The sequence below is a fragment of the Streptomyces sp. NPDC008001 genome (genome assembly GCF_042958085.1).
In the GTDB taxonomy this organism is placed as follows: domain Bacteria; phylum Actinomycetota; class Actinomycetes; order Streptomycetales; family Streptomycetaceae; genus Streptomyces.
Window position 1 is genome coordinate 222,013 of the sequence record NZ_JBIBIZ010000006.1, and the last position, 226,465, is coordinate 448,477.

At 73.0% G+C, this 226,465-nt stretch carries 199 protein-coding genes, 2 tRNA genes, 1 pseudogene and 1 riboswitch (1 of these 203 cut by a window edge); of the genes and pseudogenes, 81 read left to right on the forward strand and 121 right to left on the reverse strand.

All coding sequences use genetic code 11. The features are described 5' to 3' along the window. On the reverse strand, positions 1-1,303 hold the 5' portion of the coding sequence (locus ACFZCD_RS17645; protein WP_391831705.1) for a PLP-dependent aminotransferase family protein. 164 nt of this gene lie to the left of the window's left edge; 1,303 of the gene's 1,467 nt are visible here — the first part of the coding sequence; its start codon is at positions 1,301-1,303; its stop codon lies beyond the left edge, outside the window. Positions 1,304-1,350: 47 nt separating this feature from the next. On the opposite strand from ACFZCD_RS17645, the gene ACFZCD_RS17650 reads away from it, so the two are divergent. Beyond that, on the forward strand, positions 1,351-1,836 hold the full coding sequence (locus ACFZCD_RS17650) for a carboxymuconolactone decarboxylase family protein (protein WP_391831707.1): 486 nt from the start codon (positions 1,351-1,353) through the stop codon (positions 1,834-1,836). Between the two features lie 87 nt (positions 1,837-1,923). Here ACFZCD_RS17650 and ACFZCD_RS17655 read toward each other — a convergent pair whose 3' ends face one another. The 13 genes from ACFZCD_RS17655 to ACFZCD_RS17715 form a co-directional block, all read right to left on the reverse strand. After that, positions 1,924-2,901: an ABC transporter substrate-binding protein gene (locus tag ACFZCD_RS17655; RefSeq protein WP_391831709.1), complete on the reverse strand. Its 978-nt coding sequence runs from the start codon at positions 2,899-2,901 to the stop codon at positions 1,924-1,926. Next, positions 2,891-4,888, reverse strand: coding sequence for an ABC transporter permease (locus ACFZCD_RS17660; RefSeq protein WP_391831711.1), 1,998 nt, complete (start codon positions 4,886-4,888; stop codon positions 2,891-2,893). The genes ACFZCD_RS17655 and ACFZCD_RS17660 overlap by 11 nt, the downstream gene beginning before the upstream one ends. After that, complete coding sequence (locus ACFZCD_RS17665) at positions 4,885-6,009, reverse strand: glycine betaine/L-proline ABC transporter ATP-binding protein (RefSeq protein ID WP_391831713.1); 1,125 nt, start codon at positions 6,007-6,009, stop codon at positions 4,885-4,887. The genes ACFZCD_RS17660 and ACFZCD_RS17665 overlap by 4 nt, the downstream gene beginning before the upstream one ends. Next, entirely contained in the window at positions 6,006-7,568 is a 1,563-nt protein-coding gene (locus ACFZCD_RS17670; RefSeq protein ID WP_391831715.1) for a GMC family oxidoreductase, read from the reverse strand. Before ACFZCD_RS17670 ends, ACFZCD_RS17665 begins: the two co-directional genes overlap by 4 nt. Positions 7,569-7,678: 110 nt before the next feature. Then, positions 7,679-9,187, reverse strand: coding sequence for an aldehyde dehydrogenase family protein (locus tag ACFZCD_RS17675; protein WP_391831717.1), 1,509 nt, complete (start codon positions 9,185-9,187; stop codon positions 7,679-7,681). Between the two features lie 125 nt (positions 9,188-9,312). Continuing rightward, positions 9,313-10,296 (reverse strand): hypothetical protein, encoded by a 984-nt coding sequence (locus ACFZCD_RS17680; protein WP_391831719.1) that lies wholly within the window; start codon positions 10,294-10,296, stop codon positions 9,313-9,315. A 139-nt stretch (positions 10,297-10,435) separates the two neighbouring features. Further along, the gene (locus ACFZCD_RS17685) at positions 10,436-11,014 is read right to left on the reverse strand and encodes a hypothetical protein (protein ID WP_391831721.1); all 579 of its coding nucleotides are present in this window, start codon (positions 11,012-11,014) and stop codon (positions 10,436-10,438) included. Then, positions 11,011-12,555 carry a hypothetical protein gene (locus tag ACFZCD_RS17690; protein WP_391831723.1) on the reverse strand — a complete coding sequence of 515 codons (1,545 nt, stop codon included), beginning with the start codon at positions 12,553-12,555 and terminating at the stop codon, positions 11,011-11,013. The genes ACFZCD_RS17685 and ACFZCD_RS17690 overlap by 4 nt, the downstream gene beginning before the upstream one ends. A 380-nt stretch (positions 12,556-12,935) precedes the next feature. Next, entirely contained in the window at positions 12,936-13,925 is a 990-nt protein-coding gene (locus ACFZCD_RS17695; protein ID WP_391831725.1) for a malate dehydrogenase, read from the reverse strand. Between the two features lie 182 nt (positions 13,926-14,107). Then, positions 14,108-15,268, reverse strand: a complete 1,161-nt coding sequence (locus tag ACFZCD_RS17700; protein WP_391831727.1) for a DUF2690 domain-containing protein — start codon at positions 15,266-15,268, stop codon at positions 14,108-14,110. 363 nt (positions 15,269-15,631) lie between these two features. After that, complete coding sequence (locus ACFZCD_RS17705) at positions 15,632-16,891, reverse strand: NADP-dependent isocitrate dehydrogenase (protein WP_391831728.1); 1,260 nt, start codon at positions 16,889-16,891, stop codon at positions 15,632-15,634. Positions 16,892-17,062: 171 nt separating this feature from the next. Continuing rightward, positions 17,063-17,560 carry a DUF3017 domain-containing protein gene (locus ACFZCD_RS17710; protein WP_391831729.1) on the reverse strand — a complete coding sequence of 166 codons (498 nt, stop codon included), beginning with the start codon at positions 17,558-17,560 and terminating at the stop codon, positions 17,063-17,065. Then, positions 17,550-18,419, reverse strand: coding sequence for a bifunctional methylenetetrahydrofolate dehydrogenase/methenyltetrahydrofolate cyclohydrolase (locus ACFZCD_RS17715; RefSeq protein WP_391831731.1), 870 nt, complete (start codon positions 18,417-18,419; stop codon positions 17,550-17,552). The genes ACFZCD_RS17710 and ACFZCD_RS17715 overlap by 11 nt, the downstream gene beginning before the upstream one ends. A gap of 250 nt (positions 18,420-18,669) precedes the next feature. Between ACFZCD_RS17715 and ACFZCD_RS17720 the strand changes: the two genes are divergently transcribed. After that, on the forward strand, positions 18,670-19,272 hold the full coding sequence (locus tag ACFZCD_RS17720; protein WP_391831733.1) for a hypothetical protein: 603 nt from the start codon (positions 18,670-18,672) through the stop codon (positions 19,270-19,272). A 65-nt stretch (positions 19,273-19,337) separates the two neighbouring features. Here ACFZCD_RS17720 and purH read toward each other — a convergent pair whose 3' ends face one another. Together purH and purN are read right to left on the reverse strand one after the other, a co-directional pair. Next, complete coding sequence (gene purH / locus ACFZCD_RS17725; protein ID WP_391832250.1) at positions 19,338-20,888, reverse strand: bifunctional phosphoribosylaminoimidazolecarboxamide formyltransferase/IMP cyclohydrolase; 1,551 nt, start codon at positions 20,886-20,888, stop codon at positions 19,338-19,340. Positions 20,889-20,899: 11 nt separating this feature from the next. Then, positions 20,900-21,532, reverse strand: a complete 633-nt coding sequence (purN, locus tag ACFZCD_RS17730; protein ID WP_391831735.1) for a phosphoribosylglycinamide formyltransferase — start codon at positions 21,530-21,532, stop codon at positions 20,900-20,902. 445 nt (positions 21,533-21,977) lie between these two features. Here purN and ACFZCD_RS17735 point away from each other — a divergent pair, with 445 nt between their 5' ends. Next, the gene (locus tag ACFZCD_RS17735) at positions 21,978-22,802 is read left to right on the forward strand and encodes a hypothetical protein (protein WP_391831737.1); all 825 of its coding nucleotides are present in this window, start codon (positions 21,978-21,980) and stop codon (positions 22,800-22,802) included. Positions 22,803-22,898: 96 nt separating this feature from the next. Here ACFZCD_RS17735 and ACFZCD_RS17740 read toward each other — a convergent pair whose 3' ends face one another. The 6 genes from ACFZCD_RS17740 to ACFZCD_RS17765 form a co-directional block, all read right to left on the reverse strand. Continuing rightward, positions 22,899-24,962, reverse strand: a complete 2,064-nt coding sequence (locus ACFZCD_RS17740) for a DUF6350 family protein (RefSeq protein WP_391831739.1) — start codon at positions 24,960-24,962, stop codon at positions 22,899-22,901. 198 nt (positions 24,963-25,160) lie between these two features. Continuing rightward, complete coding sequence (sucD, locus tag ACFZCD_RS17745) at positions 25,161-26,045, reverse strand: succinate--CoA ligase subunit alpha (protein WP_359103733.1); 885 nt, start codon at positions 26,043-26,045, stop codon at positions 25,161-25,163. 20 nt (positions 26,046-26,065) lie between these two features. Continuing rightward, positions 26,066-27,244: an ADP-forming succinate--CoA ligase subunit beta gene (sucC, locus tag ACFZCD_RS17750; protein WP_391831741.1), complete on the reverse strand. Its 1,179-nt coding sequence runs from the start codon at positions 27,242-27,244 to the stop codon at positions 26,066-26,068. 282 nt (positions 27,245-27,526) lie between these two features. Further along, entirely contained in the window at positions 27,527-28,819 is a 1,293-nt protein-coding gene (locus ACFZCD_RS17755) for a VWA domain-containing protein (RefSeq protein ID WP_391831743.1), read from the reverse strand. Further along, a complete protein-coding gene (locus tag ACFZCD_RS17760) occupies positions 28,816-31,302 on the reverse strand; it encodes a DUF5682 family protein (RefSeq protein ID WP_391831745.1) in 2,487 nt (828 codons plus the stop codon). The genes ACFZCD_RS17755 and ACFZCD_RS17760 overlap by 4 nt, the downstream gene beginning before the upstream one ends. Then, on the reverse strand, positions 31,299-32,399 hold the full coding sequence (locus ACFZCD_RS17765) for an AAA family ATPase (RefSeq protein ID WP_391831747.1): 1,101 nt from the start codon (positions 32,397-32,399) through the stop codon (positions 31,299-31,301). The genes ACFZCD_RS17760 and ACFZCD_RS17765 overlap by 4 nt, the downstream gene beginning before the upstream one ends. A 127-nt stretch (positions 32,400-32,526) precedes the next feature. Here ACFZCD_RS17765 and ACFZCD_RS17770 point away from each other — a divergent pair, with 127 nt between their 5' ends. Together ACFZCD_RS17770 and ACFZCD_RS17775 are read left to right on the forward strand one after the other, a co-directional pair. Continuing rightward, positions 32,527-33,945 (forward strand): SWIM zinc finger family protein, encoded by a 1,419-nt coding sequence (locus ACFZCD_RS17770; protein ID WP_391831749.1) that lies wholly within the window; start codon positions 32,527-32,529, stop codon positions 33,943-33,945. A gap of 220 nt (positions 33,946-34,165) precedes the next feature. Next, positions 34,166-35,794, forward strand: coding sequence for a DUF5691 domain-containing protein (locus ACFZCD_RS17775; RefSeq protein ID WP_391831751.1), 1,629 nt, complete (start codon positions 34,166-34,168; stop codon positions 35,792-35,794). A 28-nt stretch (positions 35,795-35,822) separates the two neighbouring features. Here ACFZCD_RS17775 and ACFZCD_RS17780 read toward each other — a convergent pair whose 3' ends face one another. After that, complete coding sequence (locus ACFZCD_RS17780; protein WP_391831753.1) at positions 35,823-36,236, reverse strand: cobalamin B12-binding domain-containing protein; 414 nt, start codon at positions 36,234-36,236, stop codon at positions 35,823-35,825. A gap of 353 nt (positions 36,237-36,589) precedes the next feature. Here ACFZCD_RS17780 and ACFZCD_RS17785 point away from each other — a divergent pair, with 353 nt between their 5' ends. Both ACFZCD_RS17785 and ACFZCD_RS17790 read left to right on the forward strand, forming a co-directional pair. After that, on the forward strand, positions 36,590-37,462 hold the full coding sequence (locus ACFZCD_RS17785; protein ID WP_391831755.1) for an esterase/lipase family protein: 873 nt from the start codon (positions 36,590-36,592) through the stop codon (positions 37,460-37,462). A 166-nt stretch (positions 37,463-37,628) separates the two neighbouring features. Continuing rightward, positions 37,629-39,407 (forward strand): peptidoglycan DD-metalloendopeptidase family protein, encoded by a 1,779-nt coding sequence (locus ACFZCD_RS17790; RefSeq protein WP_391831757.1) that lies wholly within the window; start codon positions 37,629-37,631, stop codon positions 39,405-39,407. Positions 39,408-39,486: 79 nt separating this feature from the next. On the opposite strand, the gene pcrA is transcribed toward ACFZCD_RS17790, so the two are convergent. Both pcrA and ACFZCD_RS17800 read right to left on the reverse strand, forming a co-directional pair. Next, entirely contained in the window at positions 39,487-41,964 is a 2,478-nt protein-coding gene (gene pcrA / locus ACFZCD_RS17795; RefSeq protein ID WP_391831759.1) for a DNA helicase PcrA, read from the reverse strand. A 128-nt stretch (positions 41,965-42,092) separates the two neighbouring features. Then, a complete protein-coding gene (locus ACFZCD_RS17800; RefSeq protein ID WP_391831761.1) occupies positions 42,093-42,446 on the reverse strand; it encodes a hypothetical protein in 354 nt (117 codons plus the stop codon). Between the two features lie 310 nt (positions 42,447-42,756). Here ACFZCD_RS17800 and ACFZCD_RS17805 point away from each other — a divergent pair, with 310 nt between their 5' ends. Beyond that, complete coding sequence (locus ACFZCD_RS17805) at positions 42,757-43,869, forward strand: NlpC/P60 family protein (RefSeq protein ID WP_391831763.1); 1,113 nt, start codon at positions 42,757-42,759, stop codon at positions 43,867-43,869. Positions 43,870-43,929: 60 nt separating this feature from the next. On the opposite strand, the gene ACFZCD_RS17810 is transcribed toward ACFZCD_RS17805, so the two are convergent. The 4 genes from ACFZCD_RS17810 to ACFZCD_RS17825 all read right to left on the reverse strand — a co-directional run bounded on the left by ACFZCD_RS17810 (position 43,930) and on the right by ACFZCD_RS17825 (position 48,994). Then, positions 43,930-45,045, reverse strand: a complete 1,116-nt coding sequence (locus ACFZCD_RS17810; RefSeq protein ID WP_391831765.1) for an alpha/beta hydrolase — start codon at positions 45,043-45,045, stop codon at positions 43,930-43,932. Between the two features lie 188 nt (positions 45,046-45,233). Further along, on the reverse strand, positions 45,234-45,917 hold the full coding sequence (locus tag ACFZCD_RS17815; RefSeq protein ID WP_391831767.1) for a LuxR C-terminal-related transcriptional regulator: 684 nt from the start codon (positions 45,915-45,917) through the stop codon (positions 45,234-45,236). Next, a complete protein-coding gene (locus ACFZCD_RS17820) occupies positions 45,914-47,194 on the reverse strand; it encodes a PspC domain-containing protein (protein ID WP_391831769.1) in 1,281 nt (426 codons plus the stop codon). The genes ACFZCD_RS17815 and ACFZCD_RS17820 overlap by 4 nt, the downstream gene beginning before the upstream one ends. 60 nt (positions 47,195-47,254) lie before the next feature. Then, positions 47,255-48,994 carry a serine/threonine-protein kinase gene (locus ACFZCD_RS17825; RefSeq protein ID WP_391831771.1) on the reverse strand — a complete coding sequence of 580 codons (1,740 nt, stop codon included), beginning with the start codon at positions 48,992-48,994 and terminating at the stop codon, positions 47,255-47,257. A gap of 145 nt (positions 48,995-49,139) precedes the next feature. Here ACFZCD_RS17825 and ACFZCD_RS17830 point away from each other — a divergent pair, with 145 nt between their 5' ends. Together ACFZCD_RS17830 and ACFZCD_RS17835 are read left to right on the forward strand one after the other, a co-directional pair. After that, positions 49,140-50,447: a PspC domain-containing protein gene (locus tag ACFZCD_RS17830; RefSeq protein ID WP_391831773.1), complete on the forward strand. Its 1,308-nt coding sequence runs from the start codon at positions 49,140-49,142 to the stop codon at positions 50,445-50,447. Then, positions 50,434-50,628, forward strand: coding sequence for a hypothetical protein (locus ACFZCD_RS17835; RefSeq protein ID WP_391831775.1), 195 nt, complete (start codon positions 50,434-50,436; stop codon positions 50,626-50,628). Before ACFZCD_RS17830 ends, ACFZCD_RS17835 begins: the two co-directional genes overlap by 14 nt. Positions 50,629-50,931: 303 nt before the next feature. On the opposite strand, the pseudogene ACFZCD_RS17840 reads toward ACFZCD_RS17835, so the two are convergent. The 5 genes and pseudogenes from ACFZCD_RS17840 to guaA all read right to left on the reverse strand — a co-directional run. Next, positions 50,932-51,408 (reverse strand): annotated as a pseudogene (locus ACFZCD_RS17840) (DoxX family protein); the annotation flags it as partial. A gap of 172 nt (positions 51,409-51,580) precedes the next feature. After that, positions 51,581-52,618, reverse strand: coding sequence for an Ig-like domain-containing protein (locus tag ACFZCD_RS17845; protein ID WP_391831777.1), 1,038 nt, complete (start codon positions 52,616-52,618; stop codon positions 51,581-51,583). A 240-nt stretch (positions 52,619-52,858) separates the two neighbouring features. Continuing rightward, positions 52,859-53,668: a class II aldolase/adducin family protein gene (locus ACFZCD_RS17850; protein WP_391832252.1), complete on the reverse strand. Its 810-nt coding sequence runs from the start codon at positions 53,666-53,668 to the stop codon at positions 52,859-52,861. A gap of 114 nt (positions 53,669-53,782) precedes the next feature. Next, positions 53,783-54,682, reverse strand: a complete 900-nt coding sequence (locus tag ACFZCD_RS17855; RefSeq protein ID WP_391831779.1) for an alpha/beta fold hydrolase — start codon at positions 54,680-54,682, stop codon at positions 53,783-53,785. Between the two features lie 211 nt (positions 54,683-54,893). Continuing rightward, positions 54,894-56,495: a glutamine-hydrolyzing GMP synthase gene (gene guaA / locus ACFZCD_RS17860; protein WP_391831781.1), complete on the reverse strand. Its 1,602-nt coding sequence runs from the start codon at positions 56,493-56,495 to the stop codon at positions 54,894-54,896. Positions 56,496-56,824: 329 nt separating this feature from the next. On the opposite strand from guaA, the gene ACFZCD_RS17865 reads away from it, so the two are divergent. Next, positions 56,825-57,115 (forward strand): chorismate mutase, encoded by a 291-nt coding sequence (locus tag ACFZCD_RS17865; protein ID WP_391831783.1) that lies wholly within the window; start codon positions 56,825-56,827, stop codon positions 57,113-57,115. A 1,274-nt stretch (positions 57,116-58,389) separates the two neighbouring features. Then, a complete protein-coding gene (locus ACFZCD_RS17870; RefSeq protein WP_391831785.1) occupies positions 58,390-59,052 on the forward strand; it encodes a hypothetical protein in 663 nt (220 codons plus the stop codon). A gap of 59 nt (positions 59,053-59,111) precedes the next feature. On the opposite strand, the gene ACFZCD_RS17875 is transcribed toward ACFZCD_RS17870, so the two are convergent. The 7 genes from ACFZCD_RS17875 to ACFZCD_RS17905 form a co-directional block, all read right to left on the reverse strand. Then, positions 59,112-60,953 (reverse strand): GMC oxidoreductase, encoded by a 1,842-nt coding sequence (locus ACFZCD_RS17875; protein WP_391831787.1) that lies wholly within the window; start codon positions 60,951-60,953, stop codon positions 59,112-59,114. A 15-nt stretch (positions 60,954-60,968) separates the two neighbouring features. Beyond that, positions 60,969-62,627: a succinic semialdehyde dehydrogenase gene (locus tag ACFZCD_RS17880; RefSeq protein WP_391831789.1), complete on the reverse strand. Its 1,659-nt coding sequence runs from the start codon at positions 62,625-62,627 to the stop codon at positions 60,969-60,971. 117 nt (positions 62,628-62,744) lie between these two features. Beyond that, positions 62,745-64,547 (reverse strand): serine/threonine-protein kinase, encoded by a 1,803-nt coding sequence (locus ACFZCD_RS17885; protein WP_391831791.1) that lies wholly within the window; start codon positions 64,545-64,547, stop codon positions 62,745-62,747. An 83-nt stretch (positions 64,548-64,630) separates the two neighbouring features. Further along, positions 64,631-66,436 (reverse strand): serine/threonine-protein kinase, encoded by a 1,806-nt coding sequence (locus ACFZCD_RS17890; RefSeq protein WP_391831793.1) that lies wholly within the window; start codon positions 66,434-66,436, stop codon positions 64,631-64,633. Positions 66,437-66,534: 98 nt separating this feature from the next. Continuing rightward, positions 66,535-68,193: a multicopper oxidase family protein gene (locus ACFZCD_RS17895; RefSeq protein ID WP_391831795.1), complete on the reverse strand. Its 1,659-nt coding sequence runs from the start codon at positions 68,191-68,193 to the stop codon at positions 66,535-66,537. After that, complete coding sequence (locus ACFZCD_RS17900; RefSeq protein ID WP_391831797.1) at positions 68,190-68,585, reverse strand: hypothetical protein; 396 nt, start codon at positions 68,583-68,585, stop codon at positions 68,190-68,192. Before ACFZCD_RS17900 ends, ACFZCD_RS17895 begins: the two co-directional genes overlap by 4 nt. A gap of 53 nt (positions 68,586-68,638) precedes the next feature. Next, complete coding sequence (locus ACFZCD_RS17905) at positions 68,639-68,986, reverse strand: darcynin family protein (RefSeq protein ID WP_391831799.1); 348 nt, start codon at positions 68,984-68,986, stop codon at positions 68,639-68,641. A 125-nt stretch (positions 68,987-69,111) separates the two neighbouring features. Here ACFZCD_RS17905 and ACFZCD_RS17910 point away from each other — a divergent pair, with 125 nt between their 5' ends. Beyond that, on the forward strand, positions 69,112-69,831 hold the full coding sequence (locus ACFZCD_RS17910; RefSeq protein WP_391831801.1) for a TetR/AcrR family transcriptional regulator: 720 nt from the start codon (positions 69,112-69,114) through the stop codon (positions 69,829-69,831). Positions 69,832-69,875: 44 nt separating this feature from the next. On the opposite strand, the gene ACFZCD_RS17915 is transcribed toward ACFZCD_RS17910, so the two are convergent. Beyond that, positions 69,876-70,118: a DUF6255 family natural product biosynthesis protein gene (locus tag ACFZCD_RS17915; protein WP_391831803.1), complete on the reverse strand. Its 243-nt coding sequence runs from the start codon at positions 70,116-70,118 to the stop codon at positions 69,876-69,878. Next, positions 70,115-70,450, reverse strand: a complete 336-nt coding sequence (locus ACFZCD_RS17920; protein ID WP_391831805.1) for a hypothetical protein — start codon at positions 70,448-70,450, stop codon at positions 70,115-70,117. The genes ACFZCD_RS17915 and ACFZCD_RS17920 overlap by 4 nt, the downstream gene beginning before the upstream one ends. Positions 70,451-70,610: 160 nt before the next feature. Between ACFZCD_RS17920 and ACFZCD_RS17925 the strand changes: the two genes are divergently transcribed. From ACFZCD_RS17925 to ACFZCD_RS17950, 6 genes are all read left to right on the forward strand, one after another. Continuing rightward, a complete protein-coding gene (locus tag ACFZCD_RS17925; RefSeq protein ID WP_391831807.1) occupies positions 70,611-71,459 on the forward strand; it encodes a helix-turn-helix domain-containing protein in 849 nt (282 codons plus the stop codon). Continuing rightward, positions 71,456-71,653, forward strand: a complete 198-nt coding sequence (locus ACFZCD_RS17930; RefSeq protein WP_391831809.1) for a DUF397 domain-containing protein — start codon at positions 71,456-71,458, stop codon at positions 71,651-71,653. The genes ACFZCD_RS17925 and ACFZCD_RS17930 overlap by 4 nt, the downstream gene beginning before the upstream one ends. 226 nt (positions 71,654-71,879) lie before the next feature. Then, positions 71,880-72,023 carry a DUF397 domain-containing protein gene (locus ACFZCD_RS17935; protein ID WP_391832254.1) on the forward strand — a complete coding sequence of 48 codons (144 nt, stop codon included), beginning with the start codon at positions 71,880-71,882 and terminating at the stop codon, positions 72,021-72,023. Positions 72,024-72,075: 52 nt separating this feature from the next. After that, on the forward strand, positions 72,076-72,618 hold the full coding sequence (locus ACFZCD_RS17940; protein ID WP_391832256.1) for a GntR family transcriptional regulator: 543 nt from the start codon (positions 72,076-72,078) through the stop codon (positions 72,616-72,618). A gap of 160 nt (positions 72,619-72,778) precedes the next feature. Then, positions 72,779-72,851 (forward strand) — tRNA-Arg (locus ACFZCD_RS17945). A gap of 135 nt (positions 72,852-72,986) precedes the next feature. Then, a complete protein-coding gene (locus tag ACFZCD_RS17950; RefSeq protein WP_391831811.1) occupies positions 72,987-74,228 on the forward strand; it encodes a winged helix DNA-binding domain-containing protein in 1,242 nt (413 codons plus the stop codon). A gap of 1,219 nt (positions 74,229-75,447) precedes the next feature. On the opposite strand, the gene ACFZCD_RS17955 is transcribed toward ACFZCD_RS17950, so the two are convergent. Together ACFZCD_RS17955 and ACFZCD_RS17960 are read right to left on the reverse strand one after the other, a co-directional pair. Next, the gene (locus tag ACFZCD_RS17955; protein WP_391831813.1) at positions 75,448-76,173 is read right to left on the reverse strand and encodes a rhomboid family intramembrane serine protease; all 726 of its coding nucleotides are present in this window, start codon (positions 76,171-76,173) and stop codon (positions 75,448-75,450) included. Positions 76,174-76,278: 105 nt separating this feature from the next. Further along, positions 76,279-77,793 carry an MFS transporter gene (locus tag ACFZCD_RS17960; protein WP_391831815.1) on the reverse strand — a complete coding sequence of 505 codons (1,515 nt, stop codon included), beginning with the start codon at positions 77,791-77,793 and terminating at the stop codon, positions 76,279-76,281. Positions 77,794-77,876: 83 nt separating this feature from the next. On the opposite strand from ACFZCD_RS17960, the gene ACFZCD_RS17965 reads away from it, so the two are divergent. Then, entirely contained in the window at positions 77,877-78,572 is a 696-nt protein-coding gene (locus tag ACFZCD_RS17965; protein WP_391831817.1) for a TetR/AcrR family transcriptional regulator, read from the forward strand. A 44-nt stretch (positions 78,573-78,616) separates the two neighbouring features. On the opposite strand, the gene ACFZCD_RS17970 is transcribed toward ACFZCD_RS17965, so the two are convergent. After that, positions 78,617-79,927 carry a M64 family metallopeptidase gene (locus ACFZCD_RS17970; protein ID WP_391831819.1) on the reverse strand — a complete coding sequence of 437 codons (1,311 nt, stop codon included), beginning with the start codon at positions 79,925-79,927 and terminating at the stop codon, positions 78,617-78,619. 164 nt (positions 79,928-80,091) lie between these two features. After that, on the reverse strand, positions 80,092-81,474 hold the full coding sequence (locus ACFZCD_RS17975; RefSeq protein WP_391831821.1) for an alpha/beta fold hydrolase: 1,383 nt from the start codon (positions 81,472-81,474) through the stop codon (positions 80,092-80,094). 34 nt (positions 81,475-81,508) lie between these two features. Between ACFZCD_RS17975 and ACFZCD_RS17980 the strand changes: the two genes are divergently transcribed. Further along, a complete protein-coding gene (locus tag ACFZCD_RS17980; RefSeq protein ID WP_391831823.1) occupies positions 81,509-82,909 on the forward strand; it encodes a helix-turn-helix domain-containing protein in 1,401 nt (466 codons plus the stop codon). Between the two features lie 539 nt (positions 82,910-83,448). Here ACFZCD_RS17980 and ACFZCD_RS17985 read toward each other — a convergent pair. Next, entirely contained in the window at positions 83,449-83,640 is a 192-nt protein-coding gene (locus tag ACFZCD_RS17985; RefSeq protein WP_391831824.1) for a hypothetical protein, read from the reverse strand. A 1,000-nt stretch (positions 83,641-84,640) separates the two neighbouring features. Here ACFZCD_RS17985 and ACFZCD_RS17990 point away from each other — a divergent pair. Together ACFZCD_RS17990 and ACFZCD_RS17995 are read left to right on the forward strand one after the other, a co-directional pair. Further along, positions 84,641-85,339, forward strand: a complete 699-nt coding sequence (locus tag ACFZCD_RS17990) for a response regulator (RefSeq protein WP_391831826.1) — start codon at positions 84,641-84,643, stop codon at positions 85,337-85,339. An 80-nt stretch (positions 85,340-85,419) separates the two neighbouring features. Then, entirely contained in the window at positions 85,420-86,475 is a 1,056-nt protein-coding gene (locus ACFZCD_RS17995; protein ID WP_391832258.1) for a sensor histidine kinase, read from the forward strand. 77 nt (positions 86,476-86,552) lie between these two features. Here the strand turns inward: ACFZCD_RS17995 and ACFZCD_RS18000 are convergent, their stop codons facing one another. Continuing rightward, on the reverse strand, positions 86,553-86,999 hold the full coding sequence (locus ACFZCD_RS18000) for an STAS domain-containing protein (protein WP_391831828.1): 447 nt from the start codon (positions 86,997-86,999) through the stop codon (positions 86,553-86,555). A 454-nt stretch (positions 87,000-87,453) separates the two neighbouring features. Between ACFZCD_RS18000 and ACFZCD_RS18005 the strand changes: the two genes are divergently transcribed. Together ACFZCD_RS18005 and ACFZCD_RS18010 are read left to right on the forward strand one after the other, a co-directional pair. Then, positions 87,454-88,020 carry a sigma-70 family RNA polymerase sigma factor gene (locus ACFZCD_RS18005; protein ID WP_391831830.1) on the forward strand — a complete coding sequence of 189 codons (567 nt, stop codon included), beginning with the start codon at positions 87,454-87,456 and terminating at the stop codon, positions 88,018-88,020. Next, on the forward strand, positions 88,017-89,342 hold the full coding sequence (locus ACFZCD_RS18010; RefSeq protein ID WP_391831832.1) for a maleylpyruvate isomerase family mycothiol-dependent enzyme: 1,326 nt from the start codon (positions 88,017-88,019) through the stop codon (positions 89,340-89,342). Before ACFZCD_RS18005 ends, ACFZCD_RS18010 begins: the two co-directional genes overlap by 4 nt. A gap of 311 nt (positions 89,343-89,653) precedes the next feature. On the opposite strand, the gene purU is transcribed toward ACFZCD_RS18010, so the two are convergent. The 4 genes from purU to ACFZCD_RS18030 all read right to left on the reverse strand — a co-directional run bounded on the left by purU (position 89,654) and on the right by ACFZCD_RS18030 (position 94,279). Beyond that, the gene (purU, locus tag ACFZCD_RS18015; protein ID WP_391831834.1) at positions 89,654-90,547 is read right to left on the reverse strand and encodes a formyltetrahydrofolate deformylase; all 894 of its coding nucleotides are present in this window, start codon (positions 90,545-90,547) and stop codon (positions 89,654-89,656) included. Positions 90,548-90,629: 82 nt separating this feature from the next. Beyond that, complete coding sequence (locus ACFZCD_RS18020) at positions 90,630-91,124, reverse strand: hypothetical protein (protein WP_391831836.1); 495 nt, start codon at positions 91,122-91,124, stop codon at positions 90,630-90,632. 91 nt (positions 91,125-91,215) lie between these two features. Beyond that, positions 91,216-92,775 carry a hypothetical protein gene (locus ACFZCD_RS18025; RefSeq protein WP_391831838.1) on the reverse strand — a complete coding sequence of 520 codons (1,560 nt, stop codon included), beginning with the start codon at positions 92,773-92,775 and terminating at the stop codon, positions 91,216-91,218. A gap of 115 nt (positions 92,776-92,890) precedes the next feature. Further along, positions 92,891-94,279, reverse strand: a complete 1,389-nt coding sequence (locus ACFZCD_RS18030; protein WP_391831840.1) for a transcriptional regulator — start codon at positions 94,277-94,279, stop codon at positions 92,891-92,893. 335 nt (positions 94,280-94,614) lie between these two features. On the opposite strand from ACFZCD_RS18030, the gene ACFZCD_RS18035 reads away from it, so the two are divergent. Next, positions 94,615-95,289 carry a bifunctional DNA primase/polymerase gene (locus tag ACFZCD_RS18035; protein ID WP_391831842.1) on the forward strand — a complete coding sequence of 225 codons (675 nt, stop codon included), beginning with the start codon at positions 94,615-94,617 and terminating at the stop codon, positions 95,287-95,289. A gap of 27 nt (positions 95,290-95,316) precedes the next feature. Here ACFZCD_RS18035 and ACFZCD_RS18040 read toward each other — a convergent pair whose 3' ends face one another. The 3 genes from ACFZCD_RS18040 to ACFZCD_RS18050 all read right to left on the reverse strand — a co-directional run bounded on the left by ACFZCD_RS18040 (position 95,317) and on the right by ACFZCD_RS18050 (position 98,992). Then, on the reverse strand, positions 95,317-96,756 hold the full coding sequence (locus ACFZCD_RS18040; RefSeq protein ID WP_391831844.1) for an FAD-dependent monooxygenase: 1,440 nt from the start codon (positions 96,754-96,756) through the stop codon (positions 95,317-95,319). A gap of 105 nt (positions 96,757-96,861) precedes the next feature. Continuing rightward, on the reverse strand, positions 96,862-97,764 hold the full coding sequence (locus tag ACFZCD_RS18045; RefSeq protein WP_391831846.1) for an alpha/beta fold hydrolase: 903 nt from the start codon (positions 97,762-97,764) through the stop codon (positions 96,862-96,864). Between the two features lie 535 nt (positions 97,765-98,299). Further along, positions 98,300-98,992 (reverse strand): iron dependent repressor, metal binding and dimerization domain protein, encoded by a 693-nt coding sequence (locus tag ACFZCD_RS18050; RefSeq protein ID WP_391831848.1) that lies wholly within the window; start codon positions 98,990-98,992, stop codon positions 98,300-98,302. Positions 98,993-99,188: 196 nt separating this feature from the next. On the opposite strand from ACFZCD_RS18050, the gene ACFZCD_RS18055 reads away from it, so the two are divergent. Further along, positions 99,189-99,947, forward strand: coding sequence for an SIS domain-containing protein (locus tag ACFZCD_RS18055; protein ID WP_391831850.1), 759 nt, complete (start codon positions 99,189-99,191; stop codon positions 99,945-99,947). Between the two features lie 3 nt (positions 99,948-99,950). Here ACFZCD_RS18055 and ACFZCD_RS18060 read toward each other — a convergent pair whose 3' ends face one another. Beyond that, on the reverse strand, positions 99,951-101,336 hold the full coding sequence (locus ACFZCD_RS18060; RefSeq protein WP_391831852.1) for a PAS domain-containing protein: 1,386 nt from the start codon (positions 101,334-101,336) through the stop codon (positions 99,951-99,953). A gap of 401 nt (positions 101,337-101,737) precedes the next feature. Further along, entirely contained in the window at positions 101,738-102,433 is a 696-nt protein-coding gene (pdxH, locus tag ACFZCD_RS18065) for a pyridoxamine 5'-phosphate oxidase (protein ID WP_391831854.1), read from the reverse strand. Positions 102,434-102,805: 372 nt separating this feature from the next. Between pdxH and ACFZCD_RS18070 the strand changes: the two genes are divergently transcribed. Further along, positions 102,806-103,924: a citrate synthase 2 gene (locus ACFZCD_RS18070; RefSeq protein WP_391831856.1), complete on the forward strand. Its 1,119-nt coding sequence runs from the start codon at positions 102,806-102,808 to the stop codon at positions 103,922-103,924. Between the two features lie 46 nt (positions 103,925-103,970). On the opposite strand, the gene ACFZCD_RS18075 is transcribed toward ACFZCD_RS18070, so the two are convergent. From ACFZCD_RS18075 to ACFZCD_RS18105, 7 genes are all read right to left on the reverse strand, one after another. Beyond that, a complete protein-coding gene (locus tag ACFZCD_RS18075; protein ID WP_391831858.1) occupies positions 103,971-104,570 on the reverse strand; it encodes a TetR/AcrR family transcriptional regulator in 600 nt (199 codons plus the stop codon). Next, positions 104,558-105,286, reverse strand: a complete 729-nt coding sequence (locus tag ACFZCD_RS18080) for an enoyl-CoA hydratase family protein (RefSeq protein ID WP_391831860.1) — start codon at positions 105,284-105,286, stop codon at positions 104,558-104,560. Before ACFZCD_RS18080 ends, ACFZCD_RS18075 begins: the two co-directional genes overlap by 13 nt. A 15-nt stretch (positions 105,287-105,301) precedes the next feature. Continuing rightward, the gene (locus tag ACFZCD_RS18085) at positions 105,302-106,459 is read right to left on the reverse strand and encodes an acyl-CoA dehydrogenase family protein (protein ID WP_391831862.1); all 1,158 of its coding nucleotides are present in this window, start codon (positions 106,457-106,459) and stop codon (positions 105,302-105,304) included. Further along, positions 106,456-108,516: a biotin carboxylase N-terminal domain-containing protein gene (locus tag ACFZCD_RS18090; RefSeq protein ID WP_391832260.1), complete on the reverse strand. Its 2,061-nt coding sequence runs from the start codon at positions 108,514-108,516 to the stop codon at positions 106,456-106,458. The genes ACFZCD_RS18085 and ACFZCD_RS18090 overlap by 4 nt, the downstream gene beginning before the upstream one ends. A gap of 61 nt (positions 108,517-108,577) precedes the next feature. Next, positions 108,578-110,179: an acyl-CoA carboxylase subunit beta gene (locus tag ACFZCD_RS18095; protein WP_391831864.1), complete on the reverse strand. Its 1,602-nt coding sequence runs from the start codon at positions 110,177-110,179 to the stop codon at positions 108,578-108,580. Next, positions 110,176-111,909, reverse strand: coding sequence for an acyclic terpene utilization AtuA family protein (locus ACFZCD_RS18100; RefSeq protein ID WP_391832262.1), 1,734 nt, complete (start codon positions 111,907-111,909; stop codon positions 110,176-110,178). Before ACFZCD_RS18100 ends, ACFZCD_RS18095 begins: the two co-directional genes overlap by 4 nt. Positions 111,910-112,025: 116 nt before the next feature. Next, positions 112,026-115,328 carry an FAD-binding and (Fe-S)-binding domain-containing protein gene (locus ACFZCD_RS18105; RefSeq protein WP_391831866.1) on the reverse strand — a complete coding sequence of 1,101 codons (3,303 nt, stop codon included), beginning with the start codon at positions 115,326-115,328 and terminating at the stop codon, positions 112,026-112,028. A 102-nt stretch (positions 115,329-115,430) separates the two neighbouring features. On the opposite strand from ACFZCD_RS18105, the gene serC reads away from it, so the two are divergent. Beyond that, positions 115,431-116,549 (forward strand): phosphoserine transaminase, encoded by a 1,119-nt coding sequence (gene serC / locus ACFZCD_RS18110; RefSeq protein WP_391831868.1) that lies wholly within the window; start codon positions 115,431-115,433, stop codon positions 116,547-116,549. Positions 116,550-116,621: 72 nt separating this feature from the next. On the opposite strand, the gene ACFZCD_RS18115 is transcribed toward serC, so the two are convergent. The 3 genes from ACFZCD_RS18115 to ACFZCD_RS18125 all read right to left on the reverse strand — a co-directional run bounded on the left by ACFZCD_RS18115 (position 116,622) and on the right by ACFZCD_RS18125 (position 119,076). Continuing rightward, positions 116,622-117,008 carry a peptidoglycan-binding protein gene (locus ACFZCD_RS18115; protein WP_391831870.1) on the reverse strand — a complete coding sequence of 129 codons (387 nt, stop codon included), beginning with the start codon at positions 117,006-117,008 and terminating at the stop codon, positions 116,622-116,624. Between the two features lie 107 nt (positions 117,009-117,115). After that, positions 117,116-117,781 carry a response regulator gene (locus tag ACFZCD_RS18120; RefSeq protein ID WP_391831872.1) on the reverse strand — a complete coding sequence of 222 codons (666 nt, stop codon included), beginning with the start codon at positions 117,779-117,781 and terminating at the stop codon, positions 117,116-117,118. Continuing rightward, positions 117,778-119,076 (reverse strand): sensor histidine kinase, encoded by a 1,299-nt coding sequence (locus ACFZCD_RS18125; RefSeq protein WP_391831874.1) that lies wholly within the window; start codon positions 119,074-119,076, stop codon positions 117,778-117,780. The genes ACFZCD_RS18120 and ACFZCD_RS18125 overlap by 4 nt, the downstream gene beginning before the upstream one ends. 131 nt (positions 119,077-119,207) lie before the next feature. Between ACFZCD_RS18125 and ACFZCD_RS18130 the strand changes: the two genes are divergently transcribed. Both ACFZCD_RS18130 and ACFZCD_RS18135 read left to right on the forward strand, forming a co-directional pair. After that, positions 119,208-120,158, forward strand: a complete 951-nt coding sequence (locus ACFZCD_RS18130; RefSeq protein WP_391831876.1) for an ABC transporter ATP-binding protein — start codon at positions 119,208-119,210, stop codon at positions 120,156-120,158. Then, positions 120,155-120,982, forward strand: coding sequence for an ABC transporter permease (locus ACFZCD_RS18135; RefSeq protein WP_391831878.1), 828 nt, complete (start codon positions 120,155-120,157; stop codon positions 120,980-120,982). Before ACFZCD_RS18130 ends, ACFZCD_RS18135 begins: the two co-directional genes overlap by 4 nt. 63 nt (positions 120,983-121,045) lie before the next feature. Here the strand turns inward: ACFZCD_RS18135 and ACFZCD_RS18140 are convergent, their stop codons facing one another. Beyond that, positions 121,046-122,134: a hypothetical protein gene (locus tag ACFZCD_RS18140; RefSeq protein WP_391831880.1), complete on the reverse strand. Its 1,089-nt coding sequence runs from the start codon at positions 122,132-122,134 to the stop codon at positions 121,046-121,048. A 349-nt stretch (positions 122,135-122,483) separates the two neighbouring features. On the opposite strand from ACFZCD_RS18140, the gene ACFZCD_RS18145 reads away from it, so the two are divergent. After that, positions 122,484-122,795 carry a hypothetical protein gene (locus ACFZCD_RS18145; RefSeq protein ID WP_391831881.1) on the forward strand — a complete coding sequence of 104 codons (312 nt, stop codon included), beginning with the start codon at positions 122,484-122,486 and terminating at the stop codon, positions 122,793-122,795. Between the two features lie 249 nt (positions 122,796-123,044). Continuing rightward, entirely contained in the window at positions 123,045-123,737 is a 693-nt protein-coding gene (locus ACFZCD_RS18150; protein ID WP_391831883.1) for a GDSL-type esterase/lipase family protein, read from the forward strand. 96 nt (positions 123,738-123,833) lie between these two features. Here the strand turns inward: ACFZCD_RS18150 and ACFZCD_RS18155 are convergent, their stop codons facing one another. From ACFZCD_RS18155 to ACFZCD_RS18170, 4 genes are all read right to left on the reverse strand, one after another. Next, entirely contained in the window at positions 123,834-124,829 is a 996-nt protein-coding gene (locus ACFZCD_RS18155) for an aldo/keto reductase (RefSeq protein ID WP_391831885.1), read from the reverse strand. A gap of 324 nt (positions 124,830-125,153) precedes the next feature. Then, positions 125,154-125,717 carry an RNA 2',3'-cyclic phosphodiesterase gene (gene thpR, locus ACFZCD_RS18160; protein ID WP_391831887.1) on the reverse strand — a complete coding sequence of 188 codons (564 nt, stop codon included), beginning with the start codon at positions 125,715-125,717 and terminating at the stop codon, positions 125,154-125,156. A 28-nt stretch (positions 125,718-125,745) separates the two neighbouring features. Next, on the reverse strand, positions 125,746-127,155 hold the full coding sequence (locus ACFZCD_RS18165) for an MFS transporter (protein ID WP_391831889.1): 1,410 nt from the start codon (positions 127,153-127,155) through the stop codon (positions 125,746-125,748). 27 nt (positions 127,156-127,182) lie between these two features. After that, complete coding sequence (locus tag ACFZCD_RS18170) at positions 127,183-127,620, reverse strand: MarR family winged helix-turn-helix transcriptional regulator (protein WP_030369066.1); 438 nt, start codon at positions 127,618-127,620, stop codon at positions 127,183-127,185. Between the two features lie 195 nt (positions 127,621-127,815). Between ACFZCD_RS18170 and ACFZCD_RS18175 the strand changes: the two genes are divergently transcribed. Further along, on the forward strand, positions 127,816-128,007 hold the full coding sequence (locus ACFZCD_RS18175; protein WP_391831891.1) for a DUF1059 domain-containing protein: 192 nt from the start codon (positions 127,816-127,818) through the stop codon (positions 128,005-128,007). Between the two features lie 15 nt (positions 128,008-128,022). Here the strand turns inward: ACFZCD_RS18175 and ACFZCD_RS18180 are convergent, their stop codons facing one another. The 4 genes from ACFZCD_RS18180 to ACFZCD_RS18195 all read right to left on the reverse strand — a co-directional run bounded on the left by ACFZCD_RS18180 (position 128,023) and on the right by ACFZCD_RS18195 (position 132,357). Further along, positions 128,023-130,494, reverse strand: coding sequence for an HAD-IC family P-type ATPase (locus ACFZCD_RS18180; protein ID WP_391831893.1), 2,472 nt, complete (start codon positions 130,492-130,494; stop codon positions 128,023-128,025). A gap of 295 nt (positions 130,495-130,789) precedes the next feature. Continuing rightward, on the reverse strand, positions 130,790-131,014 hold the full coding sequence (gene infA / locus ACFZCD_RS18185) for a translation initiation factor IF-1 (RefSeq protein WP_391831895.1): 225 nt from the start codon (positions 131,012-131,014) through the stop codon (positions 130,790-130,792). Between the two features lie 5 nt (positions 131,015-131,019). Then, on the reverse strand, positions 131,020-131,856 hold the full coding sequence (locus tag ACFZCD_RS18190) for a GNAT family N-acetyltransferase (protein WP_391831897.1): 837 nt from the start codon (positions 131,854-131,856) through the stop codon (positions 131,020-131,022). Between the two features lie 231 nt (positions 131,857-132,087). Continuing rightward, entirely contained in the window at positions 132,088-132,357 is a 270-nt protein-coding gene (locus ACFZCD_RS18195) for a DUF2530 domain-containing protein (RefSeq protein WP_391831899.1), read from the reverse strand. Between the two features lie 239 nt (positions 132,358-132,596). On the opposite strand from ACFZCD_RS18195, the gene ACFZCD_RS18200 reads away from it, so the two are divergent. Further along, complete coding sequence (locus ACFZCD_RS18200) at positions 132,597-134,072, forward strand: NCS2 family permease (RefSeq protein WP_391831901.1); 1,476 nt, start codon at positions 132,597-132,599, stop codon at positions 134,070-134,072. 119 nt (positions 134,073-134,191) lie between these two features. Here the strand turns inward: ACFZCD_RS18200 and ACFZCD_RS18205 are convergent, their stop codons facing one another. After that, complete coding sequence (locus ACFZCD_RS18205) at positions 134,192-134,509, reverse strand: hypothetical protein (RefSeq protein ID WP_391831903.1); 318 nt, start codon at positions 134,507-134,509, stop codon at positions 134,192-134,194. Between the two features lie 1,137 nt (positions 134,510-135,646). Between ACFZCD_RS18205 and ACFZCD_RS18210 the strand changes: the two genes are divergently transcribed. The 3 genes from ACFZCD_RS18210 to ACFZCD_RS18220 all read left to right on the forward strand — a co-directional run bounded on the left by ACFZCD_RS18210 (position 135,647) and on the right by ACFZCD_RS18220 (position 138,230). Further along, positions 135,647-136,171 (forward strand): YceI family protein, encoded by a 525-nt coding sequence (locus ACFZCD_RS18210; protein WP_391831905.1) that lies wholly within the window; start codon positions 135,647-135,649, stop codon positions 136,169-136,171. A 130-nt stretch (positions 136,172-136,301) separates the two neighbouring features. Then, positions 136,302-137,450, forward strand: coding sequence for a hypothetical protein (locus ACFZCD_RS18215; protein WP_391831906.1), 1,149 nt, complete (start codon positions 136,302-136,304; stop codon positions 137,448-137,450). A 114-nt stretch (positions 137,451-137,564) separates the two neighbouring features. Next, entirely contained in the window at positions 137,565-138,230 is a 666-nt protein-coding gene (locus tag ACFZCD_RS18220) for an HAD family hydrolase (protein WP_391831908.1), read from the forward strand. Here the strand turns inward: ACFZCD_RS18220 and ACFZCD_RS18225 are convergent. Continuing rightward, positions 138,188-138,445, reverse strand: a complete 258-nt coding sequence (locus ACFZCD_RS18225) for a hypothetical protein (RefSeq protein ID WP_391831910.1) — start codon at positions 138,443-138,445, stop codon at positions 138,188-138,190. The two genes, ACFZCD_RS18220 and ACFZCD_RS18225, sit on opposite strands and share 43 nt — an antisense overlap. A gap of 238 nt (positions 138,446-138,683) precedes the next feature. Here ACFZCD_RS18225 and ACFZCD_RS18230 point away from each other — a divergent pair, with 238 nt between their 5' ends. Further along, positions 138,684-139,067, forward strand: coding sequence for a cold-shock protein (locus ACFZCD_RS18230; protein ID WP_106681548.1), 384 nt, complete (start codon positions 138,684-138,686; stop codon positions 139,065-139,067). A gap of 85 nt (positions 139,068-139,152) precedes the next feature. Here ACFZCD_RS18230 and ACFZCD_RS18235 read toward each other — a convergent pair whose 3' ends face one another. From ACFZCD_RS18235 to ACFZCD_RS18250, 4 genes are all read right to left on the reverse strand, one after another. Continuing rightward, the gene (locus ACFZCD_RS18235; protein WP_391831912.1) at positions 139,153-140,043 is read right to left on the reverse strand and encodes a 1,4-dihydroxy-6-naphthoate synthase; all 891 of its coding nucleotides are present in this window, start codon (positions 140,041-140,043) and stop codon (positions 139,153-139,155) included. After that, positions 140,043-140,876, reverse strand: coding sequence for a futalosine hydrolase (locus ACFZCD_RS18240; protein WP_391832264.1), 834 nt, complete (start codon positions 140,874-140,876; stop codon positions 140,043-140,045). The genes ACFZCD_RS18235 and ACFZCD_RS18240 overlap by 1 nt, the downstream gene beginning before the upstream one ends. A gap of 103 nt (positions 140,877-140,979) precedes the next feature. Then, on the reverse strand, positions 140,980-141,447 hold the full coding sequence (locus tag ACFZCD_RS18245; RefSeq protein ID WP_391831914.1) for a DUF2771 domain-containing protein: 468 nt from the start codon (positions 141,445-141,447) through the stop codon (positions 140,980-140,982). A 26-nt stretch (positions 141,448-141,473) separates the two neighbouring features. Then, positions 141,474-143,003 (reverse strand): MFS transporter, encoded by a 1,530-nt coding sequence (locus tag ACFZCD_RS18250; RefSeq protein WP_391831916.1) that lies wholly within the window; start codon positions 143,001-143,003, stop codon positions 141,474-141,476. Positions 143,004-143,343: 340 nt separating this feature from the next. Here ACFZCD_RS18250 and ACFZCD_RS18255 point away from each other — a divergent pair, with 340 nt between their 5' ends. Together ACFZCD_RS18255 and ACFZCD_RS18260 are read left to right on the forward strand one after the other, a co-directional pair. After that, positions 143,344-144,249, forward strand: coding sequence for a DUF3027 domain-containing protein (locus ACFZCD_RS18255; protein ID WP_391831918.1), 906 nt, complete (start codon positions 143,344-143,346; stop codon positions 144,247-144,249). Positions 144,250-144,447: 198 nt separating this feature from the next. Next, positions 144,448-147,732, forward strand: a complete 3,285-nt coding sequence (locus ACFZCD_RS18260) for a sacsin N-terminal ATP-binding-like domain-containing protein (RefSeq protein ID WP_391832266.1) — start codon at positions 144,448-144,450, stop codon at positions 147,730-147,732. Positions 147,733-147,805: 73 nt separating this feature from the next. Here the strand turns inward: ACFZCD_RS18260 and ACFZCD_RS18265 are convergent, their stop codons facing one another. Next, complete coding sequence (locus ACFZCD_RS18265; protein WP_391831920.1) at positions 147,806-148,075, reverse strand: hypothetical protein; 270 nt, start codon at positions 148,073-148,075, stop codon at positions 147,806-147,808. Between the two features lie 154 nt (positions 148,076-148,229). Here ACFZCD_RS18265 and ACFZCD_RS18270 point away from each other — a divergent pair, with 154 nt between their 5' ends. Together ACFZCD_RS18270 and ACFZCD_RS18275 are read left to right on the forward strand one after the other, a co-directional pair. Beyond that, complete coding sequence (locus tag ACFZCD_RS18270) at positions 148,230-148,844, forward strand: hypothetical protein (protein ID WP_391831922.1); 615 nt, start codon at positions 148,230-148,232, stop codon at positions 148,842-148,844. Between the two features lie 131 nt (positions 148,845-148,975). Continuing rightward, the gene (locus ACFZCD_RS18275) at positions 148,976-149,485 is read left to right on the forward strand and encodes a DUF6624 domain-containing protein (protein ID WP_391831924.1); all 510 of its coding nucleotides are present in this window, start codon (positions 148,976-148,978) and stop codon (positions 149,483-149,485) included. A 290-nt stretch (positions 149,486-149,775) separates the two neighbouring features. On the opposite strand, the gene ACFZCD_RS18280 is transcribed toward ACFZCD_RS18275, so the two are convergent. Beyond that, positions 149,776-150,393 (reverse strand): TetR/AcrR family transcriptional regulator, encoded by a 618-nt coding sequence (locus tag ACFZCD_RS18280; protein WP_391831926.1) that lies wholly within the window; start codon positions 150,391-150,393, stop codon positions 149,776-149,778. Between the two features lie 58 nt (positions 150,394-150,451). Here ACFZCD_RS18280 and ACFZCD_RS18285 point away from each other — a divergent pair, with 58 nt between their 5' ends. After that, positions 150,452-150,943: a DUF1453 domain-containing protein gene (locus ACFZCD_RS18285; protein ID WP_391831928.1), complete on the forward strand. Its 492-nt coding sequence runs from the start codon at positions 150,452-150,454 to the stop codon at positions 150,941-150,943. A gap of 36 nt (positions 150,944-150,979) precedes the next feature. Here the strand turns inward: ACFZCD_RS18285 and ACFZCD_RS18290 are convergent, their stop codons facing one another. Next, positions 150,980-151,552 (reverse strand): TetR/AcrR family transcriptional regulator, encoded by a 573-nt coding sequence (locus ACFZCD_RS18290; RefSeq protein ID WP_391832268.1) that lies wholly within the window; start codon positions 151,550-151,552, stop codon positions 150,980-150,982. Between ACFZCD_RS18290 and ACFZCD_RS18295 the strand changes: the two genes are divergently transcribed. Beyond that, positions 151,502-152,422: an alcohol dehydrogenase catalytic domain-containing protein gene (locus ACFZCD_RS18295; RefSeq protein WP_391831930.1), complete on the forward strand. Its 921-nt coding sequence runs from the start codon at positions 151,502-151,504 to the stop codon at positions 152,420-152,422. The two genes, ACFZCD_RS18290 and ACFZCD_RS18295, sit on opposite strands and share 51 nt — an antisense overlap. Here ACFZCD_RS18295 and ACFZCD_RS18300 read toward each other — a convergent pair. Then, positions 152,337-152,627, reverse strand: coding sequence for a DUF6415 family natural product biosynthesis protein (locus ACFZCD_RS18300; RefSeq protein WP_391832270.1), 291 nt, complete (start codon positions 152,625-152,627; stop codon positions 152,337-152,339). The two genes, ACFZCD_RS18295 and ACFZCD_RS18300, sit on opposite strands and share 86 nt — an antisense overlap. A 321-nt stretch (positions 152,628-152,948) precedes the next feature. Here ACFZCD_RS18300 and ACFZCD_RS18305 point away from each other — a divergent pair, with 321 nt between their 5' ends. The 6 genes from ACFZCD_RS18305 to ACFZCD_RS18330 all read left to right on the forward strand — a co-directional run bounded on the left by ACFZCD_RS18305 (position 152,949) and on the right by ACFZCD_RS18330 (position 162,303). Beyond that, on the forward strand, positions 152,949-153,887 hold the full coding sequence (locus ACFZCD_RS18305) for a helix-turn-helix domain-containing protein (RefSeq protein ID WP_391831932.1): 939 nt from the start codon (positions 152,949-152,951) through the stop codon (positions 153,885-153,887). Continuing rightward, the gene (locus ACFZCD_RS18310; RefSeq protein ID WP_391831934.1) at positions 153,880-154,086 is read left to right on the forward strand and encodes a DUF397 domain-containing protein; all 207 of its coding nucleotides are present in this window, start codon (positions 153,880-153,882) and stop codon (positions 154,084-154,086) included. The genes ACFZCD_RS18305 and ACFZCD_RS18310 overlap by 8 nt, the downstream gene beginning before the upstream one ends. 186 nt (positions 154,087-154,272) lie before the next feature. Continuing rightward, positions 154,273-155,544, forward strand: a complete 1,272-nt coding sequence (locus ACFZCD_RS18315; protein ID WP_391831936.1) for a glycosyltransferase — start codon at positions 154,273-154,275, stop codon at positions 155,542-155,544. Positions 155,545-155,701: 157 nt separating this feature from the next. Then, positions 155,702-157,996, forward strand: coding sequence for an RNA polymerase recycling motor ATPase HelR (gene helR / locus ACFZCD_RS18320; protein ID WP_391832272.1), 2,295 nt, complete (start codon positions 155,702-155,704; stop codon positions 157,994-157,996). Between the two features lie 5 nt (positions 157,997-158,001). After that, positions 158,002-160,509 (forward strand): helicase C-terminal domain-containing protein, encoded by a 2,508-nt coding sequence (locus tag ACFZCD_RS18325; protein ID WP_391831938.1) that lies wholly within the window; start codon positions 158,002-158,004, stop codon positions 160,507-160,509. A gap of 147 nt (positions 160,510-160,656) precedes the next feature. Then, positions 160,657-162,303: a DNA repair helicase XPB gene (locus tag ACFZCD_RS18330; protein WP_391831940.1), complete on the forward strand. Its 1,647-nt coding sequence runs from the start codon at positions 160,657-160,659 to the stop codon at positions 162,301-162,303. A gap of 53 nt (positions 162,304-162,356) precedes the next feature. On the opposite strand, the gene ACFZCD_RS18335 is transcribed toward ACFZCD_RS18330, so the two are convergent. Both ACFZCD_RS18335 and ACFZCD_RS18340 read right to left on the reverse strand, forming a co-directional pair. After that, complete coding sequence (locus ACFZCD_RS18335; RefSeq protein ID WP_391831942.1) at positions 162,357-162,737, reverse strand: hypothetical protein; 381 nt, start codon at positions 162,735-162,737, stop codon at positions 162,357-162,359. Between the two features lie 93 nt (positions 162,738-162,830). Then, complete coding sequence (locus ACFZCD_RS18340; RefSeq protein WP_391831944.1) at positions 162,831-162,971, reverse strand: hypothetical protein; 141 nt, start codon at positions 162,969-162,971, stop codon at positions 162,831-162,833. A gap of 309 nt (positions 162,972-163,280) precedes the next feature. Here ACFZCD_RS18340 and ACFZCD_RS18345 point away from each other — a divergent pair, with 309 nt between their 5' ends. Then, positions 163,281-165,329 carry a HelD family protein gene (locus tag ACFZCD_RS18345; RefSeq protein ID WP_391831946.1) on the forward strand — a complete coding sequence of 683 codons (2,049 nt, stop codon included), beginning with the start codon at positions 163,281-163,283 and terminating at the stop codon, positions 165,327-165,329. A 41-nt stretch (positions 165,330-165,370) separates the two neighbouring features. On the opposite strand, the gene ACFZCD_RS18350 is transcribed toward ACFZCD_RS18345, so the two are convergent. Continuing rightward, positions 165,371-165,691, reverse strand: coding sequence for an ArsR/SmtB family transcription factor (locus tag ACFZCD_RS18350; protein WP_391831948.1), 321 nt, complete (start codon positions 165,689-165,691; stop codon positions 165,371-165,373). A gap of 108 nt (positions 165,692-165,799) precedes the next feature. On the opposite strand from ACFZCD_RS18350, the gene ACFZCD_RS18355 reads away from it, so the two are divergent. Further along, a complete protein-coding gene (locus ACFZCD_RS18355; protein ID WP_391831949.1) occupies positions 165,800-167,002 on the forward strand; it encodes an MFS transporter in 1,203 nt (400 codons plus the stop codon). Positions 167,003-167,087: 85 nt separating this feature from the next. Here ACFZCD_RS18355 and ACFZCD_RS18360 read toward each other — a convergent pair whose 3' ends face one another. Further along, a complete protein-coding gene (locus ACFZCD_RS18360; protein WP_391831950.1) occupies positions 167,088-167,786 on the reverse strand; it encodes a copper homeostasis protein CutC in 699 nt (232 codons plus the stop codon). A gap of 58 nt (positions 167,787-167,844) precedes the next feature. On the opposite strand from ACFZCD_RS18360, the gene ACFZCD_RS18365 reads away from it, so the two are divergent. After that, positions 167,845-168,519 (forward strand): hypothetical protein, encoded by a 675-nt coding sequence (locus ACFZCD_RS18365; protein WP_391831951.1) that lies wholly within the window; start codon positions 167,845-167,847, stop codon positions 168,517-168,519. A gap of 36 nt (positions 168,520-168,555) precedes the next feature. Here ACFZCD_RS18365 and ACFZCD_RS18370 read toward each other — a convergent pair whose 3' ends face one another. After that, the gene (locus tag ACFZCD_RS18370) at positions 168,556-168,828 is read right to left on the reverse strand and encodes a DUF4031 domain-containing protein (RefSeq protein ID WP_391831953.1); all 273 of its coding nucleotides are present in this window, start codon (positions 168,826-168,828) and stop codon (positions 168,556-168,558) included. Between the two features lie 7 nt (positions 168,829-168,835). Beyond that, entirely contained in the window at positions 168,836-169,204 is a 369-nt protein-coding gene (locus tag ACFZCD_RS18375; protein WP_391831955.1) for a hypothetical protein, read from the reverse strand. Positions 169,205-169,258: 54 nt separating this feature from the next. Here ACFZCD_RS18375 and ACFZCD_RS18380 point away from each other — a divergent pair, with 54 nt between their 5' ends. The 3 genes from ACFZCD_RS18380 (at position 169,259) to ACFZCD_RS18390 (ending at position 172,825) form a co-directional block, all read left to right on the forward strand. Continuing rightward, entirely contained in the window at positions 169,259-170,215 is a 957-nt protein-coding gene (locus ACFZCD_RS18380; RefSeq protein WP_391831957.1) for a MurR/RpiR family transcriptional regulator, read from the forward strand. Positions 170,216-170,259: 44 nt separating this feature from the next. Beyond that, positions 170,260-171,282, forward strand: coding sequence for an N-acetylmuramic acid 6-phosphate etherase (murQ, locus tag ACFZCD_RS18385; protein WP_391831959.1), 1,023 nt, complete (start codon positions 170,260-170,262; stop codon positions 171,280-171,282). Between the two features lie 106 nt (positions 171,283-171,388). After that, positions 171,389-172,825, forward strand: coding sequence for a PTS transporter subunit EIIC (locus ACFZCD_RS18390; protein ID WP_391831961.1), 1,437 nt, complete (start codon positions 171,389-171,391; stop codon positions 172,823-172,825). Positions 172,826-172,898: 73 nt separating this feature from the next. On the opposite strand, the gene groL is transcribed toward ACFZCD_RS18390, so the two are convergent. From groL to thrC, 4 genes are all read right to left on the reverse strand, one after another. Further along, the gene (gene groL / locus ACFZCD_RS18395) at positions 172,899-174,521 is read right to left on the reverse strand and encodes a chaperonin GroEL (protein ID WP_391831963.1); all 1,623 of its coding nucleotides are present in this window, start codon (positions 174,519-174,521) and stop codon (positions 172,899-172,901) included. A gap of 348 nt (positions 174,522-174,869) precedes the next feature. Next, complete coding sequence (locus ACFZCD_RS18400; RefSeq protein WP_030367227.1) at positions 174,870-175,076, reverse strand: cold-shock protein; 207 nt, start codon at positions 175,074-175,076, stop codon at positions 174,870-174,872. A gap of 423 nt (positions 175,077-175,499) precedes the next feature. Beyond that, complete coding sequence (locus ACFZCD_RS18405) at positions 175,500-175,775, reverse strand: MoaD/ThiS family protein (protein ID WP_391831965.1); 276 nt, start codon at positions 175,773-175,775, stop codon at positions 175,500-175,502. Positions 175,776-175,827: 52 nt separating this feature from the next. Beyond that, positions 175,828-177,111 (reverse strand): threonine synthase, encoded by a 1,284-nt coding sequence (gene thrC, locus ACFZCD_RS18410; RefSeq protein WP_391831967.1) that lies wholly within the window; start codon positions 177,109-177,111, stop codon positions 175,828-175,830. A 17-nt stretch (positions 177,112-177,128) separates the two neighbouring features. Then, a riboswitch (SAM riboswitch) is annotated at positions 177,129-177,274 on the reverse strand. Between the two features lie 161 nt (positions 177,275-177,435). Between thrC and ACFZCD_RS18415 the strand changes: the two genes are divergently transcribed. The 3 genes from ACFZCD_RS18415 to ACFZCD_RS18425 all read left to right on the forward strand — a co-directional run bounded on the left by ACFZCD_RS18415 (position 177,436) and on the right by ACFZCD_RS18425 (position 180,842). Further along, on the forward strand, positions 177,436-178,410 hold the full coding sequence (locus ACFZCD_RS18415) for a glucosyl-3-phosphoglycerate synthase (RefSeq protein ID WP_391831969.1): 975 nt from the start codon (positions 177,436-177,438) through the stop codon (positions 178,408-178,410). A gap of 41 nt (positions 178,411-178,451) precedes the next feature. Next, positions 178,452-179,927, forward strand: a complete 1,476-nt coding sequence (locus ACFZCD_RS18420; RefSeq protein ID WP_391831970.1) for a trehalose-6-phosphate synthase — start codon at positions 178,452-178,454, stop codon at positions 179,925-179,927. Between the two features lie 120 nt (positions 179,928-180,047). Continuing rightward, positions 180,048-180,842, forward strand: coding sequence for a hypothetical protein (locus ACFZCD_RS18425; RefSeq protein WP_391831972.1), 795 nt, complete (start codon positions 180,048-180,050; stop codon positions 180,840-180,842). A 39-nt stretch (positions 180,843-180,881) separates the two neighbouring features. Here the strand turns inward: ACFZCD_RS18425 and otsB are convergent, their stop codons facing one another. The 3 genes from otsB to ACFZCD_RS18440 all read right to left on the reverse strand — a co-directional run bounded on the left by otsB (position 180,882) and on the right by ACFZCD_RS18440 (position 183,397). After that, the gene (otsB, locus tag ACFZCD_RS18430) at positions 180,882-181,727 is read right to left on the reverse strand and encodes a trehalose-phosphatase (RefSeq protein WP_391831973.1); all 846 of its coding nucleotides are present in this window, start codon (positions 181,725-181,727) and stop codon (positions 180,882-180,884) included. A gap of 31 nt (positions 181,728-181,758) precedes the next feature. After that, the gene (locus ACFZCD_RS18435; protein WP_391832274.1) at positions 181,759-181,956 is read right to left on the reverse strand and encodes a DUF3263 domain-containing protein; all 198 of its coding nucleotides are present in this window, start codon (positions 181,954-181,956) and stop codon (positions 181,759-181,761) included. A gap of 157 nt (positions 181,957-182,113) precedes the next feature. Then, a complete protein-coding gene (locus ACFZCD_RS18440; RefSeq protein ID WP_391831975.1) occupies positions 182,114-183,397 on the reverse strand; it encodes an extracellular solute-binding protein in 1,284 nt (427 codons plus the stop codon). Between the two features lie 182 nt (positions 183,398-183,579). Between ACFZCD_RS18440 and ACFZCD_RS18445 the strand changes: the two genes are divergently transcribed. The 5 genes from ACFZCD_RS18445 (at position 183,580) to ACFZCD_RS18465 (ending at position 188,705) form a co-directional block, all read left to right on the forward strand. Continuing rightward, positions 183,580-184,536 (forward strand): SIS domain-containing protein, encoded by a 957-nt coding sequence (locus tag ACFZCD_RS18445; RefSeq protein WP_391831977.1) that lies wholly within the window; start codon positions 183,580-183,582, stop codon positions 184,534-184,536. 113 nt (positions 184,537-184,649) lie between these two features. Further along, entirely contained in the window at positions 184,650-185,597 is a 948-nt protein-coding gene (locus ACFZCD_RS18450) for an ROK family protein (RefSeq protein WP_391831979.1), read from the forward strand. Next, positions 185,597-186,757, forward strand: coding sequence for an N-acetylglucosamine-6-phosphate deacetylase (gene nagA, locus ACFZCD_RS18455; protein WP_391831981.1), 1,161 nt, complete (start codon positions 185,597-185,599; stop codon positions 186,755-186,757). Before ACFZCD_RS18450 ends, nagA begins: the two co-directional genes overlap by 1 nt. A 139-nt stretch (positions 186,758-186,896) precedes the next feature. After that, entirely contained in the window at positions 186,897-187,829 is a 933-nt protein-coding gene (locus ACFZCD_RS18460) for a 1-phosphofructokinase family hexose kinase (RefSeq protein ID WP_391831983.1), read from the forward strand. 30 nt (positions 187,830-187,859) lie between these two features. Next, a complete protein-coding gene (locus ACFZCD_RS18465) occupies positions 187,860-188,705 on the forward strand; it encodes a ketose-bisphosphate aldolase (protein WP_391831985.1) in 846 nt (281 codons plus the stop codon). On the opposite strand, the gene ACFZCD_RS18470 is transcribed toward ACFZCD_RS18465, so the two are convergent. Then, positions 188,689-189,627, reverse strand: coding sequence for a carbohydrate-binding protein (locus ACFZCD_RS18470; RefSeq protein WP_391831987.1), 939 nt, complete (start codon positions 189,625-189,627; stop codon positions 188,689-188,691). The two genes, ACFZCD_RS18465 and ACFZCD_RS18470, sit on opposite strands and share 17 nt — an antisense overlap. Positions 189,628-189,757: 130 nt before the next feature. After that, positions 189,758-191,542: a diguanylate cyclase CdgB gene (gene cdgB, locus ACFZCD_RS18475; protein WP_391831989.1), complete on the reverse strand. Its 1,785-nt coding sequence runs from the start codon at positions 191,540-191,542 to the stop codon at positions 189,758-189,760. Positions 191,543-191,846: 304 nt separating this feature from the next. On the opposite strand from cdgB, the gene ACFZCD_RS18480 reads away from it, so the two are divergent. After that, positions 191,847-192,434 carry a flavin reductase family protein gene (locus ACFZCD_RS18480; protein ID WP_391831991.1) on the forward strand — a complete coding sequence of 196 codons (588 nt, stop codon included), beginning with the start codon at positions 191,847-191,849 and terminating at the stop codon, positions 192,432-192,434. A 36-nt stretch (positions 192,435-192,470) separates the two neighbouring features. Here the strand turns inward: ACFZCD_RS18480 and arfB are convergent, their stop codons facing one another. Beyond that, positions 192,471-192,908 carry an alternative ribosome rescue aminoacyl-tRNA hydrolase ArfB gene (gene arfB, locus ACFZCD_RS18485; RefSeq protein WP_391832276.1) on the reverse strand — a complete coding sequence of 146 codons (438 nt, stop codon included), beginning with the start codon at positions 192,906-192,908 and terminating at the stop codon, positions 192,471-192,473. A 190-nt stretch (positions 192,909-193,098) separates the two neighbouring features. Between arfB and ACFZCD_RS18490 the strand changes: the two genes are divergently transcribed. Further along, positions 193,099-193,674 (forward strand): TerD family protein, encoded by a 576-nt coding sequence (locus ACFZCD_RS18490; RefSeq protein ID WP_391831993.1) that lies wholly within the window; start codon positions 193,099-193,101, stop codon positions 193,672-193,674. A gap of 95 nt (positions 193,675-193,769) precedes the next feature. Here the strand turns inward: ACFZCD_RS18490 and ACFZCD_RS18495 are convergent, their stop codons facing one another. The 3 genes from ACFZCD_RS18495 to ACFZCD_RS18505 all read right to left on the reverse strand — a co-directional run bounded on the left by ACFZCD_RS18495 (position 193,770) and on the right by ACFZCD_RS18505 (position 196,097). After that, on the reverse strand, positions 193,770-194,105 hold the full coding sequence (locus tag ACFZCD_RS18495) for a hypothetical protein (protein WP_391831995.1): 336 nt from the start codon (positions 194,103-194,105) through the stop codon (positions 193,770-193,772). 941 nt (positions 194,106-195,046) lie between these two features. Further along, on the reverse strand, positions 195,047-195,262 hold the full coding sequence (locus ACFZCD_RS18500) for a DUF397 domain-containing protein (protein WP_391831997.1): 216 nt from the start codon (positions 195,260-195,262) through the stop codon (positions 195,047-195,049). After that, positions 195,252-196,097 (reverse strand): helix-turn-helix transcriptional regulator, encoded by an 846-nt coding sequence (locus ACFZCD_RS18505; protein ID WP_391831999.1) that lies wholly within the window; start codon positions 196,095-196,097, stop codon positions 195,252-195,254. Before ACFZCD_RS18505 ends, ACFZCD_RS18500 begins: the two co-directional genes overlap by 11 nt. Before the next feature lie 116 nt (positions 196,098-196,213). Here ACFZCD_RS18505 and ACFZCD_RS18510 point away from each other — a divergent pair, with 116 nt between their 5' ends. Together ACFZCD_RS18510 and ACFZCD_RS18515 are read left to right on the forward strand one after the other, a co-directional pair. After that, the gene (locus tag ACFZCD_RS18510) at positions 196,214-196,417 is read left to right on the forward strand and encodes a hypothetical protein (RefSeq protein ID WP_391832001.1); all 204 of its coding nucleotides are present in this window, start codon (positions 196,214-196,216) and stop codon (positions 196,415-196,417) included. Positions 196,418-196,955: 538 nt separating this feature from the next. Beyond that, positions 196,956-197,150 (forward strand): antitoxin, encoded by a 195-nt coding sequence (locus tag ACFZCD_RS18515; protein ID WP_391832003.1) that lies wholly within the window; start codon positions 196,956-196,958, stop codon positions 197,148-197,150. A gap of 50 nt (positions 197,151-197,200) precedes the next feature. Here the strand turns inward: ACFZCD_RS18515 and ACFZCD_RS18520 are convergent, their stop codons facing one another. Then, on the reverse strand, positions 197,201-197,758 hold the full coding sequence (locus ACFZCD_RS18520; RefSeq protein WP_391832005.1) for a GNAT family N-acetyltransferase: 558 nt from the start codon (positions 197,756-197,758) through the stop codon (positions 197,201-197,203). A 49-nt stretch (positions 197,759-197,807) separates the two neighbouring features. Continuing rightward, positions 197,808-198,380: a heme-binding protein gene (locus ACFZCD_RS18525; RefSeq protein ID WP_391832007.1), complete on the reverse strand. Its 573-nt coding sequence runs from the start codon at positions 198,378-198,380 to the stop codon at positions 197,808-197,810. Between the two features lie 194 nt (positions 198,381-198,574). On the opposite strand from ACFZCD_RS18525, the gene ACFZCD_RS18530 reads away from it, so the two are divergent. From ACFZCD_RS18530 to ACFZCD_RS18555, 6 genes are all read left to right on the forward strand, one after another. Further along, positions 198,575-199,720 (forward strand): sensor histidine kinase, encoded by a 1,146-nt coding sequence (locus tag ACFZCD_RS18530; protein WP_391832278.1) that lies wholly within the window; start codon positions 198,575-198,577, stop codon positions 199,718-199,720. Then, on the forward strand, positions 199,690-200,487 hold the full coding sequence (locus ACFZCD_RS18535) for a response regulator (RefSeq protein ID WP_391832009.1): 798 nt from the start codon (positions 199,690-199,692) through the stop codon (positions 200,485-200,487). The genes ACFZCD_RS18530 and ACFZCD_RS18535 overlap by 31 nt, the downstream gene beginning before the upstream one ends. Positions 200,488-200,870: 383 nt before the next feature. Next, complete coding sequence (locus ACFZCD_RS18540) at positions 200,871-202,490, forward strand: M4 family metallopeptidase (RefSeq protein ID WP_391832011.1); 1,620 nt, start codon at positions 200,871-200,873, stop codon at positions 202,488-202,490. Between the two features lie 139 nt (positions 202,491-202,629). Further along, entirely contained in the window at positions 202,630-203,127 is a 498-nt protein-coding gene (locus tag ACFZCD_RS18545; protein ID WP_391832013.1) for a hypothetical protein, read from the forward strand. A 166-nt stretch (positions 203,128-203,293) separates the two neighbouring features. Further along, positions 203,294-204,079, forward strand: a complete 786-nt coding sequence (locus tag ACFZCD_RS18550) for an ABC transporter ATP-binding protein (RefSeq protein WP_391832280.1) — start codon at positions 203,294-203,296, stop codon at positions 204,077-204,079. Positions 204,080-204,110: 31 nt separating this feature from the next. After that, positions 204,111-204,926, forward strand: coding sequence for an ABC transporter ATP-binding protein (locus ACFZCD_RS18555; protein WP_391832015.1), 816 nt, complete (start codon positions 204,111-204,113; stop codon positions 204,924-204,926). Between the two features lie 46 nt (positions 204,927-204,972). Here ACFZCD_RS18555 and ACFZCD_RS18560 read toward each other — a convergent pair whose 3' ends face one another. The 7 genes from ACFZCD_RS18560 to ACFZCD_RS18590 form a co-directional block, all read right to left on the reverse strand. Beyond that, positions 204,973-206,196 carry an MFS transporter gene (locus tag ACFZCD_RS18560; protein ID WP_391832017.1) on the reverse strand — a complete coding sequence of 408 codons (1,224 nt, stop codon included), beginning with the start codon at positions 206,194-206,196 and terminating at the stop codon, positions 204,973-204,975. A 64-nt stretch (positions 206,197-206,260) separates the two neighbouring features. Next, a complete protein-coding gene (locus ACFZCD_RS18565; RefSeq protein ID WP_391832019.1) occupies positions 206,261-206,536 on the reverse strand; it encodes an acyl carrier protein in 276 nt (91 codons plus the stop codon). Positions 206,537-206,586: 50 nt separating this feature from the next. Then, on the reverse strand, positions 206,587-207,618 hold the full coding sequence (locus ACFZCD_RS18570; protein ID WP_391832021.1) for a methyltransferase: 1,032 nt from the start codon (positions 207,616-207,618) through the stop codon (positions 206,587-206,589). A 30-nt stretch (positions 207,619-207,648) separates the two neighbouring features. Then, on the reverse strand, positions 207,649-208,656 hold the full coding sequence (locus tag ACFZCD_RS18575; RefSeq protein ID WP_391832023.1) for an NAD(P)H-dependent flavin oxidoreductase: 1,008 nt from the start codon (positions 208,654-208,656) through the stop codon (positions 207,649-207,651). Then, a complete protein-coding gene (locus tag ACFZCD_RS18580) occupies positions 208,653-209,552 on the reverse strand; it encodes a hypothetical protein (protein WP_391832025.1) in 900 nt (299 codons plus the stop codon). Before ACFZCD_RS18580 ends, ACFZCD_RS18575 begins: the two co-directional genes overlap by 4 nt. Before the next feature lie 57 nt (positions 209,553-209,609). Further along, positions 209,610-210,503 carry a diiron oxygenase gene (locus ACFZCD_RS18585; protein WP_391832027.1) on the reverse strand — a complete coding sequence of 298 codons (894 nt, stop codon included), beginning with the start codon at positions 210,501-210,503 and terminating at the stop codon, positions 209,610-209,612. Between the two features lie 266 nt (positions 210,504-210,769). Further along, on the reverse strand, positions 210,770-211,489 hold the full coding sequence (locus ACFZCD_RS18590; protein WP_391832029.1) for a pentapeptide repeat-containing protein: 720 nt from the start codon (positions 211,487-211,489) through the stop codon (positions 210,770-210,772). 194 nt (positions 211,490-211,683) lie between these two features. On the opposite strand from ACFZCD_RS18590, the gene ACFZCD_RS18595 reads away from it, so the two are divergent. Continuing rightward, positions 211,684-213,351, forward strand: coding sequence for a DHA2 family efflux MFS transporter permease subunit (locus ACFZCD_RS18595; protein ID WP_391832031.1), 1,668 nt, complete (start codon positions 211,684-211,686; stop codon positions 213,349-213,351). A gap of 49 nt (positions 213,352-213,400) precedes the next feature. On the opposite strand, the gene ACFZCD_RS18600 is transcribed toward ACFZCD_RS18595, so the two are convergent. Both ACFZCD_RS18600 and ACFZCD_RS18605 read right to left on the reverse strand, forming a co-directional pair. Next, positions 213,401-213,889, reverse strand: a complete 489-nt coding sequence (locus ACFZCD_RS18600; RefSeq protein ID WP_391832282.1) for a GNAT family N-acetyltransferase — start codon at positions 213,887-213,889, stop codon at positions 213,401-213,403. Between the two features lie 69 nt (positions 213,890-213,958). Next, positions 213,959-215,104 (reverse strand): aminopeptidase P family protein, encoded by a 1,146-nt coding sequence (locus tag ACFZCD_RS18605; RefSeq protein ID WP_391832033.1) that lies wholly within the window; start codon positions 215,102-215,104, stop codon positions 213,959-213,961. Between the two features lie 214 nt (positions 215,105-215,318). Between ACFZCD_RS18605 and ACFZCD_RS18610 the strand changes: the two genes are divergently transcribed. Then, a complete protein-coding gene (locus ACFZCD_RS18610) occupies positions 215,319-217,493 on the forward strand; it encodes an MMPL family transporter (RefSeq protein ID WP_391832035.1) in 2,175 nt (724 codons plus the stop codon). A gap of 83 nt (positions 217,494-217,576) precedes the next feature. Here the strand turns inward: ACFZCD_RS18610 and ACFZCD_RS18615 are convergent. Then, positions 217,577-217,649: transfer RNA gene (locus ACFZCD_RS18615), tRNA-Thr, on the reverse strand. Between the two features lie 184 nt (positions 217,650-217,833). Here ACFZCD_RS18615 and ACFZCD_RS18620 point away from each other — a divergent pair. From ACFZCD_RS18620 to ACFZCD_RS18630, 3 genes are all read left to right on the forward strand, one after another. Continuing rightward, the gene (locus tag ACFZCD_RS18620) at positions 217,834-218,967 is read left to right on the forward strand and encodes an ABC transporter ATP-binding protein (protein ID WP_391832037.1); all 1,134 of its coding nucleotides are present in this window, start codon (positions 217,834-217,836) and stop codon (positions 218,965-218,967) included. Positions 218,968-219,194: 227 nt separating this feature from the next. Next, positions 219,195-219,602, forward strand: a complete 408-nt coding sequence (locus ACFZCD_RS18625) for a hypothetical protein (RefSeq protein ID WP_391832039.1) — start codon at positions 219,195-219,197, stop codon at positions 219,600-219,602. Between the two features lie 90 nt (positions 219,603-219,692). Next, positions 219,693-220,418: an NDP-sugar synthase gene (locus ACFZCD_RS18630; RefSeq protein ID WP_391832041.1), complete on the forward strand. Its 726-nt coding sequence runs from the start codon at positions 219,693-219,695 to the stop codon at positions 220,416-220,418. 83 nt (positions 220,419-220,501) lie between these two features. Here the strand turns inward: ACFZCD_RS18630 and ACFZCD_RS18635 are convergent, their stop codons facing one another. The 3 genes from ACFZCD_RS18635 to cysS form a co-directional block, all read right to left on the reverse strand. Beyond that, complete coding sequence (locus ACFZCD_RS18635; protein ID WP_391832043.1) at positions 220,502-222,142, reverse strand: DoxX family membrane protein; 1,641 nt, start codon at positions 222,140-222,142, stop codon at positions 220,502-220,504. 141 nt (positions 222,143-222,283) lie between these two features. Beyond that, positions 222,284-223,234, reverse strand: coding sequence for a 23S rRNA (guanosine(2251)-2'-O)-methyltransferase RlmB (rlmB, locus tag ACFZCD_RS18640; RefSeq protein WP_391832045.1), 951 nt, complete (start codon positions 223,232-223,234; stop codon positions 222,284-222,286). Positions 223,235-223,363: 129 nt separating this feature from the next. Further along, positions 223,364-224,761, reverse strand: a complete 1,398-nt coding sequence (cysS, locus tag ACFZCD_RS18645; protein ID WP_391832047.1) for a cysteine--tRNA ligase — start codon at positions 224,759-224,761, stop codon at positions 223,364-223,366. A gap of 369 nt (positions 224,762-225,130) precedes the next feature. Here cysS and ACFZCD_RS18650 point away from each other — a divergent pair, with 369 nt between their 5' ends. After that, positions 225,131-226,462: an acyltransferase family protein gene (locus tag ACFZCD_RS18650; RefSeq protein ID WP_391832049.1), complete on the forward strand. Its 1,332-nt coding sequence runs from the start codon at positions 225,131-225,133 to the stop codon at positions 226,460-226,462. The last annotated feature ends 3 nt before the right edge of the window (positions 226,463-226,465 follow it).

Here is a 226,465-nt window from a genome sequence, read left to right on the forward strand (position 1 = left end):
AGGCCGCGGCCTGCAGCGTCGGGTGTTCCGTGCCCGGCGGGAGTTCGAGGACGGCGTGGAGGCCGGCCGCGATGCCGGTGACCTTGATGTGCGGGGCGCGTTCGGCGAGGACCTCCACGAGCCGGTCGCGCCGCCGCCGGTACCGCAGCCGCATCGCGCGGACGTGCCGGTCGTACGCCCCGGACGTGAGGAACTCCGCGAGCGTCAGCTGCTCCAGGACGCCCGAGCTCCACTCCCCCGCCCGCTTGTGGGCGAGCACTTCACCGGCCAGGTGCTCCGGCAGCACCATCCACGCGAGCCGCAGCCCCGGCGCGAGGGCCTTGCTCGCGGTGCCGAAGTAGACGATGCGCTCCGGGGCGAGGCCCTGCAGACAGCCCACCGGCTGCCGGTCGTAACGGAATTCGCCGTCGTAGTCGTCCTCGAGGACCGTCCCGCCGGTGCGGGCCGCCCAGTCGACCACCGCGGCCCGCCGGTCGGGGTGCAGGGGCACGCCGGTGGGGAACTGGTGCGCCGGGGTGACGAGCACCGAGCGGGCGGCCGCCTTGCCGCCCTCCAGCACGCCCACGTCGGCGCCCCGGTGGTCCAGCGGCATCGGCAGACACCTCAGGCCCGCCCGCTCCAGGGCCTCCCGGTGGAACCACAGCCCGTACTCCTCCACCCCCATCTCCCGCGTCCCGCGCTCCCGCAGCACCCGGCTCACCAGCCCCAGCCCCTGGGTGAACCCCGAGCACACCACGATCCGCTCCGGGTCCGCGTGGACGCCCCGGGCGCGCGCCAGGTAGCCCGCGAGGGCGGTCCGCAGCTCGGGACGGCCCCGCTCGTCGACATGCCCGAGGGCCTCGTGCGGGGCGGCCGCCATCGCCCGGCGGGCCGCGGCGAGCCACGCGGCGCGCGGGAAGGCGGAGACGTCGGCGGTCCCGGGGCGCAGGTCGTAGGCGGCGCGCCGTGGCGTCCCCACGGGCGGCGTCCGGCGCTCGGGCGCCCGCGCCGCCGCCCGCCGGGCCACCCGGGTGCCCGAGCCCTGGCGCGCGGTGAGCCAGCCCTCGGCGACGAGCTCGCCGTACGCGTCGGCGACGGTGTTCCGGGCCAGGCCGAGGTCGGCCGCGAGCGTGCGGGAGGAGGGCAGCCGGCTGCCGGGCGCGAGCCGTCCACTGCGCACGGCCTCGCGCAGGGCCCGGATGAGGGAGGCGCGCACGCCGCCCGGCCCGCTCAGGTCCAGGTGGAAGTCAGCGCCCGCACCGGCCGCGCCCACGGCGTCGGCGCCGCCCGGCTCGGCCCCCGGAGTGGCCCACGATTTCTCCATGGAAATGGACCATACCCGTGGGCTGCCCCCGCCCTACTGTCGTTCGTATGACGAACACGACCGCACAGACCACCGCCACCCACCACCACGGCCCCCGCATGCTGCTCCACGAGCACGCCCCCGAGGTCCAGAAGGCGATGCTGGGCCTGGAGCGGGCGGCTCGGAAGGGGCTGGAGACCTCCCTCATCGAGCTGGTGAAGATCCGCGCCTCGCAGCTCAACCGCTGCGCCTTCTGCCTCGACATGCACACCAAGGACGCCCGCAAGCTCGGCGAGTCCGAGGAGCGCATCTACCTCCTCAACGCCTGGCACGAGGCCCCCGGCCTCTACACCGGGAAGGAGCAGGCGGCGCTCGCCCTGACCGAGGCGGTCACCCTGCTGCCCGGCGGCGTGTCCGACGAGGTGTACGAGCGGGCCGCGAAGCACTTCCCGCAGCAGGAGCTCGCCCAGCTCATCGCCATGATCGCCACCATCAACGCGTGGAACCGGATCGGCGTGACGACGGGTCTGGGCCCGGGCGCGTACGCGGTCTGAGCCGGAACGCGCGAGCGGCACCGGTAGCGGGGGCTACCGGTGCCGCCCGGCCACTGCTCAGAACAGCAACTGCTCAGTGGCCGGTTCTCACTGCAGCCACTTCTTCCAGACGTCCGGGTGCTTGTCCACCCACCGCTCGGCCGCCTCGTCCGCGCTCAGCTTGTCCTCGGCGATCATCTGCGCGACCTCGTTCTGGTCGGCCTTCGACCACTGGAAGCCCTTGAGGAACCGGGCCGCCTTGCCGCCCTTCCGCGTGAAGTCCGCGTTGAGGTACTTCTGCAGCTTCGTCGTGGGGTAGGCGCAGTTCACCGTCGACGGGTCGGCCGCGCCCTTGTCCGCGCACTCCTGCGTGTACGCGGGCAGCTTCACCTCCACCATCGGCACCTCGTTGAAGAGCCACTGCGGCTCGTACCAGTAGGTGAGGAACGGCTTCTTCTCCTTGGCGGACTGCTGGATCTGGGTGATCTGCGCCGCCTCGGAGCCCGCGAAGACGACCTTGTAGTCCAGGCCGAGGTTCTTCACGAGCGCCTTGTCGTTCGTGACGTACGACGGCGAGCCGTCCAGGAGCTGGCCCTTGCCGCCGCTCTCCGGGCCGCGCAGCTGCGACGCGTACTTGTTGAGGTTCTTCCAGTCGAGGACGTCGGGGTGGGCGTCCGCGAAGTACTTGGGCACCCACCAGCCGATGTGGCCGGTGACGCCGAGGTCGCCGCCGGGGGCGATGGTCTTCTTGTCCTCGACGTACCGCTTCTCCTGCTCGGGGTGGCCCCAGTCCTCCATGATCGCGTCGACGCGGCCCTGGCTGAGCGCGTCCCACGCGGGCACCTCGTCCACCTGCACGGTGTCGACGCGGTAGCCCAGCTCGTGCTCCAGCAGGTACTTGGCGACGGCCGTGTTGGCCCGCGCGCCCACCCAGGACTGGACGGACAGGGTGACGGTCTTCGTGCCCGCCGCGTCGGCGTACGGGGACGCCTGCTTGGTCATGTCGGCCGCGCCGCAACCGGTGGCGGCGACGGCGGCCAGGGCGCACAGCGCGGAGGCCGCCGCCATCGTCGTCCTACGCGCCATCACGCGCTCCCTTCGTCGGCTGGGTGACCCGGTCGAGCATCAGCCCCAGGCAGGCGATGGCCACGCCCGCGGTGAGACCGGTCGCCAGGTCGCCCTGGGCGAGGCCGAACACGACCTCGTAGCCGAGCGCGCCGCCGCCCACGAGGCCGCCGATGATGACGACGGACAGCACGAGCACCACGGCCTGGTTGACCGCGAGCAGCAGCTGCGGGCGCGCCAGCGGGAACTGCACCTGGCGCAGCTGCTGGCCGCCGGTCGCGCCCAGCGAGCGGGCCGACTCCATGGCGCCGGGGTTCACCTGCCGCAGGCCCTCGCTCGCGATGCGGACGACGGCGGGCAGCGCGTACACGACGGCGGCCGCGGCGGCCGGGGCCCGGCCGATGCCGAACAGGGCCACGACGGGGATCAGGTACACGAACTGCGGCATGGTCTGGAAGACGTCCAGGACCGGGCGCAGCAGGCGTGCCACGCGCGGGCTGCGCGCGGCGGGCACAGCGATGGCGAAGCCGAGGACGAGGGTGACGGCCACGGCGGCCAGCACCTGCGAGAGCGTGTCCATGGACAGCTCCCAGCGGCCCAGCACGCCGATCGCGGCGAGCGACAGGACGGCCGTCAGCGCGGTGCGCCACGTGCCGATGAGCCAGGCGAGGGCCGCGACGAGCAGGAGGGCGCCCCACCAGGGGAGGGCCTGGAGGCCGTCGCGCAGGGGGTCGAGGACCCAGGCGGTGTAGTGGGCGGCCCAGTCGGCGGTGCCGCCGATGCCGGGGACGCCGTTGTAGAGGTGCCGGACCATCCAGTCCTTGGCGTCGTTCACCGGGCCGGCGATGGCGACGGTCCAGCCGTCGGGCCACATGCGCGAGCCCAGCACCCGCCCGCCGAGGGCGACGGCCGCGGTGACCACGGCCGCCAGCACCCAGCCCAGCCAGGCGCTGCCCGGGCGGGTGCCGGCGCCCGCGGGGGCGGCCGCGGCCGCCGTGGTGCGGTCCAGGACGATCGCGAGCAGCACGATCGGGATGCCCGCGGCCAGGGCGCTGCCGACGTCGACCGTGGAGAGGGCCTGGTAGACGCGGTCTCCCAGGCCGTCCGCGCCGATGACGGACGCGATGACGGCCATGGACAGGGCCATCATGATGGTCTGGTTGACGCCCAGGAGCAGTTCGCGGCGGGCGAGCGGCAGCCTGGCCGTCAGCAGCCGCTGGCGGCCGGTGGCGCCGAGGGACTCCACGGCCTCCAGGACGCCCCCGTCGGTGGAGCGCAGGCCGAGCGCGGTGAGCCGGGCCATGGGCGGGGCCGCGTAGACGACGGTCGCAAGGACGGCCGGTGCCACGCCGATGCCGAAGACGAGGACGACGGGCAGCAGGTACGCGAAGGCGGGCAGCGCCTGCATGGTGTCCAGGACGGGCCGCAGGGCGCGGAACGTGCGGTCCGACAGGCCCGCGGCGAGGCCGAGGAGCGCGCCGACGGCGACGGACACCGCCACGGCGACGATCATCAGCGCGAGCGTGCGCATCGTGGGCACCCACATGCCCAGGAGGCCGCAGGCGGCGAACGAGGCGAGGGCGGTGACGGCGACCCGTACGCCCGCGACCCGCCAGGCGAGCAGCGCCGCGGCCGCCGTCACGCCGGCCCAGCCGAGGGCCAGGAGGACGGTGTAGACGGCGTGCACGGCGCCGATGATCGCGCCGCTGATGTGGCCGAAGAAGTAGAGGAAGGCCCAGTGGCTGTCGCGGTTGTCGATGATCCAGTCGCTGGCGCCGGTGAGGGGCTTCGTCAGGTCGACGGTGAGCGCGGCGGGCCAGCTGCCGCTGCCGTGCGCGACGGCGGCCAGGGGGGCCAGGACGGCCGCGATCACGGCCAGGACGGCGAGCTTGCGGGCGGCGGGGCGGGCCCGCAGGGCCCGGAGGCCGAGCGTCACCGGGCTCGGTGCCGTGTCGTCGCGGCCGGGCGGTGCCGTCTTCATGCGCGGCGGGGCGGTGTGAACGGTCATGCCGCCTTCCTTTCGCCGGCGTCCAGGCCCGCCACGATGCCGAGCAGGCTCCGGTGGTCGACGACGCCGACGCAGCGGCCGCCCTCGACGACGCGGGCCGGCGTGCCCGTACGGGCCACGGTCTCGATCGCTTCGGCGACGGTCGTCGTCGGGGCGAGGGACTCGCCGGTCTCCGTCTCGCCGTCCGCCGCGGGCCGCATCGCGCGACGCACGGTCAGGACCTGCTCGCGCGGGACGTCGCGGACGAAGTCGCGGACGTAGTCGTCGGCCGGGGAGCCGACGATCTCCTCGGGGGTGCCGCACTGCACGACGCGGCCGCCGCGCATGAGCGCGATCCGGTCGCCGAGGCGCAGGGCCTCGGACAGGTCGTGGGTGATGAAGACCATGGTGCGGCCCTCGTCGCGGTGCAGGCGGACGACCTCCTCCTGCATGTCGCGGCGGATGAGCGGGTCGAGGGCACTGAACGGCTCGTCGAAGAGGAGCACTTCGGGGTCGGCGGCGAGGGCGCGGGCGAGGCCCACGCGCTGCTGCTGGCCGCCGGAGAGCTGGCCGGGGCGGCGGTCCTCCAGGCCGTCGAGGCCGACCTTCGCCACCATCTCGGCGGCCTTGGCGCGGCGTTCGGCCTTGCCGACGCCCTGGATCTCCAGGCCGTAGGCGACGTTGTCGAGGACGGAGCGGTGCGGGAGCAGCCCGAAGTGCTGGAAGACCATGGCGGCGCGGTGGCGGCGCAGGTCACGCAGGGCGCCCTTGTCCATGCCGCACACGTCCTCGCCGTCGATGGCGATCGTGCCGGAGGTCGGCTCGATGAGCCGGGTCAGGCAGCGGACGAGCGTGGACTTGCCGGAGCCGGAGAGGCCCATGACGACGAAGACCTCGCCCTGGCGGACGTCGAAGGAGACGTCGCGGACGGCGACGGTGCAGCCGGCCTGCTCGCGCAGTTCCTCGGCGGACAGCGCGGCGAGTTCGCCGCCGGGGACGCGGTCGGCCTTCGGCCCGAAGACCTTCCACAGGTTGCGGACGGAGAAGACGGGTGCGGCGGCCGTGTCCGGCGCATCGGCAGCGACGGCTGCCGTACCGGGCGTGGCCGTGGTCGCCGTACTGGCGGCGTCGGTGCCGGTCATTTGACGTCACCGCCCTTGGCCGGGGCCTCCACAAGCAATTCCGCGCACTTCTCCCCCACCATGAGGACTCCGATCATCGGGTTGACGGCGGGCATCGTCGGGAACACGGAGGCGTCCGCGATGCGTATGCCGTCGAGGCCGCGGACGCGCAGCTGCGGGTCGACGACGGCGAGGGCGTCGTCGGCGGCGCCCATCCGGCAGGTGCCGGCGGGGTGGTAGACGGTGTGCGCGGCCTTGCGGACGAGCTCGCTGATCTCCGCGTCGTCGGTGACGCCGGGGCCGGGGAAGACCTCGCGCTTGAGCCACTTCTTGAACGGCTCGGCCTCGGCGACCTTGCGGGCGAGCTTGATGCCGTCGACGAGGGTCCGGCCGTCGTAGTCGTCCTCGTCCTCGAAGTAGCGGAAGTCGAGGGCGGGCTTGACGGCGGGGTCGGCGGAGGTGAGGTAGAGGCGGCCGCGCGCGCGGGACTTGGGGATGTTGGGGGTCATCGACACGCCGTGCTCGGGGCGCTCGTAGCCCAGCCGCTCGGGGTTGTCGGTGAAGGGGATCTGGTAGAAGTGGAACATCAGGTCGGGGCCCTTGTGCTCCGGGTCCCGCTTGACGAACAGGCCCGCGTCGGAGTCCATCGCGGAGTTGCCGGGGATGGGCCCGTCGGTCTCCCAGACGATGACCGACTCGGGGTGGTCGAGGAGGTTCTCGCCGACGCCCGGCAGGTCGAGCACGCAGGGGATGCCCAGCGCTTCGAGGTCCTTCTTCGGGCCGATGCCGGAGTGCAGCAGCAGCCGGGGCGTGTCGACGGCGCCGGCGCACACCAGCACCTCGCGGCCGGCCTCGACGTACACCTCCTCGCCGTCCTTCGTGCGGACGTGGACGCCCTTGGCGCGGGTCCCCTCCAGCTCCAGCTTGTACGCCCAGGTCTCCAGCATCAGCCGGAGGTTGGGGCGGTCACCGGCCTCCATGTGGGGGTGGAGGTAGGCGACGGAGGCGGAGGAGCGCTTGTTGTTCTCGGGGTGGTAGGAGAGGTCGAAGAAGCCGACGCCCTCGTCGAAGGGCTTGTCGTTGAAGCCGACGACCTCGGGGACGCCGAGGGCCTTCTGGGCGGCCTCGATCCAGTCCGAGGCGATGGCGTTCTGGTCCTTCTTCGCCACGCGCACGATGTTGTTGCGCAGCTTGCCGAAGAAGCGGTCCATGTCCTTCGCGCCCCAGCCCGCGGCGCCGGCGTCCTCCCACTCGTCCCAGTCGGAGGGGAGCGGCTTGAAGGAGATCAGCGTGTTGTGGGAGGAGCAGCCGCCCAGCACCTTGGCGCGGCTGTGCAGGATGTGCGAGTTTCCGCGGGGCTGTTCGGTGGTCGTGTACTCGTAGTCCAGCTCGCCGCCGAGGAGGCCGAGCCAGCGGCGGAGGGTGAGGACGTCGTCGCGGTCGATGTCGGAGGGGCCGCCCTCGATGACGACGACGGAGACGTCGGGGTCCTCCACGAGACGGGAGGCGATCACCGATCCGGCGGTGCCGCCGCCGACGACGACGTAGTCGGCGGTGATCTTCTGGGCTGCGGGGGGCATGGGGGTACTCCTCGGGGCAGGAAGGTTCTTCGCGTACGGGAAGCGGTCCGTGGACGGGGCCCGGAGCGGGTCCGGGCGGGTCCGTGGGCGGGATCCGGGGCCGGGCGGGCTCAGCCCGCGAACCAGCGCACCGGCTCCGGCGCGAGGTTCTGGTAGACGTGCTTGGCCTCGCGGTATTCGGCCAGGCCCGTGGGACCGAGCTCGCGGCCGGTGCCGGACTTGCCGAAGCCGCCCCACTCCGCCTGCGGCAGGTACGGGTGGAAGTCGTTGATCCACACGGTGCCGTGGCGCAGCCGCCCGGCGACCCTGCGGGCGCGGCCGGCGTCCTTCGTCCACACGGCACCTGCGAGACCGTACTCGGTGTCGTTGGCAAGGGCCACGGCTTCGTCCTCGGTACGGAAGACCTCGACGGTGAGGAGGGGCCCGAAGGTCTCCTCCCGGACGACCTTCATGGCGCGGTGGCAGCGGTCGAGGACGGTCGGCGCGTAGAAGTAACCGCCCGCCGGGCGCACCTCGTTCGGCTCCGGCCGGATGCCGCCGCAGCGCAGCTGGGCGCCTTCGGCGAGGGCGGAGGCGACGTACGCCTCGGTCTTGTCGAGCTGCTGCTGGGAGACGAGCGGGCCGCACTCGACGCCGTCCTCGGTGCCCCGGCCGAGGCGGATCCGCTCGGCGCGGCGGGCGAGTTCGGCGACGAAGCGGTCGCGGACGGACTCCTCGATGATGAGGCGGGAGCCGGCCGAGCAGACCTGGCCGCTGTGGATGAAGGCGGCGTTGAGGGCCTGGTCGACGGCGGTGTCGAAGTCCTCGTCGGTCGCGCAGGCGTCGGCGAAGACCACGTTGGGGTTCTTGCCGCCGAGTTCGAGGGCGACCTTCTTCACGGTGGGCGCGGCGGCCTGCGCCACCTTGACGCCCGAGGTGAGGCCGCCGGTGAAGGACACCAGGGCGACGTCGGGGTGCTCGGACAGGCGGGCGCCCACGGGGTCGCCCGCGCCGGTGACGAGGTTGGCGACACCGTCCGGAAGTCCCGCCTCCGCGAGCAGCTTCACCAGCAGCACGGTGGAGAGCGGGGTGACCTCGCTGGGCTTGATGACGAAGGTGTTGCCCGCCGCCAGCGCCGGGGCGATCTTCCAGCTGGCCTGCAGCAGCGGGTAGTTCCAGGGCGTGATCAGCGCGCAGACGCCGACCGGCTCGTGGACGACGACGCTGTGCACGGTGTCCGAGCCGGCGTCCACGACGCGGCCCGCACCCTCGCTGACGACGAGGTCGGCGTAGTAACGGAAGGCGTCGGTGACGCAGTCGACGTCGGTGCGGCCCTCTTCGAGGGTCTTGCCGGTGTCGCGGCTCTCGGTGAGGGCGATCTCCTCGCGGTCGCGCTGCAGGAGTTCGGCGACGCGGCGCAGCAGTGCCGCCCGCTCGGCCACGGGCGTCCGCGGCCAGGCGCCCTCGCCGCCGTCGAAGGCGCGGCGGGCCGCGGCGACGGCCGCGTCCGTGTCGTCGGCGCCGCCCTCGGAGACCACGGCCAGGGTCGTGGCGTCCGCGGGGTCGAGCACCTCCCGCTGGGCGCCGGACGCGGCTGCACGCCACACCCCGTCGATGTGGATGGTCTCGGCTGACGACATGTCTTCTCTGCCTTCCGGTTCCTGGTCGGTCCCGCTGCCGCCGGCAGGACGCACGGGCGGCAACGGGACGCGCCTAACCAAAAGGCGAAAAGCTATGCCTCATTTTTCACAAAGAGTGACACGGGTCACTGAGCGTCGCTGCTCGCGCAGTAGCCGGAAGGGCAGAACGAGCCCAGCAGCACACGGAAAATCTTCTCGTGCGCAGGCCATTCGTCCTCCGGGCCGGCCACCAGCAGGGCGTACTGCCGGTGGTCCGGGCCGGTGAAGGCACGGTCGACAACGCGCCGCACCGTCCCGTCGGGCCGGACGTAGCTGTACGCCAGCTCGGCGGCGCCGGGCGTGGGGCCGGTCTCCTGCGTCAGCCACAGCTTGCGGTAGCCGTTGTTGTGGGACACCCCCCGCTCGGCCTCCTCCAGCGCCGCGTACGGCGTCGGCTCCGGGCCGCTCATGGTGAACACCTGGACCAGACTGTTGCCGTCCGACCTCCGGAAGAAGACGCTGGCGCCTTCCGTGCTGCGCTCCCAGCCGGACGGCACGTCGGCGCGGAAGCCGGCCGGGTCCTCCGTGCGCTCGTAGCCGGCCGGAGGGGCGGCGGCCGACTGCCACCCCGGGAAGGGGGCGGGGCTCGCACCGGAGTCGCTGCTGCCGGGGCCGGTGAGGCCCGAGCTGGAGCCGGTGCCGGTGCTGCCGGTGCCGCCGGCCGTGAAGCCGCCGCCGAAACCGCCGGTGGTGCTGGTGGTTCCTGTGGGGCCGGTAGGGCCTGTGAGGCCCGACGTGGTGCCCGAGGTCATGCCCGAGCTCAGACCCGATGACGTACCGGATGACGTGCCCGCTGACGTGCCCGAGGTGAAGCCGTCCGACGGGCCCGGCGTCGGCAGGCCGCTCGCGCTGGGGCCCGGTGACGCGCCCCCGTGCCCGCTCGCGTCCGCGCCGTCGTCCCGCAGCAGCGACCAGACGCCCATGCCCAGGCCGCCCGCGAGGACCACCCCGGCCAGCGCACCGGCCAGGATCGCCGCGTGCGAGGGCCCTTCGGGCAGGCCGTCCGGCGGGCCGGGGAGCAGGTGGATTTCGGGCTCCTCCGGGTCACCGTGGTCTCTGTAGTCCCCCAAGTCACTCACGTCACCCGCGTCACCGGAGTGTGCACGGGATCCGTAGGCGCCGCGTCCGCGCCGGCCTCCGCGCCCCGGCGGGTCGTCCTCCACCCACTGCTGGAGATCCGCGTCCCAGCGGCTCATGTGCCCCGCCCCCTCACGTCAGCAGCCGGCCGGCCGCCTCGGCGACCGTGGCCGCCGAGGCCAGACCGCCGGCGGCCGTGGCTCCACTGCTCAACAGGGCCCGCAGCCGCACCAGACGTCCGCGCTGCGCCCGGCCCGTACGGCGCGCCTCGGCCTCCAGGCCCTCCAGTTCGCCGTCGACCGCGTCGACGCCGTCGCCCTCCGTCCGTACGAGCCGCGCCAGTTGGCCGCGCAGCTTCGTGACGGCCTCCAGCAGCTCGGGTGTTACGGCCGGCTGGTCGCGGGAGGCGTCGAGGGCCCGGGCTTCGCGGCCCGCGGCGACCGCGCCGCCGGAGAGCTCGCCGACGGCGATGCCGCCGTTGCCGGGAACGTCCGGCGGCACGCTCGTTAAGGGGGCGGTCGCGGGACCGCCCCGGCCGGTGCCGTGCCGCTCCGAACTGCGGTTCTCGGCCTGCGCCCGCTCCCCGGCGGCGACTGCGCCGCCGGTCATCCGCCCGATGGCGATCCCGCCGCCGGTGCCGTTCCCGTCGTCCTTGCGGTGGTCCGCCGTGTGAGGGTCCGCCGCGCGATGGTCCGTCGTGTGATCCGTCATGATCCCCCGTCCTTCGTGGTGTTCCTGGCCTGGGCACCGCTGCCCGCGGCCACGGCGCCGCCGCTCATCGCTCCGATGAACACGCCGCCCTCGCTGACCTGCACGATCTGCTGCTCGAACTGGTCGGTCTCGTAGCCCTGGGAGCGCAGTGCGTCCCGGACGCCGCTCGCGATGCGGTCCTGGACCGTCTTCACGTAGCGGCTGATGTCCATCTCCTGGAACAGCGAGACGGAGTGCACCCCGGCGATCTCCCGCACCGAGCCCGCCGGGCCGTCCGGGACGGCCCGGCGCGGGTCGGCCAGCCACGTGCGGAAACCGGCGACGGCCGTGCGGACCGCCGAAACGGCGGACGCGAAGCCGGCGGCGGGCGCGGACAGCAGGGCGCGGGCGCCGTCGCGCAGGACGTCGTCCTCGCCGCGGGCCGCGATCACGTCGACCGCGCGGAACTCCGGCTTGACCGGCAGGAGGACGTGCGGCACGACCTCCAGCACCAGCATGCCGCCCTGGGTGTGCACCCTGACCAGCACGGAGACGACGACCTGCTCGTCCCAGGCGCCGACGCGGACCCGCAGGAAGTAGCGGCGCGCCTCGCCGCCCTCGTCCACGGCGTCCTGCAGGTGCTGCCGGACGACGGGCTCGTCGTAGCGGACCTCGGGCCGGTGCGGGCCCACGGGCAGGTAGACGAACTCCTCGATCTCCAGGTCCTTGAGCCGGTCGCGGCTGGTCGCGGCGGCGGAGTCGCGCAGCGCCTCCAGGCGGGGCCGGATCAGGTCCACGACGGCGCGTGCGGTGAACGGGGGCCGCGCGCCGTCCTTGTCCCCCTCGCGGGGCTTGAGCTCCAGGACGAACGACCACGGCTCGTGCGGGCGGCCCATGCCGATGAACGGGCGGGAGGGGTCGTAGATGGTCAGGCCCGCGTACTGCTCGCGGTCGATCGTCGCCGCGATGCGGCGGTGGTGGCGCGAGCGCGGCACCGCGCGGGGCTGGTGCGCGAAGGCCTCCCGGCCGAGCTCCAGCCGCATGACCCCGGCGACGCGCGACCGGTGCATCCACACGGGCAGGACGAGGAGCAGCGGGAAGAGCACGGCCAGCCAGCTGCCCATGCCCTCCAGGAAGGCGACCAGGGTCACCACCCAGTAGGCGAGCTGCAGCACCGGCGGGCCCACCGCCCGCAGGGCCCGCAGCGAGGCCCGTCCCTTGACGGCCTCGCGCAGGGTGGCCTTGTCGACCGCGTAGACGGCACTCCCGTGCCCCGCGGCCGCCTGCCCCATCCAGTGCGCCACGCACACCACGGCGTACAGCACGGCCCAGGGCAGCTCCGTCACCGGGTCGCCCCCCGCGTCCGTCGCGAACCCCGCGACGAAGAAGGCCACCCACAGCCCGGCCAGCAGCACGGCCGTGAGCACGTCCTGCGAACGCGCCCGCAGCGCGTGCGTGAGCACCGGCACGACATCAATACCGAGCGACGGCGCCACGGGCCGCTCCTCGTGCTCCACCAGCTCCTCGATGACGCGCCGGCGGAAGTCGAGGTCGAGATACACCCCCGCGCACAACAGCCGAGTGGCTTCACTGCACGAGTCGGGCCGTGGAGTGGACCTGTCGGTACCGGCCGTCTTCCCGGGCCCGGACGACTTGGCTAGATCGGATCTTGCGGATCCGGCGGATAAGGTCAACTGATCCCCCGATCGTCGAACTCACCTGCGAATATGCAGGAGTTGACGGATTTTCGGAGAACTCACAATAGGCCAATCCGCTTCCCGCCGACCCCCTCTTGCACCTGGATAACGGGCCGGAAACCGACCCCGTACAGGCGCATCACTGCACACGCGTACGAAAAGACGGGAGTGCCCCGGCAGCCGAAGCCGCCGGGGCACTCCCGTCGGAAGATCCGTAAACCAGTCCTGGAGATCAGGTCCCGGGATCAGAGGAGACCGAGGGCGCGGACCGCGTCGCGCTCCTCCGTGAGCTCCTTGACCGAGGCGTCGATGCGGGAGCGGGAGAAGTCGTTGATCTCCAGGCCCTGGACGATCTCGTACTTGCCGTCCTTGCAGGTGACGGGGAAGGAGGAGATCAGGCCCTCCGGGACGCCGTAGGAGCCGTCCGACGGGATGCCCATGGAGGTCCAGTCGCCCTCGGCGGTGCCGTTGACCCAGGTGTGGACGTGGTCGATCGCGGCGTTGGCGGCGGAGGCGGCCGAGGAGGCGCCGCGGGCCTCGATGATGGCCGCGCCGCGCTTGGCGACGGTCGGGATGAAGGTGTCGGCGAGCCAGGCCTCGTCGTTCACGAGCTCGGCGGCGTTCTTGCCGGCGACCTCGGCGTGGAAGACGTCCGGGTACTGGGTGGCCGAGTGGTTGCCCCAGATCGTCAGGCGCTTGATGTCGGCGACGGAGACGCCGGTCTTCTGCGCCAGCTGCGAGATCGCGCGGTTGTGGTCCAGGCGGGTCATCGCGGTGAAGCGCTCGGCCGGGACGTCCGGCGCGGCGGCCTGGGCGATGAGGGCGTTGGTGTTGGCCGGGTTGCCGACGACCAGGACGCGGATGTCGTCCGCGGCGTGGTCGTTGATGGCCTTGCCCTGCGGCTTGAAGATGCCGCCGTTGGCCTCCAGCAGGTCACCGCGCTCCATGCCCTTGGTGCGCGGGCGGGCGCCGACCAGCAGCGCGACGTTCGCACCCGCGAAGGCGACGTTCGGGTCGTCGGTGATGTCGATGCCGCGCAGCAGCGGGAAGGCGCAGTCGTCGAGCTCCATGGCGGTGCCCTCGGCGGCCTTCAGGCCCTGCGGGATCTCCAGCAGGCGCAGCTTGACCGGCACGTCCGCGCCGAGCAGCTGACCGGAGGCGATGCGGAAGAGCAGCGCGTAGCCGATCTGACCGGCCGCGCCGGTGACGGTGACATTGACGGGAGTGCGGGTCATGGCGATCTCCTGCTGCGAACTGGGGTGGGTGTCCCTGCCCATGATGTTCGGATCTCTCTCGGTATCAAGAGATCCGGCGTCAGGCTATCCGACCCGGCACGTTCCCAACCGCCGCCCCCGTGTGGGACGCCTCACCGTGGCGCGTACGGGGCCCGTCCGGCGGACCCCGCCCCGCACGACCGCTAGCCCGCCGCGGGCGTCCCGCGCGGCGTCGTGCAGCCCTTCGCGCCCGACGTCAGCGTCGCGCAGGCCTTCGCTTTGCCCGGCTCCGACACCGCCACCATCGGCGTGTAACCGTCGGCGTCGCGCACGACCTTGCCGGACTCCGTACGGGCGGGCGCGCCGCCGTCCGCGGCCGCGTCTATCCGGACGGCGTCGCCCGGGACGGCCTGCGTTATGCGCGCCCAGGCCGCGCCGCACACCTGGCTGTAGCGGACCTCGACGTACGAGGTGCCGACGGTCGCGGAGCCGGCCGTGGCCGCCCTGCCGCCGCCGCACCCCATGGCCTCCGGGTCCTTGCCGCTGCACTCCGCGCCCGTGCACTTCACCCCGGCGGGCAGGGCGGCGGAGGGCGAGGCCGGCGGCCGCGCGGTGTCCCGGCCGGTGTCCGGGCCGCTGCCCACGCCCAGCAGGAGGACGGCCGCCGCGACGACGAGCAGGGCGCCGACGACGCCCGTGACGAAGAGGGCGGCGCGGCGGCGCGCTGCGGGGCCGCCGGCCGGGATGGCGTTCGCGCGGTAGTCGGGCGGCTGCGTGGATCGCGGGACGGACTGCGGCTGGGGAGCCGGGCCGGAGGGGCCCGCAGGGGCCGCGGAACCCGCGGTGCCCGGGGAGCCCGTAGCGCCCGCGGAGCCCGTAGCGCCCGCAAAGCCGGAGTGGCCGCCGGGGCCCGCGGCGGCCGGGGAGCCGTCCTCCGGGGCCGTCCGGCGCGCCGCCTCGTGGCAGAGCGGCTCCGAGACGACCGCTCCCGGCGGCCCGCCGGCCCGGGCGGCCTGCGGCGGGCCGAACTCGCCCAGCGCGGCGCGCGCCCGGGCGACCCGCGCCGACTCCACCGTGGAGTCGTGCCGCAGTTCGCTCCGGCTCCAGGCCCGCTCGGCGAGCTCCCACATCGTGCTCAGATGGACCACGTCGGTCCCGGTCGCCTCGGCCAGCGCCTCGGCGGCCCCGAGCGGCGGCAGCAGCCGCCCGCCCAGATAACGCTCCCACGACGTCTTGCTGTACCCGGTGCGGTCCGCCACGGCGCCGATGCTCAGCCCGCTGCGCTCCACGAGTCTGCGCAGCTGTTCCGTGAACTCGCGGACTTCCGGGTCGAGTTCCTCCGGTAGCGCCCTCCAACGAGGCATTGCACTCCCCTGTCCCCCGATGCGTACGGTGGTCTTCCCGTTCCGTGCCCCATGCGTGACGTGCCGTGCCGCGGCGCCCCTCCGCGGCCACGCTGCTGGCTACCCAGAGGGGATGCCGCAATCCAGCATGGCAGTTCCCCCGGGCGGGGCGCATCGTGGCATTTGGGTTAATCAGGGGTCCCGGCACACGCCCTTGTCACATCTGCTGCACAACTGATACGGGACGGCTAACTCGTCGCAGAACCGTCACCTCCCGGCCACAGCAGGCTTGAAGATCTTGAAGCCGGATCTTCCGTTCATGATCCTCATAACGGGCGGTGGCCGGTCCTCCCACGGGGGTGGAGGACCGGCCACCGCGGCCGCTCACACGGCTGCCGGGTCGCGCGCGAGCGCCGGCCCGGCACCCGGGCCGGCCAGCTCCCTGCTCAGGTTCGCCTCGACGGCCGCGAGGAACTCCTCGGTGGTCAGCCAGGGGGTTTCCGCCCCGACGAGCAGCGCCAGGTCCTTGGTCATCCGCCCGCCCTCGACGGTCTCGACGCACACCCGCTCCAGCGTCTCCGCGAAGGCGGTGACCTCGGGCGTGCCGTCCAGCCGGCCGCGGTGCGCCAGGGCCCGGGTCCAGGCGAAGACCGAGGCGATCGGGTTGGTGGAGGTCGCCTTGCCCTGCTGGTGGTGGCGGTAGTGGCGGGTGACCGTGCCGTGCGCGGCCTCGGCCTCCAGGGTGCGGCCGTCGGGCGTCATCAGGACGGAGGTCATGAGGCCGAGCGAGCCGAAGCCCTGGGCGACGGTGTCGGACTGCACGTCGCCGTCGTAGTTCTTGCAGGCCCAGACGTAGCCGCCGGACGACTTCAGCGCGGCCGCCACCATGTCGTCGATGAGGCGGTGCTCGTACGTCAGCCCGGCCCGCTCGAAGTCCGCCCGGAACTCGGCGTCGAAGACCTCCTGGAAGAGGTCCTTGAACCGGCCGTCGTACTTCTTCAGGATCGTGTTCTTGGTGGACATGTAGACCGGGTAGCCGCGGTCCAGGCCGTAGCGGAACGAGGCGCGCGCGAAGTCGCGGATCGACGCGTCCAGGTTGTACATCGACAGGGCGACACCGGGGCCGTCGAACCGGTGGACCTCCAGCTCGACGGGGTCCGAGCCGTCCGCCGGGGTGAAGGTCATGGTGAGCGTGCCCGGGCCGGGGACCTTCAGGTCGGTCGCGCGGTACTGGTCGCCGAAGGCGTGGCGGCCGACGACGATCGGCTTCGTCCAGCCGGGGACGAGCCTCGGCACGTTCGCCATGATGATCGGCTCGCGGAAGATCACCCCGCCGAGGATGTTGCGGATGGTGCCGTTGGGCGAGGGGTACATCGCCTTGAGGCCGAACTCCTCCACCCGCGCCTCGTCCGGGGTGATCGTCGCGCACTTCACTCCGACGCCGTGCTCCCGGATGGCGTGCGCGGCGTCGACGGTCACCTGGTCGCCGGTGGCGTCGCGGTGCTCGATGCCCAGGTCGAAGTACTTCAGCTCGACGTCGAGGTGGGGCAGGATCAGCCGGTCCTTGATGAACCGCCAGATGATGCGGGTCATCTCGTCGCCGTCGAGCTCGACGACCGGGCCCACTACCTTGATCTTGGCCATGACGGGGACGTCCCTCTCGCGGGCAGCACCGTCCCTCCCCCGCCCCGGGGGGACGGGAAAGGGACCATCACTCCATCAAGCTACTCGAAATCCGGCAAACCGGTACGAGAGGGGTGCGGCAGGGACGGCGCCATCCGGGGCCGTACCGCCCGCGCCGTGCAGCCGTGCCGCCTAGACCGTGAAGTGGAGGACGTCCTCCAGGAACGGCACCTTCAGCCAGGGGTGCGGCTGCGCCATCAGGGACAGCAGCAGGATCGCCACCCCCAGCCCGCCGTACGTGATCATGTCCGTGAACCGGGACCGTACGGCCAGCATGCCCACGGACGGCAGGGCCCAGCGCAGCGCGGCGCCGCCGATCATCGCGAGCGCGATCAGCAGCGTCCCCACGCGGAACGCGTCGAAGGCGACGATCAGCAGCCCGAGCCCCGTCACGCCCATGACCGCGAGCAGCGGCCACTGGCGCGCCGGCGCCGGGGCGTCCCCGGGAGCGGCGCGCCCGCCGCCCTCGGGGCGCGCGGTGTCCCGCGTGAGCTGGAAGCGGCGCCCCTTGCCCGCGCCCGGCTCCCGTCCTCCGCCCGGCTCCTTGCCCTGGCCTCCGCCCGGCTCCTTGCCCTGGTCTTCGCCCGCGCCCGGCTCCCCGGCCGCGCCCGGCGTCTTCTCAGCCCGCATTGCCGCTTCCGGCGGCGCGCTCCGCGGCCTCCACCACGTTCACGAGCAGCAGCGCCCGGGTCATCGGGCCGACGCCGCCCGGGTTCGGGGAGACCCAGCCGGCGACCTTGGCGACCGCCGGGTCCACATCGCCCATGATCTTGCCCTCGCCGTCGCGGCTGACGCCGACGTCCAGCACGGCGGCGCCCGGCTTGACGTCCTCCGGCTTGATCAGGTGGCCCACGCCCGCCGCGGCCACGATGATGTCGGCCTGGCGCAGCTGCGCGGAGAGGTCACGGGTGCCGGTGTGGCAGAGGGTGACGGTGGCGTTCTCGCTCCGGCGGGTCAGCAGCAGGCCGATCGAGCGGCCGACGGTGATGCCGCGGCCCACGACGACCACGTGCGCGCCGTTGAGCTCCACGTCGTGACGGCGCAGCAGCTCGATGATGCCGTTGGGGGTACAGGGCAGCGGGCCGGGCTCGTTGAGCACCAGGCGGCCGAGGCTCATCGGGTGCAGGCCGTCGGCGTCCTTGGCCGGGTCCATCAGCTCCAGGACGCGGTTGGTGTCGATGCCCTTGGGGAGAGGGAGTTGGACGATGTAGCCGGTGCAGTCGGGGTTGTCGTTGAGCTCGCGGACGACCGCCTCGATCTCCTCCTGCGTGGCCGTTTCCGGCAGTTCGCGCTGGATCGACGCGATGCCGACCTGGGCACAGTCGCGGTGCTTGCCGGCGACGTACCACTTGCTGCCGGGGTCGTCGCCGACGAGGAGGGTGCCGAGACCGGGCTGGACGCCCCGGGCCTTCAGCGCCTCCACGCGCACCGTGAGTTCGGACTTGATCGCTGCTGCCGTGGCCTTGCCATCGAGAATCTGGGCGGTCATGGTCCCATCCTCCCGGATGCGGCGGTCATGGTTCCAATCAGGGCGGTCCGTCGTTGGTGACGAATTAGCACCGGTTATTCCCGGGCGCCCCCGCCGCACCACCGATACGGGTATCAGCTGGACAAAAGTCAGGGGCCCGATAACGATGATCGGCGTGCCGCGGTGTCATTCGGGGGGCGAGCCGCACACAACTCTCCTCCGGAATGCCCGCGCCGTCCCCGCACGACTCCAACGGAGGAATTGGCCAGCCATGAGCTTCGGCGATCAGAACAACCCGTACGGCACGCCCCAGCAGGCGCCCGGTTACGGCTATCCGCAGCAGCCCCAGGGCGCCCAGCCCGGTCAGCCGTACGCCGCCTACCCGCAGGGGCAGGACGGTTACACCGGTGCGCCGCAGGGCCCGCAGGTGATGCCGGGCGTCACCAAGGCGGCCCGCATCATGCTGTACGCGATCGCCGCGGTGCACGTGATCGTGGCGGGCCTGTGCGTCGCCGCGGTCGCCGCGATCAGTGACGCGAAGAAGACCCACTCGGGCCGCACGGTCACCACCGCCAAGGGCGACACGGTCGACGCCGACACGGTCTTCGACGCCGGAAAGGGCGTTTTCGCGTTTCTCGCCGCGCTGGCCGTGATCTTCGCGATCATCGGCATCATTCTCGCGGTGCGCTACGCCAAGGGCGGCAATGGCGTCCGCGTCGGCTCGATCGTCTACGCGGCGTTCGGCATCATCAGCGGCCTGGTGTGCATCATCTTCTACGGCATCGGCCTCATCGGTCTGATCCTGTCGATCCTGGTGATCGTCTTCGCGGCCAAGCAGGCTTCGAACGACTGGTTCCGCCGCCCGCGCTTCTGAGCGGCGGCCCGGCGGACCCGGAGGCCCGTACCCCCGCACCGGGGGTACGGGCTTCCGTCCGTTCGTCAGTGGAAGAAGTGCCGCGTCCCCGTGAAGTACATCGTCACGCCCGCCGCCTTCGCGGCCTCCACGACCTGCTCGTCGCGGACCGAACCGCCCGGCTGCACCACGGCCTTGATGCCGGCGGCCGTCAGCACCTCCAGCCCGTCCGGGAAGGGGAAGAACGCGTCGGAGGCGGCGTACGAGCCCCGGGCCCGCTCCTCGCCCGCCCGCTGCACCGCCAGCTTCGCGGAGTCGACGCGGTTGACCTGGCCCATGCCGACGCCGACGGTCGCGCCGTCCTTGGCCAGCAGGATGGCGTTGGACTTCACCGCGCGGCAGGCGCGCCAGGCGAAGGCCAGCTCGGCGAGCTCGGCGGCCGGCAGGGCCTCGCCCGTGGCGAGCGTCCAGTTGGCCGGGTCGTCGCCCTCGGCCTGGAGGCGGTCCTTGGTCTGGAGCAGCAGACCGCCCTCGACGGGGCGGGCCTCGGTGACCGCGCACGGGGCGTCGGCGCAGCGCAGCACGCGGATGTTCTTCTTGCGGGCCAGCACCTCGACGGCACCGTCCTCGTAGGCCGGGGCGACGATGACCTCGGTGAAGATCTCGGCGACCTGCTCGGCCATGGCGACCGACACGGGGCGGTTGACGGCGATCACGCCGCCGAACGCGGACAGCGGGTCGCACTCGTGCGCCTTGCGGTGCGCCTCGGCGACGTCCGAACCGGTGGCGATGCCGCACGGGTTGGCGTGCTTGATGATGGCGACGCAGGGGTCGGCGTGGTCGTACGCCGCCCGGCGCGCGGCCTCGGTGTCGACGTAGTTGTTGTAGGACATCTCCTTGCCGTGCAGCTGCTCGGCGTGCGCGAGGCCCTTGCCGGAGGCGTCGGTGTAGAGGGCCGCGGGCTGGTGCGGGTTCTCGCCGTAGCGCAGGACGTTCGCGCGGGTGAAGGTGGCGCCGAAGAAGCCGGGGAAGCCGCTCTCGTCCTCCGCCGCGTAGTCGTCGGCGAACCAGCCGGCGACGGCCACGTCGTACGCCGCGGTGTGCTGGAACGCCTCGGCGGCCAGGCGCTTGCGCTGCGCGAGGTCGAAGCCGCCGTCGGAGACGGCCTTGAGGACGTCGGCGTAGCGGCCGGGGTTGACGACCACGGCCACGGAGGGGTGGTTCTTGGCGGCGGCGCGGACCATCGAGGGGCCGCCGATGTCGATCTGCTCGACGCACTCGTCGGGCGAGGCGCCGGAGGCGACGGTCTCCCGGAACGGGTAGAGGTTGACGACCACCAGCTCGAAGGGCTCGACGCCCAGCTCGGCGAGCTGCTCGCGGTGGGCGTCGAGGCGCTGGTCGGCCAGGATGCCGGCGTGGACGCGCGGGTGCAGCGTCTTGACCCGGCCGTCCAGGCACTCGGGGAAGCCGGTCAGCTCCTCGACCTTGGTGACGGGGACGCCGGCCGCGGCGATCCGGGCGGCCGTGGAGCCGGTGGAGACGAGCTCGACACCGGCCTCGTGGAGACCGCGGGCCAGCTCCTCCAGCCCGGTCTTGTCGTAGACGCTGACCAGCGCCCGGCGGACGGGCCGCTTCATACCTTCGGCGGTCACGGGATCCATACCTTTCGTCCCTCTATGCGGTAGCCGTTGCGGGCCAGACGCCCCACGACATCGACGAGCAGCTCTCGCTCGACTTCCTTGATGCGCTCGTGCAGCGCGGATTCGTCGTCCTCGTCCCGGACCTCGACCACGCCCTGGGCGATGATCGGGCCGGTGTCGACGCCGTCGTCGACGAAGTGGACGGTGCACCCCGTCACCTTCACGCCGTACGCGAGCGCGTCGCGCGCGCCGTGGGCGCCGGGGAAGCTGGGCAGCAGGGCGGGGTGCGTGTTGATCACACGCCCCCCGAAGCGGGCCAGGAACTCCTTGCCCACGATCTTCATGAAGCCGGCCGAGACCACCAGGTCCGGCTCGTACGCCGCCGTCGCCTCGGTCAGCGCGCGGTCCCAGGCCTCGCGCGACGGGTGGTCCGCGACCCGGCAGACGAAGGAGGGGATCCCGGCGCGCTCGGCGCGCTCCAGGCCGGCGATGCCGTCCCGGTCGGCGCCCACGGCCACGACCCGGGCGCCGTAGCCCTCGGGGTCGGCGGCGATCGCGTCGAGCAGGGCCTGCAGGTTGGTGCCGGAGCCGGAGACGAGCACGACGAGGCGGGCGGGGGGCGCGGGAGGCGGGGAGGCCACGGTGGGGCCCTTTCTCGCGGGCGGGAGCGGTGCGGTGGACGGCTGTGCGGCTGTACGCCGCCACGGCTTCGCGGCTCGCGTGGCCGGCCTTGCGGCTTTGCACGGTCGCACGGATGGCGTGGGCGTACGGTTTGTATGGTCGTACGAGACGAGGGTGCCGCGGAATACGGGGGACTCTACGAACCCGCCGACCGCCAGCAACGATACCGGCACACCGAACGGCCCCCGCGGGACGGGGGCGCGCGCGGGAGGTAGCGTCTGGAAGCAGTGCCCGGAAATGTGCGGTGCCACGCGCGCGGAATCCGGGCGCGACGCCGTACGTTCGGAGTGCGGTAGGCACGGACGCCGGGGATGTGCCGCACGTCCCGGGCGGGCGGGCAGAGATCCTGGACGGCGCACATCCTGGGCGTGCCGGACGACGACACAAGGGGAAGACACACTCCACATGCCGGACCGACGCCGTCACGCGGCTCACCGCCTCACGCTGCCCACCCCCGACACCTCCGGCCGGGCGGCGACGGGGCACGCCCGCATGTCGCACGAGCGCCCGTCGACGCCGTCCCCGGACGAGCAGCGCGACGACAACCCCTTCGCACCGCCGCCCGAGGGCCGGCCCGACCGGCCGTGGCAGCCGCGCGAGCCGCAGCGCCCCCAGGGCCGGCAGGGCGGGGGAAACGGCGAGGGTGAGGGCGACGGCGGCGAGGGCCGGGGCGAGGGGCAGCAGCCCCCGGCGTGGGGCAGCCAGTGGAGCAGCCGGCAGCCCGGCCGCCACGACGGCGGCTTCGGCGGCGGGCCCGGCGGCGGGCCCGGCGGTCCCGCGGGCGGCCCGGGCGGAGGCGGCGGCCTGCGCTGGGACCCCACGGACCCGGCCCAGCGGCGCGCCCGCTACGCCCTCCTCGCGGGCATGTGGGGCTTCTTCTTCGCCCTCTTCAGCATCCCGTACGTCGCCCTGCTCCTCGGCGCCCTGTCGATCTACTGGGGCGTCAGCGCCCTTCGCGCCAAGTCCCGGCCGCAGCGCACGGACCCCGACATCCCGTCGGGCCCGCCGAGCCCGGCGCCCGGCGCGTTCAAGCCACAGACGACGGCGGCGGTGAGCGGCCTGGTGACGGGCGGGCTGGCGCTGGCCATCGTGGCGGCGACGTTCGTCTTCCAGATCGTCTACAGCGACTACTACACGTGCGTGGACGACGCCCTGACACAGAGCTCGCAGCAGGCGTGCGAACGGCACCTGCCGAAGCAGCTGAGGCCGCTGCTGGGGAACCGGGACTAGCCGACCAACCGACCAGCCGACCAGCCGGAAACGCAGGTCGCCCGGCGGGAATCCAGCCGTCCGGCGAACGATGACCGAGGTCCGAGGCCCGTGGCGTCAGCCCCGGTCCCGGTTCGCGGCGTCGCGCGGCTCGAAGTCCGGCATCAGCCCGCCCCCGGACTCCCGCAGCGCGGCCCACCGCACCCGCCGCGCCCCCGTGTCGTGCCAGGCCGCCCCGTCGAACGCCGGCACGACCGTGCCCGAGACGACCGTCCCCGAGACCGCCGTGCCCGGGACGACCGCCCCCGGCGCCCGGCCGGCGCCCCTCCCCCGCCGCCGGCGGCCGAACCAGCCGTTCCGCCCCCCGCTGGCCTCGGGCGCGCGGGAGGCAGCAGCCGGCGCCGCCGCCGGGAAGGGTGCGGGCGCCGGCCGCACGGGCAGCGCCTCCACGGGCGTCCGCGCGAACGACAGCGTCGGCGTATCGACGTACCCGCCGCGCCCCGATCGCGCCCCCGTCCCGAAGCCCAGCCACGCCCCGACCGCCCGGGCGGCCCGCCCTCCGGTCCACCACCGGCCGCGCTCGGACTGCGCCCGCCGGTGGGCGCCCGCCGGCAGCCGTACGGACGCCGGGGAGGAGGAAGCGGCAGAAGCGGAATCCTCCGGCGCCACAGCCACGGCCACCGCCGCCGTGCCCGCCAGGGCAACCGTCCCCACGGGCCGCCCGGAGGCGGCCACGCCGCCGGCCCCGTGCGGCGCGGGCTCCACCGGCAGGCCGCCGCCCAGGACGATCCTCCGCCGCAGCCACAGCAGCACCAGCGCCCCCGGCACGCTCACGGCCGCCGTCCAGACGAGCGCGGCCGCGCCCACGACCAGGCACGAGGGTCCGAACGACGAGAGCACGGACGCGCCCAGCGGGCCGCCGGACGCGTAGGTCAGCACGGTGACGGCGAGGGCGCAGAAGACGGACCCGAGGGCGGCGATGCCGGCGGTCTCGCCGGTCCCGGCCCGTACGAGGTCCGCGGAACGCCGCGGCACGGCGGCGTAGGCGACGGTCGTCCCGGCCGCCAGGCACACCGCGGCGGAGGCCGCCAGGGGCAGCGGCTCGGCGGGGCCGGGCGTCGGGAGGATCGCGAAGAGCGGGAAGGACGGCAGCAGCGGGTACGCGGTGATGCCGAGGGGTGCGACCGTCCCGGCGGTGCCGACGGCGAAGCCCGGCCCGAGCCCGTAGGCCGCCGCCCAGACCACGGCGTTGGGCAGCAGCGCGGCGCACAGCAGCAGCACCGCGGCGCGGCCCGACCAGGCCGCCGTGATCTGCAGGAGCGACTCGCGGGCGGCGCCCGCGTGGACGGCGAGGGAGCCCGCGAGGAGGACGGCGGCGCCGCTGAGCAGGACGACGGTGCCCGCGGTCGCGGCGCCGGCGGCCGCGGCGACCCTGGGCCGGGTGAACCAGTCCCGCAGCCGGGCCGGCACCGCGGTGAGCGCGCGGCGCACCAGCGGCGGCGGCGTCCCGGAGGGGCAGCCGAGGGCGGCCCACGTCCCGGCGGCGACGGACGCGCCCGCGACGACTGGCACGTGCAGCAGGGCGCTCAGCGGTTCGACGCGTACGGGGCCGGAGGAGGCGTAGAGGACGGCGCCCACGGCGACCAGGAGGTAGCCGCCGAGGAGGGTGAGGGCGGCCTTGCGCGGGACGAGCCCGGGGGCGGCCGCGGCGGGGGGCGCGTGAGGGACCGCCTGACGGGCTTCCCCGGGCCCGCCCCCGGCCAGCAGCATGACGTCCGGGTAGAGGGCGTCGAGGACGTCGTCCGGGTCGTCCGCGGGATCGTCCGGCGGCTCCAGGGCGTGCCGCGCGGCCCGGTAGAGCAGCCAGCAGGGCAGCACGGTCAGCAGCATCGGCGTGAGGCCGATCGGGGCGGGCGCCCTCGTGAGGGTGTCCGTGCGGACGAGGTCGGCGCCGTGCGCGAGCAGCCACAGGCCGGCGGCCGAGCGCAGGGCCTCGCCCGCCCCGCCGTCGGGGTACGGCGAGGTGATCCACAGCAGCAGGACGACCACGGCCAGCGCCCCGAGCCCCAGGCCGGCGGCGATCGCCCCGCCGACGAACACGGTGCCGGCCGGCGGCGGCGCGCTCGCGGCGGGCCGGCCGGGCGCGGGCGGCGGCGGGCTGTGCTCGGCATCGTGGGTCACATGGTCATGCTGCCAAGAACACGCCTTTCGTTCGGGTAGCGGGTAAATGACCGTCGTGTCGCTTTTGATACCCGGATAAACCTATTTGACGCGCAATTACCCTTACGTGGCCTCAACCGGCCGGGCAGCGCCCCGGAAACGGGCGCGGGCCCGCACCCCCCTCAAGGGGTGCGGGCCCGCGCGCGGGAACCGTCAGGCTCAGGCGCCCAGCGCGGCGCGCGCGAGGCGGGCCGTCTCGGACGGGGTCTTGCCGACCTTCACACCGGCAGCCTCGAGGGCCTCCTTCTTCGCCTGGGCGGTGCCGGACGAACCGGAGACGATGGCGCCGGCGTGGCCCATGGTCTTGCCCTCGGGCGCGGTGAAACCCGCCACGTAGCCGACGACCGGCTTGGTGACGTTGGCCTTGATGAAGTCCGCGGCACGCTCCTCGGCGTCGCCGCCGATCTCGCCGATCATCACGATCAGCTCGGTCTCCGGGTCGGCCTCGAACGCGGCGAGCGCGTCGATGTGCGTGGTGCCGATGACCGGGTCGCCACCAATGCCGACGGCGGAGGAGAAGCCGATGTCACGGAGCTCGTACATCATCTGGTAGGTCAGCGTGCCGGACTTCGACACGAGACCGATGCGGCCGGGCTTGGTGATGTCGCCCGGGATGATGCCGGCGTTGGACTGGCCCGGGGTGATGAGACCGGGGCAGTTCGGGCCGATGATGCGGGTCTTGTTGCCCTTCGAGCCCGCGTACGCCCAGAAGGCGGCGGAGTCGTGGACGGCGATGCCCTCGGTGATCACGACGGCCAGCGGGATCTCGGCGTCGATCGCCTCGACGACGGCGGCCTTGGCGAACGCCGGCGGGACGAAGACGACGGTGACGTCGGCACCGGTCTCCTTCATCGCCTCGGCGACCGAGCCGAAGACGGGCACGGAGGTGCCGTCGAAGTCGACGCTCGTGCCGGCCTTGCGCGGGTTCACGCCACCGACGATGTTGGTGCCGTCGGCCAGCATGAGCTTGGTGTGCTTCATGCCCGTGGCGCCGGTCATCCCCTGGACGATGACCTTGCTGTCCTTGGTGAGGAAGATAGCCATGGTTGTGGAGTCCTCGTCCCTTACTTAGCCGCAGCCAGCTCGGCGGCCTTGTCGGCCGCGCCGTCCATGGTGTCCACGCGCTGCACCAGCGGGTGGTTGGCGTCGGACAGGATCTTGCGACCCAGCTCCGCGTTGTTGCCGTCGAGGCGCACGACCAGCGGCTTGGAGACGTCCTCGCCCTTGCTCTTGAGGAGCTCCAGGGCCTGGACGATGCCCTTGGCGACCTCGTCGCACGCGGTGATGCCACCGAAGACGTTGACGAAGACGGACTTGACGTCCGGGTCGCCGAGGATGATCTCAAGACCGTTGGCCATGACCTCGGCGGAGGCGCCACCACCGATGTCGAGGAAGTTGGCGGGCTTGACGCCGCCGTGGTTCTCACCGGCGTAGGCGACGACGTCGAGGGTGCTCATGACGAGACCCGCGCCGTTGCCGATGATGCCGACCTGGCCGTCGAGCTTGACGTAGTTCAGGCCCTTGGCCTTGGCGGCGGCCTCCAGCGGGTTGGCCGCGTCCTTGTCCTCCAGCGCCTCGTGCTCCGGCTGGCGGAAGTCGGCGTTGGCGTCCAGGGAGACCTTGCCGTCGAGCGCGATGACGCGGCCGTCGGCGACCTTGGCGAGCGGGTTGACCTCGACGAGGAGGGCGTCCTCGGCGACGAAGGTCTTCCACAGGGTCACCATGACCTCGGCGACCTGCTCGGCGACCTCGGCCGGGAACTTCGCCTGGGCGACGATCTCGCGGGCCTTCTCGATCGAGACGCCCTCGTTGGCGTTGACCGGGACCTTGGCGAGCTTCTCGGGGGTCGTGGCCGCGACCTCCTCGATGTCCATGCCGCCGGCGACGGAGGCCATGGCCAGGAAGGTGCGGTTGGTGCGGTCGAGGAGGTACGAGACGTAGTACTCCTCGGCGATCTCCGGAGCGGTCTCGGCGATCATCACCTTGTGGACCGTGTGGCCCTTGATGTCCATGCCCAGGATGTCCGTCGCGCGGGCGACGGCCTCGTCCGGGGTGGCGGCCAGCTTCACGCCGCCGGCCTTGCCGCGGCCACCGACCTTCACCTGCGCCTTGACGACCGAACGGCCGCCCAGACGCTCGGTCGCCTCGCGGGCCGCCTCAGGCGTGTCAATGACTTCACCGGCCAGCACCGGTACACCGTGCTTGGCGAAGAGGTCCCTCGCCTGGTACTCGAACAGGTCCACGCGCGTCCGTCCCTTTTCCATGGATATCGCGGTTCGTTGTCTGCGCGGGCGTGCCGCTGGGCGGCGTGAGAGCGCGATCTCCGCAGGGTCCGGGGGTTGCGCCCCGGGGTAGCACGGGCGAGGGCGGCACACGTTCACCGTTGACGCGGCATGTCCGTCTCGCAGGTTATCCCCGCAGGCGGGGAGGCCCTAAATCAGAGGTCACACTCCGGCCGTGATTACGCTCACAGATCGCGACCGGTCCCGCACGCGGACGGGTGTGCGGGAGGGGCCGGGCGGCGGTCACCCGGCCGCGTCCGGGACGGGCAGGGGGCGCTTCTCCAGGGCCGCCGCCATCACGTCGGGGAAGAGGTCCGGGGTGCAGGCGAAGGCGGGCGCGCCGAGGGCGGCCAGGGCCGCCGCGTGCTCGCGGTCGTAGGCCGGGGCGCCCTCGTCGGAGAGTGCGAGAAGCGTCACGAACTGCACGCCGGCCGCCTTCATGGCCGCCACCCGTTCGAGCATCCCGTCGCGTATCCCGCCCTCGTAGAGATCACTGATCAGGACCACGACGGTTTCGGCCGGGCGGGTGATGCGGGACTGGCAGTAGGCGAGCGCCCGGTTGATGTCGGTGCCGCCGCCGAGCTGGGTGCCGAAGAGCACGTCGACCGGGTCGGACAGCTGGTCGGTGAGGTCCACGACGGCGGTGTCGAAGACGACGAGGCGGGTGTCGAGGGAGCGCATCGAGGCGAGGACGGCGCCGAAGACGGAGGCGTAGACGACGGAGGCCGCCATGGAGCCGGACTGGTCGATGCAGAGGATCACGTCCTTCTTCACCACCCGCGCGGCCCGGCCGTAGCCGATGAGGCGCTCGGGGACGACGGTGCGGTGCTCGGGCAGGTAGTGCTTGAGGTTCGCCCGGATGGTGCGGTCCCAGTCGATGTCGCGGTGGCGGGGGCGGGCGATGCGGGCGGACCGGTCGAGGGCGCCGGTGAGGGTGGCGCGGGTGCGGGTGGCCAGCCGCTTCTCCAGGTCCTCGACGACCTTGCGGACCACGGCGCGGGCGGTCTCCTTCGTGGTCTCGGGCATCGCCTTGTGGAGGGAGAGCAGCGTGCCCACGAGGTGCACGTCGGCCTCGACGGCCTCCAGCATCTCCGGCTCCAGGAGGAGCGCGGCGAGACCGAGCCGGTCGATGGCGTCCCGCTGCATCACCTGAACGACGGACGCCGGGAAGTACGTGCGGATGTCCCCCAGCCAGCGGGCGACGCGCGGGGCGGAGGCGCCGAGGCCCGCCTCGCGGGAGCCGGCGGACCGGGCGCCCGGGTCGCCCTGGCTGCCGTAGAGCGCTTCGAGGGCGCGGTCCATGGCGGCGTCGGCGCCGCTCAGGGCGGCGAACCCGCCGCCGGCGCCCGTGGGGGACTCCGCCCCGAGGACGAGGCGCCAGCGGCGGAGGCGTTCGGCGGGGGTGGTGGGGATCGTGGTGGGGGCGGTGGCCGTGCGGGCGGTCGTGTGCGGGGTCGCGGTCGTGTGCGGGGTCGCGGTCGTGTCCGGGGGCGTGCTCGTGTCCGTGGTCGCGGTTGTGGTGTCCCTGGTCGTCATCGGGGTCCCCCTGTGTGTGCCATGCCCAGCAGCAGGTGCATCGTCGGCAGCACCGCCGCCGCGCGTTCCTCGTCGAGGCGTGTCCCGGGCCCGCGCTCCGCCCGGCCGCCGGGCAGCGTTCCCCCTCCTCCGGCTCCTCCTCTTCCGGGCCCGCTGCGGCGGATCTGCAGGCCCACTGCGCGGCGCGTTCCCGGGTCGAACGCCGAGAAGGTGCGGCGGAGCAGGGGCAGGACGCCGGCGAAGGACCCGGCCGGTACGCCGGTGAGCCAGTCGTCGACGAGGGCGAGCAGGCGCTCGTCGTGGACGAGGAGCATGCCGCCGGGTCCGCCGCTGCCGAGGAACCCTTCGATCCAGGCGGCGGCCTCGGCCGGCTCCGTACCGGTGGAGAGCGCGAGCCCCATGAGCCGCGCGGCCCGCCCGTCGGGCAGCAGCCCGTCGTCGAGCAGCAGCCGCACCGCCCGCCCGCGGATCCCGCCGGGCAGCCCGTCCCGCCCGGCGAGCACGCCGAGCACGGCGGCCCAGCGCTGCCGGAGGGAGGACGCGCCGGGCTCCGGTTCGGGGACGAGCAGCCCCACCGCCTGGTGGACCTCGTCCACCAGGCCCCGCATGGAGGCCGCGGCGTCCGCGTCCAGGCCCGCGCACGCGGCGGGAAGGCCCACGAAGACGCGTTCGGCGAGCCCCTGGGCCACTTCGCCGAGCGCGGCGGTGTCCGTGCGGCGGACGTCGCCGTAGCGCACGGAGCGGACCAGGGCCGGGAGGGCCTCGGCGAGGTGGGCGACGTCCGTGTCGAGCGCGGCGCGGTCGGCCAGGACGCGCATCACGGCCGGCAGGGCGGCGGGCAGTCCGGCGAGCAGGCAGCGCTCGGCGAGCGAAGTGACGCCGGCGAGGCTTGCGGCGTCGGCGGCCAGGGCCTCGGCCCTGGCGGTGGCCGCGGCGAGCACGGTCGTCCCCCAGGCGGAGGCCTCGGCGACCCGCACTGCCAGCTCGGGCTCCCAGCTCAGCCGCCAGGACTCGCGGAACGTGCCGGTCCCCGCGCGGGAGCGGACGGGCTCGCCCCAGTCGACGCCGAGGAGCCGCAGCCGGTGCAGCAGGCGGCTGCGCGCGGCGTCGGTGTCCTTGCGGAGGTCGAACTCCCAGTCGCGCGCGTCGGCTTCGGGTTTGAGGCGCAGGCTGCGCCGGAGGCGGGCGAGGTCGCGCTGGAGGGGCGTGGCGGGGGCGGTGTCGGGGACCTCGCCGAGGACGTTCCCGACGACGAGCCGGTCCCGTACGAGCGCGAGCGGTACGTCGGAGCCGTCGCACATCACGGCTCTGACGGCGTCCGTGGTCTCGGTGAGCCCGGCGAGCGGGCGGCCGCGCAGGGAGGCGAGGGTGCGGGCGAGCCGGACGGCCTCGATGACGTGGGCGGAGGAGACGGGGAAGTCCTCGTCGCGGAGCAGCCGGGCGACCTTGGTGAGCCAGCGTTCGAGCGGGCGGTCGGTGGCGTGGAAGAGGTGGCCGTACCAGCCGGGCGAGTCGATGCCGGCGCCGTAGCCGCTGCGGCGGGAGAGCCGCCGGTGGGTCCAGGGGACCCAGCTGACTTCGGCCTTGACCTTCGGGAGCCCCTTGAGGGCCTGCCGGTCGGTGGTGACGGTGCGCCGGGCGGTGAGGGCGGGGACGTGCCAGGCGCCGCAGACGACGGCGATCCCGTCGCCGAACTGCCGCCGGGCGTCCCGGATCCTGAGCCGCATGTGGGCTTCGCGGACGAGGTCCCGCGCGCCGTCGGGCCCGTCGCCGCCGATGTCACCGTCGGCGTCGCCGTCACCGAAGGCGGACCGCAGTTCGGCCATGGCGTCGGCGAGCGCGGCGAAGGGGGCGAGGGCGTCGGTCCCGTCCGCGCTGCGGCGGTGCTCGACGGCGTCCTCCCACCACAGCTCGGGGTCGTCGTACCCGGCGGCCGCGGCGAGCACGGCGAGGGGATCGGACCGCGGGGCGGCGGGCGGAGGGTCTGCGGGTCGCGGGCCGGCGGGTGACGGATCGGCGGGTCGCGGATCGGCGGACGGTCCGGCTGCGGGGGACGCTTCGGCGGCGGCGCGACGGCCTCGCCCGGTGTCACCGGCAGCGGGGGTGCCGGCCCCGCCGGCCGGCTTCGGGGCGGGCCGGAGTCCGTCCCCTCCGCTCAGTGCGAGCGCGTTCGCCGCCGGCAGGTCGATGAACCGTACGGGGACGCCGTGCGCGAGGGCCCAGCGGATGGCCACCCACTCCGGGGAGAACCCGGCGAGCGGCCAGAACGCGGCGCGGCCCGGGTCGTCCGCCGCGTGGGCGAGCAGGGCGACGGGCGGCCGCATGCCCTCGTCGTCCGCGAGGTGGACGATCGCGTCGGCCTCGGGCGGCCCCTCGATGAGCACGGCCGCGGGGCGGCACTGTTCCAGGGCCGCCCGGACGGCCCGCGCGGAGCCGGGCCCGTGGTGGCGGATGCCCAGGAGGAAGGGGCCGGGGGCGGTCACGCGGAGACCTCGCGGCAGGCGCGGTAGAAGTCCTTCCAGCCGTCGCGCTCGCGGACGACGGTCTCCAGGTACTCCTGCCAGACGAGCCGGTCCGCGGCCGGGTCGCGGACGACCGCGCCGAGGATCCCGGCGGCCACGTCGCCCGCGCGCAGCACGCCGTCGCCGAAGTGGGCGGCGAGGGCGAGGCCGCCGGTGACGACGGAGATCGCCTCGGCCGTGGAGAGCGTGCCCGAGGGCGACTTGAGCTTCGTGCGGCCGTCGGTGGTGACGCCGTCGCGCAGCTCGCGGAAGACGGTGACGACGCGCCGGATCTCGTCGGTGCCGTCGGGCACGGACGGCAAGTCGAGGGAGCGGCCGATCTGGTCGACGCGCCGGGAGACGATGTCGACCTCGTCGTCGGGCGTGGCGGGCAGGGGCAGCACGACGGTGTTGAAACGGCGGCGCAGGGCGCTGGAGAGCTCGTTGACGCCGCGGTCGCGGTCGTTGGCGGTGGCGATCAGGTTGAAGCCGCGGACGGCCTGCACCTCCTCGCCCAGCTCGGGGATGGGGAGGGTCTTCTCGGAGAGGATGGTGATCAGGGTGTCCTGGACGTCGGCGGGGATGCGGGTGAGCTCCTCGACGCGGGCGGTCAGGCCCTGGGCCATGGCCCGCATGACGGGACCGGGCACGAGCGCCTCGCGGCTGGGGCCGTGGGCGAGGAGCCGGGCGTAGTCCCAGCCGTAGCGGATGGCTTCCTCGGGGGTGCCGGCCGTGCCCTGGACGAGGAGCGTGGAGTCGCCGCTGACGGCGGCGGCCAGGTGCTCGGAGACCCAGGTCTTGGCGGTGCCGGGCACGCCGAGCAGGAGGAGGGCGCGGTCGGTGGCGAGCGTGGTGACGGCGACTTCGACGACGCGGCGCGGGCCCACGTACTTGGGCGTGATCACGGTGCCGCCGGGCAGCGTGCCGCCGAGCAGGTAGGTGGCGACGGCCCACGGCGAGAGCCGCCAGCGCTCGGGACGGGGCCGGTCGTCGGCGGCCGCGAGGGCCTTCAGCTCCTCGGCGAAGGCGTGCTCCGCGTGCGGTCGCAGGGCCTGGGTGTCGGTTCCGGGCACGGTCACAAGTCCCCCTCGGTGTGCGTTTCCGGGATGCGTGAACAACCCTGCACCACCCCACTGACAACGCCCCCGGGCGGCGCGAACTCGCAGGTCAGGGCGATTGTCAGTGGGGGGTCCTAGCGTTTGGGGCATGAATCCGCAGGGGGACATCAGGACGGCGGAAACGGTGCTCGCGCTGGCGCCTGACGCCGCATCACGCAAGGCGGGGAGCAAGCTGGCGGCTCCCGGGCCGTGGTCGGGCGCGGGGGCGCGCGCGGAGGGGGAGGGAGGCCGGGTCGGAGCGGTCTGGGGGGAGTGCTCCGGCAGCGGCAGCCGGCCGTATCGCACGGTGGTGGATCTGTCCGGGGAGGGCGGCCCCGGCTTCAACTGCTCCTGTCCGAGCCGCAAGTTCCCGTGCAAGCACGCCCTGGGCCTGCTGCTCTTGTGGGTCTCGGGGGAGGCCGCGGTGCCGGTCACGCGGGATGACCCGCCCGGCTGGGCGGGGCAGTGGCTGGACCGGCGGCGGCAGCGGGCCGAACGGGCCGCCGCCGGCCCGGAGGCCGCCGCGCCGGCGACGCCCGCGGACCAGGAGGCGGCCCGGCGGCGAGGGGAGCGCCGGGCCGCGCGGATCACCGCGGGCGTCACGGAGTTGGAGCAGCGGCTGGCGGACCTGTTGCGCGGCGGGCTCGGCTCCGCGGACGGTACGGGGTACGGGCCGTGGGACGAGACCGCGGCCCGCATGGTCGACGCCCAGGCGCCCGGCCTGGCCGCGCGGGTAAGGGAGTTGGCGTCCGTACGGGGTGCGGGGGCCGACTGGGCGGGGCGGCTGCTGGAGGAGTGCGCCCTGCTGCACGCCCTCAACCAGGGCTGGCTGCGCCTGGACGAGCTGCCGGAGCCGCTGGCGGCGACGGTCCGTTCGCGTGTCGGCCTGACCACCGACACCGCCGCGCTGCTCGCGTCCGCCCCGCCGGTCCGCGACCACTGGCTCGTCCTGGCCCAGCAGGACAGCGACGACGGCCGGCTGACCACCCGCCGCATCTGGCTCCACGGCCGCGGCTCGGGCCGGATGGCGCTGCTCCTCTCCTTCGGCGCGGCCGGGCGGGCACCGGAACTGTCCCTGCCCGTGGGCCTGTCCATCGACGCGGACCTCGTCTACTACCCGGCGGCCCGCCCGCTCCGCGCAGCGCTCGGCACGCGCCACGCCCCACCCGCGGAGAGCCCCGGCCCGCCGCCGGGCGGCAGCGTGCAAGCGGCGCTCTCCGCGTACGGCGAAGCCCTGCGCGACGACCCCTGGGTGGACGCGTGGCCGGTCGTCCTCGACGGCGTGGTCCCGGTCCCGGACGAGGAGGTCAACGGCTGGCAACTGGCCGACGCGGAGGGCGAGTGCGCCCTCGCGGTCGATCCACGGCTGCGCGACAGCCAGGGGTTGTGGCGGCTGGCTTCGCTATCGGGCGGCGCCCCGGTCACGGTCTTCGCCGAATACGGCCACGGGGGCACGGTGCCGCTGGCCGCGTGGGGCCCGGAACGGACACCGCGGACAGCGGAAGGCCAGGAGCCGATACCGCTCTGACGCCAGACGCGCACCACCGATACCGCCACCCGCCCATTCCGCCGGACCCTCGCCGTCGGGGCAGCTCGCCGTCGGGGCAGCTCGCCGTGAGGGCGGGAGATAACGGAGGACCGTTGCAGCGGGCTTCCACGACGGCGTCGGCCGCCGGGGCCGTGCCGTGCTCGGTGCCCGAGGCCGACACACGCCCCTGCGCAACTTCCCGATACGAGAGGGACATCACGTGAACCACACCTGGGACGAGCTCGTCACTTCCGCTCTGCTCGGGACCGGCCGTCGTACGCCGCCCGTGGAGGCCCGGGACGGGCAGGAGGCGGCCCTGGCGCTGCTGGACGCCGCCGCGGTGGACACCGTGCGGCGGCGAGCCGGAGCCCTGCCGGCCGTGGCGCGAGCCCGCCCCGCACCCGCGCCGGCGGACGGCCGCCCGCCGCTGCCCCCGGCGGCCCGCCGCCGCCTCGCCCGGCTGCTCGCCGAGCGCGGCGGGTCCGGGGGCGGGCGCCGGGGCGCCGCGCCGGATCTGACGGAGCTGCTGCCCCAGTGGCTGGCGGCCGCCAACCGGCACGGCTACCAGGCGCCTCCCGCCCTGCTGCCCGCCCTGCTCGAAGCGGCCAGGTCCCGTACCGACCTGCGGCCGGAGGCGCTCGTTTTCGGCGGGCCCCGGGCCCGGTGGCTGGCCGGGCTCAACCCGCAGTGGAAGTACGCGCTGCGGCCCGGCCCCGCCGCGGGCCCGGCGGCTCCGGGAGGCCCGGCGGATGCCGGGGTGTGGGAGGAGGGCCTGTTCGCCGAGCGGGCCGCGTTCCTCTCCTCCCTGCGCCGCCGCGATCCGGCGGCCGCCCGCGAGCTGCTCGCGGGCTCGTGGGCGACGGAGCGGGCCGAGGACCGCCTGCTGTTCCTGGACGTGCTGCGCGAGGGCCGGTCCGCGGCGGACGAGCCGTTCCTGGAGGTTGCTCTGTCCGACCGGAGCCGCAACGTGCGGGCCACCGCGGCGGAGCTGCTGTCGGCCCTGCCCGGCTCGGCGCTCGCGGCCCGCATGGCGGAGCGGGCCCGCAGCTGTGTGTCGCTGGACCGTACGAGCGGCGGCGGGGAACCGCGGATCGCGGTGGAGGCGCCGCACGAGTGCGACAAGGGCATGCAGCGCGACGGCGTCGTCGTGAAGCCGCCGTCCGGGCGCGGGGAGCGCTCGTGGTGGCTGAGCCAGATCGTGGAGGCGGCCCCGCTGGGGGCGTGGGGCGAGCGGTTCGGCGGGCGGAGCCCGGCCGGGATCGTGGCCCTGCCGGTCGCCGACGGCTGGCAGCCGGAGCTGCACGCGGCCTGGTGCCGGGCCGCGGTCCGGCAGCGGGACGCGGAGTGGGCGCGGGCGCTGCTCGGCCCCGCCTCGGCGCCGCCCGCCGCGGAGGGCACGTCCTGGAAGGACCCGGCGAAGCTGCTGTCGGCGCTGCCTGCGGCCGAACGGGCGGAGTGGGTCGCCCGCTTCGTCTCGGCGCACGGCCTGTCGGACGCGTTCCGGCTGCTGGGCGTGTGTGCGGTCCCGTGGGCGGAACCGCTGGGGCGGGCGATCGTGGACGCCCTGGACACCGCCCGCGACGCGGGCAGCTATCCGTGGAGCTTCAGCGGGGTGATGGGCCTGGCCGAGCGCTGCCTGGACCCGGCGCAGGCCGACCGGCTGGAGGCGCTCACCGCACAGCCGGAGGAGCCCGCCGGCGGCTCGGGCGCGTCAGGGGCCGGCGCCTACTGGGGGGAGGCGTTCCAGCGGCTCGTGCGCACGCTGCGGCTGCGCGCCACCATGCTGGCCGAACTGTCGGGGCCGCCCGGCCGGCCGGGAGAGCCCGGACAGCCCGGACGACCCGTCTGACGTGGGCCTCCGGCGCGCTCCGGCGTGGTCAGGCGTCCGTCGGCTGGCGGACGTTCGCGTTGACCCACTCCACGATCGAGGCAGTCGTCGCCCCCGGCGTGAAGATCGCTGCGACGCCCTGCGCCTTGAGCGGCGCGATGTCCGCCTCGGGGATGATCCCGCCGCCGAAGACCTTGATGTCCTCCGCGTCGCGCTCGCGCAGCAGCTCCAGCACCTTGGCGAAGAGGGTGTTGTGGGCGCCGGAGAGGATGGACAGGCCGATCGCGTCGGCGTCCTCCTGGATCGCGGTGTCCACGATCTGCTCGGGCGTCTGGTGGAGGCCGGTGTAGATGACCTCCATGCCGGCGTCGCGCAGCGCCCGCGCGATGACCTTCGCGCCGCGGTCATGGCCGTCCAGCCCCGGCTTGGCCACCACTACGCGGATCGGACCGGTCACTCCCATCACTGCCTCCATGTACGACCGCCGGTAACCGGCGCCCAGGGATGTGAACGAACGTTATCTCCAGCATCCCGCACGCGGCCGTTTCGCGGTGCGGAGGGAGGGGGAAATCACACGTGGGACAACACGTCGCTACGCACCGTCCGCGCGCTTCCGCGTCTTACGGGTCGCCCAGCCACCCGCGTCGCCGGGGCGGCGAGTCTCCGGGCGGTCGCAAGGGGAGCCGCGGCGAGGCCGCCGCACCACTGTGCCGACAGCCGCACGGCACAGCGGTGCGGCCGACCGCGCACAGCTGCCCGTGGGCGCACACGGGGGTCGACAGCCGCGCTTCCCGGGTGCCGTTCGGGAGGTCGGCCATGGGGACCAGGACCCTGCCCTTCATCACCATCCTCGCCGCCTTGCTCCGCCCGTCGACCGCGCTCGTCCGGTCGTCGGTGCTGGAGCTGGCGATACTCACCGGTCATCTGCTCCTCTATCCGACCGGTCTCGTTCAGGAGCGCCCGCCGCCCCGGCGGGCGCTGCCCGTTCTCCCGGACGCCGGCGACACGCCCGACACTCCCGGACTGCACGAATCCGTCGAAACAGAACAAGCAGGTCATCTGCCTGTTCTGTTGCTGCACGGCTTCATCGACAACCGCTCGGTCTTCGTACTGCTGCGCAGATCCCTCCGCCGACACGGCTGGAAGCAGGTCGAATCCCTCAACTACTCGCCCCTGACCTGCGACATCCGCACCGCGGCCCGGCTGCTGGGCCGGCACATAGAGGACATCTGCGCCCGCACGGGCCAGCAGCGGGTCGACATGGTGGGACACAGCCTCGGCGGACTGATCGCGCGGTACTACATCCAGCGGATGGGCGGGGACGCCCGCGTCAGGCTCCTGGTCACGCTCGGCACCCCGCACGGCGGCACGCGCGCGGCCTCCCTGCTGCCCGCGCACCCCCTGGTGCGCCAGATGCGCCCGGGATCGGACGTCGTCACCGAACTCGCAAGCCCCGCACCGGATTGCGCGACGCATTTCATCAGCTTCTGGAGCGACCTGGACCAAATCATGGTGCCCGTGGAATGCGCCCGCATCGACCACCCCGATCTGAGCGTCCGCAATGTGCGCGTGACGGGCGTCGGACACCTCGCGCTGCCGGTGCACTGGGAGGTGGCGGCCGGCATACGGCAGGCCCTGACCACGGAAGAGGCGCAGGCCGACGCGTCGGGAGCGGCCTCCGTCGCCTGAAAACCGAACGCAACTCGAACGTCAAATCGGTTTTCCGGGGTTCAGTCAGCCAAAAGGCGGCTAAATGCCCGGACCCCTGCCGCCCGAAACGTGACGAAGATTGTCGCCGTCCCGTACCGCCGGGTACAGTCGCCGCTAATTCTCCTCCCTCGGCGAAAGAGAAGTGGTGGTGAACGACCGTCACCCGGCGGCGGGCCCCAACCCGTCCGTCCCCGCTCAGGATGGCTCCTACGGGCACTACGCGTCGTACGGTCAGCAGAGCGCACCGCACAACTACACCGGGTACGACGGCCATGACAGCGGTCAGTGGGAGACCACGGGCTGGGGGCAGCACCCGGACGAGACCTGGGGGAGCAACACCACCAGTCAGTGGGGCGTCACCGGCCAGACCCAGATCTGGGACTTCAGCGCCTACACCGCCATGGACGGCTCCGGGCAGCCCGACGCCACCGGCCAGTGGGACACGTCCGGCGCCATCGCGACTCCCCCCACGGGCCAGTGGGACACGAGCGCCATGACGCCGAGCGCCTGGGGCGCGGACGGTGCCTACGACACCTCGGGCCACTGGGAGATGACCGGGCAGACCGAGTTCCCCGGCCATGGCTGGGACGCGAACGGCACCGGGCAGTTCTCCTCCCCGGCAGCCGCCTGGGACACGGGCGCCGGTCAGACCGGCACCACCGGCCAGGCGTCCGGCCACTGGGACACCTCGGGCGGGCAGTGGGACACCTCGGGCGGCTCAGGGCAGTGGGACACCTCGGGCGCCGGGAACCAGTGGGACACCGGCGCCGGGCAGACGCAGACCTGGGACACCAGCGCGTACGCCGCCATGGACGCCGCCCCGGGCCCCGCGGCCGGTGAACCCCAGCACGCCCCGACCCTCATGACCGACCTCTCCGGCATCCAGGCGATGGAGGCGGCGGGATCGCAGGCATCGGCAGGAGCAGCGGGAGCAGCGGGAGCAGCGGAGGACTCGGGCCCGCAGAGCCACGAAGGCCTCTCCCCCGCCGGCGCCGTCGCGAACGCCGAGACGCAGGCCATGCTGTTCGTGCCGCCCGCCCGCGACGGCGACGAAGCGGGGCCCGGCGACGACGCCCCCGGTGAGGCGCGCGCCCACGGCCGCGACGGGCACGGCCGCGACGGGCACGGCCGCGACGGGCACGGCCGCGACGGCCGCAGCGGCGACGCCCGTTCCCGGGCCGGCCGCCGCAAGAGCGCCCCGGCCCGCTCCTCGTACCGCCCGCGCCGCAAGGCCCTGCTGACCATCGCCGTGCCCTCGGCCGCCGTCATAGGAGTCGCCGGCATCGCCGCCGCGACGGTCTCCGGCGGGCAGAGCGACGCCAAGCCCCAGGCCGCTTCCACCCCGGACAGCGCGCCCGCGCCGGCCATGGCCAACAGCAAGCTGGACACCCAGCTCGCGAGCCTCAGCCACGGCGCCGACGACTTCGCCAGCCGTGCCAACCGCACGCAGGAGCGCCTCGACCTGAAGGCACGCCAGGAAGAGGAGAAGAAACGTAAAGCGGAGGAAGCGGCCCGCAAGGAGGCCGAGCGGCCGAAGTACTCCCTCCCCGTGACGCAGCACGGTCTGAGCGCCTACTACGGCCAGGCCGGCGTCAACTGGATGTCGGTGCACACCGGCATCGACTTCCCCGTCGCCTACGGCACGCCCGTCATGGCGGCCACGGACGGCACGGTCCGCACGCAGTACAACGTGGCCTACGGGAACATGGCCATAGTGACGTCGCCCGACGGCGTCGAGACCTGGTACTGCCACCTGAGCAGCACCAAGCTCCGGTCCGGCCAGGTCAAGGCCGGGGACGTCATCGCCTACTCCGGCAACTCCGGCAACTCCACCGGTCCGCACCTGCACTTCGAGGTGCGGCCCGGCGGCTCGGCCGTCGACCCGCTCCCGTGGCTCCGGGCGCACGGCTTCGACCCGACGTAGGCCCGGGCCCCCGGCCCCGCCGGGGGCGGACCCGCACCTTCCGCCGGACCCCCGCCGCAGTGGCGGTCCGCCGGAAGGGCTACAGCTTCTCGACCGGTGCGTAGCGCAGGAGCAGCCGCTTCGGCTTCTCCTCGCCGAAGTCGACCGTGGCCTCGGCATTGTCACCGCTGCCCTTGACGGCGACGACGGTGCCGAGCCCGAACGAGTCGTGCGTGACGCGGTCGCCCACGGCCAGGGCCACCACCGGCCGGTCCTTGGCACGGCGCGTGGCGAACCCGCTCGGTCCGGCCTTGCGCGTCGTGAATCCCGACGTGATCCCGGAGCCCAGGCCGCCGCCCGAACCGCCGGAGCCCCCCGATCCGATCGCGTTCACCGACGCGGACGGCTTCGCAGGACCCGTGCGCCGCCACTGCACGTACTGGTCGGGGATCTCCTCCAGGAAGCGCGACGGAGGGTTGTAGGCGGGCTGGCCCCAGGCGCTGCGCATGCTCGCGCGCGTCAGGAACAGCCGCTCGCGGGCGCGGGTGATGCCCACGTAGGCGAGGCGCCGCTCCTCCTCCAGCTCCTTGGTCTGGCCGAGGGCCCGCATGTGCGGGAAGACGCCGTCCTCCATGCCCGTGAGGAAGACGACGGGGAACTCCAGGCCCTTCGCGGTGTGCAGGGTCATCAGCGTGATGACGCCGGTGCCCTCGGTGTCCTCGTCGGGGATCTGGTCGGAGTCGGCGACGAGGGCGACCTTCTCCAGGAACTCGGCCAGCGTGCCCGGCTCGCCCTCCTCGCGCTCCTGCTCGAACTCGAGGGCCACGGCCGCGAGCTCCTGCAGGTTCTCCACGCGGGTCTCGTCCTGGGGGTCGGTGGAGGCCTGGAGCTCGGCGAGATAGCCGGTGCGCTCCAGCACGGCCTCCAGCACCGTGGCCGGGCCGGCGCCCGACTCGGCGATCGTGCGGAGCTCCTCCATGAGGACGTTGAAGCGCTTGACCGCGTTCGCCGAGCGGGCGGCCATGCCGTAGGCCTCGTCGACGCGGCGCAGCGCCTGCGAGAAGCTGATCTTCTCGCGCAGCGACAGGGCGTCGATCATGGCTTCGGCGCGCTCGCCGATGCCGCGCTTGGGCACGTTGAGGATGCGGCGCAGCGGGACGGTGTCCTCGGGGTTGGCGAGGACGCGCAGGTAGGCCAGGACGTCCCGGACCTCCTTGCGCTCGTAGAAGCGCACGCCGCCGACGACCTTGTAGGGCAGGCCGACGCGGATGAAGATCTCTTCGAAGACGCGGGACTGGGCGTTGGTCCGGTAGAAGACGGCCACGTCCCCGGCCTTGGCGTCGCCGGCGTCCGTGAGGCGGTCGATCTCGTCGGCGACGAACTGGGCCTCGTCGTGCTCGGTGTCGGCGACGTAGCCGGTGATGGCGGGGCCGGCGCCGGCCTCGGTCCACAGGTTCTTCGGGCGGCGGCTCTCGTTGCGCTCGATGACCGCGTTGGCGGCGTTGAGGATCGTCTGCGTGGAGCGGTAGTTCTGCTCCAGCAGGATCGTCGTGGCGTCGGGGTAGTCCTCTTCGAACTGGAGGATGTTGCGGATGGTGGCGCCGCGGAAGGCGTAGATCGACTGGTCGGCGTCACCGACGACGCACAGCTCGGCGGGGCCCTCCTCGGGCGCCGACTCCGCGGTGCCGACGAGCTCGCGCACGAGGGTGTACTGCGCGTGGTTGGTGTCCTGGTACTCGTCGACCAGGACGTGCCGGAAGCGGCGGCGGTAGTGCTCGGCCACGTCGGGGAAGGCCTGCAGCAGGTGGACCGTCGTCATGATGATGTCGTCGAAGTCGAGGGCGTTGGCCTCGCGCAGCCGCGACTGGTACATCGCGTACGCCTCGGCGAGCGTCTTCTCGAAACCGTCCGCGGCCTGCGCGGCGAAGGCCTCCTCGTCGATGAGCTCGTTCTTGAGGTTGGAGATCTTCGCGCTGAAGGACTTCGGCGGGAACTTCTTCGGGTCGAGGTCGAGGTCCCGGCAGACGAGCGCCATGAGCCGCTTGGAGTCGGCGGCGTCGTAGATCGAGAACGACGACGTGAAGCCGAGCTTCTTGCTCTCGCGGCGCAGGATCCGCACGCACGCGCTGTGGAACGTCATGACCCACATGGCGTTGGCGCGGGGGCCGACGAGCTGCTCGACGCGCTCCTTCATCTCGCCCGCGGCCTTGTTGGTGAAGGTGATCGCGAGGATCTGGCCGGGGTGCACGTGCCGGGCGCCCAGCAGGTGGGCGATGCGGTGGGTGAGCACCCGCGTCTTGCCCGAGCCGGCGCCGGCGACGATGAGCAGCGGGGAGCCCGTGTGCACCACGGCGGCGCGCTGCTGTTCGTTCATCCCCTCCAGCAGGGCGGCCGGGTCCACGACGGGGCGGTGGGCGCCGTCGCGGTAGTAGGCCTCGCGGGGGACGGGCACGTCGAACGCGCCCTGGAAGAGGTCGTCCGGCAGGGGCTCCGGGGCCGCGTCCTCCGGGGGCGGGGGGTGCTCCTCGTCCGCGGGGCCGAGGTCCGCCAGGAAGCTGTCGTCAAAGAGGCTGCTCATCGCCTCCCGAGTCTAGGCCGCCCCACTGACACCCGGCCCCGCATTCCGGGCGACAGTGGCGGGACCCACAGCACGGGCCTCCGCCGCCGCCCGGCCGGGCGGCGGCGGAGGCCCGCATCACGGCTGCGTCAGACCCACATCACCGCGATGAAGATGTTGGCCACCGTCAGCGCGCCCACCGTGCCGAAGACCGGGGCCGGGACCTTCTCGTCGTCGCGCTTGACGTAGACGAGGCCGAGGATGACGACGAGCAGCGCCAGCTTGGTGCCGATCTTGACCATGTTCAGCGTGTGGTCCTGCGCCTGGTTGAGGCCGACCAGCGCCACGCCCGTGACGAGCATGGTCAGCGCGCCGTGCAGCATGGCGGGCACCATGCGGGCCTCGCCCTTGCCCATGGCCTTCATCTGGGTCATGAAGCCGCCGAGCAGGGCACCGATGCCGACGATGTGCAGGCCGACGACGGCGTGAATGAGTACGTCCATGGGGCCCGACCCTAGCCGGGGCCATATCACCCACCGGCAGGCAGGTGGGGCGCAATCGCCACTTCGGTCAGGCACGGCATATATCCATCCGCGCGGACCGGGCGGAGATGATCACCGGCCAGTGCATGCTGATCGATTTCATCCACTACCGGTCATGTGCGTTCTGGAGCGTGACCCTGCGGAATAGCGTCCTGGCGCAGACGGCGGCGGCCCGCACTCTCCCCCCTCGTGGCGGGCCGCCGCCGGGCTCCGTCCGGCGGCGGCCACCGGGTCCCGCGGACGGGAGCAGGAACAGCAGGTCTGGAAGGAAGTGACGGCCGGCGTGGCAGCAACGCACCGCAAGCCCAGGCAGCACCCGTTCACCAGCAGCACCGTACGGACCGCGGCCGGACTCGCCCTCGCGGGCGCCGCCACCGTCACGGCCTTCGACGGCACCGCACACGCCGCTCCCCCGCCCTCCGCGGCCCAGCTCAGATCCCAGGCCGACCGGTACTACCGGGAGGCCGAGGAGGCCACCGAGCGCTACAACGGCGCCAAGGAGAAGGCCGACCGTGCCGAGGCCGCCCTCGAAGGGCTGCGGGACCGCGCCGCCCGGAAGGCCGAGCAGCTCAACGCCGCCCGCAACGCCCTCGGCTCCTACGCCGCCGCCCAGTACCGCGAGGGCGGGATGCCGGCGAGCGTGCAGCTGATCCTGTCCTCCTCCCCCGGGCAGTACCTGGAGCGGGCCGCGCTGGCCGGCCAGGCGGGCAGCAGGCAGGCCGCCGCCGTCGGCCGGTATGAGCGCGACGCGCGGGAGCTGCAGCAGGTCCGCGAGGCCGCCGGCACCCGCCTCGCGGAGCTCAAGCACGAGCAGGCCGGCCTCGCCCGGCACAAGCACGAGGTCGAGGGCAAGCTCGCCGAGGCCCGCCGGGTGCTGGCCGAGCTGCCGGACGAGGAGCGGGCCGCCGTGGAGCGCGGGGACGCCCCGGGCGCGGTGCACGGCGCTACGGCCGCCCGGGCCGACCGCTCGGACCCGCGGGACGGCCTGGGGGACGCCCTGCGGGATGGCGTGCAGAACGCTCTGCAGGCGCCCACCGAGCGGGCCGCGCGGGCGGTGGCCTTCGCGTACTCCGCGCTCGGCAAGCCCTACGTGTGGGGGGCGACCGGCCCCGCCGCCTTCGACTGCTCGGGCCTCACCCAGGCCGCCTGGCAGGCGGCCGGCGTCTCCCTGCCGCGCACCACGTACACGCAGATCAACGCGGGCCGGCGGATCTCCAGGAGCGCCCTCGCCCCCGGCGACCTGGTGTTCTTCTACTCCGGCATCAGCCACGTCGGCCTCTACATCGGCGGCGGCAAGATGATCCACGCCCCGCACCCGGGCGCGCCGGTACGGGTCGCGCCGGTCGACGAAATGCCGTTCGCGGGGGCGTCCCGGCCGGTGTGACGGCTGCTTCTCCCGGCGGGCGGAACCGTGCCCACCGCAGCCGTGCGGGCCCGCCGGGGCCTACGGCTTGATCTGCCGGGACAGCCAGCGGAAGACGTCCGGGACCTGCCGCTTCCACACGGCCGTGCCGTGGCCGCCCGCGCCCGCGGGGACCTTCGTCACCTGCACGGTCGTCGGCGGCTTGGCCGCCTGCTTGAGGCCCAGGCCGGCCTGGTAGCCGTCGCCCTCCGCGCCGGAGACGAACAGCGCCACGTGCGGCGGCGTCTTGGCGCGCTGGAGCATCTTCAGCGGGTTGTTCTCGTCGCGCAGCTCGGGCGTCTTGGCCGTCAGCGAGGCGGGCTCGCCGGAGGGGTCGTTGTAGCCGGAGAGGCTCACGCCGGCGCGGTAGCGGTCGGGGTGGGCGACGGCCAGCTTGGTGGCGCAGTGCGCGCCGGCCGAGTAGCCCGCGACGGCCCAGCCGTCCGGCTTCTCCTCCGCGCGGAAGGTGTCCACGACCATCTTGCGGACGTCGACGCTCAGCCAGGTGTCCGCGTTGACCTTGCCGGGGATGTTGGCGCAGCCGGTGTCCACGTCGCCGAGGAGGGTGGTGCGGGGCGCCACGATGATGAAGGGCTCGACCTCGCCCTTCTCCATCATCGGCTTGAGCTGGGTGTTGACCTCCAGCGTGCCGAACCAGGCCTTCGCCGAGCCCGGGAAGCCCGGCAGGACCTCGACCACGGGGAACTTCTTGTCCTTGTACGCGGGGTCGTCGTACTGCGGCGGCAGCCAGACGTACACCTCGCCCTCGACGCCCGATATGTGGCCCTTGAAGTCGGTCTCCTGGACGCCGGGGCCCATCCGCTTGTCGGAGGCGGGCTTGAACTTCTGCGGCTGCTTGGGCGCCTCGTCGACGTTCTTGCCGCCGGTGCCGTCGGGGCCGAGGTCGGCCGCGGCCCGGACGTGGTCGCCGGTGCCGAGGAGGTCGGCCCAGTTGTCGAAGAGGCCGTTGGCGTTGTTGACGATCACGAACACCATGACGATGGCCGTGACCTGGGCGAACAGCAGCATGAGCAGCCGCGTCGCCTGCCGTACGAGCTTGGGGCCGCCGACCCGCCCCCACAGGGCGAGGGGCAGGGCGAGGGCCACCACGACCAGCACGACCGTGGTGAGGAGGAAGGGGGTCCCCGTCAGGCTCATCGGGCTCTCGTTTCGGATCTCGGGCCCCGCGCGGGGCCGGGGCCCTGCGTGCGTGAGAGCCTCTCGCCCGTTCAAGATGGCCGGGGAGCCGGAGGGGTTCCGCCCCGCCCCCGGCCGGGGCGGGGCTTATCCGAATTCGGGCCGGAAGCCGGGGTCCGGGGCCGGTGGGACCGGCCGCCGGGGCGGGGTCAGACCAGGCGGCGCGCCGTCGCCCAGCGGGTGAGCTCGTGGCGGTTGGAGAGCTGGAGCTTGCGCAGCACCGCCGAGACGTGCGACTCGACCGTCTTCACCGAGATGAAGAGCTGCTTGGCGATCTCCTTGTACGCATAGCCGCGGGCGATCAGGCGCAGCACCTCGCGCTCGCGCTGGGTGAGCCGGTCGAGGTCCTCGTCGACGGGCGGGGCGTCGGTGGAGGCGAAGGCGTCGAGGACGAAGCCGGCCAGCCGCGGCGAGAAGACGGCGTCGCCGTCCTTGACCCGGAAGATCGCGTCGACCAGGTCCGTGCCGGTGATGGTCTTGGTGACGTAGCCGCGGGCGCCGCCGCGGATGACGCCGATGACGTCCTCGGCGGCGTCGGAGACGGACAGCGCGAGGAAGCGCACCGGCCGCTCGGCGTCGGCCATCAGGGAGGCGCAGCGGCGCAGCACCTCGACCCCGCCGCCGCCGGGCAGGTGGACGTCGAGGAGGACGACCTCGGGGCGGGTGGCGGTGATGACGGTGACCGCCTGGTCGACGTCGGCGGCCTCGCCGACGACCTCGACGCCCGTCCGGTCGGTGGCCCCGATCTCGGCCTGCACGCCCGTACGGAACATGCGGTGGTCGTCCACCAGCACGACCCGTGCGTGGCGCTGCACCGTCTCTTCGGTCGTCATGACGCGTTCTCCGCCCTCTCCATTTCCAGCTCCACTTCGGTTCCCCCACCGGGCACGGACCGCAGCCGGGCCGTGCCGCCGTTGCGCTGCATCCGGCCGATGATGGATTCGCGGACGCCCATGCGGTCGTCCGGCACCGCGTCCGGGTCGAAGCCGGGGCCGCGGTCGCGCACGGAGAGAAAGACCGTACGCCCCTCGACCTCGGCGTACACCTGGACGGCGCCGCCGTCGCCACCGTACTTGGCGGCGTTGACCATGGCCTCACGGGCGGCCTGCAGCTGGGCGGCGAGGCGCTCGTCCAGCGGGCAGTCGCCGACGACGACCACCTCTATGGGCACGCCGTGGTAGTCCTCGACCTCGGCGGCGGTGGCCTTGACGGCCTCGGCCAGGGTGTCGGGCTGCTCGGCCTCGTCCTTCCCGCGGCCCTCCGGCTTGTAGAGCCAGGCGCGCAGCTCGCGCTCCTGGGCCCGGGCCAGGCGCGCGACCTCGCGGGCGTCCTCGGCGTTGCGCTGGATCAGGGTGAGGGTGTGCAGGACGGAGTCGTGGACGTGGGCCGCGACCTCGGCGCGCTCCTGGGCCCGGATGCGCATGGTGCGCTCGGCGGAGAGGTCCTGGGTCATGCGGACGAGGGAGGGACCGGCCAGCAGCGCTATGCCGACCAGCACGGCCAGCGACGCCTGCAGCACGGTGCCGAGGTGCTCGGCGGAGCCCTGGAGGACGACGATGCCCGTCACGCCCGCGGCGGCGAGCGCGACTCCGGCCGCGCCGCGCGCGAGCGGCAGGACCCGCTTGCTGCGGCCGACCTCCATCCAGTGCGCCCGGCGGGCGTTGTCGGCCTGGCGCCACACGAGGGCGACGCCGGCGCCGCTCAGCAGCAGCGGCCAGACGTAGGCGTTGGCGCGGCCGAGGTGGAGGTTGTCCGCGAAGATCGCGGCGCCGATGACCAGGGCGGCGAGCGCGACGACCTGCCCGCGGTCGGGCTTGCGGGCGAAGAGGCGCCGGCGGCCGTCGGGGGCCGTCTCGGCGGCCACCGGGCGGGGGGCCTCGACACCGCCCACGCCGAGCGGCACCACGAACCAGAACACCGCGTAGAGCACGGCGCCCATGCCCTGGGCCAGCAGCAGCGCGACGAAGACGAGCCGCACCCAGGACACCGGCAGGCCCAGGTGCCCGGCGAGCCCGCGCGCGACACCGCCGAACATGCGGCCCTCGGCGCTGCGGTAGAGCTTGCGCAGCGGCGGGCCGTCGAGGTGCTGCGTACGGGACGGGACGGTCATGTACTGATCGTCACATGTCCGCGGGGGCCGCGGCATCAGGGTTCCTCCCTGACGGGACCCCTAGTGGGCGGCGGGCCGGAAGCCGTCGCGCACCGCGTCGAAGACGGGGCTGTGCTTCTTCCAGTCGGCCTTCGGCGCCGAGAGGTAGATGGCGTACTCCTTCTCGCCCGGCCGCCCGAAGCCGAGGTCGGCCGCCTGGAACTCGCGGGCCCGGCCCTGGAAGCTGAACTCCCAGATCGCGGCCGGCATCCCCCGGTAGACCGTGCCCTCCATGCGCAGTTGGTGGTAGCCGGGCAGCTTGCCTTCCTTGACGGACTTGGCCTCGTCGTTCTTCCAGTGCTGGAGCGGGTCGGAGCTCGCGAGGTCGAGGACGGAGACGCGCAGGCTGACCAGTCCGGACGGGTCGACGTGGACGATCTCGTCGGTACCGGGCACCTTCTCGCGCTTCCAGCCGTCCGGTACGGGGAAGGCCACGCCGCGCTGCTTGTCCTCGAACAGGTGGTAGCCGCGGGGCACGGGCGACGGGCTCGGCGGGGGCTCGGGGGCCTTGCTCGCCTTCTCACCGGGGTGCGCGGAGGCGTCCCGGCCGGCCTCGGTGCGCGTGGTGGCGTCGTCGCCCTCGTCGTCCCCGAAGCCCAGGAAGTACGCGCCGCCCGCGAGGCCCGCGACGGTGACGAGGGCCAGGGCGCTCCACAGGACGGGGCGGCGGTTGCGGGTGGTGCCCGCGGGGGTGGCGGGGACAGGCACGGCAGGTGCGGGGGCAGTGGCCGAAGTGGTGGAGACGACTGTCTCGGCGGGCGCCGGCCGCTCGGTGGGGGCAGCGGGAGCAGTGGGGGCCGCGGGGCGGGAAGGGGAAGCCGGGGCGGCCGCCGTGGTGGCGCGGCCGGTCTCGTCGGCCCAGGGCGTGGCCGCGGGGGCGGCGGGCCGGGACTCGACGGCGGGTATGTGCGCCGTGTCCGGCTCGGCCGCCGGCTCGCGCAGGATCTGCTCGGCCAGCTCGGCCGGGGGCCGCACGGCCGGGTCCTTGGCGAGGAGGGTCTCGATGAGCCGGGTGAGCTCGCCCGCGTTGCGCGGCGGCTCCAGGGGGTCCATGGCGATCGCGTACGCCGTCTCGACGGCCGTGTCCTTGCGGAACGGCGGCCGGCCCTCCAGGGCCTGGTAGAGCGTCGCGCCGAGCGCCCACAGGTCGGAGGCGGGCCCGGGCTTGGCGCCCTTGACGCGCTCGGGCGCGATGTAGTCGATCGAGCCGACCATCTCGCCGGTCTTGGTGAGGGTGGAGGTGCCGGTGGACTGGGCGATGCCGAAGTCGGTGAGGACGACCCGGCCGTCGTCGCCGAGCAGCACGTTGCCCGGCTTCACGTCGCGGTGCAGCACCCCGGCCGCGTGGGCGGCCCGGAGCGCCGCGATCATGCCGCGGCCTATGCGGGCGGCTTCCTCCGGGGTGACGGTCCCGTGCTTGAGGACGTCGCCGAGGGTCCTGGAGGGCACGTACTCCATGACGATGCAGGGCAGGCCGTGATCGTCGACGACGTCGTGGACGACCACCACGTTGGGATGGGTGATGCGGGCGGCGCTGCGGGCCTCGCGGCGGGTGCGCTCGTAGAGCGTGGCGAGCTCGTCGTCGTCCAGGTACGGCGAGACGTGCAGTTGCTTGAGTGCGACCTGGCGGTCGAGCAGCTCGTCCTGGGCGCGCCAGACCGTGCCCATGCCGCCGCGGCCTATCCGGTCGACGAGGCGGTACCGCCCGGCGACCAGCCGGCCGTGGTCCGGCCGCGGCCCGGACACCGCCTGCCCGGACACTGACCCATCCACCCCGAAGCCCTCCGGTTCCCCTGCTGTGCTGTGTCGCGTCACGATATACGGCACCTTCTCAGGGGCGATCTCAGGGAACGGCCAGGGTTGCGGGGTGTGCCACAAGCGCGTTCCGGTTGACACCATGTTCTGTATGACCGACACACCCACCACCGAGGACGCGCATCAGGCGGGTCCGGTTCACGGCGATCCGCGGGACGCCCGGCCGCCGCTGCGGCGCAGCCGTGATCAGAAGGTGATCTCCGGCGTGTGCGGCGGCCTCGGCCGCTACTTCGACGTCGACCCCGTGATCTTCCGGGTGGTGCTCGGCGTGCTGGCGGTCTCCGGCGGCCTGGGCCTGATCCTCTACGGCTTCGCGTGGCTGCTGATCCCCCTGGAGGCCGAGGAGGAGAACGAGGCCCGGCGGATGCTCTCGGGCCGCGTCGAGGGCCCGGCGCTCACGGCGGTGCTGTGCGCGCTGGTGGGCTGCGGCCTGTTCCTGTCGATGCTCAACAACAGCGTGGTGATGTCCTTCGCGCTGATGCTGACGGCCGCGATGGCCGGCGCGGCCTACTGGTCGCACCACCGCCATGAGCCCGCGGGCCGGGACGCCGAGTCCGCGGCGCAGCACAAGGCGCAGAAGACGGCGGCGCCCCCGCCCGAGACCAAGGCGCCGCCGGCCCCCGGCGGCCCCTCCTGGTGGCGGGACCCGATCATCAAGGACGGCACGACGGGCCCGATAGGCGCCGACACCGGCTATCTGTGGGGTCCAGACGACGGCCCCCGGGCAGAGGAGGAGCCGGCCCCGGTCAGGATCCGCCCCGTGCGCGCCGGCACGCCGCTCGGCGGCTGGACGTTCCTGGCGGCCGTCCTCGCCTTCTCCCTCGGCGCCGGCCTCAGCTGGCGCCACCAGCCGCTCGGCACCTGCCTGGAGACGGGCCTGGCCTGCGCGCTCGCCGTCTTCGGCCTCGGCATGGCCGTCAGCTCCCGCTACGGCCGCACCGGCGGCGGCACGGTCGTCGCGGCGGTCCTCACCGCCGCCCTGCTGGCGGGCGCGGCCGCCCTGCCGAAGTCGGTCTCCACCCAGTGGACGCACTCCACCTGGCACCCGGACACCGTCGCCGCCGTCCGCGACGAGTACCGGGTGGGCAGCGGCGTGGGCGTCCTCGACCTCACCGGCCTGCCGTGGCAGCCCGGCAGCACGGTCACCACCCGCGCGGAGGTCGGCGCGGGGCAGCTCAAGCTGGTCCTCCCGGACGACGTCAGGGCCCGGATCACGATGGACGTCGGTGTGGGCGACATCCGCCTCCCCGGCGAGGCGCGCGACGACGTCGACGTGCGCCCGGGACAGAAGGAGCACGTGACGCTGGAGCCGCGGGCCGGGAAGCCCTCGCGCGGCACGCTGGAGATCAGGCTCAAGGCCGGCATCGGCCAGGTGGAGGTGGACCGTGCGTCGTCATGACTTCGAGCCGGGGAAGCTGGTCGTCGGGCTCGTCCTGCTGGGGTGCGCGGCCGCGTATCTCGGGGCGGCCCGCGGAGATCTGCACTTCCCTTCGTATGCGTTGCTGCCCGTGCTGGTGGCGGGGTTCTGCCTCGCGGGGGTGGTGTCGTCGGTGGCCTTCGCGATCCGGCGCCGCCGGTAGCCTCCGGCGGTTGCCGACACGCACCGGTTTCGGTGGGCCGGTATTCCGCCGGACACTCGCCGTGGGGGCGGAGCGCCGTTGCGGCGGACATTTCTTCCTGACCGGCCGTCCCGAATTCCCGGAGTTCTACTTGCCGTTCCGGCCGGACGGTCGGCCGGGAGACTTGCCGGTGGGCTTTCCGGCCGGCTTGGCCGCGGGCTTGCTCGCCGGCTTACCGGACGGCTTGGCCGGTGCCTTAGCCGCCGCCTTGGTCGCCGTCTTGGCCGGTGACTTACGGGGCCGCCTGGCCGGTGACTTGCCGGACCGTTTGCGCACCGGCCGGAGCGGGCCCACGTCCACCGACCACACCGGCGCCCCCGCCACCACCAGTGGCAGCCACGCCATCAGGTAGATCAGGTCGTTGCCGTAGTAGTACGGGGTGGCCTGCCAGCTGACCGTCAGCCACAGGCTGAGGGAGATGAGCGCGCCGCCCGCCGCGGCGACGCGCGCGAATATGCCGAAGAGGGTGCCTACGCCCACCGCGAATTCACCCAGGCCCATCGCGTAGCCAAACCCCTCCGGGTTCTTCAGGGCCAGGTCGACCAGGCCCGGAACGGCGGACGAGCCGCGGACCGTACGCATCAGCTCACCGATCGAGCCGGGCCCGCTGGCGGCCAGGAATCCGGAGTCCGTGAGCTTGTCGAGGCCCGCGTAAATGAAGGTGATGCCGAGGAAGATGCGCAGCGGCAGCAGTGCGTACTGCGCGCTCTCCCCCTGCTTACCGCGCCCGATGAATGCCATGGCGTCCGCCGCCTCTCCGTTCCTCGCCTTTTAGGTCTGTCCGTCCTGGTCGTCCTCCGAACCATACGGACGGGAGGCGGAACGCGTTCACCCCTGTGGATAAACCTGGGTACCGAGGATGGATTCAAGGTCAGGCGAGGACGGGCAAGGACGGGCAAGGACGGTTCGGAGGTCAGGCGCCGGTGCGGATCCCCAGCGCGCTGCCCTCCAGCCACTCCTGCCAGCTGAGGTTCCAGTCGCCGTAGCCGTTGCCGAAACGGTCCATCGGCTTCGGCTTCGTACTGCCGGTGACGCGCACGACGTCGCCCTTGAGGCTCAGCCCGTACAGCCACTTCGCATCGGCCGTCGACATGCCGATGCAGCCGTGGCTGACGTTCTCCTTGCCGAACGACTCGGCGTTGTCCGGCGCCGCGTGCACGTACTCGCCGCTGACCGTCTCGCGCATGCTGTAGTCGTACGAGCCGTAGAAGCCGTCGGGGTGGTTGCGCGGAATGCCGATGGAGAGCGAGTCCATGACGACGCGGCCCTCCTTGGCGAGGATCGTCTTGATCCCCTCGCGGGTGCCGAAGCCCTTGCTCTCGTCGCCGCCGCTGACCGGGATGGTGCGCAGCGTCTCGCCGTTGCGCACGACGGTCATCTTGCGGGCCTTGAGGTCGACGGTGCTGACCATCGAGTCGCCGATGGTGAAGGACACCGTGCGGTCGCCGGACGCGGCCGTGCCCCCGGCGAGCTGCACGCCGGCCAGCCGGGCGTCGAGGGTCACCTTGGTGCCCGCGGGCCAGAACTTCTCGGGGCGGAAGTGGACGCGGGTGTCGCCCTTGGTCTCGTTCCAGTGCCAGGCGCCGGGGACCTGCGGCGAGGTGGAGACCTTCAGCCGGCCCTCGATGCCCGCGCGCAGTTCCCGGGAGACCTTCTGCTGCTTGAAGACCAGGGAGATGGGCTGGCCGACGCCGACCTTCTCGCCGTTGGCGGGGGCTATCTCGGGCCGGACGGTCCGCGCGGCACCGGGCAGCATCTTCGCGGGCGGCGCGGGCTTCTCCGTCACCGGCGCCGGGGAGGGAGCGGCGGACCCCGCCGCCGGCACGGAGGCCGAGGGCGCCTTCCCGCCCGGCTTCCCCTCCGCCTCCGCGCCCCCGCCGCAGCCGGTGACGGCCGAACCGGCCAGGGCCAGGGCGGCGGACAGCCCGACGCAACGGGAGAGGCGGCGCATGGTTCTCCTACCAGGTTCTGATCTTCCGGGGCCGGCGGGCCCTCCGGGCATGACGGAGCCGAGGCGGCCACGCCCCGGCTTCCCTCCATCGTAAGCAGGGCGAATGCCCCCAAACGGCGCCCGGAAGGACGAGCGACCCCGCCGGCAGGAGGGGGTCGGCCCCCTCCCCGGCGAAACGGCGAACCCGGTCGGCCAGCCAGCCAGGTCAGGCCAAGCCGAGCCAAGCCGGACCGGTGGCGATCAGCCCAGCAGCTCCGGCTCGCTCCGCGTGATCTGCTGGTACAGCGGCTGGTAGTTGATCCACGCCGCCAGGTCGTTGCCGAGCTGGTCACGCGTGTGCCGGGCGCTGGCCTGGTCGATGAGGACGGGCTTCCCCGCGGCCTTCGCCACGAGCTGCACCTGGCAGGAGCGCTCCATGGTGATGAACCACCACGCGGCCGCGTCCACCGAGTCCCCCACGGTCAGCAGCCCGTGGTTGCGCAGGACGACCGCCTTGTGCGGCCCCAGGGCGGTGGCGATCCGGCGCCCCTCCTCCTCGTCCACCACGACGCCCGTGTAGTCGTCGAAGAGCGCGTGGTCCTCGTAGAAGGCGCACACGTCCTGCGTGATCGGCTCCAGCAGCTCCCCCAGCGCGGACAGCGCCCGCCCGTACGTGGAGTGGCTGTGCGCGGCGGCGACGACGTCCGGCCGTGCCTTGTGGACCTGCGAATGGATCGCGAACGCCGCCTGGTTGACGTGGTGGCGGCCCTCGACGACCTGCCCCTGGTGGTTGACCATGATCAGGTCGCTCACGGTGATGTGCTTGAACGACATCCCGAACGGGTTGACCCAGAAGTGGTCCGTGAACTCCGGGTCGCGCGCGGTGATGTGGCCCGCGACCCCTTCCTCGAAGCCGAACCTCCCGAAGAGCCGCAGCGCCGCCGCGAGCCGCTCCTTGCGGTGGCGCCGCTCCTCCTCGGCGGTCTCGTGCTTCGGCGGCATCGCGAACTGCAGCTGATCCGTAGGAACAGGAACGGGAACAGGAACGGGGGCGGGGCCGGGGGCGGACACGGATCCGGACCCGGGCGGCGTCTGCGGCACGATCGGCACTCCTCTGCTCCGTTGCGGTACGGAACGGAAGCTACTGCCGGGTACATCAGGAGAACAGGGGTTCGGCACGACGGATCATCCGCGCTCCGCGGCCGCCGCGTGCTCCAGGATCGCCCCGGCCAGCGGCTGCAGGCGCTCGCGCGGCAGCGCGTGCCCCATGCCCGGCATCGCCACGGTCCGGGCGTTGCCGATCACTTGGGCGATGTGACGGGGGTGCGGCGGCGGGAAGACGGGCTCGGCGGAGGCGTCGGTCACCAGCGTGGGGACGGTGTTGCGCGCCAGCTGCTCCGTACGGTCCATGCCGGTGTGATCGGCGCGACCGTGGGCGGTCGAGACGTCGTAGCGCCCCGCGTGCTCGATGATCCGCCGCTCGCGCTCGCGCATCTCGTCGGCGTGGAAGGGCAGTTCCTCGCCGCTGAGGAGCCGCCAGTGCGCCACGCGCCGGTCGAGCTCGGCCTCCGGACCGTGGTCCTCCACGGGCTGTGCCCACATCTCCAGGACGCGGGGGTCGATGCCGGGCAGGTCGGCGGCGGCGGTCTCGGTGCCGTCGGCCTCGACGAGCGGCTTGCCGCTCAGCGCGCACGTGCCGATGAGGGTGGCGCTGAGGATGCGGTCCGGGTGGTCGGCGAGCAGCAGCTGGGCCAGCATGCCGCCGAGCGACATGCCGACGATGTGGGCCCGCTCGACGCCGTGGGCGTCCAGGACGGCGAGGGCGTCGTCCGCGAGGTCGGTGATGCGGTAGGGCTGCGCGTCGTACGACCAGGTGGAGCGGCCGGCGTCGCGGTGGTCGTAACGGATCACCCGGTGCCGGGCGGCGAGGGCGTCGGTGAACTCCTCGGGCCAGGCCAGGCCGGACGCCTGGGCGCCCATGATCAGCAGCAGCGGGGGCGCGTCGTCCGCCCCGCGCACGTCGGACCACAGCTGTACGCCGGGGGCGACGTCGACGGTACGGGTACGGCTAGGAATTCGGGGCATGGCGGGTTCCCTTCCGGGGGTCACGGACTCACCTCAGGACTGAAACGATACGTCTCGTCTCGTCATTGCGCCACCCTTTTACCGAAGCCCCCACCCGCTGACGTCCCACGGCTCAGCACACGGCACACGGCACACGGCACACGGCACAAAAACACCGGTGCCGCCGCCCAGACGCATGGGCGGCGGCACCGGTGTGCGGATCAAGGGAGGACTACTCCCACTCGATCGTCCCCGGCGGCTTGCTCGTGATGTCGAGGACCACGCGGTTGACCTCGTCCACCTCGTTCGTGATGCGGGTCGAGATGCGCGACAGGACGTCGTACGGCAGGCGCGACCAGTCGGCCGTCATCGCGTCCTCGGAGGAGACCGGGCGGAGCACGATCGGGTGGCCGTAGGTGCGGCCGTCGCCCTGGACGCCGACGCTGCGGACGTCCGCGAGCAGGACGACCGGGCACTGCCAGATCTCGCGGTCCAGACCGGCCGCGGAGAGCTCCTCGCGGGCGATGGCGTCGGCCTCGCGCAGCAGGTCGAGGCGGTCCTTCGTCACCTCGCCGACGATGCGGATGCCGAGGCCCGGGCCCGGGAAGGGCTGGCGCTGGACGATCTCCTCCGGCAGGCCGAGCTCCTGGCCGACCATGCGGACCTCGTCCTTGAAGAGCTGGCGGAGCGGCTCGACGAGCTCGAACTCCAGGTCCTCGGGGAGGCCGCCCACGTTGTGGTGCGACTTGATGTTGGCGGTGCCGGTGCCGCCACCGGACTCGACCACGTCGGGGTAGAGCGTGCCCTGGACCAGGAAGGCGACGTCCGCGCCGCCCGCGCCGGCCTCGGCCACGATCTCGGCCTGGGCCTGCTCGAAGACGCGGATGAACTCCCGGCCGATGATCTTGCGCTTGGTCTCCGGGTCGGAGACGCCGGCGAGGGCGTTCAGGAAGCGCTCCTGGGCGTCGACGACCTTGAGCTGGACGCCCGTGGCCGCGACGAAGTCCTTCTCGACCTGCTCGGTCTCGCCCTTGCGCATCAGGCCGTGGTCGACGTAGACGCAGGTGAGCTGGTCGCCGATGGCCTTCTGGACGAGGGCCGCGGCCACGGCGGAGTCCACGCCGCCGGACAGGCCGCAGATGGCGCGCTTGGTGCCGACCTGCTCGCGGATCGCGGCGACCTGCTCCTCGATCACATTGCCCGTGGTCCACGTCGGCTCGATGCCGGCGCCGCGGTACAGGAAGTGCTCCAGGACCAGCTGGCCGTGCGTCGAGTGCATGACCTCGGGGTGGTACTGGACGCCGTAGAGCTTCTTCTCGTCGTTCTCGAAGGCGGCGACGGGCACGACGTCCGTGGACGCGGTGACCGTGAAGCCCTCGGGGGCGGCCGAGCAGGCGTCGCCGTGCGACATCCACACCGACTGCTCCGCCGGCGTGCCCTCGAAGAGCGTGGAGCCGTTCTTCGTGACGTGCAGCGGCGTACGGCCGTACTCGCGCGCGCCGGTGTTGTCGACGGTGCCGCCGAGGGTGGCCGCCATCAGCTGGAAGCCGTAGCACATGCCGAAGACCGGGACACCGGCCTCGAACAGGCCGCGGGCGTCGTCGAGGCGCGGGGCGCCCTCTTCGTAGACCGACGAGGGGCCGCCGGACAGGATGATCGCCTTGGGGTTCTTCGCGAGCATCTCGGCCACCGGCATGGTGGACGGGACGATCTCGCTGTAGACCCGCGCCTCGCGGACACGGCGGGCGATGAGCTGGGCGTACTGCGCGCCGAAGTCGACAACGAGCACCGGCTCCGCGGTGTTGTCGTGGGCGGCGGGGGGTGCTGCTGACACGGGAGCGGCCTTCCGGCGGTGGAGGAGGGGGTCTGTATTTGTCGATTCTACCGGGGCGCGGGTGCTTGCTTTTGTCTCACCATCCGAAACCGCCCCGGGCCCGCGCTGGCCCCGCCGCCGCCCGCGGGCCATACTGTCCCCCATGCGCAAGCACCAGACCTTCGTCTTTACCTATGGCATCCGGCCCGTCCGGCTGCCATGGTCGTGCTGCTTGAGCAACTGACAAGCGACTTCCCAGGCGCCCCGGGCCGACAAGGCCCGGGGCGCCTGTCGTTTTTCCCGGGTCCTGTCGCCTCGGGGGGCCGCCGCCCCTTTTTGGAGGATCAGACATGAGCACGCGGACCGCAGTGGCCGGAACCGGCGCCCGTACCGACGAGGCCGCCGGCGTGATCGCCGGCGCCCGGCAGCGGATCGACGATCTCGACGGCAGGATCATCGGCCTCATCCAGGAACGGATGGCCGTCTCGGCCGTGATCCAGCACGAGCGCATCGCCTCCGGCGGCCGCCGGGTGAACCTCTCCCGCGAGATGGAGGTCATCGGCCACTACAGCGGGCAGCTCGGCAAGCCCGGCACCGCGCTCGCCATGACGCTGCTGGAGCTGTGCCGCGGCCGCATCTGAGCTCAGGCACCGCATCTGAGCTCAGGCACCGCATCTGAGCGCAGGCCCCGCAAAGGGGTTCGGGCCGCGGGGCCGCCGGATCACCCGGACGGCGCGTGACCGCGGGGCGGACCGCATCGTTGATCCGGATGCCCGCGCCAGCCAGGAGCGGCCCACCTGAAATCCACGCGTGGCTTCCGACCCTGTTCACCTGGGCGCCCGGCACCGACAGGGCGGATCCACCGGAGTGTGAGACGTGCGAGTGCGCGCGTCGTGGGACCTCACTCCGGTGCACGGCGACCGGTCAGCAGGGGACAGCAGCCCGGTTGCCACCAAGGACGGTCGGTTCCGGGGACGCCTGGAACCGACCGTATCCGGTCGAAACGGTTGCGCCGAGTCCGGCCCATCCCGCACGATGCCAGGAGAGCACCAACCTCCTGGTCCCGTACCGCCATTGGTCGAACCAGTGAGGCCGTACGCCCCGCACCACCCCGCGCACCACCCATGACCCGCGGCGCTCCCCCCGGCGCCGCTCCGCGGCACCGACCCTGCCCTGACCTCGGTGCCGGCAGTCAAGGGCCCCGAGGCCGCCCGCACGCCCCCGCGGAGGCGGCCCGGGGCCCTTCGCCGTTCGCCCTCGCGTTCCCGGGGAGCCGGAAGCCGCCCCGGCGCCGCCGAAGCGCCCCGAGGCCCCCGCACCGAAGCAAGCGCGGCTGTGATATCGGTCACCCGCCCCCCGTTGATGATCAACTCCGGGCCCCGCCGCCTACGATGCTCGTGCACGTGCGCCGGCACGGCCACACCGCGCACTCCCCCACCGTGACGGCCGCTCACCACCGGACCCGGAAGGGGTCTCCATGAAGCTTCGCCGCGCGCTGGCGACCGCCGCTGCCGCGGCCGCCGTCGGCCCGGCCGCGGTCCTCGCGGCGCCCTGCGCCTTCGCGGCGGCGGGCGGGCCGGCCACGACGGCCCCGGCCCGGGTCTCAGCGCCGGCGCAGGCCCCGGACCCGGTACCGGCACCGGCACCCGGCAGCGCCCCGCCGAGCGCCGCCCCCGAGCCCGGCCCCTCAGCCACAGGCGCAGGGGCAGACGCAGGCGCAGACACGGCCGCGCACCCCGCCGCACCGGAACCCGCAGCCGCACCCGCAGCCGCACTCACCCCCGCATCCGCAGCCCCCGCCGCAAGCGAACCCAAGTCCCCCTCCCCGTCAGGCCCGAGCGGTTCCCCGGCGGCGGCGCCGGGCGCGTCCAGGAGCGCAGCGGGCACCTGCCGTGACCACACCGACCGCCCGTGGGTGACGACCGAACTCAGGGGCCTGCCGCGGGAGATCGTCGCCGGCTCCGGCTGGCACGCGTTCGCCTACCGGGCGGCCAACACCTCCGACCGGGTCATCGCCTCCCTCTCCGCCTCCGTGGAACTCCGCTCCTGGGACCGGAAGAACCTGCAGGACGAGACCACCAAGCACATCACCGTGCAGTGGTACGACTCCCGCACCCGCCGCTGGGAGCCCCTGCCCGCGGACCACGGCTACTTCGCCCGGACGACCGGCCTCGGACCGCGCGCGTCCGCCGACGCCTCCCTGCGCCTGAGGATCGACGCCGCGGCCCCGGCCGGCTCCGGCGTGGCGTTCCAGACGGGCTTCTTCAGCGACCAGGACCGCACGTGCGGCTACGCGGCAGGCGCGCACTACTCCTTCGCCGTCCTCACCGCGGGGAGCAGGCTCAGCACGGACGAGGACGCCCGGGCCACAGCCGCCGGGCCGGAGAAGGCCGCCGCCCCGACGACGACCGTCAACCGCCCCGCCCCGCAGGGCATTCCGGCGGACGCGCCGGCGACGGGGAAGCTGGCCTCGACCGGTGCGTCGTCCTCGTCCCCGCTGCTCCTCGGGGTCGCGGGCGCGACGATCGCCGTCGGAGCCGTGGCGGTCGCCGTAGCCCGGCGCGGGCGCGACCGCTAGCGTCCCGGATCGCTAGCGTCCCGGCCGGCGAGGACTCAACAGGCCCGCCGGGACAGGCCTCAGCGGCACCCCCGCCCGTCCTCCGGCGGCAGCACCGGCAGTAGCCGGAGCACGGGACGCCCCTCCGGAAGCGGCCGCACCGCCGGCACCTCCGGCGCCGCCTTCAGGTTCAGCTCCCCGTAAGCGCCTTCCGGCACCGCCGGCCGCACCGGCGCGACCGGCTCGATCCGCTCGTACGGCTGCCCCTGCTCCGGCCGCGGGTCCGGTTCCCCCTTGTTCGGCCACAGGGACATCGCCCGTTCCGCCTGCGCCGTGATGGTCAGCGACGGGTTGACGCCGAGGTTCGCCGAGACGGCCGCACCGTCCACGACCGAGATGCCGGGATGCCCGTACAGCCGGTGGTACGGGTCGATGACGCCCTGCGAGGCGTCCGCGCCGATCGGGCAGCCGCCGAGGAAGTGCGCGGTCAGCGGGGTGCCCATCAGCTCGCCCACGTTGCTGCCGGGGAAGCCGTTGATCTCCTCGGCGATGACGTCCGCGGCCATCGCCGCCGCGGGGATCTGCTTCGGGTTGGGCGCGCCGTGCCCCTGCCTGGCGGTCAGCAGACCCTTGCCCGGCCCCCGGCTCCGCCGGTACGTGGTCAAGGAGTTGTCGAGCGACTGCATCACGAGCCCGATGATCGTCCGCTCCGACCAGCGCCGGTTGGAGAGCGACCTCATCAGCAGCACCGGGTGCCGTACGCAGCGCGCCGCGAACGCGACGGCCCGCGGAGCGCGCGTCCCCACCGGCACCTGGAGGACGGACAGCGCGCCCATCGCGTTCGACCCCTTGCCGTAGCGGACGGGCTCGATGTGCGTGTGCTCGTCCAGGTGGGCGGAGGAGGTGATGGCGACGCCCTGCGTGAAGTCCGGCCGGGCCCCGTCGTGCGCCTCGCCGTAGCGGCGGTCGTCGGTCTGCGCGCCGACCAGGGCCTCCGAGTTCGTACGGGTCAGCCGGCCCAGCCCGTCGGGGATGCGGGGCAGCAGGCCCTTGTCCTTCATGGTGTGCAGGAGCGTCTGGGTGCCGTACGTGCCGGCGGCGATCACCACCCGTTCCGCGCGCAGCACCCGCGGCCGGGCGGCGCCGGAGCCGCGCCGCTTGTCGGTCGGGACGGTCACGACGCGGTAGCCGCCCTCCCGGTGCTCGGTCACCGCCACGACGGTGGTCATGGGGTGCACGACGGCCCCGGCCCGCTCGGCGAGGTACAGGTAGTTCTCGTTGAGGGTGTTCTTCGCGCCGTGCCGGCAGCCGGTCATGCACTCGCCGCACTCGGTGCAGGCCCGGCGGGCGGGTCCGGCGCCGCCGAAGTACGGGTCGGCGGTCTCCTCGCCGGGCCGGGCCCGGTGCGCGCCGTCGGCGTCCTCGCCGTCCCCGAAGAACACGCCGACCGGGGCCATGCGGAAGGTCTCCCCCACGCCCAGGCGCTCGGCCGCCGCCTTCAGGTGGACGTCGGAGGGCGTGGTCGTGGGGTTGAGGCGGACGCCGAGCATGCGGCCGGCCTGGTCGTAGTACGGCCGCAGCTCCTCCTCCCAGTCCGTGATGCCCGCCCACTGCCGGTCCCGGAAGAAGGCCTTCGGCGGTACGTAGAGGGTGTTGGCGTAGTTGAGGGAGCCGCCGCCGACGCCGGCGCCCGCGAGGACCATCACGTTGCCGAGCAGGTGGATGCGCTGGATGCCGTAGAGGCCGAGGGCGGGCGCCCACAGGTAGTTGCGCAGGTCCCACGAGTTCCTGGGCAGGTTCTCGCGGGTGAACCTGCGGCCCGCCTCCAGGACGCCCACGCGGTAGCCCTTCTCGGTCAGGCGCAGGGCGGACACCGCGCCGCCGAAGCCCGAGCCGACGACGATCACGTCGTAGTCGAACACTGCCCCTCCGTTCGGTCAGCGCAGCCGCAGCGTCTTCAGCAGCCGCAGGCCACGGGTCATGATCTCCGCGTACTTGGCGTCGTCCAGCCCGAAGGCCGGGGCGAGCGGCACGACGCGCTGGTGGGCGACGGTCTGGGCCTCCGTGTACTTGAGGATGCCCTCGGAGCCGTGGCGGCGGCCCAGCCCCGAGTCGCCCATGCCGCCCATGGGGGCCTGCGCGCTGCCGTACGCGGCCGCGTAGGCCTCGTTGACGTTGACGGTGCCGGTGCGCAGCCGCGCCGCGACCGCCCGCCCGCGCCGCCCGTCCGCGGTCCAGACGCTCGCGTTGAGCCCGTAGGGGGTGGCGTTGGCGAGGGCGACGGCTTCGTCCTCGTCCTCGAAGCGGTAGACGGAGACGACGGGGCCGAAGGTCTCCTCGGCGCATACGGCCATGGACGGCGTCACGCCCTCCAGGACCGTCGGCTCGTAGAAGAACGGGCCCACGTCGGGGCGCGGGCGGCCCCCCGCGAGGACGGTGGCGCCCTGCGCGACGGCGTCGTCGACGTGCCGGGTGACGGCGTCCAGCTGGCGCTGCGAGGCGAGGGAGCCCATGTCGGCGCCGTAGGCGAGGCCCGTGCCGAGCCGCAGCGCCTTCGTACGGGCGGTGAAGCGCTCCAGGAACGCGTCGGCCACGGACGCGTGCACGTACAGCCGCTCGATGGAGATGCACAGCTGGCCCGCGGACGAGAAGCAGCCGCGGACGGCGCCTGCGGCGGCCTTCTCGGCGTCGGCGTCGTGGAGGACGAGCATGGCGTTCTTGCCGCCGAGTTCGAGCGAGGAGCCGATCAGGCGGGCGGCTGCGCCCTGGGCGACCTCGCGGCCGGTGCGCGTGGAGCCGGTGAAGGAGACGTAGTCGGCGTGCGCGACGAGGGCCGGGCCGACGACCGGGCCGTCCCCGATGACGACCTGCCAGACCTCCTCCGGCAGCCCCGCCTCGACCAGCAGCTCGCGCGCCCACAAGGCGGACAGGGCCGTCTCGGTGTCCGGCTTCATCACCACGGCGTTGCCGGCCGCGAAGGCGGGCAGGGCGTCCCCTACGGACAGCTCCAGCGGGTAGTTCCAGGGGGCTATCTGGCCGACGACGCCGCGCGGGTGGCGCAGTTCGGTGACCTTGGTGAGGACGGGGAGGACGCCGGAGTGGCCCTTCGGCCGCAGGTAGGCGGGGCCCCGGCGGCCGTAGTGACGGGCGCCGACGGCGACGGCCTGCACTTCCTCGTGGGCGTGCAGGCGGGCTTTGCCGGTCTCCGCCTGGATGATGTCGAGGATCTCGGACTGCCGCCCGAGGAGCAGGTCGTGGAAGCGCAGCAGGACGGCGGCGCGTTCGCCCGCGGGAACGGCGGCCCAATGCTGCTGCGCCTCGCGGGCGCGGGCGAAGGCGGTGGCCACGTCCTCGGGGGTGGACTCGGGCAGGTCGGCGAGCTTCCGCCCGGTGAGGGGCGTGTGGCTGGCGGTGGTGCCGGAGCCGATGACGGCACGGGTGAGGCGGGTGACGAGGGCGGGGGTGACGACGTCGGCGGGTGTCCGGCTGCCGGGCGGGGCAACGGGATTGCCTCCGGCGGGCGGGCCGGAAGCGGGGGCCGCTTCCGGCGTCGTCACTGCTGCCACTTCCGCTGCGCTGTGCCGCGAGTCCGTCATACGGGGAGCGTATGACGGACGTGCACTGCTTGAATACCCGGCGGTAACCGGTTCGCGTCGTTGGTCCGGTTGTCGGTCCGGTCGTCGATCCCGATATTGACCCGGTTACCGGTCCTGCTACTGATCGGGGGTCTTCTCCACGTCCTGGATCTTCAGGTACTTGAGGACGTCCTCGAAGAGCTTGTCGCCGTTCTTGCGCCCCTCGCCCTTCTCGGGCATCCGCACTTCGAGCAGCCACATGGCGGTCTTGGCGTCGTTGACGATGATCCGCGAGCGCGTGAGGGTCATGGGGTCGTTCTCGTTGGCCCCCGCCCGGTGATAGACGGTGTCGACCTCGGCGGTCTGCATGCCCTGGAAGGCGGGCGACTTGGCCTTGGTCGCCTTGGCGTCCTTGAACTTGGTCCCGGGATCCTCGGCGTACGCCCGGGCGATCCGCTTGGCCTCTTCGTCGGCGGAACCGATGTCCTTGGGGTCCCTGTCCCCGGTGTTCTTCTTCCGCTGCTCAAGGGTGTCCAGGTCCAGCGAGATCCCGAAGACGCCACTCGGGTCCTGGAAGTAGACCCAGGCGCCATTGGTGTCGACGGACTTGGTGTAGTCCTCCGGCACCGTCATCGACGCCCGTACGAGCTCCGGCTCGTCCCGCACCTTCCAGTGCAGCGGGACGGCCGGGCCGACGGCGAAGGGGTTGACGATCAGCAGCGTCGCGGCCGTCGCCACGGCCACCACGCCGGCGCCGAGTCCCCACTGCGCCTTGCGGTTGCCGTGCAGGACGGGCGGCACCCACTTGCTGCCGGTGGTCTGCGGGGCGGCCGCGCCGAAGGCGGGCTGCAGGGGCTGCGGGGGCGGCGGCGCCGGGTTGGCGACGGCCTCCAGCACCTGCCGGATCTCGGCCGCGCCGGGGCGGGCCGCCGGGTCCTTGGCCAGCATCCGCAGGACGAGTCCGCCGAGCGCGCCCGCGCCGCGCGACGGCGACTGCGGCTCCGCCGACAGGATGGCCTGCATGGTGGCCTGGGCGTTGGAGCGGCGGAACGGCGAGACGCCCTCCACCGCCGTGTACAGCACGACACCCAGCGACCAGAGGTCGGACTCGGGGCCCGGCCGCTGCCCCAGGACGCGCTCGGGGGCCACGTACTCGGGCGAGCCGACGAGCGCGCCCGTCTCCGTGAGCCCTTGCTCGCCCTCGATCTGCGCGATGCCGAAGTCGGTGAGGACGACGCGGTCGCCGCGGCCGAGGAGCACGTTGTCCGGCTTGACGTCGCGGTGCAGCACGCCCGCCTCGTGCGCGGCGCCGAGCGCGTCGAGGACGGCCAGGCCGATGCGGGCGGCCTCGCGCGCGGGAAGGGTGCCGTCGGCCAGCCGGTCGCCGAGCGAGTGCCCGCGGACGAGCTCCATGACGATCCAGGGGCGCCCGTCCTCGACGACGACGTCGTGGACGGCGACGACGGAGGGATGGGCCACGCGGGCCGCGGCACGGGCCTCGCGCTGCATGCGCTGGTGGACGTTCTCCCGCAGGGACGCGGGGAGGTGGTCCGGTACGCGCGGCTCCTTGACGGCGACCTCGCGGTCGACGACCTCGTCGTGGGCCTTCCACACGGTGCCCATGCCGCCGTGGCCGAGGCGGGAGATCAGCCGGTAGCGGTTGCCGATGCGGCGGCCGGCTCCGGGGGTGGGGGCGGCGGGGGCGGCGGCTGGCACCGGTGCGGGGGCGGTGGCGGATGCGGGGGCGGGCGCCGGTACAGAGGCAGGTGCAGGCGCAGGTGCAGGCGCAGGTGTGAGGCCGGGCGCAGGTGCGGCGGGGCCGGCGTACGGGTTCGCCGGGGGCGGGTCGTACGCCGCCGCCGTGTTCGGCGGCTGCAGGTCGTAGCTGGTGGGCTCGCCGGTCCTGATGGGCCCGTTCGGCCGTCCCCCGTCGTTGGTCATGGCCCCATCATTCCAAGGGCGCACGGCAGGGCGCACTTTCGCGGTTCAAACCCGCCCTTAACGCCCACGCCCACAGCCACACCCTAGGGGCTGGACACGGGCCGGATCCGTACGAACGTCTCCAGGACGACTTCGGCCTGCCGCTTCACCTGCTCCGCGTCCCCGGCCGGCCCCGCCGCCCACACCTCGTACGTCTTCCCGCCCTCCTCCCAGCAGGTCTCGTACGTCCGCACCGTCCCGCCCGCGCCGGCCTCGGGGCCGTCCCAGGTGAACTCCCAGGAGGCCGCCGGATAACCCTTGTGCGTGGTCTCGCGGAGGGTGGCGGAGCGGTAGCCCGGGTAGCGCTCGGGGGCCGCGGCGGCGGAGGCGCGCAGGGCGGCCGCGGGGCCGCCGGGCTGCGGGTCCTGGATGAGGATGCCGAGGCGGTACTGCCGGTCGGGCGCGTAGTAGAAGACCCGCGGGGGCTCGAAGGAGCGGGTGAAGCCGTCGGGGACGGCGAGCGCGAACCCGGCCGGGTCCTGCACCGCGTGGTAGCCCTCCGGGGCCCGTACGGGGGCGCTGACCGGGGGTTCGCTCGTGACGGGCGGGCCGGGCGAGCGGCCGAGGGGCCCGCTGGACACCTGCGTGGGGCGGCCGCCCGCGCCCTCCGTGCCGCGCTCGCCCAGCAGCGCGGCGAGACCGGCCCCGGCGCCCGCGAGGGCGACGACGGCGACGGCGGCCGTCAGGACGGTGCGGGCGCGGGGACTGTACGGCGGGCCTGCCGGCGGGTACGGGGACTCGCTCGGGGGGTGCGGGGGCCCTCCCGGCGGGTAGGGGGACTGGCCCGGCGGGTAGGGGTGTTCGCCCCGCGGGTAGGGGGAGTCGGCCGGCCGGTAGAGGCCGTCTCCCGCGCCGCGCGGGCCCGGTCCGGATCGAGGGCGTCCGCCACCTCCGCCACCTCCGCCGCCTCTGCCACTTCTACCGCTTCTGCCGCCTCCGCCAGGCCCGCCCGCCTTACCCCTACCGGGCCTACCAGGCCCGTCCGGATCACGCGGCCCGCCCGGGCCGCTCACCGCCAGATAGCTCCGTAACAGCCGTTCCGCCTCATCGGCGCCCAGCCGCCGTGCAGGGTCGCGCTCCAGCAGCCCCTGAATGACGGGCAGGAGGGGCGCCACGGCGGCGGGCGGGCGTATCTCCTCGTGGACGACGGCGTGCAGGGTGCCGCCCAGCGAATCGCGCCGGAACGGCGTCTCCCCGCTGAGCGCCGCGCACATCAGCACCCCCAGGGACCACAGGTCGGACGCGGGCCCGGCGGGGCCGCCCGACATGCGCTCCGGCGCGGTGTACTCCGGCGACCCGACGAACGCTCCCGTCTCGGTGATCGTCGTCGCGCCCCGGACCTGGGCGACGCCGAAGTCCGTCAGGACGACGCGGCCGGTCGCCGTCTCCAGGAGGACGTTCGGTGGCTTGATGTCACGGTGCAGGACGCCGCGGGCGTGCGCGGCGCGCAGGGCGGAGAGCAGGGCGATCGCGATCCGCGCGGTCTCCCGCGGGCCCACGGGCCCCTCGGCGGCGAGCACTTCGGACAGCGCGCGCCCGTCCACGAGCTCCATCACGATCCAGGGCCGGCCGTCCTGGACGACGATGTCGTGGAGCGCGACGACGTTCGGATGACTGATGAGCGCGGCCGCGCGCGCCTCGCGGAGCGTACGGTCACAGTCGGACAGACCTGCGGGACACGTACCGTCGTCAGCGTCTCCGTCGCTCATGTGGAGCTCTTTGACGGCGACTTGGCGCTCCAGCAGCTCGTCGGTGGCACGCCATACGGTGCCCATGCCTCCGCGCCCTATCCTCCCGGACAGGCGGTACCGGCCGGCGATCAGACCATCGTGCGCAGCGAAGGTCCCCATAGGCCCATCTTGCCCCACACCTCCCCGCCCCACGGCTCCCGGAACGGACGGGTTCCGGCCACCTGCGCCGCGCGCGTCCGGCCGGCCGACCGGCGAAGTCAGATCACGTCGAAGTTGGCCATCATCGCCATGTCCTCGTGTTCGAGGTTGTGGCAGTGCAGCATGTAGCGGCCCTTGTATCCCGTGAACCGCACGAGGACTTCCACCACCTCGTACGGCCGGACGTCCACGGTGTCCTTCCAGCCGCCGTCCGTGACCGCCGGTGGCCTGCCGCCCCGGGCGGTCACCTGGAACTGGGCCAGGTGAAGGTGTACGGGGTGGTGGAAGTCGCTGCTGAAGCGCCAGCGTTCCACGCTGCCGAGGCGCGGGCGCGCCAGCACGGTGCCGGTGCCGAACGGCCGCCCGTTGATCGTCCACATCTGCCGCTCGCCACCGCCCTCACCCTCGCCCCCGCCCTGCGTGCGGCGGAAGTCGAACGTGCGCACCGGCAGCTCGTCCCTCGCGCCCGGGGACAGCCGGCCGGAGGACGGGGACAGGCGGCCCGGGACACGGCTGTCGTCCTTCTCCTTGCGTACGACGTGGAAGCGCATGACGTTGCGCATGCCGCCCTCGGCCGCGGTGTTGTGCAGAGTGACGGCGCTGCCGACCGGGAAGGCGGAGAAGTCGACGACGACGTCGAAGCGTTCGCCGGGCGCCATGTCGACCGCGTCCAGCGGCCGGGGCGCGGCCAGCAGGCCGCCGTCGCTGCCGATCTGGACGAACCGCCCGCGCGCGCCGCCTCCCGCGTCGAGCCGCAGCCGGTAGCGGCGGGCGTTGGAGGCGTTGAGCAGGCGGAGGCGGTAGCGAGTGGCGGAGACTTCCAGGGCGGGCCAGGGCGCGCCGTTGACGAGCTGGACGTCACCGAGCACGCCGTCAGGGAAGGCGTCGTGTGCGCTGCGGGCACTGCGGGCGTCGCGCTCGGCGTGAGCGTCCTGTGCAGAGTGAGGGTCATGCTCGGAGCGGTGGCCGGGGTAGCGGAAGGAGCCGTCCTCCTCGAAGGAGCGGTCGCACAGCATCAGCGGCACGTCGCGGTCCCCGCGCGGCAGCGGGAGGCGGTCCTCCTCGTCGTCACCGATGAGGAAGAACCCGGCGAGGCCGCGCCAGACCTGCGGGGCGCTGAAGTCCATGCGGTGGTCGTGGTACCAGAGGGTCGCGGCCCGCTGCTCCAGCGGGTACGTGTAGCTGCGGTAGCCGACGGCCGTGCGCCCGGCGTGCTCGCCGGTCATGCCGTCGTACGTCCGGCCGGGCGCGCAACGGGCGGGCAGGAGAAGGTCGGTGGGGTAGCCGTCGGACTCGGGCGGGGTGACGCCGCCGTGCAGGTGCGTGACGGTCGGCACGGTGAGGCTGTTGCGCACCTGCACGACGGTCCGGCGCCCGGAGCGGGCGGCGAAGGTCGGGCCGGGGAAGATGCCGTCGTACCCCCACACCGTCGTCCTGCGCCCCGGCAGAATCTCGACCCGGCCCTCCCGCTGCTCGACCTCGTAGAAGTCGGTGCCGTGCGCGCTGCGCACCGGCCGGGCGACCGGCGGCACCGGCAGCGGCACGCGGAACGGTCCGGGCAGCGGGCCGGCGCTGGCGAGGACCCGCCCGGTGCCGGTCCCGGCGACGCGGGACCAGCCGGCCGCGCCCACGGTGATGGCCGCTCCGGCCGCCGCCGTCAGCCCCAGCAGCCCCCGCCGGGACATCGGCAGGCGCCTGGTCGGCGTGCTCGGTGTCATTCGGCGGCCCCCTGCGGCGAACGGACCGGCAGGGCCGAGGTGAGGGATGGCGTGTCCGTGCCGGTGCGGTGGGCGAACGCCCAGTACGTCAGGGCGGTCGCGCAACCGAAGACGGCCATGCCGAGCGGCATGTGGCCGGCCAGGACCCGCGCCTCCCCCAGCCCCTGCTGCACGCTCACCAGGCCCACCAGTCCCGCGCTCGCCGCGGCCGGCCACAGCGGCCCGCGCGCGGCGCGCCACACCACCAGCGCCGCGGCCGTCTGGACGACGGTCAAGGCGCTGAGCACGCCGGCGTTCGCCGCGTGCCAGGTGAGCAGGTCGAGATCACCGGTGACGAACAGACCGGCCAGGGCCGCCTGCGCCAGCGTGTCCAGCAGCACCAGCACGGTCACGGCCCGCAGCACGCGCCACGGCCACCGGCGCGCGGGCGCCCCTCCGCCTCCGGTCACCGGGGCCCGGCCCCGGCCGCGACGGCCTGCTCGTAGGCGTGGAAACCGTCCTCGACGCCCAGGAAGACGTCATTAAAGGTGAGGTAGCCCTCGGCGATGACCGGGGTGTCGCGCAGGGCCTCGACGAGGAAGTAGTACGCACCCAGGTCCGCCGTCTCCAGCACGGCGAAGTCGGAGACGCGCCCGTTGAAGGCCTCCGCGTCGAAGAACCGGGCCTTCACCCGGTCCGCGTAGGCGGCGAAGACCGGCTCCAGGTGCTCGGCACGCATCGCGTTGCGCTGCTCGCGCGACAGCGCCAGCCAGCGCGGCGTGACCGTGTAGGTGAGCACGATGCCGTAGGTCATGAGGTCCCCCGGAGAGTCGCTAATTGCTAACGCCGTTAACTTTCGGCGCAAGCTAAAGTGATAGGTGTTAACTTTGTCAAGGGCGGGCCGCCTCGGGGGCAGCCAGGGAAGGTGGGTGCACGACCGTGCCGAGCACACCGGGAAGCGGGACCACCGGCCGGCGTCACCGCGTACGCGAAGAAGCGCTGGCCGAGATCCTGCGCACCGGCCGCCGGCTCCTGGTCGAGGAAGGGCCGTCCGCCGTCACCCTGCGGGCCATCGCCCGCGACATGGGCATGACCGCCCCCGCCCTCTACCGCTACTACGCCGGCCACCGCGACCTGATCCAGGCGCTCACCTCGCACCTGTACGAGGAGCTGGCCGCAGCCCTCGCCGAGGCGCGCGACCGCCGGCCCGCCGGCGATCCGGGGCAGCGGCTGCGGGAGGCCTGCCGGGAACTGCGCCGCTGGGCCCTGGCCCACCCCCGCGAGTTCGGCCTGCTGTTCGCCAAGCCGGTCACGGACGCCGACACCGCGCCCGGCTCGGCCGCGCACGACCCCAGCTGGCGCTTCGGCTCCGTCCTCCTCGGCCTGATGGTCGAACTGTGGCACCGCGGCGGCATCCGGCCGCCCGCCGGCCTCGATCCCGCGTGGATCCGCCAGCTGGAGGAAGTGCGCGAGCACCTGGCGGGCGAGCCCGTCCCCCTGGACGTGATCTACGTCTTCGTCTCCTGCTGGGCCCGCCTGTACGGGGCGGTGGCCGTCGAGGTGTTCGGCCACCTCGACTTCGCCCTCACCGACCCCGAGCCGCTCTTCGAACACGCCCTGCGGGACGTTCTGGCCGCGTTGGGTGCGGGCGACGACTAGGCGGTCCGAGGAACCCTGCGACAAGGGGGTGTTACCGGGCGGGGTTACCGGGCGCTGTACGACAGCCCCCACCACGTCCGGCGCCGACCGGTGCGCGACATCAACTGAGCGGCCGCCCGGTCCGCGGCGAGCGCGGCACGGCGGGACGGGGCCTGGGCGTGCGGGAGGCCCGGGGGGCGGAGGGCCGCGTACTCGGTGAAGCGGACGGTTCCGCAGTCGCGGCAGCGGGCCTCGCCCCGGCTCCGGGCCGTCCACCCTCCGCGGTGAGTGCAGGCATGCACGGTCACACGCCTCCCATGTGGACGGCGCGCCAGTGGCGGCGCTGGAGCACGAGCGCGTCTCCCGTCACGACGGGATCACCACCGGCGGCGGCTTCCCTGTAGGCGGCCTCCAGTTGAGCGCATTCGGTGCACCCGTACATGGGCCGCGAACCGGCGGGCCACAGCCCGACGGCCTCCCGGTCCTCCCGGGTCGCCAGCCGCAGCGACCCGAACGGCACCTCCCACTCCGGACCGCCCCCGGGCCGCCTCAGCGTCACGCGACTGCCCACGACTCCGATCACTTGCGCGATCTGTCCTTCGGGCGTGTCCACCACGAACGCGCCGACCCTGTAGGTCATCGCCTCACGTCCCTCCCGAGTGCCCTTGGTAGCAGCCACATCGTCCCGCTTGGCGCGGACGGCGCCTAAAGTTTCGCCTGCAGTTGCCTCGATTGAGTGAACGCTCGCACATGCCAGTGCAGTTGAGGTCGCTAGAGTCGGACCGCAAGGAGGTAATCGCTTGTCCGACATCAGGCCCACCCTGTTGCGCCGTAGGCTCGGCGCAGCGCTGAAGACCTTGAGGGTGAGAGCCGGCCTCAACCTCGCCGAGGGCGCTGAGCTGCTGGGCGTGTCCGGCCCGACTCTGAGCAAGGTCGAGAACGGAAGGCAGCGCACCGACCCGGAGAGGTTCCTCACCGCCTACGGAGTCACGGACGCGGCACGCCTCGCAGAGATCAGGGAAATCGCGAAGCTGTCCGACGGCAGCCGCCACCAGAGCCTCTACGTGCAGTACAAGGACGTCATCAGCGATCGATTCGCCGACTTCCTGGAAATGGAGCAGATCGCCACCCGCATGGACCTCTACGCGGCGCTTCTCATCCCAGGAGTGTTGCAGACGTTCGACTACGCCTCTGCGGCCCTCGGAGGCATCAGCGTATGGAGGACAGCGCGTGAAACGCGAGCATCCGCAGAGCTACGCATGAAGCGCCAGGAGATCCTGACCTCTTCTCCACTCGTGATGCGATGCGTCCTGGACGAGGCATGCCTCAGGCGAGAGCTGGGCGGACCTTCCGTTCTCCGGCGGCAACTTGAACATCTACTCGTCGTCTCTCAGTGGTCGAATATCGAGCTGCAGGTCATTCCGTTCAAGGCAGGCATGCACACGGGCCTGGACGGCGCCTACACCATCTTCCACTTCGAGATCGGCTCTCCCGTCGTGGCCGTGGAACCGCTCACGACGACTCACTATCTTGAAAAGGATGACCAGGTCGCCCGCTACGACGCCGCGTTCGATCGCCTGCGCACTCAAGCGTTGGGCCCCGAAGCATCCCGCGACTTCATCGCAAGGATCGCCAAGGAGACACTGTGAGGTTCAAGAAGAGCAGCTACAGCTCTGGTTCCGTTGACACCTGCGTAGAGATCGCCCTCCCGGAGGGCAGACCCATACCCACACCCATACTCATACGCGACTCCAAACGGCCCGAAGGGCCAACCCTCTGCGTCGCCGCCGAGCCGTATCGTTCCTTCACCCGAGCCATCCGGGACGGCGAACTGGGAGCATAGGTCCGAAACCGCCGACCAGGGCCGCCGCGCGCCCGCCTCACCGGGACGGCGAAGAGCCCCGGTGAGACGGTGACACAAGAGGCGTTGCGAACCCAACGCGCTCCGGGGACCACTTGCAGGCCCAGGCACTGGACACGGAGATGTCTCGCGACTTCATCCGCAGGATCACCAAGGAGCTTCAGTGAGGTTCAAGAAGAGCACCTACAGCGCAGCGGCCGAGGACTGCGTGGAGATCGCCCTCCCTGAGGGCTTGCCCGCTCCCATACACATACGAGACTCGAAGCGGCCCCAAGGTCCGACTCTTCACGTCGCCGCCGAGCCGTATCGTTCCTTCACCCGAGCCATCCGGGATCGCGAGCTGGGAGCGTAAGCCCGTGACCGACAACGGCACCGACATTGACACCCGCTGGGTCAGCAGCTCCATGCCCTATCTCAGGCCGCGCCCACAAGGCGCTCCGGACGCGTGGAGCGCGGAAACCGCCGCCCAAGGCCGCCGCGCGCGGCAGAAAATCGTCCACGCCGGCGAAACCCCCGCCCCGGAAACCGTCGCGGAACTCCTCCGCATCCCGGTCGGCGAGACCGTGATCGTACGGCGCCGCATGATGCTGCTGGACGATCACCCCCACGAGCTCACCGACACCTACTATCCGGCCCACATCGCCCGCGGCACCCGTCTCGCCGGGACGGCGAAGATCCCCGGCGGGGCGGTGACGCTCCTGGCCGAGCTCGGGCACGTGGGCGCGACCGTCCACGAGGACGTCATCGCGCGGATGCCCGGCCGCGAGGAGCGAGAGGCGCTGCAGACCGCTCCGGACGAGCCGGTGCTGCAGCTGACGCGGCTCACCCTCCAAAGCGACGGGCAGGCGATCCAAGTGGACCTGATGGTCATGCCCGGCCACCGCCAGCGCCTTCATTACGAGATGGCACTACCGAAAGAGCCGCAGACGGCGGGCTCGTCGGGCTAGCGACTTCATCCGCAGATCACCGAGGAGACTCGGTGTGATGCGCACCGCACTACGGGCGTCGGCGCGCCGTCACCGGCGGTGACGGTAAAGACCACCCCTCCGCGTCGGGTAATATTGTTCCCGCAACGCCGACGGGTGATCGCTATCGCCCCGAAGCCGAGCGCTCGTAGCTTAACGGATAGAGCACTTGACTACGGATCAAGAGGTTGCAGGTTCGAATCCTGCCGAGCGCACATTTCCCTGAAAGGGCCGGACGCCGGAGCGTCCGGCCCTTTCTCATGTGGTGGAGCGATACCTGGCGAACGGCGCCGGCCACCCAGCTCGCCGGAGGACGGATTCCGTCCTCCATCACCTCTACGCTCGCCCTCATGAGCAGCAGCACGCGCCCGCGCATCTCGGACGACTCGCGCCGCGCCCGCCTCGCCAAGCGCCACCTCCTGCACCCCGCCCACCGGGCCGGGTCCACCGAGGAGGTCGCGGACGCCCTCGTCGGGCTGCACGCCACGGACGCTGCGACGGTCTACCTCTCCGCCTGCGCGCGGCTGGCCGAGCCCTCCCCCGCCGACGTCGAACGGGCGCTGTACGAGGACGTGTCCCTCGTCAAGCTCCTCTCCATGCGGCGCACGCTCTTCGCCGTCACCACGGACCTCGCCCCGTACGTGAGCTCCTCCACCGCCCGCGCCATCGCGCTCCGGGAACGGGCGACGCTGCTCAAGCACCTCCGCGAGAACACCGAGGGCCACTCCCCCTGGGACGAGCAGCGCCTCGCCCGCACCGAGCGGGAGGTTCTCGACGCGCTGGCGGCGCGCGGTGAGGCCACCACCGCCGAGCTCAGCAAGGACGTGCCCGCCCTGCGCGAGACGCTCCTGATGTCGCCGGGCAAGCCGTACGAGAGCCGGCAGAGCGTCGGCAGCCGCGTACTGCGGATGCTCGCCTCCGACGGCCACCTGCGCCGCGCCCGGCCGCGCGGCTCCTGGACCAGCAGCCTCTACCCGTGGGCGCTCGTTCCGCAGATCCCCGACATGGACGTGCGCGAGGCGAAGGCCGAACTCGCACGCCGCTGGCTCGCCTCGTACGGACCGGCCACGGAGGCCGACCTGAAGTGGTGGACGGGCTGGACCCTCGGCGACACGCGCAAGGCCCTGGCGGACATCGGCGCCGAGGAGGTCGAACTGGCGGCGGCCGGGTCGGCCGGCTCTGCTGGCTCGGTCGGCTACGTGCTCCCGGGGGACACCCTTGAGGATGAGGAGGCCGCCGCGCCCTGGGCCGCCCTCCTGCCCGGCCTCGACCCGACCGCCATGGGCTGGCGCGGCCGCGACTGGTACCTCTCCCCCGACCACGTCCCCGCCCTCTTCGACCGGGCCGGGAACATCGGCCCGACCGTGTGGTGGAACGGCCGCATCGTCGGCGGCTGGGCCCAGCGGGCGAACGGCGAGATCGTCTGGCGCCTGCTGCCGGAGGCGGGGCGCGAGGCGGGCCGAGAGGCGGGGCGGGAGGCCGAATCGGCGATCGCCGCGGAGGCAGCCCGCCTGGCGGACTGGCTGGGCCCCACCGTACGGATCACCCCCCGCTTCCGCACGCCTTTGGAGAGGGAACTGGCGGCGGGGTGAGGGTGGGGGTGGGGGTTGTGGTGCGGATCCGTGGGTTGGGTGCGGGTCAGAACAGGCTGGCAGCAGGGGGAGGGGTGGGGGGTGCGGGTTCGGTTGCTTTTGCCTGGGGCGGGTGGGTAGCTGGGCGCCGTACTCCTGCCGTCACGGATGCGGGTGCGTGAGGAGACCGGTCTCTCCGGCCGTGGCTGAGGGGGAGCTGGCTGCTGCCGCGATGTGGCTGGGCCCGTCGTGGGCGCTTCGCTCAGTTCCTCGCCGTTGTGGCTGAGCGGGCGAGTGCGGAGGGGAGGGGGTTTGCGGGTGGTGGGCTGTTCTTGGCACGAAATCCACCGGCCGGGGCCTGGTCCTGGCGGATAAGGGGGCTCAACTGCCTGTCGGCGGCCTTCTTACCCTTCTAGGTCCGAGAATTCACCGGTTGGAGGGTCATGGGGGTGGATATCGGGGCCTCAACTGCTTCCGGCGGTCCTTGTGCGCTTCCGGCCCGGGGATCAACCGGCCTGGGGCTCGTACGGGTGGATATCGGGGCTCAACTGCTTCCGGCGGCCTGCTCGCCCTTCCCGGCCCCGGAATCCACCGGCCGGAGGGCCATGGCGGTGGATATCGGGGCCTCAACTGCCTCTGGTGGCCTTTTCTCGCTTCCCAGCCCGGGAATCCACCGGCCGGAGCGTCATGCGGGTGGATGCCGGGGCTCAACTGACCTTGGGTGGCTCTGGTGAGCTGCTCGCCCTTCTCAGCCCGGGAATCAACCGGCCTGAGCGTCGTAGGGGTGGATATCGGGGCCCCAACTGCCCTCTGGCCGCTTGTTCGCCCTTCTCAGCCCCGCTATCAACCGGTCTAGCCCTCAGGCGGGTGGATATCGGGGCTTAACTGCCCGCCGCGCACCTCAGCAGACCCACCAGCTCCGCCCCATCCCACCAGCCCCCACTTAGGGTCAGTCGCCCGCTCAGCTACAACGGCGGGGAACTGAGCGAAGCGCCCACGACGGCAGGCACCACATCGCGGCAGCAGCCAGCTCCCCGCCAGCCACAATCCCACCGCAAGGTCTCCTCACGCACCCGCATCCGTGACGGCAGGAGTACGGCGCCCAGCTACCCACCCGCCCCAGGCAAAAGCAACCGAACCCGCACCCCCCACCCCTCCCCCTGCTGCCAGCCTGTTCTGACCCGCACCCAACCCACGGATCCGCACCACAAACCACCCCCCACCCCACCCAGCCCCGCCGCTACATCAGGCCCAAGTCCTCCAGCTCCTTGTGCAGGGCCGCTCGGGGGTTCCCCGCCGGCGCGGGGAGGCCCGGCTTCCCGGACGCCTTCCCCGGCCGCCCCTCCCCCTGCCGCTCCCGCCGCTCCCGCCGCTCCCCCCGCTCCCGGAACAGCCAAGCCCCCGCCACCCCGCCCACCAGGCCGCCCAGGTGGCCCAGCCAGCTCACGCCCGGGGTGCCCGGTACGGCGATGGTGAGGAGGTAGGCGTACGACGCTGCCATCACTACGCCGATCAGCGTGTCGATCAGATGGCGGTCGAACAGGCCCCGGACCACCACGTACGCGAAGTATCCGAAGACCAGGCCGCTGGCGCCGACCGTCCGGGTTCCGGCGTCCCCGAACACCCACTCCGCGAGCCCGCTGCTCGCCATCACCAGGACGCTCAGGCCGAGGAAGCGGGCCACGCCCCGGTACGCTGCGAGGAAACCGAAGACGAAGAGCGGGCCGGAATTCGCCTCGATGTGCTGCCAGTTCCAGTGGAGGAATGAGGAGGCGAATACGTCGGGGAGCGTGCCCAGGTCGCCGGGGACGACCCCGTGGTGGCGGGAGAAGGCGTAATCGCTTCCCCAGTTCGCCAGCTGGACCGCCCACACCAGGGCCAGGAACCCGAACATCACGAAGAAGGCCTTTCGCGCCTCCGCGAGGATCTGTTCCGCGTCCCCGTGCCCTCTGCCGAACCCACTCATGTGAAACGTGCTTCCCTTCCCGGGCGGCTCTTCTCGCCGCAGACTTACGGCATAGTGCCTGATCAGGGAGCCGCCCGGGCCCAGGAGCTATACCTGGGTGCCCGTTCACCGGCCCCGTTCCGCCCTCGGCAGTGCCAGCGCTCCCGCCCCCGCGGCCGCCGTGAAGCCCGCGGCCACCAGCAGTGCCCTCCCGTATCCCGCCGCTCCGCCGCCCGCGTGCGCCGCGATCGTGCCGAGCAGGGCCAGGCCCAGTGCCCCGCCGACCTGGCGGGACGTGTTGACGAGGCCCGAGGCCAGGCCCGCCTCGTTCGCCGCCGTGCCGCTGGTGGCGGCGGCCGTGACCGGCGTCAGGGACAGGCCCGCGCCCAGGGTGGCCAGAACGAACGGGCCGAGCACGTCCGTGACGTAGCTCCCGTCCGCGCTGATGCGCGACAGCCACACGAAACCCACCGTGCTCAGCGTCATCCCCGTGACGATGAGCGGCCGCGGACCGGTGCGGGCGAGGAGGCGGGTGGCGGTCTGCGCACCGACGATGATGGCGACGGAACCGGGGATGAAGGCCAGCCCGGCGCGGAGGGCGCTCAGGCGCAGGTCCTGCTGGAAGTACAGCGAGAGCATGAACCACATCGAGAACGCGGCCGCGCCCATGCCCAGCACCAGCAGGTTGGCGGTGGCGACCGTGCGCCGCCGAAGGATCGCGAGCGGCACGAGCGGATGCGCCACCCGCGCCTCGATGCCCACGAACGCCGCGAGCAGCAGCGCCCCCGCCGCCAGCGGGCCCCACACCACCCACTCGCCCCAGCCGTGCGTCCCGCCGGCGATGGTGCCGTAGACGAGGGCCGTCAGGCCGGCGGTCACGGACAGCGCGCCCGGCAGGTCGAGACGGCGCAGCCCGCCCGGCGCGGGCGTCCGCGCGGCAGCCGGTCCGCATGCCGCCGCTGCAGCCGGTCCGTGCGCCGCAGCAACCGGTACGTACGCCGCCGCCGCGGCCAGCAGCCCGGCTCCGATGGGGACGTTGACGAACAGCACCCACCGCCATCCCGCGTACTCCGTGAGCAGCCCGCCGACCACACCGCCCACCGCGCCGCCCGCCGCCATGACCGCGCTCCAGGCGCCGATGGCCCGCGTACGGGCGGCCGGTTCGGTGAAGGTCTGCATGAGCAGCGTGAGGGTGGCGGGTGCGAGGACGGCGCCGCCGATCCCCTGCACCGCGCGGGCGGCGACCAGCAGCGAGCCGCTGGAAGCCAGGCCGCCCACGAGGGAGGCGAGCGTGAACGCGGTGACGCCGGTGAGGAAGGCGCGCCGCGTGCCGACGAGGTCGGCGGCCCGGCCGCCGAGGAGCAGCAGGCCGGCGAAGCCGAGGGTGTAGGCGTTGACGATCCACTGCTGGCCCGCGGCGCTCATGCGGAGTTCGGCGCGCATGGCCGGGAGGGCCACGTTCATCACCGACACGTCGAGGATGACCATGAACTGGGCCACGCACGCGATCACCAGGATCGCCGTCGTGGCGGGGGTGGAGGGCCGGCCGGTGGTGTCCCGGCCGGCCCCGCGTATGGCGGGTGAGGATGCGGGGTCGGGGGTGGGCGGGGGTGTGGATGGTGACGGGTCGGCAGCTCGCATGGCAGTGACGCCCCCTCAGAAATAGAGAAGCTCCAAAAATGTAGCATCTCTATTTTTGCTTGCCGCACGGCTATTCTGAGGTCATGAGCCCCAGCACGACGGCCGCCCCCGCGCCCGGACTTCGCGGTCGCAAGCGCGAACGCACCCGCCGCGCCATCGCCGAAGCCGCCTTCCGTCTCTTCGCGGACGAGGGTTTCGACTCCGTGACGCTCACCCGGATCGCCGCCGCGGCGGACGTCGCCCCGGCGACCGTCTTCACGCACTACGCGTCGAAGGAGGACATCTTCTTCGGCCGCCGGCACGAGTTCGAGGCGGGCATCGCCGAGGCCGTACGGGGGGCGCGGACCGGCGCCGAGGTCATCGAGGGGATGCGGCGCGCGTGCGCCGAGGCCTTCGACGCGGTCCTCACCGAGGACGCCCTGGCCCAGGCGCGCATCTTCTCCCGCATCCTGCTGGACAGCCCTTCCCTGCGCCGCAGTTACCTCCCACTGGCGCGCGAGCGCCGCGAGCAGCTCCTGGCCGCGCTGCTGGAGCGGGCGGGGGAACGGGCCGCGGACACGGGCGTACGGGGTGAGCTGGAGACCTTCGCCTCCCTGGCGGGGACGGTCCGGGAGACGGGTTTCGACGCCCTGCACGGGGCGCTGGCTGCGGGCGAGCCGGTCGGGCGGGTCCGGGAGGCGGCGGATGCGGCGCTGGAGCGGGGGTTCGGGTGGCTGGGGCGGGCTTATGCGGGGGCGGAGTTCTTGGAAGAGCCCTCGCGCCGTTCCCCGCGCCCCTGACGGGGCGCGGGGCGCGTGGTGTCAGCACGCCGTAGGGCGGTCGCTCAGCGCGTTACCTTCCACGTCAGTGAGCCCGCCAGCCGTTTCTTCAACTCCGGGTCGAGGACGGCGTCCGTCCGGTCCACCGCGCGGGCCGTCAGCGTGTGGGGGCGGCTGTCGGCGGGGATGCCGAGGGCGCGGGGGGTGACCTCCGTGCGGCCGCGGGCGTTCACGGCCTCTAGGCCGTCCACGTACCAGCGCACTGTCGCCGTCGGGACCGCCGGCCGGACGGTGACGCGTTCGCGGCGGGAGACCGTCCCGGAGGGGCCGCTGTCGCTGGTCAGCACGCTCGCGTGGCGGTAGAAGCCCGCGATCATCGCTTCGCGACCGGGAAGGTTGAACTCCCGGCCCAGCGTGCGCATGATCGAGTTCTCGGTGGGGCGGTAGAGGCCCTTGGGGTAGTAGCCGCCGCCCTCGAAGGAGCCGACGGGGCCGCCGTCCGGTGAGGTCCGGCCGATCCAGCGGTACCACTTCTGCCGCTGCGCCGCCTGCTGCCCGGCGTCCAGGGCGCTGACGTTGGCCTCGCGCGGTTCGGCGCCGGTGTAGGTGCCGTACTCGTCGTACTGGTACTCGTCGGCGAGCTTGCCGAGCGAGTGGCCGGTCTCGTGGACGGCGACCTGGTCGGACTTGGGGTGGTCCGACGACGCGGTGGCAATGCCGTCGTAACCGACCTGCGAGACGACGTCGTTGTAGCCCGCGCCGCCGTACTTGGTGGAGTTGGACAGCACGACAACGAGGTCGGCGGCCGGCGCCTTCGCCGCGTACGACTCGACGCGGGCGGTGTCGACGCACAGCAGCCGCTCCACGTCGTCGCAGAAGAAGTACGAGCGCAGGGCGGTGTCCTTCGTGACGCCCTTGGCGGGGTCGTTGGTGACGCCGGACTCGCGGGAGACGGCGTCGACCGCCCAGACGTTGAAGAGGTTCCGGTACGAGGCGTACGGCTCGACGGCGGACATGTTCGCCCACTTGGTGCGCACGGCGGCGTGGAAGGCGTCCTGCTGGTCCGCGGTGTAGCCGTCGCCGATGAAGACGACGTCCAGCTTGGAGCCGACCGGGCCGTTGGTGACGACCGGGGTGACGTCGCCGTCGCCCTTCGCGGAGGGGAGCAGCGGGCGCGGCAGGGCGGGGGACGCGGCGATGGTGGTGTGGCGGGGGTGGCCGTCGGGGCCGGTGAAGTACTCGACGTCCTGGGTGCGTTGCGGGTGCGCCCGCGCGGCGGCCGCCGGATCGGCCGGGGCGGCTGCCGCCGGCGCCATGGCGGCCAGGGCGGCGGCGAGCGCCAGCCCGCCGACCGCGAGGGATATGCGTCGTCTCATGGGGGGTTCCTCCCGAGCTCCGCCGCCACCGATTAAGCAGCGGATCAAGTCGCTTTAAGGCGCGGCTTAACGTAGGGGCTCGGGAGGGGCCGGGCAATGGGAACGACCGAAGAAATCCGCCGGGTCAGCGGAAGTTCACGCCGTGTGAGCCACGGCTCGCGCGCTCACGCCTCGTCGCGTACGAGCCTCAGCAGCCGGTCCAGCACCGTGCGGCCGCCCGCCCGCAGCCCGTCGTGCTCGAACTCGTCCGTGACCCACGTCCGCAGCCCGCGGATCGCCCGCGCCGTCCGCAGCGAGTGCGCGGTGTCGACGTAGAGGTCGTCGTGGTAGACCGCCGCCGCGACCGGGACGGTGTTGCGGGCGAGCTGCTCGGGGTCGTACAGCGGCGTCCAGCCCTTGCGCTCGGCGAGGAGTTCGGCGGTGTGGCGCAGGGGGCGCAGGGCGGGGTGGGTGCGCAGCATCCAGGGGTGGACGGTCTCGCCGGTGAACAGGAAGCGCCCGCCGGGGCCGCCGTCCGCGGCGAACTGCGGGAACTCCGCCCGTACGCGTTCCGCCGCCCAGTGCGTCGCCGTCCCGTCCTGGGCATAGATGGCTTCGTGGAGCAGTGCGTAGAGCGGGCAGTGGGCGTGGGAGAGGATCGCCGCGACCTGTTCGCCGAACGCGTCGGAGAGCCGCGGCCCGGCGACGGTGCCGACGAAGGCGTCCTCCAGGAGGTAGTGCAGGCGGTGCGAGCCGTCGCCGGTGCCGAGGAGGATGCCGAGCTGCTGGAAGGCCTCGACGGACAGGAGGGTGCCGTCGGCCAGCACTTCCTCGTGTTCGGCGAGGTGGGCGGCGATGCGGCGGGCGGCGGCCTCGTCGCCGGGGTAGCGGGCGTAGTGGGCGAGGACCTTGCGCTCCATGCGCGGGTAGGCGGCGCGGTAGACGGCGTCCGCGTCGGCGCCGAGGCCCGGCAGCCCGCCCGTGATCAGCACCTCGGCGAGGCCCTCGGGAGCGTGGGAGAGGTAGGTGACCGCGCAGAAGCCGCCGAAGCTCTGCCCGAGCACGGTCCACGGCCGGTCGCCGAGGAGCTGCCGCCGGATGTGCTCGCAGTCGCGGACGATCGAGTCGGCGCGGAAGTGCGCGAGGTAGTCGGCCTGCTGGGCGGGGGTGCCGCGGAGCGGGAGGGTCTGCCGGGTGGCAGGGGTGGAGCGGCCGGTTCCGCGCTGGTCGAGGAGGAGGACGCGGTAGTCCTCAAGGGCGCGGTCGAGCCAGTTCTCGCGGCCCACGGGGCGGCCGGCCGGGAAGCCGGGGCCGCCCTGGAGGTAGACGAGCCAGGGCAGTTCGTCGTGCTGCCGGCTCGCCGCGACGACTTCGCGCGCGTAGACGCGTATCTGCTCGCCGGCGGGGTCGTCGTGGTCGAGCGGCACGTCGAAGTGGTGATCGGTCAGGACGAGCCCGGGCTGGCGCAGCACCGACGGCACCGCAGCGCCTGCTGCTGCCGCACCGAGCGCCCCTCCGAGCCTCTGTACGCCCCCTGCGAGATCCTGCCCGGCGCGGGCCTCCGGCATGGTTCCATCCTCACGTCGTCACGTAATAGCTGAAATGCACGGCGTAACCTACCGAGGGGCACCAGTGGCCGAGAACAGCACCCACGGCATACGGGCGGACGCGCCCGCCGACATCGGCCGGCGCGTGCTGCGGCTGCGTACGGCCAAGGGCCTCACCCAGCGCCAGCTGGCCGAGCCGGCCTACACGGCCGCCTACATCTCCACCCTGGAGGCCGGCCGGGTCCGTCCCTCCGAGACCGCCCTGCGCCATCTCGCCGACCGCCTGGGGACCACCGTCGACGAGCTCGCCACCGGCCGCCCCGCCCATCTGGCGACCGGGCTGCGGCTGCGGCTCACCGACGCCCGCCGCACCCTGGCCACCGGCGCCGCCGAGGACGCCGCCGCCCTCTACGCGGCGCTGCGGGACGAGGCGGCGGGCGCGGAGCTCGTCGCCGAGCAGGCCGCCGCGCACCTGGGGCTCGGCGACTGCGCCCTGGAGACCGGCGACCTGGCCGAGGCCCGCGACCACTACGCCGCCGCCGAGACCCTGCTGGCCGACGAGCCGCTGCCGCGCCGCGTCCCCGCCCTGCGCGGCCGCGCCACCGCCCACCTCCTGGCGGGCGAACTGCGCTACGCCTGCTACCTGCTGGAGACGGCCCTGGACGAGCTGAACGCCTCCGGCCTGCACGACCCGGACGCGCTCCTGCTCCTCTACACCGCCTCCATCGCCCCGTACATGGACATGGGGGCGCACGCCCGCGCCGCGCACGCCGCCGAGCTGGCGCTCGCCCTGGCCCCCCAGGTGGACGACCCGGCGCTCGTGGCCGGCATGCACCGCGGGGTGGCCCGCACGCTGATCGCCGAGGGCCGCATCAAGGAGGCCGACGCCTCCCTGGCCAAGGCCCAGGAGCTCTACCAGCAGCTGCACATCCGCACCGAGCTCGCCCACTGCCACTGGATGCGCGGCTACGTCCGCGCGCAGAACGGCGACCTGGAGGGCGCCGAGAGCGAGCTGCGGACGGCGCGCGACATGCTGGCGTCGAAGCGGGCGGCGCTGTTCACCGTGCAGGTGGAGGTGGAGCTGGCCGACGTGCTGCGGCGGCGCGGCAAGCGGGCCGAGGCGGAGCGGCTGCTGAGCCCGCTGCTGTCGCCGTCGGCGCTCGGCGCCGAGCGCGGCGCGGTGCACGCGGGCGGCGCCCACCGGCTGCTGGGCCTGATCGCGGAGGAGCGGGGGCTCACGGAGACGGCGGAGGAGCACTACTGCGCGGCGCTCTCGCTGCTGGAGCGGACGGGGGCCGCGGGCGACCTGGCCGACCTGTGCCGGCTGCTGGGCGACCTGCTGCGGCGCACCGGGCGGGTCGAGGCGGCCCTGGACGCGTACCGCACGGGCCTCGGACACCGGGCCGCGCCCGGGACGACGACGCTGGGACCGGCACCGGCCGCACCACCGATGTGACGAAGCCGCTCACCCGGGCCTGGGCCGGCCGCGCCGCCGTCGAAGTGGGCACGCGAGCACCACAAGGTGATCGTCTTTGTGGAAGGCATCGGCGGAGGCCGTCTCGTCTTCGGCTTCCGCAACCCGATGGACCCCACCAGCGAGCTCATGATGTTGATGCTTGCCTTTGCGGCACAGGTGGAGTCTCAGAGGGTCAGCGACCGTGTGAGCGGGGCACGTCCGCCATGAGGCGCATGGCGCTTCGGTGGTGTGGCGGGCAGCCACCGTACAGGTATCTGCCCGCCCCTATGCCGAAGGAACACGGCGGTGTCGGTTGGACGCTCGTACCCGGGCCCAGGGGCCGTGAAGGTCGACGAGTACGTGACGGGCTGACTTCCCCGTGGCCCTGGTCGACGTGGATCACGTGCGGCCCCTCAGGGTTTCACGTGTCTATCGCCGTGGACCGTAACCCATCGGAGTTCAGCAGTGAGGGTACGGACGGCAGTGCGCAAGCGTCGTGCCGTCCGTGCCACGTCTGTCCGGTGTCCGAGCTGTGTCGCTCAACTCAGGCCGGGGAAGTGCTGGATGACGGTGGCGACGCCATGTTGGAAGAGGTCGGCAACGGCTGAAAAGGGGAACATCACCGGGGCCAGCAGCATGGTGAACCAGCTTTCGTAGTCCTGTGGTTGAGCGCTCGCACTGCACGGCGCCGCTGCCGTATTACCCGAGCCACTGTCCGAGGATGCGCTCATCATCCGAACGGGGGCGGGCGTGAACGCCTATCCCCTTGTTGAGGTCGCTCCCTTGCCCCGCAGCCCCCCCTTGCAGTGTCCCCGGGTACCCCGGCACAGCCCCGCACACGGAAAGCGCGCACGGCACGGAGATGACGTCGGCGGATGGCCGGCGGACACCCGCCATCGCGCAGCCGTCCAGCGGACGGACGAGGAACGGGCGCACACTGCCCGTACCTGCGACACGCCGCGAACAAGATCGGCCCGTCTCTTCCCGTATGCCTTCCCGGCGAACCGCAGGAGCGCGGGCGCAGCACTCAACAGCACGTGCCGGCCTGGGCGGCACCCGCACCAGCGCGCCCGTGATCGTCCGCCACCTCGTGACGGGCAGCAGCCACGGCGTGACCTTCTACGCCTGCCCCTCGTGCGTACCGACGCTCACTCCCGGCCCGCACACGGGCGAAGTGATCCGTCTCCCCCCTGAAGCAATCCCCCGCCCCGCCCGGATCGCTCCGGGCGGGGCAAGTTTGGCCACTCAGAAGTTCCCCTTCCGAGCATCGGGCCGCCGCTTGTGGGGGATGCGGCGGTCCGCGGCCGTGTGCCGCAGCACCTCACTGCCGGTAGGTCAGTCCCGGCATGCTGCAGTACGACAGCACTCTGCCGCCCCCGGGCCCCGCTGGGAATCCACCGCGGGTCCAGGCTCGCCCCCGCCGATGGGAGGGGGCCCCTCCGCCGATCGGGGGGACGGGACGGGAGGGACGGGGCGCCTCTCGTAGGTTTCTTCCGGGTCCCTTCCAGTTTTCGCCGAATCCTCCCGAGCTCTCCCGGGTTCTCCCGCCCGTCCGCGGAGTGAGCAGGCGGAGCGCCACGCTCCGTTTACGGTCATGGTTGTCGGACCCGTGCGGCAGGCTGGTGGTCCTGACCGGAACCGGACCCTCGAGAACGGGGTCTAGCGGGTCGTGAGCACACAGGGACCGGACGGGCAGAGCCCGGGCGGTAGGCGTGGAAGAGGTAACGGCAGGTGATCCGTGTTGCGGTGGTGGACGACGAGCAGCTCGTCCGGTCCGGGCTGCGGATGATCCTGGGCACGGCCCCGGACATCGAGGTGGTCGCCGACTGCGGCGGCGGCGAGGCCGTCGGCACCGTGCGCGACTGCGCCCCAGATGTCGTCCTGCTGGACATCCGGATGCCGGACGTCGACGGGCTGACCGTGCTGCGCGCGCTGCGCGCCGCCCCGCAGCCGCCCGCAGTCGCCATGCTCACGACCTTCGACGCGAACGAGTACCTGGCGGCGGCCCTGCGCGGCGGCGCGACCGGCTTCCTGCTCAAGGACACCGACCCGGAGCAGCTCGTCCAGGCGGTGCGGACCCTCGCGGCGGGCGGCAGCGTCCTCGATCCGGGCGTGACCCGGGCGGTGATCGGCGGCTATCTCGCGTCCGAGGCGGAGACGACGGCCGCCGAGGCGGTGGCCGTGCTCACCCCGCGCGAGCGGGAGGTGCTCGCGCACCTCGGGGCGGGGCTGGCCAATCCGCAGATCGCGGAGCGCATGGGGCTCGCGCCCAGCACGGTGAAGGACCACGTCCGCGCGGTGCTCGGCAAGCTCGGCGGGCTGAACCGCGTCCAGGCCGCGATCGTCGCCGACCGGGCGGGGCTCGTCACGACGCAGGGGAAGCAGCGGCCGGGGGAAGGCACCGCAGCCGCACAGGACGGCACCCGTTGACCGCCTTCTCCGGCCTCCGCCCGCTGCCCCCGCGGGTCCGCACCGCCCTGCCGATCGCCGTCCCCGCGCTGATCGCGGCCATGGACGCCCTGCTGGTCAACGGGCCGAAGGCCGGGCCGGCCCTCGGGGTGTCGCTCGCGGCCGCGGCCGCGCTGCTGTGGCGCAGGCGCTTCCCGGTGACCGTCTTCGCGGCGACGCTGCCCGGCATCTACATCGGCTACATCTGGTTCGCCCCGATGATCGCCCTGTACACGGTGGCGACCCGGCGCACCGACCGGCGGCTGCTGGCGGGGGCGGCCACGCTGCTCGCCGCCGCGCACTTCCTGCCGTACCCGATCTCCGAGCTCTCCTTCGACGACCGGCGCGAGCTGGCCCTGAAGTTCGTCGACGCGTGGGTGACCGCCGCCACGCCCATCGCGCTCGGCCTGCTCACCCGCACCCGGCGCGAGCTCGGCGCCCGGCTCGACGAGCTGACGCGCAGCCGCGCGCGCGAGGACCGGCTGCTCGCCGACCAGGTGCTGGCCACCGAGCGCGCCCGGCTCGCCCGCGAGATGCACGACGTCGTCGCCCACCAGGTGAGCCTGATCAGCCTGCAGGCCGGCGCCGTGCAGATCAGCACGGGGGACGAGCAGGCGCGCGACGGGGCCCGCAGGATCCGCGAGCTGTCGGTGCGCACGCTGGAGGAGCTGCGGCACATGGTCGGCATCCTGCGCGCCGCGGGGGCCGACACCGAGGAGCTCACCCCCCAGCCGCGCCTCGCGGACCTGCCGCGGCTGATCGAGCTGAGCGCGCTCGACGTGACGTACGAGAACACCTGCGGTCCGGAGGCCGGGCGCTCCGAGGCCGTCGAGCGGGCGGCGTTCCGCACGGTGCAGGAAGCGTTGACCAACGCCCGTAAGCACGCGCCCGGTGCGCGGGTACGGGTACGGGTCGCGGAGGACGCCGCGGAGAGGCTGCTGGTGGAGATCCGCAACGGGCCGCCGGACGCGGCGGTGCCGGCACCGGGGCTGCCCGGCGGCGGGCACGGTCTGGTGGGGCTGCGCGAACGGGCGCAGAGTCTGGGAGGAACGCTCGAGGCGCATGCGACGCGGGAGGGCGGATTCGTCGTACGGGCCGGGTTCCCGCGGGAGGGGTAGCAGCGTTCGGACGAGGGTGATGACGTCGTCCGTGGCAAATGGGACCTAGTGGCGGACGGGGCCTGGCGGACGGCGCCTCAGGCGGACTGGGCGGGGAGGGGGTCGCCGGTGCCGTCGAGCCCCTCGTGGGTGGCCGTGGCCAGGTCCGGGTAGATCTCGAAGAGGCGGCGCACCCCGAGTGCGCCGAGCACCCTATTGACGTGGGAGCCGTCCGCCGCGCCGCCCTGCGGGGGCAGGATGAGTCTCAGCCGCCCCTGACAGGAGCGCATCAGGCGGCGGGCCGCGATGAGCACGCCGACGCCGCTGGAGTCGCAGAAGCGCACCTCGGCCAGGTCGAGCACGAGACTGCGCCGTCCGTCGGCGACCGCGTCGTGCACGCGTTGCCGGACCACCGGCGACGTCACCAGGTCCATCTCGCCGGAGACCCGGAGGACTGCCCAGTCCCCGCGCTCGGCGTCCTTCACCTTCAGCGTCACGCGCTCGAAGCCCCTTCGCTCGGTGTCTCGCTCCCCGGAACGGACCATTCCGCAGCCGTGGCTGCCCGGCGTCTCCCCCGTCTCTCCCGCGCGAAACGCCCGTGGGACCGGATGTGCCGCACCGGCCCCCAACGAGCCTATGCCCAGCTCGAACCCTTAATCCCCAAAGTTCCGGTCACACCCGCATAACACATCGGCACATTCGCGCACGTACGATCCGTAACGATCGGCCAGATGTGCGGAAGGTGACCGGGGCAATACCACCCGGAGCCGCGCGGCGATGCGATCTTCACGATGTTCCCCGCAAAGGCGGCCTGACTGTCGGACCCGGCCACTACATTCGAGGAGTATGTGACCGTGGGCACAAGCGCCGTGCGATGCGAAGCTGGGCATGAGTGCGACGCATGCCCGTTCGACTCCGGCCGGGCGGGCCGGACCCGGCAGCCGTGAACGGCCAGGCGTAACAGGCGGACGGAGCAACAGGCGGATGGAGGGGGCAGCCATGGCGACCGACGCAGCACCACCCCGGTGGGACCGCAAGATGCAGCAACGACTCGCGCACGGCGAGGCGGCCGCCCTCGGCGAGCTCTACGACCGCTTCGCCTCCCTCGTGCACACCCTCGCCCACCGCGTCCTCGGTGACGAGGCCGGTGCCGACCGCGTCACGCGCGAGGTCTTCGGCCACGTCTGGGAGCACCCCGGCGACTTCGATCCCAGGGAGGGCTCGCTGCGGTCGTGGATCGCCGGGCTCACCCACCGTCAGGCGGTCGAGCGGCTGCGGCAGTCCCAGAGCGACGGGGCGGCCACCCCCGAGGAGATCGAGGAGAAGGTGCGGGCCGCGTCCGCCGCCGCCCGCGCCGACTACATCGTCACGTCCATGCCGGCCCCGCTGCGCGCCGCGCTCGACCTCGCCTACCTGCGCCGGCTCGACTACCGCCGGGCCGCCGCGCAGCTCGGCGTCACGGAGGACGAGGCGCGCCGCCGCCTGCGCCTGGGGCTGCAGTTGCTCTCCACGGCGCACCCCGGGCCGCGCGTCGTCGCGCCGCCGGCGCACGGAGGGGCGCTGTGAGCCCGGAGAGCGGCTGCGGCGGACCCGGCCGTCAAGACGGAAACGGCGCTTCCGGTCCGCCGGGGCGTCCGCTGCGGATACCGCTGCCGCGGACGGCCGCGGAGGATGCGGCGAGGTGGCCGGAGACCGGCCCCGCGCCCTCCCCGGACCCTGAGGCCCCTTCCGCCGCCTCCGCCGCCGCTGCTGCTGCTCCGGTGCCGGCTCCCCCGGCGTCCGCTCCCCCGGCGTCGCACAAGGTCCTGAAGTCCCTGCTCGGCGCATGGGCCCTGGCCGCCTGCTCGCCCGAGGAGACCGCGGCCGTCGAAGCCCACCTGACCGACTGCGCCACCTGCGCGGACGAAGCCGTACGGCTCCGCGACGCCGTCGCCCTGCTGCACCCGGAGGACAACCTGGACCTCGACCCGCGGCTCCGCTCCCGCGTGCTCGCCTCCTGCCTGGGCCGCCGCCCGGCCCGCGTCCCCGTGCCGGCCTGGGCCGCGCCCTACGACGCGGAGACCGCCCGGCTCGACGCCCTCCTGCGCGACATCGGCGAGGCGGAGTGGCAAGCGCCGGTCCGGCTGCGGTGGTTCGACGGCGAGCGGCCCGCGGAGCGGGAGACCACGGTGGCCGCGGTCATCGGCCACCTCACGGCCGTCGACGGCCTCGTCGCGAGGGCGCTGGGGCTGCCGGATCCCCTGGGGGACCTCCCCGGGCCGGGTTCCCCCGCCGGGCGCACGGAAGCGCTCTGGGCGGAGACGTCCGCCGCGCCGCCCGGCGCGGTGCGGGGCGCGTGGCGGAGCCAGGGTCATGCGCTGATACGGGGCGCGTCCTTCGCGGACGCCGACGCCGCGGAACTGACCGTTTCCTACGGCCCGTTCGGGCTTCCGCTGCGCGATGCGTTCCTCGACCGGGCCTTCGAGTGCTGGATCCACGCCGAGGACATCGCCGAGGCCGTCGACTACCCGTACCTGCCGCCGTCCCCCGGCCACCTCCACGAGCTGGTCGGCCTCGCGGCCCGCATGCTCCCGGCGGCCATCGCGGCCCGCCGCCGCACGGGGCTCGCCCCGCCGCCCCGGGCGCTGGCCCTGGCGGGCGCCCCGGGCCGCTCCCTCCACCTGGAGGTGGAAGGCAGCGGCGGCGGCCACTGGCACGTCCCCCTCGACTCCCCGGCCGCCACGGCGCTCCCGGAGACCGAGGTCGCCCACGTGGCCCTGGACGCCCTGGAGTTCTGCCGCCTGGCCGCGGGCCACGTACACCCGGAGGACGCGGCCGCGGGCCACTCGGGCGACCGCGAGGCGATCCTGGACGTCCTCTACGCGACGGCTTCACTGTCGCGGATGTGACGGTGCGGTGGCACGGCCGGCGGGTGCCGTACGAGCCCGGGTGGGCTTGGCACCGCCGAACGCCGCCGCTGTGGCGGATCGCCGTCGCGGCGGAAACAAAGGCATGGGGCTGCCCGCGCCCTCTGCTCAACGGCTTCGCCGCCGCCGACCTGAAACCCTGGCGGTACGGCCGGCCATGCCGTACGGGCCCCCCGCACCGCCGGACAGCGCCACTGTGGCGGATCGCCGTCGCGGCGGAAGCCAGGGCATAGGGCTGCCCCCGGCCTCTGCTCGCCGTCGCGGCGGAAAGCGAAAGCCGGAGGGCTTGGCCGCTAGGCGAAGACGACGGTGCGGCGGCCGTTCAGGAGGACGCGGTGTTCGCTGTGCCACTTCACCGCGCGGGCCAGCGCCTGGCACTCGACGTCGCGGCCGATGGCGACCAGCTGCTCGGGGGTCACCTCGTGACCCACCCGCTCGACCTCCTGCTCGATGATCGGGCCCTCGTCGAGGTCGGCGGTCACGTAGTGCGCCGTCGCACCGATCAGCTTCACGCCGCGCGCATGCGCCTGGTGGTACGGCTTGGCGCCCTTGAAGCTCGGGAGGAAGGAGTGGTGGATGTTGATGATCTTCCCGGAGAGGACCTTGCAGAGGTCGTCCGAGAGGACCTGCATGTAGCGGGCGAGGACGACCAGCTCGACGTTCTCGGCCTGGACGAGCTCCAGGAGCTTCGCCTCCGCCTCCGCCTTGGTGTCCTTCGTGACCGGGATGTGGTGGAAGGGCACCCCGTAGGAACCGACGAGCTCGGCGAAGTCGGTGTGGTTGGAGACGACGGCGGCGATCTCCACCGGCAGGGCGCCGATCCGCGAGCGGAAGAGCAGGTCGTTCAGGCAGTGGCCGAACTTGGACACCATCAGGACGACGCGCATCTTCTCGTCGGCCCGGTGGATCTGCCAGTCCATGTGGAAGGAGTCGCCGATGGCGGCGAAGCTGGCGCGCAGCTTCTCCAGGGTGACGGGCGCCTCCGCGCCGAAGTGGACGCGCATGAAGAAGAGCCCGGTGTCGTGGTCACCGAACTGCTGGCTGTCCTCGATGTTGCACCCGGTCATGAAGAGATAGCTGGACACCGCGTGGACGATGCCCTGCTTGTCGGGGCAGGAGAGGGTGAGGACGTACTGCTCGGGCTGCGCTGGGGCCCCTTCGGCGGCAGGGGACTGGGAGGCGTTCATAGCCCAATAGCCTCGCACACCCGAGGGGCCCGCCGGACCGCGCCGGGCACGGGGACCGCGAGGCGACCCGGCCCGGCCCCGCTCAGCGCACCTGCGTCAGCCGCTCCAGCACCTCCAGCGGCCGCGGCGGCACCTCCGGCTCGTCCCCGTCGTTCAGCGCGAGCCGGACGTGGGCCTCCCGGGCGGCCAGGACCGCCTCCGGCCATCCCTGGTGCTCCAGATAGGCCGAGACGGGGGCGTCCGGCCCGACCTGGTGCATGATCCGCAGGACCCGCAGCACGGCGAGGTCGACGAGCGCGGCCTCGCCCGAGTCCCGGAAGATCGTCCCGATGTATTTCTCGGCCGACCAGTTGTCCAGCCAGGTGTCCTCGACGAGTCGGTAGACGGCGTCCGTCACATCCCCGAAGCCCGCGTCGCCGACGAGCCAGCGCTCGCGCTGGAAGACCGGGTCCGAGAGCATGTGCAGCGCCGAGCGCACCTGCGCACGCCAGCGCCACCACGGCATGTCATTGAGCGGCATGCCGTCCATGGTGGTCGAGCGGCGGCCGCGGCGGGAAGACTTCTCCGAACCCTGCATAGCAATCGATCGTACGTTCCCCCACTGACAGCCGGGCCGGGCCCCGGCGGTCACGGACCGGATCGGGCCGGACGGTCATGGGCCGGACCGGTCAGAGCTGCGCCCAGGAGTGCTGCGACAGCCCGTACTTCTTCGCGATCGGGTTCCACAGCTCCGCGGCCTGCTTCTTGGCCGTGGTGGCGTCGCCGCTGGCCCGGTCACCCGCGGTGCTCTCGCCCGACGGGCGCGCGTGGCCCTTGATGCAGCCGTGCTTGCCGCCCACCTGGTCCGCCCAGGCCGCGTAGTGGTTGTCCGCGGCGGCGGACGACTGCCACGCCTTCGTCAGCTGCGCCGACAGCTCGGCGCTGTTGGGGATCTTGTCGATCGTGGTCTTCTGGAGCCGGGTGACGAGGCCCTCGCGCTGCTTGGCGGCGTCGCGCAGGTCCGAGGCGGACTTGCCGAGGTCCTTGCAGTTCCGGGTCGAGTCGACGGCCTTGATCACGGCGTCGCGGCTGTTGTTGCTGTCCTGCAGGAGGGCGTCCAGGGCCTTGGCCTGGGCCGCCGCCGGGTCCGCGGGGTCGGCCGAGGGCTCCTTCTTGCCGCCGTCGTCCGCGGGCGCGCTGCTGGGCGCGGCGGAGCTGACGGCGGTGTTCTGCGGGACGTCCTTCTTGTCGTCGCCCCCGCCACTGAGCAGGGCGCCGGCGCCGAGCCCGGCGACGGCGCAGCCGGCGACGACGAGGCCCACGATGGCGGCGGTGGGCAGCTTCCGCCGGGAGGGCGGGGAGGCCGGCGCGGGCTGGGGGTGGGCCGCGTGCGGGGCACGCGGCGGGGGTATGTGCCCGGCCGCGGCGTGGCCGGGTGCGGGCGGTCCGGGAGGCCCGGGAACGGCCGCGGCGGCGGCAGACGCGGCCGACGCGCGGAACAGCCCGTCGAACTCGGAGGGCGGCGGCCGCTCCCCCGGCACGGGGCCGCCTCCGGCGACGGGCGGCAGGTACTGCGTGGCCGCGGCGGAATCCCCGCCCGCCGGGCCGCCCCCACCGACCGGCGGAAGGTACTGCGTGGCGGCGGCGGAATCCCCACCGGCAGAAGACGCACCCCCGCCCACAGGCGGCAGGTACTGCGTAGCGGCAGCAGCGTCCCCACCAGCGGGACCGCCTCCCGCCACCGGCGGCATGTACTGCGTCGCCGCAGCCGACGCATCACCGGAACCGGAAGACGCACCCCCACCGACGGGCGGCAGGTACTGCGTAGCGGCGGCAGAATCCCCACCAGCAGCGCCGCCCCCACCCACAGGCGGCAAATACTGCGTAGCCGGATCCGCGGACCCCGCCGACGGGGCCGCGCCCGGCGCGTCACCCGCACCACGGGCGCCGCCCTGCGTGCCCCCCTGCGCATAGCGCGCAGGCGGCTGCGGCGCCCCCGGCAGCGGGCCGGAGGCGAGCGGCGGCAAGTACTGGGTGGCCTCGGAGGAGGGGTCGGGCGTGGCCGGGGCGGGCGGGGTGCCCAGGACGGGCGGCAGGTACTGGGTGGCCTCGGAGTCGCCCGGGCGCGCGGGGCCGCCCGGCGGCGTCTCGGGCGGCAGGGGGGCGCGCTGCGCGTCGGGCCCCCACGGCTCGCCCCAGGGCCGGCCGGCGGCCGGCTGAGGCGCGTTGCCCTGTCCGCTCTGCGTCACCGGGACTCCTCAGCTGTACGGCAACTTATCGATAGCGCGGCCACGCTACCGGGTCACCGCACGGCGGGGCCATGCGGCCGCCCCCTGCCCGGCGAAGGGCAGGGGGCCGGCGCCCCTATGCCGCCTGCACCTCCAGCCGTGCCCCGAATTCCCGTACCACCGGCTCCTCCCGGTAGGGAGCCAGCCGCTGCTGGAAGTCCTCCAGGTACTCCGCGCCCCGGTTGGACCTCAGCGTGCCCAGCAGGTCCAGCGCCCGCACGCCCGTGGCACACGCCTCGTCGACGTCCCGCTGCTGGACCTGCGCCGTGGCCAGCAGCAGCATGCCGATGGCGCGCCTGCGCACCCGGCCCTCGGCGTGCCCGGCGATGGCGTCCTCCGCGTGCCGGCGGGCCTGTTCGGCCTGGCCGAGATCGCGGTGGCAGTGCGCCAGTTCGTCCGCCAGGTAGGCGTGGTCGAAGTGCCGGATCCACGCGGGGTCGCCGGAGTCCGGGGACGGGTCTCCGGCCTCTTCGAGCTTGGCCAGGGCTTTGGCCGCCACGGTCTGGCAGGAGCGGGCGTCACCGAGCAGCGCGTGCCCGCGCGCCTCGGCCGCGTAGAACATGGCCTCGGCCCGCGGTGTGACGTGCCCGCGCGCGCCTTCCTGTGCGGCTTTCGCCAACTGGGCGATTTCCCTGGGGTTTCCCAGCGATGCCGCCAGGTGACTCATGCTGGCGGCCAGCACGTACCCCCCGTACCCACGGTCCCCCGCAGCCTGGGCGAGACGCAGCGCCTGGATGTAGTACCGCTGGGCGAGGCCGGGCTGGCCGGTGTCGACGGCCATGTAGCCGGCGAGCTCGGTCAACCGTGCGACGGCGGCGAAGAGTTCGCGCCCCACGGCCTCCCGGTAGGAGCCGGCGAGCAGTCCGGAGACGACGCTGTTGAGGTAGTGCACGACGACGGGCCGGACGTGACCGCTGCCGTAGCGGTGGTCGAGTTCGACCAGCGCTTCCGTGGTGGCACGTACGGCCTCGACGTCGGACACCCCGACGCGCGCGCCGGCGTTGCGGGCGACCTGGGGGTCGGCCCCGGTGATGAGCCAGTCCCGACTCGGTTCGACGAGGGCCGACGAGGCGACGGAGGTGCCGCTGAGGAAGTCCCGGCGGCCGACGTCGCTCCGCCACAGCTCACACACCTGCTCGATCGCGCCGAGCACGGTGGGCGAGAACTGCAGGCCCACGCCGGAGGCGAGGTTCTTGCCGTTCGCCATGCCGATCTCGTCGATGGTGACGGTGCGCCCGAGCTTGCGGCCCAGCGCCTCGGCGATGATGGCCGGGGCCCGCCCGCGCGGCTGCTGGCCGCGCAGCCAGCGCGCTACGGACGTTTTGTCGTAGCGCAGGTCGAGCCCGTGCTCGGCGCCGCACATATTGACGCGCCGGGCGAGGCCGGCGTTGGAACAGGCGGCTTCCTGAATGAGCGCCTGCAGCCGTTCGTTCGGCTGCCGCGCCACGAGTGGCCGTGCGGCCATGCTGTACCCCCTGGGACTGCTAAGCGTTCGCGGCGCGGACCGCCGCGGTGTGCGGAGAAGCTGTGGGAGAAGCTGTGACAGCTGACTGCGTCTTCCCCTGTGATCTTTGCCCCCTGAATGTCCGGAGAATGCGGACTTAACGGTAATGACAGCAAAGGCGGCATTGGCCAGACAATGACGGTCTCGCCCCGACGCCGGACAGGTGGCTACCCACCCTCGGCGGCCAACCCGCGTCTGCGCCCCCGTACATGCATCCGTGCGCCCCACGTGCATGTCCTGGCACCGCCCACAAGCGTGAGCCTGAGCCGTAACCCCTCGTGACAAGGGGAGTTGTGATGGGCGTGGAAGAGACCATCGCAGTAGGAGCCCCGCACCTCCCCCACCAGCGCAGCGAGCAACTGCTGGACGCCGCTGTCAGGTACGCGGAGGAGCGGCACTGGGACGTATTCGGCGGCACGTGGCTGACGGTGGAGGAGGGGCGGGAGTACTGCTCGTGCGGTGACCTCGGCTGCCCCGCCCCGGGCGCGCACCCGGACCGCCCGGACTGGGCCACGCAGGCCACGGGCAGCGCGGTCGCCGTGCGCCGCATGTGGGAGAAGCAGCCCGCCGCGTCGGTCCTGCTGCCGACGGGCCGCACGTTCGACGCGCTGGACGTTCCCGAGACGGCGGGCTGCCTGGCGCTGGCCCGGATGGAGCGCATGGGCATCCAGCTGGGGCCGATCACGTGCACGCCGCTCCGCCGGATGCTGTTCCTCGTGCTGCCCGGCGGGGCGCTGAAGGTCGGTGACCTGGCCCGGAAGCTGGGCTGGCACCCCACGTCGCTGGATCTGATCGCGCGCGGCGAGGGCGACTACGTGGTCGCGCCGCCCACCCGCATGGGGGCGCGCGGTTCGGTGCAGTGGGCGCGCCAGCCCACGGCCGCCAACCGCTGGCTGCCGGACGCGGAGGAGCTGGTCAGCGCGCTGGCCTACGCCTGCGGGCGGGATGCGGCGGACGCCCGCCGCAGGTGACGTGCGCTGCGGCGGGTGACGGCCGGGTCAGCCGAGGTCGCGGGCCTCGGCCACGTACCCGTCGGGCCGTACGAGGAGAGTGGTGCGACGGGCGTCGGCGCGGGTGACCGTGGTGACGCCCGTCTCCTGCTGTGGCGGTGCGCCCGCCCCGCGCGGCAGGACGCGGACGTGTGTACCGGCGCGCAACGCCTCGTAGAGGCGGGAGGGTTCGCCCGCGCGCTCCGCGAGCGGCAGGTCCGGGGCGCGGCGCCCGGTCAGCGGGTGGGCGCCGCGCGGCGCGGGATAGCGGATGCCGAGCCCGGAGAGCATGAGGGCGCCGCGGTCCGCCGCGAACGGGAGGGACGTGGCGGCCAGGGCGGCGGCGTCGCGCAGGCGGCGGGTGACGGGCTTGGTGAGGAGCACGCCGCGCACGATGGCGCCGCTGATGCGGAGCACGAGCCTGCCGACGGGGTGGCGCTCGTCGTGGTAGCTGTCGAGCAGCGAGGGGTCCGCCGTGCCCTTGAGGACGGCGGCGAGCTTCCAGGAGAGGTTGGCGGCGTCCTGCAGGCCGGTGTTCATGCCGAGGCCGCCGGCCGGCGAGTGGACGTGGGCGGCGTCGCCGGCGAGGAAGACGCGGCCCTCGCGGTAGCGCGGCACCTGCCGTTCGTCGCTGTGGAAGCGCGAGGTCCAGCGCGGGTCGTGCATGCCGAAGTCGGCGCCGAAGGCGGCGCGGGTGATGGCCTTGAGCTGCTCGAAGTCGACGGGGGCGGTGGAGGGCAGGTCCGAGTCGCGCACCCAGGCGATGGCCCGGTAGTAGCCGTCGCCGAAAGGCACGAGGAAGGTGAAGCCCTCGCTGACGCTGCGGAAGGCGGGCAGACCGGCGGGCTCGCTGCCGAGGCGCACGTCGGCGAGCATCACCGAGCGGAGCACGGAGTGCCCGGGGAAGGGCAGGCCGAGCGCCTCGCGGACGGCGCTGTGCACGCCGTCGGTGCCGACGGCGTAGGCGGCGCGCAGCGTCTCGCCGGCGCCGTCCTCGGTGCGGACGTCCACCTCCACGCCGTCCGCGTCCTGGCGCAGCCCGGTGACCTCCGCCCCGCGCCGCAGCACGGCGCCGGCCTTCAGCGCGCGCTCCTCCAGCACCCGCTCCGTCTCGTACTGCGGGGTGAGCAGGACGCCCGGGAAGCGGCTCGGCAGCCGGGACAGGTCGATCCCGCCGCGCCCGAAGAACCGCACTCCCGGGGTGAAGGATCCGGTGGCGAGCAGGGGTTCGGCGATGCCGCGGGCGTCGAAGGTCTCCAGCGTGCGCGCGTGCACGGCGAAGGCCCGGGTGAGGTTCGACTCCTGGGCCCGCTTCTCCAGCAGCGTGACCCGCACGCCGGCGGCGGCGAGATCCCCGGCGAGCAGGAGCCCGGTGGGGCCGGCGCCGACCACGAGGACGTCGGCGTCGGCGGGGGCGGGGGTGGCCTGGGGGGAGAGCGGGGAGGACATGAGGACTCCTCAAGTGGCTCGTACGGGCAGCTGCCAGGCAGCTACGGGCATCTGGCCTCACTGCCAGTGCACACCCGCCACCGAAATATGTCAACGCTTGTTGAATTAATGCGCGGCCCCCTCCACGGGCAGGACCGAGTCCAGGAACGACTCCACGGCCTGCCGCCAGCCCTCGGGCTGTTCGTAGTGGACGAGGTGGCCCGCGTCGGGGATCTCGGCGTACCTGCCGCGGGGCAGGACGCGCACCATCTCCTGGGCCTCGGCGCGGCCCAGTTCGCCGTCGGGGCCGCGGACGACGAGGGCCGGGCACTCGACGAGGGCGAGCTCTTCCCAGTGGGCGTCGTGGGCGTACATCTCGCGGGCCTGGAGGACCTGGCGGCGGGAGAAGCCCGGCCGCCAGCCGTCGGCGCGCTCGGCCATGACCTCGGCGTAGTAGTCCCCGCGGGCGGGCCGGGGGCGCTCCAGGGTGGGGTCGCCCTCGGCAAACCACTTGCGGACGTCCGCGAGGGTGGCGAAGGGGACCGGCCAGGAGCGGAACCACTCGCCCCACTCGCGCTGGGTGGCGGCGCCCAGCGCCGCCGCCCGCATGTCGCAGATGACCAGCGCGCGGACCAGGTCGGGGCGGCGGGCGGCGAGCTGCCAGGCGGTGAGCGCGCCCATGGCGTGGCCGATCAGGACGGCGGGGGCGAGCCCCAGGCGCTCGATCACGGCCTCGGCGTCGGCGATGTAGGCCTCGCGGGTGTACGGGCCGTCGGCGGGGCGCTCGCTGCGGCCGTGGCCGCGCTGGTCGAGGGCGACCGCGCGGTGCCGGGCGGACAGCCAGCGGGCCGTCTCCGCCCAGTGCGCCGCTCGGCCCATCAGGCCGTGGAGCAGCAGCACCGCCCCGGGGCCGCCCCTCCCGCCTTCCCCGGCGCCCCCGGCCCCGCAGGCGTGCTTGGGCGGATCCGCGAACTCCCAGGCCGCGAGCCGCACCCCGCCGCTCCCACACACGTCGATGCGCCGAACCATGAGCCCTGGCACCTCCCTGCTCGTTCCCCAGCAGCCCCACGATATAGAACTCACATTCGAATGCATGCTCATCGCGCACAACACCCCTCGTTCGAGTGACCTCGGGGAAGGGTTGGCCTCCGGCACCCAGGGGATTAATCGACCTGGGCGCGGACTGCTCGGGGAAGAAGGTCCGCGGGGCGGACCCTGGGAGCTCGGGGCTCCGGGTCGCCACGGGGGTATATGGGGAGGCAGGGCCCCGGCTGCCCGGAAGGGCGCCGGGGCCCTCGTCATGGCCTTTCCTCCCCATCGCAGCCCCCTCCCCGAGACGGCGGTGTGCCGCGCCGTGTGCGCGCCAGCCGCCAGCGTGGCACGGCCGCGGCGGCTCCGTGCCCGATCCGCCGACTCCAGCCGGATTCCGGGAAGTTGACGCAGGCGGGCGCCCGGCAGGCCATCGTCCGGGTGCCCGCAGAAGCGCAGCGGAACGCCCCGCGGGCCCGGCCGCGAAGGAAGGCGGCCGGGCCCGCGGGGCGTCAGTGAAGCGTGCGGCGAACGGTCAGCGCTTGGCGACGAAGACGTGCGCCGCGATGTCCGGCTCCAGCTCCGTGGCCTCGCCGCTGCTGCCGATGATCACACCGCCGGCCGAGTCGGTCACGCTGACCACCGCGCCCGGCTGGACGCCCGCGCGCCGCAGCGAATACATCAGCTGGGCGTCCGTCTGGATGGGCTCGCCGATCCGGCGTACGACCACGGTCTTGCCGTCGGACCCGGCGTCCAGCTCCATCAGGCTGACCATGTCCTCATTGAGCAGCGGGTCGGCCTCGGCCTTCTCGCCCAGCTCCTCCAGGCCCGGGATGGGGTTGCCGTACGGCGACTCGGTGGGGTGGCGCAGGAGCTCCAGCACGCGGCGCTCCACCGCCTCGCTCATCACGTGCTCCCAGCGGCAGGCCTCGGCGTGGACCTGCTCCCACTCCAGGCCGATCACGTCGACGAGCAGGCACTCGGCGAGGCGGTGCTTGCGCATGACGCGCGTGGCCAGCCGGCGGCCCTCCTCGGTCAGCTCCAGATGCCGGTCACCGGCGACGGAGACCAGGCCGTCGCGCTCCATGCGTGCCACGGTCTGGCTGACCGTCGGGCCGCTCTGGTCGAGCCGCTCGGCGATGCGGGCACGCATGGGGACCACACCCTCCTCCTCCAGCTCGAGAATGGTGCGGAGATACATCTCCGTGGTGTCGATCAGTCCGGACATGCGTGCCCCTCGGTAAGTCGTGCGCTGGCCCCTGGCCCCAATTCTGACGCATCCCACCGTCAACGGTGGCGGGTACGGCCCCACCCCGCCCGCCGTATTGACAGGGCCCTGGTCCAGACCGCAACGTGATCCGCGCCACGAGCGTACGCCCAGACCGTACGCGCCACCGGATCTCGATCTAAGGAGCCCCGCAGCGATGAGCGAGAACAAGCTGGCCGGGCAGTTCTTCGACGCCGCGATCGGGCTGCTGCAGCGGGTGCGCGACGAGGAGGCGGAACACATCACGGCCGCGGGCGCCCTGCTCGCCGACACCGTGGCGGACGGCGGCCGGCTCTTCGTCTTCGGCGCCGGCCACTCCTCGCTCCCCGCCCAGGACGTCGTCTACCGCGCGGGCGGCCTCGCCCTGATCAACCTCCTCGCCGTCCCCGGCGTCGTCGGCCTCGACGTCGTCCCGGCCACGCTCGGCAGCGCCCTGGAGCGCGTCGACGGCCTGGCCGGCGCGGTCCTGGACACCAGCCCCGTCCAGCGGGGCGACGTCCTGATCGTCATCTCCCTCTCCGGCCGCAACTCCCTGCCCGTGGAGATGGCCATGAACGCCCGCGCCCTCGGCGTCCGCGTCATCGGCGTCACCTCCCTCGCCTACGCCGAGCAGACCAAGTCCCGCCACACGTCCGGGACGTTCCTGAGGGACCACTGCGACCTCGTCATCGACAGCAAGGTCGGCATCGGGGACGCGGAGCTCACGGCGGACGGCATCGCCGCCCCCTTCGGCCCCGCGTCGACGGTCGTCACCAGCGCCCTGATGCAGGCCGTCGTCGCCGCGGCCGCGGGCGAACTCGCCGCCCGCGGCATCGACCCGCCGATGCTGCGGTCGGGGAACGTGGACGGGGGGCACGACTGGAACGGACGGGTGCTGGAGGAGTACGGGGAGCGGATCTTCTTCCGCCACCGGTAGGGCTCAGGCACCCGCCAGATCGATCGACGCCGCCACCCGGCAGGCGATGTCCTCCGCGTACGTCGCGTCCGCGCGATCGAAGGGACGGCGGGACGGGCCCCGGAGGAACGTGATCGCACCCAGCGTCCGGCCCCGGCTGCGCAGCGCCGTGGCGAGGGCGTGGACCGTGCCCTCGGGCCACTTGCGGACGGTGGCCCACGTCTCGGTGCAGTCGGAGGCCGCGCGGACGGAGCCGCAGCGTTCGACGGCCTGCAGGGCCGGGTGCCCTTCCGGGTACGGCACGGGGAGGCCGCCGCGGCCCATGGCCGGGCAGGGGCCCGGCGTGCCCGCGGGCGTGGCGGTGGCCCGCACCAGGCGGACCGGGGGCTCGGGGGCCGCCTGCGGCTCGGGGAGCAGGTCGATCAGGGCGTGGTCGGCGAAGCCGGCGAGGGCGAAGTCCATGTAGAGCGAGGCCGCTTCCATGGGGTCCTCGCACTCGGCGACGGCCCGCCCGGCCCGGTGCAGCTGGCTGGCGCGGAAGCGCAGCCGGGCGCTGTCCTGTTCGGTGAGCCGGGCGGCGGTGACGTCGAGGAACAGCCAGGCGACGCCCAGCGGCACCGGTTCCTCGGCGAGCGGCGAGGCCAGCCGCAGGAATCCGCTGCGCCAGCAGCGCCGCTCGGGCGGGGCGCCGCCCTGGTCGCGGAGGGTCACCCACAGGTCGGTGGGGGCGGGCGGCGCGCCCGCCGCGAGGACGTGCTGCAGGGCCCCTTCGACCTCCTCGACGCCCTGGTCCAGCAGCTCGCCGAGCGGCCGGCCGAGGAGCGCGGTGCGGCCGGTGCGCAGGGCCCGCGCGGCATGGGCGTTGGCGAGCGCCGGGCGCAGGTCGGCGTCGACGAGCACGACGCCCCACGACGCGTCCCCGAAGAGGGACTCGCTGAGGGCGATGGAGCGCTCCAGGTCGATCTGGGTGTGCACCTCGCTGAACGCGCAGTACACGCCGGCGGGCCGCTCCCCCGCGCCCGGCACGGCCGACAGCTGGGTGCGCACGAGCACCCGTCCGCCGTCCTTGGTGAGCAGCGCGAATTCGTGGACGTGCCGGCCGGGGGCGGCCATCGCCTCGGACAGCCGGGCCGTGATCTCCGCGGCGTCCGCGGGCCGCACCGCCCAGCCGGCCAGGCCCTGCCGGCCGACGGCCTCGTCCGCGGTCCAGCCCAGTATCCGCTCGGCCTCGCGGTTCCAGTGGGTGACCGTGCCGCCGGCGTCGAAGGCGCACAGCGCCGTGTCCATGCCGTCGAGGAGCGCCGCGAGGAGACCGGAGTCGTCGCTTTCGGCGGCACCGCCGGCGGCTTCCGCGGCTTCGGGCGCCGGCGTCGCCGGGCGGGCAGGGCCTGACTTGTGTGGTGCGGTCACGAGGTACCCCCAGCTGGACGCGTCTGCATGTCCTGCACGACGGGTCATTCAACTCGACCGTGATGGGCACCACACCGTCTTCGGGGAAATCGTTGCCCACCGGAAATTCGGTTGTCGCCCGCCGGGGCGCTTCCTAGGGTGGTGCGCACACGAGAAGGGAGGTGGTTCGGGACATGGTTTCATTCCGGACGCGTGAGGTGACTGCGGGCTAGCGCCCGTCGTCGCGCCAAGCGCAACGCCGGGGCCCTCTCAGCCGCAGCTGGGGGATCCGCCGGCCAATCCCAAGCAGTCACCCGATCCGTGGGCCGCCGAGTCGTCCGCTCGGCACCGCAGCGCCGCGAGGCGCCGCGGTAACCGGCCCACGGATCGTCTGCTTTATCGCTTTATCGCCCCGCGGGCCTTTACGGAGCGAGCCGCTCCACGCGCCAGCCCCCGCCCTCGCGCACATACCGCAGCCGGTCGTGCAGCCTGTTCTCGCGTCCCTGCCAGAACTCCACGCTCTCCGCGGTCACGCGATAGCCGCCCCAGCCCGTCGGCACGGGCACCGGCTCCCCCTCCGGATAACGGGCGAGCAGCCGCTCGTACGCCGCGTCGATCTCCTCCCGCGAGGACACCACCGCCGACTGCGCACTGGCCCACGCGCCCAGCTGCGAGCCGCGCGGCCGCGAGTGGAAGTACGCGGCCGTCTCCGCCGGGTCCACGCGTTCGGCCGTGCCGGCGACAATGACCTGACGGCCGATCGGGTGCCAGGGGAAGAGCAGCGAGACGTACGGATTGCGGGCGAGGTCGGCGGCCTTGCGGGAGCCGTAGTTGGTGTAGAAGACGAAGCCGCGGTGGTCGTAGCCCTTGAGCAGCACGGTCCGCGAACCGGGCCGGCCGTCGGCGCCGGCGGTGGAGACGACCATGGCATTGGGCTCCCGCAGCCCCGCCGCGAACACCTCGGCGAACCAGATCGCGAACTGCTCGTGCGGATCGGGGGCGAGGTCCGCCTCCGAGAGGCCCTCGGAGCGGTATTGCTCGCGCATCGCGGCGGCGTCCAGCGCGCCGCCGTGGAACTCGGGAGCGGGGAACTCGTCGGCATGGGTCACATGGCCCATCCTGACAGCAAAAGCCCCCGCATCAGCAGGTGAGCTTGCCCCCAACAGGCCCGCCGTAACCCTCTTGAGGCCAAAACCCCCACTGTGCCGGACATCACCTTTCGCCGCATGTGGCGAACCCGCCAAAATCGCAGGACGGGAAGCTGTGGAACCCGCACATCACCGGCTATCGTTCGGCCGGAATCCGGAACGAGCCCGCCCGTCAGGGGTCCGGGCACGGAACCGGGTGAAGAACCGCCGCACGGGGCATGACCCGGTTGACCGGTGACGGTCGGCGCGCCCGTACGGAAGGCGGGCCGCCGCACGAGGCAGCAGCCACGCCCGGCCGGGCCCCGCGCCCCAGCTGTCGCACACTTCATGAGGAGCCGCCTGATGTCCGACTTCGTACCCGGACTCGAAGGAGTCGTCGCGTTCGAGACGGAGATCGCCGAACCCGACAAGGAAGGCGGCGCCCTCCGCTACCGCGGCGTCGACATCGAGGACCTGGTCGGCCAGGTGTCCTTCGGCAACGTCTGGGGCCTGCTCGTCGACGGCTCCTTCAACCCCGGCCTGCCGCCCGCCGAGCCCTTCCCCATCCCCGTCCACTCGGGCGACATCCGCGTCGACGTCCAGTCGGCGCTCGCGATGCTCGCCCCCGTGTGGGGCCTCAAGCCGCTCCTCGACATCGACGAGGCCACGGCCCGCGACAACCTGGCCCGCGCCGCGGTCATGGCCCTCTCCTACGTGGCCCAGTCGGCGCGCGGCCAGGGCCTGCCGATGGTCCCGCAGCGCGAGATCGACAAGGCGGAGACCGTCGTCGAGCGCTTCATGAAGCGCTGGCGCGGCGAGCCCGACCCCAAGCACGTCAAGGCCGTCGACGCCTACTGGACCTCCGCCGCCGAACACGGCATGAACGCCTCCACGTTCACGGCCCGCGTCATCGCCTCCACGGGCGCGGACGTGGCCGCGGCCCTCTCCGGCGCGGTCGGCGCCATGTCCGGCCCGCTGCACGGCGGCGCGCCGTCCCGCGTCCTCGGCATGATCGAGGAGATTGAGCGCACGGGCGACGCCACGGCGTACGTCAAGCGCGCCCTGGACAAGGGCGAGCGCCTCATGGGCTTCGGCCACCGCGTCTACCGCGCCGAGGACCCGCGCGCCCGCGTCCTGCGCCGCACCGCCCGCGAGCTGGCCGCGCCCCGCTACGAGGTCGCCGAGGCACTGGAGAAGGCGGCCCTGGAGGAGCTCCACAACCGCCGCCCGGACCGCGTCCTGGCCACGAACGTCGAGTTCTGGGCGGCCATCGTCCTGGACTTCGCGGAGGTCCCGGCGCACATGTTCACCTCGATGTTCACGTGCGCCCGCACCGCCGGCTGGAGCGCGCACATCCTGGAGCAGAAGCGCACGGGCCGCCTGGTCCGCCCGTCGGCCCGCTACGTGGGCCCGGGTCCGCGCGACCCCCGCCAGGTCGAGGGCTTCGCGGACATCACGGGGCACGCCCCGGTGGGCGGCTGACGCCACGGGCAGTTGCGCGACCGGCGCAACTGCCCGCACGGCGGCCTCACAACAGTCCGCCGAGGACGACCGTCCAGTGCCCGACCACCCGGTCGCGCCGGGCGCTGTCGTCCGTCAGGAGGTGGGCGAGCCCCAGGCCCCGGCACATGTCGAGGAAGCCCTGGACGGTCTCGCGGACGCCGGGACGGCTCTCGTCGGCCCCGAGGAGCTCGACCGCCATGCGGTGCACCTCGCGGCCGACGCGTGCCTCCAGCTCGGTGACGGGGCCCCGCAGCGCCGCGTCGTTCGCGGCGGCGACCCACAGCTGAAGAGCGGCGCGGAACAGCGGCCCCGTGCAGAGGTCGACCAGCTGGCCGACGGCCATCCGCGTACGGGCCGGCCCGGTGATCAGCTGCACCTGGGGCAGCAGCCCCCGGACGGCTGCCGACCGCTCCTCGGCGACGTATTCGACGGCCGCCGTGAAGAGTTCCTCGCGGGTGCGGAAGTGGTGCTGTGCGGCCCCTCGCGAGACGCCGGCGCGCTCGGCGACGACGGAGACCGTCGACCCGGCCCAGCCGTGCTCGGCGAGACAGGCCACCGCCGCCTCCAGGAGCCGCTGCCGCGTGGCGCGGCTGCGGTCCTGCTTGGGGAGGCTCAGCGCGCCCACACCGGCTCCCTGCGCTCCAGGAAGGCGGTCATGCCTTCGCGGGCCTCGGCGGAGGCGAAGAGCCGGGCGGACAGCCCGGCCAGCGCGTCGGCGTCGCGGTCGAAGGCCCGCCGCACGCCGGCCGTGGTCAGCGCCTTGGACTCGGCGAGCCCCTGCGGCGAGCCGCGCCGCAGCCCGTCCAGGATCGCGTCAAGCTCCTGCTCCCCCGCCGTCACGAGCCCGATCCGCACGGCCTCGGCGGCCCCGAACCGCTCGCCGGTCAGGTAGTAGCGCGTCGCGGCACGCGCGTCGAGGCGCGGCAGCAGCGGCAGGGATATCACCGCGGGCGCGAGCCCGAGCCGGGCCTCGGTGAAGGCGAACGTGGCGCCCTCCCCCGCCACGGAGATGTCACAGGAACCCAGCAGCCCCAGACCTCCGGCACGCGCGTGGCCGTCGACGCGGGCCACCACGGGCTTGCTCAGCTCGACCACGGCACGCATGAGCCGCACGAGGGACTGCGGCCCGTCCGTGCCGGTCTCTCTCAGGTCGGCACCGGAGCAGAAGGTGTTGCCGATGTGCGTGAGCAGGACGGCACGGGTGCGCGCGTCCTCCGCCGCCTCCGCCAGCCGCTCCTGCAGTTCGGCGACCAGCCGTGACGAGAGGGCGTTGCGGTTGTGCGGCGAATCCAGGGTGAGGGTCGTGATGCCGTGCTCGTGGGAGCAGCGAACCAACGTCACCGAATGCCACCTTTCTCAGTACGACTTGGGGAGTCCCAGCGTCGTGTGCGAGACGTAGTTGAGGATCATCTCGCGGCTGACGGGAGCGATCCGCGCGACCCGTGCCGCCGTGAGCAGGGACGCCAGCCCGTACTCGCTCGCCAGCCCGTTGCCGCCGAGGGTGTGCACGGCCTGGTCGACGGCGCGGACGGCGGCTTCGGCAGCGGCGTACTTGGCCATGTTGGCCGCCTCACCCGCGCCCATGTCGTCGCCGGCATCGTAGAGATGGGCGGCTTTGAGCATCATCAGCCGGGCGAGCTCGATCTCGATGTGCGACTGGGCCAGGGGGTGGGCGACGGCTTGGTGGGCGCCGATGGGCTCGCGCCAGACGGTGCGGGTCCTGGCGTAGTCGACGGCGCGGGCGAGCGCGTAGCGGCCCATGCCGAGGGCGAAGGCGGCGGTCATGATGCGCTCGGGGTTGAGCCCGGCGAAGAGCTGGAGGAGCCCGGCGTCCTCGTCGCCGACCAACGCATCAGCAGGCAGCCGCACATGATCCAACACAACCTCAAACTGCTTCTCGGGAGCGGCGATCTCCATGGGTATAGGAATCTTCAAAAACCCGGGAGCATCCCTCTCCACAACGAACAAACACGGCTTGAGCGTGCCGGTGAGCCGATCCTCCATCCGCCCCACCACCAAGGTCGCGTCGGCAATGTCGACACCCGAAATGAAGACCTTGCGCCCGTTGAGACCCCACCCTTCCCCGTCCCGCCGGGCGGTCGTGGTGATCCGGTGGGAGTTCGAGCCGGCTTCGGGCTCGGTGATGCCGAAGGCCATCTTCTTCGTGCCGGCGGCGAGCCCCGGCAGCCAGCGCCGTTTCTGCTCGTCCGTGCCGAAGCGGGCGATCACGGTGCCGCAAATGGCGGGCGAGACGACCATCATGAGCAGCGGGCAGCCGGCGGCGCCGAGCTCTTCCAGGACGATGGCGAGTTCGGCCATGCCGCGCCCGCCGCCCCCGTACTCCTCGGGCAGGTTCACGCCCAGGTAGCCGAGCTTGCCGGCTTCGGCCCACAGTTCGTCGGGCTGCCTGCCGTCACGGACGACGGCAGCAACATAAGCACGGCCATAACGCCGGCCGAGTGCAGCAACGGCAGCACGTAGATCGCGATGTTCCTGGGACTCAAGGGTGCTCATGACGCCGGCTCCTCGGTGATGACGACGGCAAGCAGGGAACCGACCTCGACTTGGAGGCCGGGAAGAGCGTGCAGGTTAACGAGCGTGCCACTGGAAGGCGCGGCGATGCGGTGCTCCATCTTCATGGCCTCCAGCCACAGCAGGGGCTGACCCGCCTCGACCGTGCATCCTTCTTCGACCCCGGGGGCGATACGGACGACGGTGCCGGGCATGGGAGCAAGCAGGGAACCGGGTTCGGGGTCCAAGACACCGGCCCCGGCAAAACGAGCCACGGGCGTAAAGGCAAAGCCCCCCGACGGCGCATCCACATGCACAAGACCTTCATAGGCGGACACGTCATACCGCACACGAAGCCCGCCCACTTCCAGGACCACGCAATCACTGGACGCCTCGATCAGCCGGACCCCTTCGGCCTCCAGCCCCCGGGGTGTGATCCGGTAGTGCACGACGTACTCCTCGCCGTCCGGCTCGGAGCGGTACCGCTTCTCCTCCGGCTGCGAGGGGAGATTGCGCCAGCCGCCGAACCGGGACCGTCCCTGGGCATCGGCAACGGCCGCGGCAAGAGCAGCAATCGCACCATCACCACGAGCATGAAGAAGCTCACCCAAGTACCGCTCATAAAAACCAGCGTCCATCCGCCCGCCGGCGAATTCCTCATGCCGCAGGGACCGCACGAGCAGATCGCGATTGGTGACCACCCCGTGAATGCGGGCGCGCTCCAGTGCGTCGGCCAGCAGCCGGACGGCCTCGGCCCGGGTGGGCGCCCAGGCGATGACCTTGGCCAGAAGGGAGTCGTAATAGGGACTGACGGTGTCCCCCGGCGCGAAACCCGCATCGACGCGCAGGCAGGGACGGCGGGAGGGGACGGGGGCGCAGAGGCGGGGGTCCGGGGCGCTGACGTGTATTTGCGGGCCCGGTGAGGAAGGGGGCGACATTGCGGCGCCGGGCACGGGCCCGTAAATATACGGCCCCGGACCCCCGCCTCGGAGCCCCCGGCCCCGGCCCCACGACCCACCCGCACCCACGGACAGCTCCCGCACCACCCCCACCTGCGGCCGCCACCCCGCCGAAGGGTCCTCCGCGTACAGCCGGGCCTCGACGGCATGCCCCTCGGGCCCCGGCCCCGGCGCCGGACCCAGCGCCGCCAGTGACGCCCCCTCCGCCACCCGGATCTGCAGCGCCACCAGATCCACCCCGTACACGACCTCCGTCACCGGATGCTCCACCTGCAGCCGCGTATTCATCTCCAGGAAGTACGGCCGCCCGTCCCGCGCCACGAGGAACTCCACCGTCCCGGCGCCCACGTACCCGATCGCCCGCGCCGCCGCCACGGCCGCCCCGGTCAGCTCCGCCTCCAGCCCCTCCGGCAGCCCGGGCGCCGGCGCCTCCTCGATCACCTTCTGATGCCGCCGCTGCAGCGAGCAGTCCCGCGTCCCCAGCGTCCGCACGGCCCCGTGCGCATCGGCGAGGACCTGCACCTCCACGTGCCGCCCGCCCTCCACGTACGGTTCGACGAACACCTCGTCGTCCCCGAAGGCGGCCATGGCCTCGGCCCGCGCGGAGGCCAGCTCGGCATCCAGCTCGGCAAGAGAACGGACGATCCGCATGCCGCGCCCGCCCCCGCCCGCCGCGGCTTTGACGATCAGCGGCGGGTCGCCCGCCGTCAGCACCGGCACCCCCGCCTCCGCCATGATCCGCTTGGCGCGCGTCTTCGAGGCCATGGCCTCGATCACCGCGGGCGGCGGCCCGATCCACACCAGCCCCGCGTCGGCGACGGCCCGCGCGAACGCCGCGCTCTCGGAGAGGAACCCGTACCCCGGATGCACCGCGCCCGCGCCCGCCGCACGCGCCGCCGCGATGACGAGCTCGCCCCGCAGGTACGTGTCCGCGGGCGCCGTGCCCGGCAGCCGCACGGCGACGTCCGCCTCCCGTACGTGCAGCGCGCCCGCGTCCGCGTCGGAGTAGACGGCCGCGGTCCGGACGCCGAGTTCACGGCAGGTACGGAAGACGCGGCACGCAATCTCGCCGCGGTTGGCGACGAGCAGCGACTCGATCAGATTCTCCACTCCGCAGGCCTCTCCCCTCGGGAAAACACGGATCACACCGGGAAAACACGGATCACATCCGAAACACGCCGAACCCGCCCCGCGCCCCCTCCACGGGCCCCGAACGGATCGCGGACAGGCACACGCCGAGCACCGTCCGCGTGTCCCGCGGGTCGATGACGCCGTCGTCGTAGAGCCGGCCGGAGAGAAACAGGGCCAGGGACTCCGACTCGATCTGCCGCTCGACCATCTCCCGCAGCGCCGCGTCGGCCGAGTCGTCGTACGCGTGCCCCTTGGCGGCCGCGGACTGCCGGGCGACGATGGACAGCACGCCGGCGAGCTGCTGCGGCCCCATGACCGCGGACTTCGCGCTCGGCCAGGCGAACAGGAACCGCGGGTCGAAGGCGCGCCCGCACATGCCGTAGTGCCCGGCCCCGTACGACGCGCCCATGAGGACCGATATGTGCGGGACCTTCGAATTCGCCACCGCGTTGATCATCATCGCGCCGTGCTTGATGATGCCGCCCTGTTCGTAGGCGCGTCCGACCATGTAGCCGGTGGTGTTGTGCAGGAAGACCAGCGGGATGTCGCGCTGGTTGGCCAACTGGATGAACTGGGCGGCCTTCTGGGACTCCGCACTGAAAAGAACGCCTTGCGCATTGGCGAGGATCCCGACGGAATAGCCGTGGATGCGAGCCCATCCGACGACCAGACTGCTCCCGTACCGCGCCTTGAACTCGTCGAAATCGGAGCCGTCGACGACACGCGCGATGACTTCGCGAGGGTCGAAGGGAACCTTCAGATCCCCCGGGACGACCCCGAGGAGCTCCTCCTCGTCGTACAGCGGCGGCGGCGCGGCGCCCACCGGATCGGCACCGGCCTTGCGCCAGTCGAGCCGCCCGACGACCCGCCGGGCCAGCCGCAGCGCGTCCCGCTCGTCCACGGCGAAGTAGTCGGCGAGTCCGGACACCGAGGCGTGCATGTCCGCCCCGCCCAGCGATTCGTCGTCGCTCTCCTCCCCCGTGGCCATCTTCACCAGCGGCGGGCCGCCGAGGAAGACCTTCGACCGCTCCTTCACCATGATCACGTGGTCGGACATGCCGGGCACGTACGCGCCGCCCGCCGTCGAATTGCCGAACACGACCGCCACCGTGGGAATCCCGGCGGCGGACAGCCGCGTCAGATCCCGGAACAGGCCACCGCCCGGAATGAAGATCTCCTTCTGGCTGGGCAGATCGGCACCGCCGGATTCGACCAGCGATACGACGGGCAGCCGGTTGGCGAACGCGATCTCGTTGGCGCGGAGGGCCTTCTTCAGCGTCCAGGGGTTGCTGGCGCCGCCCCGCACGGTCGGGTCGTTGGCGGTGATGACGCACTCGACGCCTTCGACGACCCCGATCCCGGTGACGAGGGACGCGCCGACGGTGTAGTCACTGCCCCACCCGGCCAGCGGCGACAGCTCCAGGAAGGGCGTGTCGGGGTCGAGGAGGAGCTCCACGCGCTCTCGGGCGAGGAGCTTGCCCCGTGCCCGGTGCCGGGCCACGTACTTCTCGCCGCCGCCCGCGAGCGCCCGGGCGTGTTCCGCCCCGACGGCGGCCAGCCGCTCCAGCATGGCGGCGCGGTTGGCGGCGTAGTCGTCGCCCGACGCGTCGAGCCGGGAGGACAGCACCGTCACAGCAGCACCTCCGGTATGTCGACGTGGCGGGCGCGCAGCCACTCCCCCAGGGCCTTGGCCTGCGGGTCGAAGCGGGCCTGGGAGGCGACGCCGGCGCCGAGGATGCCGTCGACGGTGAAGTTGAGGGCGCGCAGGCCGGGGTACACGTGCCGTTCGACGGGCAGCCGGGCCAGCTCGGGCAGGAGCTGCCGGAAGCGGGAACCGGTGAGCTCGTGGGCGAGCCAGCGCCACGCCAGGTCCGTACGGGCCCAGACGCCCACGTTGGCCGACCCGCCCTTGTCGCCGCTGCGCGCGCCCGCGACGAGCCCGAGCGGGGCGCGGCGGACGGGGCCGGGCGGCAGGGGCGCGGGGAGCGCGGCGGGCTCGGGCGGGAGGGCCTGCGCGCCCTCGCCGGGGACGACCGGGGCGGCGGGGGCGGCGGGCACCCGCAGCCGCGTGCCGTCGGGCAGCACCGCCGTGTGCCGGACGGCGTACGCGTCCACGGAGGCGGCCTCGAAGACGCCGTACGGGGAGCCGGGTCCGGGCGGCGCGGTGAGGTGGAAGCCGGGGTAGCTGGAGAGGGCCAGCTCGACGGCCGCCCCGCTGAGGACGCGGCCGACGGCCTCCGGGTCGGGGTCGCGCACGACCAGGTGCAGGAAGGCGCTCGCCTCCTCCTGCACCTCCGCGTCGGCGTGATCCGTACGGGCGAGGGTCCAGCGGACCTCGGCGGGCCTCCGTGCGGCCAGGGCGTCCTCCATCTGGGCGCGGACGAGGCGGGCCTTGGCCTCGATGTCGAGGCCGGTCAGGACGAACACGACCTCGTTGCGCCAGCCGCCGATACGGGTGAGGCCCGCCTTGAGCGTCGCGGGCGGGGGCTCGCCGCGGACGCCGCTGATCCGCACGCGGTCGGAGCCGTCGTCGGTGAGGCGGACGGTGTCGAGGCGGGCGGTCACGTCGGGGCCCAGGTAGCGGGGGCCGCCGGTCTCGTAGAGGAGCTGGGCGGTGACGGTGCCGATGGTGACGGCGCCGCCCGTGCCGGGGTGTTTGGTGATGACGGCGGTGCCGTCGGGGTGGATTTCGGCGATGGGGAAGCCGGGCCTGCGGAGTGCGGCGGCGCAAGGGTCGGCGGCCTGCTCGCCGGGGTGCGGTGCGGAGTGGCCCGGGGAGCGCTCCGTGAGGTGTTCCGGGAAGTGCTCGGTGAAGTGCTCTGTGAAGAACGCGTAGTTGCCGCCCGTGGCCTGCGTGCCGCACTCCAGCACGTGCCCGGCGACGACCGCGCCGGCCAGCCGGTCCAGGTCCTCGGCGAGCCAGCCGAAGTGCGCGGCGGCGGGGCCGGTGACGAGGGCGGCGTCGGTGACCCGTCCCGTGACGACGATGTCCGCGCCGGCGCGCAGGCAGGCGGCGATGCCGGCGCCGCCGAGGTAGGCGTTGGCGGTGAGGACGTCCGGGCCCCAGTCCCGCTCGCGCAGCAGGTCGTCGCCCTCGACGTGGGCGACGCGGACGTCGGCACCGACGCGGCGGGCGAGCGTGCGGATCTCTCTGGCGAGGCCGGCGGGGTTGAGGCCGCCCGCGTTGGTGACGATCTTCACGCCGCGGTCGGCGGCGAGGCCGAGGCACTCTTCGAGCTGGCGGAGGAAGGTCTTCGCGTAGCCGCGGGCCGGGTCCTTGAGGCGGTCGCGGCCGAGGATGAGGAGGGTGAGCTCGGCCAGGTAGTCGCCGGTGAGGACATCGAGGGGGCCGCCGGTGAGCATCTCGCGGAGGGCGTCGAAGCGGTCGCCGTAGAAGCCGGAGGCGTTGCCGATCCGTAAGGGTTCCGTCACGGGGAGAGCGTGGCAGCGGCAACAAAAACAATCAAGCGTGCTTGCCTTTATTTTTCGGCCAGTTGTTCGGCGTTGGTGCGGAGGGCGTCGGCGAGCGCTTCGGCGAGGTGGCGGGGGCGGGGAGGATGGATGCCGTCTTCTGCGTGGGCGAGTTGGCTGATCTGCGTACGGCAGGAGAAGCCGTCGGCGAGGACGACTGCACCGGCGGGAACGGATTCCCGCAGCGCGGGGAGGAGTTGCTCCTCGGCGCAGGCCACGGAGACCTCGTAATGCCCTTTCTCGAAGCCGAAGTTGCCCGCCAGGCCGCAGCATCCGCCGCTGAGCTCGCCGACGAGTCCGGCGCGCTCGCGGAGGCGGCGCTCGGCGGCGTCGCCGAGGACGGCGTGCTGGTGGCAGTGGGTCTGCCCGGCTACGGGACGGTCCAGGCGGGGCGGCTGCCAGTGCGGGGCCAGCTCTTCGAGGGTCTGGGCGAAGGTGCGGATGGCGGCCGCGAGCCGGCGGGCGCGCGGGTCGCCGGGGAGGAGTTCGGGGAGGTCGGTGCGGAGGGAGGCGGCGCAGCTGGGCTCCAGGACGGTGACGGGCAGGCCGGCGTCGAGGGCGGGGGCCATCAGGTCGAGCGTGCGGCGGAGGACGCGGCGGGCGCGGTGGAGCTGCCCGGTGGAGATCCAGGTCAGCCCGCAGCAGGGCGCCTTCGGCGGGACGGCGGGACGGAGGGAGGCGCTATCCAGGACGGTGACGGCGGCGTGGCCGACGGCCGGGGAGAGGTAGTTGGTGAAGGTGTCGGGCCACAACACGAGGTCGGCCCCTTCGGCCCATCCGCCCACGGGCCCTCCGGAGCCGGGTTGTTCGCCGGCAAGGGCCCCGGGGCCACCCGAGGATTGACGGGCCGCACCGGAGGGACACCCGGCGCCGGACGAACCGGCCGCGCTGCCGGCGGAACGGCCCCCGCCGCCTGCCGAACGGCCCGGACCGCCTGCGGAACAGCCCGGACCGCCGGACGGCACCCCGGCGTCCCCGGACGCCACACCCACCCCGCCGGGAGAGTCACCCGCACCCCCCGAAGTACGGCCTACGGCACCCGCCGCCCCCGGGGCCCCGTGCGGCGGCCTCCGCCCCCACGCTCGCAGGAACGTTTCGTTCGCCAGGTGGGGGATCGTTCGTTCCGGTGTGATGCCGCCGAGTCGTTTGGCCACCGCCGCCAGCGGGCCCACGGCCGCCAGCGCGTTCACCGCGGCCGCGCCACGCAGCGCCGCCACGCCCCGCAGCCACACCGGCAGCCACCCCATCGTGTAGTGCGCGGCGGGCCGCGGCCGCCCCGCGTAGTGGTGGTGGAGGAACTCCGCCTTGTACGTGGCCATGTCGACGCCGACCGGGCAGTCGCTCCGGCAGCCCTTGCAGGCCAGGCACAGGTCCAGCGCCTCGCGGACCTCTTCCGAGCGCCAGCCGCCGGTGACGACCTCGCCGGCCAGCATCTCGTGCAGGAGCCGGGCGCGGCCGCGCGTGGAGTGCTGTTCCTCGCCGGTCACCCGGTACGACGGGCACATGACCCCCGCACCGCCACCCGCCGCACCACCCCCGGCCCCGGCCGGCACCGGCGCCGGCGCCGCCTCCCGGCACTTCGCCACGCCCACGCACCGCCGTACCGCCCCCGCGAAGTCCCCGCCGTCGCCCGCGTAACCGAAAACGACCGGGACGGGCCCCCGCGGCAGCGCCTCGAAGCGGAGGTTCTCGTCCAGCCGGCGGGGCCGGGCCAGGATGCCGGGGTTGAGGCCGCCGTCCGGGTCCCAGAGGTCCTTGAAGCGCTCGAAGAGCCGGACGACTTCGGCCCCGTACATCTTCGGGAGCAGCTCGGCCCGCGCCTGCCCGTCGCCGTGTTCGCCCGACAGGGAACCGCCGTGCGCGACGACCAGCTCCGCGGCCTCGCCGGAGAAGTCGCGGAAGCGCCGCACGCCGTCCGCCCCGAGGAGGTCGAAGTCGATGCGGACGTGGATGCAGCCGTCGCCGAAGTGCCCGTAGGGCGCGCCGCGCAGGCCGTGGCGGCGCAGGAGGGCGCGGAAGTCGCGCAGGTAGGCGCCGAGGCGGGCGGGCGGGACCGCGCAGTCCTCCCAGCCGGGCCAGGCCTCGGTGCCGTCGGGCATGCGGGTGGCGGTCCCGGCGGCGTCGTCCCGGAGGCGCCACAGGGCCCGCTGCCCGGCCGCGTCGCCGACCACGACCGAGCCCGTGGCCGATGGGCCGGCCGCCCGGGCGATCTCCCCGGCCCGCGCCCGGGCCTCGGCGGCCGTGGCCCCGCCCGTCTCGGCGAACAGCCACGCCGCGCCCTCCGGCAGCCCGGACGCGGCCGCCGCGCCGCCCATCAGGTCGGCGGCCATGCCCTCGACCGTCAGCGGCCCGTACGGCAGCAGCAGGTGCGCGGCGTCCGCGGCGGCGCCCTCGTCCGGGTAGGCCAGCACGGTCAGGGCGCGCGCCGGGGGCGCCTCCACCAGCCGTACGGTCGCCTCCGTCAGCACCCCGAGCGTGCCTTCGCTGCCGGTGAAGGCACGGGCCACGTCGGCGCGCCGCTCCGGCAGCAGGGCGTCGAGCGCGTAGCCGGAGATGCGGCGCGGGAGGTCGGGGAAACGGGTGCGCAGCAGCGCGAGTTCGCCCGCGACCAGGCCGCGGAGGCCGTCGGCGAGCCGTTCCGGCAGCCCCGCGTACCCCTGGCCCAGCCGGGCCCGCTCCCCCGCGTACGTGAGGACGTCCAGCGCGTGCACGTTGTCCGCCGTCGTCCCCCAGGCCACGGAGTGCGCGCCGCACGCGTTGTTGCCGATCATGCCGCCGAGCGTGCACCGGGCGTGCGTGGAGGGGTCGGGGCCGTACGTCAGGCCGTGGCGGCCCGCCGCCTCCCGGAGCCGGTCGAGGACGACGCCGGGCTGGACGACGGCCGTGCGGGCCTCGGGGTCGACCGCCAGGATCGCGTTCATGTGGCGGGTGAAGTCCAGCACGACGCCCGTGCCCGTGGCCTGCCCGGCGAGGGACGTGCCGCCGCCGCGGGCGACGACCGGCACCCCGTGCTCGCGGCATACGGCGAGCGCCGCCGCCACGTCGTCGGCGTCGCGCGGGGCGACGACGCCGAGGGGCACGCGGCGGTAGTTCGAGGCGTCCATGGTCACGAGGGCACGGTCGCCGGCCCCGAAGCGGACGTCACCGCGCACGGCCTTCCGGAGCGCGCCGGCCAGCTCCTGGCGCAGGCCGTCAGGGGACCCCGCAAACGACCCCCCGTGCGACACCCTCCGCAGTCCCGCACGCAGTCCCTCGCGCAGGCCGGCGCCGTCCGCACCGCCCTCGGCGTCACCCTCCGCAAGATCAGCCATAAGACCCATAGTGCACCTCGGGCGCACTTCCCCGGTGTACCCCTCGTCTCACCCGACGGACGTTTTACCGATCGGGAACACCGCACGGACTAGGCTGCCTCCGTGGCTGATATCCAGATCCCCGCTGACATCAAGCCCGCCGACGGTCGCTTCGGCGCGGGCCCGTCCAAGGTGCGTACGGAGGCGCTCGCCGCCCTGGCTGCCACCGGAACCTCTCTGCTCGGCACGTCCCACCGCCAGGCCCCGGTCAAGGACCTGGTGGGCCGGGTGCGCGACGGCGTGCGCGAGCTCTTCTCCCTGCCCGAGGGCTACGAGGTGATCCTCGGCAACGGCGGCTCCACCGCCTTCTGGGACATCGCGACGCACGGCCTGATCGAGCACAAGTCGCAGCACCTCTCCTTCGGCGAGTTCTCGTCGAAGTTCGCGAAGGCCGCGAAGCTCGCGCCGTGGCTGGCCGAGCCGACCGTCATCTCCGCCGAGCCCGGCACCCACCCGGAGCCGGAGGCGGAGGCAGGCGCCGACGTCTACGCCTTCACCCACAACGAGACGTCCACCGGCGTCGCGGCGCCCGTCCGGCGGGTGGAGGGCGCCGACGAGGGCGCCCTCGTGCTGGTCGACGCCACGTCCGGGGCCGGCGGCCTGCCGGTCGACATCACCGAGACCGACGTCTACTACTTCGCCCCCCAGAAGTCCTTCGCCTCCGACGGCGGCCTGTGGCTCGCCGCCTTCTCGCCGGCGGCCCTGGAGCGGGCGGCCCGCATCCACGCCTCCGGGCGGCACATCCCCGAGTTCTTCTCGCTGCCGACCGCGATCGACAACTCCCTCAAGAACCAGACGTACAACACCCCGGCCCTCTCCACCCTCTTCCTGCTCGGCCAGCAGCTGGAGTGGCTGAACGGGCAGGGCGGCCTGGACTGGGCGGTCCGCCGCACGGCGACCTCCGCCCGCGCGCTCTACGGCTGGGCGGAGGCGTCGAAGCACGCCACCCCGTTCGTCACCGACCCGGCGAAGCGCTCGGCGGTCATCGGCACGATCGACTTCTCCGACGACGTGGACGCCGCGGCCGTGGCCAAGGTCCTGCGCGCCAACGGCATCGTCGACACCGAGCCGTACCGCAAGCTGGGCCGCAACCAGCTGCGGGTGGCGATGTTCCCGGCGATCGACCCGTCGGACGTCGAGGCGCTGACGGAGTGCATCGACTACGTGATCGAGCGGCTGTAACCGGAGGGTGAAGGGCGGGCCCGCTGCGGGCGTTTCAGGCGTCTTAGGCGCTGCAGGCAGCGGGCCGCTCCCCTACCGGACCCCGTGGGCACCCGCGCTGTGCCGCAGCTCTTCCCAGGTCTCGGGGCCCACGACGCCGGTCACGGGCAGACCGCGGTGCGCCTGGAAGGCCTTGACGCCCGCCTCGGTGCCGGCGTCGAACTCGCCCGAGGGGTCGTGGCTGACCTCCACGTACCCCCAGAAGCCCAGGAGGCACTTCGCCTCCTTGACGGCGCCTCCCGTGCTCCCCGCCTTGACGGTCGGCGGCGTGACGCGGCCGTCGTAGCCGCAGGACAGGCCCTCGACCGGGGTGTCAGCCGCTGCCGCGGTTCCGGCGGTGACAGCAGTGAGGGCGGTGGCGCCCGTGAACAGCGTGGCGACGAGCGCCACGGACGCGGCTAAGCCTCTGACCGATTTCATGATGATTCCTCCTGGCATTTCTCCCGATGTCCCGGTTGTGGGACGGGCTTTGACCTTATGGAGCAAGGCCGGAGGCAACCAACCGATTTACTGCTGCGGGAATGCCTTCAGCGAGGCGGCGCGACGAGCCCCATCTCGTACGCGGTGATGACCAGTTGGACCCGGTCCCGGGCGCCCAGTTTCGTCAGCAGCCGTGACACGTGCGACTTGGCGGTGGCCACGGTGATGAAGAGTTCCTCCGCGATCTCGGTGTTCGACCGGCCGCGTCCGACGAGGGTCAGCACTTCCCGTTCCCGTTCGGTAATGCCCTCGACCGGCCGCGGGGAGCGCGGCGGCGCGACGATCTCGGCGCGCCCGGCGAAGTCCGCGATCAGACGGCGCGTCACCCCCGGCGCGATCAGCGCGTCGCCCGCCGCGACCACGCGGACCGCCGCCAGGATGTCGTCCAGCGCCATGTCCTTGAGCACGAAGCCGCTCGCGCCCGCCCGGAGCGCGCCGTAGACGTAGTCGTCCTCGTCGAAGGTCGTCAGGACGAGGACGCGGGTCGCCGCCGGGCCGGTGGTGATCAGGCGGGTGGCCTCGATCCCGTCCATGCCGGGCATCCGGATGTCCATCACCACGACGTCGGGGCGGAGGTCGCCGACGAGCCGGACCGCTTCGGAGCCGGTGGCGGCCTCGCCGACGACTTCCAGGCCGGGCTGGTCGGCCATGATCACGCGCAGGCCGGACCGCACCAGCGGCTGGTCGTCGGCGAGGAGGATCCGGATGGTCATCGGGACTCCGCCGGGGCGCCGAGGGGTACAGGATGGGGCGCGGGCGCGGATGTGGCATCAGGCGCGGGATCCGGTGAAGGTGCGAGCGCCGGCAGCGGCAGCCGGGCCGCGACCCGGAAGCCGCCCTCGGGGCGCGGACCGGCGCTGAGCCGACCGCCCAGCAGGCCGACCCGCTCCCGCATGCCGATGATGCCGAAGCCATGGCCCTGGGCGTCCCCGGTGGCCCCGCGCCCGTCGTCTACGACCTCCACGGACAGCTCCTCGTCCCCGTAACCGATGACCACCCGGCAGCGCCCGGTGCCGGCGTGGCGGACCACGTTGGTCAGCGCCTCCTGCACGATGCGGTAGGCCGAGAGGTCGATGTCGGCGGGCAGCGGGCGCGGGCTCCCGCTGCGGCACACGTCGATGCGCACCCCCGCGTCCGCGGTCGCCGCCGCCAGCCGTTCGACGTCCGCCAGCCCCGGCGCGGGGGCGAGCGGTGACTCCTCCGGGGCGGTCGCGCCCCGTTCGGCCCGGCGGAGCGACACCAGCGTGCGCCGAAGCCCCGACAGGGTCTCCCTGCTGGTCGCTTCGATGGCGCGCAGGGCCTCGCGGGCCTCGGCCGGCTGGGTTTCGATGACCCGGCTCCCCACGCCCGCCTGAATGGCGATGATGCCGATGCTGTGCGCGACCATGTCGTGCAGTTCCCGTGCGATCCGCAGCCGTTCGGCGGTCACGGCCTCGGCCACTTCCTGCGTCCGCAGGGCCTCCGCGTGCTCGCGGCGCTCCCGGACGAGCAGACCGGCGATGCAGGAGGCGGACATCGCCAGCAGGGCGATCACCCCGTTGACGGTCAGGCCGTCCCCGTGCGCGAAGACGCCGATCACCAGGAGCTGCACGGTGAAGGACACGGCCACGGCGGCGATCGAAGCCCGCCGCGTGCAGGTGGCGACGATGAAGCCCAGGATGAGGTCCACCGCCGGATACGCCAGGAACTGACCCTGGTACGCGGCCTCCATGCCTTCGTGGGAAGGGCTCGGGGTGCCCGCCACCACGGCGGTGGAGCCGAAGAGGGCGATGGCCAGAGCCGGCAGCGGCATCCGCCGCACCACGCCGGCGAGCAGGCTCACGGCCAGCAGCGCCCCGGCCCCGCGGACCGTGCCCGGCGCCCGCGACGCGCCTCCCACCAGCAGGCCCACGGCGAGGAGGTAGGAGACAGCCCCCGCCCATGCCCAGGCCTTCGTCCACGCCCAGGGAATGCGGTCGGCGGGCGCACCGCGCGCAGGCACCGGAGGAGTGATCGTTACGGGGTTCACGGCGCGACATTAACCGGCCGCCACCCTCACGGCATCAGCCCGGGGACGTACGCCCACGGACCAGTCCGGCCGCGCGATTGCCGCCCACGGCCCCATGCCCGGACAGGGGTCCCGGCGCCAGTGTGGGTGCCGTGATCGAAGTCAGCGAACTCACCAAGCGCTACGGCGGCAAAACGGCCGTCGACCATTTGTCCTTCACCGTGCGGCCGGGCCGGGTCACCGGATTCCTCGGCCCCAACGGAGCCGGTAAGTCCACCACCCTGCGGATGATTCTCGGCCTGGACGCGCCCACCACCGGCACGGCCACCGTCGGCGGCGTCCCCTTCCACCGCCACCGGCGCGGGCTGCGGCACGTCGGCGCCCTCCTCGACGCCGGCCAGGTCCACGGCGGGCGCAGCGCCACGGCCCACCTGTCCGCCCTGGCGCGCAGCAACGGCATCCCGCTGCGCCGGGTCGGCGAGGTGCTGGAGGAGGTGGGGCTGGCCGGAGTGGCGGCCCGCCGTGTCGGCGGGTTCTCCCTCGGCATGAAGCAGCGGCTGGGCATCGCCACCGCCCTGCTCGGCGACCCGCCCGTGCTCATGTTCGACGAGCCGGTCAACGGCATGGACCCGGAGGGCGTGCTGTGGGTGCGGCAGCTCTTCCGGCGCCTGGCCGCCGAGGGGCGCACGGTCTTCCTCTCCAGCCACCTGATGTCGGAGATGGAGAACACCGCAGACGACCTGGTCGTCATCGGCCGGGGCCGCCTCATCGCCGCCGAGCCGCTACGGGACTTCGCGGCCCGCGGCACCCGCCGCAGCGTCGCGGTGGAGACACCGCAGGCGGCCGAATTGGCAGCGGTGCTCACCGCGGCGGGCGCCTCGGTCGAAAGGGAGGGACCGGCCCACGCAGCGGCCGGAGGGGACGGGCCGGCCCACGCTCAGAGGCTCGTCGTCACCGGCCTCCCGGCCGACCGGATCGGAGCGCTCGCCTTCGAGCACCGCATCCGCCTGGACGAACTGACCACCCGCACCGCCTCCCTGGAGACGGCCTTCATGGAACTCACCGCCGGCAGCATCGAATACACGGCAGGACAGCCCCGATGACCACCCTCGCCCCGGCCCCCCGGGCCACCCCCGCCGCCGGGCCGCCGCCCGCCCGCTTCCGCGACCTGCTCGCCTCCGAGTGGATCAAGACGCGGTCCCTGCGCTCCACCCCGTGGACGATCGCCCTCACCGTCCTGTTCGTCATCGGGTCCGCGGCCGTGGCCACGCTGACGGACAACGCCGCCCGCTCCGGGCCCGCCGGATTCCTGCCCTTCGACGCCTATCCGCCGGCCGGCTCCTGGACGCTGATCCTCGTCTCCGGCAGCGCCGGCGCCCTGGCCGTCGTGAGCGAGTACAGCACCGGCCTGATCCGCACCACCACCGTGGCCGTACCCGCCCGCGGCTCGGTGGTGCTGGCCAAGGCGGTGGTCACCGCCGCGCTGTGGACCGCGACCGGCACGGTCGCCTCCACCGGTTCCTTCCTGGTCTCCCAGGCCGTCCTCAGCGGGTGGCACGCAGGGGTCCCGATCACCCATCCCGGCGTCTTCCGGGCGCTGGCGGCATCCGCGTTGCTGGCCCCGGTCTGCGCGCTGGTCGGTCTGGGCCTCGGCGTCCTGCTCCGGCACGCCGCCGCGACCATGGTCACCAGCGTCTTCGTCCTGCTGATGCTGCCCACGATGTTCTCGGAGAGCGACCGCTGGTCGGCGGACGTCAAACACGCCATGGTGTCGGCCGCCTGGAAGCGCTTGGTCGAGCCTTGGGAGCCGGACCCCGGCTCCCTGGCCTACACGGCCACCGCCCCCGGCTCCTGGGCCGTGTACCTGCTCTGGCCGCTGATCACGGTCGCCGTCGCCGTGTTCGTCGTGCGGCGGCGCGACGTGTGAACGTGCCTCCAGGAACTCTTTCGGGAACGAGGCCGGTTCACCCTTCGCCGGCCCGGGGCCGGTTCACCCGTCGCCCGTACGCCGCCGGAACGCCCTCCGCAGCCCGACGGCAGCGAGGGCCGCGACCGCCAGGGCCGCCGCGCCCAGGGTGAGGGTGCGGGTGCTGCTGTCACCCTTGCCGGAGGCGGACTTGCCCGAGGCGCTGCCGGACGCATCGGCGCCGCCCTTGGCGTCGTCGTGCGGCTTCGGCACCGTGTCCGGGAGGAGGTCGCCGTCGAGGGCGACCGGCTGCACCGTGCTGCGCTTGCCCTCCGACCCGTACATCAGGGTCCGGCCGTCCGGCGTGAAGGTGACCGACTCGCCCTGGCGCTGCAGCGGTACGTCCGGGCGGCCGACCTCCTCGGGGCGGCCGTCGCGCCAGCGGTACGCGCGGGCCTCGAAGTAGCCGCGGACGACGAGCCGGGTGCCGTCCGGGGAGAACGCGCCGTCCGTGGCCCACAGGTCGATGTCGGCGGTCCGCCGGAAGACGTTGACGCCGGACGCCGACAGCCGCTCCGGCGCCTCGTAGAGGGCGCCCTTGCCCGAACGCTTCTTGCTGACGATGTACACGCGCCCGGTCTTCGGATGCACCATCAGTGACTCGGCGTCGCGCGGGCCGTCCTCGTAGCGGACGGTGTAGCGGGTGGGGGTGACGGTGGTGTCCTTGAGGGTCTTCGGCTCGGGGAAGCGGTAGATCCACACCTCGCTCCAGCGGCCGCCGAAGTTGTCGCCGGTGTCGCCGAGGTAGATGTCCCCGTCCGGGCCGATCGAGACGGCCTCGACGTCGCGCGGCTCGATGCCGGCGAGGGTGACGGTGGCGACCGTGCGGCCGGTGCGGCTGTCGACGGCGTAGACGTACGGGCCGTCGCCGCTGTCGTTGTGCGTCCAGTACACGCCGGGGTGGGTGCGGCTGGCGGCCAGCCCGCTGGACTCCTTGATCCGCGGGTCCTCGATGGTGAACGGGGAGACCGCGGAGGGAGGTGCGGAGCTTCCGCCGTCGGCCGGGGCCGGGGCGGCGGGCAGCAGCACGGCCGGGGTGACCAGCGCGGCCAGCGCGGCGGCTGTGAGGACGCCGCGGGCGGCGCGGGCGGCGGGGAACGTGCGGGGACGCATGGCCCCAAGCGTGCCATCCGGGCGAAGGGAGACGGGGCGGACACCACGGCGGGGCTCGCGGCGGACACCCCCACGGGGCTCGCGGTGGCCACCACCTCCCTGCCGCACGCACCCTGCCGCACCCGACCCGCCGCACCCACCCGGAACCCGACACCCCCTCTTTCCCGCGCGCCTCCCTGATCTGCACCGCGACCCGGCCAAACCGGCGAATGCGAAAGGTATTCGCCAACTATGCGGCTGAAAACCGCCAGCAAAAAGGAACGCATTGGCGAATTCCCGCACTGCCGTACGCGGCCGCCCCCTATAGGTTTCCGACCGAACGCCAACCAGCTCCAGGGAGGGAAAGCAAATGATGCGCATCAAGCGCCGCCTGGCCTACGCAGCGGTGGGTTCGATCATGGCCGCCGGCACCGGCCTGGTGGGGGCCACGGCCGCCTCGGCCGCTCCGGCACCGCACGTCTCGTCCTGCGACAGCTACCGGAACAACGGGACCGTGTGGACCGCCAACTGCCGTGTCGACTACGGCCAGTCGCAGTCGTGGACCCACTGTTCCGACGGCACGTACCTGTACGGCGCCTGGGTCGGCCCGGGCTACTGGATCTTCAGAGGCGACTGCTCCGGCCACGGCGGAGTGGTGAGCTACGGCCACACGGACAGCTGACCGGGGACACCGGCCGGCAACCGGCTGAAGTGAGGTGATGACGCCGTCCCGCCGGAACACCGGCGGGACGGCGCCGCCGCGTTTTCCGGACCACCCCGCGGGCGCATTCCCGCATTCCGCGGTTTCGCCCGGCGAAATACTCCGTTCACACTCCCCGGTGAAGACTGAACGGAAATCCGGGGCGGCGCGCCGGGCACCGTAACCCACCTCATGTGTCCTGCCCGCCCCGCCATCCGGGATGATGTGCGCATGCGGATCATGTTCGTCGGCGACTCGATGACCATCGGTAGCGCCGGTGACTTCACATGGCGCTACCGCATGTGGCAGCACCTCAACACGTCCTACGGCGGCCCCTACAAGATCGTCGGCCCGCGCCGCGAGCTGTACGACCCCGCCTCCGACGCCCCCGCGTCGTACGCCTACGGCGCTCCGGACTTCCCCGAGCGCGCCCGCGCGCACCTGGCGGGCTGGGGCGAGGGCTGGCTCCACATGGCGCCGCTCATCGAGGACGCGGTACGGGCCGGCCGCGCCGACACCCTGCTCGTCTCGCTCGGCCTCATCGACCTGGGATTCTACACCAACGCCGAGCAGACGGCCGGGAACGTGCGCCGCTTCGTCGCCGCGGCGCGCGCGGCCAACCCGCGCGTACGGGCCGTGCTGATGCCCGTCATCCGCAACGTCCGCGCCCTCAACGACCCGCCGTTCGCCGCCGAGTGCGAGCGCTTCAACGAGCTCCTCGGCAAGACCGTCGCCGACCTCGGCACGCCCGGCTCCCCGCTGCTGCTCGCCTCCCGCCCAGAGGGCTGGGACATCGACCGCGACACGTACGACGGCACGCACCCGAACGCCTCCGGCGAGCACCGCCTCGCCGCGGCCTTCGCGGACGCGATGCACCAGGCGTGGGACGTGGGCGCGCCGTACGCCCCGTCGGCGTCGTACTGACCGCGAAGGGGCGGCGCTGCGTGGCAGCGCCGCCCCTCACGCAGATCCACGGATCACCACGTACACCCACGGATCACCGGTCAGCCGGCCGTCAGCTCACCAAGCGAACGCCTCCGGCGACGGCCCCGGACCCGGGAAGATCTCGTCCAGCCGGCCGAGCAGCTCGGCGGAGAGCTCCAGCTCCACCGCGCGCAGTGCCGAGGCGAGCTGGTCGGCCGTGCGCGGGCCGACGATCGGGCCGGTCACCCCGGGCCTGGTGAGCAGCCAGGCGAGCGCCACCTCACCGGGCTGCAGGCCGTGCTTGTCGAGCAGGTTCTCGTAGGCCTGCACCTGCTCGCGGACCTTGGTGTCCGCCAGGGCGGTCGCCGACCGGCCGGACGCCGCGCGGGAGCTGCCGCCCTCCCGCTCCTTGCGGATGACTCCGCCCAGCAGCCCGCCGTGCAGCGGCGACCAGGGGATGACGCCGAGGCCGTAGCTCTCCGCGGCCGGGATGACCTCCATCTCGGCGCGCCGCTCGGCGAGGTTGTACAGGCACTGCTCGCTGACGAGCCCGAGCGAACCGCGCCGCCGGGCGGCCTCGTTGGCCTGGGCGATGTGCCAGCCGGCGTGGTTGGAGGAGCCCGCGTAGACGATCTTGCCCTGCTGGACGAGGACGTCGATCGCCTGCCAGATCTCGTCCCACGGCGTGGCCCGGTCCACGTGGTGGAACTGGTAGAGATCGATGTAGTCGGTCTGCAGCCGCCTGAGGCTCTCGTCGACGGCGCGCCGGATGTTCACGGCGGACAGGCGGTCGTGGTTCGGCCAGTCCGCGCCGTCCGGGCCCATGTTGCCGAAGACCTTGGTGGCCACCACGACCTTGTCGCGGCGGCCGCCGCCCTTGGCGAACCAGGTTCCGATGATCTCCTCGGTCCGGCCCTTGTCGTCACCCCAGCCGTAGACGTTGGCTGTGTCGAAGAAGTTGATGCCCGCGTCGAGGGCGGCGTCCATGATGGCGTGGCTGTCGGCCTCGTCGGTCTGCGGACCGAAGTTCATGGTGCCGAGGACGAGCCGGCTGACCTTGAGGCCCGTGCGTCCGAGCTGCGTGTACTCCATGACGCCCTAGCCAACGCCTTCGAGTGCGCTCGAAGCAAGGGTGACCCGCGCATCCGCCCGGGCGAGCCGACGCACGCGGTGCACCCGGTGCACCCGGTGCACCCGGTGTACGCGGTGCCCCCAGTGCATCCGGTGCACGGGCCGGGGTCACTTCACCGCTGCCACCACGGCGACGACGACGAGGATCGCGGCGAGCGCGGCGGTCATGATGCGGTTTCTGGTCTTCGGGTCCACGCATCGAGCGTAACCGGAGGCGCGGCCGGTCCCGCCCGTCCCCCGGGACCACCGTCCGTCCCCGCGCCTGCCCCGCCCGTCCCCCGGGGTCTAGCCGCCCAGCTCCCACGCCGCCACCGTCTCGTAGCGCGGGCGCTCGCCGGGGACGCCGCCGCCCGGGAGGCGGCTGCGCATGAGCTGCAGCTGCCGGACGGTCCAGGGCGTGCCGCTGAAGTCCGCGAGGCGCTCCGCGTACGGGCGGAGGTGCACCGGGCCCGCCGCGCGGGCGAGGGTCAGGTGCGGGTGGAAGTCGTGCGTGGTGTCGACGGCGGCGCCCGCCCGGCGCGCCCCGGCCGCGGCCGAGCGGGCGAGGTCGCGCAGGATCGTCCGCTCGCCGTCCGCGCCGACCCACAGCACCCGGTCGCCGAACCGCCCGCCCCCGGCGAACCGCAGTTCGTGCGGCGGATGGCGGTGCGCGGCCCGGCCCAGCCGTTCGGTCAGCTCGGGCAGCAGGCCGGCGTCGACCTCGCCGAGGAACGCGAGCGTGAAGTGCCAGCCCGCCGGTCCGGTCCAGCGCAGCCGCTCCGCGTCCGGCAGCTCGCGCAGGGGCGCGGTGGCGGCGGCGAGCTCGGCGGCGGCCGCCTCGGGCGGCACGACGGCCGCGAAGAGTCGCATAGGACCAGTCTCCCCTTTGGGGAGGGATTTACGGATGCGCGACCGCCGCCAGCTCCTCCGCCGGTGCCGCCTCCTTCGGCACGAAGACCACGTGCGGATGGCCGCGCCGCAGGTCGATCTTGAGCCTGAGGCCGCCGGCCCGGGCCAGGGCCAGGCCCACGCCGGCCGCCGCGAGCGTGGCCACCGCGCCGCCGGCCAGGAAGCCGATGCGGGCGCCGTAGGCGTCGGTCACCCAGCCGACCAGCGGGGCGCCGAGCGGCGTGCCGCCCATGAAGACCATCATGAACAGGCTCATGACACGCCCGCGCATCGCGGGATCCGTGCCGAGCTGGATGCCGGAGTTGGCGGTCACGTTGATGGTGAGGCCGGCCATCCCGATCGGCACGAGCAGCACCGCGAAGACCCAGAACGAGGGCGCGAGGGCCGCCGCGATCTCCAGGAGGCCGAAGAGGAGGGCCGCGCCGACGAGGAGCCGCATCCGCGAGCTGCCCCGGCGCGCGGCGAGCAGGGCGCCCACCAGCGAGCCGCCCGCCATCAGGGTGTTGAGCAGGCCGTAGGTGCCGGCACCGGCGTGGTAGACGTCGTTGACGAAGGCCGTGAGCCAGATGGGGAAGTTGAAGCCGAAGGTGCCGATGAACCCGACGAGGACGATCGGCCACACGAGGTCGGGACGCCCCGCCACGTAGCGCAGGCCCTCCCGCAGCTGGCCCTTGCCGCGCGGCGCGCGGTCGACCTGGTGGAGCTCGGCGGTGCGCATCAGCAGCAGTCCGGCGACGGGCGCGACGAAGGACAGGCCGTTGAGGAGGAACGCCCAGCCGCTGCCCACGGCGGTGATCAGCACACCGGCGACGGCGGGCCCGATCAGGCGCGCGGACTGGAAGTTGGCGGAGTTGAGGCTGACGGCGTTGCGCAGGTCGGCGGGGCCGACCATCTCCACGACGAAGGCCTGGCGGGCGGGGTTGTCGACCACGGTGACGAGGCCGAGGACGAAGGCCGTGAGGTAGACGTGCCAGACCTGCACGTGGCCGGAGAGGGTGAGGACGGCCAGCGCGAGGCCGGTGACGCCCATGGCGCTCTGGGTGAGGAGGAGCAGCCGCCGCTTGGGGTAGCGGTCGGCGATCACGCCTCCGTAGAGCCCGAGCAGCATCATGGGCAGGAACTGCAGGGCCGTGGTGATGCCGACGGCGGCGGAGGAGCCGGTGAGGCTGAGGACCAGCCAGTCCTGGGCGATGCGCTGCATCCAGGTGCCGGTGTTGGAGACGACCTGGCCGGTGGCGAAGATGCGGTAGTTACGGACTCTGAGGGAACTGAAGGTGCCGCCCTTGGACCCGGGCACGGGGCTCGTGGCCGGGCCGGGCCGATGCAGGGCGGCGCTGTGTGCGGCGTCGTCGTGGCTGTTCGGTGCGGGTGCGGAGTCTGCTCCGTGTCCCGTACTCAAAGTGGGTTCGCCTCCTCCTGGCGCGTCCTACAGGTGCGCGAGTTTCTCGAGGACGGGTGCGGCGGCGCGCAGCGTCGCCCACTCCTCCTCGTCGAGCCGGCCCACGAGCTCGGTGAGCCAGACGTTCCGCTTGCGGCGGCTCTCTTCGAGCATGGCCTCGGCCCGCTCGGTCTGGGTGACCACCTTCTGGCGGCGGTCCTCGGGGTGCGGCTCCAGCCGGACCAGGCCCTTGGCTTCGAGCAGGGCGACGATGCGGGTCATCGACGGGGGCTGCACGTGCTCCTTGCGGGCGAGCTCGCCGGGCGTGGCACTGCCACAGCCGGCCAGCGTGCCCAGCACCGACATCTCCGTGGGGCTGAGCGATTCGTCGACCCGCTGGTGCTTGAGCCGACGCGACAGGCGCATGACACCGGAGCGCAGGGAGTTCACTGCGGCGGTATCGACTTGGGGGTCCCGGTCCGACATGTATTTAGCTTAACTCATTACTCCAGCTAAATAAAGTGGGTTGACCGGGCGCCCGGCGGCACGGGCGGGGCACGGAGGTGGCACGGCAGGGGGCAGGGTGGGGCACGGGGCGGGGCGGGGCAGGGCTCGACCGGGGAGCGCGCCCCGCGCCTACCCTGGAAGTGCGGCCCAGTGAACGCACCCCGGGAGGCCGTCATGACCAGGAAAGTCGCCGACTGCCGCAGGTTCCCCAGCGAGACGGACTGCTCGCTGACCATCACCGGCGAGGAGGACGAGGTCGTCCGCGCCGCCGCCGAGCACGCCGTTTCCGTCCACAAGCACCAGGACAGCCCCGCGCTGCGGGAGCAGATCCGCGAAACGCTGGAGGACGAGAAGGCCAGCGCCTGACGCTGTCCCGGCGACTCAGGCCGGGAAGCGCCGTCCCACCCAGCGCCACGCCAGCTCCAGCGCCCCGGCCGCCACCGCCGCAATGGCGACGGCGGCCCAAGGCAGGGTCGTCCCCACGAGCTTGAGCGCGAAGAAGTGCTGCAGCCAGGGCGTGCCGAGCACGACCAGGAAGCCCGCGCCCATGGCCAGGACCAGGCCGATCCGCCACCACGTGTACGGGCGCGCGATGATCGCGAGGACCCACAGCGAGATCAGGAAGAGCGTCAGCGTCGCCGCGCTGGTCTCCGCGTCCAGGGAGCCCGGCCCCGTGTAGTAGTGCCGCGCCAGCAGGTACGCGCCGAACGTGGCGAGCCCCGCGATCGCCCCCGCCGGGACCGCGTACCGCATCACCCTGCGCACGAAGTGCGGCTGCGCCCGCTCCGTGTTCGGCGCGAGGGCCAGGAAGAACGCGGGGACGCCGATGGTCAGCGTGGAGAGCAGCGTCAGGTGGCGCGGCAGGAACGGGTAGGGCACCCGGCAGCAGACGACGAGGATCGCGAGCAGCACCGAGTAGACCGTCTTGGTCAGGAACAGCGTCGCCACGCGCGTGATGTTGCCGATGACGCGGCGGCCCTCCGCCACCACCGACGGCAGCGTCGCGAAGCTGTTGTTCAGCAGCACGATCTGCGCGACGGCCCGGGTCGCCTCGGAGCCCGAGCCCATCGAGACGCCGATGTCGGCGTCCTTCAGCGCGAGGACGTCGTTCACGCCGTCGCCGGTCATGGCCACGGTGTGCCGGCGGTGCTGCAGCGCGCCGACCATGTCCCGCTTCTGCTGCGGCGTGACCCGCCCGAAGACCGCGCCCTCCTCCAGCACGCGCGCCATCGCCTCCCGGTCCGGCGGCAGCCGCCGCGCGTCGACCGGCCCCCGGGCGCCGGTCAGCCCCAGCTTGGCGGCCACGGCACCGACGGAGACGGCGTTGTCGCCGGAGATGACCTTCGCGGAGACGTCCTGCTCGGCGAAGTAGCGCAGGGTCTCGCCCGCGTCCGGGCGCAGCCGCTGCTCCAGGACCACCAGCGCCGCGGGCCGTACGCCGTCGGTGATGCCCGGATCGTCCAGGCCGCGGGTGCGGGCGGCGGCGCGGGCGAGCAGCAGCACCCGCAGGCCCTGCGCGTTGAGGTCCTCGACCTGCGCGAGGGCCGGGTCGCCGGCGGGCAGCAGCACGTCGGGGGCACCCAGCAGCCACGTGCCGCTGTCGCCGTCGGGGGAACGGAGGGTGGCGCCGCTGTACTTCCGGGCGGAGGAGAAGGGCAGCGACGCCGTGCACTGCCAGTGCGGGCCGCCGCCGTCCGGCGAGGGGTAGGCGTCGATGATCGCCTGGAGGCTGGCGTTGGGGCGGGGGTCGGCCTTGCCGAGGGCGCCGAGCACGTGGCGCACGTAGGCCTCGCGGTGGCTGGGGGCTTCGCCCTCGGGAGCGGCCTCCGGCGCGGTCGCGGACTCGCTCTCGGATGGGGCCTCACCGTCCAGCAGCCGCAGCTCGCTGACGTCCATGCCGCCCTCGGTGAGCGTGCCCGTCTTGTCCAGGCAGACGACGTCGACGCGCGCGAGCCCCTCGATCGCGGGCAGCTCCTGGACGAGGCACTGCTTGCGGCCGAGGCGGATGACGCCGATGGCGAAGGCGACCGAGGTGAGCAGCACGAGGCCCTCCGGGACCATCGGCACGATCCCCGCGACCATCCGCCGGACGGCTTCCCTCCAGTCGCGGTCCTGGACGATCCACTGGCTGGCGATCAGGCCGACGGCGGTCGGCAGCATCATCCACGTGACGTACTTGAGGATCTGGCTGATTCCGGTGCGCAGCTCGGAGTGGACGAGCGTGAACCGGGACGCCTCCTCGGCGAGCCGGGCCGCGTACGCCCTCCGCCCGACCTTGGTCGCGGCGAAGGCGCCACCGCCGGCGACGACGAACGACCCCGACATGACGGGGTCGCCGGGCTGCTTCACGACGGGGTCGGCCTCGCCGGTCAGCAGCGACTCGTCGATCTCCAGGCCCTCGGCCTCCAGGACGCGCCCGTCCACGACGCACTTGTCACCCGGGCCGAGCTCGATCACGTCGTCGAGGACGATGCCGGACGTGGGGATCTCGCCGGGCGCGCCGTCGCGGCGGACGGTCGGCCGGGCCTCGCCGATGACGGCGAGCGAGTCAAGGGTCTTCTTGGCCCGCAGCTCCTGGACGATGCCGATCGCGGTGTTGGCGACGATGACGAACCCGAAGAGGCCGTCCTGGAGGGGGCCGACGACGAGGATGATCAGGAAGAGGACGCCGATGATGGCGTTGAAGCGGGTGAAGACGTTGGCCCGGACGATCTCCGCGGTGGAACGCGAGGAGCGCACGGGCACGTCGTTGACCTCGCCCCGGGCCACCCGCTCGGCAACCTCGGCCGCGCTGAGCCCCGGGTGCGGCGCGGGCAGGTGTTCCTCGGTCGCGGTCTGCGCCGGATCGCTCATGAGTCCGACGGTACGGGGGTGCCGGGCGCCATGCCTTCCGAACGAACCGCAACCGGCCCCGCGGCGGCGGTGGGGGGGAGGGCCGCAAGCCGCCCGAGGCCCCACCCCACAGCTGCCGGCTTACGGCTGCCCGCCGCGTGCCCGGTGGGCATGGGTGGCCCGCACCCATGAATCCGCCGCAGCGGCGCTCAGCCCCCACGGACGTATCCGGCGGTGCCGCGCCTACCCCAGGCCCTACGCCTTTGCCCGCCGGGCTACGGGCACCCGCCCCGGGCCGGCTCGGTAGGGGCCTCCGCTAGGTCCGGTATCGGTAGCGGATACGGCCGCGGGTGAGGTCGTACGGGCTCAGTTCCACGAGCACCCGGTCGTACGGGAGGATCTTGATGTAGTTCTTCCGGATCTTCCCGCTGATGTGCGCGAGGACCGTGTGCCCGTTCTCAAGCTCCACCTTGAACGTGGCGTTGCGCAGACACTCGACGACGGTGCCCTCGACCTCCACGCCTCCTGACGTTTTCGTCATGGCTCTCACTGCTCCGTTCCGTGGTCGCGGACGAGCTCCAAGGTGCCGCCCGCCCGCCGGGCACCGACGCCCTCGAACAGGGCGGTGGCCGCCGCGTTGGATTCGTTCACCTCGGCCCACGCCGAAGCGGTCCCGGAGCGGTGCAGGGAGCCCAGCGCGTGGGCCAGCAGCGCCCGGGCGATGCCGAGGCGGTGCCTGTCGGCCCGGACGGCGATCAGCCCGATCCGTGGCTGCCGGGTCAGCGGCACCACCCGGATCAGCCCCACGTACCGGCCGGCCTGCCGCGCCACCGCGTACTTCGACGGGTCGAGCACGGTCGTCCCCGCCGGACGCGGCAGCACCTCGGCCGGCATCGTCCGCCATCCGGCCGCGGCCTCGACCTCGCGGCGGATGACGCGGTCCAGGGCCCGCAACGGCCCCTCCTCCGCCTCACCGGCGGGCACGATCGTCACGCCCGACGGCGGCCGCACCGGGCCGAGCCCGGTGACCTGCGGGTCGGTCGGCACGAGATAGCCCCGCTCACGGCGGGCAACGGCGAAGCCGGCCCGCTCCCAGGCGGACACGGAGTCCTGGTCGGACTCGTCGGCCACGGCGTACAACGGTTCCGGAAGGTCCGCCAGCATGGCGTCGGCGATGCGGTCGAAGACCGCGTCGTGCCACGCGTCGATGCTGATGAAGAGCCGCCCGTCGGGCCGGCGCGAAGCGTCCCCGCGGCCGACCACCACTGGGTCGTCCTCCGCGGCGTGTACGCCATGGACGGCATGCCACTGCGTGTCCGAAACCCGCGTGACCACGACCGCGTGATCGTCCGCGGCGGCCAAAGGGAAATGCACAGAGTTCATAGGTGTTGCCTCTCAGGAGTGCCTTGTCCGAGGCGCTCCCGGCGACACCTACGTCAACCGCCCACCGCGATGAAAAGGGGGAGCACCCACAGGGTTACAGCCTTCATGGGTCTCACCTCCTCGCGTTCTCTCACGGCTGCGCAGACGCTAGCAGCCTCGATCGGCCGGCCCAACCTATTTACCGGCCCGGGCTCTTTCACCGGTCCGGGCCCTTCTGCCGGCCCGGGCTCTTCAAACGGCCTGCCGGCCGGCCGCGTCCGCCTCCGCCCGCCGGATCGCCGCATCGCGCTTGCGGACGTACCAGACGCCGATCAGGCCCAGGCCGCCGCCCGCCAGGCAGGTCCACAGCCACCACAGGTGCCCGTGATCGTCGAACCAGCCGTAGAACGGGAGCTGGGCGAGGAAGAGGACGAACCAGATGACCGTGCCGCCGGTGATCGTGGCGACGACGTTGCCCTCCAGAGGCTCCGGCGCTTCGTGCCTGGGTGTCCACTTCGTCATGCGCGCAAGCGTAGTCCGTGGCGGGCGGAAGACCCCGGGGGACCCCGTACCGGGACCCGTACCGCATAAGGGTCTACGCGCGGAGATAGCAATCCCGCGCTTGTTTATTCATACTGAATCGAACGGAAGATGACCGGCCGGTTTTGTTTGATCATACAGCTGAGCCCCGGTTCATGATCCATCCGCGTGTCCCCCGCCGCCTGCGACCTCCCCGTAGGCCCATCCGACTGAGGTTTCGTATGCCCACCTCGGCCACTTCCCCGGTCGACGCCCAGCAGCCGCCCCCGCCGCCGTCCTCCCAGCCCAAGAACGCCCTCGACCGGTACTTCCGGATCACCGAGCGGGGCTCGTCCGTCTCCCGGGAGCTCCGCGGCGGTCTGGCCACCTTCTTCGCGATGGCCTACATCGTCGTGCTGAACCCGATCATCCTCGGTGCCGGCCAGGACAAGTTCGGCCACCAGCTGGACAACGCCCAGCTGGTCACGGCCACCGCCCTGATGGCCGGCCTCAGCACCGTCCTCATGGGCGTCATCGGCAACGTGCCGATCGCGTGCGCCGCCGGCCTCGGCATCAACGCCGTCGTCTCGCTGCAGCTCGCCCCCAAGATGAGCTGGCCCGACGCGATGGGCATGGTGGTGCTGGCGGGCCTGGTGCTGATGGTGCTGGTCGCCTCCGGCCTGCGGCAGCGCGTCATGGACGCCATCCCGGGCGGACTGCGGCGCGCGATCGCGATCGGCATCGGCCTCTTCATCTCGCTGATCGGCCTCGTCGACTCCGGCTTCGTCACCCGCAACCCCGACGCCGCGCACACCACCGTGCCGATGGGCCTCGGCCAGGGCGGCCAGCTGCACGGCTGGCCGGTGCTGGTCTTCGTCGTCGGCCTCGCGCTGACGTTCATCCTGGTCGTCCGCAAGACGCGCGGCGCGATCCTCATCGGCATCGTCGTGATGACGTTCGTGGCGATCGTCATCAACTCGCTCGCCAAGATCCCCGGCACCAGCTGGGGCCTGTCCGTCCCCCAGGTCCCGGACAAGATCGTGGGCGCTCCCGACTTCGGCCTCATCGGCCACATCAGCCTCTTCGGTGGCTTCCGTGAGGTCGGGCTGCTGACCGGCTGCCTGTTCGTCTTCACCGTGCTGCTCTCGGGCTTCTTCGACGCGATGGGCACGATCATCGGCGTCGGCGAGGAGGCCGGCCTCACGGACGAGAAGGGCCAGCTGCCGAACATGGGCAAGATCCTCATGGTCGACGGCCTCGCGGTCGCGGGCGGCGGCCTCGGCTCGGCCTCCGCCAACACGTGCTTCGTGGAGTCCACGGCCGGCGTCGGCGAAGGCGCCCGTACGGGCCTGGCCAACCTGATGACCGGCGGCCTCTTCCTCCTCGCCCTGGTCTTCACCCCGCTGGCCACGGTCGTCCCCTCCCAGGCGGCCACGCCCGCCCTGCTGGTCGTCGGCTTCCTGATCATGGCGGCCAACGTCAAGGAGATCGACTGGAGCGACTTCACCATCGCGATCCCTGCGTTCCTGACGATCATCGCGATGCCGTTCACGTACTCGATCACCAACGGCATCGGCATCGGCGTGCTCGCCTTCATCCTCCTGCGGATCGCCGACCGGCGCGGCCGGGAGATCCCCTGGCTGCTGAACGTCGTCGGGCTCTGCTTCCTCGTGTACTTCTTCCTGGACCCGATCGAGCAGATGCTGGGTGTGAAGTAGCCCCGAAGTAGCCACGAAGTAGCCACGCGTCTTCACAGGCCCCCGGTGGGCGCCCGTTCGGGGTGTTCGCCGGGGGCTTTTACGTGCCCGCCGCGTCGGCCCGCCGACCCGCCGTCCCCTCAGGGATCCACCTCCCCTTCGCCGTGGCAGGTCGTGCACGGCGCCTCGTGCTGCCAGCCCTCCTCGTCCTCCCACTCGATCTTTCCGCTCCCCTGGCACGACGAGCACAACGGCACCGGCGCCGACCCCCCTTCGATCCGGTCGTACACGGCGTCCTCCTCCAAGAGGACCGCGTTCACTCCTGGCGGTGCGTTCTTGGTCACCTTGATGCGCAGACGGCCCTCCCACGCCCCGGCGACGACGCCCTCGATCCCGTCGACCCACCCCGAACCACTCGCCTCGACCCGGATCCTGTCGCCGTCCCGGACAGCACTCACCGCAGATCACTCCCATCGCCCGCGCCCGTTGGGAACATGCTGGTCCTCGCAAGCAACGGCACACAAGGCGGACGGTCCACCGGCCGACGCACACCGGGGCGTGGCGCGCAGGCCGGTCTAGGGGCTGTTGGGGGGCTGGTCGGTGGCCGACCGCCCGTTTCGTAAGGGCTGAGGTCAAGACAGGCTGGCAGCAGGGGGAGGGGTGGGGGGCTCGGGTCCGGTTTGGGATTGCCTGGGGCCGGTGGGCGGTTGGCCGCCGTACTCGCGCCGTCACGGATGCGGGAGCGTGAGGAGACCTTGCGCATGGGTTGTGGCTGGCGGGGAGCTGGCTGCTGCCGCGATGTGGTGCCTGCCGTCGTGGGCGCTTCGCTCAGCTCGCCACCGTCGTGGCTGAGCGAGCGACTGACCCTAAGCGGGGGCTGGTGGGATGGGGCGGAGCTGGTGGGACAGCGGAGGCCGCCAGCAGGCAACTAAGCACCGTTATCCACCCGCCTGAGGGCTGGATCGGTTGATAGCGGGGCTGAGAACGGCGAACAAGCCACCAGAGAGCAGTTGAGGCCCCGATATCCACCCCTACGACGCTCAGACCGGTTGATTACCGTGCCGAGAAGGACGAGCAGACCACCAGAGCCACCAAAGGTCAGTTGAGCCCCAGCATCCACCCGCATGACGCTCCAACCGGTGGATTCCGTGCCAAGAACGGCCCACCAGCCGCCAGCCCCCTCCCCTCCGCACCCGCCCGCTCAGCCACAGCGGTGGCGCGCCTAGCGAAGCGCCCACGACGGGCCCCGCCACATCGCGGCAGCAGCCCGCTCCCCCTCAGCCACAACCTATGGGCGCGATCTCCTCACGCACCCGCATCCGCGACGGCAGGAGTACGGCGGCCAACCGCCCACCCACCCCAGGCAATCCCAAACCGGACCCAAGCCCCCCACCCCTCCCCCTGCTGCCAGCCTGTTCTGACCCGCACCCAACCCACGGATCCGCACCACAAACCCCACCCCCGCATCACCGTCCGCCGTCACGGGATCACGCCACCGCAGGAGTCGGTCCGTTCGGCGTTCGAATGGGTGGGAAGCCCGATACCGTACCGGCAAGGGACCGTTGCACCGGCACCGTCGGGGAGGGGACTGCTCCATGGCCATCCAGGGCGCAGACGAAAAGAACGGGCCGTTACCGGGCGTCTATCGCATCGATCCCGAGGCGTCCCGGATCCGCTTCCGGATTCGGTCGTTCTTCGGGCTGTTCCCGGTGAAGGGGACGTTCTCCGTCGGGCAAGGGCGGATCACCGTCGCGGAGCCCGAGTCCGCCTCCACGGCCGAGGCTGTGATCCCCGTCGACAGCTTCGCCAGCGGGAACGCGCAGCGGGACCGGCACATCCGGTCCGCCGACTACCTCGACTCGGCGCTGCACCCCGAGATCCGTTTCCACGGCGGCGGCGTCCGGCGCGCGGACGGCGAAGTGACCCTGCACGGCAAGCTGACCGTGCGCGGCGTCACCCGGCCGGCGGTCCTCACCCTCGGGGAGGTCGTTGCGGACGGTCCGCGCCTGAGCGTACGGGCCACGGCCATCGTCGACCGCTACGCCTTCGGCGTCACCAACGCCAAGGGAATGACGGGCCGTCGGCTGCGGATCGCGCTCGACGTGGTGGCCGTGCGCTGAGCCGGCGGGCCGTCCCGCGAGACCCCGTGCGCGCCCCCGTACCACCCCCGTTCCCCCTGTCACCGCCGTGCAGAACCGGTACCTTCGGGGGAAAAGCGGCTGGTGATCCAAGGCGGTCTTAGGGGATTCGGTGGGGATCGAGAGCGATCAGCTTGTGTACGACTATCTGAGCCGGGTCGGGGACATCGCCCAGCGGCAGGCGGAGCTGACGTCCGGCGACCGCATGCGCCTGGTCTCCCGGCTGCGGACGGAGATCGAGCGGCGCAGGGCCTCCGAGGGCGCCGACACGCCCGCCGCGGTCCAGCGCATCCTCGCCGGCCTCGGCACGCCGGACGAGGCCGTCGCCGGGGCGGGCGCCGCGGCCGCGGGTGGGCGCGGGGGCGGCGGGAGCGAGGGCGGCGGCCGCGTGCCGGCGCCCCGCCGTGAGGGCGAGCGCGCCCGTACGGGCCGCACCGGCCGTACCGGACGCATCGGTCGAACCACCCCGGCCGCACCCGCCGACCCCCCGTCGTACGCCGCAGGGCCCCCGTCGTACGCCGACGGCCCGCCCTCGTACGCCGCTCCCGAGCGGCCCGCGGCCGAGGTGGCCGCCGGGGCCGCCCCGGCCGGCACCGGTGGGGCGGCCGGCACCGGTGGGGCGCCGGACTGGTGGAGCGTCGAGGCTCCCGCCTCCTCCCCCTCCCCCATGTCCCCCGCCTCTTCCTCCGCGCTCGCGTCCCCCTTCGCCGGCGGGGCGCACGGGCAGACCACGATCCACGGCTTCACCGGCGGCATCGAGATCCCCGACATACTGAAACCGCCTCCGCCGCCCGGCGACCCGGAGGAGCCCGAAGGGCCCGAGGGCCGGAAGGGCGAGCACGGCTCGGAAGGCACGTTCGGCGACGAGGACTACGAGGAGGACGGCGGTCCGCGCCGGCCGAGCCTCTTCCGGCGGGCCGACGGCGCGCCCGTCCCGCTGCTGCTCCTGCTCGTGGCCCTGATCCTGGTCGTGGGTGCCGTGCTCGGCAACTGGATCGTCATCGCGGCCGGCTGGGCCCTCGCCTACCTCACCCGCAAGCTCTCGCACACCGAGTCCAAGTGGGCGGTCATGGGCGTGCCGGGGCTCGTCGCGGCCGCCGGGATCGTCTGGCTGTGGGGCCGCACGGAAGGGCGCTGGGGCGATCCCGTGCCGGACGGCGGCCTGGGCGCGGCGATGTCGGACACGTGGCCCTGGGTGCTGAGGGGGGCGGCCGTCGCCTCCGCGGCGTTCGTCGTCTGGCGCTCCCGCCGCCCGGGCTGACGCCACCACGGGCCGAGCGGCCGACCACGGGAAACGGCCGGCACGCCCCCCGGCGGCCCGTCCGCGACGCCCCCCTCAAGCCCCCTCCCCCGTCCCCATGACCTCCCCCGCACAATGGGGCGCATGAGCCTCGCCCCGCGCACCCCCCGCTTCACGGTCGGTTTCGACCTGGACCTGACCCTGGTCGATTCCCGCCCGGGCATCCGGGCCGCCTACGAGGCGCTGGCCGCCGCCACCGGTGCCGCCATCGACATCGACCTCGTCGTCGGCCGGATCGGGCCGCCGCTGGAGCAGGAGCTGGCCCACTGGTTCCCCGCGGACCGGGTCGCCGAGGCCGCCGCCTTCTACGTGGCCGCCTACCCCGAGCACGGCATCGCCCCCTCCCCCGCCCTGCCGGGCGCCCGCGAGGCCGTGGCCGCGGTGCGCGCACTGGGCGGGCAGGCGGTCGTCGTCACCGCCAAGAACCCCCGGAACGCCCGCCTCCACCTCGATCACCTGCGCATCGAACCGGACGTGCTCGTCGGCTCGCTGTGGGCCGAGGACAAGGCCGTGGCGCTGCGCGAGCACGGCGCGGACGTGTACGTGGGCGACCACGTCGGCGACGTGCGCGGAGCCCGTGCGGCCGGGGCGCTGTCCGTGGGCGTGACGACCGGGCCCTGCCCGGCGGAGGAGCTGCGGGCGGCGGGCGCGGACGTCGTCCTCGCCGGGCTGACGGACTTTCCGGAGTGGCTGCGCGGCTACCTGGCCGCGGGCGAGCCCGTCGCGGAGGCGCGCGCCTGACGGCGCTGGGCGGCGATCGACCGCAGCACCCCGGCGCCCGCGATGAGGAATCCCACCCCCATCAGCATGCAGACGAAGTACGCTGCGGGAGGCAGCGGATCGGCGCCCAGGAACAGCGGGGCGACCGTCGCCAGGGTGGCCACCGCGCCGACGAGGAAGACGATGGCGCCGATGCGTACCAGCAGATCCCCGGCCCGGGGCGTTTCACTACTCACCCGACCAGGGTAGATGCCTGGGCGTGGGGTGGGGCCGGGGACGTCTTGTCACCGGGCCCGGCACCATTAGCCTTGGGGGGTAGCGGGTCTTGCGACCCGCTGTAGTGCTATCAAGAGCTGTTTTCCCGTCGAACGCCGGTCATGAGCAACGGTTTCCGGCGGGACCGCTGCCTATACACCGATTTCCCAATTCCCCCATTTCCGAATTTTCCGACGAGACACGAGGACGAGGACAGACGTGCCTACCGGCAAGGTCAAGTGGTTCAACAGCGAGAAGGGCTTCGGCTTTCTCTCCCGCGACGACGGCGGAGACGTCTTCGTGCACTCCTCGGTGCTCCCGGACGGGGTCGACTCCCTCAAGCCCGGACAGCGGGTGGAGTTCGGTGTCGTGGCCGGTCAGCGGGGCGACCAGGCCCTGTCGGTGATGCTGCTCGACCCCACGCCGTCGGTGGCGGCCGCCCAGCGCCGCAAGCCCGACGAGCTGGCGTCGATCGTCCAGGACCTCACCACCCTACTGGAGAACGTCACCCAGCAGCTGGAGCGCGGCCGTTACCCCGACAAGGCCCACGGCGCCAAGATCGCCGGCATGCTCCGCGCCGTCGCCGACCAGCTGGACGTCTAGCCTCCGTCCGTTACCCGTACGCCGTTACTACTCGTAACTACTCGTACGAGCGCGCTCCCGTACGCCGTTACCCGTACGAGCGCGCTCAGACGAACGCGAGCGCATCCGGGCCGAGGGGCGGTACGAGCCCCTCGGCCGCGGCCCTGGTCAGCAGCCCGCGGACCGCCGCGTAGCCGTCCTCCCCGAGGTCGGCCGTGAATTCGTTGACGTACAGCCCGATGTGCTGGTCGGTGACCTTCGGGTCCATCTCCTGCGCGTGCTCCAGCACGTACGGCCGCGAGGCCTCCGGGTCGTCCCACGCCATCCGTACGGACGTCCGCGCCGCCTCCGCCAGCCCGCGCAGCCGCTCCGCGCCGAGCGAGCGCTTGGCGATGATCGCCCCCAGGGGGATCGGCAGGCCCGTGGTGTCCTCCCAGTGCTCGCCCATGTCGGCCAGGCACTGCAGCCCGTAGTCGCCGTACGTGAACCGCGCCTCGTGGATCACCAGGCCCGCGTCCACCTTGCCGTCCCGGACGGCCGGCATGATCTCGTGGAACGGCAGGACGACCACCTCGCCGACCCCGCCCGGCACCTCCGCCGCCAGCCACAGCCGGAAGAGCAGGTACGCCGTCGAGCGCTCGCTCGGCACCGCCACCGTCTTCCCCGCGAGGGACACGGGACCGCCGTCCGTCTCCCGCGTGAGCACCAGCGGCCCGCAGCCGCGGCCCAGGGCGCCGCCGCACGGCAGCAGGGCGTACTCGTCCAGCACCCACGGCAGGACCGCGTAGGAGACCTTCAGGACGTCGAACTCGCCGCGCTCTGCCATGCCGTTGGTGACGTCGATGTCCGCGAACGTGACGTCCAGGGCGGGCGCGCCGGGGACCCGGCCGTGCGCCCAGGCGTCGAAGACGAACGTGTCGTTCGGGCAGGGCGAGTAGGCGATCTTCACCGGCCCGCTCGTCCGCAGGGGCTCGCTCTCGGGGAAGGTCTCGCTCATCAGCTGCTCCAGGTCTCGGAGGGAGCCGCCAGCAGCGCCTCCCGCAGGGCTGCGGAGGCGCCGGCGAGGGCCTCCAGGGCGTCGCCGATGCGCCACGCGGCGCGGTCGCGCGGGCCGACGGGGTTGGACACCGCCCGGATCTCCAGGACGGGCACGCCGTGCACGGCCGCCGCCTCGGCCACCCCGAAGCCCTCCATGGCCTCCGCGAGCGCCCCGGGCCGCGCGGCCACGAGGGCGGCGGCCCGCTCGGCGGTACCGGTCACGGTCGACACGGTGAGCACCTCGCCGCGCTGCGCCCCGGCCGCCTCGGCGACGGCGCGCACCAGTGCCTCGGGGGGCCGGTGCTCCACCGTCCCGAAGCCGAGGTCGGTGACGGGGACGAAGCCGGCGGGCGTCTCGGCGCCCAGGTCCGCCGCCACGATCGCGTCGGACACGACGACGGAGCCCACGGCCGCGCTCCGGCCGGGCCGCCCGGCGTCGCCGGCGGGGACCGCGAAGCCGCCGCCGATGCCCGCGGAGACCACCAAGCCGTAGGGGCTGCCGGAGAGCGCCGCGGCGGCCAGGGCCGTCGCGGTGCCCGCGGCCGCGGCGGCCGGGCCCACGCCGGCGGCCAGCACGTCGATCACGAGCGGCTCCGGACCCGGGGCGGGCCGGTGCAGCACGTAGCCGGGCACGGCGAACTCGACGACGGGGCCGGATGCGGCTTCGGCGGGGCGGGTGCCTGTGCCGGAGCCGGCGTCCGCACCCGCGTCCGGGCCGCTGTCCGGCGCCGCGGCACCGCGGACGACCGCGTCGCGCTCCGCGGCGACGGCGGTGACGACGAGGACGCGCATCAGCGGGACCGCCGGTCCGCCGGGCCCGTACGGCACGTACGCCACGTATGGCGGCCCGTACGGCCCGTCCGGTCCCTCCGGCCCGTCAGCGCTCGTGCGCCGCTCAGCCCTTGTCCAGTTCGAGCTTGACGTTCCACACGCCGTCCTCGGTGATGACCGACAGGATCACGTCCTTCTCGAAGCGCTGCTCCATCCGGTTGACGAAGAGCTGCTCGCCGTTGAGCGACGTGTAGGTCTGCTTGAGCTGGTTGGTCTGCTGCTGGGCGTTGACGGCCACGAGCCAGCCCTTGTCGGCCATCTTGGGGTCGACGCCCACGCGGACCTTGTCGCCCGGCTGGACCTTCACGGTCTTGACGGACTTGTCGGCCATGCACTTGTTGAGGGCGCCCTGGTCGAGCTTCTTGCCGTCGTCGAAGCAGGCGGCCTCGGTGGTCACGGTGGTCGAGCCCACGGTCACCGTCGCCAGCGGCGTCGGCTTGTCGCAGGCGGACAGGGCGACGAGCCCGAAGGCCACGGCGCCGACAGCGGCAGCGGCGCGGCGGCGCTTGCCCCGGAAAATCGCAGCGGTCATGCGGGCAGGCTATCGGGCCGCCCAGGTCAGGCCACGCGGGGGTGCGGTGAGCCACGCCGTGCCGCGGCCAGCAGGCCCCGTACGGCTGTCGCCACCCCCAGGGCGAGGACCGCGGAGGCGACCGCCATGCCGAGGGTGCCGTTGAGCGGCAGCAGGATGCCGATGGCACCGCCGGCCACCCAGCTCATCTGGAGCAGCGTCTCCGAGCGGGCGAACGCGGAGGTGCGGACCTCCTCCGGCACGTCCCGCTGGATGAGGGAGTCCAGGGACTGCTTCCCGAGCGCCTGGGCGATGCCCGCGACGGCCGCCACCAGCACCACGAAGAACGGCCCGTAGAACACGGCGGTGGCGACGGCCGTGCCCAGCGACGCCATCAGCACCAGCGCGATCGTCTTCTCCGGGCCGCGCGAGCGCAGCAGGGCGCCGATGGCCGTGCCCAGGGCGTTGCCCGCCCCGGCAGCGACCGCGACGACGCCGAGCGAGAAGGCCGGGCTCAGGCCGCCGAGGGGGTGGACGCGCAGGAGGAAGGCGAGGAAGAAGGTGAGGAAGCCGGAGAGCATGCGCATGGCGCTGTTGGCTTGCAAGGCGTGCAGGACGGAGCTGCCTACGGTGCGGAGGCCGGGCGGCCGGGATGCCTTGTTTTTGCCGTTCCGGCCGTTCTTTCCGTTCCAGCCGTTCTTGCCGTTTCTACCGTTTCTGCCGTTTCCGCGATTCCTGCTGTACCTGCCGTACCTGCTACTTCTACCGTTTCCGCCGTTTTTGTTCTTTACATCGGATGGTCCGGCGAGGGCCGGGCTCCGGCGGCGGTGCGAAGGGTGCTCGCCGGAGACCAGGCGGGCCCGCGCCTCGCCCTTCGCCGAGTCGACCTTGTGCGGGAGGGAGAACGACAGCACCGTACCGAGGACGAACACGACGAAAGCCCCGTAGAGCGGGTATTCCGGTCCCACCTTGTGCAGCGCCGCCCCCAGCGGGGCCGCCAGGCCCGTCGCCAGCAGCCCGCCGAGGGTCACCCGGGAATTCGCCTTCACCAGCGAGATCCGCGGGGGCAGCAGCCGCGGCACGACGGCCGAGCGCACCACCCCGTACGCCTTCGACGCCACGAGGACGCCGAGCGCCGCCGGATACAGCTCCAGGCCGCCGCTCGCCACCGCGCCCGACATCGTCAGCGCGAGCAGCGCCCGCGTCAGCATGGCGCCCGCCATCGCCGCGCGGCGGCCGTGCGGGAGCCGGTCGAGGAGCGGGCCGATCACGGGGGCCAGGAGGGTGAAGGGGGCCATCGTGACCGCCAGGTAGAGCGCCACCCGGCCGCGCGCCTGGTCCGTGGGGACCGAGAAGAACACCGTGGACGCCAGTGCGACCGTGATGAGCATGTCCCCGGCGGAATTCACGGCGTGCAACTCGATCAGCTTGCCCAGCCCGGACTCGCCCGCGCCGTGCGCGTGCGTCGCTTTGCGCACGCCCCGCGCGGCAGCCGCGAACGGGGCGCGCAGCACGCGGCCGGCGCCCCGGGCCGTACGGCGCAGCGGTCCGCCCTCGACCGACCGGATGGCTCCCACCACGCCATACTGCCCCAACTCGCACCGCGCAGGGCGCTTTCGCCGCTGTGGACGGCGCCCGCGGCCGGGCGGGCGCGCGGGCGGAAGGGGGGCTCGCCGCGGCCCGGCTATCCCCGGTGCCGCCGAGCGGGGTAGCGTGCGTAGCGCGCCACCGGCGGTCGTTCTTGGCCGCGCTCCGAGTCTCGATCCCGCAGAATGGGAGTGACTAGGTGTGCCCGAAACCGTTCGGGCGCGGACGTCGACGCGGTCCTGAGGTCCGCTCCGTCCGCCGACCCGGCCGATCGGCTGGCGCACTCGTGAGACGGCGTGGAAGAGAGAATCGATTCTTGTGAGTGCTGCGATGCGAAGCCGTACCCCGGACCGCCTGTGCGCCGAGGCGGTCGACATGGCCCGTGCGGCGGCCGAGGAGGCCGCCCGGCCCGGCACGGTGGGCGAGCATGTCCAGGCCGTCGCCGACGGGGACCGCGTCGTCACGCACTACTTCCTCTGCACGGACCCCGGCTACCGCGGCTGGCGCTGGGCCGTCACCGTCGCCCGGGCCTCCCGCGCCAAGGCCGTCACCCTCGACGAGACGGTCCTGCTGCCCGGCCCGGACGCCCTCCTCGCCCCCGAGTGGGTGCCCTGGAGCGAGCGGCTGCGCCCCGGCGACATGGGCCCGGGCGACCTGCTGCCCACCGACGCCGAGGACCTGCGGCTGGAGCCCGGCTGGAGCGGTGAGGACATCCCGCCGCCGAACTCCGCCGTCTCCGAGGAGATGGACCGCCTCGCCGACGCCGAGGACGCCGACCTCGTCGCCGGTTCCCCCGCCGCCCAGCCGGCCGTCCCGGTGCGCGGCACGATCTCGGCGGTCGCCGAGGAGCTCGGGATGCGGCGCGCCCGCGTCCTGTCCCGCTACGGGCTGCACACCGCCGCCGACCGCTGGGACGAGACCCACGGCGCCAAGACCCCGATGGCCCAGGCCGCCCCGGCGTCCTGCGTCAGCTGCGGCTTCCTCGTGCCGATCGGGGGCTCCCTCGGTCAGGCGTTCGGCGTCTGCGCGAACGAGTTCGGGCCGGCGGACGGCCACGTCGTGTCCCTGTCGTACGGCTGCGGCGGCCACTCCGAGGCCGCGGTCATGCCGAAGCCTCCGCGGCCGGCGCCGCCGGTGATCGACGAAACGCTGGTCGACCCGATGCCGCTGCGCCCTGCGGCGGGCGAGGCGGCGTCGCCGTCCGGCGAGGACGACGAGGAGCTCGGCCACTCGTAGCGGGCCTGGCGGGCGAGCCCAGCCGTGTTCCAGCCCGTCCGGCGTTTGAGGACGAGCGCCCCCGGGCGCGATACGGCCCCGCATCCGGCCGCGCGCGCCCCGCCGGGACCGCGGCACACGCCCCGCAACCCGCCCGCGGTACGTTCGCCCTAGGCAACACCCACCGGCGGCAGGAGACGACACGTGAGCGGCACGGCAATGGTGCGGGGCGCAGCCGAAGGGGCGGATCCGTTCGGGACCGCCCGGCTGCGGCGTGGCGTGCTGGACGCCTGGGCGGCGTCGCCGGCCCGTTTCCGGGAGGACGCCAACGCCGAGGAGGACCTCGCCCTCGGCGGCTACCGCGACCGCCTCGTCGTCGAGCTCGCCCAGAACGCCGCCGACGCGGCCGCCCGCGCGGGCGTGCCCGGCCGTCTCCGGCTGACCCTGCACGCGGGCCGCAACGGCCGCCCGGCCGTGCTGGCCGCGGCGAACACCGGCGCCCCCCTGGACGAGGCGGGCGTCGAGTCGCTGGCCACGCTCCGGGCCTCGGCGAAGCGCAGTGAGGAGCGCGGCGACGAGCAGGGCGGCGGCAGCGTCGGCCGGTTCGGCGTGGGCTTCTCCGCGGTCCTGGCGGTCAGCGACGAACCGGCCGTCGTCGGCCGCTCCGGCGGCGTCCGCTGGTCGCTGGCGGAGGCACGGGCACTGGCCGCCCGCGAGGCGGTCCGGGCCCCCGGCCTGGCCGAGGAGATGGCCCGCCGCGAGGGCCACGTGCCCCTCCTGCGCCTTCCGCTCCCCGCCGAGGGCACCGCTCCCGACGGCTACGACACGGTCGTCGTCCTGCCGCTGCGCGACGGCGCCGCCGAGGACCTGACCGCCCGTCTGCTGGCCGGTGTCGACGACGCGCTGCTGCTGACCCTGCCGGGCCTGACCGAGGTCGTCGTCGAGACGGACGGCGCGGTACGGACCCTGACGCGCCGCCAGGAGGGCCCGTACGTCCTGGTGGACGACTCGGAGCGCGGCACCACGGCCCGCTGGCGGGTCGCCCGGGACGCCGGCGCCCTGGACGCCGCCCTGCTCAAGGGCCGCCCCGTGGAGGAGCGCCTCCGCCCTCACTGGTCGGTGACGTGGGCGGTGCCGGTGGGCGAGGACGGCGCACCCGTACGCCCCACCACCGCCCCCGTCGTGCACGCGCCGACGCCCACGGACGAGCCGCTGGGCGTCCCGGCACTGCTCATCGCCACCTTCCCGCTGGAGCCGACACGCCGCCACGCCGCGCCCGGACCGCTCACGGACTTCGTCACCGGGCGCGCCGCGGAGGCGTACGCCCGGCTGCTGCGCGACTGGCACCCGGTCGGCCCGGGGACGCTGGACCTCGTGCCCTCACCGCTGGCGCAGGGTGCGCTGGACGCGGAGCTGCGCCGGCAGATCCTGGACCGGCTGCCGCGGATCGCGTTCCTGCCGAGCGCGGCCGGCGGCCCCGCGCAGGAGCCGGCCGCACCGCGCGGCGGCGGCATCGAGGGCATCCCCTGGACGGAGGGCCCGGACGCCGCCCGGCACACCCCCGAGCCGGCCACGGCCCCGGGCACCGCCCCGGCCGCCGCCGACGCCTGGGAGGACCCGTTCGCCGGCAGCGGCCCCGAGCCGTACGCGCTGCGGCCCGCCGACGCCGAGGTCGTGGAGGGCGCGGGCGCCGAGACCGTCACCGTGCTCGGCGAACTGTTCCCGAACCTGCTGCCCGCCGGGCTGGAGCGCCGCCCCGAGCTGCGCGCCCTGGGCGTCGCGCGGGCCCCGCTCGGCGAGGTCATCGACCGGCTCGCGGGCGTCGAGCGCGCCCCGTCCTGGTGGCAGCGGCTCTACGACAGCCTCGCCGGCGTCGACCCGGACCGGCTCAGCGGCCTGCCCGTGCCGCTCGCCGACGGCCGTACGACGATCGGCCCGCGCCAGGTGCTGCTCCCGCCGCCCGACGGCGCGGACTCGGAGCGGCTCTCCCGCCTGGGCCTGAAGGTCGCCCACCCCGACGCCGCGCACCCGCTGCTGGAGAAGCTCGGCGCCACGCCCTCCTCGCCGCGCGCCGTCCTGACCACCCCGCAGGTGCGCGCGGCGGTGGCGGCCTCCCTCGACGCCGACGAGATCTGGGACGAGGACGCGCTGGACGCGGACGCCCTCGCCGAGCTCGTCCTCGGCCTCGTGCGCGACGCCGACCTCGCCCCCGGCGACGAGCCGTGGCTCGCCGCGCTCGCCCTGCCCGACGAGGACGGCGAACTCGCCCCCGCCGGCGAACTCGTCCTCCCCGGCAGTGCCTTCGAACGCGTCATCCGGCCCGGCGAACTCGCCGCCTGCGACGCCGGACTCGCCGAGCGCTGGGGCGAGCAGCCCCTGACCGCCGTGGGCGTCCTGGCCGGCTTCGCGCTCGTCCGCGCCACGGACGTCGTCCTCGACCCCGACGAACTCGAACCGCGCGACGGCGACTTCGCCGAGCCCGACGACGCCGGCCTGCTCGACGCCGTCGACGTGTGGTGCGAGGACGTCCTCGACCAGCTGCCGCACACGCCGGTGCCGCCCGTCGCGACGGAGCTCGTGGCCGTGCGCGACCTCGACCTCGTCGACGACGACGCCTGGCCCGAGGCCCTCGCCCTCCTCTCCCGGCCGCCGCTGCGCGACGCGCTCACCGCGCCCGTGCGCGTCCTGCTGCCCGACGGCACGACCGAGTCCGTCCGCCCGTACACGGCCTGGTGGCTGCGCGGCCACCCCGTCCTCGGCGGCCGCCGCCCGGCCGGCCTGCGCGTGGCGGGCGGCGACCCGCTCCTCCAGGGCCTCTACGAGGCGGCGGACGCGGCCGGCCTGGCCGACGAGCAGGTCCTGCGCGCCCTGGGCGTCCGCACCTCCGCGGCGGCACTGCTGGACGAACCGGGCGGCGCGGCGGAGCTCCTCACCCGCCTGGCCGACCCGGCCCTGGAGGTGACCGCGCCCCAGCTCCACGCCCTCTACGGCCTCCTCGCCCGCCTCGACCCGGACCAGGTCACGCTGCCGGACGAGCTGCGGGCCGTGGTGGACGGCGAGGTGCGGGTGGTGGACGCCTCCGAGGCGCTCGTGGCGGACGCCCCCGACCTCCTCCCCCTGGCCCCCGGCCGCCCCCTCCTCCCCGTCGCCCCGGACCTCGCCGCGGACCTGGCCGACCTGCTGCAGGTCCGCCGCCTGAGCGAGACGCTGGCCGCGGCCGCCCCGGCGGACGAGGGCGAGCTCCGCACCGTTCCCGAGGGCGTACGGATCCTGCTGCCGGGCGCCCCCGAGACGTACGTCGAGCACGAGGAACTCACCGTCGACGGCGTGGAACTGGACTGGCGCCTCACCCCCGACGGCACCCTCCACGCCGCCACCCTGGAAGGCGTCGCGGCGGGCCTGGCCTGGGCGGCGGGCGCCTGGTCCCGCCGCTTCGAAGCCGCCGCCCTCCTGGAGGACCCGGACCGCACGGAGGAACTGGCGCGGGCCCGCTGGTTCGACTGAGGGACTGGTTCGACTGAGGGAACGGGCCGGGGGGAGGTGAGCCCCTCCGGCCCAGGGATGGGTCTGCTCGATCCTAGGGGTGGGTCTGCTCGATGAGCCGGAGGTTGCAGCGGGCGTGCCCCTTGCCGTTCTTCGGAAGGATCCAGAAGGACCCGTCGCTGTCCTGCCCGACGAGGCACGGCGTGCTCTTGAGGCAGTCGGGCCGATGCTTCTTGGCTATCCTGCGCAACTCCACGAGCGCCTGCTCCCGGGTCTTGTCCCCGCCCAGGGACCGCAGGATCCGCTGATGCGGGGCCGCGCCTTCGGCTACGACCGTCTCCTCCATCACCAACCACTTGGGCATCGAGCACTCTCCTCGGTCTCGGCCTGCATCCGCAGGACCCCGTGGAACTCTTGAGTGCTGAACGTCCGGCCTGCGCGGGGCGTTCCAGGGCCGGGAGGCGGGCTGATGGCAGGTCCGGGGGCCTTTGTCAGAGCCGAGTGGCACACTCCCCGGCATGAAGATGATCGAAGCGATCGAAGCGGTCCTGAAGGCGAACGATCCGGAGGGTGAGCCCGGGTACCTGGGCGAGTTCACGCTGGCAGGGCGGCTGCTGAGCCGCGGGGAGATCGCAGTGTGCGGGCTCGACGGCGGGGAGTTCTTCACGTTCGCCGACGTCGCCGACGGGCTGCACGAGGTGTATCTGGCGTACGACCGGGACGACGAGCGGGGCGCCACCGTCTCCGCGGTCGCGCTGGTCGCGAGCGGTACCACCCCGGAGGCGCTGGTGGGTGCGAGCTGGGAGGAGGCGTCGGACGACGTCAACCAGCTGAGCGAGGACGCCTCGGCGGTCTTCTCCAGCACCCCCGGCAACCTGGCCATCGGCGGGGCCCTCCACCGGACCACCGGGTTCGCGGAGGCAGAGACTCCCGTGGCCCATGCCGTGGCCGCGTTCGAGGCGCAGCAGGAGACCGGCTCCCGGACTCCGGTACTCGATGTCGTCGTCGACCCGGCGAGCGGAGCGAACGCCCTGGTCTTCCCCACCTGTGACTTCACGTCGAACAGCATCCTGGTCGGCCGGGACGGGAGCGGTGCGGGCGTGGGGATCTTCTGGTCCAACTTCGACGGGTGACGCTTCCATTCCATTATCCCCGCTCCCAAGCTCGCCTGTCACCGTCCGCCGGAATGATCTTTGTGTGCCGAATGCGGCTTTAGGGTTACGGACGCCGACGCAACGGCACTTCCGCGTAACAGGAGTTAAGGGTGACGACGCACAACGCCAACGCACTGGCAGACGAACTCATCAGCATGGCCGAGGCGGATCACCGAGCCGCCGTCCACGCGAACAGCGAGGACCCCGGCGAGCAACTGGCATGGCGGCGCCTGACCGCACGCCACGGCGACCGCCTCAACGAGATCATGGACGAGGCCGGCTGGCCCACGGCAGACCGCGTCGGCGAGGAGGCCGCCCGCGCGGCCTGGCTCATCGCCCAGCACGCCGACCGGCAACTCGACGTCCAGCGACGGGCGCTGGAACTGGTCGAGAAGGCGGTGGCGGCGGGTTCGGCCAGCCCCCGCGACCTGGCATTCCTCCGCGACCGCACCTTGGTCAACGAAGGCCGCGAGCAGATCTACGGCACCCAGATCGCCGGCATCCGCGACGGAGCACCCGTCCCGTGGCCCTGCGAGGACCCGGAGCGCATGGACGAACGACGGTCCACGGTCGGCATCGAGCCCTTCGATACGTACGTCGCCCAATTCGCGGCGCAGTGAGCTAAGGGGACGTGCGGCGCGTGGCGGGTGCGGGGGGTGCGGGGGGGGGAGCCGGGGGGCCGCGGGGGTGCGGGGGGTATGGCGGGTGCGGGCACGCACTAGGTCCTGTCCGATGGGTCAGAGCATCATGCAGGTGACGACCGGCCGACCCGGCTTGACCACATGTCAAACGGTTCTCGGCCTTTCGCCTGCCGCACCGGCGGGGTGGCGAACCGCCAGGAAGTGCCGGTCGGGTGATCGGTGAGCCCTTGATGCCCCCGAGGCGTGCGCGCTGAACACGTTGGCCGCGGTCAGTTGTCGGCTCTGAGGGCGTCCAGGTGTCGTCGCAGTACCTGCCGGAGCAGTTTCGGCGGATAGCGGTCCGGCAGCAGCGTTGCCTGGAGATTGAGTCCGTCGAGGAGGGCGGCCAGTCGTGTGCTTTCCAGTTCGACGTCCAAGCCGCTTGGCAGTCCGCCGGCGCACTGGGCTTCGTGCAGCACTCGCGACATCAGGGTGTGCAGGTTCTCCTGCATGTCGGCGGCGCAGGGCCGCAGTTCGGGGCGGGTGAGTGCTGCGGCGGTGAAGGCGAGCCAGAGTGCGGACTCCTGGCGGCGGGCCTCGTCCAGGGGGAGGAACTCGGCCAGGAGCTCTTCTGTTCCGGCTCGGCGGTCGGCGCAGCCGTCAGGAGTCAGGAGCCGCTCGGCGTGAATGCGGACGCGGTCGCTGATGCGCTGGCTCAGCTCCCTCATCGTGAAGGTCATCAACTCGTCGTGGTCGGCGAAGTAGTGGCGGACCGAGCCAATGGCGAGTCCGGCTTCATCGGCGACGTTGCGCAGCGACGCATGCTCCAGCCCATGCCGGGCGGCGACGGACAGGACGGCCTGCGCAACTGCCCTGCGGCGGGCGACGGGATCGACAATCTTTGGCACGTTGCCTTTATAGCACGGGCGAGCTAACATCCTTTTTTAGCTCAAGCGCGCTATAAAGATGGGTGGTACCCGCGTGAACCCCTGGCTGCTCGCTGCGATCATCGCGGTGGTCGTGATCGCGGTCGTGATCAAACGGATGATCGGTGAACCGGTCAACGCGAAGGACCTCTTCGTGGCCCCGGCGGTCCTGACCGGGATCGGAATCCTGTCCCTCATCAAGAAGACGGATCTGACCGGCACCGACCTCACCTGGGTCATCACGGGCGCCGTCCTCGGTGCTGCACTCGGCGCACTCCGTGGCGCCACCATTCAGCTCGTCGACAAGGGAGGTGTCCTGTGGCAGCGATACACCGGCCGCACCTTCCTCGCCCTCATCGGCACCCTGGCAGTCACAGCCGGCTTCAGCATCCTGGCGATGAAGATGGGCATGCACGAGAACGCACGCCCCATCCAGCTGTCCATCGGCGTGAGCTTCCTGGGCGAGTCCCTCGTGGTCGGCCGCCGCGGAATGACTTCGGGGATCCCCTTCGCCCCGGCACGTACTCGCTGACTCCTTGTCATACCCGTGCCCGCATGACAGTCCCTCCTAGCGCACGACTCCGGCCGCGCGTACTTCCGCGAGCGCTCGCCGTGCCAGCAGGCCGAAGTCCTCGCCGTTGCTGGCGTCGATCCACGAGTCAAAGGCGATCTCCCAGACGAGCGTGCCCAGTTGCGCGGCCACGCGCGCGGTCGGGCTGGGGACTCCGCGGCGGTTGAGGGCCTCGATCATCGAGGCGGTGAGGTCGATCCTTTTCAGGGCTTCGCGTTCACGCAGTTCCGTATTGGCGTTCAGCACGGCCTGGCGCCGGGCGCTGAACTCGCGGCGGTCGGCGGTGAAGAACGTCCGGCCGAGCGCGTCGAGGGCGTCCGCCACCGCATCGAGCGGGTCGGCGGCCGACGGCGCCGAGGCGATCCCTTCTGCGAGCAGGCCGGTCAGCGCGCCCCCGCCGAAGAGCACCTCGCGCCTGTCCGGGAAGTACCGGAAGAACGTGCTCTTGGTGAGCCCCGCGCGCTCCGCGATCTCGATCACGGTCGTGTTCTCGTAGCCGTTCGCCGGTAGCGCACAGCTTTGCTCATCGGTGACCTCTCCTGGCCAGTGATGGGACTTGGTCTCATCGATTTGGCGGACCCGAAGTGGCCGCGCAGTTCGGGCATCACCTTGCCGGCCGGCTTCGGCAGCGACTTCGCGGGAGTGGTGGACGAAGTGGGCGCCGAAGCCACGGGATTCGCAACCGGCGACCGGGTGTACGGGGCCGCGATCGGCCGGTCCGTCGCCGATTTCGTGCTGGTCAAGACACCGGCAGCAACGCTGTGGCCCACACCGGAGGGCATCCGCGACGAGGTGGCGGCCACACTTCCGGTGTCCGGCCTGACGGCCTCCGCCGCGCTCGCCGCGATCGGGCTCCGCGCCGGGGACACCGTCCTGATCGGCGGGGCGGCGGGTGGCGTGGGCGTCTTCGCCGTGCAGTTGGCGAAGCGTGCGGGTGCCCGGGTGCTCGGCACCGCCTCCGAGCCCACGTTCGGGTTCCTGCGCGGGCTCGGCGCCGAACCCGTAGGTTTCGAGGGCTCTCGCACACGATCACAGTGCCATCCGGCTCACGGCGACCCGGAGATTGGGCCTGCCCGGAGCCGGACGGCCGGCGGATGTTCCTCCGGTCAGCCCAGCTACGGGCAGATGCAGTCCGGGGGACGCTCCCGCACGGGCGGACCGCTCGTGTGGGGAACGGCCACCACCCTGAGGCGCAGTTCCAGCAACCGCCGCGCCTCTTCGTGGTCCATGGCAGCGGACACCTTCGCGTACGCCCGGCGGCGACTCGGCCAGAGAGCCCGTACGGGCCGGGAGAACTGGCCGTGCAAGGACCACCACGTGTACAGCCGCTTCACCGGGCCCGCCACCGGCCGCTTCACCGCGCGTCCTCTTCCCGCTGCAGCCGCCGCTGCTGATGCAGCAGGTCTCCGGCGGCCTTGCCCAGGCTCCGGGCGAAGCTGATCGCGGACGCGTACCCGTTCCCGGGCCCGGCCTCGGCCCGCTGCCGGGCCTCCTCCACCGCGGCGAGGGCGGCCCGGCGGTCCAGGCAGTCCCCGGGCCGGGCCCGCGCGGCGGCCTCCACGACCGGAGCGGTCACCCGGATGTAGTCGAGGAGCTCGTCCGTGACCTCCCTCAGCCGAGGCGGCGCAGGCAACCACATCTGCATGTCGGTCGCCTCACGAAGAGCCTGCCCGAGCGACACGGGAGACGGTTCGGAGGGGGTCCGGTCTCCCCAGCCGACATGGGCAGCGGTACGGGGGAAAGGAGGCATGGCGGCTCCATCGAGTTAGTGCGGGGCCACCGCCCCGACCTGCGACTCGGTACGAGAACCACCCTGCCGGGTGGCGAACTGGGCATTCAAGCGCCATCCCGCAGAAAGACCGCTAGCCTCCGAAGTGGCACATGCCATGACGGCAACACGCGCCCTCACAACGGGATTTCAGGCGTACACGACGGCATCAGAGGCGCGCACAAGAGGAACAGAGGGATGCACAGCGTGAACACGCCGCGCCGGACTCAACCAGGTCGCAAGCAGCCACGGAAGGCGATGAGGGTGGGAGCACGGATCGGACCAACGGCTCGCCGGATCGCACTCGGCACCGAACTGCGCCGCATGCGCAACGAGGCCGGGATGACACTCGAACAAGCGGTGAAGGGACTGGGGTTCAGTGACTCCCACCTTCAGCGCGTCGAGACCGGGAGCATTGCGCTCAAGCAGGCCAGTCACCTGCGCAGCCTGCTGAAGCGGTACGGCATCACGGATGAAGAACGCATCGCCACGCTCACCCAGCTGCACCGCGAGTCCGCGAGTCAGGAATGGACGTCTTTCGCCAGCACGGTCCACCCAACGGCGCGGACGTTCGCAGACATCGAAGGCGTAGCCCGCGCGATCAAGGCGTGGCACCCGACGCTGATCCTGGGCCTGTTCCAGACGAAGAGGTACGCGACCGCCATTTTCGAGATGGAGAAGTTGCACGACGAGACCACGACTGAGTACATCGAGCAGAGCGTCCGACTGCGCATGATGCGCAGGGAGCTCCTGACTCGCAGCGAGGATCCCGTACACCTCTGGGCGATTCTGGGGGAAGCAGCGCTGCGCCACGTTGTCGGAGATGCCGACGTCATGCGCGAGCAGTACGCAGAGATTGCCGCGCTGTCGGAGCGGGAAAATGTGACGGTGCAGATCCTGCGCACACACGAGGTCGGCTACCGGTTCGGCACGAACTTCACCATCCTCGACCTGGGCGAGACATTGCCGTCGACGGTCCAGACCGATGTGCCATGGGGATCCCTGTGTATGTCGGACAAGCCACGCGAGGTCGGTCGCTTCTCCCGCAAGTTCAGCTCCCTCCAGGCGACAGCGATGCCACCGGAGAAGACCGTGGGGTTTCTGCAGCAACTATCGAGAGAGGTCAGCGATGCCTGACATATGGATGAAGTCGTCCTACAGCGATGCGCAACACACCTGCGTCGAGGTCGCCGTTCCCACGGAGGCGCCCGCCACCATCAGAATCCGCGACTCCAAGAACCCCTCCCTCCCCCCACTCCACCTCCACCCCTCCACCTGGACCGCGTTCCTCCACGAGATCCACTCGGGGCGCACCGGCGAGTGCCGCGAGGCATAAAGAAAGGCAAGGAGGTAAACCCACTCCTTGCCACTCTCAACATATAGCGCACAGGGGGCCTTGCCGCAAGGCCCCCCTCGTACCGCAGAATCACCCGCCGAAGCCGGAAACGGCCGAATCAAAACGGGGGTTCACTCAGTGCGAGTGTTGTTGCTGTCGTACGGGTCGCGTGGGGATGTCGAGCCGATGATGGGGCTCGCGGCGCAGTTGCAGGCGTGCGGCGTGGAGGTGCGGGTGTGCGCGCCGCCGGACTTCGCGGAGTTGCTGGACGGTGCCGGTCTTCCGCTGGTGCCGCTCGGCCGGTCGATACGCAAGATGGCGACCAAGGCCGTGACCGAGACGAAGCCGACGCCCGCGACCGCGCCCGCGCCCGCGAAGGGCCTGCCGGAGCGTGCGGCGGAGATGTTCGCCGCGACGTACGCGTCGGTGGCCGCAGCGGCCGAGGGCTGTGACGCGGTCGTGGCGACTGGTTTGCTGCCTGCCGCGGCGGCCGGGCGGGCGGTGGCGGAGAAGCTGGGCGTCCCGTACGTGTTCGTGGCGTACTTCCCGACCTATCTGCCGTCGCCGCACCACCCGCCGCTCGTGTGGCCGGGCCGGCCGGTCCCGCCGGAGGTGACCGACAACCGGGTGCTGTGGGATCTGAACGCCGACACCCTGAACGAGCTGTTCGGCGGGGCGATCAACACCCACCGGGCGACGATCGGCCTGCCGCCCGTGGGCGACGTCCGCGATCACGTCTTCACCGACCGCCCGTGGCTGGCGGCGGACCCGGTCCTGGGCCCGTGGCCGGAGTCGGCGGACCCCGGCGTCGCCCACACCCCCGGCGTCGTACACACGCCCGGAGTCGTCCACACCCCCGGATTCGCCGACGCCCCCGCCGTCGTCCAGACCGGCGCGTGGATCCGGCCGGACGACCGTCCGCTCCCGGCGGACCTGGAGGCGTTCCTGGACGCCGGTGACCCGCCGGTGTACGTGGGCTTCGGCAGCATGCCCTTGCGTGACGCGCAGGACGTGACCCGGGCGGCGATCGAGGCCGTCCGCGCGCAGGGCCGCCGTGTGCTCCTCTCCCGCGGCTGGGCCGATCTGGCGCTGACCGACGACCAGGACGACTGCTTCGCCGTGGGTGAGGTCAACCAGCAGGTACTGTTCCGAAGGGTGGCAGCCGTCGTGCACCACGGTGGCGCGGGCACGACGACGACGGCCGCCCGGGCGGGTGTGCCGCAGGTGGTGGTGCCGCAGATGGCGGACCAGCCGTACTGGGCGGGCCGGGTGGCCGGGCTGGGCATCGGGGCGGCGCACGACGGGCCGGTTCCGACCGCCGGGTCCCTGTCGGCCGCGCTCGCCGTCGCTCTGGCTCCCGAGGTCCGGGTACGGGCGAGGGCCGTGGCCGCCACGATCCGCGTCGACGGGGCGGCGGTGGCCGCGAAGCTGCTGCTCGACGCGATCAGCCGAGGCTGAGAAGGCCGCCGCCCGCCTCCGCGGGGTGCACCGCGCGGAACGGCGGGCCGGCCCCTGGAAACACGAGTACCTGCACTGGTCGCAAGCGGCCTCATATCGGAGCTGATCACGCGTGAACCCGCTGAACCCGCTGAACCCCCTGACCACCAGCGCACCCCTGAGCCCCCTGCCCACCAGCGCCTTCGACCTTCCCGCCGCTCTCGCCCCCAAGGCCGACCCGGCGCTGATCGGCGGCGACGAGCGCCACTTCGCGGCCATAGCGGAGTGCCTGGAGCAGTCCGTCGCCGACCTGTCCGACCGCCTGGACGCGCTGCGGCGGGCGCCCGGCGGTCTCGGCCGGCAGGCCATGGAGCGGGACATCGAGATCCACCGGCTGACGGGCCGCCTGCGGGTCCTGCGCCGCTTCGGTCTGGACCTGTGCCTCGGGCGCATGGTCGGGGCGGACGACGCCGAGCCCGTGTACGTCGGGCGGCTCGGTCTGAAGGACGGCGAGGGCCGCCGGCTGCTGCTCGACTGGCGCTCGCCCGCGGCCGAGCCGTTCTTCGGGGCGACCCACGCCAGCCCGATGGGGCTGGCGAGCCGCCGCCGGTACCGCTGGACCCGCGGCCGGGTCAGCGACTACTGGGACGAGGTGTTCAGCCCGGACGGGTTCGCCGGGCACGCCGCGCTGGACGACCAGTCGGCCTTCATCGCCAGCCTGGGCAGCAACCGGTCCCCGCGGATGCGCGACGTCCTCGGCACCATCCAGGCCGACCAGGACGCCATCATCCGCGCGGGTTCGCGCGGTGCCCTCGTGGTCGACGGCGGTCCGGGTACGGGCAAGACGGTCGTCGCCCTGCACCGCTCCGCCTACCTGCTCTACTCCGACCCGCGTCTCGGTCACCGCCGCGGTGGCGTCCTGTTCGTCGGCCCGCACCAGCCCTACCTCTCCTACGTCGCCGACGTCCTTCCCAGCCTCGGCGAGGAAGGCGTGCAGATCTGCACCCTGCGGGACCTCGTCGCCGAGGGGGCCTCGGCAGGTACCGAGACCGACCCGGAGGTGGCGCGCCTGAAGTCGTCCGCGGACATGGTGAAGGCGATCGAGAAGGCCGTCGCGTTCTACGAGGAGCCGCCCACCGAGGCGATGACAGTCACCACTCCGTGGTCCGGCATCCGGCTCACCGCCCGCGACTGGGCCGCGGCCTTCGAAGCCGCAGAGCCCGGCACCCCGCACAACGAGGCGCGGGAGCAGGTCAAGGAAGAACTGCTCGGCATCCTCATCGACAAGCACGGCGACGTGGACGAGCACGGTGACGACGCCGGCAGCGGCAGCGGCGACGGCTTCTCCCCCGACCAGCTCCGCAAGTCGCTGCTGCAGAACCGGGAGCTGCTCGCCGCCCTCAACCGCGCGTGGCCGGTGATCGATGCGGCCGACCTGGTCGGCGACCTGTGGTCGGTGCCCGCCTACCTGCGGATGTGCGCCCCCTGGCTCGGCCCGGAGGAGGTGCGGAAGCTGCAGCGCAAGGACGCCCCCGACGCCTGGACGGTCTCCGACCTGCCGCTCCTGGACGCGGCCCGGCAGCGGCTCGGCGACCCGGAGACGGCACGGCGGAAGCGCCTGCACACGGCCGCCGTCGCCGCCGAGCGCGCCCGCATGGCCGGCGTCATCGACAACGTCATCGCGTCCGATGACGACGGCGAGGGTGCGGTGACGATGCTGCGCGGACAGGACCTGCGGGACAGCCTGATCGACACGTCCGCCCTGCCCGCCGGCGACCCGGACCGGCTCGCCGGCCCGTTCGCGCACGTCGTCGTGGACGAGGCCCAGGAGCTGACCGACGCGGAGTGGCAGATGCTGCTGCTCCGGTGCCCGTCCCGGAGCTTCACCATCGTCGGGGACCGCGCCCAGGCCCGGCACGGGTTCGCGGAGTCGTGGCGGGAACGGCTGGCGCGGGCCGGGATCGACCGGGTCGAGCTGGCCTCGCTGAGCATCAACTACCGGACGCCGGAAGAGATCATGGCGGAGGCCGAGCCGGTCATCCGGGCCGTGCTCCCGGACGCCAACGTGCCGGTGTCCATCCGCAGCGGCGGCGTTCCCGTCGTCCACGGTCCCGTCGCGGACCTGGACCCGGTGCTCGATGACTGGCTCGCCGCGCACGACGACGGGACCGCCTGCGTCATCGGCGACACCGCGTTCCTCACGGCGTTCCGGACGGCATCCGATACCGCAACCCGTACGGCGTCCCGCGTCCGTTTCCTGACCCCGGAGCTGTCGAAGGGCCTCGAATTCGACCTGGTCGTCCTGGTCGACCCGGAGGGGTTCGGCGAGGGCGTCGAAGGGGCGGTCGACCGCTACGTGGCGATGACCCGGGCGACCCGGCAGCTCGTCGTCCTCAGCTCCGCCCCACCGCACGCCCGCCCGGCCTCGCCGTCCACAACCCCCTGGTCCCCGCCCCGCAACCCGGTACCGTAAACAGAATGACCACACCGCGGGAGACGGGCAGCAGGAGCGGCGGAGCCGCGCGCGGCGGGCCCCGGACGCTGGCCGAGGAGCTGCGGGCGCGGGCCGACGACGCGCTCGCGGAGCTGTTGCGCGCACGTCCTGACCTGCTGAATCCCGTGCCGGGTGACCTCACCCAGCTGGCGACCCGCGCCGGCACCCGCGCCTCCGTCATGCGGGCCCTGGAGCGCCTGGACCGCTTCGCGCTGCAGACGGCGGAGGCCCTGGCCGTCGCGCCGGACCCCTGCCCGTACGGGACGCTCTCCGCGCTCATGACCGGGGACGCCGCCGACGATCCGCGCATCGCCGGCGCCCTGCCCGGCGCGGTCGCCACGCTGCGCGAGCAGGCCCTGGTCTGGGGCGGCGAGGACCGGCTGCGGCTGGTCCGGACCGCGCGCGAGCTGCTCGCGCCGAGCCCGGCGCACCCGTCTCCCACCGGCCTGGGCCCGACGGTGGCGGAAGCGACGGCCGGCATGTCGCCGGGCCGGGTGCAGCAGATCATCGCCGCGGCGGGCCTGCCGGGCACGCACGACCCGGTGTCGGCGGTCGCGGCGCTCACCGCCCTGTTCGAGGACCGCGCCCGGATGGCGGAGCTGCTGGCGCAGGCGCCGACGGAGTCCCTGGCCGTCCTGGACCGCCTGCTGTGGGGCCCGCCCTACGGCACGGTCACCGCCGATCCGGCCCCGCACCTGCGCTGGCTCCTCGACCGCGGGCTGCTGCTGCCCGCCACGACGGGCAGCGTCGTCCTGCCCCGCGAAGCGGCCCTGCACCTGCGCGGCGGCCGTGCGCACCGTTCGCCCGAGCCCGCCGCGCCCGAGCTCGCCCCGGCCGCCCCGCACTCCGCCCGCACGGTGGACGCGGCCGCCGCCGGCCAGGCCTTCACGGCCGTGGGCACGGTGGAGGAGCTGCTCACGGCCTGGGAGTCCGACGGGCCGCTGGTGCTGCGCGCGGGCGGGCTGAGCGTGCGGGACCTCAAGCGCGCCGCCTCGGTCCTGGACACGACGGAGGCGGCAGCCGCGTTCTGGATCGAGCTGGCGTACGCGGCGGGGCTGCTCGCCTCCGACGGCGAGGTCGACGAGCGCTACGCCCCCACCCCGGCCTACGACGACTGGCTGCGCCTGCCCGCCGAGCAGCGCTGGGCCCGCCTGGCCACGGCCTGGCTCGCCGCCACCCGCACGGCGGGCCTGGTGGGCGGGCGGGACGCCAAGGGCCGCACCCTCAACGCCCTCGGCCCGGACCTGGACCGTTCGCCGGCCCCGGAGGTCCGCCACCGCGTCCTCGCCCTCCTGGCCACCCTGCCGCCCGGCACGTCGGTGACCCCGGACACCGTCCTGCACCGCCTGCACTGGGAGCGGCCCCCGCGCACGGCGGCCGAGCCCGGCGCGGAGGACCTGCGCACCCGGCTGGCCCGCTGGACGCTGACGGAGGCCGAGCTGCTCGGCGTGACCAACCGCGGCGCCCTGTCCGGCCCCGGCCGCGCCCTCCTGGACCCGGAGTCCGCGGCGCCGGCGCACCCCATGAGCGACGCCGAGGCCGGTGCCTGCGCCGTCCGGGCGGCCGCCGCCCTCGCGCCGCTCCTGCCCGAGCCGGTCGACCACATCCTGCTGCAGGCCGACCTGACGGCCGTCGCCCCCGGCCCCCTGAAGCGGCCCCTCGCGCAGATGCTGTCGGTCCTGGCGGACATCGAGTCCAAGGGCGGCGCGACGGTCTACCGCTTCACGCCCGCCTCCGTGCGCCGCGCGCTGGACGCCGGGCAGACCGCGGCCGACCTCAAGGCCTTCCTCACCGGCCACTCCCGTACGCCCGTGCCCCAGCCGCTGGCCTACCTCGTGGACGACGTGGCCCGCCGCCACGGCCATCTGCGGGTCGGCGCGGCCTCCTCGTACCTGCGCTGCGACGACGAGGCGGTGCTCGCCGAGATCCTCGCCGACCGCCGCTCCGCTCCCCTGCGGATGCGCCGCCTGGCCCCCACGGTCCTGGCCGCGCAGGTCGCGCCGGACGCCCTGCTGGAGGGTCTGCGGGCCATGGGGTACGCCCCGGCGGCCGAGTCCGCCGAGGGGGACGTGGTCGTCACGCGCGCCGACGCCCGCCGCACCCCGCCGCGCACCGCCCCCGCCCCGGTCCCGGAGGGCCCGCCGGTCCCCGGCGAGACGCTGCTCGGCGCCGCGGTGCGGGCGATCCGGGCCGGTGACATGGCGTCGACGGCCGAGCGCAAGCCGGCCGCCGCCCCCGCCCCGGCCGACGGCGGCCTGCCCCGCACCACCTCCGCGGAGACCCTGGCCACGATGCAGGCCGCGGTCCTCACGGGCTCCGCGGTCTGGATCGGCTACGTCAATGCGGAGGGCGCGGCGAGCCAGCGCGTGATCGCTCCGGTCCGGGTCGAGGGCGGCTTCGTGACCGGCTACGACCACACGGCGGACGAGGTCCGCACGTATCCGCTGCACCGGATCACGGGCGTGGCGGAGCTGGCGGACGAGCACGCCTGAGGCCGCCGGGCGGCGCGGCGGGCGGCTGATGCCGGCCGGCGCCCCGTGCCCCGGGCCGGTCGGGTTCGGCCCCGCCGCGGCCCCCGCCCAGCCGGTAGACTGAGGAGTTTGGCGCAGGGCCGGCCGGGCCCGGTAGTGGAGGTATGAGTGACCTGCCTGATCGTCCAGAGTGACAAGACCCTGCTCCTGGAAGTCGACCACGAGCAGGCGGAGGCCTGCCGCCGCGCCATCGCCCCCTTCGCCGAGCTGGAGCGCGCCCCCGAGCACATCCACACCTACCGGGTCACCCCGCTCGGCCTGTGGAACGCCCGGGCCGCGGGCCACGACGCCGAGCAGGTCGTCGACGCCCTCGTCACGTACTCCCGCTACCCCGTCCCGCACGCCCTCCTCGTCGACATCGCCGAGACGATGGACCGCTACGGGCGGCTGAAGCTGGTCAAGCACCCCACGCACGGGCTGGTCCTGGAGTCCACGGACCGTCCCGTCCTGGAGGAGATCCTCCGCTCGAAGAAGGTCCAGCCGCTGGTCGGCGCGCGGATCGACCCGGACACCGTCGCCGTGCACCCCTCCGAGCGCGGCCAGATCAAGCAGACCCTGCTGAAGCTGGGCTGGCCGGCCGAGGACCTCGCGGGCTACGTCGACGGCGAGGCCCACCCCATCGAGCTGGCGGAGGACGGCTGGGCGCTGCGCCCGTACCAGCAGCAGGCCGTCGAGGGCTTCTGGCACGGCGGCTCGGGCGTCGTCGTGCTGCCGTGCGGCGCGGGCAAGACGCTCGTCGGCGCCGGCGCGATGGCCAAGGCCAAGGCGACGACGCTGATCCTCGTCACCAACACCGTCTCGGCCCGCCAGTGGAAGCACGAGCTGGTCAAGCGCACGTCGCTGACCGAGGACGAGATCGGCGAGTACAGCGGTACGAAGAAGGAGATCCGGCCGGTCACCATCGCCACGTACCAGGTCCTCACGACCAAGCGGAAGGGCATCTACCCGCACCTGGAGCTGTTCGACTCCCGCGACTGGGGCCTGGTCGTCTACGACGAGGTGCACCTGCTGCCCGCGCCGGTCTTCAAGTTCACGGCCGACCTGCAGGCGCGGCGGCGGCTCGGTCTGACGGCGACGCTCGTGCGCGAGGACGGCCGCGAGTCGGACGTCTTCTCCCTCATCGGCCCCAAGCGCTTCGACGCGCCGTGGAAGGAGATCGAGGCCCAGGGCTACATCGCGCCCGCGGACTGCGTGGAGGTGCGCGTCAACCTCACCGACGCCGAGCGGCTCACCTACGCGACGGCCGAGGCGGAGGAGAAGTACCGGTACTGCGCGACGACCGCCACCAAGCGGCGCGTCACCGAGGCGCTCGTGGCCCGGCACAAGGGCGAGCAGACGCTCGTCATCGGGCAGTACATCGACCAGCTCGACGAGCTGGGCGAGCACCTCGACGCGCCCGTGATCAAGGGCGAGACCAGCAACGCGCAGCGCGAGAAGCTCTTCGACGCCTTCCGGCAGGGCGAGCTCTCGGTGCTGGTGGTCTCGAAGGTCGCGAACTTCTCCATCGACCTGCCGGAGGCGACGGTCGCCATCCAGGTCTCGGGCACGTTCGGCTCGCGGCAGGAGGAGGCCCAGCGCCTCGGCCGGGTGCTGCGCCCGAAGGCGGACGGGCACGAGGCACGCTTCTACTCGGTGGTCGCCCGCGACACGATCGACCAGGACTTCGCGGCCCACCGGCAGCGCTTCCTGGCCGAGCAGGGCTACGCGTACCGCATCGTGGACGCGGACGAGCTGCTGGCGGGCGAGGAGGCCTGACGGTCCGCCCCGGCGGCCGCCGTCCGTGCTGTCAGCCCGTCGGCAGATCGCTGTCAGCCCGTCGGCAGGTCGGCCAGGATGGCGATGACCATCAGGCCCGAGACCAGCGCGGCGGCGAAGGTCCAGGCGCGCGCCTGACGGAAGCGCGGGCGCGCGGGCAGGGCCCAGGTCGCGATGAGCAGGACGATGGAGACGACCCAGACGACCGGCGCGATCGCCAGGGACCGGTTCAGCGCGGCCGAGCAGTGGTCGGGCCCGCAGCTGTCGGTCGCCATGGGGGACAGCCCGAGGAAGAACAGGTCGATCATCAGCAGCGGCACCATCACGACGGTGGCCACGCCGCGCAGGAGGCCGGCCCGGCGGTCGTACGTGGCGGGGTCGCGCGGCGGCGGGAGGGCGCCCGGCTGCCAGGCGGTGGGTGCGGAGTTCTTCATGGTCGCCAGTGAACCGGCCGGCGGGGCGGGCGGGCCTCGGGGTACGTACTCATTCCGGGGCCGTCCGGGTACTCAGATGCGGAGCGTGATCGCTCAGGCCCTGCGCTTGTCGGCGTACTCGCCGAGGACGACGACGCTGACGGCCGCACCGGCGAAGGCCTTGAGCGCGCGGAAGGCGTGGACGAGGGGGGATTCGGCGGCGGCGGAGTCCGGGTTCCCGGTTGCTGTGTTCATGTCTCCATGATGGTTTCCCGGCGGGCCCCGGACATCGGCCTGCCGGTGTAAAAGCACTGCTCGGCGCGTACGACTCCAGGATCATGGCGTCCCCTACGGGAGATGGACGCCGACCCTGACAACGTCCCCGGGGGCGCGGGAAAATCGTTCGCACGCCCGGGGGCCGCCGACTAAAATCTCCCCTTCCCGCCCGCCTCCCGGAGCGTTCATCGCTGCCCGGAGCGCGGCCGCCGACCGGACGGAAACCGGCGGCTTCCGATCGTTTCGTTCCGCCGTACGTCTGGAGGCCCTGCCGTGCCCGCGCCGCAAGTGACGACCCAAGCGAACGACCCCCTGGAGCGGGAGCGCGCGCACCTCTCCTCCTCCCGCGCCGCCCTGCGGGCGATGCGCGCCGACGTCGAGGCGCTCGACATCAAGGACGTGACGGCGAACTGGGTCAACGCCGCCGTCCTGGAGCGGCAGATCGAGGAGCGCATCACGGCGCTGGCCGACCTCGCGCACACGCCGCTGTTCTTCGGGCGGCTGGACTACGCGCACGCGCCGGGCGCCGATCAGGCGGAAGGGGCGGAAGGGGAGCGGTTTTACATCGGCCGCCGGCATGTCCACGACGCCGACGGCGACCCCATGGTGATCGACTGGCGCGCGCCCGTCTCGCAGCCGTTCTACCGCGCGTCCAAGAAGGATCCGATGGACGTGCGGATGCGCCGCCGCTTCGGCTACACGGGCGGCGAGCTCACCGCGTACGAGGACGAGGACCTCACGGACACCGCCTCCGGCGACCAGGCCAGCAAGCTGCTCCAGACGGAGATCGAGCGCCCGCGCGTGGGCCCCATGCGGGACATCGTGGCCACCATCCAGCCGGAGCAGGACGAGATCGTGCGCGCCGGGATCGGCGGCACGGTGTGCGTCCAGGGCGCCCCCGGCACCGGGAAGACGGCGGTCGGCCTGCACCGTGTGGCCTATCTGCTCTACGCGCACCGCGAGCGGCTCGCCCGTACGGGCACGCTGGTCATCGGCCCGAACCGGTCCTTCCTGCACTACATCGAGCAAGTGCTGCCCGCGCTGGGCGAGTTGAACGTGGCGCAGGCGACGGTGGACGACCTGGTCGCGCACGTGGAGGTGCGGGGGACGGATTCCGCGACCGCGGCCCGGATCAAGGGCGACGCCCGCATGGCGGAGGTGCTGCGGCGCGCGGTGCGGTCGGGCGTGACGATGCCGGTGGAGCCGGTGGTCGTGGTGCGCGGCTCGCGGCGCTGGCGGGTGCCGGCGTACGAGATCGAGGAGATCGTCCGCGAGCTCCTTGACCGCGACATCCGCTACGGCGCGGCGCGCGAGGCCCTGCCGCAGCGGATCGCGCACGCCGTGCTGGTGCGCATGGAGCAGGCCGGCGAGGCGCCCGACGACCGCGTGCAGGACGCGGTGGCGCGGAACTCCGCCGTGAAGGCGGCCGTCCGGGCGGTCTGGCCCGCGGTCGACCCGGCGAAGCTGGTGCTGCGGCTGCTGTCCGACGCGGAGTTCCTGGCGGAGCACGCGGAGGGGGTGCTGTCGGCGGAGGAGCAGGCGGCCGTCCTGTGGGCGAAGCCGGCGCGCGGCGTGAAGTCGGCGAAGTGGTCGGCGGCGGACGCGGTGCTGATCGACGAGGCGGCCGATCTGGTGACGCGGACGCCGTCGCTCGGCCACGTGGTCCTGGACGAGGCCCAGGACCTCTCCCCCATGCAGTACCGGGCGGTGGGCCGCCGCTGCACGACCGGCTCGGCGACGATCCTCGGCGACCTCGCGCAGGGCACGACGCCGTGGGCGACGGCCGGCTGGGCGGAGGCGCTGGCCCACCTGGGGAAGCCGGACGCCGCCGTCGAGGAGCTCACGCAGGGCTTCCGCGTGCCGCGCGAGGTGATCGCCTACGCGTCGCGCCTGCTGCCCGCGATCGCGCCGGGCCTGGCCGAGGCCACGTCCGTCCGCGAGGCGGCCGGCGACTTCTCCGTGCGCGCGGTGGCCGCCGGGGAGCTGGACGCGGCGGTCGTGGCGGCGTGCCGGGAGTCGCTGGAGCGCGAGGGCTCGATCGGCCTGATCGCGGCGGACGCGCGGATCGGCGCGCTGGGCGCGCTGCTGGCGGAGGCGGGCCTGCCGCACCTGGCCCCGGGCGAGGAGACGACGGCGGAGTCCCGGCTGACGCTGGTGCCGGCGTCCCTGGCGAAGGGCCTGGAGTACGACTACGTGGTGCTGGACGAGCCGGCGGCGGTGGTGGCCGGGGAGCCGGACGAGCGGACGGGGCTGCGGCGGCTGTACGTGGCGCTCACGCGAGCGGTGTCGGGGCTGACGGTTCTTCATGCGGAGCCGCTGCCGGAGCAGTTGAGGTAGCGGGCGGGGGCCCGGCGGGGTCGGCGACCAGCGGTCGGCGGTTACCCCTCCAGGCCCTTGAGCAGGGCGTCCAGCAGCCCGGGGAAGCGCCGGTCGAGGTCGTTCCGCCGCAGCCGGACGAACCGGTTGCGGCCGGCGACGCGCGTGGCGGTCACGCCCGCCTCGCGCAGGACCTTCATGTGGTGCGACACCGTGGACTTGTGCAGGTGGTCGAGGCCGAGCCCGTCCAAGTCGCAGCTGACCTCCCGGCCCTCCAGGTAGACCGACAGGAGCTGCAGGCGCACGGGGTCGCCGAGCGCGTGCAGCACCTTCACGAGCTGGATGTCCTCGGTGGCGGGCTGCGGCAGCCACTCGTCCGGCATGGCCTCTTCCTTCCTCGACCCCCGCTGACTGTTTGACAATCATCCACCCATGATCGATTGTTTGACGAGTATCCAACGATCTCCGGTTCGATCCGATGGGAAGGCCCTGTGCGCCTGCGACTCCTCCTGCTCGCCCTCGGCACCTTCGCCGTGGGCACCGACACCATGGTCATGGCCGGCATCCTCGGCCGGATCTCCGGCGACCTCGGCGTCTCCGTACCGGCAGCCGGGCAGCTGGTGACGGTCTTCGCCCTCTCGTACGCGCTGCTCGCGCCCGTCCTGGCCGCCGTGACCGCGCAGTGGCCGCGCCGGCGCCTGCTGCTCACCGCCCTCACGGTGTTCACGGTCGCGAACGCGCTGAGCGCCCTCGCCCCCGACTACCCCACCCTGCTCGCGACCCGCGTCCTGGCCGCCGCCGGAGCCGCCCTCTACTCCCCCACCGCCAGCGCCGCGGCCGCCGCCCTCGTGCCGCCGGAGCGGCGCGGCCGGGCCATCGCGGCCGTCCTCGGCGGGATGACCGTGGCCACGGCCCTGGGCGTCCCGCTCGGCACCTACGTGGGCCGGGCGGACTGGCGGGCGACCATGTGGCTCGTCACCGCCCTCGGCGCGGCGGCCCTGCTGGGCCTGGCCGCCTTCCTCCGCGAACTGCCCGCCCCCGCGCGGGCGGTGGGCCTGCGGGACCGCCTGGTGCCGCTGCGCGACGGGCGGGTGCTGGGCGCCGCGGCGACGACCTTCACGTTCTTCCTGGCCTTCCAGTCCGTCTACATCTACCTCGGGACGGCCGTCCGCCCGGCGACGGGCGGGGACGCGGACCGGCTCAGCGCCGTCCTGCTGGCGACCGGCGTCGCGTCGGTCGCGGGCAGCTGGCTGGGCGGCCAGGTCGTGGACCGCTGGGGCGTGCGGAAGGTGCTGCTGACCGGCGCCGCGATCTCGGTGGTGTGCTTCGCGGCCCTGCCGTGGCTGGGCCGGACGATGCCGGGGGCGTTCGTCTACGCGCTGACGGTCCCGCTCGCCGGCTGGTCGGTCTCGGTGGCCCAGCCGCACCGCCTGGCCTCCCTGCGCCCGGCCGACGCACCGCTGCTGCTCTCCCTCAACAGCAGTGCGCTGTACCTGGGCATGGCCGCGGGCGGAGGCGCGGGCAGCCTGGCGATCGCCCTCCTGGGCGAACGCTGGTTCCCACTGGCGGCGTCGGTGATGGGCCTGGCGGCGTTGACCTTGGCAGCAACAACGACGAGGACGCCCTCGGCGGCCCGCCCCACAAGGGGCGCGGGGAACTGCGCGACCAGCCCCACACAACCCGCAGCCAACTGACGGCGCCAACCTCATAGGGGGCGCGGGGAACTGCGCAACAAACCACGCGCAACCCGCACCCAACTCCAACGGCGCCCCCGCCCCCCTACCCGTCCAGCGCCTCGCGCCACACCCGTACCGCGGCCGCGTCCACCGGCCCGTTCCACCCGTCCGGCCGAGCCGCGCCGCCGATGTGGAAGGCGGAGATCCCGGCCCCCCGCAGCACCGGCAGGTGCTTGAGCTGCAGCCCGCCGCCGACCATGATCCGCGGCTCGTAGCCCGGCTCGTCCGCGCGGGCCGCCTCCGCGACCAGCGTCGCGAGCCCGTCGTCGACACCGGACGCGGCGCCCGCGGTCAGGTAGGTGTCCAGGCCGGGCAGGTCCGCGAGCTGCTTGCGCAGGGCGTCCCGGTCCGCGGCCCGGTCGATGGCGCGGTGGAAGGTCCAGCGCGCCCGCGGCCCGAGCGCGTCGGTGAGCGCGGCGACGGCCGTGAGGTCGGCCCGCCCGTCGTCGGTCAGGAAGCCGAGGACGAACTCGGATGCCCCCTCAGCGACCAGCGCCCGCGCGTCGTCGCACAGCGCGGCCAGCGCGGCCGCGTCCCCCGCGGAAAAGCCGTCGGTGGCCCGCAGCATCACCCGTACCGGAATGCCGACGGCGTCCCGTACGGCGGCGAAGGTCTCCAGCGCCGGCGTGAGCCCGTCCGCGGCCATGTCGGCGACCAGCTCAAGGCGGTCGGCCCCGCCCTCCTGCGCCGCCACCGCGTCCCGCGGCCCGAGCGCGATCACCTCAAGAATTGGTCTAGACATATTGCACAGCCTGCCACACCGCCGCCCCGCGCCAAAAGCGGTGTTCCACAATTGGCCTATGGCAGCCATGATCGAGCACCCGTCCGGCCCCGCCCTGCGCGTCCGCTGGCAGGAGACCGTCGAGCGCGCCCGCGGCGGCCCCGCGGCGCCGGACGGTGCGCCGGACCCGGGGCCGTACGCCGATGACCTGCTGCGCCGCTGGGCCGAGCCGCAGCGGCGCTACCACACGGTCGACCACCTCGTGGCGGTCCTGGACCGGGTGGACGAGCTCGCCGCGCACGCCGCCGACGCCGACGCCGTCCGCCTCGCCGCCTGGTTCCACGACGCCGTCTACCGCCCCGACCGCTCCGAGAACGAGGAGCGCAGCGCCCACCTGGCCGAACGCGCCCTGCCCGAACTCGGCGTCGGCGCCGCCCGTACGGCCGAGGTCGCCCGGCTGGTGCGGCTCACGACCGGCCACAACCCGGCGGCCGGCGACCGGGACGGCGAGGTGCTGTCCGACGCGGATCTGGCCGTGCTCGGGGGCTCGCCGGAGGAGTACGCGGCCTACGCCGCCGCCGTCCGCGAGGAGTACGGCTTCGTGCCGGACGCGGCCTTCCGCGAGGGGCGCTCGGCCGTGCTGCGGCAGCTGCTGGACCTGCCGCGGCTGTTCCGCACGCCGCTGGGCTACGACCGCTGGGAAGCGGTGGCGCGCCGCAACGTCACCACCGAGCTCGGCCTGCTGGCCGACTGACCGGCCGGCTCACACCCCCACCGCACAACGGCCGCCCTACAGCAGCGGCCGCTCATGCTTCGGCCGCCGCAGCCCCGCCCCCACCAGCAGCCGCACCAGCTCCTTGCTGCTCGCCTCCACCGCGCCGAGCCGTACGGCGTCCCCGTAGGACGTCGACGGCACGTCGTAGTGATCGCGGTCGAACGCGCGCGCCGACGAGCCGAGCCGCGCCGCGAAGGCGTGCAGTTCGTCGAACGACACGTCGCTGATCAGGTGTGACCACATGCGACCGTGTCCCGGCCACACCGGCGGGTCGATGTACAGCGTCATCGGCGCCTCATCGCAGCGCGTCGGCCAGCGAGCCGACGGGGGCCACCAGGACCGTCTGCTTGGTGCACGCCCAGTGCGGGTCGGGGCCCAGCTCCGGTTCCACCTCCAGGGCGTGCAGGTCACCGTTCCGGGTGCAGACGGGGCACAGCGGCCAGCGCCCGTGCCGCTCCAGCAGGGCGTCCTGGACGTCCTGGGCTATGAGCCCGACCACGAAGCCGGCGCCCTCCGGCCACTGCTCGACCCACCACCGCCGCTGCGCCACCGCGTCCTCGACGAGGGAGACGACGTCGGCCTCCGCCACGTCACCCGCGACGAGGTCGGCGAGGATCAGGGCACGCGCCGTGTGCAGCGTTTGTTCGAGCTCCATACGGTCCATTGTCCCGGACGGGGACGGTTGACGGCTCACCACCCTGAAAATACCTTTCAAAAGGTGAGCAGCAAACTGAAAGAAACTACCGGAGCCGGTCGGCAGGTCCCCTCACCGACCGAGGCCCCCGCCGCGGGCCCGCCCGTCCCGGGCGCCCTCGCCGCGAAGGTCCGCACGCTCGCCCCCACCATGACCCGCTCGATGCAGCGCGTCGCCGAGGCCGTCGCCACGGACCCGGCGGGCTCCGCCGCGCTCACGGTCACCGGCCTCGCCGAGCGCACGAACACCAGCGAGGCCACCGTCGTGCGCACCGCCCGCCTCCTCGGCTACCCCGGCTACCGCGACCTGCGGCTCGCCCTCGCCGCGCTCGCCGCGGAGCAGGCGGCCGGCCGGGCGCCCGCCGTCACCGCCGACATCGTGGTCGACGACCCGCTGCCCGCCGTCGTCGCCAAGCTCGCCCAGGAGGAGGCGCAGTGCCTGGCGGACACGGCCGCCGCCCTCGACACCGCCCAGCTGGAGGCCGCCGTCGCGGCGCTCGCCACCGCCCGCCGCATCGACGTCTACGGCATCGGCGCGTCCAACCTCGTCGGCCAGGACTTCGTGCAGAAGCTGCTCCGCATCGGCCTGATCGCCCACGCACCCGCCGACCCCCACCTGGCGGTCACCAACGCCGTCCAGCTGCGCGCGGGCGACGTGGCGGTCGCCATCACCCACTCGGGCCGGACCACCGACGTCATCGAGCCGCTGCGGGTCGCCTTCGAGCACGGCGCGACGACGGTCGCGATCACCGGCCGCCCGGAGGGCGAGATCGCCCAGTACGCGGACCACGTGCTCACCACGTCCTCCGCGCGGGAGAGCGAGCTGCGTCCCGCGGCCATGTCGAGCCGCACCAGCCAGCTCCTCGTGGTGGACTGCCTGTTCATCGGCGTCGCCCAGCGGACGTACGAGACCGCGGCGCCGGCCCTGTCCGCCTCCTACGAAGCACTCGCCCACCGCCACACCCCGCGGTCCCCGCGCTGACCCGCCGGACCCGTCCGGCCCCGCACGGAAAGAGCCGTCCGCCCATGGCCTCTTCTGCTTCGTCACCAGCTTCCGCTTCGTCACCGTCCTCGCCCGCGCAAGCGGCCTCCGCCCAAGCCGCCTCCGCCCAAGCCGCCTCCGCGCAGGCGCCCTCAGCCCTCCGCGCCGAGCTCGCCACCCTGACCACCGAGGCCTTCCGCCCCGACCTCGCGGACATCGACCGCCTGCCCACCCTCGACATCGCCAGGATCATGAACGGCGAGGACGCCGGCGTCCCCGCCGCCGTCGCCGCCCGGCTGCCCGAGATCGCCGCGGCCGTCGACGCGACCGCCGCCCGGATGGCCCGCGGCGGGCGGCTCGTCTACGCGGGCGCGGGCACCGCCGGCCGTCTCGGCGTGCTCGACGCCAGCGAGTGCCCGCCGACCTTCAACACCGACCCCGCGCAGGTCATGGGCGTGATCGCGGGCGGCGCCGCGGCGCTCGTCACCGCCGTCGAAGGCGCCGAGGACAGCAGGGAGCTGGCCGCGGGCGACCTGGCCGCGCTGGGCGTCGGCCCGGCCGACACGGTCGTCGGCGTCTCCGCCTCCGGCCGCACCCCGTACGCCGTCGGGGCCGTCGAACACGCCCGCGCGGCCGGGGCGCTGACCATCGGCGTGGCCTGCAACGCCGGTTCGGAGCTGGGCCGGGCCGCCGACCACGCCATTGAGGTCGTCGTCGGGCCCGAGCTGCTCACGGGCTCCACCCGGCTGAAGGCGGGCACCGCCCAGAAGCTCGTCCTCAACATGCTCTCGACGATCACCATGATCCGGCTCGGCAAGACGTACGGGAACCTGATGGTCGACGTGCGGGCCTCCAACGAGAAGCTGCGCGCCCGCTCCCGGCACATCGTCGCCCTCGCCACGGGCGCCTCCGAGCAGGAGATAGAAGCCGCGCTGACGGAGACCGGCGGCGAGGTGAAGAACGCGATCCTCGTGGTCCTGGGCGGGGTCGACGGGCCCACGGCCGCCCGTCTCCTGGAGGAGTCGGACGGCCATCTGCGCACGGCTCTCGGCACGGCCCGCAAGTAGCCCGCCGGGGGCGAGCACAGCAACCCAAGGCACACCAACCCAGGGCACGGCAGCACAGGGGGCAGCAGCACAGGGGGCTCCTCTTCGCACAGCGAGGCGCACGCACATGGCACTCGACGACCCACCGCCACCACCGGCCGGCTCCACCGGGCCCGGCGCCACCGCAGCCGCCCTCCTCCCCCTCCTCGGCGGCCCGGCGAACCTCACCTCCGTCACCAACTGCATGACGCGGCTCCGCGTGACCGTGCGGGACCCGTCGGCCGTACGCCACGGCGAACTACGGGCCCTGCCGGGGGTCCTGGGCCTCGTCGAGGACGGCGCGGCCCTCCAGATCGTGCTCGGCCCGGGCACGGTGGCCAAGGTCGCGCCCGGCCTGGCGCGGCACGTGGAGGAGCCCGTCACCTCCGAGGCCCTCGCCGAGCGCGGTGCGGTGCTCCGCGCCGAGCACACGGCGCGCAACGCCACGCCCGGAAAGCTGTTCCTGCGCCGGATCGCCCAGGTCTTCGTCCCGCTGATCCCGGCCCTGATCGGCTGCGGCGTCGTGGCGGGCCTGGCCGGCCTGCTCGCCAACCTGCACTGGCTGCCCGCGCTCGCCCCGGCGCTGACCGCGTGCGCGTCGGGCTTCATGTCCCTGATCGCGGTCTTCGTCGGCTACAACACGGCCAAGGAGTTCGGCGGCACCCCCGTCCTGGGCGGCGCCGTCGCGGCGATCATCGTGTTCCCGGGCGTGAGCCGGGTGACCGCCTTCGGCGAGCGGCTCGTCCCCGGGCAGGGCGGGGTCCTGGGCGCACTGGCCGCCGCGCTGCTCGCCGCGTACGTCGAACGCCAGTGCCGGAGCCGGGTCCCGGAAGCCCTGGACGTCCTGGTCACGCCGGCGGTGACGGTCCTGGTGGCCGGGCTGGCCACGCTGTACGGGCTGATGTACGCGGCCGGACAGGTCGCGACGGCCATCGGCCGCTTCGCGGACTGGCTGCTCGCCCACGGCGGTGCGGCGGCGGGCTTCGTCCTGGGCGGGCTGTTCCTGCCGCTGGTGATGCTGGGCCTGCACCAGGCCCTCATCCCCATCCACACGACGCTCATCCAGCAGCAGGGCTACACGGTCCTCCTGCCGATCCTCGCCATGGCGGGCGCGGGGCAGGTGGGCGCGGCCCTCGCGCTCTACGTCCGCCTCCCGCGCAACGGCTCGGTGCGCGAAACGATCCGCTCCGCCCTCCCGGCGGCCCTGCTGGGCATCGGCGAGCCCCTGATCTACGGCGTTTCGCTCCCCCTGGGCCGCCCGTTCGTCACGGCCTGCGTCGGCGGCGCGTTCGGCGGCGGCTTCGTCGGCCTGCTGGGTCAGCTGGGCGACAGGGTCGGCTCGACCGCGATCGGCCCCTCGGGCTGGGCCCTCCTCCCCCTCCTCAAGGGCAGCCGCGGCCTGGCCACGACGACGACGGTCTACGGGGCGGGACTGCTGATCGGCTACGCGGCGGGCTTCGTGGCCACGTACGCGTTCGGCCTGAGCCGCCGGTCGCTGGCGGAGCTGAACGCGGACAGGGGATAACGCCCGAGGGCGGCACCCCCAGAACCTGGGGGTGCCGCCCTCGGAATGCTTCAGGACGATGATCCGGAACGGATCAGAAGTCCATGTCCCCGCCCGGCATGCCGCCCGGAGCGGCCGCAGCGGCCTTCTCCGGCTTGTCGGCGATGACGGCCTCGGTGGTGAGGAAGAGCGCGGCGATGGACGCGGCGTTCTGCAGGGCGGAGCGGGTGACCTTCGCCGGGTCGATGATGCCCTCGGCGATCATGTCGACGTACTCGCCCGTGGCGGCGTTGAGGCCGTGGCCGACGGTCAGGTTGCGGACCTTCTCCACGACGACGCCGCCCTCGAGACCACCGTTGACGGCGATCTGCTTGAGCGGGGCCTCCAGGGCCAGCTTGACGGCGTTGGCACCGGTGGCCTCGTCGCCCTCGAGCTCCAGCTTCTCGAACACCTGGGAGGCCTGCAGCAGGGCCACGCCACCACCGGCGACGATGCCCTCCTCGACGGCCGCCTTCGCGTTGCGAACGGCGTCCTCGATGCGGTGCTTGCGCTCCTTGAGCTCGACCTCGGTCGCGGCACCGGCCTTGATGACGGCCACGCCGCCGGCCAGCTTCGCCAGGCGCTCCTGCAGCTTCTCGCGGTCGTAGTCGGAGTCGCTGTTCTCGATCTCGGCGCGGATCTGGTTGACGCGGCCCTGGACCTGCTCGCTGTCACCGGCACCGTCGACGATGGTCGTCTCGTCCTTGGTGATGACGACCTTGCGGGCGCGGCCGAGCAGGTCGAGACCGGCGTTCTCCAGCTTGAGGCCGACCTCCTCGGAGATGACCGTGCCGCCGGTGAGGATGGCGATGTCGCCCAGCATGGCCTTGCGGCGGTCGCCGAAGCCCGGGGCCTTGACGGCGACGGACTTGAAGGTGCCGCGGATCTTGTTGACGACCAGGGTCGACAGGGCCTCGCCCTCGACGTCCTCGGCGATGATCAGCAGCGGCTTGCCGGACTGCATGACCTTCTCGAGGAGCGGCAGCAGGTCCTTGACCGAGCTGACCTTCGAGTTGACGATCAGGATGTACGGGTCGTCCAGGGACGCCTCCATACGCTCCATGTCGGTGGCGAAGTACGCCGAGATGTAGCCCTTGTCGAAGCGCATGCCCTCGGTGAGCTCGAGCTCCAGACCGAAGGTCTGGGACTCCTCGACCGTGATGACGCCTTCCTTGCCGACCTTGTCCATCGCCTCGGCGATCAGCTCGCCGATCTGCGTGTCGGCGGCGGAGATGGAGGCGGTGGAGGCGATCTGCTCCTTGGTCTCCACGTCCTTGGCCTGCTCGAGCAGGGCGCCCGAGACGGCCTCGACGGCCTTCTCGATGCCGCGCTTCAGCGCCATCGGGTTGGCACCCGCGGCGACGTTGCGCAGGCCCTCGCGGACCAGGGCCTGGGCCAGGACGGTCGCGGTCGTCGTGCCGTCACCGGCGACGTCGTCCGTCTTCTTCGCGACCTCCTTGACCAGCTCGGCGCCGATCTTCTCGTACGGGTCCTCGAGCTCGATCTCCTTGGCGATGGAGACACCATCGTTGGTGATCGTGGGGGCGCCCCACTTCTTCTCGAGGACGACGTTGCGGCCCTTGGGGCCGAGGGTGACCTTGACGGCGTCGGCGAGCTGGTTCATCCCGCGCTCGAGACCGCGCCGTGCCTCCTCGTCGAACGCGATGATCTTGGCCATGTGAAGTGGTCCTCCCAGGACGGGGTGGAGACTGCTCCGGACCGCACTGGCGCCCGCGACGGACGGCCTGCGCACCCTGCGGTTCCTTGCCCCGCCTGGCTCGCGGACCTCACCGACGGTCCAAATCTGTCACTCTCACTCGGAGAGTGCTAAGCCCAATGATTAGCACTCGGCCAGGGAGAGTGCAAGCGCCTTGGGGGACCGTCACGCCCACGAGGAGCCCGAGCGGGGCCCCAGGCAGCCGTACCCACCCCGCGCGTCCCGCACACGCACACGCGTGAGGGGCCCGCACCCCGTGAGGTGCGGACCCCTCCGCAAACCGAGCGAGCCGGTGGTCGATGCGCCGCGTCAGACCTGCTGCAGCTTCACCATGTCCGCCTGCGGCCCCTTCTGGCCCTGCGAGATCTCGAACTCGACCCGCTGACCCTCCTCGAGGGTGCGGTAACCGTCCATCTGGATCGCGCTGTAGTGGACGAATACATCCGCACCACCGTCGACCGCGATGAAGCCGTAGCCCTTCTCCGCGTTGAACCACTTGACGGTGCCCTGAGCCATGCCTAACTCCCCTATTACTGGCCCTTGCGCAGGACCGCACTTCGCGGACCCGGGTCAGACCTCACCCCTGGCAGCCCAGTGGGTGTGCGCCGGAACGCGTCGACCGCGGCTGAATGTATCTGCACGGATGCCGTCTGCAACAGGTCACTCGGACGAGAAATCCGGGCGTGGCCGATCGAGGAAAACGCCCGAACTGCGGGTATTCCAGGGCAAGTCGGGCCGGGAAAAACACAACCAACCCGGCATTTCGTGCACACACTTCGCGCACAACTTGACGGGTTCTCATATGCGTTCGGCACTGACGCCGGGCGGGGATCGCCACAACTGTATCGCGCTCAACAGCCGGAATCGCCCCGTCCGCTTTACGGACGGGGCGATCCGGAGGGCGCCGTGCGGCAATAACGGAGGAAGGCTGCGAAAACCTCAGCCGCCGGCGACGGCGGGGATGACGGAGACGGCGGAGCCGTCCGGGGTGGGCGTCTGCAGCCCCTGCTCGAAGCGGACGTCGTCGTCGTTGACGTAGACGTTCACGAACCGGCGCAGCTTGCCGCCGTCGTCGAGGACCCGGGCGGCGATCCCCGTGTGGTTCTTCTCAAGATCGGCGATGACCTCGGAGAGGGTCCCGCCCTCGGCGGTGACCTCGGCCTTGCCGCCGGTGTAGGTGCGCAGGATGGTGGGGATGCGAACGGTAACGCTCATGGGTGAACTCACCTTCGGGTGCGGAGGAACGAGGAGTCGTGAACGGCTGACGTCAGCGGACGGACAGCCCGGCGGCGCGGAACGCCTCCAGCGACGGCCGGATCGTGGCGGACGGCCCCGCATCGACCGCGTCGAGCGTCTTCAGCCCGTCCCCGGTGTTCAGCACCACCGTGGTCAGGGACGGATCGAGCACCCCGGCCTCGATGAGCTTCTTCGTGACGCCCACGGTCACCCCGCCCGCCGTCTCCGCGAAGATCCCCTCGGTGCGGGCGAGCAGCCGGATCGCCTCCACGATCTGCTCGTCGGTGACGTCCTCCACCACGCCGCCCGTCCGTCGCGCGATGTCCAGCACGTACGGGCCGTCGGCGGGGTTGCCGATGGCGAGCGACTTCGCGATCGTGTCCGGCTTCACGGGCCGCACCACATCGTGCCCGTCCTTGAAGGCGCGCGAGACCGGCGAGCACCCCTCGGCCTGGGCGCCGAAGATCTTGTAGGGCCGGTCCTCGACGAGGCCGAGCGCGATGAGCTCCTTCAGCCCCTTGTCGATCTTCGTGAGCTGGGACCCCGAGGCGATCGGCACCACGATCTGGTCCGGCAGCCGCCATCCCAGCTGCTCGCAGATCTCGTAGGCCAGCGTCTTCGAGCCCTCGCCGTAGTACGGGCGGAGGTTGACGTTGACGAAGCCCCAGCCCTCGCCCAGCGGGTCGCCGATCAGCTCGCTGCAGAAGCGGTTGACGTCGTCGTACGTGCCTTCGATGCCGACGAGGTCGCCGCCGTACACCGCGGCCATGACGACCTTCCCGGCCTCCAGGTCGTGCGGGATGAACACGCACGACTTGAACCCGGCCCGGGCGGCCGCCGCCCCGACCGCCCCGGCGAGGTTGCCGGTCGACGAGCAGGACAGCGTCGTGAACCCGAAGGCGCGGGCTGCCTCGACGGCGATGGCGACGACCCGGTCCTTGAAGGAGTGCGTGGGGTTGCCGGAGTCGTCCTTGACGTGCAGGCCACCGGTCACGCCCAGTTCGCGGGCGAGGTTGCCGGCCTCGACGAGCTTGGTGAAGCCGGGGTTGAGGCTGGGCTTGTCCGCCACGTCGGCGGGGACGGGCAGCAGCGGGGCGTAGCGCCAGATGTTCGCCGGGCCGGCCTCGATCCGCTTCCTCAGCGCCTCGGGGTCGCCGGCGGGCAGTTCGTAGGCGACTTCGAGCGGGCCGAAGCAGAGGGCGCAGGCGAAGACGGGACCGAGGTCGAAGCGCTCTCCGCACTCGCGGCAGGAGAGTGCCGCGGCGGGTCCGAGGTCCACAGAAGTGGTAGAGGGTTCAACAGACTGCACAGCCATGGAGGCGAGGCCCTTTCTCCTCATCTTCCTCGCGGCGTACGTCGCCACGAGACGGATTTGGCACCTTCCCCGCCGGGAGCCTCGCCGCGTGAAAACGGGGAGACCGGCTGGAGGGTTGCCGGGGCTTCAACGGGCCGTGTCCCTCTGCCCCTCTGGATGAGCGGTATGGCGCTGGGCGGGGCCCAGGCGTTTGTGGCACGCGCGACCCCGACATAGGACGGCGGTCCGCGTTGTTCAAGACTGTAACGGAAGCGACGGCCCGTTGAGAGGGCCGTCCGCACCGCGAGATGCGTCACAACGTCACCGCAACGAGGAGTCGTACACGTGCTGGAAGAGGTGGAGCGCTGGCTGGCCGAGCGGTCCTGGTCCGCTGCTGATCGTCCGCTCGACGTGCTTCTGGCCGCCAAACGGGAGTCCGGCACCACGGTGAGCGTGGTCCTGCCGGCGCTGAACGAGGAGCCGACGGTCGGCGCCATCGTGGAGGTGATCCGCCGCGAGCTGATGTCGGACGCGGTGCCGCTGGTGGACGAGCTGGTGGTGATCGACTCGGGCTCCACGGACCGCACGGCCGAGGCCGCGGCGGAGGCCGGGGCGCGCGTGGTGCACCGGGACGAGGTGCTGCCGGGGCTGCCTGCGCTGCCGGGCAAGGGCGAGGTGCTGTGGCGCTCCCTGCTGGTGACGTCCGGTGACGTCGTCTGTTTCGTGGACGCCGACCTGCGCGAGTTCTCGGCGGACTTCGTGTCGGGGATCGTGGGCCCGCTGCTGACCGATCCGGGCGTGCAGTTCGTCAAGGCGATGTACGACCGCCCGCTCGGCCCGGAGTTCGGTCCGCCCGGCTCCGCCGGGTCCGCCGGGCAGGGCGGCCGGGTGACCGAGCTCGTGGCGCGCCCGCTGCTGAACCTGCACTGGCCGCAGCTGGCCGGTTTCGTGCAGCCGCTGGGCGGCGAGTACGCGGCCCGCCGGTCCCTGCTGGAGCGGCTGCCGTTCCCCGTGGGCTACGGCGTGGAGCTGGGCCTTCTGGTGGACGCGCTGCACACGGTGGGGCTGGACGCGCTGGCCCAGGTGGACGTGGGCGTGCGCAAGCACCGCCACCAGGACGGGCAGGCGCTCGGCCGGATGGCCGCCGCGATCTACCGCACGGCACAGCTCCGGCTGGCCCGCGGGCACCTGGTGCGACCTGCGCTCACCCAGTTCGAACGGACTCCGGAAGGTTTCGTTCCGCGGACGTACGCGGTGGACACCGAGGAGCGGCCGCCGATGGCCGGAATTCCCGAGTACGCCCGTCGGCACGCCGCGTAAGCGCACGTTTGAGCGGTTCTCCCGGGGGCAAGGCTGGCCACATGGTCGCTGAGCACGTGCACACCGCACCGATCGTCGTCGCCTCCAACCGCGGCCCGGTCTCGTACCGGCGCGGCGCGGACGGCACCCTCGTGGCCGGGCGGGGCGGCGGCGGCCTCGTCTCCGGGCTCAGCTCGATAGAGCAGGACGCCGGGGAGGCGGCGGCCGTGTGGGTGTGCGCGGCGCTCGGCGAGGGCGACCGCGAGGCGGCCCGCGCCGCCGGCCGGAGACTCGACCCGGCCGACACCGGCGGCCACCTCGTACGGATGCTGGACATCGCGCCGGAGACCTTCGCCGCCGCGTACAACGGCGTCGCCAACTCGGTGCTGTGGTTCCTCCACCACATGCTCTACCAGACGCCCCTGGAGCCCACCTTCGACCGGGCGTTCCGGGAGCAGTGGGCAGCCTACGAGGCGTACAACGCGGCCTTCGCCGAGGCCATCGCGGAGGAGGCCGCGGAGGGCGCCGTGGTCCTCGTCCAGGACTACCACCTGGCGCTCGTGCCGGGCCTGCTCCGGGACCTCCGCGCCGACCTGCGCATCGGCCACTTCTCGCACACCCCGTGGGCGCCGCCGGAGTACTTCCGGATGCTGCCGGACGACGTGGCCGGGCAGCTGCTGCGCGGCGTGCTCGGCGGCGACCGGGCCGCCTTCCTGACCCGGCGCTGGGCCGAGGCCTTCGCCGCGTGCTGCGCGGAAGTGCCGGGCGCGGAGGTCCTGCGGGACGGCGAGGGGCAGGCGGCCGAGATCCGTTACGAGGGGCGGACGACGCGACTGGGCGTGCACGGCCTCGGTGCCGACGGCGACTTCCTGCGCGAGCGGGCCCACCGGACGGACGTCGAGGAGCGCATGGCGGCGCTGCGGGAGCAGATCGGCCCGGGGCGCCGGACGATCGTTCGCGTGGACCGCACGGAGCTGTCGAAGAACATCGTGCGGGGGCTCCACGCGTACCGGCGGCTGCTGGAGGAGCACCCGCAGTGGCGCGGCAGGGTCGTGCACATCGCGTTCGCCTACCCCTCGCGCCAGGACCTCGCCGTCTACCGCGACTACACCGCCGAGGTGGAGCGCGTCGCCCGGGAGATCAACTCGGCGTTCGGCACGGAGGACTGGGAGCCGGTCGCGCTGCACGTCAAGGACGACTTCGCGCGCTCCCTGGCCGCGTACCGGCTGGCGGACGTGGCCCTGGTGAACCCGATCCGCGACGGGATGAACCTGGTGGCCAAGGAGATCCCGGTGGCCTCCGACCACGGCTGCGCGCTGGTGCTGTCGCGGGAGGCCGGCGCGGCGGCCGAGCTGGGCGACGAGGCGATCATGGTCAATCCGTACGACGTGGAGGCCACGGCCCGTGCGCTGCACCTGGCCCTGCTGATGGACGCCGGTGAGCGGGCGGAGCGCACGAAGCGGCTGGCCGCGGCGGCGACGGCGCTGCCGCCGGCGCGGTGGTTCGGGGACCAGCTGCGGGCGCTGCGGGCGCTGTGAGCCGACGGCTCCGGCCGGGGCGCGCCGGAGCGCGAGCCGCGCGCCTGCGGCCTCCCCTCCGAGCGGCCGGCGCTTCGGCGCCCCGGGCTGCCGCTCTCCGGCCGCGGGTAGCCATGGTTCATGTCAAATGTCCCGCGCTGGGCCGTACTTGCCGCGGCAAGTGCCGCCGTCCTGGCCGTGATCGGCGGCTGCTCCTCGGAGTCCGCGAAGAACGACGACGCCAAGGGGGCCAAGGGGGCGAAGGGCTCCTCGTCGGCGACGCCGTCGGCGGGTTCCGGCGCGTCCGGGGGCGCTCCCTCCGGTGCGCCGTCCGGTACGCCGCCGTCCGGTTCGCCCCCTCCTGCTGACGGCTCGATACCGGCGGGCCCCGGGCCGCAGCCGGCCTACACCGTCCAGAAGCAGCCCGCCGCCGGCAGCTGCCACTACCGCTTCACCCCGGCCAAGGAGCCCCTGCCCGACCCCGCGTGCACCCCCGGGGCGACGAACCCGAAGGTCACCCAGGCCACGCTGAAGACGACGATCTGCCGCGGCGGCTACACCGCCGGCATCCGGCCGCCCACGAACATCACCGGCCGCGAGAAGACCGCCAACGCCGCTTCGTACGGTTACAAGGGCCCGCTGCGCGAGGCCGAGTACGACCACCTGATCAGCCTGCAGCTCGGCGGCGACCCGAACGACCCGCGCAACCTGTGGGTGGAGCCCCCCTCCCCCGGCCACAAGGCGGGCAAGGGCCCCAACAACCCCAAGGACGTGGTGGAGACCAAGCTCAAGAACGCCATCTGCAACGGCAAGACGGACCTGGTCAAGGCGCAGCGGGCCATCGCGCGGGACTGGACGTCGGCGCTGGACGCGGTCGGCGTGACGGACAAGGGGGCGAAGGACGAGACGGCGGGGGACCCGGACGACGACGGCTGAGGGCCGGGGACGCCGGGCGCGCCGGCCGTGCCGGGTGAGTCAGGCGTCGCCGAGGCGGCCTGCGAGGGAGGTCAGCAGTTCCACGACGCCGCCGGGCCCGTCGACCACGACATCGGCCCGTTCGGCCAGCTCGGTGACCTCCGTGCTTCCGCTGCACACCAGCAGCCCCGGCAGCCCCTCGGAGCGCAGTTTCTCCACGGCGGCGAAGGCGGCGAGGTCGCCGAGGTCGTCCCCCGCGTAGAGCACCGAGCGCGCGCCGCTCTCGCGGACGTACGAGGTGAGGGCGGCGCCCTTGTCGACGCCCGGCGGGCGCAGCTCCAGGACCAGCCGGCCGGGCTCGACGATCAGCCCGTGCCGCTCGGCGAGCGCGTGCAGCGGCTCGCGCAGGGCGTCGAACGCGGCCTGCGGGTGGGGGGCCCGCCGGGTGTGGACGGCGACGGCGCGGCCCTTGTCCTCGATCCAGGTGCCCTGGCCGGCGCCCGAGCCGGCCAGGATTCCCGGCAGCTCCGCCCGGGCGGCCGCGACACCCGGGGGCGGGGCGGGGGCCGTCACGGTGCCGGTCGCGGCGTCCCAGCGCTCGGCGCCGTACTGGCCCAGGACCACGAGCCGCTCCAGGCCCGCGACCCCGGCGAAGCCGCCGTAGCGGACGGCGACGGCGGCCGGGCGGCCGGTGATCACGACGACGGAGCCGAGGCGCGGGGCGATGCGCGCCAGCGCGGCCACGGCGCCGGGGTGCGCCCGGGCCTGCTCGGGGTCGGGCACGATCTCGGCGAGCGTCCCGTCGAAGTCGAGCGCGACCACCGCGTGTTGCGCCCCGGCCAGCAGCGCGGCGAGCCCGTCGCAGCCGGCGGGCGTGGAGGGAACAGGAAGGGAATGGCTGCCCATGCGACCGACCCTACTGGGCGGGACCCACCGGCTAGCGGCGTTCGCGCCGGGCGTCCCGGACGCGCCGCAGCCGGTTGACGGTGACGGGGTCGTGGGCGAGGGCGCGCGGGTCGTCCAGGAGGGCGTTGAGCAGCTGGTAGTAGCGGGTCGGGGTCATCCCGAGCCGCTCCCGCACGGCCCGCTCCTTGGCGCCGGGCCCGGAGAAGGCCTGCCGCTCCAGGGCGAGCACGGCGCGATCCCGCTCGGAGAGACCTTCGAAGGACTCTTCGGAGGAATCTTCGGGGGGACCTTCGCAGGGATCCTCGGAGGGGCCTTCGGAGAGCCCCCGCCCGGGAGACTCCCCGCCCTGTTCCTCTGCCACGCAGTCAGCCTACCGATCCGCCGGCTTACCGGCCGTTGCCGGCCTGCTCCGTGGCGTCCGCATCGCGCTGGATCTCGCCGAGCACGCTCGCGGGGTCGCCGCCCTTGGCGACGACCGAGCCGATCTTCTCCTTGAGGGCCTGGCTGACCTTCGCCCAGGAGGTCTTGTCGACCGGGTAGAACTCGGCGTTCTCCAGCTGGTCCAGGAACGGCTTGAGCCGCTCCTGCTTGCTGTCGGCACGCATCTTGCCGGAGGCGCTGCTGGTCACCGGCAGCAGGTCGTACTGGCTGGTGAAGTCCAGGACGTTCTTGGTGCTGTAGAGGAAGTCGAGGAAGTGGCCGACCTCCTCGCGGTGGCCGCCCGCCTTGAACGCCATGACCCAGTCGGCGACGCCCATGGTGGCCTTGGCCCTGCCGGACTTGCCCGGCAGCGGGGCCGTGCCGAACTTGATGCCCTTGGCCTCGGCCTGCTTCATCAGCGTCGGGTGACCGTTGAGCATGCCGACCTGGCCGTTGCAGAACGCGTTGAAGACGTCCTGCCGGTTGGTGCGGGAGGGGTCGCCGGGGCCGGTGAGGCCCTTGCCGACGAGCTCGTCGCGCAGCCACTCGAACGTCTTGACGTTGTCGTCCGCGTTGATGATGTACGTGCCGTTGTGGTCGGTGTAGCCGCTGCCGCCGCTGAGCATCCACATCATGGTCTCGGCGGGCGCCTCCTCGGGGCCGAGCGGCAGCCCGTACGGGATCTTGACCCCCGCGGTCTGCAGCTTCTTGGCCGCGGCCTGCAGCTCGTCCCAGCTCTCGGGGGCCTTGGCTATGCCGGCCTTGGCGAAGAGGGTCTTGTTGTAGAAGAGCAGGCGGGTGCTGGAGACGAACGGCAGGCCGTACTGCACGCGGCCCACCTCGCCGGCGCGGGCGATCGAGGCGATCAGGTCGGCCTGGGTGGGGATGGTGAGCAGCTGGTCGGCGCTGTAGAGCTTGCCGGTGGCGGCGAAGTCGGCGTAGGCGCCGATCTGCGCGATGTCCGGGGCCTTGCCGGCCCGGACCATCTCGGCGACCTTCTTGTCGACCTCGGTCCAGCTGAGCACCGTGGCCTCGACCTTGATGCCCTTGTTCTGGGCCTCGAAGGCGCGGGCGAGGGCGTCCCAGTACTTCTGGGAGCTGTTCGCCGCGTTGTCACCGTAGTCGGCCGCGACGACCCGCAGCGTCTTGCTGCCGGAGCCGCCGTCGCTGCCGCACGCCGTCAGTGCGGGCGCCAACGCCGCCGTGGCGGCACCTGCCGCCGTCAGACCCAAGAACCGCCGCCGCTGCACTACTGCTTCCCACCTTCGGGGTTTGTGTTGGAGACCGTGAGTTTCCCCCGCGGGCCACCATACGTTCCAGCCGGTTCCGGTTTCGCTTCGGTATCGCTCTTCCCGCGGCCGACGGGGGCTGCTAAGCACGGAGATCGCATAGAGATCACATGGCGATCACCGGCGGATGGAGAAGAAAGCGCATGTCCGAGCCCTCTTCCACCCCTTCCCCCACCCCCTCTCTCACCCCTTCCCTCACTTCTCTGGAGATCACCGCGCAGCCCGGCTGCTGGCGGCGGGCGGCGGAGGCCGCGGCGAACGCCTCCGGTCTGCCGGCGCCGGGGGAACGGGTGGCCGTGACCGGCTGCGGCACCTCGTGGTTCATGGCCCAGGCGTACGCGGCGCTGCGGGAGGCGTCGGGGCAGGGCGAGACGGACGCCTTCCCGGCGTCCGAGTTCCCGGTGTCGCGCACCTACGACCGGCTCGTGGTGATCACGCGGTCGGGGACGACGACCGAAGTGCTCGACCTGATCGGCGAGGTGCGCGAGCGCTGGGAGGTCCTCGCCCTGACCGCCGATCCGGCGACGCCCGTCGTGCGAGCGGCCGACGACGTGGCGGTGCTGGACTGGGCGGACGAGCGGTCCGTCGTCCAGACGCGCTTCGCAACGACGGCGCTGGCGTTCCTGCGGGCGAGCCTGGAGCGCACCGGCCGGCTGCCGGAGGGCGTGAAGCGGGTCGCGGAGGCGGCGGCGGACGCGGAGACGGCGGTGATCGAACCGCTGCCGCGGGCGGTGCACTCCGCCGGGCAGTGGACGTTCCTGGGGGCGGGCTGGGCGTACGGCCTCGCGCAGGAAGCGGCACTGAAGATGCGGGAGGCGGCGGGCGCGTGGACCGAGGCGTACCCGGCCATGGAGTACCGCCACGGCCCGGTGGCGATCACGGGTCCGGGGCGGGTGGCGTGGATCCTGGGCGACGCACCGGCGGGCCTGGAGGCGGACATCTCCCGCACGGGCGGCACGCTCGTGTCGGACGGGGCCCGGCTGGACCCGATGGCGGACCTGATCCGCGCGCAGCGGCTGGCGGTGGCGGTGGCGGAGTCGAGGGGGCTGGACCCGGACGTCCCGAAGGGTCTGACGCGGAGCGTGATCCTGGAGGGGTGACGGGCGGGGCGGCGGACGGGGCGGCTGACGGGGCGGCTGACGGGGGCGCGCGCACCCACCCTCACCGGCGAGTGGACTAGACCTTTCGCGGCCCGGCGCGCGACACTGTCCCCGTGAAACACGTCATCGCGCTCGACGTCGGCGGCACCGCCATCAAGGCCGCCCTGATCGGCCCCGACCACGAACTGCTGCACGAGGCCCGCCGCCCCACCGGCCGCGACCGCGGTCCGGACGCCGTCATCGCCGGCATCCTGGACTTCGCCGCCGAGCTCGCGGCCACCGGCGAGGCCGCCTACGGGCGGCCCGCGGCCGCGGCGGGCCTCGCCGTGCCCGGCATCGTGGACGCCGCCGCGGGCACGGCCGTCTACGCCGCCAACCTCGGCTGGCGCGACGTCCCCCTGCGCGCGCTGCTCAGCGACCGCCTCGGCGGCACCCCCGTGGCCCTCGGCCACGACGTCCGTACGGGCGGGCTCGCCGAGGGCCGCCTCGGCGCGGGCGAGGGCGCGGACCGTTTCCTGTTCGTCCCGCTCGGCACCGGCATCGCCGGGGCCATCGGCATCGACGGCCGCATCGAGGTCGGCGCCCACGGCTGCGCCGGCGAGATCGGCCACATCCCCGTGCGCCCCGGCCCGGCCGGCAAGCCGTGCGGCTGCGGCGGCCGCGGCTGCCTGGAGACCCTCGCGTCGGCCGCCGCCGTCAGCCGCGCCTGGGCGGAGACCAGCGGCGACCCGGACGCCGACGCCGCCGACTGCGCCCGCGCCGTCGACGCCGGCGACCCCCGCGCCCGCGCCGTCTGGCAGGAGGCCGTCGACGCCCTCGCCGACGGCCTCGTCATCGCGCACACCCTGCTCGACCCCCGCACGCTGATCATCGGCGGCGGTCTCGCCGAGGCCGGCGAGACCCTCTTCGCGCCGCTGCGCGCTGCCGTCGAGGAGCGCCTCACGTTCCAGCAGCGCCCCCGCATCGTCCCGGCGGCCCTCGGCGATGCCGCCGGCTGCCTGGGCGCGGGCCTGCTCGCCTGGGACCTGCTCACCACCCACCTCACGGAGGTTTCCGCCTGATGGTCGAACGTACGGTTCTCGCCGGCGCCCGCGTGGTGCTGCCGACCGGTGTGGTCGAGGACGGGCGGGTGACGGTCGAAGGCCGGAGGATCGCCGCCGACGCGAGCGGCGAGCGGCCGACGCTCGACCTCTCGGGCAAGGGCTGCTGGATCGTCCCCGGCTTCGTGGACATGCACGTCCACGGCGGCGGCGGCGCGTCCTTCTCCGCGGGCGACCCCGAAGAGGCCCTCACGGCCGTCCGCACGCACCGCGCCCACGGCACCACGACCATGGTCGCCTCCACCGTCACCGGCGACCTGGACGACCTCGCCCGGCAGGCGGCCGTTCTGTCCGAGCTGACCGAGCAGGGCGACCTCGCGGGCATCCACTTCGAGGGCCCGTTCATCTCCCCGCACCGCTGCGGCGCCCACCAGCCGGAGCTGCTGCGCGACCCGCACCCCGCGGACGTCCGCAAGCTCGTCGACGCGGCGCGCGGAACGGCCCGCATGATGACGCTGGCCCCGGAGCTGGCGGGCGGCCTCGACTCGGTCCGGCTCCTCGCCGACCTCGGCGTCGTCGCGGCGGTCGGCCACACGGACTCCTCGTACGAGGCGACCCTGGACGCCATCGAGGCGGGCGCGACGGTGGCCACGCACCTCTTCAACGCCATGCCGTCGCTCCTCCACCGCGCCCCCGGCCCGATCGCGGCCCTCCTGGAGGACGAGCGGGTCACCGTCGAGCTGATCAACGACGGCACGCACCTGCACCCCTCCGTCCTGGAACTGGCCTTCGCCCGGGCCGGCGCGGACCGCGTCGCGTTCATCACCGACGCCATGGGCGCGGCCGGCATGAGCGACGGCATGTACCCGCTCGGCCCGATGAGCGTCGAGGTCAAGGACGGCGTGGCCCGCATCGCCGACGGGCCGACGGCGGGGTCGATCGCGGGCTCGACGCTGACGCTCGACACGGCGTTCAAGCGCGCGGTGACGATCGACGGGCTGCCGGTCGAGGACGCCGTACGGGCCCTCTCGGCGAACCCCGCACGGCTGCTGGGCGTGGCCGACCGGGTCGGCTCGCTGGAGGACGGCAAGGACGCGGATCTGGTCGTTCTCGACGCCTCGTACGACCTGGTGGGCGTCATGCGCAAGGGCGAATGGGTGGTCAAGCCCCAAGTGCACTGATTCCTCCCGCTCCTGACGCACGGTCGCACTCCGGCCGGAACGGCGGCGGCAGTCCCGAGGTCTGGGCCTGCCGCCGCTGTTTTGGCATGATCGCTCGCGGTCGACGGTCACGTTCTTCGGTCAAGGGAGGGAGACGCCGGTGATCCTCACGGTCACGCTCAATGCCGCGCTCGATCTGACCTACCGCGTTCCGCGGCTGCAGCCGCACGCGTCGCACCACGTCACGGCCGCCGCCGAACGGCCCGGCGGCAAGGGCGTCAACGTGGCCCGCGTCCTGGCCGCCCTCGGCCACACCACCGTGGTCACGGGCTTCGCCGGCGGCACGACGGGCGAGACCCTGCGCCGGCTCCTCGCCGAGACCGTCCCCGGCGACGGCGGCCGCCTCACCGACCACCTCGTCCCCATCATCGGCACCACGCGCCGCACGGTCGCCGTCGTGGACGCCTCCACCGGCGACACCACCCAGCTCAACGAGGCCGGCCCGGACGTCACCGCCGAGGAATGGGCCGGCTTCACGGACACGTACGCGCGCCTCCTGCGCGAGGCCCGCGCCGTCGCCCTGTGCGGGAGCCTTCCACCGGGCGTGCCGGTGGGGGCGTACGCCCATCTCGTACGGCAGGCGCGGGCCGCCCGCGTCCCCGTCCTGCTGGACACCAGCGGCGAACCGCTCCGCCGCGGCATCGCCGCCCGCCCCGACCTGGTCACCCCCAACGCCACCGAACTCGCCGCCCTCACCGGCTCCACGGAGCCCCTCCGCGCGGCCCTCGACGCCCGCCGCCGCGGCGCCCACGCCGTCACCGCGACCCTCGGCCCGGAGGGCGTCCTCGCCGTCACCCCCGACGGCACCTGGCGCGCGACCCCGCCCCGCCGCCTCACCGGCAACCCGACCGGCGCCGGCGACTCGGCCGCGGCCGGCCTCCTGTCCGCCTGGCTCGACGGCCTGCCCTGGCCGGACCGCCTGGCCCGCGCCGTAGCCCTGGCCGCGGCCACCGTAAAGGCGCCCACGGCAGGCGAATTCGACGCCGGGACGTACGAGGACACGCTGCCGCAGGTGAAGGTGACGGCGGCCTGACCTCCCCCAGCGAGCGGAAAGGCACGGCACATGCCCCTCGTACGCACCTCCGACCTCGTCACCTCGGCCCGGGCCACGGGCGAGCCCGTATTCGCCTTCAACGTCATCACCGTTGAACACGCGGAAGCCATCGCCGCAGGAGCGGAATCCGCGGACCGCCCCGCGATCCTCCAGATCTCGGAGAACGCCGTGAAGTTCCACGGCGGCCGCGTGGGCCCGATCGCGGCCGCAGCGTCGGCCGTGGCGGCGGCGTCCACGGCGCGCTTGTCCCTGCACCTGGACCACGTGGAGGACCGGACCCTCCTGCGCCAGGCGCACGCCCACGGCTTCAGCTCGGTCATGTTCGACGCCTCGAAGCTCCCGTACGGAGACAACGTCAAAGCGACGGCGGAGGCGGTCCGTTGGGGCCGCGAACGGGACATCTGGGTGGAGGCGGAACTGGGCCGCGTAGGCGGCAAGGCCGGCGACGCCCACACACCGGGCGTCCGCACCGACCCGGCGGAGGCGGCGGCTTACGTGGCGGACACGGGAGTCGACGCCCTGGCAGTGGCCGTGGGCAGCACCCACGCGATGACGGCCCGCACGGCAACCCTGGACCACGCTCTGATCACGGCCCTACGGGCCGCGGTCCCGGTGCCCCTGGTCCTCCACGGCTCGTCGGGCGTCCCGGACGAGGAACTCCGCCGCGCGGTAGCGGCGGGAATGACGAAAATCAACGTGGGGACGGCTCTGAACACGGCCTTCACGGACGCGGTAAGGGCATTCCTGGAGGCCCATCCCTCCACGGTCGACCCGCGCAGCTACCTGAGGCCTGCGCGGGCCGCTATGGGGGAGACGGTGGCGGGGTTCCTCCGCAACGTCAGCCGCCGTTGGTGAGCCACAGCTGGTCGAGGTGGGATTCGCAGCCGCTGCCACTGCCGCAGTACAGCTTGATGGTGTTCTTGCCCTGGTTCAGGTCGACACGGGTCCAGCTGTTCTGCCAGTTGGAGGGCCACTCGCCCGGCTTCACGTCGCCCCAGATCTTCATGCGCATCGGCAGGGTGTTGGTCTTGCCGTTGACGTCGACCGCGAGGTTGGCGTCCTGACCGGGCACGCCGTAATAGACGTACAGCCGGTAGGCGCCGGTGGACGGAACCTCGACCTCCCACTCGACGCCCGAGCCCTGCTGGTTGGCGACCACCGCATAGGCCCCGCCTTCGGACTTGGCGCCCTTGACCACCGTGTCCGTGGACGCGCCGCCCACCAGCTTCAGCGTCGACGCGTCGCGCTTCAGCTTGCCGACCGCCGACTGATTGCTCGGCTCGGTCTTCTTCTCCGGCTCCTTGGACTGCTTCTTCTTGTCCTCGCCCTGGGGCGCCTTCTGCTCGCCCCCGGCCGCCGCCTGGTTGGACCCGCCGTCGTCCGACGTGCCGCTGTTGGTCAGCATGGCCGCCGTGATGCCGCCGGCCACCACCGCCACCACGGCTATCGCCGCCACCAGCAGCCCCGTTCGCTTCGGGCGGGAGCTGCCGTGGGCGCCGTGGCCGGCCGGGGGGGCCGGCTGGCGGGGGACGCCGCCGGGGAGGGTCTCCGGCGCGGCGTAGTGCGGCGCGGGCTGCGACGCGTGCGGCGGCTGCGGCTGGCGCGGGCCGTACTGGCGTGAACCGACCGTCCGTACCTGGTTGTACGAAGTGCGGGGAACACCCGGCTGCGGCGCGGCCGGGGCGCTGTCGTTGGACCCGCCGCCCTCCGAGCGGTACAGGTGCGCGAACGGGTCTTCGCTCTCCGGCGTACCCGTGCCGTTATTACCGGCCGTCATCCCCTGTCACTCCCAACCTGTGGGCCCATCGCCCACTGGCCAAATCTTTGCGTTCGATTTCACGGTAGGCGGCGGTGCCGCGTTTCGGCGAAGACTACCGCGACGCGGCGACACCTCGCGGTGGGCGGCCTCAACCTGCCCTCCGACCTGCCTTGGCGCGCGACCGCTTCTCGACGTACATGCGCTGGTCGGCGGAGTGCAGCACCTCGTCGGCGGACATTCCGCAGCCCGCCCAGCCAATGCCGAAACTCGCCCCTACCCGGACCGCCCGCCCGTCAACCCTTATCGGCGGGAGGATGGCGCTGCGCAGCCGGACGGCGAGGTCCTCCGCGTCGGCCAGGGCGAGGCCGTCGGCGAGGACGACGAACTCGTCGCCGCCGAGCCGGGCGACGGTGTCACCCTCGCGAACGCCGTTGCTGAGGCGGCGGGCGACCTCTATGAGGACGGCGTCACCCGTGTGGTGGCCGAAGCGGTCGTTGATGGCCTTGAAGCCGTCGAGGTCGCAGAAGAGGACGGCCAGGCCCTTGGTCCCGTCGTCGGGCCCGTCCTCCGGCGGGGCTATGGCGTGCACATGCCCGGGGTAGGCGCCGTCGTGCGCACCGTAGCCGAGCTCGTCCGGGGCGTAGTCGGGCCCGCAGTCCGGCGCGTGGTCGGGCCCGGCCTCCGAGCCGAAGCCGTGGGCGTACACGCCGGCCTGCCCGAGCTCCGCCCCGTGCCCGTAGGGGCCGCCGCCGAGCCCCGCGGGTCCCTCGACGCCCTCCACCTCGGCGAAGCCGTCGAGACAGCCGTAGGGGGCCGCCACGGCGGCCGCGTGCGGCTCGCTGCCCGGCGCCCGGCCGCACAGCCGGCTGCTGAGCCGGGCGCGCAGCTCGGCGCTGTTGGGCAGACCCGTGAGCGAGTCGTGGCTGGCGCGGTGGGCGAGCTGCAGCTCGTGCCGCTTGCGCTCCTCGATGTCCTCGACGTGGGTGAGCAGGAAGCGCGGCCCGTCGGCGGCGTCGGCCACCACGGAGTTGCGCAGCGACACCCAGACGTACGTGCCGTCGCGGCGGGCGAGCCGCAGCTCGGCCCGGCCGCCCTCGGCGGAGGTGCGCAGGAGGGTGCCGATGTCTTCGGGGTGGACGAGGTCGGAGAACGAATAGCGGCGCATCTGGGACGCCGAGCGGCCCAGGAGGCGGCACAGGGCGTCGTTGGTGCGGTGCAGGCGGCCGTGCTGGTCGCCGCCCATCTCGGCGATGGCCATGCCGCTGGGCGCGTACTCGAAGGCCTGGCGGAAGCTTTCCTCACTGGCCCGCAGGGCCTGCTGCTCCCGCTCCAGGCGGACCAGCGCACGCTGCATGTTGGCCCGCAGCCGGGCGTTGCTGATCGCGATGGCGGCCTGGAAGGCGTACATCTGCAGCGCCTCGCGGCCCCACGCGCCGGGCCGCCGGCCGTTGCGCGGCTTGTCGACGGAGATCACGCCGAGGAGCTCGCCGCCCGCGGCGCCCGCGGTGTACATGGGGGCGAAGAGGCGGTCCATGGGATGCCACTCGTCCGGGAAGCGGGGGGCGGGGCCCGCGGTGTGCCACTGGGGCACGTCGTCGTTGTCGAGGACCCAGCCCTCCGTGTACGGAATGAAGCGCAGCGAGCCCCACTGGTCGGCCATGGCGAGCCGCCGCTCCCAGGAGACGCGCGAGCCGACCCGCCCGGCCATCAGCGCTTCCGCACCGGCGCTGCCGGCGACGGCGGCCACGACGAGATCACCGTCGGGCCGTACGAGATTGACGGCGGAGAGCTCGTACCCGAGCCCGGTGACGATGCCGTCCGCGACGGTCTGCAGGGTGTCCGCGAGACTTCGCGCCGTGTTCAGATCGGCCACCACCTGATGCAGCCCGCGCAACGTGGCCAGGCGGACATACGGCTCCGACTCGGTCTCCATCTTCGCTCTCCCCCGAGACCTCGACAGCAACTCCAGGCTTCTTGTCGTCCGTTTACCACGGCCACTGAATCACAGCGAGCTGACCACTCGGTACACAGGGTCAACAATTACGGCCCTCTGTGACTCATGTCACAATGCGTGATCAGGGCCCGCTACTGGCGGCGGTAGAAGTCCTTATGCTTCGTGAACGCAAATCCGGAACGGTACGGACACCCATCCGGACGCCTTCCCGAACCGATGCGGACAACTTTCGGAACCGTTCCGGCACCCTTTCGACCTAGGACCCGCCTGGTCCTGCAGCCCGATGCGAGGGCGCGGCGGGCGGGCTAGCGTGCACAGCGTGTTGCAGACGACCCAGCCCCACGAGACCGCCATACCCCATTCTGAAGGGGTGAGCGCCGATGAGTTCCGTGCCGCCCTCGCCCGCCTCGCCGCCGGAGTGGTGCTGGTGACCGCGCACGACCCGGAGCACGGCCCGCGCGGCGAGGACGTCGGAATGACGGCGACGGCCTTCCTCTCCGTATCGCTCGATCCGCCGCTCGTCATGGTGAGCGTTCGCAACGACTCCCGCATGGACGACCTTCTGGAGCGGCAGCCGCTGTGGGCGGTGTCCGTCCTCTCGGAGAGCCAGCGGCACGTCGCCGGGCGCTTCGCGATGAAGGGAAGAATCAGCGACCGGCTCCTCTTCGAGGACATCCCCCACGCGCCCGGTACGGCCACGGGGGCGCCGCTCGTGCGCGGCGCGCTGTCGACGCTGGAGTGCCGGACGGAGCAGCGGGTGCCGGCCGGGGACCACACGCTGGTGATCGGAAGGGTGCTGGCGGCGACGGCGCCGAGCACGGAGAGCGGCCCGCTGACGTACTTCAAGGGGAAGTACCGGCGGCTGGGGTGAGGGGGCGGGACGGGACGGGCGGGACGGCCTCGGGCCTCAGCCCCAGTCCTTACCGGTGCGCCCCCGCTTGGTCTCGGCGCGCTGCTTCTTCTGCCGCAGCCGCCGTTCGTTGATGCCGCGCGGGATCTTCGTGGCGCGCCGCGGGCGGGGCGGCGGGGCCGTGGCCTCGGCGAGCAGGGAGGCGAGGCGGACGGCGGCGGTCTCGCGATTGCGCCACTGCGAACGGTGCTCGGAGGCCCGTACGACCACGACGCCGCCGACGAGACGGCCCGCCAGACTGGCCAGCGCGCGCTCCTTCCACACCTCGGGCAGCGCTTCCGTACGGGCGAGGTCGAACCGCAGCTCGACCTGGCTGTCGCTGGTGTTGACGTGCTGGCCGCCGGGGCCGGAGGAGCGGGAGAAACGCCACTGGAGCTCGGCCTCCGGCAGGGAGACCGAACCGCGGATGACGTAGGGGCCGGACATGCCCCCAATGATCCCGCGCCGGACGGGCGTCCGTCACCTCGTTTTGCGCCACGGCGTCAGGGATCGGCAAAGAAAGTAAAGGCGGATGGAACCCCGGGGTCCTCGGTCGGCGTTAACAAGGGTGACGGTCGCCCGCGTGCCGCGGTGCGCTGCAGATCCGACGCAGACCTGACCAGAAGACCAGAAAGGGACAATTCCCATGGCTGTAAGCCTGTCCAAGGGCGGCAACGTCTCCCTCACCAAGGAGGCCCCGGGCCTGACGGCCGTCACGGTCGGCCTCGGCTGGGACGTCCGCACCACCACCGGCACGGACTTCGACCTCGACGCGAGCGCCATCGCCGTGAACGCGGCCGGCCGCGTCTACTCCGACGCCCACTTCGTCTTCTTCAACAACAAGTCGACGCCGGACCAGTCCATCGTCCACACCGGTGACAACACCACCGGCCAGGGCGAGGGCGACGACGAGTCGATCAACGTCAACCTCGCCGCCCTCCCGGCCGACGTCGACAAGATCGTCTTCCCGGTCTCCATCTACGACGCGGTGACCCGCAGCCAGAACTTCGGCCAGGTCCGCAACGCCTACATCCGCATCGTCAACCAGGCCGGCGGCGCCGAGCTCGCCCGCTACGACCTGAGCGAGGACGCCGCCACCGAGACCGCCATGGTCTTCGGCGAGCTCTACCGCAACGGCGCGGACTGGAAGTTCCGCGCGGTCGGCCAGGGCTACGCGTCGGGCCTGCAGGGCATCGCGCAGGACTTCGGCGTCAACGTCTGAGGAGTCCGGTAGTGGAGGGGGCTGTCCTGCGGGTGCGGGGCGGCCCCCTTCTCTTGCCCCCTTGCCCCCTTGCCCTTTGCCCTGCCGTTTTTTGTTCAGCGCAGGAAGCCGCGCTCGTCCACGCTGCGCGTCGGGGTGCCGAGGAAGACGTCGGCGGGGGCGGCCCCGTAAGCGACGTTGAACGTCTCCAGCCGGTACGCCCACGGACCGCCCTGGTTGCCGTACCGGTAATTGATCTGCCACCGCACCCACTGGCCGGGGACGAGCCGCACCTTCGGCGGCCGCCGGTTACGCCGCGGCGCGCTGAAGTGCGTGACCTCCGGCGGCCCCACCTGCAACGCCCCGCCCCCGGCCTCCTCCCGAAGCACCAGCCCAGCCCGGGAAAGGTCCCGCTCGGACATCCGCGGGCTGAACCCCTCGGCTTCCCTCATGGCGACATCGTGCAGGCCGGACGTCATACCGGGCGGAAGGGGAAATGCCACGGGAGCGGCATTACGCACTGCGGCCCCGTCCCCACCGCGAGACGCTTTGGTCCACGACGTACTCACCCGCTGAACGATGACCTTCATGGGGATGATCATCGGTCGTTCTGCTGGGGTTATGCCAACGCTTTCTGGAGCTGGGGTTTGTGGTGCGGATCCGTGGGTTGGGTGCGGGTCAGAACAGGCTGGCAGCAGGGGGAGGGGTGGGGGTGCGGGTTCGGTTTGGGATTGCCTGGGCCCGGTGGGCGGTTGGCCGCCGTACTCCTGCCGTCGCGGATGCGGGCGCGTGAGGAGACCTTGCGGAGGGATTGTGGCTGGCGGGGAGCTGGCAGCTGCCGCGATGTGGTGCCTGCCGTCGTGGGCGCTTCGCTCAGCTCGCCACCGTCGTGGCTGAGCGGGCAGCTGTCCCTGAGTGGGGGCTGGTGGGAGGGAGCAGAGCTGGTGGGACAGCTGAGGTGCGCGGCGGGCAGTTAAGCCCCGTTATCCACCCGCCTGAGGGCCAGACCGGTTGATTACCGTGCTGAGAAGGGCAAAAAGGCCGCCAACAGGCAGTTGAGCCCCCTTATCCGCCGGGACCACGCCCCGGCCGGTGGATTTCGTGCCAAGAACGGCCCACCAGCCGCCAGCCCCCTCCCCTCCGCACCCGCCCGCTCAGCCACAACGGCGAGAAACTGAGCGAAGCGCCCACGACGGGCCCAGACACATCGCGGCAGCAGCCAGCTCCCCCTCAGCCCAGGCCTATGCGCAAGGTCTCCTCACGCACCCGCATCCGCGACGGCACGAGTACGGCGGCCAACACCCCACCGGCCGCAAACAAAAGCAACCGGACCCAAGCCCCCTACCCCTCCCCCTGCTGCCAGCCTGTCTTGACGCCCGCCCCCACCCACACGTCACCCGCGCTTCAACGCCTCCACGAAGGTCCGCCAGGCCACGGGCCGGAAGGCCACGACCGGGCTGGCCCCGAGCAGCTTGGAATCCCTGACCGGGACCGTGCCGGGTATGTTGTCGGCGACTTCGACGCAGTCGTCAGTGCCCGTTCCGCCACCACCGCCGCTGTACGAACTTTTGCGCCATGCCCGAGCGTTCACATTCTGCTCAGTTGTCATCTGCGTACTCCTCTGCCACCGATTCGATGAGCCCCAAGGACGCCTCCCGCGGCAGCGCAGCAGCCCTCACGAAATCGTAGGCCAGCCGGAACCTGGCCACGCGAACCGGATCGTCCACCAAGGTGCCGGTCATGGCGCCTTCTGCATACGCGACAGGCGGGGCGTCATCAAAGGCCATGAGTTTCACCATTCCGCCGAGCACGGGAGCGCCCGAGCTGAACGGCAGGACTTGCATGATGATGCGTTCCGCACGGACCAGCTCTGCCAGGCGCGCCAACTGCGCGTGCATAACAGCGGCCCCTCCTGTCGGACGCCGGATGACGTGCTCGTCGATGACGGCCCACAACAAGGGCTTTGTGGCATGTTCGAGGATGTGCTGACGCTCCAGTCGTGAGGCCACCCAGGAGTCGACATCGCTGTTCAGGGCCAAAGGGAAGGCAGCCTTGAAGACAGCATGCGCATAGGACGCCGTCTGGAACACCCCAGGCACGAACATGGGTGCGTATGCATGGATCTCGGTGGCGATCGTCTCAAGGTATGCGACGTCCGCGAAGTAGTGCATGGCTGGAGAGCTATTGATCAGCTCCTCGCACATGCGCCCGAAGAAGCCGTCCGTTCCCAGCTCCGCATCAATCCGTTGCGCGATGTCCAGCTGCGGCTTACGGATCCCCGTTTCGAACTGGCCGATGTACGCCCCTGAGCAGAACACCCGACGCCCCAGCTCCTGCTGCGTCATTCCGGCCGCCTCGCGGCGCCGCTTCAGCTCGGTGCCGAAGAAGCCCCAGCCGAACTTCGTCTGACCGCCGTAGCGGGCCGCACCCTCACCCCTGGCCACAGGTTAACTCCCTTGTTTTACCTGTTCGTTGTAGGGCTGCACCCCCTCCCGAGCCTAGCCCCACCTCGCGACGCTGTTCACACACTCAGCAACAGGCGATACGAGAGGGCCCCGCAGTGACCAGCGAGACCAAGGCCGATACCCGCCCCGACACCAACGCCCCCACCCCCTGCACGCACTGCACCCGGCTCAACGACGAGCGGCATGAAGCCGAGCTCCGGGGCGACAAATCCGCCGCCGTGGACGCCCTGGTCCTCCTCCGGCGCCACTGGCGCGCCACGCACCACGCGCCGGGCGGGGAGGCGGCGCAAGGTGGGTAGAAACAGGGGGAGCAGGCCGCCATGCCCGCCGTACCACACGGCCAACCGGTTGCGTACACTCCGTAACCAGCTGCTGAGCAGCGGAGTTGGGGTTCGTCGGGGCGGGTACGTGTTACCCAAGGAGGGGAACCCGTGGAGACAGGACACACGCACCATGGACGACGGCGACTCACTCGAACGCATTCTTGCCGCGGCGATCAGCGACCGGGACCGCGAGCCAGAGCTCTGTCCGGGGTGCAGGCGGCCCCTGCGGGTCGTCGTCGTGGCGGAGAGCCCGGGCGATGCGACATCCCCGGCGATCGTGCGCGGCGTCTGCCCCGTGTGCCCCAAGGGGCTGGGTGCCGCGGCCCCCTGAAGCACCTGGCCCTGGCCTGTCCGAACTGCCAGAACATGATGCAGCAGATGGGCAATGGCGTGTACAAGTGCTGGAGCTGCGGATACACCAGCACAGGGTGAAGCCCGGGGGTATGCCCGCGGATGCGGGCGGGGGCGAATGCGGAGATGCTGGGTGGGTCAGCGTTCCGTGAGGAGGACGACCATGTCCATGCTCGACAAGCTCAAGGGTCTGATCAAGGGCCATCCCGACCAGGCGCGGCAGGGTGTCGACAAGGCGGGCGACGCGTTCGACGCCCGCACCGGGAACAAGTACCAGTCCCAGACCGACACCGCCCAGCAGAAGCTCAACGAGCAGTTGGGCGTGCAGGAGCGGCCCGAGGACCGGCCGCCGACCTGATCAAACGGCCCCAACCGGCCCCGGCCCGCATCCGGACCGCGCCACCGCAGTCACCAAAGGCGGTCGATCTCGCCCGGGTAGAGCCCGATGCGGCTCTGTTCGAAGGCGTCCGCGTCACTGCGGGCCCGTGCCGTGAAGAAGGCGCCCATCGTGACCTTGTCGAAGCCCGGCCGGTCGCTGGGGAACGGGTCCCGGGGCGTGCCGCCGATCAGCACCGTCCCGGGCAGGGCCTGCCAGCCTGCGCTTTCGTAGAAGCCCTGCAGGGGGCGGTCGCAGGTGAAGAGTGCCAGGTCCGTGCCGTTCGCGGCGATCGCCTCACGGGCGGCGGCCACCAGCTGCCGCCCGTATCCCTTGCCGCGGTGCGCCGTGTCCGTGACGACGGCGCTGAGGCCGGAGGCCCGGTACGTCCGGCCCGCGTGCGTGATCTCCTTCGACAGGATGTCCAGTGCCGCCCGTACGCCGCCGTCGTCCCCGACGAGCAGCATGGCGACGGGGCGCAGCGCCGGGTCGTGGGGACCACCGCCGGGCCAGGCCCGGTCCTGCAGTGCCTGGACCTGGGCGCGGAGCCCGGGCGGGGTCTCCGGCTCCGCCATGGTGAGGATCCGCATGTGCCTCGCCCCCTCCCTGCTTCTCACCGTCCGGTGACGCCCCCGCAGGCTAGCCCAGCGCCGCCGCGCCCGCCTTGGCGAACTTCTCGTCCAGGTCGCCGCTGGGCGCTCCGGCGACGCCGATGCCGGCCACGGGCGCGCCCTTGACCTGGACCGGCGTTCCGCCGGGGAGGAAGAGCGTGCCGGGGATGTCCTTGAGGTTCGGGGTGCTCTGGAGACGCTTGATGAGCTCCGAGGTGGGGGCGTTCCAGGAGACGGCCGTGAAGCCCTTCCGTACGGCCGACTCGTACGACTGCGGGCCCGCGCCGTCGCCGCGCAGCGTCACCAGCGTGTTGCCGTTGCGGTCGATCACCGCGACGGAGACCTTCTGGCCGTCCTTCTTCGCGGCGGCCAGTGCGGCCTGGGCGGCGCGCGCGGCCGCGTCCACGGACAGGTGCGCCGACTCGGTCACGCCGCTGCCGGCCACGGAGACGGGAGCCTGCCGCTCCGCCGCGGGCGAGGCGGTCGCCGACGAGGCCGTCGCCGTGACCGCCCCGAACGTACCGGCCGCGACGACGGCGGCCCCTGCCGCACCCACGAGTACACGGTTCCGGGCGGAGAGCTTTCCGAGCGCAGACTTCATTTTCGGCTCCTCAACAGGCCAGTGGTTGTCTTGCGCTCTCCATCCTTCGTGCCGCCCGCGCCGCGGGCATCGGCGTCCCGGCTGCCCGCCGGGTCAACCGATCGGCTGATGCGACGGCCCTCCGCACCGGTTAGGAACAGGGGGTGACCCCTACCGACGATGACGACCCCGGCGCCCGGCGCCTCGCCCTCGTCATGCACGCCGCCTTCTTCCTGCTGCTCGGCGCGTCCTTCGCCCGTTTCCTCATCCGGCACCCCGGCGATCCCCGCACCCCCTGGATCGTCGTCCTCGGCGTGCTGCTGGCCCTGCTCTACGTCCTGAGCCCGGTCTTCGCCGCGCAGCCCCGCCGGCAGCTGTTCTGGCTCGCGGCCGTCGTCGCGACCTGGGTCGTCCTCGTCGTGCTCGCGCCGAGCTTCGCGTGGTGCTCGGTGCCCCTGCTCTACACGGGGCTGCGCACGCTGCCCGCCCGCGCGGCCGTCCTCCTGGTCGGCTTCCTCACCGCTCTGGTCGTCGTGGCCCAGCTCCGGCTCTCCCACGGCTTCGACCCGACCCTCGTGCTCGCGCCGCCCGCCGTGGCCGCGATCGCCACCGCCGTCTTCCTCCACACGCAGCGCCAGACGGAGCGGCAGCGCGCCCTGATCGACGACCTGGTCCGTACGCGCCGGGAGCTGGCGGCGACCGAGCGGCGTGAGGGGGCGCTGGCCGAGCGGCAGCGGCTGTCGATGGAGATCCACGACACGCTCGCCCAGGGCCTGTCCAGCCAGCGGATGCTGCTGCAGGCCGCGGACCGCACCTGGGACGCCGACCCGGAGGCCGCCCGCCGCCACACCCGCACCGCCGCCGAGATCGCCGCGCGCGGCCTGGCCGAAACGCGCCGGTTCGTCAACGACCTGGCGCCGCCCCAGTTCGACGGGGGCGCGCGGCTGGAGGACGCGTTGCGGGCGCTGGCCGCCTCGGAGACGGCCGAGGGCGCCGAGGGGACGGGCACCCCGGTGCTCTTCCACCTCGACGGCACCCCGGTCCCGCTCCCGGACGGGGTGCGGGCCGCGCTGCTCCGCATCGCGCAGGGCGCCCTGGCGAACGTCCGCGAGCACGCCGGCGCCGGAACGGCCGCCCTCACCCTGAGCTACCTCGGTGACCAGGTCGTTCTCGACATCGCCGACGACGGGCGCGGCTTCGCTCCGGGCGCGCCGCCCGGGGCGGCTCCCGGGCGCGGCCACGGGCTGCCCGCGATGCAGGCGCGCGTGCGGCAGCTCGGCGGCACCCTGACCGTCGAGTCGGCGCCGGGCGAAGGCACCGTCGTATCCGTATGCATTCCCCTGAACCTGGAGCACCATTGAACGATCCCGGTCCCACGGACCCCACCGCCCCCACTCCCGCCCCCGCCTCCGCCCCCATCCGCATCCTCCTCTGCGACGATCACGCCGTCGTACGGGCCGGGTTGCTGGCCCTGCTGGCCAGTGCGCCGGGGATCGAGGTCACCGGGGAGGCGGGCAGCGGCGAGGAGGCGGTCGTGCTGGCCGCCCGGCTACGGCCCGACGTCGTCCTGATGGACCTTCAGCTGGGTCCGGGCGGCATGGACGGGATCGAGGCGACGCGCCGCATCGTCGCCGGTGCGGCGGCAGCCGGGACGGCGGCGGCGCCCCGTACGGCAGCGCAGTCCGACACCGCCGGCGGAGCCCGTACGTCCGCCGCGGCGGAACGCAGCGGTCCGTATGTCCTCGTCCTCACCACGTACGACACGGACGCCGACATCACCCGCGCCATCGACGCCGGTGCCACGGGGTACCTGCTGAAGGCCGAGCGCCCGGAGGAGCTGTTCTCGGCCATCCGCGCGGCCGCCGAGGGCCGTACGACGCTGTCGCCGCCCGTCGCGAGCCGCGTCATGGCGCGGGTGCGCGGCGCGGGGCGGCCCGCGCTCACCGACCGCGAGCGGGACATCCTCGGGCAACTCGCCCGCGGGCTCGGCAACCGGGAGATCGCCCGTGCCCTGTTCATCAGCGAGGCGACGGTGAAGACCCACCTTGGGCGGATCTACGACAAGTTGGGTGTCGACACACGTGCGGGCGCCGTGGCAGTGGCCAAGGAACAGCGGCTGTTGCCCTGAGCTTTCCCAACTCCTCACCCGGGCTTCACGTCAACTTGATGCCGGCGGCCCTAGCCTGACGGCGATCCATGCGGTCTGCGCGGCTCCGCTTGTATGCAATCCCATCGGATCGCATACAACCGCTGCTCTCGAACTGAGATGCGCCGAATTTCAAGTCCAGACCAGCCCCGGTCAGTTCACCGCATAGCGGAATCAATCAACCGCGTTTCGGAGAACGGCAGATCAAATCCTTGTTGCGCCCCTGTCAATGTCGGTCAGGGAGTGGCACTCTCTGTCTCAATCCACTCATGCACCACTCCTGCACCACCGGGCGGCCGCCACCCGTGCTGCCCTAACCCCCCTCAAAGGGACGTGAGTTCACGGCCCGCACATAGGAGACAGAGTTGAGAAGCGTCACCTCCACCTCCCGCAAGAACACCCTGCGCGCCGCCGCGCTCGTCGCCTCCGCCGCCATGGTCGTCGTGGCCGTGCAGACCGGCTCCGCGAGCGCCACCCCGGACAAGGCGAGCGAGGCTTCGCCCCTCGCCGTCTCCGCAGGGCAGCGGGTCGCCGCGATCAAGGACGCGCAGTCCGCGGCTCCCTCCACCGCCGCGAAGCTCGGCCTCGGCGGCAAGGAGAAGCTCGTCGTCCGTGACGTGGTCAAGGACGCGAACGGCACGGTCCACACCCGCTACGAGCGCACGTTCGACGGTCTGCCGGTGCTCGGCGGCGACCTCGTCGTGCACGAGGCCAAGGGCGGCAAGCGCAGCGTCGACAAGGCGACCGACGCCGAGATATCCGTGCCCAGCACCACCCCCGCGCAGGCCCCGGCCGCCGCGAAGAAGAGCGCGCTCAGCGCCGCCGCGGACGAGAAGACCGCCAAGGCCGGCGCCGACCGCGCGCCGCGCAAGGTCGTCTGGGCCGCCGAGGGCAAGCCTGTCCTCGCCTACGAGACCGTGGTCACGGGCGTCCAGAAGGACGGCACGCCCAGCAAGCTGCACGTGATCACCGACGCCAACACCGGCAAGAAGCTCTTCCAGCGCGAGGCCATCGAGACCGGCTCGGGCACCAGCACGTACAGCGGCACGGTCCCGCTCTCCACCACCAAGGGCGACGACGGCTACGAGCTCACGGACGGCGAGCGCGGCGGCCACAAGACGTACAACCTGGACCAGGGCACGGACGGCACCGGCACCCTCTTCACCAACTCCACGGACACGTGGGGCGGCGGCGCCCAGACCGCGGCCGTCGACGCCCACTACGGCGCGGCCGTGACCTGGGACTTCTACAAGAACGTGCTCGGCCGCACCGGCATCAAGAACGACGGCGTCGCCGCGTACTCCCGTGTCCACTACGGCGACAACTACGTCAACGCCTTCTGGGACGACGAGTGCTTCTGCATGACCTACGGCGACGGTGAGGGCAACAAGAACCCGCTGACCTCGCTCGACGTGGCCGCGCACGAGATGAGCCACGGCGTCACCTCCGCCACGGCCGGCCTGAACTACAGCGGCGAGTCCGGCGGCCTCAACGAGGCCACCTCGGACATCTTCGGCACCGCCGCCGAGTTCTACGCCAACAACTCGACCGACAAGGGCGACTACCTCATCGGCGAGGCGATCAACATCCGCGGCGACGGCTCGCCGCTGCGCTACATGGACAAGCCCAGCAAGGACGGCAAGTCCAAGGACTCCTGGTCCTCCTCGCTCGGCCGCCTGGACGTCCACTACTCCTCGGGCCCGGCCAACCACTTCTTCTACCTGCTGTCCGAGGGCAGCGGCACGAAGACGATCAACGGTGTGACGTACAACAGCCCGACCGCCGACGGTTCCAAGGTCACCGGGATCGGCCGGGACAAGGCCACCAAGATCTGGTACAAGGCCCTGACCACGTACTTCACCTCCACCACCAACTACAAGGCGGCCCGCACCGGCACCCTGAAGGCCACCGCGGACCTCTACGGCTCCTCCAGCGCGGAGTACAAGGCGGTCGCCGCCGCCTGGACCGCGATCAACGTGAAGTAACGGTGTGAAGTAACGATCAACCGCACATGAGTCCGGGGTGCCCCGCCGCCGACGCGGGGCACCCCGGACTCGTACGCGTTCACCCGGCCCGCTCGCACGCGTTTACGCGTCCGCCCCGCCGCCGTGACACCATCGACGCGTGATCGACCTCGGCTACTCGCTCTCGCGCCGCTTCCCCGACCCTCCGCAGACGGACTACCGCACCGCCGACGTGCGGGCCCTGCGGCACGACCTGTTCTGCGGGGACGTCTACATCGCCGACGTCAAGGCGGACCGCGAGCTGTCCACAGCCTGGGGATGGGTGCCGGTGCTCGACTTCGCGTGGGCGCTGTGCGACGTCCTGGAGCAGATCGACCGCGACCCGCGGGGCAACCGCTCGGCGACCCCGCAGTTCGCCGAGCTCGACTTCACCGAGTCCACCGACTGCATGCTCTTCGAGCGGCGCTTCGGCTGGGTGGAGGTCTCCGCCGACTGGATGCCGGCCGACGAGCCCGCGCTCACCTTCGACCACCGCGCCCTGCGCCGCGAGGCCCGCGACTTCCTGCACGACCTCATCGCCGACCTGTGCGACATGCACGAGGGCCTCGCCGACAATCCGGTCATCTGGGACCTGCAGGCCCGCTTCCCCCGCGTGTGAGCCCGCTCCGGGGTTAGGCTCGGCAGAGGTGACGTGCGGGGACGCTCCCCGCAACCGGCCTCCACCGAAGGGGAGTTAACCTGTGGCCACGGGCAGCGGCGGCGGAACCGGGGACAACGAGGCCGGGGCCGGGGCCGGGCCCGGAGCCAGGCCCGACGCCGGGGCCGTGCTCCGCCTCCGCGACGTCTCGGTCTCCCGGCGCTCCACCGGCGCCGAACCCCTGGCCCCGCTGTCCTGGACCGTACGGGCCGGCGAGCACTGGGCGCTGCTCGGGCCCAACGGCGCGGGGAAGACGACGCTGCTGCGGCTCGCGGGCGCGGTGATGTTCCCGACCACCGGGACGGTGGACCTGCTGGGCCACCGGCTGGGCACGGTCGACGTCCGGGAGCTGCGCGCCTTCGTCGGGCACGTCAGCCCGGCGCAGCGCGTACCGCCGCACTGCACCGCCCACACGGTGGTCCTGACCGGCGCCACGGGCACGGTCCAGCCCTTGTGGGACCGCTACGACGACGCGACGCGCGAGCGCGCGGCCGCGCTGCTGAAGGAGCTCGGCTGCGACGCCCTGCAGCAGCGCCGTTTCGGGGAGTGCTCGCAGGGCGAGCAGGCCCGCATCCGGATCGCGCGGGCCCTGCTGCCCGCGCCGCGGCTGCTGCTGCTCGACGAGCCGTTCTCGGGCCTCGACCTCCCCGCCCGCGAGGACCTGGTGGACTCCCTGGAGGACCTGGCCCGGTCCCGGCCGGACCTGGCCACGGTGACCGTGAGCCACCACCTGGAGGAGTTGCCGTCGAGCGTGAGCCACGTGCTGCTGCTCAGGGACGGCCGTCCGCTGACCCAGGGGCCGGTGGCGGAGACGCTCGGCAGCGCGTCGCTCTCCGCGTGCTTCGGACGGCCGATCGAGCTGGTCCGCAACGGCGCGCGGTGGCATGCGCGGACGGTCCGTACCCATGGCTGAGGCACGGAGCTTCGAACGGCGAGGAGGACGAGTGGGCGGCACGGCGCCGGAGGCCGGCGGAGAAGCGGTTCTGCGGTTCGACCGGGTGAGCGTGCGCAGGCCGCCCGCCGGGCACCTCGTGCTGCACGACGTGAGCTGGACCGTACGGGCGGGCGAGCACTGGGCCGTGCTCGGCCCGAACGGCGCGGGGAAGACCTCCGCCCTGCGGCTCGCCAGTGGCCTCGGCTTCCCGACGGAGGGCACGGTGGACGTGCTCGGCCGTCGCGTGGGGCGGGTCGACGTGCGCGAGCTGCGGGCCGTGGTGGGCTCGGTGGCGTCCGGCCACCGCCTCCCGGAGTCGCTGACCGCGCACACCGCCGTCCTGACCGGCCTGACCGGCACCGCACAGCCCCTGTGGAAGATGTACGGCGACGCCGACCGCAAGCGTGCGGGTGAGGTGCTGGAGGAGCTGGGCTGCGCCGGGCTGGCGGACCGCGAGGTCGGGGTGTGCTCGGAGGGCGAGAAGGCCCGGATCCGGATCGCCCGCGCGCTGATGACCCGGCCGTCGCTGCTCCTGCTGGACGAGCCGTTCAACGCGCTGGACCTGCCCTCCCGGGAGGACCTGGTCGAGGCCCTGCACGCGCTGGCGGAGCGGCAGCCGCAGCTGGCGACGGTGACCGTCACCCACCACGTGGAGGAGCTGCCGCCCGCCGTGGATCACGCGCTGCTGCTGCGTGACGGGGGCGTCGTGGCGGCCGGTGCGGTGGAGGAAGTCCTCGACAGCGCCACGCTGACGCGGTGCTTCGGCCGCCCCATCACGGTGGCCCGCCAGGGGCACCGCTGGGTGGCCACGTCGGCCAGGGGCTGACGACCGGGCGCCGCCGGGCACAAGAGCCGGGCCCTCCCGGCCCGCGTCAGCGCCGCGCGCTCTGCTCCGCGTTCCGCGCCGCGATGCCCTGCCCCTGCTCGCTCCGCCGCGCCCTCAGGAAGCACACCGTGATCGCCGCCCCGGCCACCGACAGGCCCGCCGACAGGACGAAGCTCCACCCGTAGCCGAGCGCTTCCGCGACCGTGCCGCTGATGAACCCGGACACCATGATCCCCAGGTCCCAGAAGGAGATCATCACGCCGACTGCCGCGCCCTGCTGCCCGCGCGGGGAGCGGTCGACGATGACGGCGATCATGGCCGGGTAGAGCAGGGCGACCCCGGCCCCGGTGATCGCCGTGCCGAGCAGGGCCCCGGCCGCGTCGGGCCGGCAGGCCAGGACCAGCAGTCCGCAGGCCTCCACGGCGGCGGCCGCGACGAAGGCCGGCACGCCGCCGAGCCGGTCGACCACGGGGCTGCCGGCGGCCCGGGTGACCAGGAAGGCGGCGGCGAAGACGGCGAGCGCGGCCTGGCCGCCGCCGATGCCCGCGTGCCGGAGGTACAGGAGCAGGACGGTGCTGATCGCCCCGTACCCGTAGCTGGTGAGCAGATAGGCGAGGCCGGGGAGCCGGGAGCCGCGCGGGAGCAGCGACCCGGGGGCGGGCGCGGTGCGCGGGCGGGCCGGCGGGTTGCGGGTGGAGATCGCCAGGGCCATGCCGGCCAGCGGGAGGAGCGTGACGGCGGCCCAGACGGCGGAGTCGCCGTGCCAGGCGTGCAGCAGCCCGGCCAGGACCGGTCCGGCCGAGAGGCCGCCCCACATGGACAGCCCGAACCAGCCGGCCACCCGCGCCCGGCGGCCGTCCGCGCTGCCGCGCATCACCCAGGAGATCGCCGAGGTGAACAGGGTCCCCTCCCCCGCCCCGAGCAGGAGCCGCGCCAGGACCAGGACGCCCAGGCCGGGCGCCCACAGGTGCCCGAGCCCGCCGAGCGCGCCGAAGACGGCGCCCAGGACGACGGTCCGGCGAGGCTGCCCGGCGTCCACGGCCCGCCCGGCGAAGGGCCGGCAGACGGCGGCGGCGAGCGAGGCGACACCCACCACGGCGGCCACCGTCCAGGTCGCGGCGTGGAACCGGTCCTCGGTGAAGGACGGCAGGGTCTGCAGGGTCGCGCCCAGGGAGAGGTAGCCGCAGAAGGCGGCCAGCCACAGGCGTACGACCGGTGCCTGCTGGGGCTGGTGCGCCTCTTCGGCGGGGGCAGGGGCGGGGGCGGACACGGCGGCTCCCTCGCGGACCCGGAGGTCCGGGGTCGGGCACGGGCACGGGCCGGGCGCGGCGCGGCTAGGACGCGCCGCGCACGTCCGGTGTGCCCTGCCCGTCCGGCGTGCCCGGCAGGAAGTTCTTCTCGATCGCTGCGAGCGTGCGGAACTGGCTCAGCTCCATCGTCTCCACCGCGAGGTCCCGTCCGGTCACGGATTCGAGGAGCATGATGAACTCCATGAAGCCGAGGGAGTCGATCAGCCGGTTCTCGATCAGATCGGTGTCGGGCGGGATCTCGCCCACGCCGGGGTTCTTCTCGGCGAGCCACGCCCGGACGGAGTCCATTGGGTGTGCCATGCACTCTACTCCCCTCGATCGGCGGCGTGTTGGCCGTTCGGATCCTTCTTCTACTGATGCTTCTGCTGCAGCTTCTCCGTCTGCTTCTCCGTCTGCTTCTCCGCGACGAGCACCGTCGACGCCCCCTGTGCCACCTGGTGGACGACGGGATCGGTGAAGCCCGCTTCCCGCAGCAGCCGGGCGGCCTCGCCGACGGTGTAACTGCGCCCTCCGCCCCACAGGGTGAACGCGGACAGGTTGTGCAGCGTGGTGAACTGCGGCCGGGTGCGGGACTCGTCGAGGAAGTAGCCGTTCACGACGAGCTTGCCGCCCGGCCGCAGGGCCCGGTGCGCGCGGCCGACGATCGACTCGCCCGCCTCGCGGCTCTCCTGGTGCAGGATGTTGGACAGCAGGACGGCGGAGACGCCGGTGCCGAAGGGATCGGTCAGATAATCGCCGGGCGTCACACTGATCCGGTCGGCCAGCCCCGCCTCGGCGACGGTGCTCTCGGCGAGGGGCAGGACGCTCGCCAGCTCCAGGATCCGCACGGTGGCGTCCGGATGGCGGCGGCACAGGGCGATGGCGTACGTGCCCGCTCCGCCGCCGACATCGGTGACCTGCGCCCCGGCGGGCAGGTCGACGTGCTGCGCCACCTCGTCCGCGATCCTGCGGGCGTACTCGTGCATGCCGAGCACGAAGTCGGCCATGTAGCGCGGGTCCTGCCACAGCCGGGCGTCGCGGCCCTCGGCCGGCCGGCCGGTGCGGACGACCTCGGTGAGCCCGTTCCAGGGCCGGGACCAGCGGCCCATGACGCGCACCCAGCGGGCCAGACTCTCCGGGGACCCCTCGCACAGCAGCCGCCGGGCGAGCTCCGTGTCGGCGTACTCGTCCCCCTCCTTGGTGAGGAGCTTGAGGGCGACGCCGGCGTTCAGCAGGCCTTCGGTGGCGAGCGGGTGGGCGCCGCTGCGCCGGGCCACGTCCTGCGCGGACAGCGGTTTCTCACTGAGGAGTTCGAAGACGTCGAGTTCGGACAGGGTGTAGAGCACCTGCGCCTGCCAGGCGCCCAGGGCCATCTGGGTGACGTGAGCGGCACCGAAATCCATCCGGGCTCCCTTCGCGGTCCTTCGCGGTCCTTAGCGTTCGTGCTGTTCGTACCGGCGGCGGAATTCCGTGACGATCGCCGCCGCCGTGGCACCGCTGTGCACGCGGTCCACGGACTCCCCGCAGTACATGGCCATCTCCTCGATCCGCCCGGTGCAGTGCCGCGTGGGCGTGGCGGCGCTGTAGCGCGGTACGGGGTAGCGGCGGCCGTGGTGTTCCGTGGTGGAGATGAAGGCCTCCGGCAGGCCGGGGCCCGCGTCGGTGACGGGGGTGCGCAGGACGCGGTGGCGCCGGCCGGGCCACCCGACGCGGTAGAGGCCGGTGACGACGGTCTCGGCGGAGCCGCCGCGCAGCACCCGCTCCTTGAACACCGGGTGCGCGTCGGACTCCTGGGCCGGCACGAACAGCGTGCCGCACAGGGCCCCGTCGGCGCCCCGCCGCTCGGCCGCCGCGAGGTCGCGCCCGTCGCCGATGCCGCCCGCCGTGACGAGCGGGAGGTGCGGGTGGGTGTGGCGGACACCCGCGATCAGTTCGCCGGCCTCCCGGTCACCGAGCAGGTGGCCGCCGGCTCTCCTGTTCTGCAGCACGACGACGTCGGCCCCCTGGTCGGCCGCCCGCCCGGCGTCGGCCGCGCTGCCGACCTGGACGACCACCGCGCGGCCTGCGGTACGTCCTCCGCCACGACCTGCGGGGCGCCGCACTCGTCGCAGCAGTTCCGTGCAGCGCGGCCCGGGAAGGCCGAAGAAGGTGAGGAACGCGTGGTCCGGCAGGGCGCCGAGGGCGGCGCTGAGCTGTTCCTCGGCGCGGGCGTCGCCGACGACCTCCGGAATGATGTTGATGCCGAACGGCCGGCCGGTGCGCTTCCGTACGCGTTCGATCAGCTCCGGGATGTGCTCGGGCCGTTCCTTGTAGAGCGCCAGGCAGCCTCCTGCTCCGGCTTCCGACACGGCTCCTGCCAGTTCGGGGCCCGCGACGCCACCCATGCCCGCCTGCAGCAGCGGAACGTCGATGCCCAGGGCGTCACAGAGCCGCGCGCTCACGCTCGCTCCCGGCCGTCCGCGGCCGCGGTGCCGGGGGCGTCCATGGCGGCGGCCGCCTCCTCGACCGCCTCCCGGGCCCGGCCCGGGTCGCCCGCGTGGAGGTCCACGAGCGCGTGCACCCAGCGTTCCAGCCCGAACGCGGCGCAGCCGGTGAACGCCGGCCTGCCCGCGTACGTGATGCCGCAGCGCTCCCCGAAGAAGTTGAGGTGGTAGTTCGTGGAGGCCACGGCCGTGCCGTCGCCGTACGAGAACTCCTCCTTGACCGGCTCCAGGGCCTGGAAGAGCTGCCGCGCATCGTGCCGGCGGAAGAAGGGGTCGGAGGCCCGTTCCCGGGTGAGCCCGAGGCCGAGGCGGCCGGCGAAGTCGTGGATCCGCTGCCGGAAGGCGGCGAGGTGGCCGCGGACGTCCTCGGCGCCCCCGATGCAGATCACCTCGCGCATGCGGAAGGCGCCGAGCCGCCGCAGGCCGTGGTACTCCTGCTCGGCCCGGTGGCAGGTCGCCACCGTGGTGACCCGCAGCGGCGCCGTCAGCTCGTCGCCGGCGACATGCAGATAGGCGCCGTAACAGGCCGCGGACGGCAGCACATGCCCGGTGTCGGCGAGGTCGCCCGCCCGTACCGTCGTCACTTCGGCCTGCTCCGCGTATCCGGCCCAGCGCCCGGAGTCGAGGCGCCCCACGACGGAGACCAGGTGGGGGAAGTTGCGGAAGTAGTCGAGTCTGCTGAGGTCGGCCGCCGCCAGCAGCGGCGGGAAGTCCATGGTGCCGGCGCCCTCTTGTACGCCCCAGGAGGCGAAGACGGCGTCGAGGGTGTGCAGCAAGGCGGTCGCCTCGTGCCCCAGGGTGGCCAGGCCGTCTTTGACGACCCAGGGCGCACCGGCCTTCGTGGTCACAGGCATGTCCTCCTCGGCCAGAGGTGATGCGGGGGCGTGCTCCCGTGCGGGTGCGGGTCCGGGTCAGTGGCCGGCGAGGATGCCGGTGCGCCGCAGGAAGGAGTTCGTCCTGCTCAGGACCCGCCGGTGGGCCTCCTGCCGGGCGGGGTCGGCGAGCAGCCGCTGACGCAGCGCGAAGCCGTCGGGTATGTTCGCGTCCCGGTAGCAGGCGGGGTTGTAGAAGTTCTCGATGCTGGTCGTGGTGTACCGCCTGACGTACGCCCGCAGTTCGTCCAGCTGCTCGGCGGTCTTGCCGGACTCCTCCAGCGCGCGCCACAGCAGCTCCACGATCCTGCTGCCGCAGGCGATGTGCCGGGACTCGTCCTGGTGGTGGACGCGGTTCACCGCGCGAATGGTCGGCGCGAGGCTCTCGTCCGCGGCCATCCGCATGTTGTAGTAGTCGACGATCTGCTCGAAGATGAGGATCCGCGCGAAGACCAGGAAATCCGCCACCGCGGGGTCGGCCGTGGTTTCGCTCTCCTGCCCCAGCGCCAGGCTCCGGTCCGGGTAGATCTTCCCGCCGTAGCGGAGGCAGAAGCGGGCGAAGAACCACATGTGCTCGTTCTCCTCACCGATGAAGTGGTGGAAGAACTCCGACGTGGGCCCGAAACCGGGGCGGTGAATACGGCGGGTGACCTCGATCAGCAGCTCCCGGATTCCGTGGACGTTGAGGCTGTAGAAGTTGATGCTCTCCCACCGGCTCAGCGCGTACAGCTGCTCCTCGGAGAGGGCGGCCCCGTCCGGCGTGCCGTGGACGGAGAGCAGGTCGGGCGGCATCCACAACTGGTCGGTGGGCAGGGATTCGGGCCAGTCGAAGGTGCGGTACGGGTTGTAGTAGTCGGCGGCGGCCTTTTCGGACAGGCGGTCCAGCAGTTCGCGAAGCTCCGGAGTGTCCAGAGCTCGCGTGAGCACGCTCACGGGATCTCCTCGGTGATGTCCGGGTGTTCGGCACATCCGGGTGTTCGGCACATCCGGCGATGGGTGATGTCCGGGGACGGTGATGGTCCGGTGGGGGGTCGGCACGCTCGGCAAAGGCCGGTTCTTCGGCGCCCGGCAGCACGGCGTTCTGCCAGAATTCCAGCCTCCGCTTGATGGAAGCAACACCTGTTTCGCGCCATTCGCAGAGAACGACCGGACGTCACCCCCGTCATATGTCACCCCGTCACGCGACGCCCCGCCGTGCGTCAGCTCTCCACCCGTACGCCTATCTGCGCCGCGAACGCCGGGGCCAGGTCCAGGAGCTGGGACGGGCTGACCACCGCACCCGACAGGTGCTCGATGCCGCGGGCGATGTCGAGCTCCGTCACCGCTCGCAGATCCACGTCCGTCATCCGGGCCTCCGTGAAGTCCGCACGGCGCAGCGCGCAGTCGCGGAAGACGACGCGCTCCAGCCGGGCGCCGCCGAAGTCCGTCTCGGAGAGGACGACGCCTTCGAAGGTGACGTCCTTCAGGCTCGCCGCGCGCAGGTTCAGATAGTCGATCTTGCCGCCACGCAAGACGACCCGCTCCAGCACCGCGCCGTGCAGCTGGGCCCCGCCGAGCCGGGCGTCCAGGATCTCCACGTCCCTCATGCCCGCCTTCGACAGGTCGGTGCCCACGCCGCGGATCCCGTCCAGCACGCAGTCCGTGAACCGGGCCGCCACCAGCTCCGTCTCGTCCAGCGCGCAGCGGTACAGCCCGCAGTCCAGGAAGCGGGCGCCTATGGCCGACTGCCCCGCGAAGACGGCGTCCGTGAACGCGAGGCCGTCGTAGTCGCCCTCGGGCTCCAGCTCCGCCCCGCCGTGCGGCCGCAGCCCGGGCAGCCGCACCTCCGGCAGCTTCGCCACCGGGCTCTTCTTCCGCGCCTGCTTGCCGCCGTGGCCATGGCCCTGTCCGTGACCGCGACCGTAGCCGTGAGTAGTCATGCCACCCACGGTGACACAAGGCACTGACAACGCCCTCCGCGAAGGAGAGGCACCCGAAGGAGGGGCACCCGGGCCGGTCCCCGCCCGTCCGCTTTCGTAAGCCGAAGCACATCCCTGCTCAACAGGCGTCCCTCACCCGAGCGGCCTACGCTGGAGTGCGGATCTCTGCACGTACGGTCGCGAGAGCAGGTCCCATGAGTTCGACGAACACGGGCCCCATACCCCCCTCCGCCTCGTCCGCAGCCGCCGCGGACCCCTCCGCATCCGCACCGGACCCCCGCCGCTGGTGGGGGCTGGTGGTCATCGCGATCGCCCAGCTGATGGTCGTCCTCGACGCCACCATCGTGAACATCGCCCTGCCGTCCGCACAGCGCGAGCTCCACATGTCGGACGCCAACCGGCAGTGGGTGATCACCGCCTACACCCTCGCCTTCGGCGGGCTGCTCCTCCTCGGCGGCAAGATCGCCGACCTGGCAGGCCGCAAGCGGACCTTCATGACCGGCCTCGTCGGCTTCGCCGCCGCGTCCGCCCTCGGCGGGGCCGCGCACACCTCCGGGCTGCTGTTCACGGCCCGCGCCCTGCAGGGCGCCCTCGGCGCCCTCCTGGCCCCCTCCGCGCTGTCCCTCCTCACCACCACCTTCACGGACGCGAAGGAACGCGCGAAGGCCTTCGGCATCTACGGCGCCATCGCCGGCGGCGGCGCCGCCATCGGGCTGATCGCGGGCGGCCTGCTCACCGAGTACCTCGACTGGCGCTGGTGCCTCTACGTGAACGTGCCGATCGCCCTCGTGGCCCTGCTCGGCGCCGGGGTCTTCCTCCACGACGACCGGCGCCGCCGCGGCGAACGCCCCCGCCTGGACATCCCCGGCGTCCTCCTGGGCTGCAGCGGCCTCGTCGCCATCGTCTACGGCTGCAGCGAGGCCCAGCCGCACGGCTGGGGCGACGCGCGCGTCCTCGGGCTGCTGACCGGCGGCGCGGCCCTGCTGGCCGTCTTCGCCTGGTGGCAGGGCCGGGCCCGGAGCCCCCTGCTCCCCCTGCACATCATTCGCGACCGCAACCGCGCCGGAGCCTTCCTGGTGATCGCGCTGGCCTTCGTCGCCATGTTCGGGATGTTCCTGTTCATGACCTACTACCTGCAGGTCGTCCTCGGCTACTCCCCGCTGAAGACCGGCCTCGCCTTCCTCCCGATGACCGCGGCCATCGTCACCTCGTCCACCCAGATCTCCGCCCGCCTGATGACCCGCGTGCCCCCGCGCGCCCTCATGGTGCCCGGGACGATCCTCGCGGCGAGCGGGCTCTTCCTGCTGACGTTCCTGCCGGTGGAATCCGCCTACGTCAGCCACGTCCTGCCCGCCGAACTCCTCCTCGGCCTCGGCATGGGCCTGATCTTCATGCCCGTCATGGCCACCGCCACCAGCGGCGTCGCCCCGCACGACTCCGGCGTCACTTCCGCCACGGTCAACACGTCCCAGCAGATCGGCGGCTCCATCGGCACCGCCCTCCTCAACACCATCGCCACCTCCTCGGGCGCCGCCTACGTCGCCGCCCACCTGAAGGCCGCCGCCGCCACCGCCGCGGCGTCCGGCGGCACCCTCACCCCCGCCGTCCGGGCCGGCGTCATCAAGACCGGCGTCGTCCACGGCTTTCACGTCGCGATCGGCTGGGGCGCGGGCATCATGCTCCTCGCCGGCCTCGTCGGCGGCCTCCTGGTCACCGCCGGCCCGCCCCGGCACGCCGGGCCGCCGGGCGCCACCGGGGCGGGCGCCACCGAAGCCGAAGACGCCGCCGATGCCGGGGAAGCGGTCGAAGCCGAGGAACGGCACCACATGCGCGAGTACGGGCCGGGAGAAGGCCCTCGGTGAAGCGGCGAGGGGGAGGCCGCAGAACCCCCGCAGCTGCAGGTAAGAACCCCTACAACTGCAGATACATGATGTGCAGACCGGTGTACGTCCCGTCCGGAAGCCGGTACGCCTCGGGCAGCGTGCCGATGATCTCGAACCCGAGGGACTTCCACAGCGCAACAGCACGGGTGTTGGTCTCCACCACGGCGTTGAACTGAATGGCGCGGTAGCCCTCCTCCCGGGCCCAGGCGATGACGTGCTCGCCGAGAGCCCGGCCGATGCCGCGGCCGGCCGCCTCCGGGGAGACCATGAAACTCGCGCTCGCGATGTGCGAGGCCGGCCCCATGTGGTTCGGATTCATCTTGGCGGTGGCCAGCACGGCGCCCCCGTCGCCGACGGCGACGACCGTACGGCCGGGAGCCTCCAGCATCCACATCGCACGGCCCGCCTCCTCGCCGAGGTCCCGCGGAAACGTGTACGTGAGGCCCGCGGCGGCCGTGTCGCGGACGAGGGGCCAGACGGCGGGCCAGTCGGTGTCCCGGGCGTCCCTGATCTCAATCTTCATGGGGTCAGCATGCGGAATGGGGGCCGAGCGCATCCAGCGGTTTTCGCATGGGCGGCGGAGCCGCTAGACCACCACCCGCATCCCGTGCGACGTATTGTTCAGCCGCCGGCCCCCCGACTCCGTGCACGTCACAATGTCCTCGATCCGGACGCCGAAACGCCCCGGAAGATAAATCCCCGGCTCGATCGAGAAACACATCCCCGGCACCAGCGGCAGATGCTCCCCCTCCACCAGATACGGAGGCTCGTGCGTCGTGACGCCGATTCCGTGCCCCGTACGGTGAATGAAGTATTCCCCGAAGCCCGCGGCCCGGATGACCTGCCGCGCCACCCGGTCGATCTCCTGGCACGCCACGCCCGGCCGCACCGCCTCGAACGCCGCCTGCTGCGCCTCGCGCACCACGTCGTGCACCTTGCGCTCCTCGGCCGTCGGCTCCCCCACGTGCACCGTGCGCGTCGTGTCCGAGCCGTAGCCGTCCTTCAGGCCGCCGAAGTCCATCACGACCATGTCACCCAGCTCGATGACCCGGTCGCCCGCCTCGTGATGCGGATTGGCGCCGTTCGGGCCCGATCCGACGATCGTGAAATCGACCTGGCTGTGCCCGTGTTCACGCAGCAGCCGCGCCAGGTCCGCCGCCACCTCCCGCTCCCGCCGGCCCGCGAACCGCAGCCCCACGACCGTCTCGTACACGGCGTCCGCCGCCGCGCCCGCAGCCGCGAGCCGCTCCACCTCGTAGGCGTCCTTCACCGCCCGCAGCATCGGCATGACCTCGGTGAACGCCCCGTACGCCGTGTCGGGGCAGGCCCGTTGCAGACCCAGCAGGTGCAGCGCCCAGGCGTTGTCCGAGACGCCGTAGCGGCCCTGGGGATTCAGGAGCGGGGCCAGCGCCGCGTACGGGTCCTGGCCGTCGCTCCAGCCGGTCACCGACAAGAGCCCGGCCGCCGGGGCGCGTTCGGCGTCGGGCCGCTCCAGGGCGGGGACGAGCAGCCGCGGCCGGGCACCCGGGACGATCAGCAGGGCGGTCAACCGCTCGGTGCCGGGCGGACGGTAGCCCGTCAGCCACTCCAAGTCGGGGCCCGGTGTGACGATCAGACCGGCCAGGCCCGAGTCGGCGGCCTCGACGGCGGCGCGCTCCAGGCGGGCGGCATGGGCCGGCCCGCCCGCGGATCCACCGGGCGGGGTCGGGGCGGGGGCGGCGGCATCGCTCATGGGGGCAGCGTAATCCGCACGAAGGCGCCCGGCGACGCGATTCTCTACCTCACGGGTGAGGCTCCCTCATCCGGCCGGATGAGACGCACCCCGACCCAGGACCGATTTCCCCCCGATTCCATTGTGGAGGCAAATCCCCCGCACCTAGCGTGTTCATGCCGACAGCCCATGCCTGCACGCCCGCACGGGAATCACCTAGCTAGGAGCACCAAGCATGTTCCGACGAGTCGGGCGGTTCGCCGTCCACCGACCATGGCTCACCATCCTCGGCTGGATCCTCGCCGCGGTGGCCCTCAGCCTTCTGGCCCCCGGGCTGAAGTCCACGACCGATGAAACGGAATTCCTTCCTTCGCATTATGAATCCGTGCAGGCGGGCAAGCTCCAGGAAAAGGCCTTCCCCAAGACCGAACAGCCCTCCGCCATCGTCGTCTTCCAGCGCACCGACGGCGGAAAGCTCACCGGCGCCGACCGTGCCGACGTCGCCAAGGTCACCCGCGGGCTGAACGACAAGCACCGCGAGGGCGTCGCCCGGGTCGAGACGAACCCGCAGGCCGTCTCCCCGAACGGCGAGGTCGCCCTCGCCAGCGTCATCGCCACCACGAAGAACCCCGGCGACACCACCCTCACCAAGGCCGTCAAGGACCTCCGGAACGACGCCAAGGACCTCCTCGGCGGCACCCACCTCACCACTGGCTTCACCGGTCAGGCGGCCACCCAGCTCGACGCCCAGGAATCCTCCGGCGACACCGACTCCATGATCATGACGGCGACCCTGGGCCTCATCGTCGTCCTGCTGCTGATCATCTTCCGCAGCCCGCTGATAGCGCTCATGCCGGTCCTCATCATCGGCATCGTCTTCTCCGTCGCCCTCGGACTCATCGGCACCGCCGCCCACCTCGGCGGACTCAAGGCCGACACCTCGATCACCGCCATCCTCATCGTCGTCCTCTTCGGCGTCGGCACCGACTACATCCTCTTCCTCCTCTTCCGCTACCGCGAAGAGCTGCGCGCCGGGCAGCAGCCCAAGGAGGCCCTCACCAACGCCGTCGCCCGCGTCGGCGAGACCATCGCCTCCGCCGCCGGAGCCGTCATCGTCGCCTTCCTCGCCCTCCTCCTGTCCACCATGGGCATGATGCGGGCGATGGGCCCCTCCCTCGCCATCGCCGTCGGCGTGACCCTCGTCGCCGCCCTCACCCTCGTGCCCGCCGTCTTCTCCCTGCTCGGCACCAAGGCCTTCTGGCCCTCCAAGGCCTGGAAGAAGCGCCCCCGCAACCGCGTCTCCAACGGCGTCGGCACGCTCGTCGCCCGCCGCCCGGCCCTGATCGCCACCCTCTCCGCCGCCGTCCTCGCGGTCCTGGCCATCGGCACCCTCAGCTTCAAGGCGGAGTTCGACACCGACAGCCAGCTGCCCCAGAAGCTGGAATCCGTCCAGGCCATGAAGGACCTCCAGCGCGGCTTCTCCGCCGGCCAGTCCGACCCCGCCATGGTCTACGTCGAGTCCCGCGGCGGCACCGCCCTCGACAAGGCCGCCCTCGGCACGTACAAGAACGACCTCGCCGGAACCGACGGCGTCGGCACCGTCGCCGGCCCGGTCCTCAGCCCCGACGGCACCGTCGCCCAGTACAGCGTCGTCCTCAAGTACCGCCCCACCGAGGACAAGGCCATCGACCTCGCCGGCGGCGCCCTCCGCGACAGCGCCCACAAGGCCGCGCCCGGCGGCACCAAGGCCTACGTCGGCGGCACCTCCGCCGTCCTCGCCGACGTCGAGAAGGCCGTCAGCCACGACTACAAGGTCGTCTTCCCCGTCGCCGGTCTCGCCATCATGATCATCCTGGGCCTGCTGCTCCGCAGCCTCGTCGCCCCGCTCTACCTGATGATCTCCGTGGCCCTCGGCTTCGGCGCCACGCTCGGCTCGACCGTCTGGCTCTTCCAGGACCTCCAGCACAAGAACGGCCTGCTGTTCATGCTGCCGGTCATCGTCTACCTCTTCGTCGTCGCCATCGGCACCGACTACAACATCCTCATGGTCGCCCGGCTGCGGGAGGAGGTCCGGCGCGGCGTCCCCGCCCGCGAGGCGATCCGCACCGCCGTCGCCCGCTCGGCCCCCACGATCGCCTCGGCCGCGATCATCCTCGCCGGCACCTTCGGCGTCCTCCTGCTGGCCGAGAACTCGATGCTCCAGCAGATGGGCTTCGCCGTCGCCTTCGGCATCCTGCTCACGGCCTTCGTGATGGCCATGCTCCTCGTCCCGACGGTCACGTCCCTCCTGGGCCACAAGGCCTGGTGGCCGGGCCACCAGGACGCCCCCCGCCCGGACCCCCTGGCCAAGACCGGGCAGGCCCCGGCCCAGGGCCGCCACCGGGCGGCGGACGAGGGCGTACGGAGCTGACGCCCCCGGCCCGGACGGGCCCCTGATCCGACCGGAAACGACGAAACCGCAGGCCCCGGGGGGACCTGCGGTTTCGTTCACCGAGCCGACTGTCGGGTTCGAACCGACGACCTTCGCTTTACAAGAGCGGTGCTCTACCAGCTGAGCTAAGTCGGCCTGTGCGTTGCAGTCTAACCAAACTCCGGCCATGCCCAGGCCATGAATTTTCCCCGCCGTCGGCTGCTGACAAGCGGTCCCCTCCCGGGTACCGTCACCACCAACCCGGTCCGATTGGACTGGACCACACTCCCTCTACTCGGATCGTCCGGCACGTTCCTGCCGGTGAAGGGACCGCATCACCATGGCCACGGTCACGTACGACAAGGCGACCCGGATCTATCCCGGGGCCGACAAGCCCGCCGTCGATCAGCTCGACATCGCCATCGAGGACGGTGAGTTCCTCGTGCTGGTCGGCCCGTCCGGCTGCGGGAAGTCCACCTCGCTGCGGATGCTCGCGGGGCTGGAGGACGTCAACGGCGGATCGATCCGGATCGGCGACCGGGACGTCACCCATCTGCCGCCGAAGGACCGGGACATCGCGATGGTGTTCCAGAACTACGCGCTCTACCCGCACATGACCGTCGCCGACAACATGGGATTCGCGCTGAAGATCGCGGGCGTGCCGAAGTCGGAGATCCGCCAGAAGGTGGAGGACGCGGCGAGGATCCTGGACCTCACCGAGTACCTGGGGCGCAAGCCGAAGGCGCTCTCGGGCGGTCAGCGGCAGCGCGTGGCGATGGGGCGGGCGATCGTGCGGGAGCCCCAGGTCTTCCTGATGGACGAGCCGCTGTCGAACCTGGACGCGAAGCTGCGCGTGCAGACGCGGACGCAGATCGCCGGGCTGCAGCGCCGGCTGGGCATCACCACCGTGTACGTCACCCACGACCAGGTCGAGGCCATGACCATGGGCGACCGCGTCGCGGTCCTCAAGGACGGCCTGCTGCAGCAGGTGGACACACCGCGGAACATGTACGACCGGCCGGCCAACCTGTTCGTCGCCGGGTTCATCGGCTCGCCGGCCATGAACCTGGTGGAGGTGCCCGTCACCGACGGCGGGGTGAAGTTCGGCAACAGCGTCGTGCCGGTCTCGCGGGAGGCGCTGGCGGGCACGGGCAAGGGTGACCGCACGGTCACGGTGGGTGTCCGTCCCGAGCACTTCGACGTGGTCGAACAGAACGGCGAGACGGCGAAGACGCTCGGCAAGGAGTCCCAGGACGCCCCGGCCGGCCTCGCCGTCACCGTCAACGTCGTGGAGGAGCTCGGCGCCGACGGATACGTGTACGGCACGGCCGAGGTCGGCGGCGAGCGGAAGGACCTCGTGGTCCGCGTGAACGGCCGCAACGTGCCCGAGAAGGGCTCCATCCTGCACGTCGTGCCGCGCCCGGGTGAGCTGCACGTCTTCTCCACCTCCTCCGGCGAGCGCCTGAGCGACTGACCCGGCCGCCGGCCCCGGCCGGCCCCGCGAACCCCCGCCCCCGTGCCGCCAAAAGGCCGGGGGCGGGTGTTTTTCGGGGCGAAGACGCACCAGTCGCCGTTTTCCCCGGCAGACGGGCCTTTTCGAGTCCCGTGCGTCAACTCGGCGACTCGACACACCCCCTGACACATCCCTCGACCGGGTGACTAGATGTCGCGGCGTCATTACCCCTCGCTACCATCTGCGGCATGAACCAGGCCGCCCGCCACATCGGCAGAACCCTTGCCTTCGTACTCCCCGTCGTTCTCGTCCTCTCGGGAACACTCGCGGTGACCCGCGTCCCGTGGGCCGCGCCTGCCGATTCGCAGGTGCTCACCGCCTCGTCCAACACCGCCTCCACCCAGGCGCGGGCCCGTTCCCCGAAGGAGGTGCTGCGGGACCAGCTGCTCACGGAGCTGCAGGAGAAGAACCCGGGCGTCGCGCTCACCCACCTCCAGCAGGCCACGAACGGCCGTCCCTCGCTGGCCCGGCACTGCGTCGAGATCGCGCGCAGCCTCGGACGGGCGGCGGTCGCGAAGTACGGGCCCAAGCAGGCCCAGAGCTTCGCCAGGCCCGTCTGCGACACCTCGTACGCCTCCGGCGTGCAGGCCCGCTGACCGCCGCCGGCGCCGTCAGCACCGCCAGAGGGCGCGGTCCTCGCGTCGCCGCCGGTCCGCCCGCGGACGGCACCGCATATCGTGCGGGGCATGACCGGCACGCACGCGTATCCGTACCCCTCGCAAGCCGTGATCCTGGCCGGCGGCCAGGGGTCGCGGCTGCGCCCGTACACCGACGACCGTCCCAAGCCGATGGTCGAGATCCCCGGTACGGGGACCCCGATCATCGGCCATCAGCTGGCCTGGCTGGCCGCCGAGGGCGTCACCGACGCCGTGGTCTCGTGCGGCCATCTGGCGGAGGTCCTGCAGGACTGGCTCGTGTCGGCCGACCTGCCGCTGCGGGTGACCACTGTCGTCGAGAAGGAGCCGCTCGGCCGGGGCGGCGGCCTGAAGTTCGCGGCGGCCTCGCTGCCGCACCCCGACCGGCCCTGGTACGCCACCAACGGCGACATCTGGACCCGCTTCTCGCTGCGCGAGATGGCCGCCTTCCACCACGAGCGTGACGCGGCGGCCACCCTGGCCCTGGCCCGCCCCCGGATCCCGTGGGGAGCCGTCGAGACCGACGAGTTCGGGCACGTGCTGGACTTCATCGAGTCCCCGCCCTCCCCGTATCTGATCAATGCGGGGGTGTACGTGTTCTCGGCGGCGTTCACCGATCTGCTGCCGGAGCACGGCGATCACGAGCGGACGACGTTCCCCCGGCTGGCGCGCGAGCGGCGCCTCGCGGGCTATCCGCTGCCGCACGGGGCGTACTGGCGGGCGATCGACACGGCCAAGGACCTGACGGAGGCGGCGCGGGAGCTCGCCGGTACGTAGGTCTGCTGCGCGCAGGACCGCCGGATGCGAACGGCCCCCGCACCCTTCCCGGGTGCGGGGGCCGTTCGCGTGGAGCGCCGTGCTCAGCCCAGGAGGCCGCCGAGCGCTCCCGTGCCGCCCGAGGAGCCGCCGGACGAGCTGCCGCCCGTGCTGCTCGTCGTGCTGCCCGTGCCGCTGGAGGCCGACGAGCCGCCGGAGGGGCTGCGCGGGGCGGCCGGGGCGGCGGGCTTCCGTGGGGTTTGCGGGGCGGGGCGGACGCCCTGGCTGGCGCCGGGGTGACCGGTGCCGCCCGCTGCGGCGCCGGTGGGGGTGCGGGCGGCGCCGGGCACGGCCGGGGCCGTCGCGGACGGGGTCGCCGGGTGGGTGCCGGGGGCCGTGGGGGTCGGGGTGCCGGCGGCCGACGGGCCGTGGGAGCCGCGCGGCGTGGCGGTGCCGGGGGTCTGCGGGAGGGGCGAACCCGGGAGGTTGTTGACCGGGGGGTCGCTGGGGCCCGGGACCTTGATGGTCTGGGACGAGCGGACGGCGCCGCCGAGGGTGGAGCCCACCAGCAGGGTGAGGCCGATGACGACCGTGGCCATGATCGTGCCGCGGCGCAGGACGCGACGGCGCAGTTCCCACAGCTCGGCGCGGGGGCCGAGGCGCCGCCAGGCCTCGCCGGCCAGTCGCCCGTCAATGGAGTAGAAGGGCGCTCCGGCGATGACGAGGGGGCTCCAGGCGGCCAGGTAGATGATGTCGGGCGCGTCGTAGACGGGGGCGCTGCGCCAGCTGACGGTGACGAGGAGGACGGCGGAGAGCAGGACGCCGATGGCGGCGGCGAGGCGCTGCCAGAGGCCGGCGATGGTGAGGACGCCGATGACGACCTGGAGGAAGGCGACGGTGAGGCCGGCGCCGACGGGGTGGGCGAGGGCCAGGTTGCGCAGGGGCTCGGCGGCGGGCCAGGGGTGGAGACCGGTGAGCCAGGCGACCATGGAGCCGCGCTTGCCGCCGTCGAAGTAGGCGGCGTCGCAGAGCTTGCCCATGCCGGCGTAGATGGTCGTGAAGCCGAGGAAGATCCGCAGCGGGAGCAGGACGACGCCGAGGTTCATCCGGCGGCCGGGGTAGTAGGCGTGCCGGACGGTGTCGTGGTGGCGCTTGGAGCCGCCGTCCTGGCTGTCCTCGTCGTCCTCGGTGTCGTAGCCGTCGGGGTCGTCCGGGCCGTCGAACGGGGGGTAGCGGTACTGGTCTTCCTCGTACGCGCTGCCGGTGGGGCGGACGCCGTGCAGGAGCTGCGTCCCGGGGCCGGCGGGCCCGGCGGCGTCGACGAGCTCGCCCGCGCCGGTGTGCTCGGCGTGACTGCGGGGGCCGACGACGGAGGGCGGCTGGTCGCCGACGCGGATGCGGGGCAGCACCTGGGTGGAGCCCGCGTCCGTGACGGCGGAGTCCCGTACGGCCTGCAGGAGTTCCGTGGGCGCCGCGTCGCCGGGGGCGGCCCGCCCGCTCCACACCACGGGAGCGCGCCGTCTGGGCGCACTCTTGACGGTGGGCAGCTGCGCCGTGTCGGCCATGCCTGCGAACTGGCGGGCGACGCGCGGGGGCCGCGCGAGCTGCACGCGGAAACTCACGTGGTTGACGGCGATCTGCGCCGGGTCGGACGGAACCTTCACCGTACTCAGCGCGGGCTGGTCGTCGTACCCGGAAGAGCTTCCCCCCGTGGGTGTGCGGGGTGTTCTGGTGTCCACACTCATCTAACCGAGTGACTTCTGATTAGGACACTGCCTTGACCGGGTCGAACTGTCCGGGTCGCGTCAACGCGGCTTGCCGGGGAACGCCCGCGTGGGCGGGACCTGCCGGATCACCGGCAGGTCCCGCCCACGCGAAGGGGTTTTTCAGGCGCGGCGGCGCGCTGCTTCGTAGAGCACGACACCGGCGGCGACACCGGCGTTGAGCGACTCGGCGCCGCCCGGCATCGGGATGCGCACGCGGAAGTCGCAGGTCTCGCCGACGAGGCGGGACAGGCCCTTGCCCTCGCTGCCGACGACGATGACGACCGGGCCCTCGAGGGCTTCGAGCTCGTGCAGCTCGACGTCGCCGTCGGCGGCGAGGCCGACGACCATCAGGCCTTCCTTCTGGTACGCCTCGAGCATCCGCGTCATGTTGGTGGCGCGGGCGACGGGCGTCCGGGCGGCGGTGCCGGCGGAGGTCTTCCAGGCGCTGGCGGTCATGCCGGCCGCGCGGCGCTCGGGGACGACCACGCCGTGGCCGCCGAAGGCGGAGACGGAGCGGACGACGGCGCCGAGGTTGCGCGGGTCGGTGATGCCGTCGAGGGCGACGATCAGCGGGTCCTCGCCGTCGTCGAAGGCGGCGGCGGTGAGGTCCTCGGGGTGGGCGTACTCGTAGGGCGGCACGGAGAGGACCAGGCCCTGGTGGTTCAGGCCGTTGGTCATCCGGTCCAGCTCGGGACGGGGGGCCTCCATGAGGTTGAGGCCCTTGTCGTTGGCGAGCTGGAGGGCCTCGCGGACGCGCTCGTCGTTGTCCAGGTACTGCTGGACGTAGAGGGTCTTGGCGGGGACGCCCTCGCGCAGCGCCTCGACGACGGAGTTGCGGCCGACGACGAGCTCGTTGGGGCCCTTGGGGCCGCCGCGGCGGGGAGCGGGGCGGCGGGCCGCCTGCTTGGCCTGGGCATTGGCGACACGGTTCTTCTTGTGTCCCTTGCGCATGGAGGCGGGCGGGGTCGGGCCCTTGCCTTCCAGGCCCCGGCGCCGCTGGCCGCCGCTGCCGACCGTCGCGCCCTTCTTGTTGGACGTGCGGCGGTTCCTGCGCTGGCTGTTGCCGGCCATGGGGTCACCTGACTTCTTCTACTCTGCCGCCTTCGCACCGACCGGTTCTGGCGGGGCCCTGCGGGCTTCGGGCGGCTGCGCCGGACGGCGTCCGGCGGTTGCCTACTACGTACGTACGAAAAGTGTCCCTCAGGACAGCGACCAGCGCGGTCCGGCGGGGGTGTCCTCGATGGCGAGGCCCGCCTGCTGGAGCTGGTCGCGGATGGCGTCGGCGGCGGCCCAGTCCTTGCGGGTGCGGGCGGCCTGGCGCTGGTCGAGGACGAGGCGGACGAGGGAGTCCACGACGCCGTGGAGGTCGTCGCTGCGGCCGGCGGAGGCGTCGGCCCACTGCTCGTCGAGCGGGTCGAGGCCGAGGACGCCGAGCATGGCGCGGACCTCCGCCAGGCGGGCGACGGCGCCCTCCTTGTCGTCCGCGGTGAGGGCGGAGTTGCCCTGGCGGACGGTGGTGTGGACGATCGCCAGCGCCTGGGGGACGCCGAGGTCGTCGTCCATGGCGTCGGCGAAGGCGGGCGGCACCTCGGCGGCGGGCTCGACGGTCTTGCCGGCCATCTCGCAGACGCGCTGCATGAAGCCCTCGATCCGCGCGAACGCGGCCTCGGCCTCGCGCAGGGCCTCCTCGCTGTACTCGATCATCGAGCGGTAGTGCGGGGTGCCGAGGTAGTAGCGCAGCACGATGGGGCGCCAGCGCTTGAGCATCTCGGAGACGAGGACGGAGTTGCCCAGCGACTTCGCCATCTTCTCGCCGCTGATCGTCACCCAGGCGTTGTGCAGCCAGTACCCCGCGAAGTCGTCGCCGAAGGCCTTGGCCTGGGCGATCTCGTTCTCGTGGTGCGGGAAGATCAGGTCGAGGCCGCCGCCGTGGATGTCGAATGCCTCGCCCAGGTACTTGTGGGCCATGGCCGAGCACTCCAGGTGCCAGCCCGGGCGGCCGCGGCCCCAGGGGGTCTCCCAGCTGGGCTCGCCGGGCTTGGCGGCCTTCCACATGGCGAAGTCGCGCGGGTCGCGCTTGCCGGTCTCGCCCTCGCCGGAGGGCTGCAGGAGGTTGTCCAGCTCCTGGTTGGACAGCTGCAGGTAGCCGGGGAAGGAGCGGACATCGAAGTAGACGTTGCCGTCGGCGGCGTAGGCGTGGCCGCGCTCGATGAGGCCGCGCATCATCTCGACCATCTCGGTCACGTGGCCGGTGGCGCGGGGCTCCACGGTGGGCGGCAGGCAGCCCAGGGCGGTGTAGCCGTCGTTGAAGGCGCGCTCGTTCTCGTAGCCGATGGCCCACCACGGGCGCTTCTGGTCCGCCGCCTTGTTGATGATCTTGTCGTCGATGTCCGTGACATTGCGGACGAAGGTGACGTCGTAGCCGCGGTAGGTGAACCAGCGGCGCAGGATGTCGAAGTTCAGGCCGGAGCGGATGTGGCCGATGTGCGGAGCGGCCTGCACGGTCGCGCCACACAGGTAGATCGAGACGCAGCCCGGAGTGAGCGGGGAGAAGTCGCGGATCTGCCGGGCGCTGGTGTCGTACAGGCGAATGGTCACGCAACCAGAGTAGTGGGCGTTCGGCAGTGCCCCCGGCAATCGGGGCGCGGAAGGGAGGGAACGACGGGTTCCGTGGCGAAACGGCGCGCTTTGTCGTTTATTTACCTCATACGGCAAAAGTAAAGGTCTGCGTGATAGCTTCCCCGGCACCGTGCGGGCCGAAGCGGGCGGCGGAGGAGATCCGTGCCGGTCTGTCCGGCCCCCCACAAGATCGTCACAAGATCACCCCGGAGACGTTCCGGGCCGGGGGTTGGAATTACGGCAGAGACAGGAGATAACTGTCACGGCGGGCCGGGGGGTCCTTGTGTCAGCATGCCCGCGGACGGCCCTCATAGGATGAGCCGACCTGAGCCCGATGGAGAGGACGACATGCGTTTCGCCAGACGAGGGGACCTCGATGGCGGCCTGGTAGCCGGACAGAAAGCCGCCGCTCCCAGGCTCTACGTCCTGGACGGGCTCCGGCTCCTCGCGGCCCTCATGGTCGTCTTCTTCCACTACGTGGCGCTGCGCGGCGGCTGGGGCCAGGACCCCGAGCACATCTTCCCCAACCTGTGGAAGTTCGCCCAGTACGGCTGGACGGGCGTCGAGATCTTCTTCCTCATCAGCGGCTTCGTGATCTGCATGAGCACGTGGGGCCGCTCGCTGGGCGACTTCGTGGTCTCGCGGGTGTCGCGGGTCTACCCCGCCTACTGGGTCGCGATCTGCCTGACGGCACTGATCGTCACGCTGTGGCCGCAGGTCCGGCAGGTCAACGGCGGCTTCGACGGCGTGCTCACCAACTTCACCATGCTGCAGTCGGGGCTGGGGGTCTGGGACGTCGACGGCGTCTACTGGACGCTCTTCATCGAGCTGAAGTTCTACGTACTCTTCGCGATCGTGGTTGCCACGGGCGTGACGTACCGCAAGTGCGTCCTGTTCTGCGCCGTGTGGACGGTCGTGGCGGTGGCCTCGGTGCAGGCGAACGTCAAGCTCCTCGACATGTGGGCGATGCCGCTCTACCAGCCGTACTTCGTCGCGGGCATCGCCTTCTACCTCATGTACCGCTACCGCCCCACGGCGCTGCTCTGGGGCATCGTCGCCCTGTCGCTGCTGCTCGCCGAGCACCACATCACGCGGCGTGTCGCGGACAACACCACGCACAACATCCCCGCCTGGCCCGCCCGGGTGATCGTCTTCGTGGCGTTCGTGCTGATGGCCCTGATCGCGTGCGGCGCGTTCAACCGGATCCAGTGGCGCTGGCTGTCCACGGCGGGCGCGCTCACCTACCCGCTGTACCTGCTCCACCAGTACATCGGCATGACCCTCACCTACGCCCTGCGCGACCGCATCCCCCGGCACCTGCTGGTCATCGGCCTGGTCCTGATGATGCTCGGCGCGGCCTGGCTGATGCACCGGTTCGTCGAGCGGCCGCTGAGCTCCTGGCTGCGCAAGGTGATGCGCTCCAGCATGGCGGAGGTGCGGCAGCACTCCCCGCGCGCGAAGGGCGAGGCGCACGCCGCCAAGAGCGCCGCTGCGGCGCCCGCCGCGTCTGCGGTCGTGCCCTCGGGCGTGCCCGAGCAGCACGCCGGGCGCGAGCAGCACGCCGGGCGCGAGGAGGTCCGCGAGGGCGCGGCGGCGCAGCGGCTGCGGGCGTACGAGACCGGCGGCTACGAGCAGCCGGCGGGCGACCGCGTGGTCGTGGGGCAGCCGGACCGGGCCTGAGCC

Excerpts from the sequence above, each read along its gene's own strand:
- ACFZCD_RS17650 (WP_391831707.1), top strand. The coding sequence starts at position 1,351 with ATGACGAACACGACCGCACAGACCACCGCCACCCACCACCACGGCCCC.
- ACFZCD_RS17655 (WP_391831709.1), bottom strand. The coding sequence starts at position 2,901 with ATGGCGCGTAGGACGACGATGGCGGCGGCCTCCGCGCTGTGCGCCCTG.
- ACFZCD_RS17660 (WP_391831711.1), bottom strand. The coding sequence starts at position 4,888 with ATGACCGTTCACACCGCCCCGCCGCGCATGAAGACGGCACCGCCCGGC.
- ACFZCD_RS17665 (WP_391831713.1), bottom strand. The coding sequence starts at position 6,009 with ATGACCGGCACCGACGCCGCCAGTACGGCGACCACGGCCACGCCCGGT.
- ACFZCD_RS17670 (WP_391831715.1), bottom strand. The coding sequence starts at position 7,568 with ATGCCCCCCGCAGCCCAGAAGATCACCGCCGACTACGTCGTCGTCGGC.
- ACFZCD_RS17675 (WP_391831717.1), bottom strand. The coding sequence starts at position 9,187 with ATGTCGTCAGCCGAGACCATCCACATCGACGGGGTGTGGCGTGCAGCC.
- ACFZCD_RS17685 (WP_391831721.1), bottom strand. The coding sequence starts at position 11,014 with ATGACGGATCACACGACGGACCATCGCGCGGCGGACCCTCACACGGCG.
- ACFZCD_RS17695 (WP_391831725.1), bottom strand. The coding sequence starts at position 13,925 with ATGACCCGCACTCCCGTCAATGTCACCGTCACCGGCGCGGCCGGTCAG.
- ACFZCD_RS17700 (WP_391831727.1), bottom strand. The coding sequence starts at position 15,268 with ATGCCTCGTTGGAGGGCGCTACCGGAGGAACTCGACCCGGAAGTCCGC.
- ACFZCD_RS17705 (WP_391831728.1), bottom strand. The coding sequence starts at position 16,891 with ATGGCCAAGATCAAGGTAGTGGGCCCGGTCGTCGAGCTCGACGGCGAC.
- ACFZCD_RS17710 (WP_391831729.1), bottom strand. The coding sequence starts at position 17,560 with ATGCGGGCTGAGAAGACGCCGGGCGCGGCCGGGGAGCCGGGCGCGGGC.
- ACFZCD_RS17715 (WP_391831731.1), bottom strand. The coding sequence starts at position 18,419 with ATGACCGCCCAGATTCTCGATGGCAAGGCCACGGCAGCAGCGATCAAG.
- ACFZCD_RS17720 (WP_391831733.1), top strand. The coding sequence starts at position 18,670 with ATGAGCTTCGGCGATCAGAACAACCCGTACGGCACGCCCCAGCAGGCG.
- purH (WP_391832250.1), bottom strand. The coding sequence starts at position 20,888 with ATGAAGCGGCCCGTCCGCCGGGCGCTGGTCAGCGTCTACGACAAGACC.
- ACFZCD_RS17735 (WP_391831737.1), top strand. The coding sequence starts at position 21,978 with ATGCCGGACCGACGCCGTCACGCGGCTCACCGCCTCACGCTGCCCACC.
- sucD (WP_359103733.1), bottom strand. The coding sequence starts at position 26,045 with ATGGCTATCTTCCTCACCAAGGACAGCAAGGTCATCGTCCAGGGGATG.
- ACFZCD_RS17755 (WP_391831743.1), bottom strand. The coding sequence starts at position 28,819 with ATGACGACCAGGGACACCACAACCGCGACCACGGACACGAGCACGCCC.
- ACFZCD_RS17770 (WP_391831749.1), top strand. The coding sequence starts at position 32,527 with ATGAATCCGCAGGGGGACATCAGGACGGCGGAAACGGTGCTCGCGCTG.
- ACFZCD_RS17780 (WP_391831753.1), bottom strand. The coding sequence starts at position 36,236 with ATGGGAGTGACCGGTCCGATCCGCGTAGTGGTGGCCAAGCCGGGGCTG.
- ACFZCD_RS17785 (WP_391831755.1), top strand. The coding sequence starts at position 36,590 with ATGGGGACCAGGACCCTGCCCTTCATCACCATCCTCGCCGCCTTGCTC.
- pcrA (WP_391831759.1), bottom strand. The coding sequence starts at position 41,964 with ATGAGCAGCCTCTTTGACGACAGCTTCCTGGCGGACCTCGGCCCCGCG.
- ACFZCD_RS17800 (WP_391831761.1), bottom strand. The coding sequence starts at position 42,446 with ATGGACGTACTCATTCACGCCGTCGTCGGCCTGCACATCGTCGGCATC.
- ACFZCD_RS17810 (WP_391831765.1), bottom strand. The coding sequence starts at position 45,045 with ATGAGCCTGACGGGGACCCCCTTCCTCCTCACCACGGTCGTGCTGGTC.
- ACFZCD_RS17815 (WP_391831767.1), bottom strand. The coding sequence starts at position 45,917 with ATGACGACCGAAGAGACGGTGCAGCGCCACGCACGGGTCGTGCTGGTG.
- ACFZCD_RS17820 (WP_391831769.1), bottom strand. The coding sequence starts at position 47,194 with ATGACCGTCCCGTCCCGTACGCAGCACCTCGACGGCCCGCCGCTGCGC.
- ACFZCD_RS17830 (WP_391831773.1), top strand. The coding sequence starts at position 49,140 with ATGACCGACACACCCACCACCGAGGACGCGCATCAGGCGGGTCCGGTT.
- ACFZCD_RS17845 (WP_391831777.1), bottom strand. The coding sequence starts at position 52,618 with ATGCGCCGCCTCTCCCGTTGCGTCGGGCTGTCCGCCGCCCTGGCCCTG.
- ACFZCD_RS17855 (WP_391831779.1), bottom strand. The coding sequence starts at position 54,682 with ATGCCCCGAATTCCTAGCCGTACCCGTACCGTCGACGTCGCCCCCGGC.
- ACFZCD_RS17865 (WP_391831783.1), top strand. The coding sequence starts at position 56,825 with ATGAGCACGCGGACCGCAGTGGCCGGAACCGGCGCCCGTACCGACGAG.
- ACFZCD_RS17880 (WP_391831789.1), bottom strand. The coding sequence starts at position 62,627 with ATGACGGACTCGCGGCACAGCGCAGCGGAAGTGGCAGCAGTGACGACG.
- ACFZCD_RS17885 (WP_391831791.1), bottom strand. The coding sequence starts at position 64,547 with ATGACCAACGACGGGGGACGGCCGAACGGGCCCATCAGGACCGGCGAG.
- ACFZCD_RS17890 (WP_391831793.1), bottom strand. The coding sequence starts at position 66,436 with ATGGGGACCTTCGCTGCGCACGATGGTCTGATCGCCGGCCGGTACCGC.
- ACFZCD_RS17895 (WP_391831795.1), bottom strand. The coding sequence starts at position 68,193 with ATGACACCGAGCACGCCGACCAGGCGCCTGCCGATGTCCCGGCGGGGG.
- ACFZCD_RS17905 (WP_391831799.1), bottom strand. The coding sequence starts at position 68,986 with ATGACCTACGGCATCGTGCTCACCTACACGGTCACGCCGCGCTGGCTG.
- ACFZCD_RS17920 (WP_391831805.1), bottom strand. The coding sequence starts at position 70,450 with ATGACCTACAGGGTCGGCGCGTTCGTGGTGGACACGCCCGAAGGACAG.
- ACFZCD_RS17940 (WP_391832256.1), top strand. The coding sequence starts at position 72,076 with ATGCCCTATCTCAGGCCGCGCCCACAAGGCGCTCCGGACGCGTGGAGC.
- ACFZCD_RS17950 (WP_391831811.1), top strand. The coding sequence starts at position 72,987 with ATGAGCAGCAGCACGCGCCCGCGCATCTCGGACGACTCGCGCCGCGCC.
- ACFZCD_RS17955 (WP_391831813.1), bottom strand. The coding sequence starts at position 76,173 with ATGAGTGGGTTCGGCAGAGGGCACGGGGACGCGGAACAGATCCTCGCG.
- ACFZCD_RS17960 (WP_391831815.1), bottom strand. The coding sequence starts at position 77,793 with ATGCGAGCTGCCGACCCGTCACCATCCACACCCCCGCCCACCCCCGAC.
- ACFZCD_RS17965 (WP_391831817.1), top strand. The coding sequence starts at position 77,877 with ATGAGCCCCAGCACGACGGCCGCCCCCGCGCCCGGACTTCGCGGTCGC.
- ACFZCD_RS17970 (WP_391831819.1), bottom strand. The coding sequence starts at position 79,927 with ATGAGACGACGCATATCCCTCGCGGTCGGCGGGCTGGCGCTCGCCGCC.
- ACFZCD_RS17975 (WP_391831821.1), bottom strand. The coding sequence starts at position 81,474 with ATGCCGGAGGCCCGCGCCGGGCAGGATCTCGCAGGGGGCGTACAGAGG.
- ACFZCD_RS17980 (WP_391831823.1), top strand. The coding sequence starts at position 81,509 with ATGCACGGCGTAACCTACCGAGGGGCACCAGTGGCCGAGAACAGCACC.
- ACFZCD_RS17985 (WP_391831824.1), bottom strand. The coding sequence starts at position 83,640 with ATGAGCGCATCCTCGGACAGTGGCTCGGGTAATACGGCAGCGGCGCCG.
- ACFZCD_RS17995 (WP_391832258.1), top strand. The coding sequence starts at position 85,420 with ATGGACGCCCTGCTGGTCAACGGGCCGAAGGCCGGGCCGGCCCTCGGG.
- ACFZCD_RS18000 (WP_391831828.1), bottom strand. The coding sequence starts at position 86,999 with ATGGTCCGTTCCGGGGAGCGAGACACCGAGCGAAGGGGCTTCGAGCGC.
- ACFZCD_RS18005 (WP_391831830.1), top strand. The coding sequence starts at position 87,454 with ATGGCGACCGACGCAGCACCACCCCGGTGGGACCGCAAGATGCAGCAA.
- purU (WP_391831834.1), bottom strand. The coding sequence starts at position 90,547 with ATGAACGCCTCCCAGTCCCCTGCCGCCGAAGGGGCCCCAGCGCAGCCC.
- ACFZCD_RS18020 (WP_391831836.1), bottom strand. The coding sequence starts at position 91,124 with ATGCAGGGTTCGGAGAAGTCTTCCCGCCGCGGCCGCCGCTCGACCACC.
- ACFZCD_RS18030 (WP_391831840.1), bottom strand. The coding sequence starts at position 94,279 with ATGGCCGCACGGCCACTCGTGGCGCGGCAGCCGAACGAACGGCTGCAG.
- ACFZCD_RS18035 (WP_391831842.1), top strand. The coding sequence starts at position 94,615 with ATGGGCGTGGAAGAGACCATCGCAGTAGGAGCCCCGCACCTCCCCCAC.
- ACFZCD_RS18040 (WP_391831844.1), bottom strand. The coding sequence starts at position 96,756 with ATGTCCTCCCCGCTCTCCCCCCAGGCCACCCCCGCCCCCGCCGACGCC.
- ACFZCD_RS18045 (WP_391831846.1), bottom strand. The coding sequence starts at position 97,764 with ATGGTTCGGCGCATCGACGTGTGTGGGAGCGGCGGGGTGCGGCTCGCG.
- ACFZCD_RS18050 (WP_391831848.1), bottom strand. The coding sequence starts at position 98,992 with ATGTCCGGACTGATCGACACCACGGAGATGTATCTCCGCACCATTCTC.
- ACFZCD_RS18055 (WP_391831850.1), top strand. The coding sequence starts at position 99,189 with ATGAGCGAGAACAAGCTGGCCGGGCAGTTCTTCGACGCCGCGATCGGG.
- pdxH (WP_391831854.1), bottom strand. The coding sequence starts at position 102,433 with ATGGGCCATGTGACCCATGCCGACGAGTTCCCCGCTCCCGAGTTCCAC.
- ACFZCD_RS18070 (WP_391831856.1), top strand. The coding sequence starts at position 102,806 with ATGTCCGACTTCGTACCCGGACTCGAAGGAGTCGTCGCGTTCGAGACG.
- ACFZCD_RS18085 (WP_391831862.1), bottom strand. The coding sequence starts at position 106,459 with ATGAGCACCCTTGAGTCCCAGGAACATCGCGATCTACGTGCTGCCGTT.
- ACFZCD_RS18100 (WP_391832262.1), bottom strand. The coding sequence starts at position 111,909 with ATGCTCACCGGCGGCCCCCTCGATGTCCTCACCGGCGACTACCTGGCC.
- ACFZCD_RS18105 (WP_391831866.1), bottom strand. The coding sequence starts at position 115,328 with ATGGCTGATCTTGCGGAGGGTGACGCCGAGGGCGGTGCGGACGGCGCC.
- ACFZCD_RS18115 (WP_391831870.1), bottom strand. The coding sequence starts at position 117,008 with ATGAAATCGGTCAGAGGCTTAGCCGCGTCCGTGGCGCTCGTCGCCACG.
- ACFZCD_RS18120 (WP_391831872.1), bottom strand. The coding sequence starts at position 117,781 with ATGACCATCCGGATCCTCCTCGCCGACGACCAGCCGCTGGTGCGGTCC.
- ACFZCD_RS18135 (WP_391831878.1), top strand. The coding sequence starts at position 120,155 with ATGACCACCCTCGCCCCGGCCCCCCGGGCCACCCCCGCCGCCGGGCCG.
- ACFZCD_RS18140 (WP_391831880.1), bottom strand. The coding sequence starts at position 122,134 with ATGCGTCCCCGCACGTTCCCCGCCGCCCGCGCCGCCCGCGGCGTCCTC.
- ACFZCD_RS18145 (WP_391831881.1), top strand. The coding sequence starts at position 122,484 with ATGATGCGCATCAAGCGCCGCCTGGCCTACGCAGCGGTGGGTTCGATC.
- ACFZCD_RS18150 (WP_391831883.1), top strand. The coding sequence starts at position 123,045 with ATGCGGATCATGTTCGTCGGCGACTCGATGACCATCGGTAGCGCCGGT.
- ACFZCD_RS18155 (WP_391831885.1), bottom strand. The coding sequence starts at position 124,829 with ATGGAGTACACGCAGCTCGGACGCACGGGCCTCAAGGTCAGCCGGCTC.
- thpR (WP_391831887.1), bottom strand. The coding sequence starts at position 125,717 with ATGCGACTCTTCGCGGCCGTCGTGCCGCCCGAGGCGGCCGCCGCCGAG.
- ACFZCD_RS18170 (WP_030369066.1), bottom strand. The coding sequence starts at position 127,620 with ATGTCGGACCGGGACCCCCAAGTCGATACCGCCGCAGTGAACTCCCTG.
- ACFZCD_RS18175 (WP_391831891.1), top strand. The coding sequence starts at position 127,816 with ATGACCAGGAAAGTCGCCGACTGCCGCAGGTTCCCCAGCGAGACGGAC.
- ACFZCD_RS18180 (WP_391831893.1), bottom strand. The coding sequence starts at position 130,494 with ATGAGCGATCCGGCGCAGACCGCGACCGAGGAACACCTGCCCGCGCCG.
- infA (WP_391831895.1), bottom strand. The coding sequence starts at position 131,014 with ATGACGAAAACGTCAGGAGGCGTGGAGGTCGAGGGCACCGTCGTCGAG.
- ACFZCD_RS18190 (WP_391831897.1), bottom strand. The coding sequence starts at position 131,856 with ATGAACTCTGTGCATTTCCCTTTGGCCGCCGCGGACGATCACGCGGTC.
- ACFZCD_RS18195 (WP_391831899.1), bottom strand. The coding sequence starts at position 132,357 with ATGACGAAGTGGACACCCAGGCACGAAGCGCCGGAGCCTCTGGAGGGC.
- ACFZCD_RS18200 (WP_391831901.1), top strand. The coding sequence starts at position 132,597 with ATGCCCACCTCGGCCACTTCCCCGGTCGACGCCCAGCAGCCGCCCCCG.
- ACFZCD_RS18210 (WP_391831905.1), top strand. The coding sequence starts at position 135,647 with ATGGCCATCCAGGGCGCAGACGAAAAGAACGGGCCGTTACCGGGCGTC.
- ACFZCD_RS18220 (WP_391831908.1), top strand. The coding sequence starts at position 137,565 with ATGGGGCGCATGAGCCTCGCCCCGCGCACCCCCCGCTTCACGGTCGGT.
- ACFZCD_RS18235 (WP_391831912.1), bottom strand. The coding sequence starts at position 140,043 with ATGAGCGAGACCTTCCCCGAGAGCGAGCCCCTGCGGACGAGCGGGCCG.
- ACFZCD_RS18240 (WP_391832264.1), bottom strand. The coding sequence starts at position 140,876 with ATGCGCGTCCTCGTCGTCACCGCCGTCGCCGCGGAGCGCGACGCGGTC.
- ACFZCD_RS18245 (WP_391831914.1), bottom strand. The coding sequence starts at position 141,447 with ATGACCGCTGCGATTTTCCGGGGCAAGCGCCGCCGCGCCGCTGCCGCT.
- ACFZCD_RS18255 (WP_391831918.1), top strand. The coding sequence starts at position 143,344 with ATGCGAAGCCGTACCCCGGACCGCCTGTGCGCCGAGGCGGTCGACATG.
- ACFZCD_RS18260 (WP_391832266.1), top strand. The coding sequence starts at position 144,448 with ATGGTGCGGGGCGCAGCCGAAGGGGCGGATCCGTTCGGGACCGCCCGG.
- ACFZCD_RS18265 (WP_391831920.1), bottom strand. The coding sequence starts at position 148,075 with ATGCCCAAGTGGTTGGTGATGGAGGAGACGGTCGTAGCCGAAGGCGCG.
- ACFZCD_RS18270 (WP_391831922.1), top strand. The coding sequence starts at position 148,230 with ATGAAGATGATCGAAGCGATCGAAGCGGTCCTGAAGGCGAACGATCCG.
- ACFZCD_RS18285 (WP_391831928.1), top strand. The coding sequence starts at position 150,452 with ATGGGTGGTACCCGCGTGAACCCCTGGCTGCTCGCTGCGATCATCGCG.
- ACFZCD_RS18300 (WP_391832270.1), bottom strand. The coding sequence starts at position 152,627 with ATGCAGATGTGGTTGCCTGCGCCGCCTCGGCTGAGGGAGGTCACGGAC.
- ACFZCD_RS18305 (WP_391831932.1), top strand. The coding sequence starts at position 152,949 with ATGCACAGCGTGAACACGCCGCGCCGGACTCAACCAGGTCGCAAGCAG.
- ACFZCD_RS18310 (WP_391831934.1), top strand. The coding sequence starts at position 153,880 with ATGCCTGACATATGGATGAAGTCGTCCTACAGCGATGCGCAACACACC.
- ACFZCD_RS18315 (WP_391831936.1), top strand. The coding sequence starts at position 154,273 with ATGATGGGGCTCGCGGCGCAGTTGCAGGCGTGCGGCGTGGAGGTGCGG.
- ACFZCD_RS18325 (WP_391831938.1), top strand. The coding sequence starts at position 158,002 with ATGACCACACCGCGGGAGACGGGCAGCAGGAGCGGCGGAGCCGCGCGC.
- ACFZCD_RS18335 (WP_391831942.1), bottom strand. The coding sequence starts at position 162,737 with ATGAAGAACTCCGCACCCACCGCCTGGCAGCCGGGCGCCCTCCCGCCG.
- ACFZCD_RS18340 (WP_391831944.1), bottom strand. The coding sequence starts at position 162,971 with ATGAACACAGCAACCGGGAACCCGGACTCCGCCGCCGCCGAATCCCCC.
- ACFZCD_RS18350 (WP_391831948.1), bottom strand. The coding sequence starts at position 165,691 with ATGCCGGACGAGTGGCTGCCGCAGCCCGCCACCGAGGACATCCAGCTC.
- ACFZCD_RS18360 (WP_391831950.1), bottom strand. The coding sequence starts at position 167,786 with ATGTCTAGACCAATTCTTGAGGTGATCGCGCTCGGGCCGCGGGACGCG.
- ACFZCD_RS18365 (WP_391831951.1), top strand. The coding sequence starts at position 167,845 with ATGGCAGCCATGATCGAGCACCCGTCCGGCCCCGCCCTGCGCGTCCGC.
- ACFZCD_RS18370 (WP_391831953.1), bottom strand. The coding sequence starts at position 168,828 with ATGACGCTGTACATCGACCCGCCGGTGTGGCCGGGACACGGTCGCATG.
- ACFZCD_RS18375 (WP_391831955.1), bottom strand. The coding sequence starts at position 169,204 with ATGGACCGTATGGAGCTCGAACAAACGCTGCACACGGCGCGTGCCCTG.
- murQ (WP_391831959.1), top strand. The coding sequence starts at position 170,260 with ATGGCCTCTTCTGCTTCGTCACCAGCTTCCGCTTCGTCACCGTCCTCG.
- ACFZCD_RS18390 (WP_391831961.1), top strand. The coding sequence starts at position 171,389 with ATGGCACTCGACGACCCACCGCCACCACCGGCCGGCTCCACCGGGCCC.
- groL (WP_391831963.1), bottom strand. The coding sequence starts at position 174,521 with ATGGCCAAGATCATCGCGTTCGACGAGGAGGCACGGCGCGGTCTCGAG.
- ACFZCD_RS18400 (WP_030367227.1), bottom strand. The coding sequence starts at position 175,076 with ATGGCTCAGGGCACCGTCAAGTGGTTCAACGCGGAGAAGGGCTACGGC.
- ACFZCD_RS18405 (WP_391831965.1), bottom strand. The coding sequence starts at position 175,775 with ATGAGCGTTACCGTTCGCATCCCCACCATCCTGCGCACCTACACCGGC.
- thrC (WP_391831967.1), bottom strand. The coding sequence starts at position 177,111 with ATGGCTGTGCAGTCTGTTGAACCCTCTACCACTTCTGTGGACCTCGGA.
- ACFZCD_RS18420 (WP_391831970.1), top strand. The coding sequence starts at position 178,452 with ATGGTCGCTGAGCACGTGCACACCGCACCGATCGTCGTCGCCTCCAAC.
- ACFZCD_RS18425 (WP_391831972.1), top strand. The coding sequence starts at position 180,048 with ATGTCAAATGTCCCGCGCTGGGCCGTACTTGCCGCGGCAAGTGCCGCC.
- otsB (WP_391831973.1), bottom strand. The coding sequence starts at position 181,727 with ATGGGCAGCCATTCCCTTCCTGTTCCCTCCACGCCCGCCGGCTGCGAC.
- ACFZCD_RS18445 (WP_391831977.1), top strand. The coding sequence starts at position 183,580 with ATGTCCGAGCCCTCTTCCACCCCTTCCCCCACCCCCTCTCTCACCCCT.
- nagA (WP_391831981.1), top strand. The coding sequence starts at position 185,597 with ATGGTCGAACGTACGGTTCTCGCCGGCGCCCGCGTGGTGCTGCCGACC.
- ACFZCD_RS18465 (WP_391831985.1), top strand. The coding sequence starts at position 187,860 with ATGCCCCTCGTACGCACCTCCGACCTCGTCACCTCGGCCCGGGCCACG.
- ACFZCD_RS18470 (WP_391831987.1), bottom strand. The coding sequence starts at position 189,627 with ATGACGGCCGGTAATAACGGCACGGGTACGCCGGAGAGCGAAGACCCG.
- cdgB (WP_391831989.1), bottom strand. The coding sequence starts at position 191,542 with ATGGAGACCGAGTCGGAGCCGTATGTCCGCCTGGCCACGTTGCGCGGG.
- ACFZCD_RS18480 (WP_391831991.1), top strand. The coding sequence starts at position 191,847 with ATGCGAGGGCGCGGCGGGCGGGCTAGCGTGCACAGCGTGTTGCAGACG.
- ACFZCD_RS18490 (WP_391831993.1), top strand. The coding sequence starts at position 193,099 with ATGGCTGTAAGCCTGTCCAAGGGCGGCAACGTCTCCCTCACCAAGGAG.
- ACFZCD_RS18495 (WP_391831995.1), bottom strand. The coding sequence starts at position 194,105 with ATGAGGGAAGCCGAGGGGTTCAGCCCGCGGATGTCCGAGCGGGACCTT.
- ACFZCD_RS18500 (WP_391831997.1), bottom strand. The coding sequence starts at position 195,262 with ATGACAACTGAGCAGAATGTGAACGCTCGGGCATGGCGCAAAAGTTCG.
- ACFZCD_RS18515 (WP_391832003.1), top strand. The coding sequence starts at position 196,956 with ATGTCCATGCTCGACAAGCTCAAGGGTCTGATCAAGGGCCATCCCGAC.
- ACFZCD_RS18520 (WP_391832005.1), bottom strand. The coding sequence starts at position 197,758 with ATGCGGATCCTCACCATGGCGGAGCCGGAGACCCCGCCCGGGCTCCGC.
- ACFZCD_RS18525 (WP_391832007.1), bottom strand. The coding sequence starts at position 198,380 with ATGAAGTCTGCGCTCGGAAAGCTCTCCGCCCGGAACCGTGTACTCGTG.
- ACFZCD_RS18530 (WP_391832278.1), top strand. The coding sequence starts at position 198,575 with ATGCACGCCGCCTTCTTCCTGCTGCTCGGCGCGTCCTTCGCCCGTTTC.
- ACFZCD_RS18535 (WP_391832009.1), top strand. The coding sequence starts at position 199,690 with ATGCATTCCCCTGAACCTGGAGCACCATTGAACGATCCCGGTCCCACG.
- ACFZCD_RS18565 (WP_391832019.1), bottom strand. The coding sequence starts at position 206,536 with ATGGCACACCCAATGGACTCCGTCCGGGCGTGGCTCGCCGAGAAGAAC.
- ACFZCD_RS18570 (WP_391832021.1), bottom strand. The coding sequence starts at position 207,618 with ATGGATTTCGGTGCCGCTCACGTCACCCAGATGGCCCTGGGCGCCTGG.
- ACFZCD_RS18580 (WP_391832025.1), bottom strand. The coding sequence starts at position 209,552 with ATGCCTGTGACCACGAAGGCCGGTGCGCCCTGGGTCGTCAAAGACGGC.
- ACFZCD_RS18590 (WP_391832029.1), bottom strand. The coding sequence starts at position 211,489 with ATGACTACTCACGGCTACGGTCGCGGTCACGGACAGGGCCATGGCCAC.
- ACFZCD_RS18595 (WP_391832031.1), top strand. The coding sequence starts at position 211,684 with ATGAGTTCGACGAACACGGGCCCCATACCCCCCTCCGCCTCGTCCGCA.
- ACFZCD_RS18605 (WP_391832033.1), bottom strand. The coding sequence starts at position 215,104 with ATGAGCGATGCCGCCGCCCCCGCCCCGACCCCGCCCGGTGGATCCGCG.
- ACFZCD_RS18610 (WP_391832035.1), top strand. The coding sequence starts at position 215,319 with ATGTTCCGACGAGTCGGGCGGTTCGCCGTCCACCGACCATGGCTCACC.
- ACFZCD_RS18620 (WP_391832037.1), top strand. The coding sequence starts at position 217,834 with ATGGCCACGGTCACGTACGACAAGGCGACCCGGATCTATCCCGGGGCC.
- ACFZCD_RS18625 (WP_391832039.1), top strand. The coding sequence starts at position 219,195 with ATGAACCAGGCCGCCCGCCACATCGGCAGAACCCTTGCCTTCGTACTC.
- ACFZCD_RS18630 (WP_391832041.1), top strand. The coding sequence starts at position 219,693 with ATGACCGGCACGCACGCGTATCCGTACCCCTCGCAAGCCGTGATCCTG.
- ACFZCD_RS18635 (WP_391832043.1), bottom strand. The coding sequence starts at position 222,142 with ATGAGTGTGGACACCAGAACACCCCGCACACCCACGGGGGGAAGCTCT.
- rlmB (WP_391832045.1), bottom strand. The coding sequence starts at position 223,234 with ATGGCCGGCAACAGCCAGCGCAGGAACCGCCGCACGTCCAACAAGAAG.
- ACFZCD_RS18650 (WP_391832049.1), top strand. The coding sequence starts at position 225,131 with ATGCGTTTCGCCAGACGAGGGGACCTCGATGGCGGCCTGGTAGCCGGA.